The 208,319-nt window shown below is 60.9% G+C and carries 164 protein-coding genes and 4 pseudogenes (1 of these 168 only partly in view); 91 read left to right on the plus strand and 77 right to left on the minus strand.

Annotated elements, in window-relative coordinates:
• Positions 1 to 269, minus strand: partial view of an organic hydroperoxide resistance protein gene (locus tag P3T17_RS32265; protein ID WP_429411050.1) — the 5' portion only. Its footprint begins 148 nt before the window's first position; 269 of the gene's 417 nt are visible here — the first part of the coding sequence; its start codon is at positions 267 to 269; its stop codon lies off the left edge, out of view.
• 304 nt (positions 270 to 573) lie between these two features.
• On the opposite strand from P3T17_RS32265, the gene P3T17_RS32270 reads away from it, so the two are divergent.
• The 3 genes and pseudogenes from P3T17_RS32270 to P3T17_RS32280 form a co-directional block, all read left to right on the plus strand.
• Positions 574 to 1,620, plus strand: coding sequence for an alpha/beta fold hydrolase (locus P3T17_RS32270; RefSeq protein WP_074268554.1), 1,047 nt, complete (start codon positions 574 to 576; stop codon positions 1,618 to 1,620).
• Between the two features lie 43 nt (positions 1,621 to 1,663).
• On the plus strand, positions 1,664 to 2,128 hold the full coding sequence (locus tag P3T17_RS32275) for a RidA family protein (protein WP_074268553.1): 465 nt from the start codon (positions 1,664 to 1,666) through the stop codon (positions 2,126 to 2,128).
• 219 nt (positions 2,129 to 2,347) lie between these two features.
• Positions 2,348 to 3,244: pseudogene (locus P3T17_RS32280) on the plus strand (ATP-binding protein); the annotation flags it as partial.
• 27 nt (positions 3,245 to 3,271) lie between these two features.
• Here P3T17_RS32280 and P3T17_RS32285 read toward each other — a convergent pair.
• From P3T17_RS32285 to P3T17_RS32305, 5 genes are all read right to left on the minus strand, one after another.
• Positions 3,272 to 4,933 (minus strand): FAD-dependent oxidoreductase, encoded by a 1,662-nt coding sequence (locus tag P3T17_RS32285; RefSeq protein ID WP_429410813.1) that lies wholly within the window; start codon positions 4,931 to 4,933, stop codon positions 3,272 to 3,274.
• 255 nt (positions 4,934 to 5,188) lie between these two features.
• A complete protein-coding gene (locus tag P3T17_RS32290; RefSeq protein WP_429410815.1) occupies positions 5,189 to 5,653 on the minus strand; it encodes a hypothetical protein in 465 nt (154 codons plus the stop codon).
• Positions 5,654 to 5,844: 191 nt separating this feature from the next.
• Complete coding sequence (locus P3T17_RS32295; protein WP_302050878.1) at positions 5,845 to 5,976, minus strand: hypothetical protein; 132 nt, start codon at positions 5,974 to 5,976, stop codon at positions 5,845 to 5,847.
• A gap of 281 nt (positions 5,977 to 6,257) precedes the next feature.
• Positions 6,258 to 6,644, minus strand: a complete 387-nt coding sequence (locus P3T17_RS32300; protein ID WP_074268549.1) for a response regulator transcription factor — start codon at positions 6,642 to 6,644, stop codon at positions 6,258 to 6,260.
• Positions 6,645 to 6,849: 205 nt separating this feature from the next.
• Positions 6,850 to 7,503 carry a response regulator transcription factor gene (locus tag P3T17_RS32305; RefSeq protein WP_074268548.1) on the minus strand — a complete coding sequence of 218 codons (654 nt, stop codon included), beginning with the start codon at positions 7,501 to 7,503 and terminating at the stop codon, positions 6,850 to 6,852.
• A 577-nt stretch (positions 7,504 to 8,080) separates the two neighbouring features.
• Between P3T17_RS32305 and P3T17_RS32310 the strand changes: the two genes are divergently transcribed.
• The 3 genes from P3T17_RS32310 to P3T17_RS32320 all read left to right on the plus strand — a co-directional run bounded on the left by P3T17_RS32310 (position 8,081) and on the right by P3T17_RS32320 (position 15,041).
• Positions 8,081 to 13,285, plus strand: coding sequence for a trifunctional serine/threonine-protein kinase/ATP-binding protein/sensor histidine kinase (locus P3T17_RS32310; RefSeq protein ID WP_074268547.1), 5,205 nt, complete (start codon positions 8,081 to 8,083; stop codon positions 13,283 to 13,285).
• A gap of 402 nt (positions 13,286 to 13,687) precedes the next feature.
• The gene (locus P3T17_RS32315; RefSeq protein ID WP_074268546.1) at positions 13,688 to 14,362 is read left to right on the plus strand and encodes a response regulator transcription factor; all 675 of its coding nucleotides are present in this window, start codon (positions 13,688 to 13,690) and stop codon (positions 14,360 to 14,362) included.
• A gap of 307 nt (positions 14,363 to 14,669) precedes the next feature.
• Positions 14,670 to 15,041: a response regulator transcription factor gene (locus tag P3T17_RS32320; RefSeq protein ID WP_074268545.1), complete on the plus strand. Its 372-nt coding sequence runs from the start codon at positions 14,670 to 14,672 to the stop codon at positions 15,039 to 15,041.
• A gap of 19 nt (positions 15,042 to 15,060) precedes the next feature.
• Here the strand turns inward: P3T17_RS32320 and P3T17_RS32325 are convergent, their stop codons facing one another.
• Genes P3T17_RS32325 through P3T17_RS32340 form a run of 4 tightly spaced genes read right to left on the minus strand, consistent with a single transcriptional unit; the run spans position 15,061 to position 21,637 of the window.
• Entirely contained in the window at positions 15,061 to 16,542 is a 1,482-nt protein-coding gene (locus P3T17_RS32325) for an efflux transporter outer membrane subunit (RefSeq protein ID WP_429410820.1), read from the minus strand.
• Complete coding sequence (locus P3T17_RS32330; RefSeq protein WP_217272843.1) at positions 16,539 to 17,819, minus strand: efflux RND transporter periplasmic adaptor subunit; 1,281 nt, start codon at positions 17,817 to 17,819, stop codon at positions 16,539 to 16,541. Before P3T17_RS32330 ends, P3T17_RS32325 begins: the two co-directional genes overlap by 4 nt.
• Positions 17,816 to 20,977 (minus strand): efflux RND transporter permease subunit, encoded by a 3,162-nt coding sequence (locus P3T17_RS32335; protein WP_074268544.1) that lies wholly within the window; start codon positions 20,975 to 20,977, stop codon positions 17,816 to 17,818. Before P3T17_RS32335 ends, P3T17_RS32330 begins: the two co-directional genes overlap by 4 nt.
• A 60-nt stretch (positions 20,978 to 21,037) precedes the next feature.
• Positions 21,038 to 21,637 carry a winged helix-turn-helix domain-containing protein gene (locus P3T17_RS32340; RefSeq protein WP_429410823.1) on the minus strand — a complete coding sequence of 200 codons (600 nt, stop codon included), beginning with the start codon at positions 21,635 to 21,637 and terminating at the stop codon, positions 21,038 to 21,040.
• Between the two features lie 506 nt (positions 21,638 to 22,143).
• Between P3T17_RS32340 and P3T17_RS32345 the strand changes: the two genes are divergently transcribed.
• From P3T17_RS32345 to P3T17_RS32370, 6 genes and pseudogenes are all read left to right on the plus strand, one after another.
• The gene (locus P3T17_RS32345; RefSeq protein ID WP_074268541.1) at positions 22,144 to 23,073 is read left to right on the plus strand and encodes a LysR family transcriptional regulator; all 930 of its coding nucleotides are present in this window, start codon (positions 22,144 to 22,146) and stop codon (positions 23,071 to 23,073) included.
• A gap of 209 nt (positions 23,074 to 23,282) precedes the next feature.
• Positions 23,283 to 24,485, plus strand: a pseudogene (locus tag P3T17_RS32350) (thioredoxin family protein); the annotation flags it as partial.
• Positions 24,486 to 24,591: 106 nt separating this feature from the next.
• Positions 24,592 to 26,313 (plus strand): ubiquinone-dependent pyruvate dehydrogenase, encoded by a 1,722-nt coding sequence (poxB, locus tag P3T17_RS32355; protein ID WP_429410826.1) that lies wholly within the window; start codon positions 24,592 to 24,594, stop codon positions 26,311 to 26,313.
• Between the two features lie 90 nt (positions 26,314 to 26,403).
• Positions 26,404 to 27,840 carry a cytochrome ubiquinol oxidase subunit I gene (locus P3T17_RS32360; protein ID WP_074269465.1) on the plus strand — a complete coding sequence of 479 codons (1,437 nt, stop codon included), beginning with the start codon at positions 26,404 to 26,406 and terminating at the stop codon, positions 27,838 to 27,840.
• Positions 27,837 to 28,835, plus strand: coding sequence for a cytochrome d ubiquinol oxidase subunit II (gene cydB, locus P3T17_RS32365; RefSeq protein WP_429410828.1), 999 nt, complete (start codon positions 27,837 to 27,839; stop codon positions 28,833 to 28,835). The genes P3T17_RS32360 and cydB overlap by 4 nt, the downstream gene beginning before the upstream one ends.
• A gap of 10 nt (positions 28,836 to 28,845) precedes the next feature.
• Positions 28,846 to 28,986: a hypothetical protein gene (locus P3T17_RS32370; RefSeq protein WP_167379454.1), complete on the plus strand. Its 141-nt coding sequence runs from the start codon at positions 28,846 to 28,848 to the stop codon at positions 28,984 to 28,986.
• A gap of 30 nt (positions 28,987 to 29,016) precedes the next feature.
• Here P3T17_RS32370 and P3T17_RS32375 read toward each other — a convergent pair.
• From P3T17_RS32375 to P3T17_RS32385, 3 genes and pseudogenes are all read right to left on the minus strand, one after another.
• Positions 29,017 to 29,751: pseudogene (locus P3T17_RS32375) on the minus strand (cytochrome c biogenesis CcdA family protein); the annotation flags it as partial.
• 175 nt (positions 29,752 to 29,926) lie between these two features.
• A complete protein-coding gene (locus P3T17_RS32380; RefSeq protein WP_429410831.1) occupies positions 29,927 to 30,211 on the minus strand; it encodes a DUF4148 domain-containing protein in 285 nt (94 codons plus the stop codon).
• A gap of 271 nt (positions 30,212 to 30,482) precedes the next feature.
• Positions 30,483 to 31,883 carry an amidase family protein gene (locus P3T17_RS32385; protein WP_074268536.1) on the minus strand — a complete coding sequence of 467 codons (1,401 nt, stop codon included), beginning with the start codon at positions 31,881 to 31,883 and terminating at the stop codon, positions 30,483 to 30,485.
• A gap of 290 nt (positions 31,884 to 32,173) precedes the next feature.
• Between P3T17_RS32385 and P3T17_RS32390 the strand changes: the two genes are divergently transcribed.
• Together P3T17_RS32390 and P3T17_RS32395 are read left to right on the plus strand one after the other, a co-directional pair.
• Positions 32,174 to 33,286 carry an NAD(P)H-flavin reductase gene (locus tag P3T17_RS32390; RefSeq protein ID WP_074268535.1) on the plus strand — a complete coding sequence of 371 codons (1,113 nt, stop codon included), beginning with the start codon at positions 32,174 to 32,176 and terminating at the stop codon, positions 33,284 to 33,286.
• Positions 33,287 to 33,345: 59 nt separating this feature from the next.
• Complete coding sequence (locus P3T17_RS32395) at positions 33,346 to 34,041, plus strand: M24 family metallopeptidase (protein ID WP_074268534.1); 696 nt, start codon at positions 33,346 to 33,348, stop codon at positions 34,039 to 34,041.
• Positions 34,042 to 34,112: 71 nt separating this feature from the next.
• Here the strand turns inward: P3T17_RS32395 and P3T17_RS32400 are convergent, their stop codons facing one another.
• Positions 34,113 to 35,606 carry a PLP-dependent aminotransferase family protein gene (locus P3T17_RS32400; protein WP_074268533.1) on the minus strand — a complete coding sequence of 498 codons (1,494 nt, stop codon included), beginning with the start codon at positions 35,604 to 35,606 and terminating at the stop codon, positions 34,113 to 34,115.
• 87 nt (positions 35,607 to 35,693) lie between these two features.
• Here P3T17_RS32400 and P3T17_RS32405 point away from each other — a divergent pair, with 87 nt between their 5' ends.
• A complete protein-coding gene (locus tag P3T17_RS32405; RefSeq protein WP_429410834.1) occupies positions 35,694 to 37,166 on the plus strand; it encodes an APC family permease in 1,473 nt (490 codons plus the stop codon).
• Positions 37,167 to 37,169: 3 nt separating this feature from the next.
• Positions 37,170 to 37,871, plus strand: a complete 702-nt coding sequence (locus tag P3T17_RS32410; protein ID WP_074268532.1) for a glutamine amidotransferase — start codon at positions 37,170 to 37,172, stop codon at positions 37,869 to 37,871.
• Positions 37,872 to 37,984: 113 nt separating this feature from the next.
• On the opposite strand, the gene P3T17_RS32415 is transcribed toward P3T17_RS32410, so the two are convergent.
• Together P3T17_RS32415 and P3T17_RS32420 are read right to left on the minus strand one after the other, a co-directional pair.
• Entirely contained in the window at positions 37,985 to 38,368 is a 384-nt protein-coding gene (locus tag P3T17_RS32415; protein WP_074268531.1) for a BON domain-containing protein, read from the minus strand.
• Positions 38,369 to 38,695: 327 nt separating this feature from the next.
• Positions 38,696 to 39,385, minus strand: a complete 690-nt coding sequence (locus P3T17_RS32420; RefSeq protein ID WP_074268530.1) for a YoaK family protein — start codon at positions 39,383 to 39,385, stop codon at positions 38,696 to 38,698.
• Between the two features lie 413 nt (positions 39,386 to 39,798).
• On the opposite strand from P3T17_RS32420, the gene budA reads away from it, so the two are divergent.
• Positions 39,799 to 40,629 (plus strand): acetolactate decarboxylase, encoded by an 831-nt coding sequence (gene budA / locus P3T17_RS32425; RefSeq protein WP_074268529.1) that lies wholly within the window; start codon positions 39,799 to 39,801, stop codon positions 40,627 to 40,629.
• A gap of 10 nt (positions 40,630 to 40,639) precedes the next feature.
• A complete protein-coding gene (alsS, locus tag P3T17_RS32430) occupies positions 40,640 to 42,316 on the plus strand; it encodes an acetolactate synthase AlsS (protein ID WP_074268528.1) in 1,677 nt (558 codons plus the stop codon).
• 785 nt (positions 42,317 to 43,101) lie between these two features.
• Here alsS and P3T17_RS32435 read toward each other — a convergent pair.
• From P3T17_RS32435 to P3T17_RS32455, 5 genes are all read right to left on the minus strand, one after another.
• A complete protein-coding gene (locus P3T17_RS32435) occupies positions 43,102 to 43,443 on the minus strand; it encodes a hypothetical protein (RefSeq protein ID WP_074268527.1) in 342 nt (113 codons plus the stop codon).
• A 598-nt stretch (positions 43,444 to 44,041) separates the two neighbouring features.
• On the minus strand, positions 44,042 to 44,788 hold the full coding sequence (locus P3T17_RS32440) for a hypothetical protein (RefSeq protein ID WP_429410839.1): 747 nt from the start codon (positions 44,786 to 44,788) through the stop codon (positions 44,042 to 44,044).
• 475 nt (positions 44,789 to 45,263) lie between these two features.
• Entirely contained in the window at positions 45,264 to 46,136 is an 873-nt protein-coding gene (locus P3T17_RS32445; RefSeq protein WP_429410842.1) for a DMT family transporter, read from the minus strand.
• Positions 46,129 to 46,944 (minus strand): DUF2182 domain-containing protein, encoded by an 816-nt coding sequence (locus P3T17_RS32450; RefSeq protein ID WP_429410845.1) that lies wholly within the window; start codon positions 46,942 to 46,944, stop codon positions 46,129 to 46,131. The genes P3T17_RS32445 and P3T17_RS32450 overlap by 8 nt, the downstream gene beginning before the upstream one ends.
• Positions 46,941 to 47,543: a DUF1326 domain-containing protein gene (locus tag P3T17_RS32455; RefSeq protein ID WP_074268523.1), complete on the minus strand. Its 603-nt coding sequence runs from the start codon at positions 47,541 to 47,543 to the stop codon at positions 46,941 to 46,943. Before P3T17_RS32455 ends, P3T17_RS32450 begins: the two co-directional genes overlap by 4 nt.
• Positions 47,544 to 48,208: 665 nt before the next feature.
• On the opposite strand from P3T17_RS32455, the gene P3T17_RS32460 reads away from it, so the two are divergent.
• The 3 genes from P3T17_RS32460 (at position 48,209) to P3T17_RS32470 (ending at position 51,816) form a co-directional block, all read left to right on the plus strand.
• Entirely contained in the window at positions 48,209 to 49,387 is a 1,179-nt protein-coding gene (locus tag P3T17_RS32460) for an acyltransferase family protein (protein ID WP_429410848.1), read from the plus strand.
• 1,127 nt (positions 49,388 to 50,514) lie between these two features.
• On the plus strand, positions 50,515 to 50,859 hold the full coding sequence (locus tag P3T17_RS32465; RefSeq protein WP_429410850.1) for a hypothetical protein: 345 nt from the start codon (positions 50,515 to 50,517) through the stop codon (positions 50,857 to 50,859).
• A gap of 636 nt (positions 50,860 to 51,495) precedes the next feature.
• Positions 51,496 to 51,816: a hypothetical protein gene (locus P3T17_RS32470; RefSeq protein ID WP_429410852.1), complete on the plus strand. Its 321-nt coding sequence runs from the start codon at positions 51,496 to 51,498 to the stop codon at positions 51,814 to 51,816.
• A 253-nt stretch (positions 51,817 to 52,069) separates the two neighbouring features.
• Here P3T17_RS32470 and P3T17_RS32475 read toward each other — a convergent pair whose 3' ends face one another.
• Entirely contained in the window at positions 52,070 to 53,197 is a 1,128-nt protein-coding gene (locus P3T17_RS32475) for an aminotransferase class V-fold PLP-dependent enzyme (RefSeq protein ID WP_429410855.1), read from the minus strand.
• A gap of 895 nt (positions 53,198 to 54,092) precedes the next feature.
• Between P3T17_RS32475 and P3T17_RS32480 the strand changes: the two genes are divergently transcribed.
• The 5 genes from P3T17_RS32480 to P3T17_RS32500 all read left to right on the plus strand — a co-directional run bounded on the left by P3T17_RS32480 (position 54,093) and on the right by P3T17_RS32500 (position 61,079).
• Complete coding sequence (locus P3T17_RS32480) at positions 54,093 to 55,562, plus strand: tetratricopeptide repeat protein (protein ID WP_429410857.1); 1,470 nt, start codon at positions 54,093 to 54,095, stop codon at positions 55,560 to 55,562.
• Between the two features lie 371 nt (positions 55,563 to 55,933).
• On the plus strand, positions 55,934 to 56,143 hold the full coding sequence (locus P3T17_RS32485; RefSeq protein WP_429410859.1) for a hypothetical protein: 210 nt from the start codon (positions 55,934 to 55,936) through the stop codon (positions 56,141 to 56,143).
• 198 nt (positions 56,144 to 56,341) lie between these two features.
• Positions 56,342 to 56,839, plus strand: coding sequence for an NUDIX domain-containing protein (locus P3T17_RS32490; protein ID WP_429410862.1), 498 nt, complete (start codon positions 56,342 to 56,344; stop codon positions 56,837 to 56,839).
• 218 nt (positions 56,840 to 57,057) lie between these two features.
• The gene (locus tag P3T17_RS32495) at positions 57,058 to 58,809 is read left to right on the plus strand and encodes a VRR-NUC domain-containing protein (protein WP_429410864.1); all 1,752 of its coding nucleotides are present in this window, start codon (positions 57,058 to 57,060) and stop codon (positions 58,807 to 58,809) included.
• A complete protein-coding gene (locus P3T17_RS32500; RefSeq protein ID WP_429410866.1) occupies positions 58,806 to 61,079 on the plus strand; it encodes an ATP-dependent DNA helicase in 2,274 nt (757 codons plus the stop codon). Before P3T17_RS32495 ends, P3T17_RS32500 begins: the two co-directional genes overlap by 4 nt.
• 18 nt (positions 61,080 to 61,097) lie before the next feature.
• Here the strand turns inward: P3T17_RS32500 and P3T17_RS32505 are convergent, their stop codons facing one another.
• A complete protein-coding gene (locus P3T17_RS32505; protein WP_429410869.1) occupies positions 61,098 to 63,764 on the minus strand; it encodes a mechanosensitive ion channel domain-containing protein in 2,667 nt (888 codons plus the stop codon).
• A 253-nt stretch (positions 63,765 to 64,017) separates the two neighbouring features.
• Positions 64,018 to 65,739: an MFS transporter gene (locus tag P3T17_RS32510; RefSeq protein WP_429410871.1), complete on the minus strand. Its 1,722-nt coding sequence runs from the start codon at positions 65,737 to 65,739 to the stop codon at positions 64,018 to 64,020.
• A gap of 316 nt (positions 65,740 to 66,055) precedes the next feature.
• Here P3T17_RS32510 and P3T17_RS32515 point away from each other — a divergent pair, with 316 nt between their 5' ends.
• Positions 66,056 to 67,222 carry a DUF3734 domain-containing protein gene (locus P3T17_RS32515; protein ID WP_429410873.1) on the plus strand — a complete coding sequence of 389 codons (1,167 nt, stop codon included), beginning with the start codon at positions 66,056 to 66,058 and terminating at the stop codon, positions 67,220 to 67,222.
• Positions 67,223 to 67,262: 40 nt separating this feature from the next.
• Here P3T17_RS32515 and P3T17_RS32520 read toward each other — a convergent pair whose 3' ends face one another.
• Positions 67,263 to 68,708 carry a sigma-54-dependent transcriptional regulator gene (locus tag P3T17_RS32520; RefSeq protein ID WP_074268511.1) on the minus strand — a complete coding sequence of 482 codons (1,446 nt, stop codon included), beginning with the start codon at positions 68,706 to 68,708 and terminating at the stop codon, positions 67,263 to 67,265.
• A gap of 1,847 nt (positions 68,709 to 70,555) precedes the next feature.
• Here P3T17_RS32520 and P3T17_RS32525 point away from each other — a divergent pair.
• The 5 genes from P3T17_RS32525 to P3T17_RS32545 all read left to right on the plus strand — a co-directional run bounded on the left by P3T17_RS32525 (position 70,556) and on the right by P3T17_RS32545 (position 74,642).
• Complete coding sequence (locus tag P3T17_RS32525; RefSeq protein ID WP_429410875.1) at positions 70,556 to 70,861, plus strand: SAF domain-containing protein; 306 nt, start codon at positions 70,556 to 70,558, stop codon at positions 70,859 to 70,861.
• A 161-nt stretch (positions 70,862 to 71,022) separates the two neighbouring features.
• Entirely contained in the window at positions 71,023 to 71,751 is a 729-nt protein-coding gene (locus tag P3T17_RS32530; RefSeq protein ID WP_429410877.1) for an NAD-dependent epimerase/dehydratase family protein, read from the plus strand.
• Positions 71,748 to 72,203, plus strand: coding sequence for a GNAT family N-acetyltransferase (locus P3T17_RS32535; protein ID WP_429410879.1), 456 nt, complete (start codon positions 71,748 to 71,750; stop codon positions 72,201 to 72,203). The genes P3T17_RS32530 and P3T17_RS32535 overlap by 4 nt, the downstream gene beginning before the upstream one ends.
• Before the next feature lie 14 nt (positions 72,204 to 72,217).
• Positions 72,218 to 72,871: an FMN-dependent NADH-azoreductase gene (locus P3T17_RS32540; protein ID WP_429410881.1), complete on the plus strand. Its 654-nt coding sequence runs from the start codon at positions 72,218 to 72,220 to the stop codon at positions 72,869 to 72,871.
• 628 nt (positions 72,872 to 73,499) lie between these two features.
• Positions 73,500 to 74,642, plus strand: a complete 1,143-nt coding sequence (locus P3T17_RS32545; RefSeq protein ID WP_429410884.1) for a YncE family protein — start codon at positions 73,500 to 73,502, stop codon at positions 74,640 to 74,642.
• 75 nt (positions 74,643 to 74,717) lie between these two features.
• Here P3T17_RS32545 and P3T17_RS32550 read toward each other — a convergent pair whose 3' ends face one another.
• Together P3T17_RS32550 and P3T17_RS32555 are read right to left on the minus strand one after the other, a co-directional pair.
• Positions 74,718 to 76,565 (minus strand): ATP-binding cassette domain-containing protein, encoded by a 1,848-nt coding sequence (locus tag P3T17_RS32550; protein ID WP_429410886.1) that lies wholly within the window; start codon positions 76,563 to 76,565, stop codon positions 74,718 to 74,720.
• A 7-nt stretch (positions 76,566 to 76,572) separates the two neighbouring features.
• Positions 76,573 to 77,448, minus strand: a complete 876-nt coding sequence (locus P3T17_RS32555; RefSeq protein ID WP_074268504.1) for an extracellular solute-binding protein — start codon at positions 77,446 to 77,448, stop codon at positions 76,573 to 76,575.
• Positions 77,449 to 77,707: 259 nt separating this feature from the next.
• On the opposite strand from P3T17_RS32555, the gene P3T17_RS32560 reads away from it, so the two are divergent.
• The 3 genes from P3T17_RS32560 to P3T17_RS32570 all read left to right on the plus strand — a co-directional run bounded on the left by P3T17_RS32560 (position 77,708) and on the right by P3T17_RS32570 (position 79,392).
• Positions 77,708 to 78,202 (plus strand): molybdopterin-dependent oxidoreductase, encoded by a 495-nt coding sequence (locus P3T17_RS32560; protein WP_429410889.1) that lies wholly within the window; start codon positions 77,708 to 77,710, stop codon positions 78,200 to 78,202.
• A 14-nt stretch (positions 78,203 to 78,216) separates the two neighbouring features.
• Entirely contained in the window at positions 78,217 to 78,807 is a 591-nt protein-coding gene (locus tag P3T17_RS32565) for a nitrogen fixation protein NifQ (RefSeq protein ID WP_429410891.1), read from the plus strand.
• Between the two features lie 261 nt (positions 78,808 to 79,068).
• Positions 79,069 to 79,392, plus strand: coding sequence for a winged helix-turn-helix domain-containing protein (locus P3T17_RS32570; protein ID WP_074269460.1), 324 nt, complete (start codon positions 79,069 to 79,071; stop codon positions 79,390 to 79,392).
• A gap of 63 nt (positions 79,393 to 79,455) precedes the next feature.
• Here P3T17_RS32570 and P3T17_RS32575 read toward each other — a convergent pair whose 3' ends face one another.
• Together P3T17_RS32575 and P3T17_RS32580 are read right to left on the minus strand one after the other, a co-directional pair.
• Entirely contained in the window at positions 79,456 to 80,811 is a 1,356-nt protein-coding gene (locus P3T17_RS32575) for a DUF2325 domain-containing protein (RefSeq protein WP_429289033.1), read from the minus strand.
• 145 nt (positions 80,812 to 80,956) lie between these two features.
• On the minus strand, positions 80,957 to 81,550 hold the full coding sequence (locus P3T17_RS32580; RefSeq protein WP_429289032.1) for a hypothetical protein: 594 nt from the start codon (positions 81,548 to 81,550) through the stop codon (positions 80,957 to 80,959).
• A gap of 255 nt (positions 81,551 to 81,805) precedes the next feature.
• Between P3T17_RS32580 and P3T17_RS32585 the strand changes: the two genes are divergently transcribed.
• The 3 genes from P3T17_RS32585 to P3T17_RS32595 all read left to right on the plus strand — a co-directional run bounded on the left by P3T17_RS32585 (position 81,806) and on the right by P3T17_RS32595 (position 85,248).
• Positions 81,806 to 83,431, plus strand: coding sequence for an MFS transporter (locus P3T17_RS32585; RefSeq protein ID WP_429410894.1), 1,626 nt, complete (start codon positions 81,806 to 81,808; stop codon positions 83,429 to 83,431).
• A gap of 172 nt (positions 83,432 to 83,603) precedes the next feature.
• Complete coding sequence (locus tag P3T17_RS32590; protein ID WP_429410896.1) at positions 83,604 to 84,083, plus strand: nuclear transport factor 2 family protein; 480 nt, start codon at positions 83,604 to 83,606, stop codon at positions 84,081 to 84,083.
• Between the two features lie 175 nt (positions 84,084 to 84,258).
• On the plus strand, positions 84,259 to 85,248 hold the full coding sequence (locus tag P3T17_RS32595) for a 2OG-Fe(II) oxygenase (protein ID WP_429410898.1): 990 nt from the start codon (positions 84,259 to 84,261) through the stop codon (positions 85,246 to 85,248).
• A gap of 36 nt (positions 85,249 to 85,284) precedes the next feature.
• Here the strand turns inward: P3T17_RS32595 and leuA are convergent, their stop codons facing one another.
• The 3 genes from leuA to P3T17_RS32610 form a co-directional block, all read right to left on the minus strand.
• Positions 85,285 to 87,021, minus strand: a complete 1,737-nt coding sequence (gene leuA / locus P3T17_RS32600) for a 2-isopropylmalate synthase (protein WP_429410901.1) — start codon at positions 87,019 to 87,021, stop codon at positions 85,285 to 85,287.
• Positions 87,022 to 87,323: 302 nt separating this feature from the next.
• The gene (locus P3T17_RS32605) at positions 87,324 to 87,941 is read right to left on the minus strand and encodes a cation diffusion facilitator family transporter (protein ID WP_429410903.1); all 618 of its coding nucleotides are present in this window, start codon (positions 87,939 to 87,941) and stop codon (positions 87,324 to 87,326) included.
• A 186-nt stretch (positions 87,942 to 88,127) separates the two neighbouring features.
• Entirely contained in the window at positions 88,128 to 89,558 is a 1,431-nt protein-coding gene (locus P3T17_RS32610) for an MFS transporter (RefSeq protein WP_429410905.1), read from the minus strand.
• 204 nt (positions 89,559 to 89,762) lie between these two features.
• Between P3T17_RS32610 and ahpC the strand changes: the two genes are divergently transcribed.
• From ahpC to motB, 5 genes are all read left to right on the plus strand, one after another.
• On the plus strand, positions 89,763 to 90,326 hold the full coding sequence (gene ahpC / locus P3T17_RS32615) for an alkyl hydroperoxide reductase subunit C (protein ID WP_074268498.1): 564 nt from the start codon (positions 89,763 to 89,765) through the stop codon (positions 90,324 to 90,326).
• Positions 90,327 to 90,498: 172 nt separating this feature from the next.
• A complete protein-coding gene (gene ahpF, locus P3T17_RS32620) occupies positions 90,499 to 92,094 on the plus strand; it encodes an alkyl hydroperoxide reductase subunit F (RefSeq protein ID WP_429410907.1) in 1,596 nt (531 codons plus the stop codon).
• Between the two features lie 370 nt (positions 92,095 to 92,464).
• Positions 92,465 to 93,631 carry an alkane 1-monooxygenase gene (locus tag P3T17_RS32625; RefSeq protein ID WP_429410909.1) on the plus strand — a complete coding sequence of 389 codons (1,167 nt, stop codon included), beginning with the start codon at positions 92,465 to 92,467 and terminating at the stop codon, positions 93,629 to 93,631.
• Positions 93,632 to 94,030: 399 nt separating this feature from the next.
• On the plus strand, positions 94,031 to 94,900 hold the full coding sequence (gene motA / locus P3T17_RS32630; protein WP_074268495.1) for a flagellar motor stator protein MotA: 870 nt from the start codon (positions 94,031 to 94,033) through the stop codon (positions 94,898 to 94,900).
• A gap of 21 nt (positions 94,901 to 94,921) precedes the next feature.
• A complete protein-coding gene (motB, locus tag P3T17_RS32635; RefSeq protein ID WP_074268494.1) occupies positions 94,922 to 95,899 on the plus strand; it encodes a flagellar motor protein MotB in 978 nt (325 codons plus the stop codon).
• Positions 95,900 to 95,946: 47 nt separating this feature from the next.
• Here the strand turns inward: motB and P3T17_RS32640 are convergent, their stop codons facing one another.
• Positions 95,947 to 96,126, minus strand: a complete 180-nt coding sequence (locus P3T17_RS32640; protein ID WP_367946975.1) for a hypothetical protein — start codon at positions 96,124 to 96,126, stop codon at positions 95,947 to 95,949.
• A gap of 217 nt (positions 96,127 to 96,343) precedes the next feature.
• Positions 96,344 to 97,069, minus strand: coding sequence for a pirin family protein (locus P3T17_RS32645; RefSeq protein ID WP_429410911.1), 726 nt, complete (start codon positions 97,067 to 97,069; stop codon positions 96,344 to 96,346).
• 184 nt (positions 97,070 to 97,253) lie between these two features.
• Here P3T17_RS32645 and P3T17_RS32650 point away from each other — a divergent pair, with 184 nt between their 5' ends.
• A complete protein-coding gene (locus P3T17_RS32650; RefSeq protein ID WP_429289021.1) occupies positions 97,254 to 98,144 on the plus strand; it encodes a LysR family transcriptional regulator in 891 nt (296 codons plus the stop codon).
• 375 nt (positions 98,145 to 98,519) lie between these two features.
• Positions 98,520 to 99,323, plus strand: coding sequence for a MipA/OmpV family protein (locus P3T17_RS32655; protein WP_074269455.1), 804 nt, complete (start codon positions 98,520 to 98,522; stop codon positions 99,321 to 99,323).
• A 109-nt stretch (positions 99,324 to 99,432) separates the two neighbouring features.
• Here P3T17_RS32655 and P3T17_RS32660 read toward each other — a convergent pair whose 3' ends face one another.
• Entirely contained in the window at positions 99,433 to 99,915 is a 483-nt protein-coding gene (locus tag P3T17_RS32660) for a hypothetical protein (RefSeq protein ID WP_429410914.1), read from the minus strand.
• Between the two features lie 917 nt (positions 99,916 to 100,832).
• On the opposite strand from P3T17_RS32660, the gene P3T17_RS32665 reads away from it, so the two are divergent.
• Both P3T17_RS32665 and P3T17_RS32670 read left to right on the plus strand, forming a co-directional pair.
• Complete coding sequence (locus P3T17_RS32665) at positions 100,833 to 101,033, plus strand: CsbD family protein (protein WP_429410917.1); 201 nt, start codon at positions 100,833 to 100,835, stop codon at positions 101,031 to 101,033.
• A 490-nt stretch (positions 101,034 to 101,523) separates the two neighbouring features.
• Positions 101,524 to 101,793 (plus strand): hypothetical protein, encoded by a 270-nt coding sequence (locus P3T17_RS32670; protein ID WP_074268489.1) that lies wholly within the window; start codon positions 101,524 to 101,526, stop codon positions 101,791 to 101,793.
• 27 nt (positions 101,794 to 101,820) lie between these two features.
• Here the strand turns inward: P3T17_RS32670 and P3T17_RS32675 are convergent, their stop codons facing one another.
• Both P3T17_RS32675 and P3T17_RS32680 read right to left on the minus strand, forming a co-directional pair.
• On the minus strand, positions 101,821 to 102,021 hold the full coding sequence (locus P3T17_RS32675; RefSeq protein ID WP_429289019.1) for a hypothetical protein: 201 nt from the start codon (positions 102,019 to 102,021) through the stop codon (positions 101,821 to 101,823).
• Positions 102,022 to 102,047: 26 nt separating this feature from the next.
• A complete protein-coding gene (locus tag P3T17_RS32680; RefSeq protein WP_429410919.1) occupies positions 102,048 to 102,434 on the minus strand; it encodes a hypothetical protein in 387 nt (128 codons plus the stop codon).
• A 276-nt stretch (positions 102,435 to 102,710) separates the two neighbouring features.
• Between P3T17_RS32680 and katE the strand changes: the two genes are divergently transcribed.
• The 7 genes from katE (at position 102,711) to P3T17_RS32715 (ending at position 113,376) form a co-directional block, all read left to right on the plus strand.
• Positions 102,711 to 104,825 carry a catalase HPII gene (gene katE, locus P3T17_RS32685; protein WP_429410921.1) on the plus strand — a complete coding sequence of 705 codons (2,115 nt, stop codon included), beginning with the start codon at positions 102,711 to 102,713 and terminating at the stop codon, positions 104,823 to 104,825.
• A 379-nt stretch (positions 104,826 to 105,204) separates the two neighbouring features.
• On the plus strand, positions 105,205 to 108,789 hold the full coding sequence (locus tag P3T17_RS32690; RefSeq protein WP_429410923.1) for a response regulator: 3,585 nt from the start codon (positions 105,205 to 105,207) through the stop codon (positions 108,787 to 108,789).
• A gap of 17 nt (positions 108,790 to 108,806) precedes the next feature.
• Entirely contained in the window at positions 108,807 to 109,661 is an 855-nt protein-coding gene (locus P3T17_RS32695) for a CheR family methyltransferase (protein WP_074269450.1), read from the plus strand.
• Between the two features lie 48 nt (positions 109,662 to 109,709).
• Positions 109,710 to 110,342, plus strand: coding sequence for a chemotaxis protein CheB (locus tag P3T17_RS32700; RefSeq protein ID WP_429410925.1), 633 nt, complete (start codon positions 109,710 to 109,712; stop codon positions 110,340 to 110,342).
• A gap of 9 nt (positions 110,343 to 110,351) precedes the next feature.
• Positions 110,352 to 111,482, plus strand: coding sequence for a hybrid sensor histidine kinase/response regulator (locus P3T17_RS32705; protein WP_074268486.1), 1,131 nt, complete (start codon positions 110,352 to 110,354; stop codon positions 111,480 to 111,482).
• Between the two features lie 153 nt (positions 111,483 to 111,635).
• Positions 111,636 to 112,172: a carboxymuconolactone decarboxylase family protein gene (locus tag P3T17_RS32710; protein ID WP_429410927.1), complete on the plus strand. Its 537-nt coding sequence runs from the start codon at positions 111,636 to 111,638 to the stop codon at positions 112,170 to 112,172.
• 175 nt (positions 112,173 to 112,347) lie between these two features.
• Positions 112,348 to 113,376: a sulfonate ABC transporter substrate-binding protein gene (locus tag P3T17_RS32715; RefSeq protein WP_429410929.1), complete on the plus strand. Its 1,029-nt coding sequence runs from the start codon at positions 112,348 to 112,350 to the stop codon at positions 113,374 to 113,376.
• A 69-nt stretch (positions 113,377 to 113,445) separates the two neighbouring features.
• On the opposite strand, the gene P3T17_RS32720 is transcribed toward P3T17_RS32715, so the two are convergent.
• The 3 genes from P3T17_RS32720 to P3T17_RS32730 all read right to left on the minus strand — a co-directional run bounded on the left by P3T17_RS32720 (position 113,446) and on the right by P3T17_RS32730 (position 116,160).
• Positions 113,446 to 114,312, minus strand: coding sequence for a LytR/AlgR family response regulator transcription factor (locus P3T17_RS32720; RefSeq protein ID WP_429410931.1), 867 nt, complete (start codon positions 114,310 to 114,312; stop codon positions 113,446 to 113,448).
• Between the two features lie 41 nt (positions 114,313 to 114,353).
• The gene (locus P3T17_RS32725) at positions 114,354 to 115,454 is read right to left on the minus strand and encodes a sensor histidine kinase (protein ID WP_429410933.1); all 1,101 of its coding nucleotides are present in this window, start codon (positions 115,452 to 115,454) and stop codon (positions 114,354 to 114,356) included.
• Between the two features lie 148 nt (positions 115,455 to 115,602).
• A complete protein-coding gene (locus tag P3T17_RS32730; protein WP_429411052.1) occupies positions 115,603 to 116,160 on the minus strand; it encodes a DUF6622 family protein in 558 nt (185 codons plus the stop codon).
• Positions 116,161 to 116,423: 263 nt separating this feature from the next.
• Here P3T17_RS32730 and P3T17_RS32735 point away from each other — a divergent pair, with 263 nt between their 5' ends.
• Positions 116,424 to 116,870: a hypothetical protein gene (locus P3T17_RS32735; protein ID WP_074268482.1), complete on the plus strand. Its 447-nt coding sequence runs from the start codon at positions 116,424 to 116,426 to the stop codon at positions 116,868 to 116,870.
• A 37-nt stretch (positions 116,871 to 116,907) separates the two neighbouring features.
• Here the strand turns inward: P3T17_RS32735 and P3T17_RS32740 are convergent, their stop codons facing one another.
• The gene (locus tag P3T17_RS32740) at positions 116,908 to 118,206 is read right to left on the minus strand and encodes a tetratricopeptide repeat protein (protein WP_429410935.1); all 1,299 of its coding nucleotides are present in this window, start codon (positions 118,204 to 118,206) and stop codon (positions 116,908 to 116,910) included.
• 158 nt (positions 118,207 to 118,364) lie between these two features.
• Positions 118,365 to 119,282, minus strand: coding sequence for an NAD(P)-dependent oxidoreductase (locus tag P3T17_RS32745; protein WP_429410937.1), 918 nt, complete (start codon positions 119,280 to 119,282; stop codon positions 118,365 to 118,367).
• A 215-nt stretch (positions 119,283 to 119,497) separates the two neighbouring features.
• Here P3T17_RS32745 and P3T17_RS32750 point away from each other — a divergent pair, with 215 nt between their 5' ends.
• The 3 genes from P3T17_RS32750 to P3T17_RS32760 are packed head-to-tail and all read left to right on the plus strand — an operon-like array spanning position 119,498 to position 124,249.
• Positions 119,498 to 122,419 carry a molybdopterin-dependent oxidoreductase gene (locus P3T17_RS32750; RefSeq protein WP_429410939.1) on the plus strand — a complete coding sequence of 974 codons (2,922 nt, stop codon included), beginning with the start codon at positions 119,498 to 119,500 and terminating at the stop codon, positions 122,417 to 122,419.
• Between the two features lie 13 nt (positions 122,420 to 122,432).
• Complete coding sequence (locus P3T17_RS32755) at positions 122,433 to 123,293, plus strand: 4Fe-4S dicluster domain-containing protein (RefSeq protein WP_429410941.1); 861 nt, start codon at positions 122,433 to 122,435, stop codon at positions 123,291 to 123,293.
• Positions 123,290 to 124,249, plus strand: a complete 960-nt coding sequence (locus P3T17_RS32760) for a dimethyl sulfoxide reductase anchor subunit family protein (protein ID WP_429410943.1) — start codon at positions 123,290 to 123,292, stop codon at positions 124,247 to 124,249. The genes P3T17_RS32755 and P3T17_RS32760 overlap by 4 nt, the downstream gene beginning before the upstream one ends.
• Positions 124,250 to 124,341: 92 nt before the next feature.
• Here the strand turns inward: P3T17_RS32760 and P3T17_RS32765 are convergent, their stop codons facing one another.
• Positions 124,342 to 126,945 (minus strand): alpha/beta hydrolase family protein, encoded by a 2,604-nt coding sequence (locus tag P3T17_RS32765; RefSeq protein WP_429410945.1) that lies wholly within the window; start codon positions 126,943 to 126,945, stop codon positions 124,342 to 124,344.
• Between the two features lie 150 nt (positions 126,946 to 127,095).
• Here P3T17_RS32765 and P3T17_RS32770 point away from each other — a divergent pair, with 150 nt between their 5' ends.
• Complete coding sequence (locus P3T17_RS32770; protein WP_429410947.1) at positions 127,096 to 127,890, plus strand: hypothetical protein; 795 nt, start codon at positions 127,096 to 127,098, stop codon at positions 127,888 to 127,890.
• 10 nt (positions 127,891 to 127,900) lie between these two features.
• On the opposite strand, the gene P3T17_RS32775 is transcribed toward P3T17_RS32770, so the two are convergent.
• Both P3T17_RS32775 and P3T17_RS32780 read right to left on the minus strand, forming a co-directional pair.
• Entirely contained in the window at positions 127,901 to 128,161 is a 261-nt protein-coding gene (locus tag P3T17_RS32775) for a heme-binding protein (protein WP_429410949.1), read from the minus strand.
• Positions 128,162 to 128,247: 86 nt separating this feature from the next.
• On the minus strand, positions 128,248 to 128,784 hold the full coding sequence (locus P3T17_RS32780; protein WP_429289002.1) for a tautomerase family protein: 537 nt from the start codon (positions 128,782 to 128,784) through the stop codon (positions 128,248 to 128,250).
• A gap of 114 nt (positions 128,785 to 128,898) precedes the next feature.
• On the opposite strand from P3T17_RS32780, the gene P3T17_RS32785 reads away from it, so the two are divergent.
• On the plus strand, positions 128,899 to 129,483 hold the full coding sequence (locus P3T17_RS32785; protein ID WP_429410952.1) for a TetR/AcrR family transcriptional regulator: 585 nt from the start codon (positions 128,899 to 128,901) through the stop codon (positions 129,481 to 129,483).
• Here the strand turns inward: P3T17_RS32785 and P3T17_RS32790 are convergent.
• On the minus strand, positions 129,464 to 130,033 hold the full coding sequence (locus P3T17_RS32790; RefSeq protein ID WP_429410954.1) for a DUF4865 family protein: 570 nt from the start codon (positions 130,031 to 130,033) through the stop codon (positions 129,464 to 129,466). The two genes, P3T17_RS32785 and P3T17_RS32790, sit on opposite strands and share 20 nt — an antisense overlap.
• Positions 130,034 to 130,388: 355 nt before the next feature.
• On the opposite strand from P3T17_RS32790, the gene P3T17_RS32795 reads away from it, so the two are divergent.
• The 9 genes from P3T17_RS32795 (at position 130,389) to P3T17_RS32835 (ending at position 140,058) form a co-directional block, all read left to right on the plus strand.
• Positions 130,389 to 131,630, plus strand: a complete 1,242-nt coding sequence (locus P3T17_RS32795) for an ammonium transporter (protein WP_217272842.1) — start codon at positions 130,389 to 130,391, stop codon at positions 131,628 to 131,630.
• Between the two features lie 254 nt (positions 131,631 to 131,884).
• Positions 131,885 to 133,318, plus strand: a complete 1,434-nt coding sequence (locus P3T17_RS32800; protein ID WP_429410956.1) for an amidase — start codon at positions 131,885 to 131,887, stop codon at positions 133,316 to 133,318.
• Between the two features lie 89 nt (positions 133,319 to 133,407).
• Positions 133,408 to 134,166 (plus strand): DeoR/GlpR family DNA-binding transcription regulator, encoded by a 759-nt coding sequence (locus P3T17_RS32805; protein ID WP_429410958.1) that lies wholly within the window; start codon positions 133,408 to 133,410, stop codon positions 134,164 to 134,166.
• Positions 134,144 to 135,424, plus strand: a complete 1,281-nt coding sequence (locus P3T17_RS32810; RefSeq protein WP_429410960.1) for a Zn-dependent hydrolase — start codon at positions 134,144 to 134,146, stop codon at positions 135,422 to 135,424. Before P3T17_RS32805 ends, P3T17_RS32810 begins: the two co-directional genes overlap by 23 nt.
• A 9-nt stretch (positions 135,425 to 135,433) precedes the next feature.
• On the plus strand, positions 135,434 to 136,390 hold the full coding sequence (locus tag P3T17_RS32815; RefSeq protein WP_429410962.1) for a phosphotransferase: 957 nt from the start codon (positions 135,434 to 135,436) through the stop codon (positions 136,388 to 136,390).
• Positions 136,387 to 137,322 (plus strand): phosphotransferase, encoded by a 936-nt coding sequence (locus tag P3T17_RS32820; protein WP_429410964.1) that lies wholly within the window; start codon positions 136,387 to 136,389, stop codon positions 137,320 to 137,322. The genes P3T17_RS32815 and P3T17_RS32820 overlap by 4 nt, the downstream gene beginning before the upstream one ends.
• A 272-nt stretch (positions 137,323 to 137,594) precedes the next feature.
• A complete protein-coding gene (locus P3T17_RS32825; protein WP_074268464.1) occupies positions 137,595 to 137,855 on the plus strand; it encodes a hypothetical protein in 261 nt (86 codons plus the stop codon).
• Entirely contained in the window at positions 137,848 to 139,380 is a 1,533-nt protein-coding gene (locus tag P3T17_RS32830; RefSeq protein WP_429288994.1) for a sodium:solute symporter family protein, read from the plus strand. The genes P3T17_RS32825 and P3T17_RS32830 overlap by 8 nt, the downstream gene beginning before the upstream one ends.
• 24 nt (positions 139,381 to 139,404) lie before the next feature.
• Positions 139,405 to 140,058 carry an HAD family hydrolase gene (locus P3T17_RS32835; protein ID WP_429410966.1) on the plus strand — a complete coding sequence of 218 codons (654 nt, stop codon included), beginning with the start codon at positions 139,405 to 139,407 and terminating at the stop codon, positions 140,056 to 140,058.
• 53 nt (positions 140,059 to 140,111) lie between these two features.
• Here the strand turns inward: P3T17_RS32835 and P3T17_RS32840 are convergent, their stop codons facing one another.
• The gene (locus P3T17_RS32840; RefSeq protein WP_429410968.1) at positions 140,112 to 142,478 is read right to left on the minus strand and encodes a DNA polymerase II; all 2,367 of its coding nucleotides are present in this window, start codon (positions 142,476 to 142,478) and stop codon (positions 140,112 to 140,114) included.
• 467 nt (positions 142,479 to 142,945) lie between these two features.
• On the opposite strand from P3T17_RS32840, the gene P3T17_RS32845 reads away from it, so the two are divergent.
• Both P3T17_RS32845 and P3T17_RS32850 read left to right on the plus strand, forming a co-directional pair.
• Positions 142,946 to 143,224, plus strand: coding sequence for an HU family DNA-binding protein (locus P3T17_RS32845; RefSeq protein WP_074268460.1), 279 nt, complete (start codon positions 142,946 to 142,948; stop codon positions 143,222 to 143,224).
• 186 nt (positions 143,225 to 143,410) lie between these two features.
• A complete protein-coding gene (locus P3T17_RS32850) occupies positions 143,411 to 143,725 on the plus strand; it encodes an antibiotic biosynthesis monooxygenase family protein (protein WP_074269445.1) in 315 nt (104 codons plus the stop codon).
• Positions 143,726 to 143,762: 37 nt separating this feature from the next.
• Here the strand turns inward: P3T17_RS32850 and P3T17_RS32855 are convergent, their stop codons facing one another.
• From P3T17_RS32855 to P3T17_RS32890, 8 genes are all read right to left on the minus strand, one after another.
• A complete protein-coding gene (locus P3T17_RS32855) occupies positions 143,763 to 144,851 on the minus strand; it encodes a diguanylate cyclase domain-containing protein (RefSeq protein WP_429411054.1) in 1,089 nt (362 codons plus the stop codon).
• 87 nt (positions 144,852 to 144,938) lie between these two features.
• On the minus strand, positions 144,939 to 145,943 hold the full coding sequence (locus P3T17_RS32860) for a chemotaxis response regulator protein-glutamate methylesterase (protein ID WP_429410970.1): 1,005 nt from the start codon (positions 145,941 to 145,943) through the stop codon (positions 144,939 to 144,941).
• Complete coding sequence (locus P3T17_RS32865; RefSeq protein WP_429410972.1) at positions 145,940 to 148,396, minus strand: hybrid sensor histidine kinase/response regulator; 2,457 nt, start codon at positions 148,394 to 148,396, stop codon at positions 145,940 to 145,942. Before P3T17_RS32865 ends, P3T17_RS32860 begins: the two co-directional genes overlap by 4 nt.
• Positions 148,393 to 149,124, minus strand: coding sequence for a chemotaxis protein CheW (locus P3T17_RS32870; protein ID WP_429410974.1), 732 nt, complete (start codon positions 149,122 to 149,124; stop codon positions 148,393 to 148,395). The genes P3T17_RS32865 and P3T17_RS32870 overlap by 4 nt, the downstream gene beginning before the upstream one ends.
• Positions 149,105 to 150,583, minus strand: a complete 1,479-nt coding sequence (locus P3T17_RS32875) for a CheR family methyltransferase (protein ID WP_429410976.1) — start codon at positions 150,581 to 150,583, stop codon at positions 149,105 to 149,107. The genes P3T17_RS32870 and P3T17_RS32875 overlap by 20 nt, the downstream gene beginning before the upstream one ends.
• 50 nt (positions 150,584 to 150,633) lie before the next feature.
• Positions 150,634 to 151,146: a chemotaxis protein CheW gene (locus P3T17_RS32880; RefSeq protein WP_429410978.1), complete on the minus strand. Its 513-nt coding sequence runs from the start codon at positions 151,144 to 151,146 to the stop codon at positions 150,634 to 150,636.
• Positions 151,147 to 151,178: 32 nt separating this feature from the next.
• Entirely contained in the window at positions 151,179 to 152,855 is a 1,677-nt protein-coding gene (locus tag P3T17_RS32885; RefSeq protein ID WP_429410980.1) for a methyl-accepting chemotaxis protein, read from the minus strand.
• Positions 152,856 to 153,218: 363 nt separating this feature from the next.
• The gene (locus tag P3T17_RS32890) at positions 153,219 to 154,043 is read right to left on the minus strand and encodes a MetQ/NlpA family lipoprotein (RefSeq protein WP_074268453.1); all 825 of its coding nucleotides are present in this window, start codon (positions 154,041 to 154,043) and stop codon (positions 153,219 to 153,221) included.
• A gap of 300 nt (positions 154,044 to 154,343) precedes the next feature.
• Between P3T17_RS32890 and P3T17_RS32895 the strand changes: the two genes are divergently transcribed.
• The 4 genes from P3T17_RS32895 to P3T17_RS32910 all read left to right on the plus strand — a co-directional run bounded on the left by P3T17_RS32895 (position 154,344) and on the right by P3T17_RS32910 (position 159,417).
• Positions 154,344 to 155,300, plus strand: a complete 957-nt coding sequence (locus P3T17_RS32895) for a sulfonate ABC transporter substrate-binding protein (protein ID WP_429410982.1) — start codon at positions 154,344 to 154,346, stop codon at positions 155,298 to 155,300.
• A 222-nt stretch (positions 155,301 to 155,522) separates the two neighbouring features.
• Positions 155,523 to 156,776 carry an SfnB family sulfur acquisition oxidoreductase gene (locus tag P3T17_RS32900; RefSeq protein WP_429410984.1) on the plus strand — a complete coding sequence of 418 codons (1,254 nt, stop codon included), beginning with the start codon at positions 155,523 to 155,525 and terminating at the stop codon, positions 156,774 to 156,776.
• Between the two features lie 2 nt (positions 156,777 to 156,778).
• Complete coding sequence (locus tag P3T17_RS32905) at positions 156,779 to 158,047, plus strand: SfnB family sulfur acquisition oxidoreductase (protein ID WP_429410986.1); 1,269 nt, start codon at positions 156,779 to 156,781, stop codon at positions 158,045 to 158,047.
• Positions 158,047 to 159,417: an LLM class flavin-dependent oxidoreductase gene (locus P3T17_RS32910; RefSeq protein WP_429410988.1), complete on the plus strand. Its 1,371-nt coding sequence runs from the start codon at positions 158,047 to 158,049 to the stop codon at positions 159,415 to 159,417. The genes P3T17_RS32905 and P3T17_RS32910 overlap by 1 nt, the downstream gene beginning before the upstream one ends.
• A 104-nt stretch (positions 159,418 to 159,521) precedes the next feature.
• On the opposite strand, the gene P3T17_RS32915 is transcribed toward P3T17_RS32910, so the two are convergent.
• The gene (locus tag P3T17_RS32915) at positions 159,522 to 160,121 is read right to left on the minus strand and encodes a nitroreductase family protein (RefSeq protein WP_074268448.1); all 600 of its coding nucleotides are present in this window, start codon (positions 160,119 to 160,121) and stop codon (positions 159,522 to 159,524) included.
• Positions 160,122 to 160,379: 258 nt separating this feature from the next.
• On the opposite strand from P3T17_RS32915, the gene P3T17_RS32920 reads away from it, so the two are divergent.
• Entirely contained in the window at positions 160,380 to 161,885 is a 1,506-nt protein-coding gene (locus P3T17_RS32920; protein ID WP_429410990.1) for an MFS transporter, read from the plus strand.
• Between the two features lie 53 nt (positions 161,886 to 161,938).
• On the opposite strand, the gene P3T17_RS32925 is transcribed toward P3T17_RS32920, so the two are convergent.
• The 3 genes from P3T17_RS32925 to P3T17_RS32935 form a co-directional block, all read right to left on the minus strand.
• Entirely contained in the window at positions 161,939 to 163,141 is a 1,203-nt protein-coding gene (locus P3T17_RS32925; protein WP_074269443.1) for an EAL and HDOD domain-containing protein, read from the minus strand.
• 369 nt (positions 163,142 to 163,510) lie between these two features.
• A complete protein-coding gene (locus P3T17_RS32930) occupies positions 163,511 to 163,978 on the minus strand; it encodes a 1-aminocyclopropane-1-carboxylate deaminase (RefSeq protein ID WP_429410992.1) in 468 nt (155 codons plus the stop codon).
• A gap of 113 nt (positions 163,979 to 164,091) precedes the next feature.
• The gene (locus P3T17_RS32935; RefSeq protein WP_429288981.1) at positions 164,092 to 165,108 is read right to left on the minus strand and encodes a 1-aminocyclopropane-1-carboxylate deaminase; all 1,017 of its coding nucleotides are present in this window, start codon (positions 165,106 to 165,108) and stop codon (positions 164,092 to 164,094) included.
• Between the two features lie 159 nt (positions 165,109 to 165,267).
• Between P3T17_RS32935 and P3T17_RS32940 the strand changes: the two genes are divergently transcribed.
• The 3 genes from P3T17_RS32940 to P3T17_RS32950 all read left to right on the plus strand — a co-directional run bounded on the left by P3T17_RS32940 (position 165,268) and on the right by P3T17_RS32950 (position 168,326).
• Positions 165,268 to 165,777: an Lrp/AsnC family transcriptional regulator gene (locus P3T17_RS32940; RefSeq protein WP_429410994.1), complete on the plus strand. Its 510-nt coding sequence runs from the start codon at positions 165,268 to 165,270 to the stop codon at positions 165,775 to 165,777.
• Between the two features lie 72 nt (positions 165,778 to 165,849).
• Complete coding sequence (locus P3T17_RS32945) at positions 165,850 to 166,482, plus strand: NUDIX hydrolase (protein ID WP_429410995.1); 633 nt, start codon at positions 165,850 to 165,852, stop codon at positions 166,480 to 166,482.
• 149 nt (positions 166,483 to 166,631) lie between these two features.
• Positions 166,632 to 168,326: a carboxylesterase/lipase family protein gene (locus P3T17_RS32950; protein WP_429410996.1), complete on the plus strand. Its 1,695-nt coding sequence runs from the start codon at positions 166,632 to 166,634 to the stop codon at positions 168,324 to 168,326.
• Positions 168,327 to 168,432: 106 nt separating this feature from the next.
• Here P3T17_RS32950 and P3T17_RS32955 read toward each other — a convergent pair whose 3' ends face one another.
• Genes P3T17_RS32955 through P3T17_RS32965 form a run of 3 tightly spaced genes read right to left on the minus strand, consistent with a single transcriptional unit; the run spans position 168,433 to position 171,930 of the window.
• Positions 168,433 to 169,167: an MmgE/PrpD family protein gene (locus tag P3T17_RS32955; protein WP_429410997.1), complete on the minus strand. Its 735-nt coding sequence runs from the start codon at positions 169,165 to 169,167 to the stop codon at positions 168,433 to 168,435.
• A 4-nt stretch (positions 169,168 to 169,171) separates the two neighbouring features.
• On the minus strand, positions 169,172 to 170,515 hold the full coding sequence (locus P3T17_RS32960) for an MmgE/PrpD family protein (RefSeq protein WP_429410999.1): 1,344 nt from the start codon (positions 170,513 to 170,515) through the stop codon (positions 169,172 to 169,174).
• Positions 170,512 to 171,930, minus strand: coding sequence for an MFS transporter (locus tag P3T17_RS32965; protein WP_429411001.1), 1,419 nt, complete (start codon positions 171,928 to 171,930; stop codon positions 170,512 to 170,514). The genes P3T17_RS32960 and P3T17_RS32965 overlap by 4 nt, the downstream gene beginning before the upstream one ends.
• Positions 171,931 to 172,153: 223 nt before the next feature.
• On the opposite strand from P3T17_RS32965, the gene P3T17_RS32970 reads away from it, so the two are divergent.
• The 9 genes from P3T17_RS32970 to P3T17_RS33010 all read left to right on the plus strand — a co-directional run bounded on the left by P3T17_RS32970 (position 172,154) and on the right by P3T17_RS33010 (position 186,963).
• Positions 172,154 to 172,876, plus strand: coding sequence for a GntR family transcriptional regulator (locus tag P3T17_RS32970; RefSeq protein ID WP_429288974.1), 723 nt, complete (start codon positions 172,154 to 172,156; stop codon positions 172,874 to 172,876).
• A 584-nt stretch (positions 172,877 to 173,460) separates the two neighbouring features.
• Positions 173,461 to 174,471: an FHA domain-containing protein gene (locus P3T17_RS32975; RefSeq protein ID WP_429411003.1), complete on the plus strand. Its 1,011-nt coding sequence runs from the start codon at positions 173,461 to 173,463 to the stop codon at positions 174,469 to 174,471.
• A 7-nt stretch (positions 174,472 to 174,478) separates the two neighbouring features.
• The gene (locus P3T17_RS32980; protein ID WP_429411005.1) at positions 174,479 to 178,582 is read left to right on the plus strand and encodes a TOMM system kinase/cyclase fusion protein; all 4,104 of its coding nucleotides are present in this window, start codon (positions 174,479 to 174,481) and stop codon (positions 178,580 to 178,582) included.
• Positions 178,575 to 178,934, plus strand: a complete 360-nt coding sequence (locus P3T17_RS32985) for a BMA_0021/BMA_0022 family TOMM bacteriocin (protein WP_074268437.1) — start codon at positions 178,575 to 178,577, stop codon at positions 178,932 to 178,934. The genes P3T17_RS32980 and P3T17_RS32985 overlap by 8 nt, the downstream gene beginning before the upstream one ends.
• Before the next feature lie 17 nt (positions 178,935 to 178,951).
• Positions 178,952 to 179,305, plus strand: a complete 354-nt coding sequence (locus P3T17_RS32990; RefSeq protein WP_074268436.1) for a BMA_0021/BMA_0022 family TOMM bacteriocin — start codon at positions 178,952 to 178,954, stop codon at positions 179,303 to 179,305.
• 94 nt (positions 179,306 to 179,399) lie between these two features.
• Positions 179,400 to 181,640, plus strand: coding sequence for a TOMM precursor leader peptide-binding protein (locus P3T17_RS32995; protein ID WP_429411056.1), 2,241 nt, complete (start codon positions 179,400 to 179,402; stop codon positions 181,638 to 181,640).
• Positions 181,641 to 181,741: 101 nt separating this feature from the next.
• Complete coding sequence (locus P3T17_RS33000) at positions 181,742 to 183,004, plus strand: branched-chain amino acid ABC transporter substrate-binding protein (protein WP_429411008.1); 1,263 nt, start codon at positions 181,742 to 181,744, stop codon at positions 183,002 to 183,004.
• 81 nt (positions 183,005 to 183,085) lie between these two features.
• Positions 183,086 to 185,230, plus strand: a complete 2,145-nt coding sequence (locus P3T17_RS33005; protein ID WP_429411010.1) for a hydantoinase/oxoprolinase family protein — start codon at positions 183,086 to 183,088, stop codon at positions 185,228 to 185,230.
• A complete protein-coding gene (locus tag P3T17_RS33010; protein ID WP_429411012.1) occupies positions 185,230 to 186,963 on the plus strand; it encodes a hydantoinase B/oxoprolinase family protein in 1,734 nt (577 codons plus the stop codon). The genes P3T17_RS33005 and P3T17_RS33010 overlap by 1 nt, the downstream gene beginning before the upstream one ends.
• A 17-nt stretch (positions 186,964 to 186,980) precedes the next feature.
• Here P3T17_RS33010 and P3T17_RS33015 read toward each other — a convergent pair whose 3' ends face one another.
• From P3T17_RS33015 to P3T17_RS33065, 11 genes and pseudogenes are all read right to left on the minus strand, one after another.
• Positions 186,981 to 189,128 (minus strand): tetratricopeptide repeat protein, encoded by a 2,148-nt coding sequence (locus tag P3T17_RS33015; protein ID WP_429411014.1) that lies wholly within the window; start codon positions 189,126 to 189,128, stop codon positions 186,981 to 186,983.
• A gap of 170 nt (positions 189,129 to 189,298) precedes the next feature.
• A complete protein-coding gene (locus P3T17_RS33020; protein WP_429411016.1) occupies positions 189,299 to 189,940 on the minus strand; it encodes a GFA family protein in 642 nt (213 codons plus the stop codon).
• Positions 189,859 to 190,989, minus strand: a complete 1,131-nt coding sequence (locus tag P3T17_RS33025) for a WD40/YVTN/BNR-like repeat-containing protein (RefSeq protein WP_429411018.1) — start codon at positions 190,987 to 190,989, stop codon at positions 189,859 to 189,861. The genes P3T17_RS33020 and P3T17_RS33025 overlap by 82 nt, the downstream gene beginning before the upstream one ends.
• Positions 190,990 to 191,023: 34 nt before the next feature.
• The gene (locus P3T17_RS33030; RefSeq protein ID WP_429411020.1) at positions 191,024 to 191,293 is read right to left on the minus strand and encodes a MoaD/ThiS family protein; all 270 of its coding nucleotides are present in this window, start codon (positions 191,291 to 191,293) and stop codon (positions 191,024 to 191,026) included.
• A gap of 737 nt (positions 191,294 to 192,030) precedes the next feature.
• Entirely contained in the window at positions 192,031 to 193,080 is a 1,050-nt protein-coding gene (locus tag P3T17_RS33035; protein WP_429411022.1) for an ISNCY family transposase, read from the minus strand.
• A 729-nt stretch (positions 193,081 to 193,809) separates the two neighbouring features.
• Positions 193,810 to 194,265, minus strand: a complete 456-nt coding sequence (locus P3T17_RS33040; RefSeq protein WP_429411024.1) for an antitoxin Xre/MbcA/ParS toxin-binding domain-containing protein — start codon at positions 194,263 to 194,265, stop codon at positions 193,810 to 193,812.
• A 156-nt stretch (positions 194,266 to 194,421) separates the two neighbouring features.
• Entirely contained in the window at positions 194,422 to 194,982 is a 561-nt protein-coding gene (locus P3T17_RS33045; RefSeq protein ID WP_429411026.1) for an antitoxin Xre-like helix-turn-helix domain-containing protein, read from the minus strand.
• Positions 194,983 to 195,306: 324 nt separating this feature from the next.
• Positions 195,307 to 197,975, minus strand: a pseudogene (locus P3T17_RS33050) (TrlF family AAA-like ATPase).
• A 201-nt stretch (positions 197,976 to 198,176) separates the two neighbouring features.
• Positions 198,177 to 199,823 (minus strand): tetratricopeptide repeat protein, encoded by a 1,647-nt coding sequence (locus P3T17_RS33055; RefSeq protein ID WP_429411028.1) that lies wholly within the window; start codon positions 199,821 to 199,823, stop codon positions 198,177 to 198,179.
• Positions 199,824 to 199,825: 2 nt separating this feature from the next.
• Entirely contained in the window at positions 199,826 to 200,923 is a 1,098-nt protein-coding gene (locus P3T17_RS33060) for a protein kinase domain-containing protein (protein ID WP_429411030.1), read from the minus strand.
• A gap of 143 nt (positions 200,924 to 201,066) precedes the next feature.
• Entirely contained in the window at positions 201,067 to 202,092 is a 1,026-nt protein-coding gene (locus tag P3T17_RS33065) for a DNA-binding protein (protein ID WP_429411058.1), read from the minus strand.
• 144 nt (positions 202,093 to 202,236) lie between these two features.
• Here P3T17_RS33065 and P3T17_RS33070 point away from each other — a divergent pair, with 144 nt between their 5' ends.
• The gene (locus tag P3T17_RS33070) at positions 202,237 to 203,430 is read left to right on the plus strand and encodes a tyrosine-type recombinase/integrase (RefSeq protein WP_429411032.1); all 1,194 of its coding nucleotides are present in this window, start codon (positions 202,237 to 202,239) and stop codon (positions 203,428 to 203,430) included.
• Positions 203,431 to 203,665: 235 nt separating this feature from the next.
• Positions 203,666 to 204,439, plus strand: coding sequence for a hypothetical protein (locus P3T17_RS33075; protein ID WP_429411034.1), 774 nt, complete (start codon positions 203,666 to 203,668; stop codon positions 204,437 to 204,439).
• Here the strand turns inward: P3T17_RS33075 and P3T17_RS33080 are convergent.
• The 3 genes from P3T17_RS33080 to P3T17_RS33090 all read right to left on the minus strand — a co-directional run bounded on the left by P3T17_RS33080 (position 204,412) and on the right by P3T17_RS33090 (position 206,812).
• A complete protein-coding gene (locus P3T17_RS33080; RefSeq protein ID WP_429411036.1) occupies positions 204,412 to 205,044 on the minus strand; it encodes a hypothetical protein in 633 nt (210 codons plus the stop codon). The genes P3T17_RS33075 and P3T17_RS33080 overlap by 28 nt on opposite strands.
• A complete protein-coding gene (locus tag P3T17_RS33085; protein WP_429411038.1) occupies positions 205,041 to 205,763 on the minus strand; it encodes a hypothetical protein in 723 nt (240 codons plus the stop codon). Before P3T17_RS33085 ends, P3T17_RS33080 begins: the two co-directional genes overlap by 4 nt.
• A gap of 374 nt (positions 205,764 to 206,137) precedes the next feature.
• Positions 206,138 to 206,812 (minus strand): hypothetical protein, encoded by a 675-nt coding sequence (locus tag P3T17_RS33090; RefSeq protein ID WP_429411040.1) that lies wholly within the window; start codon positions 206,810 to 206,812, stop codon positions 206,138 to 206,140.
• 490 nt (positions 206,813 to 207,302) lie between these two features.
• Between P3T17_RS33090 and P3T17_RS33095 the strand changes: the two genes are divergently transcribed.
• The gene (locus tag P3T17_RS33095) at positions 207,303 to 207,524 is read left to right on the plus strand and encodes a hypothetical protein (protein ID WP_429411042.1); all 222 of its coding nucleotides are present in this window, start codon (positions 207,303 to 207,305) and stop codon (positions 207,522 to 207,524) included.
• Positions 207,525 to 208,136: 612 nt separating this feature from the next.
• Here P3T17_RS33095 and P3T17_RS33100 read toward each other — a convergent pair.
• A partial coding sequence (locus P3T17_RS33100; protein ID WP_429411044.1) for an electron transfer flavoprotein subunit alpha/FixB family protein occupies positions 208,137 to 208,319 on the minus strand: 183 nt, incomplete at its 5' end.

Genomic DNA, 208,319 nt, shown 5'->3' on the forward strand with positions numbered 1-208,319 from the left:
CCGTCCGTTGTGCCCAGATCTACTTCGGCGTCGACCGCAACGTCGGCAGGCAGCGCGAGTTTCATTTTCGCGGCCGCAAGTCCCATCGCACCGATAAAGCAGGCTGACCAGCCGGCGCCGAAGAGTTGCTCTGGATTGGTACCGCTGCGCGTACTTCCGGGCAACGAGAGCGCAATGTCGAGTCGGCCGTCGGAGCTGCGTGCTGCGCCATCTCGACCACCGGTCGTATGGGTTTTGCCTGTGTACAGGATTTTCTCGAGCTGGGTCATGATGGCTTCCATGTTGAAGACGCTGTGTCCTGCGACGCAGCTTGCTAACGAGAATATGCTGAGCATCGCATCAACTGCAACATATCTTCGCGTTGAGTCGGTATACAGGCGTATAAGAAATAATTGGCATTGCGAAATAGAATGCAGATTGAGGTAGTTTTTATACGCACGTATTAGGCGCTCACGCATAAGCAGTGGCCGCAGCACCGGTATGTATCATTTAAATTCCATCCTCCTGCACGTATTCTGATCTCGTCGCCAGCGCTTAGCTGTTGGCCATCAAACCTCTACAGGAGAGATATCAATGTCGGATCAGATCGACCCTAGCCGTCGCGGCTTTCTGGGCACCGCGGCGATGGCGCTGGCTGCCGCCCAGCTTGGCATGATGGGCTCTGCACATGCACAATCCGGTGCCAGCAAGCTCGCCAACCTGTCTGTTATAAAGCCGGGAACGAACACCTCGTTCTCCTCCTTGAAGCAGGTCAATGCTGGTGTGCTGAACGTCGGCTATGCCGAGGCCGGCCCTGCCGATGGACCGGTGGTGATACTTCTGCACGGCTGGCCGTACGATATCCACAGCTATGTCGACGTGGCCCCAATGCTCTCCTCGGCCGGTTATCGGGTCATCGTTCCGTATCTACGTGGCCATGGAACGACGCGGTTCCTGTCGGACGCGACGATGCGCAACGGACAGCAAGCGGCCGTTGCCGTCGACATCATCGCGATGATGGATGCGCTCAAGATCGATAAGGCGACCGTCGCAGGGTACGACTGGGGCGCGCGGACCGCCTGCATTCTGGCGGCGCTGTGGCCGGAGCGCTGCACAGGGCTGGTCTCTGTGAGTGGTTATCTGATCACCAATCTTGAAGTCACAGCGCAACCACTGCCGCCTAAGGCCGAGTATGCGTGGTGGTATCAGTACTACTTCGCTACTGAGCACGGGGAACTGGGCTACGCAAAATACAAGGACGACTTTGCCAAACTCATTTGGCAAATCGCTTCGCCGAAATGGGCTTTCGACGACGCCACGTTTGACCGCACCGCGAGCGCTTTCGACAACCCGGACTATGTCGCGATCGTGATTCACAACTACCGCTGGCGGCAGAGCCTCGCGCGGGGCGAGGCGAAGTACGACGATTTGGAAAAGAGGCTATTTGCCGGCCCTCTTATCAGCGTACCGACGATCACCATGGAAGGCGATGTCAACGGAGCGCCGCATCCCGATCCGGCATCGTATGCGAAGAAGTTCTCGGGGAAATACTCGCACCAGCTTGTCAAGGGTGCGGGCCACAATCTTCCCCAAGAGGCACCTCAGGCCTTTGCAGAAGCCGTTATTGAGGTGGCTGGCTAGTCCCGCCATTGATCCCAATCGTTTATATCCAGCGGAGCAACTTATGAGCCACCACGACGTCTACGCCAGGCTGAAAGAACTCAATATCGAATTGCCGGTCGCGGGTGCACCCGCCGCCGCGTATGTAATGAGTGCGCAAAGCGGCAATACGGTTTATCTGTCCGGTCATCTTGCCAGGAAGGACGGCAAGGTGTGGGCGGGAAAACTGGGGGAGGCGCTGACGACCGGAGAGGGGCAGCTCGCCGCGCGTGCCGCCGCCATCGATCTGTTCGCGACATTGCACGCCCACATTGGCGATCTTAATCGGGTAACCCGGATTGTGAAGGTGCTGAGCCTTGTCAATTCCACCAACGACTTCGTTGAGCAACATCTGGTAACGAACGGCGCATCGGAGCTGATCGCCGACGTATTCGGTAAGGCCGGCAAGCACGCGCGTTCGGCATTTGGCGTTGCGCAGATACCATTGGGCGCGTGTGTCGAGATCGAGATGGTGGTCGAGGTGAAGTGATATTTCCAGCCTCCTTTGAGTAGCGCGCAATGCCAGCCGGCTGTTCTGACGGCTGGCATTGTCGACATCGAGTGTGGGAAACTTCGGACCTGCGGTGATCGTGGAGGACCGCTTCGAATGAAGCACTACCGAATTTTGACGTTACCCCGCACGCTCTTCATGCGCCTGACCCTGGTGATGATCGCAGGTGTCATAGCGGCGCAAGGCCTGGCGCTCTGGCTGACGATCGACTTGCCCGCCCTGCACGAGAGTGCGCTGGTTGGCCGGCTGCCTCTTGTTCTGTTGGCGCAACTCACGCTTCTCGCCGGATGTTGCTGGATTGCGGTCCGGGTCGCGACGCGCCCTCTGAACGAGCTGGCGAACGCAGCGAACACCCTGGGCCCCGACCTTAGCTTGCAACGCCTTCCCGAAGATGGCCCGGTTGAAATAGCCGGAGCAGCGCGAGCCTTCAATGCCATGCAGGAGCGCATCGGCGCCTGCTTGAAAGAGCGGATACAGATTCTGGCTGCCATTTCTCACGACCTGCAAACGCCGATCACCCGCATGCGCATCCGTGCAGACATGATGGACAACACGTCCGAGCGGGAGAAAATGCAGGATGACCTCAAGCAAATGGAATCTTTGGTGCGGGAGGGGGTTGTTTATGCTCGTACGTTACACGGAACCGCGGAGACGGCGATGCGCATCGACCCCGACGCGTTTCTGGAAAGTCTTGTCGGCGAGTATATCGACGCAGGTGGAGCGGTACGGCTAGTGGGGAGGATCGGAACGCCGATTCTTGCGCGGCCGCATGCGTTGCGCCGGGTGCTCGCAAACCTGGTCGACAATGCAATCAAGTTTTCGGGCTCGGCTGAGGTTAGGGTAGATTCGATGACGGGACAGCAAGTTTCCATCACAGTGCTTGATCGAGGCCCGGGAATTCCCGCTCATCAACTGGACGCGGTGTTCCAGCCTTTCTATCGCGTCGAATCGTCGCGCAATCGGCAAACAGGAGGTACCGGGTTGGGGCTAGCTATTGCGAAGCAATTGGCGGAATCCATGAACGCAAGCCTGGTGCTGCGAAATCGTGACGGTGGAGGCATTGAAGCGCGTCTCGCGCTCAAAGGCGCTGTCTGACCGCAAAGAAGGTATTGCACGCGACGACTAATGTCCGACCTTTGAACACGCTCTGCGGATTGCCAGATATGAATGGATTTCCGCCACGACCGCTGCACCGTCACCCACAGCTGCCGCAACACGCTTGGCCGACGATGAACGCACGTCGCCAATAGCAAACACGCCCGGTACTCTCGTCTGCAGAGTCGAAGGGGGGCCGTCCGCATGCACGCTTGCGTCCATGCGGGTTTTCACAAAGCCCTTCTCGTCGACTTCGACGCGACACGTACTCAGCCAACCGGTGTTGGGATCTGCTCCGGCAAACAAGAACAGATGCCGCAATTCCAATGTTTTGCGGCCGCTGGCTGTCTGGCATACGATTCTCGCCAAACCGTCCTCATTGCCCTCAACGGAGGCGACGGTCGTCATCGTATGCACCTCGACGTTGGAAAGCGATGTGACGCGTTCGACAAGGTAGCTAGACATGCTTTTATGAAGGTCGTTGCCGCGAATCAGAACATGGACGCGGCTCGCATACGACGAGAGGAACACGATCGCTTGTCCGGCCGAATTTCCACCACCCACGAGCGCAACCTCGTCCCCCGCGCAAAGTTTGGCCTCGATCGACGAAGCCCAATAATAGACGCCGCAACCGTTGATCCGATCAAGCCCTGCTATGGCAGGACGACGATATGCAGCGCCTGTCGCAATCACAACGGTATGTGACGAGACGCGCTGACCGTCGGTCAGTTCGAGTTCAAATGGTGTACGTTTGCAATCCAGAGCCTGGATACTGACGGGTATCGCAATTTTGGCCCCAAACTTTACAGCCTGGACAAACGCGCGTGCGGCCAATTCATGGCCCGTAATGCCGGCGGGAAAACCAAGGTAATTCTCGATCCGCGCACTTACCCCGGCCTGACCTCCGGGGCCGTGCTCATCGAAAACAATCACCGAAAGCCCTTCGGACGCAGCATAGACGGCAGTGGCGAGTCCCGCTGGACCGGCCCCCACGACAGCGATATCGTAGGTATGGGCAGTGCTGAATTCGGGTACGAGGCCCAGTTTCGCCGCTAACTGGCGTTCGTTGGGGCTGCGCATCACGGTACCGTCTGAGAGGATAACGATGGGCAAATCTTCTTTCCGCGTATCGAGCGCCTCGAGGAAGGCGCGGGCGTTCGGGTCACTTACTGCATCTACGACGGAGTGGGGATGATTGATTCGCTGCAAGAGCCCCTGCAGTGCGACGAGCCTCAGATTTTGCGCGGGGACGATCAATACTGGACCACCGCCATTCTGAATCAGTCTGACACGGCGTAAGATGAACGACTGGATAATTTCCTCGCCTAGTTGGGCCTCCGCCACGAGCAACGCGCGGATGCCCTCGGGCGGAATTAAAAGCGCCTCGATGTCGGTCACCGCGTGGCCATCAGCTAAAGCAGGTGTGCCGGTCAATTGAACCGTTTCTCCCAGAAATTGTCCCTCGCTCACTTCTACCAGAAGCTGTGAGCGGCCCAGACCATCGCGCTTTGTGAGTCTGGCCGTGCCCTTGATCAGAACCCGCATTCCTGATCCGGATTGGCCAGCCCTGAACATCACGTCGCCTGCTTTCCAATACTCGGTCGTTCCGAAGCGGCGAATTTTGTCCAATTGCGCAGCGGTAAACCGTGGATACATCTGATGGCCTTCGGACTCTTGATCTTTCGACATCTAGATAACCTGATGACAAGTCGGAGAGAGCAAGCCAACCACTTTAAGGCAGAGATGGGCAAACCGATCCGCGCAAGATAAGCTGGCTTGTAATAGTGATTCGTAGGTTAAGGCGGCGCGCGCCTCGTCACAACCCCACAAGCGGCTGTTATCGTCACACTCGAGAATAACCAGGTTATATGTTCGTATGAGCGCCATTCGGGCGGAGCAGAAATCAATGCGGTGGTATGTGGCTTTTGCTACGGTGAAGCGGTCCTAGAGGGTAACGCGCCGAGCAGTTGGCCATACGATCAACAAGAATGCGGCAGCCTTTGCTGCGCACTCTACGGCAGAAAGACAGAATCCCACGACAAAGAACCGCTGCTCTGTCAGCAACCCAGAAGCGATAGAAAGTACGCTGACGCTGCAGCAAAAGGCAAAGATAGCTCTCGCCGCGCGACTGCCGTGCAAGGTCCAAATCGATAAGGCTATCCAGATCAGCTTTGCGGCAATGCACGCTGCGCTTTCGAGGCCCGTCTGGCTGCTCAGCAGTTCAACGGGCAATTCGCAGAGCGACCAGATCGCCGTGAGAAGCACGACCGATTGCGTCCATGTGCCCAACTCCGATGTGACCGCGAAAGCTGAATCGTGACCTTCGTAAATGCCGAGGCGAGGATTCCACGTAATGCGAGGAAAACGCTCCGAACGATGGTCAGTGATGCCAATGTCATCGCTGACCATCGCTGACCTCTCCGGCTCGCCCGATATAACGCTGTACGCGTCCGTTCCCTGAGGGGTCGATCTCGCAGCGCGGCCGGCGCGCGGTAACTGAAAGGGGTCACGCCAAAACATGGTGAACCTCGCCGATAAGATGCCGGGTGAGTCAACTTAGCGACACGCATCCCTGTTTCGGGGCGCGCGTCTCGCAGGCACTACTGCATGCAGATAGAACCGTAGTCCACGGTACGACGGATGATGTAGTGCCGGCGTAGTGGTTCGAGCCAAGGGTCCGTGCAGACAATCTCTAGGTAGCCGTTGGCCAGCAGTGTGATTGAAGTCGACATACGTTTCACCCTGAATCATTCGTTACTACGTTGCCCGGGTCTGTTTGAACACATCGCTAATCGGTCGTTTTGAGAGGTGTCTTATCAGACTATGTGCGTACGCTGTCATGTGGGTGCTGTGTCGTGTTCAGCATTTCGAGGGAACAACGGCTGCGTATCGCGTTGTATTGAAGGTACTTCCAAAGGCCGACATAAACAATGCTACGAGCGGATGCTGGAGCGCCATCTTGGTCTGAGCAATACATACCTTGGTGTGACCGGTCCCTATCGGCCAGGCGTGGCTAGCATGGCGCCGTGCCGGCAATCTCCGCAACGCGAGCCAAGAACCGGGCGTCGTCCAGCGGTTTCGTAAAAATTTCGATCGCACCGGCCATACTTGATCGCTCGCCCATGTTCGGGGTTGCATAGGCGGTAACAAAGATTGCCGGGACATCAGGTCTTCGCTCGACAAGCTTTTTGAGTAGCGCGAATCCGTCCATACCAGGCATCTGAACGTCGGCGATGACTAGACCGATGGCGTCCTCGTCGATCTTTGACAACAGGTCAGCACCGCAGGCATAAGTGCGTACAGTCCAGCCGCACGATCTCAGTAGACTGGCGGTCGCCAGCCGGACCGACTCATCGTCGTCGACCACAGCGATAACAGCGGGAAGCGAATGTGGTTTCATCGTGTAGGAAAGACCCACGCCGAAGAGGAATTTCGGCGACTACTTTGGCCCCGACCTAAACGTAGGTGCGCTTGGAGTCTGGAGCAATAATACGTTCGAGTTAGTTATGCAATGTGCGCTCGCGAGCGGGAGCTCGCTGAAAACTCGTTTTCGGTGCTCATGAGACGTACGGGAATCTTCTGCAGCGGTAGTCTTGAGAGACGTGTCATGGCGACTTCGGTGGACGGTGATTGCGCAGGACAACGCGTTGAAGTTTCCTGACCAGGTCGGGCACCGACCGTGCCTCCATCTTTCTCATGGCTTGGGAGCGGTGAATCTTGACTGTTTCTTCGCTCACCCCCATGCGGCCTGCGATCTGCTTGTTCATCAAACCTTCGGCAACAAAGACGACGACCTCTTTCTCGCGAGGCGTCAGCGCGTCATATTTGCCTTGAATGTCCGCAACCATTCGCTCCTGGATTCGCAATTCGTGATCCATTGTGAGCGCAGCCGACACGGTATCTAGCATGTCCTGATCGTGAAATGGCTTGGTTAGGAAGTCGAATGCACCGGCCTTCATCGCTTTAACCGACATAGGAATGTCGCCGTGGGCTGTCAGAAAAATGATCGGGAGACGAATGCCTTCGCGAAGCGCCTCCTGTTGCAGGGTCAAGCCATTGGCACCCCGTAGGCGGATGTCCAGGATCAGGCAACTCGGCACATCTGCCATCTCAATGTTCAGAAAGCCTTCGGGAGAGCCGAATGTAAATACCTGGACCCCCTCCGAGCGCAGCAGACTCGAGAGACCGCTACAGATCGAAGGATCGTCGTCGACAACATATACAACCGCCTCAGATAGCAATATTTTGTTTGTTTTCATGTTGACCTCAACGAGTATTGGAAGCCGTAAAGACGCCTGATTGCGCGCTTTCGTCGGGGATATCCCTGATGTTCTTACCCGCTGAATTCCTCGCTGTGAAGAGTATCCCCCGCCATCCTTTATCTCAACATCTAAGAGGGGTAGAGAGGTAGTTCGTCTGGGTAGGCAGCCTACCTGTTCGTATGGTGGCGCGAAGATGAGTTGCCGTAGGGCAACCCGGCGAGAGAGTGGGAGCGGGGAGCGCCTGCAAACGTTGCTTTGTAGGCAACCATCCGTGAACTTAGTTGCTCTTGCTCTGTCTGGCCTGCTCGGAGAACATAGCCGGGCACGCCAGTCGGTGAGCATCACCACAGGTAATCCCGGTTACCGCGCGAGACTCTCGTGAGGTATTCAAACGCGATTCTCTAGACCGCTCTGACCCGTGAGAGGTGACATCGACTTCGGTCGAGATTTCCCCGCTATCAGACACGATATGTGCGCGACCTTAGTTTGCGGCGCGAAGGAGTACTGCGGATTGCTGCCACGGTTATCGATTTAAAGGAGACCGGATGGTAAGACATCGTCGTCCCCAGTACGATTGGCCAACGACGTGGCTGGCCTGGATGTTCGCGACACGATCCATGACGTTGTTGGGGAGTACATGCTGAGTACGTATTCAGAAGAAATCACGAGCTTAGCAGAGGCAAAGCTCACGCTCCTGCGCGGCAGCTCAGTACGGCTTTATCGGGCGGAAAAGTCGGGGGTGTCGGTACTCGCCGCAGTGCCTGCTTCCAGAGAGACGAGCGGTGCGTTGACCCAATTGCGATACGAATACGACATCAGAGCCGAGTTAAAGCTTGGCTTCGCGCTGCGGCCGGTTCGGTTCATTACCCACGACGATAGTCCGGCGATGCTGTTGCAAGACCCGTGCGGCGAGATGTTAAGCAATCTCCTTGATGTGACAATGCCTGTCCACCAGGTTCTGAATCTGGCTGTCGGGATCTCACTCGCACTGGCTTCAGCACATGCCCGAAATCTGGTCCACGGCGGTTTGACGCCGGGCAGCATCATGATTCACCCTGGACGTCGCCGTGCTTGGCTGACGGGATTTCGCTCGCTCACCATCGATGCGCGCAACGTATCAGCAGTGGACGGTTCCGTGTCGCACCTCGAGCCTGATCTCTTGCATTACATAGCACCGGAGGCGACGGGCCGGGTCAATCGACCGGTCGACTGCCGCACCGATCTGTACTCGCTGGGCTGCATCCTTTATCTGCTGCTGACAGGACGGGTACCATTTCCGGGCCTGGCGCCCGCCGAAGAGATCCATGCGCATATCGCTCGATGGCCCCCAGAGCATGTGGAACCGTCTGGAGCCGTTGCGCAGAGACTGGTGGCGATACTCTTCCGGCTGATGGCCAAGGAGCCCGAAGAGCGGTATCAATTGGCCGCGGACGTGGTGGCCGACCTCCTCACATGCGATGCAAAAGGAGGAAGCAACGGGTCTTCGACAAGAATACTTCACGCGAAATCGTTGCTTGGAACATCCGATGTGCTGCTAGGTCGTGACGGCGAACTCGAATCGCTTCGTAAAGCGGTGCACGAAGCTTCGATTGGCGAGTCGGCCCGAATGATTCCGCTCGAGGGGCCGGCAGGTATTGGGAAGACGGCCCTGATTCAACATCTGCGCAAGCAACTGCGCGAAGTTCCGCACGAGTTTGCAATGGGCAAGTGCGAACAAGCCGAGGGCGCCACGCCCTACGCAAGTCTGACTCGTGCGCTTCGCTACTGGCAACGAGGAATTCTCGGTTGTCCACCGCATGAATTCAAACTGATCCAGACGCGGATCAAGGATGCGCTAGCAGACGATGCATCGATTATCTCCGCGGTGTTTCCATCGTTCACGCCGCTTCTTGGTGTGTTTGAGCATTGCCGCGCAGTCTCAATTCACGCGGAGAGGCCGCGTTTTCTCAAGGCTATGGTCAAGCTGTTCGGGGCGCTTGCGACCCGCGGGCGCCCCCTGATCATGGTTCTGGACGATCTGCAGTGGGTCGACGAGGGTACACTCGAAGTGCTTGCATACGCCATGCGGCATTCGTCAAACAGATGTGTTCTATTTCTTGGCGCGATACGGTCAGGTGAAATGCAATTGGGGAACGCATGGGGACTTGCGTTTCCGAATGACGACTGTCTGCGTCGACTCTCGCTGACCTCCCTGCCGCAGGACGATGTCAAAAGGCTGCTAAAAAGCCTGCTGGCTGGCGATATTGCCGGAATTGACGATCTCGCCGCTTCTGTGCACGCGCGAACGGGAGGAAATCCGCTGTTTGTCATACAGCTATTACGCTCTCTTATCGACGAGAACGTCGTTGACTACGATGACGCTGCACGTGAATGGCGTGCGAACCTGACTGAGGTAGCGGATAAGAGAAGTGCCTCAAGCGTGGTCAAACTCCTCGAGGGCAAGCTTCATTCGTTTATGCCCGATGCTATCGACGTCCTTAGGTGTCTGGCCGTGCTCGCTGGACCTGCGTCTGCAAAAGCGTTGGCTGACGCAATGCAATTGTCGGAAACCAATATAAGAATCCGTCTGTGCGACGCTATGGATTCGCAGTTCGTCTGGACAGAGGATGGGCGATTCACCTTTTCGCACGATCGGTTTCGGGAAGCGGTTCTCAACGGCATGACCTATCGGGAACGTCTCGAAGGACACCTGCGCGTTGGTAGAAACTTGTTGGAAAGCAGCGCAAACGATGAATTGTCAGTGGGCGCGTTCGCTATCGTTCAACAATTGAACATGGCGATGCCCGTTGTGGACGGTCCAGATGAGCGTCGACGGATTGCGCTGCTCAACCTTGAGGCCGCACGGCTGGCCAAAGAGGCCACTGCTTATGCCTCGGCGAGATCGTATCTTTCGTGTGCACGGATGTTTGCGCAGGACGCGGACCAGCGTGAAACCATAGGCGCATTGATTGAACTTCGCCTTGGCGAATGTGAATTCCTGACGATGGAGATGAGCCGTGCAGAGAATCGCCTGAGTCGGTTGCGTGTTGACCTGCTGAACCATAAGAACAAGGCGGAACTGGCACGTCTGCGCGTCGCCCTGCACGTAGCGCTCGACCAACCGAAACTCGCACTCCAGGTCGGACTGCGCTATCTCGCCGAGGAAACAGGCATCGTTCTACCGTTGTCTCCAACCGATGAGGAAGTCGACGCGGAATACCTGGAATTCAGAACACTTTATTCGGACCGAAGCATCAATGATCTGGTGGCGGCGCCACTGAATCAGGACGAGAACGTGAGGTACGCGATGGACGTACTCGCTGACCTCAAACCGGCGGCTCTGTTCACCGATCTGAATCTCAAGGATACGGTCGTCTTGCGAATGAGTTCACTTAGTCTGAAATTTGGTAATTGTGATGCATCCTGCTATGCCTATGTCTGCCTCAGTCTTGTCGTAGGCGCCAGGTATGGCGACTACCGCACTGCATCCCAATTTGGCGAGCTCGCTATGCGTTTGTCGCCCGAGAGGGGGCTGTCCCGTTTCCAGGGGCGTGTTCAGATGTGTTACGGAACACTGAACCTGCCATGGACCGGTCCAGCAACAGTTGCGCGACAGCACATCCGTGAGTCGATCCGACTCACGACGCAACAAGGCGACTTGACCTTCGCGATCTACTCGAGGCGACATCTGGCGACAAATCTGCTCTTCTGCGGAGCGCCACTTTCCGACGCACAGTCAACGGTAGAGGAGGGCCTCGTCCTCGCGCGGCAGGCAAACTTTGCGATCGTAATCGACGCGTTTGTCGCGCAGGCGTGGTTTATTAATGCCATGCGCGGTGCTCCTGTTGACTTGGGAATTTCCGAGGACTGCCCTGACTACGCGGCGCTCTTGGAAAATAGTCTTGGTGGAAAGTTCTATCGCGACATCGCAGCCTTCGCATTCTGGACCTATCAACTACAGGTTGCCTATAATTTCCGGGATTTTGAAACCGCACTTCGTGCTGAGGAAAACGCAAATCGAATTGCGTGGTCGTCCCGCTCGTTTCTTGAGATTGCGGAATTCAATTTCTACAGCGCGCTCCTCAGATTGGCGATGGCTCGCCATTCGACTGTGGAGGAAAAGGAGGTGCATCTCCGTATCGCGAATGACCGCTTGTCGATCGTCACGAAGTGGTCGAGCAACTGCCCCAGCAATTTTTTATCTCGAGAGAAGCTGATTCAAGGCGAACTTGCCTATGTGGAAAACCGGATTCTTGATGCGCAAAGTCTCTACGAGGCGGCCATTCAATTGTCTACCGAGTCGGACGCTTTGCATCTTCAGGGGCTGTCGTGCGAGCTTGCTGCGCACTTTTGCGCGGCCCAGCGTTGGCATACCGCCGAGCAAGGTTACATGAAGCGGGCCTGGAATGCCTACGCGTGTTGGGGGGCCGATTCGATGCTTCGACGCATCGAACAGAAGTTCGCGTACCTTAAGCCAACGGCCGAAACGGCGGTAACGCCTGAACATCTGGTGCGAGGGTACCAGTTCGACGCGCGCGCGATGCTTCGCGCAGCACAGGCGTTGTCGAGTGAGATTTCTCTGGCCAGGCTGATTCACGTACTTCTTGAGAACGTGCAGCAATACGCAGGAGCCGACCGGGCGGTGTTGTGCCTTCTCATGGATGGGATCCTGACCGTCGCGGCACAGGCAACGTATTCCAGGAGCACGGCCGACGTCAGAATGGAGAGAGGCGTGGCGTCGCCCGAGATCTTGCCCACGGCGATCGCCTACTTCACGCTCAGGACGCAAGAATCGCTCGTGCTTCGAGACGCGAGAGAGGACCCTCATTATGGGGTTGACGTCTACATCATAGAGCGTCAGCCACGCTCGATCCTTTGCGTGCCGCTCGTCAAGCAAGGCAAGCTACTGGGGCTGCTCTACATGGAGAACAGTCTGATCGCAGGCATCTTCACCGTGGACAATGTACAGATGCTGGAGGTGCTCGCTTCACAGGCAGCAATTTCATTGGAGAATGTGCGGCTCTATGAAGACCTCCAAACGGAAAACCTTATGCGGGCTGCGACAGAAAGCAATCTTCGCGAGACGCAGGAAAGACTCGACAAAGTCGCCAAATTGACGGCGATGGGCGAACTGGTCGCTTCAATCGTTCACGAGGTTAGCCAGCCATTGAGTGCTATCGGTACCTGCTCTAGAGCCGCGCTGCGATGGCTTAATCGAGAGACACCGGATATTGGAGAGGTGCGCGGCATGCTGGACCAGATATCGGCCGATAGTATGCGGGCAGCCAATATTGTGACAAGCCTGCGCGCCATGACCAAACGGACGGCACCTCGGCTCGACACACTCGACGTGAACGAGGCGATACGGGAGGTGCTCGGACTGGTCCGCGGACAGCTGCGCAACGGAGGCATAGTCGTTCGTGGGAATTTTGATTCTGGAAGCCTGAACGTGCGAGGGGACCGGATCCTGCTGCAACAGGTGCTCATGAATCTGGTCGTCAACGCTTGCGAGGCAATGAGCGATACAGGGCAAAGGGAAAAGGTCATTGAAATCAAAACCCGGATGGACGAAGAGAATACGCTGTGGGTTGCAGTGTCAGATACCGGTCACGGCATCGCGGCCGAGTCGGCGCCGGCGCTCTTCGACTCGTTCTTCACAACGAAAGACTCAGGGATGGGCATGGGCTTGTCCATTTGCAAATCTATTGTCGAGGCTCACGGCGGTAGCATTGAGGCAGTTTCTGATGTTCTAGGCGGTGCCTGCTTTCAATTCTCTGTTCCCCAGTCTGCGGGGAATTAGTGGCCGACGTCACCCCGAAAAGCGTTGCCTTGATTTCCGATCTGCCCTTCACTGACGCGCGCTATTGGTCAATCTTCGGAGAAATAGGGCACTGTAGATAGGCCAATGGACCGCTTTTTTGCGACCTATAATCCTCACATTGGTTTGCTTGAATGGTAGCTCTTCACTGAACGGTCGAGCAGACCAAACATCTCGATGTCGGTTACAAACATCAGACAATAAATTCCGGCGTCTGGACGCTAGACGGACCGGAATTTTCTGCTGAAATTCGTTTGCACTACCGAGCTTGGCAACGCCATAATTGCGGGTATCGACGCCGGTGACTAATGGCTCCACGCGTCAAGGGTCGCGATTGTGAGGCCGACGTTGTCGCACAGCATTAACTGATCAAAGGGGTACGAGATGATTTCGGGAGCGCTTTCGACGCCGCTTCAAGGCAGCAATGCGAACATGTCTCCGGTGGTTTACATTTTGGATGACGATGAGTCTATGCGGAACGCGCTCGGTGCGCTTTTACGCTCCGTCGATTTACGTGCAGAGACATTTGCGTCGCCGAAGGAATTTCTAGCCTTTCCAAAATATGCTGGCCCGAGCTGTCTGATTCTCGATGTCAGGCTCCGCGGCGAGAGTGGCCTCACATTTCATCAGGAAATCGCAAAGAGCGGCTTGCAAATTCCTGTGCTATTCATTACAGGACATGGCGATATCGAAATGTCTGTCAGGGCGATGAAAGCAGGTGCGCGCGATTTTTTCCCGAAGCCATTTCGCGATCAGGACATGTTGGACGCTGTCGCCGAAGCGTTGAAATATGATGTCGAACGCATCTCAGCAGAACAATCTCTTGCTGCTGTGCGCAGCGCGTATGAATCCCTGACGCCCCGTGAACGGGATGTACTAGGTTATGTGTTAGCTGGCCTGATGAACAAGCAAATCGCCTCGGAAATGGAATTAAGCGAGATAACAGTAAAAATTCATCGTGGACAAATGATGAAGAAAATGGAGTCGCGCTCAGTAGCCGAACTGGTTAGAAAAGCCGAAGCTATCCACATCGCGCCAAGCCATCCTAAAGCCCATTAAGGCTGTTACCTCGGCGTAGGGTTCCTACGTCGCTGCCTGCTGGGGTAGCAGCCAACCGCAATGCACGTTCGCTCCGGCGCACTTGCCTCCTTGCCGAATATACCGAAGTATGAGTGATGCAAACTATGGTTTGGTCGCGGCACCCACTCGTAGCATGGCGTGGTGGAATTCTTCGGGATATTGTTGGTTAAACATTGCGCGCTTCCAACCAGCTTTACGCGCACAGTAACAAGTACGGGGAGCCACCTTCTGTTTTTCATTCCGCCCTGTATTCGCACAACTTCACACGAAGAGCGAGGTCCGTGGCGTGCGTATCGCTCAGATTATTTCCATCGTGGACGACGATGAAGCCGTCTGCGTAGCAACCTCCGCCCTGGTGCGCTCGCTAGGTTGGCAAGCAAACATATTCCCGTCGGCGCAGGCCTTTTTGCAGTCTGGAAAAATTGTCGACACTGCGTGCCTTATCTCCGATGTGAGAATGCCAAACATGTCTGGCGTCGAGATGCACCAAGATTTGGTGCGACTCGGCCATACTATACCCACCATTTTTGTCACCGCCTTTCCGACTGAGACTCTTCGCGCCACAGTCATTAACAATGGCGCGTTAGCGCTTCTCGAGAAGCCGGTCGATGCGGCCGTCCTCGAACACTATCTTAGTGCGGCCCTTGGTAAGCCGTAGTGCTTGAGTCTTCGCAAAGCTAGTCGTCTTCGTGCAGGTGTAGCGGACTAAACGGTATGGTTTGATCTCCGCTGGGTAGATCCGAGGAAGTCCACCCACCGCCCAATGCGCCTACCAGTGCAACCGCCGTTTGCAAGCGCCGGGTTTCCACCTGGACTTCGGCTATCTGCGCGGTCAATGTGGCTATCTGCGCGACTGTCACGTTCAGGTAGTTGTCGAGGCCGCCTGTATAGAGGTTCAGTGCGATGTCTTGTACCTTCGCCGCGGCCTGTAATGCCTGCCTCTGTTGTTCGGCCTCAGTGCTTAGCTTGTCGGTCAGAACCAGTTGGTCTTCCACCTGCCGGAAAGCATCAAGTACAACCGAGCGGTAGTGATCCGCGGTCTGGACATATATCGATCTGCTTTGCTGCAATTCAGCTCTGCGCAGTCCGCCCTCAAAGATCGGTAGCATTGCGGACGCGCCGACTGCCCAGAGGCTGTTGGGTAGCGATGCCAGTGCAAAGCCGGTATCTTCAAAACCCGCCGAAGCGCTAAGACGAATGTTGGGATAGAACGCGGCGCGGGCCACGCCAATGGCGGCGTTGGCCGCTGCCATGGCACGCTCGGCCTGGGCTACATCGGGCCTCCGTTGAAGCAGGTCGGACGGTACCCCCACGGGTACCGTCGGGACCGCGGCCGACGCGTTCGTCAAAGCCGGCAGCGTGAAGGTCGACGGATTCACCCCCGCCAGCACAGCAACGGCATGCACCAGCACAGCGCGCTGCGCCTGGACGTCGGTGTCCGCAGCCTGAGCCGAAGCGAGCTGGTTCTGGGCACGTGCAACATCGAGGCCAGAAGAAATCTTGCCGGCGAGACGGAGCTGCACGATTCCCACTGCGTTCTGATAAAGCCGGATCGTTTGAACATAGACAGCGTGCTCGGTATCGAGACCGTGGATTGCCATGTAGTCATTTGCCAATTCCAGTTCGAGACTTAAGCGTGCGGATGCAACGTCTGCCGCCACGCCTTCTGCGTTCGCCTTCGCCTGTTTGACGCTGTTGTGGATCTGGTCCCAGAAGTCGGGTTCCCAGACTGCCGCCGCGCCATATCCATTCGAAGCCTGCTGCTCGGCGTTGCTACCGCTGTGGAACAACGCGTGAGCGGACTCCCTGTTACCAGACACGAAGGCTTGGGTAGTCAATTGTGGGAAGAGCCCCGAACGGGCTTCCGCTACAACATCGCGTGCCTGCGTATAAGATTGTTCGGCGGCCTGTAAATCAGGGTTCGACGCATCGAGCTGCGTCTCAAGCTGATCCAGTTGCGTGTCGCCGAACATCTGCCACCAGGGGCCGTGCGAGAGCTGATCCTGCGGGCTCGCAGTGACGAATGGACTCGTGCCCTGGTATCGTTCCGGTAGGAGTGTCTGCGGGGGTGTATAGACCGGCGCGAGATCGCAGCCGCCAAGCAGCGTTAGCGCTGCCCAGCAGGTGATCCGGAAAGAAGATCGAGCGCGCCCCATCATTGATCCCCGTTGTCGGTTGCGGCCTGAACCTTTGCGTGCTGCGTATCACTCATGGTGGCAGCGTCTGCCCCGGGGGGGCGGAACTTTGCATCAGGCGCAATGCCCGGCACACCAGCGGCGATGCGCACCTGTTCCCCTTCTAGCGTGCCAGCAGATGGATTGAGAATCAGCCGGTCTGAACGTTTCAGACCGCCTACGATCTCGACCGTCTGACCTAGATTGCGGCCAAGTTTGACACCTTGCAGATGTACTTTATTGCTGGCGTCGAGCAGTGCGACCTGCATCCCTTGCGCGCGAAACAGCAACGCCTGCTCGGGGACGATCAGCACACCATGATCGGATGGTGCGACGAAATGCACGTCTGCGTAGGTGCCCGGCCAAATCAGGTGATCTGGGTTAGGGATGAGCAATTCTGTCACCACAGTGCGCGTCTGCGGATTGAATGCGTTCGCTGTCGTGTCGAAAGATGCCTTGAACACCCGATCAGGATACTGCGGCAACGTAAGCGTGGCTGTGAGGCCGGGTTCGAGCATTCCGGAGTAATCCTGTGGCACGGAAACAAAGACTCGCATCTCGTGAATGTCCGCCACGCTGAACAATTCGTCATCCGAACCGCGTGCGCCGACGTCGCCACCGGCTCCGTTGACGTAGTTGCCCACGTCGGTATTCCGAGACGTGACTACACCGTCGAAAGGAGCAACGATCTTCTTGAAAGCCTCCAGTACCTTGAAGCGCGCGACCTTGTGCTCGGCTGCGTGGACTTGCGCCATCTGCACGGCAGCATCAGCGACCTTCACGTCTACTTCCTGTTGCGAAACCGCCTGGGTGCCGGCGAGCGAGCTCCAACGAGCCGCGGTGACCTTCGCGAGCTGGTAGTTCGTTTGCGCGACCTCGAGGTCTGCGAGGGCGCTTTCGTATTGCTCGTCCACAGCAGGTGCGTCGACGGTTGCAAGCAGTTCGCCGGCCTTCGCCGGAGCCCCGTAATCCTTGAACCACTTGGTCACATAGCCCGAGACTTGCGCATAGATCGGCGCATAAGACCACGCCTTGATCGTGCCAGGTAGCGTAATTGAGCGCGTTGCGGGCCCAGGCGCTGGTGAGATGATCTGTACTTGAGGGATCGATTCCTCAGAGGCGACATTCCGCAGGTCCGCCACATTGCTATAGCGTCGGGTGATGCCGAGGATGATGAATCCGGCTGCCAGCAGGGCAGCCAATGCTGCCAGCAGCCAGGCCGGCATACGGCGCGAGAGTGAAACTTCCTGATTCGCGTTCATGCGTGCGACTCCATGTTAGTGCTTCTGTCACGGTGCAAGAGTGCAAAAACACACGGCACAAACAGTAGCGTGGCGAAGGTCGCGCACAGCAGACCACCGATGACGGCGCGTCCTAGCGGTGCGTTCTGGGTATTGCTGAAGGACATTGGCAGCATGCCGATGATCATTGCGAGCGCGGTCATCAAAACCGGCCTGATCCGTGCAAATCCTGCCTCGATCGCCGCCTCTACAGCATTGCCGTGGGCGGCGAGACGCTCACGGGCGAACGAGACCACCAGAATCGAATTCGCAGTCGCAGTCCCCATGCACATGATGGCTCCGGTCAGCGCCGGCACGGATAGGGTGGTGTTGGTCAGAAAGAGACTCCAGACAATTCCGGCCAGCGCGGCGGGCAACGCGGTGATGATGATGAACGGGTCCAGCCATGACTGAAAGTTCACGACGATGACGAGATAGACGAGCAGGATCGACAGCGCCAGCCCGGCGAGCAATTGGGCATACGCGCTGCGCATGGTCTGGCCTTGACCGAGCAGGCGTACGCTGGCGCCGCGCGGGATTTCGTGCTTCATACCCGCGACGACGTGATCCACTGCATCCTGTACCGCACCGAGGTCGCGTTGCTGATTGCTGACGAAAATGTCGATCACCGGCAGGATGCTGTAGTGCGACGCAAGCAAGGGCGTACCGGTCTGGCTGATGCGGCTCAGTGCACCTAGAAGCTGCGGGCCATTACCACTTGTGCCATCGTTCGTCCCATCGATAGGAATGGTCTCGAGATCGTTAACCGAGCTCAACTCATCCTGTGGAGTTTGAAGGTTCACGAGGTGCGACACACCAGCTGAGGTATCGAGCCAGTAGGTCGGTGCGGTCTGGCCGCTACCGGACAGCGTAGCGAGCGCGTTGTTGGCAATGTCAGCCTCAGTCAGATTAATACCGGAAGCGAACGACCTCGACGCGGCGATCTTCAAGGTAGGCTGGTTGAGCGTTTGCTGGATATTGACGTCGGCGCTACCAGGAATGCGACGCAGATTTGCGGCCAAGGCTTGCGCATAGGCGAAATTGGCGTCTTGTGAGCTACCGGCTATCTGTACGTCAATTGGTGCTGGGAGTCCAAAGTTGAGAATCTTTGCCGTGATGTCGCCCGGCAGGAACGTGAAGGCCGTTCCTGGGAACAGTCTGGGAAGTTCGCGCCGCAGCTTGAAACGGTAGTCGTCGACGGGTGAGCGGTTGCTCTTCAGACTGATTGTGATATCGCAGTCTTGCGGGCCGATCGTGCCGGTCGAGTTATACGCCTCGTTAATGCCGCTTACGGGGAGGCCGCAATTGTCCAGAACGTTGGTGACCTCGCCAGGCAGGATTTTGCGGATCGATGCGTTGACGAGGACCGCAATCTCGGATGCGTCTTCAAGACGCGTACCGACCGGCGCCCTCATATGCATATCGATCTCTCCGGACTTGATACCCGGGAAGAAGTCACGTCCGAGAAAGCCAAGCAGGGCAAGTGACGCGAACGCTCCGATGGAGAATAGCGTCACAAAGCGCCGTCGCTGCATGACGACGCGCGTCAGCGTGCTGCGATACGCCACGCGAAACTGCGTGAAGCGATGCTCGAAACCGCGCTGAAAGCGCGTGAATATGCCCGAATGCTCCACCGGTCCCCGCTTGCGCTGCTCAACCTGGCCGCGTAACAGGTAGGCCGCCATGGTCGGCACCAATGTGCGCGAGAGAATGAATGACGCGATCATCGCGAAAATGATGGCTTCGGCGAGTGGCACGAACAAATAACCCGCGACGCCGCCGAGTTGGAATAGAGGCAGCCATACGATACAAATGCACAACGTGGCAACAAAAGTCGGAACAACGATCTGGTTCGCGGCGGTGATGATGCCCGGCTCAAGCTCAGCACCGGCTTCTAGGTGAGCGTCGATGTTTTCGATCATCACGGTTGCGTCGTCGACGAGAATGCCGACTGCAAGCGCAAGTCCACCAAGGGTCATGATATTGATAGTCTGTCCGCACCACGAGAGCGCCAGCACGGAGCAGAGGATGGCCAGCGGAATCGACGTAGCAACGATGAGGGTCGCACGCCAACTCCCGAGAAAAAGCAATACCGTGAGGCCGGTCAGGATGGCAGCGGTGATCATCTCCTGGACCACTTCTTTCACCGAGTCGCGCACGAAGCCAGATGCGTCGTTCAAAGTGGTGATCTGCACACCTGGTGGCAGGGTGCGGATGATGCCTGGCAGCACTTTCTTGATCCCGCTTACGACTTGCAGCGTCGAGGCATTGCCGCTCTTGAGGATCTGGATAAGCACCGCTTGCTTGCCTTTCACCAGAACCGCATTAGTCTGCGGTGGTGAGCCGCTGTGGACATAGGCCACATCGCGCAGATACACCGTCACGCCGTTGACGGTCTTGACCGGCAGGTTGTTGAATGTCGCCACTTCCACCGGACTGGCGTTCGTTTCGACCAGAAAATCCAGCGCACCAATTTTCTGGTCGCCGGCGGGAAGCACGACATTCTGTGACTTCAACGCATTGCCGACGTCTACGGCGGAAAGTCCGTGAGCCATCAGCTTGGTTTGGTCAAGATCGATTTCTACGTTGAGGGCCGCGCCACCGTATGGCGCAGGAATGGCGGCGCCTGGCACGGCAACCAGTTGCGGGCGGATCAGGTTCGACGCCAGGTCGTATACTTGGGCGGCGGTCAATCCTTGCGCTGACACTTGCAGATCGAGAACCGGAACGTCGGAAGCGCTATACGATAAGACTTGTGGTGGGGTAATGCCGTCAGGCAACTGCTTTAACACCGTTTGTGATATCGAAGTAATCTGCGCCTGTGCGGCGGCTATGTCGGTTCCGGGCTGGAAAAAAATCTTGACGATACCGCGCCCGTAGAGCGATTGACTTTCAATGTGTTCGATATTGTCGACCGTCGCAGTCAGGGCGCGTTCGTAGTAGTAGATAACGCGGCCCGACATGTCCTGTGGCGACAGGCCGTTGTAGGTCCACACCACGGCGACAACCGGAATCTTGATGTCGGGAAAAATGTCTGTTGGGGTCTTGCGTACGGCCGTTGCGCCGAACAACAGGATCAGGATGCCCATTACGACAAAAGTCAGTGGGCGGCGCAGTGCGATCAGGACAATGGCGTTCATGACTTTTGTAGGAGTTCTGCGAAACAGCGGAAAGGGACAAAGGCTGTGACTGCGTGGCGCTCACTTGAGCATGTAACCAGCACCTCGGAAAGTATGAATATGCGGCCCCGTATCCTGCGCGGCCAGCTTCCTTCTCAACTTTCCGACGTGGACGTCGATGCGGTTCGTGTGCGGATCGAAGTGGCAATTCCACACGTCTTCGAAAATCATCGTGCGCGTCACGATCTGATCGGCGCGGCGCATCAGACATTCGAGCACTTTCAACTCGGTGGGTCTCAGATCCAGGGTATGGCCGTTATGCGTTGCCTTCCTCTTTAAGAGGTCGAGTTCGAGCGCCCCAATGCGCAAGGCGGTTTCAATCGCAGCATCGGAGTGTTTAGTGCGCGGTACCTGATTGCCGAGATCATTTGATTCTCGAATGCGCTCTTCCACCATCGACATTACGTCTGCATCCAGCACAAGCGAATCAACGCCGGCGCTGCGAATGGCGGATAGCACTGCATGCCCGATAGCCGCAGCAGAAATCTGATCTAGCGCGATAAACGCCTGGAGGTTAGACATGCTATCAACCGGTGTTGAGGCGCGTGTGCTCCGCACTTCCGTATTGAGACCATGTTGATTTAGCAGAGCGTCATCATCGACGGAAGGTATCGTAAGCATGATTTATACGTCCAATGAGGGCAATTTCCTTACGCCGAGTAACGTGATGGCTGATGGAATGGATTGCGTTTTTACGGATGTGGCTAAAGGCAGCGTCGGCCATGCTTCAAGATAACTGCTCTGATTTCGTGAGGCCAGCATACAAACCGATGCCGGTGATTGCACGTGTATATCGGCGTTTCATACTCGGGTATGGCTTTGAAACCGATAAGTTATTTGTCAGGATTCAGGTCCAGGCCCAGCGGCAACAGCCACGCGAAATCGATCCAGCGTACTGCTTGGCTCGGACATACGTATGTATGAACTCCGCACGCGTGAGCAGGGGCGATCGCACCGATTCGTATGATTTTGTTTTTGTGTATCTGCACGTATCTTGATTTCATGTCAGCACGTCTTGTGCTGTTCCGAATGGCCGTGTGCAACCAATCGACTTGCTCGAATCCGGGTATTTCTTCACATCGCCTGACCGATGTTGCGTCGGTCGCACTTTATAGATGAGTCAGAGTATGAACAAGCTGGAAGCTATCCGTGTCTTCATGCGTGTTGCTGAACTCAGTAGCTTTTCTCTTGCTGGTAAGCAATTGAACAAGTCACCGGCCGCAATCACGCGCAACGTCGCGATGCTGGAGGCGCAACTCAATATGCGTCTGATGAACCGCTCGACGCGCAGTCTGTCACTTACCGAGGCGGGCAAGGTTTACCTCGATGGGTGCCGCGCCGTCACCCGGGCTCTCGATGAGGTCGAGTCGGGCCTGGTTCGTACCGCACACGACCACTGCGGTGTACTTCGTATTGCTTCGCCGGCAGTGTTTGCTACGACTGGTCTTGCGTCGTTGCTGGCGTCATATCGCACAATTGCCCCTCGAGTAGATTTCGAGGTAACGACGTCCGATGGGCCGATCGACGTGATCGAAGGGGGCTTCGACGTGTGCTTTTCCACAGACCGCTATCCAATCAGTTCTTCGCTCGTCTGCCGCCCGCTGATAACAATCAAGGAGATCCTAGTCGCTGCCCCGGCATATCTGGCGCGGCGGGGGGAGCCTACCAGTCCGTTCAGCCTTCAGCAGCATGATCTGCTAACGGAGCGCGACGGAGCCCGCTCGTGGGAGTTCGCTGACGGGACTGGAGTACAGAAAATCACGGTGAGCAGCATCCTCAGTGCTACCAGTAGTGCTGCGGTTCGTTCTGCGGCTTTGGCCAACATGGGTATCGCGTTGCTGCCCATTCCGCTTGTCGCAGATGACATCGCAAAGGCAAGGTTGGTGCCGCTACTCGATCGCTACCAGATAAACGGCGGTCCGCAACACATCGCGCTCGTCTACTACGAACGCAGATGTCTTACCGCGAAGGTGAGCAGCTTTATCGACTTCGTGCTCGACCGATTCAGCAAGCCGCCTATCCAGGAGTCGGCAGCCACTTTGCGTGTGGTGGCATAGCCCTCAGCGGCATGCACCGCATACAGCTCTCGCGTAGGCGAGGCGCCCTTTTTGATTTGTAACCCTCGGAAACGACGATGCTGCTCACTGTCATTGCCTACTTCGGTGGCGCGCTCGCTATTCTCAGCCTGTGCATCTTGCCGGTGCTGCCCTTCCTGTTTTCGCGAAACAGACAACGGTTCGCTGCAAGGATGTTGCCAATACTCATCGGAGCGGCGTCGACAGTCGCGATCGTAGCGACGCTGACAATCGTTGGTGGCCGCGAGCAGAGGCCCCCAGATCGCTTGTCCCCTGAAAAGGATTCGATTGGCCTAGCTCCCTCAATTGGGTCTGGTCGTCGGCTTGGCGGCGGGATAACCGAGCTGGCTCATTGGAACCTGTCGGGTGGAGTGATGAAGGTATCGGACCACAGTACGGGCGCATACAAAGCACTGTTGCCTGTGGAGGGAGCGTTGCCTCCGCTGGGCGGCTCCGTCCAGTGGTTGAATTCGCCGCCTCTGACGGATCAGAACCTGCGTGGCAAGGTGGTTGTGATCAACATATGGACGTACTCGTGCATCAACTGCCTGCGCTCGCTTCCGTATGTAAAAGCTTGGGCAGACAAATATAAAAGTCAGGGACTGGTGGTTATCGGGGTGCATGCGCCTGAGTTCGCGTTCGAGCGCAATATTGACAATGTCAAGAGGGCGACGCATGAACTTGGCGTCGATTACCCGGTGGCTATCGACAACAATTATGCGATCTGGCGTGGTCTCGACAACGAGTATTGGCCCGCACAGTATTTTATTGATGCTCGCGGACAGATTCGGCACCACAATTTTGGCGAAGGCAACTACGCCAAATCAGAGAAGGTGATTCAGATTCTGTTGGCGGAAGCGGGGAGTTCTGATGCGACGAAGAAAGTTTCAAGTGCCGCGAACGCTGTTACGCCGGGGATAGAACTGCCTGCGGACGTCGCTGACCTGCAGTCGCCTGAGACATACATCGGTTACGCACAGGCGGATAATTTTGCATCACCAGGCGGCGAGGCGCAGGACGAGATTCACACCTATGTTGCGCCCACCCAGCCCACTGTCAATGACTGGGGTCTTGCGGGCAAATGGGACGTTGAAAAGGACCGCGCAACGCTTGCCGCAGCGTCGGGAAGCATCGTCTACCGCTTTCATGCGCGGGATCTCCACCTGGTACTGGGTCCGGGCAAGGACGGCAAACCCGTCCGCTTTCGAGTCAGTATCGATGGCGGTGCACCCGGTGATGCACACGGCACCGACGTCGCCGATGACGGCAGCGGCACCGTAACGGAGCATCGGTTGTATCAACTGGTCCGACAGAAGCACGACGTTGGCGATCACACCTTTTCTATTCAGTTTCTCGACCCCGGCGTCGAAGCGTACGCCATCACATTTGGTTGAACACGAGAGCATCAACCCGCCATAAGAGGGCGGTTTTTGAGATCGAGAAAGCCGCTCCCCGAATTTGAAGCGGCTTGCGATTTTCCAATTTTTTCAGGAGTAAACCATGGGCAAACAGACTATCGCCGATTATCTGGCAAAAACCCTTGCCGCCGCTGGCGTAGAACGAATCTGGGGCGTAACAGGTGACAGTCTGAACGGACTCGCCTTTAGCCTTGAAGAGCTCGGTTCGATTCGCTGGATGCACACGCGTCACGAGGAAAGTGCCGCGTTTGCCGCGGGAGCAGACGCAGCATCGACCGGACGGCTAGCCGTCTGCGCGGGCAGCTGCGGTCCGGGCAATCTTCATTTGATCAACGGATTGTTCGACTGCCATCGCAATCATCAGCCCGTGCTTGCAATTGCCGCACACATTCCGTCGTCGGAAATCGGTTTAGGCTATTTTCAGGAGACGCATCCTCAGGAGTTGTTCCGGGAATGCAGCCATTTCGCCGAGCTCGTGACGAATCCGGAACAGTTCCCACGGGTGCTCGAACGGGCAATGCGCACGGCCATTGAGGAGCGCGGCGTCGCTGTCATCGTTTTGCCCGGAGACGTCGCACTGAAAGAGTGTCTGCACCCGGTCGGCCTGTGGAGCGAAATATCCCCAGCGGCGATTATTCCCGCGACTGCCGATATTGACCGTCTGGCGGATCTACTCAATTCATCGAAAGATGTCACGTTACTGTGCGGTAGTGGTACGGCGGGCGCGCATGACGAAGTGGTTGCGCTGGCGCAAGCGCTTAAGGCACCGGTGGTCCATGCCCTGCGCGGCAAGCAGTTCGTCGAATGGGACAATCCGTACGACGTCGGCATGACTGGCCTGATTGGCTTTAGCTCTGGATATCATGCGATGGAGTCGTGTGACACGCTAGTGATGCTGGGTACGGATTTCCCGTACCGCGCGTTCTATCCGGGCAACGCGAAGATCGTGCAGATCGACTGGAAGGGCTCGAAGCTCGGCCATCGGGCACCGCTTACGCTCGGGCTCGTGGGGACGGTCAAGGATACGATCAGAGCGGTCCTGCCGCTTTTACAGCACAAGGATGAGCGGCGCTTTCTGGACAATGCGATCGCGCACTACACCACGGCGAGAATGGATCTCGAGGACCTTGCGGTTGCGTCTGAACCTGATAGACCCATTCATCCGCAGTATCTGACACGGCTAATCGACGAAGCGGCCGCCGACGATGCGATCTTTACCGCGGATGTTGGAACGCCCACGCTCTGGGCGGCGCGGTACCTGAGCATGAATGGCAGGCGTCAGCTGCATGGTTCATTCAATCACGGGTCCATGGCGAACGCCATGCCACAAGCGCTTGGCGCGCAGGGAGCCAACCCGGGGCGGCAAGTTGTCTCTTTGTCCGGGGACGGCGGTCTGTCAATGCTGCTCGGGGATCTGTTGACGGCACGGCAACTCGATCTTCCTATCAAAGTCGTGGTGTTCAACAACAGTCTGCTGGGATTCGTTTCCATGGAGTTGAAGGCCGGCGGCTATCTCGACACCAACGTAGATCTGAGCAAGACGGATTTCGCCGCCATTGCGAAAGCGGCCGGGATTTTCAGCATTAGGGTCGAAGAGTCCGAAGACATTGCTGCAGCCTTGAAAGCCGCCTTCGAACACTCCGGCCCGGCGCTCGTCGACGTGGTGACTTCAAAACACGAACTCGCTATGCCGCCGAAGATCGAGTTCGAACAAGCAAAGGGTTTCAGCCTGTATATGTTGCGCGCCATCCTTAACGGACGAGGGGACGAAATCGTCGAGCTTGCGAGAACCAACCTTCGCTAAGGTGTATTGAGAGCGTGATGGGATGGCCTGCAGCGCAAGAAATCGCACCGCAGGCCACCAGAGTTGGCGAGCTTCACCAAGGGGACCGACATGAATCCGAACGCACTCGATCTTTCGCGAATACAGTTTGCTTTCACTATATCGTTCCACATAATTTTTCCGGCCTTGAGCATCGGCCTGGCGAGCTTTTTAGCCGTACTTGAAGCAGTGTGGCTGCGGACGGGTAAACGTCACTACAAAGAGCTCTGCGTTTACTGGTCTAAGATTTTCGCGATCGGATTCGGCATGGGCGTCGTGTCCGGTGTGGTGATGGCGTACGAGTTTGGAACGAACTGGTCGGGGTTCGCAAAGTTCGCGGGTCCCGTCACGGGCCCTCTTCTGACGTACGAAGTCATGACCGCATTTTTCCTTGAAGCGGGCTTTCTCGGAATCATGCTGTTTGGTTGGGAAAAAGTAGGGCCGCGTGCACATTTCGGCGCCACGCTGATGGTCGCGATCGGCACTTTAATCTCGACGTTCTGGATCCTTGCGTCAAATAGCTGGATGCAGACGCCCCAAGGTATCAAGATCGAGAACGGCCATGTCGTTCCGCTCGACTGGTTCAAGATTATCTTTAACCCTTCCTTTCCGTTCCGGCTTGCACACATGACTCTCGCAGCGTTCATTGTCGCGGCCCTCGTCGTTGCGGCTACAGGTGCGTGGCATTTACTGAAGGGCCGGAGGGATCCAGCGGTCAAGACGATGTTTTCGATGGCGCTCTGGCTATTGCTGGTCCTTACGCCGGTTCAGGCGATTGTTGGTGACCAGCACGGCCTGAATACGCGCAAATATCAGCCGGCCAAGATCGCAGCCATTGAGGGGCTTTGGGAAACCGAAAAAGGCGGAACCGCGCTGAACCTGATTGGCTTTCCCGACATGAACTCGGAGGTGACCCGTCACGCCGTGCAGGTTCCGCATCTAGGTAGCCTGATCCTGACGCATAGCTGGACCGGTGAAATTCGCGGTCTCAAGGAATTTCCCCCGGGAGACCGTCCTGACTCGTCGATCATCTTCTGGACCTTCCGCGTTATGGCAGGCCTTGGCATGTTGATGATTCTGATGGCGCTCATCGGGGTAATGCTGCGGCGACGGGGGCGAATTTTCGAAAGCAGGACGTATCAGCGCTTCGTTCTTTTTATGGGCCCCACGGGGTTTATCTCGCTACTGGCAGGATGGATCACCACTGAGGTGGGGCGACAGCCCTGGGTTGTCTATGGGGTGCTACGAACCGCGCAAGCGGTTTCGCCGGTCACGTCGCAGAGTGTTGGGATCTCTCTCATGGTTCTCGTCATTGCCTACTGTGTTGTGTTCGGAACCGGCATCTACTACGTCGTGCGTTTCCTGCGGGAAGGGCCGGTTGTGCCTGATGAAGTGGGAAAGCCTATTGGACGCCCGACCCTGGAGATAGGCCGCACTGGGCGCAGGCCGCTAGCCGTAGCTGAGCTGCGCAGTGCTGCTCAACATAGCCTCGAAAGGAGTGGGAAATGAACGTGACATTTGCGTGGGCTGCGATCATTGCGCTGGGTCTTTTCATGTACGTGATGCTCGATGGATTCGATCTGGGGGTGGGGCTGATTTTCCCGTTCTTTCCTGACGAGAGCGAGCGCGACCTGATGATGCATGCGATCGCACCCGTTTGGGACGGCAACGAGACCTGGCTGGTGCTGGGAGGCGCGGCGTTGTTTGCAGCTTTCCCGCTGGTGTATTCGGTCGCGCTGTCCGCGCTCTATCTCCCGATCATCACAATGCTGGTTTGCCTTATTTTTCGCGGCGTTTCCTTCGAACTCCGCGGCAAAGCGGATCGCACAAAGAACCTATGGAACGTTGCTTTTATTGGTGGCTCCGCAGGCGCATCGTTCTTTCAGGGAGTGATTCTCGGTGCTTATTTGAAAGGCATTCCGATTGCCAACAACGCTTTCGCCGGCGATGCGTTCTTCTGGCTTGAGCCTTTTAGTCTACTCTCGGGCTTGGGGCTGATGGCGACCTACGCCTTGTTGGGCGCATGCTGGCTCGTCATCAAGACCGAAGGTGAGTTGCAACGCCGGCTCCATCTTCTCATCACGCCGCTGACGGCTTTACTGCTGCTCTTCATGATCGCTGTGTCCGTATGGACGCCGCTCTCCGATCCACGGATTGCAGAACGCTGGTTTGAAGCGGGCATGCTGTCACGCCTTTTGCCAGTGCCGTTGCTTGTTGCGGTCGGTGCATGGTTTATGTTCTCGGCGGCCAGAAAGCGGCTGCACGTGATGCCGTTCATCCTGGCACTCGCGCTGGTACTACTGGGCTACATAGGCTTGCTCGTCAGCGTTTGGCCTTATGCGATTCCCTATTCGCTGACCCTCGTTGACGCAGCTGCGCCAAGGGCTAGCCAGACTTTCGCTCTCGCTGGCGCTCTCGTGGTTCTGCCGGTAATCCTCGTGTACACAACGGCAGGGTACTGGGTGTTCAGAGGGAAGTTGGTACCCGGCACCAAATATGACTAGGAGCGGTGCGATGCACACTGGAATCGCGCAGACGTGCGACATTAAAGTTCGACGCATGCTGTGGCTCGTGGGGCTGTGGAGTCTCGGAGTCAGTGGCGCGCTTTTGCTCGCGCTGCCGTTCGAGATCCTGATTCATCTGGCGATGCGCTAAGGGCTATCGTTTGACGAAACGCGGATCCAGCGGCGTCACGCCTGGTGACAACCGGTCGATCAGTTTCTGTTCGATTCCACTTGTAGAGACGGTCGACACTCGTGCGAGGATGCCGGTGTCGAGACCGAACGCGATCGCTGCCACGCCGCACAAGATCGCCGCGCCGATCCCACGGCGAATCCATTCTCCCGCGCCGAGCGAACGCTTCATTGCAGCAAACACGCGGCCACCGATCAGCAACGCCGCTCCAAGTGAGGTGGCCGCGCCGGCCGCATACGCGACGAGTAGAAGCGTCGTGCCGACACTGGCGCCGCGCAGCGCCGCACCTGTCAGTACCAGGCCGAGAATAGGCCCGGCACATGGGGCCCACAACAGACCCGTGGCGATACCCAACAGCAACGCCGACCCTACGCGAGCGCCTTGTCCGTCCCTTTGGGCGAAGTTCGACAGGCGATTGCCGGCGCTTACCAGAGGGCGCATCAGATGATCGGCGAAGCGAGGAAACAGCAGAATCAGTCCGAAGACGGCGAGCAGAGTCGTAGCGAGCCATCGCCCATACTCGTTGGCCTGAGTCACCCATCCGCCGCCGACGGCCGCAAGCGTTGCTACGAGGGCGAAAGTGAGCGCCATACCGGCAAGCAGCGGCAGACCACTGCGCACGAATGGTTGATCGGCGCGCGCAAAGACGAACGGTAGCACTGGCAGGATGCACGGACTGAGAATAGTCAGGGCGCCACCAAGGTAGGCGAGAACGATGAGGAGCATGGCTTTTCCAGGCATGGATGAGAAATGCGGTCCGCCCGTATGGCTGTCGAATCGTGTGCGTGACGAGGCGGACCAAGCCATTGTTCGGCGCGATTGCATCGTCGATGTCGTCATTCGAATCTTGGGGCGGCCATGTGAGTGCCGTTAGGCACGGCGGGGAATGGTCGTAGTCGTTTCAGTGACCAGGATCTGCATGGGCTCCCGATGCCGAGATGCTGCCGACAGCACCGCCAACGCTGTTGGTCTTGCCATTTTTTGCCGCCACACGCGTCTCGGCCGCCTGGATGTCGGCGGGATAATTCGGATCCACCCATTCGGCGGGGCGGTAACCAGCCTGTTCAAGCTGGATTAGCTCGACAAGGATCTGCGCGCGGGTCAAAGGCTCCTCTGCCTGTGCGAAGCAAGCGATCGGCGTGGCGATAGCGATAGCTAGAACGACGGCTTGAATGAGTAACTTCATGGCGACTACCTCCGGAGTTTGTCTTGGCTAACAGGGGCGTTGCCAGATGCGAGAGGCCCGGAAACGCAGTCCGACGGCGTTTGCAGAGTCGGCCTCCTTTCCATGCGTCCGGCGTAGATGCATTAAAGGCCGCCGAGTTATCTAGGTTGTGTCGGGAAGGCTGGTCAAGTGCATGCGTATGTGTCCCGTTCATCTATGGATACATTGCGATACGAATCTCGACCGAGGCGGCGGCCCGGCTCGGGACGGGCACGATGCCTTTTCAGCTTGCCTATACGACAGGATCGATTGGAGACGGCGGCGTGCCGCGAGCTTCGATCGCTTTGCCTGCAAGTAGACACAGATCTTCCCGATAGTGACCGGCGACGATCTGTACGCCTACAGGTACCGAACCAACGAGGCCTGTGGAGACAACGAGGCCCGGTAACCCCATAGCAGGCAGAGCTCTCATCGTTAGTTGCGCTTCCCACACGCGCTCGAAAGCTTCGTTGCCGCGCATGTCGAGGTTGTCTGGGAACGGCAGCTCCGCCGATACAGGCAGCAATAGCACTGGATATGTGGTCAGGAATTGACGCCATTGGCGTGTCAAGGTGGTGCGTCGTACCAGCTCACGACTTATCACATCGGCGGGCAGCGTTGCGACCTTGGCGCGCGAGGCTTCGACCACCGCATGCGCGCCGGGATCGCCGTCGCGCGCAACGGCGTCGACCAATCCTGCGAACCCGTCGCCAAGCCACAGCCGTTCCTGCACCTGAGCCGCCTCGCGGATTGACGGCGTATCCTCGATTTCTTCCACCGTCCAACCGGCGTCTGCAAGCCTGCGTCCTGCGTCCAGCAGTGCTGCTTCGACCTCCTTGCTAATCTGTAGTCCGCCTGGGCGAAGACAGATAGCTGCATGGCGCGGCATGGCAGTACCTGCGATGGGCACCGGCACCCACCAGGGATCGCGAAGATCGCGAGCCGACATCGCGAGGAGCCCAGCTTGAAGATCGTTGATCGTGCGGGCGATCGGGCCGGTCGCGGACATCAATTGGGCACCGATTGCGCGCTCCGGCGAGGATGCGTTGAAGGCCGGGACACGTCCGAACGTAGGGCGTATTCCGTGGATTCCGCAGGCATAGGCCGGATAGCGGATCGAGCCTCCGATGTCGGTGCCGAGTGCCAGATGACCAATGCCGGCGGCGACGGCGGCTGCCGCACCGCCCGAAGAGCCACCTGGCGTCAACGACGGATCGCGCGGATTGCGCGTGGCGCCGTGAACGAGATTGCTGGTAAACCAGCGCAAGGCGAAGGTCGGTGCATTGCTGCGGCCGAGCAGCACCGCCCCGGCTCGCTGGAGATTATCGACCGCTGGACTGTTGGCCTGCGCCACCAGATCCTCCTGTAGTCGTGTGCCGTTGGTCGTAGCGAACCCTGCCTGATCTGTGTTGATCTTCACAGTGACCGGAACACCAGCCAACGGACCAGGGTCCTCGCCGCGGGCCAATAATCTGTCGACCTGGTCGGCCTGTTCGCGCACCCAGTCGGGCCGGTGCGCGACGACCGCATTGATCTGCGGGTTGACCGCGTTAAGCCTTTGAAGTGCGGCCTCAGCTGCTTCCCTCGCAGAGACTTTGCGAGTGCGAATGAGATGAGCAAGTTCAGTTGCGGACAAACGCCATAGATCCGACACGATGCCTCCTGGAGAGGGTTAATTTTGGGGGGGCGCCCCTGCTTGACCTTGGGGCGTACAGTCTGTCTCAATGTATGCGGCAACTTATGAGCATTCCGTAGACCCTAATCTATCGTTGGTAATAGCGAAGCACCATCGTATCTAGGGATAACGGCTCTCTTACCATCGAGTGACTCGCTCATACAGATGGTTGGTTTCCGTGGACCAGTCTGTTTTGAAAAACTGGAGGTGCCGGTAGGTCCGTGCTTTATCTAGGCTAGCGTTATGGATTTACTCGTCATAGGCTGAATATGATTCGCACGGCTGTTACTGAAGACCTGCAATTGCGAGTTCCGCGCGCGCGTCGGCCTCATAACGCAGATGAGTTCGCGTTGATACAAGGCACAGTCGTGCAAATCGAACGTTGCGTACCCGGCGTCACGATACTCAGAATCCGCGTGGAAGAAGGGTGCACGTTTGCTTATACGTCTGGTCAGTATATTGAGGTGAAGGCCTCTGATGGGCGATACAGGTGTTTCTCACTGGCGACGTCGTGTCTCCATGAAGGATGCATCGAACTTCACGTCCGACGCGTTGTTGATGGCCTCTTCAGTGACCACACCTTGAGGCGGATCGAATGCGGTGACGTACTGTCCTGGAGAGGTCCATTCGGCGACTTCGGACTACACAGCGATACGGTTTCCAAATCTGCGCTCTTTCTTTGCACGGGTACGGGTTTCGCACCTGTGCGTGCGATCGTGGAGGAAGCGTTCTCCAAGGGATGGACGCGGCCCATGTCGCTTTACTGGGGAGGTCGGACAGAAGACGACCTGTATATGTGCGACCTGGTCCACTCGTGGACTCGCATCCACGATAACTTCCGGTTCATCCCCGTATTCTCGCGTGTTGGCGCCGATGCGGATACGCCGCGCGGCACTCGCGTTCATGAGGCCGTCCTCCACGACTTTGCCTCGCTCGCCGACGTCGACGTCTACGCGTGCGGCGCGCCTGCGATGGTTGCGACAGCGCATGAGGCCTTGAGCTCAAAACGTGGGCTACGTGCTGAGGCATTCTTCGCCGACCCGTTTGGGGCAACGGTCCCCGCTTGCGGCACGGCAAGCGACAACATGGATGTGGTTCAGATCAAGGTCAATGGCATTGTTTATGCTGTGCCTTTGAACGAGTCGCTGCTTGGCGCGTTGCGCCGTCTGGGTGTTGCGGTCCCCAGCGTATGCGGGGGCCGAGGGGCGTGCGGGACGTGCTTGGTCGAGATTGATGCGGCGTCGTGCGCGAGATTGCCGCCACCTGGCCGTGACGAGCGAGAATTGCTCGAGTGCCTACCCGAAGCGACGGGCCATTCGCGTCTTGCTTGCCAGATACGGGTCGATGCCTCAACGAGCGGTCTTGCCCTCTCTATTCCCTGAAGTCAGACGTTGTTCGGCTTCAACTTCAACCGCAAGACAAAAGTACGGAGCATTTCCTCATGAGTACACTCGCCCTGACCGATCTTGAGCGCGTCGGCACCGCATTTGCTGCGGATACCATGCTCTCGGTTCGTGACAAGACCCGCGCCGCTATCCACGCCATCGCCGCGCAATGCCGCCCTGGAATGGTCGAGGAGGATGCTGTCGAGATGGCGAAAGACGTTCTCAAGGCCGCCGGCATGCGACGTGGATGGCACGATGTGTACGTGCGCTTCGGCTCGAATACCACGAAGACCTTTGGGGCACCGTCCGATCCCGGTATTGTGCTTGGTGAGGAGGACATCTTTCTGATAGACATCGGTCCCGTTTGGGAAAAATGGGAAGGCGACGGCGGTGATACGTTTATCACGGGTGCGGATGCCGAAATGACTCGCTGTGCGCGTGACGCAAAAGCGCTTTTCCACGAAGTGCGCGCGAAATGGCGTGATGACAAGTTTACGGGTCAGACGCTCTACGAATTCGCCGAGCGCCGCGCGACCGAACTCGGGTGGAAACTAAATCTCGATTTATCTGGCCATCGTATCTCGGACTTTCCACATGCGGTGGTGTACGAGGGGCCCCTCGCCGAAGTGCCTTTTCATCCTGCGCCGCTGCTATGGGTTTTGGAGATTCATATCCGTCACCCGGAGAAAGCCTACGGAGCCTTTTTCGAGGATATGTTGCTTGGGGACGAGTTCTTTGAGTCGGAAAGCTGACGTTTCGCTGGTTGACGAAAGGCGTTGAATCACGTCCTACCTGCGCTGGGCAACCTACCAGCGCAGCCTCCCTATGCGTCCCCTAGGCCGAGGCGTTGCCAGCTCGACGCAAGCCTTGAGACCGCTTCCGTGAGTTCGCGTTCGTTCAGGCTTGCGAAGCCGAGTCTAAGACCCGAAGTCGGTTCGCCGGACATCGAATAGGTCGCCCCAGGCAGGATTTTCACGCCATGACGGGCGGCGCTTAAGACAAGCTCGCCAACGTCTACGTTCTCCGCGAATCGTACCCAGAAAGCAAGCCCTCCATCGGGCAGCTCGAAGTCGATGGCTGAGCCGAAGTGGCGCTTTAGCAGATCGGCGAACAACATTCGTCTGTCATCATAGATGCGCAGCACCTTACGCGCATGACGCCGGATCTCGCCAGCTTCCATCATTTCGGCCACCGCTAGCTCTGTTGCCGGATCGCCCTGTCGGTCAATTAGCAGAATCTCTTCCGCAACCCGGTCGACGAACCGTTTGGCGCCGACAATGTAACCGCTCCGCAAGCTTGGCGTAAGCAGTTTGGAGAGCGAGCCGATATACGCGACCTTGCCCCATTGATCGGCGCTAGCGAGCGGCAGCATCGGACGGTGCGAGAAATGAAAGTCGTGGTCATAGTCATCCTCGATTATTGCAAAGCCAAACTGGTCGGCGAGCGCGAGTAGCCGCAAGCGCCGTTCAGGCGGCAACAGGACCGTGGTCGGAAACTGATGGTGCGGCGTCAGGTAGACACACCGCACACGCTTGTTCCGGCAAAGCTTCTCAAGATCGTCAAGGCGCATACCCTTCTCGTCGACGCGTGCCGTCACTACCTCGACGCCGTTTGCGAGAAACGCTTCTCTTGCAGGGGGATAGCTCAGCGACTCCAGCACAGCTGTGTCGCCAGCCTGTGTGAGCACTCGCGCAGCGATGAAGATGGCCATCTGGCTCCCGCGGGTCAGGCAGATGGTGTCAGCGGTTGTGTTGAGACCGCGGTCCGCATTGAGCATCGCTGAGATCGACCGCCGCAGCGCCCGCGCGCCGCGGGGATCACCGTACCCTAGCAGGTTGTCGCGACTTAGCGAAAGCAGGCTGCGGCGATACGCACGTGCCATTTCATTGACAGGCACGAGGCGGGTGTCGGGCGCGCCATCGTCGAACATCAGTACTCCCGGCTCCGGCAGCAATATGTCGACACGGGTCTTTTGTCCGGGAAGGCGGAAATCGGGCTCCTGAGGCATCGGCGCCGTTTCAACAGGCCGAAAGGCGAAGGCCGCCGGCTGGGCAGTCGGCAGACGCGGCGACACGAACGTCCCCCGTGCGCGCTCCGGGGTCAGCCAACCTTGTGCGGTGAGCTCGTCATAGGCAAGGATCACCGTTTTGCGGTTGACACCTAATTGCTCGGCGAGGTCCCTCGTACCGGGCAACGCGCCTCCCGGCTGAAGCCTGCCGCGGCGAATTTCTTCGATGATGGCGAGGGCAATCTGCAGGTAAGGAGGCATCTTTTGGTCCTTGTCCACCTTGATGCCCATCTCCGACGGTCTCAGCATGCTGGTCCACCCTGCTTTAATTTTCTGGAGGATTCACCTGGTCCAAGGCGATCGTACCATCGGCTTACTGATTACGGAGCCCGAATCTTGTTCGCGGCAAACGAGTTCGTCGTCATCGACCTAAAGGTGCAATCCATGGAAACGAATCCCCTACGAGCGAATTGTTTGAGCTTTTCGGAGTTGCTGGGTCAAGCCGTTGCACTGATTTCCCCGACCATGACCGCCGCGCTGATCATTCCCGTGATGTTCTCCAATACGGGCAATATGAGTTGGTTGGCGTATGCGCTGGGTACCGTAATGCTGCTGTTCGTTGCCTTCAATCTCAACCAGTTTGCACGCCGCTCGGCAGGGGTCGGGTCGATGTATGCCTATACCTGCAGAGGACTTGGGCTCACCGCAGGTGGGGTCGCAGGTTGGTCGCTCGTTTGGGCCTATCTGGGAATCGCCATGGCGGGCATGACGGGGTTCGCCGTGTTCGCGGGCAAGCTGACCCAGATGGCGGGGCACAGCGTCTCTCCGCTGGTTTTCTTTGTCGTCTGCGCCGTCACTGCGTGGTATTGCGCGTGGAGAAACGTGCAGCTCTCTGCGGTACTGATGCTAATTCTTGAGGGCGCCTCGATGCTATTAATCCTGGGGCTTTGCTTCATCGTGCTTCAGTCGCGTCATTTCGCCATCGACACAAAACAACTTGGCCTGAGCGATACGCCGCTCTCAAGTATGGGGCTCGGCGTGGTGGTCGCGATTTTCAGCTTGGTTGGCTTCGAGTGTGCGACTGCGTTCGGTACGGAAGCGAAAGATCCGCTGAAGTCGATTCCACGTGCGGTGATCTGGAGCCTGATCGTGTCCGGCGTATTCTTCGTCTTCGTCACCTATGTGATGGTTGATGGCTTCACCGGCTACGCAATCACGCTCGATAAGATCGATGCGCCGCTGAACATTTTGGCCGAACTTGCGCACGTCAAGTTTCTGCAGGTGCCGCTATCGCTCGGTGCAATGTTCACGTTCTTTTCGCTGGCCCTTTCGTGCATCAATGCAGGGGCGCGGGTGATCTTTGCAATGGGACGGCATGGCCTTTTTCATGAGGCAACAGCAGACGCCCATTCGACGAACGAAACCCCGCACGTCGCGGTTTCGCTGATGGCGATCATCGCTTTTCTCGTTCCGGCGATACTTTTCGCGGCCCACAATGCCCCTCTCGATATATTCAACTGGGTCGGCACGTTGGCCGCGTTTGGCTTCCTCGTGCCGTACTTCTTGATCACGATCGCAGCACCCGTGTACCTCTCCCGGCTCGGACAACTGCGCCGGCGCGACGTTGGCTACTGTGTTGCGGCGCTGTTGCTACTCATGATCCCCGCCATCGGCAGCGTCTATCCGCTGCCGCCCGCGCCGGTTGTCTACTTCCCCTATATCTTTTTCGCTTACCTGGCAGCAGGCGCCGGGTGGATTGTTTCCCTCCATCGTCGAGAGCCGGCAGCGCGCACGCGCATCCGGGAGGAACTCGCGTCGACGCACGAGCAATATCAACTCGCAGCAACGCAAGCTGTCAACGAGGTTTAAGCAATGAAGCATGTCCTAGCCATTCGTCACGTGCCGTTCGAAGATCTGGGTGCCTTCGAACCGGCGTTCATTGAAGCAGGGTGTCGGATTGAGTACGTTGAGGCGCCTACGGGGAACCTGCGGGATCTCGATATCCGCGCACCCGACGTCGTGGTGATTCTCGGTGGACCGATCGGCGCGTACGAGGAAGGCAGATATCCGTTTCTGTGCCATGAACTGTCACTGATCGAACAACGACTGAACATGGAAATGCCGCTGTTGGGGATTTGCCTCGGGGCGCAACTGATCGCAAGAGCATGCGGTGCAAAGGTCTACCCGGGAGCAGTAAAGGAGATCGGTTGGGGGAGGGTGATGTTAACGGCCGCCGGGAAGGAGTCGGTGCTTGCACCTCTATCGGCGGATGTGCCGGTCCTGCATTGGCATGGCGATACGTTCGATTTGCCAGCGGACGCTGAGCGGCTGGCTTCCACCGAGCTTTACCCGAACCAGGCATTTTCGATCGGCACGCATGTGCTTGGTCTGCAATTTCACCTCGAAGCTTCGGCTGCCGCCATCGAGAGTTGGCTCGTCGGGCATGCGTTCGAATTGGCGCACGCGGGCGTGGATATAAGATCTTTGCGCGAGACCGCGCTGCCTCCATCGCCCTGCAGCGGCGAGGTGCTACGCGATTGGTTGGCCCGCGCCGAAGCGTTAGCTCGTCCTTAATGCCGTGAGTTGCACCCGCAGCCCAATGACCGAACCGTTCAGAGAGCCTCTCGCGGGGTATGGCGTCAAGTAGCGCGCCCGCCCGGCCGCCGCCGGTCGTGCTATCAGCTTGCTTAACCCCCTTGTTCCTGCAGAGTCAGTTTACTGGTCACCGAGGAGACACCTTGAACTTTGCCAACGGCAGCTGTAGCAATGTGATCCTGGTCCTCAGTCAGGATGAACCCCGATAGCGTCACCTGCCCTGTCTTGGCCTTCGCGAAGACGACGATGTCAGAGTCCTCGAGACCCTTGGTCTTGTAGAGGGTCTGCCTGATCCGCTTAGCGAAAGCCCGATTCGCCGCACGCTCGGCCTTTTTTGTCGACTGCCCTTGGTCGAGTGCGGCGGAATTGGCATTCGAGTCATTACTCATCGAGCTTACTGCCGGAGTTTGCGCATAAGCTGCCGTGCACAGCACGACGGCTGTTACGACGCCAATTGCTACATTTTTCGAGATCATATATTCACCTGTCATTGATGAGGTTAGCGAAATATTTTAAAAATACTGTGGATGAACGCGACGATAACGACGTGTAAATATTGTCGTATGGAAAATTTGAAGTTTGACCGATAGTAGTTCGGTCGCCCAGCCGTCAGGCGCCTACCTTCTCCAACTTTTCAGGCTTCAGAATAATTGGCTCGGACGCGGAGTGCTATAGAACTCATGGTTCTCAATTCAATCATCTCGGATGACGAACGCATACTTATGTATGCTCGTCCGGTGCCTTGCACTTCCCCCGAATTGCGGCTTCTCTTGCTCATGCGGCTATCCGGCGGCGGAGAAGACCTACAAGGGGAACTGCGCAGCGATATCGATCATCATCAGCATGCCTATCAGGCATACGGCCGGCAGGAGTGCGGCCGCGTTTCCCATCGTGTGTGTCGCAAAGGCGCCTACTACTGCGCCCAGGGCGAATCCAGTACAGATTGCCGCAAATGCGCGGGCTCGAGGCGAATTACCTACAGCGGGCGCAACACCGACGGACAGGGTGAATATTGAGTCGGCAAGTTGCCTCAGGTTGCCGGTCGCCGCGATCGACGTATACGTCCATCCTTCGATGTTCGCGAATGCAGACCATTGCAGCGCCGCGGCGAATGAAATAGACACAGTGCTCAGATAATCGTTTATGTCGGCCGGCAGCGCGGCGTTGCCAAGCAATACAAGTGCCTCGACTGCAAGACAGACGGTGGCGGATCGCAGTCCCAGACGTGGGCTGATCAGTTGAACTGCTCGGACGAAGAAGGTCCCAACAAAGAGGGCGATGATTGGCGGAATATGGCGAATCGCTAAAGACCACTGCGCGTTGACAATTGCCAGCGCCGCTAACAGAACGTTACCGCTCTGGGCGTTCGCAAACACCATTCCATGACCGACATATGTATAGGCGTCGAGGAACCCGCCTATCGCACTCAACAGTGCGCCTGCGGCAAGTGTGGATTCTGGCGCAGGCTGTGCGGTGACAGGTGCGTTGCTCATAAAGTTTCTGCGCAGGCGAATGGTGAACGGGGGAGGACATCGGTCCGGCTTCGCCGCGAGGCTCTATACCGGGCAACAGCGTGCTTACGAAGTTCTTCCCCAACTAAAGATACTGCGGATCCAGAGGGGTAGACAGCCTACTTGACGGTACCGCCGCTCGTACTTGAGTCGCCGCGCGACATACGCGCGTATATGCTGGTGAGCGATTCTTGCCAGGGCGCTGAGGCAACATGCGTTCGTATAGGTTCCGTCATACATCGGTTGCGTGTAGGCACCCGCAGAGACGATTTCCTCTGCGGGGCGGTCGGGAATATCTTGGTTTTATCGCATCGCCGCTTCACGGCGGCGCCTCATCCATCGATCGATGGTCCTGTCGTGCGCGGCGCCGCGCAGTCACTCTATGGATATGACACGTGCCTGAACTCAATCTGCTTATTCCCTCCGTCCTTGAGCGCGCGCTAAAAGTTGAAATGACGAGAACCGGGACCAGTGCGTCGTCCATCGTCGCGGCGGCGCTGGCGGAATACTTTCATACGCCTTTGCATACGCTCTTCCAGGTTTCAACCTCAGGTGCTCTGGTGGAAGGGGTGTACACCGGCGCAATCTCGTCGAAGGTAATCCTGAAGCACGGCGACTTCGGTCTGGGGACGTTCGAAAACCTTGACGGAGAGATGGTCGTGCTTGACGGCCTTATCTACCGGGCGCGTGGTGATGGGACGGTCTCGGAGGCGCCTGTGGATGCCTGCGCGCCGTTCGCGGTCGTCACGCGCTTTACACCCGACGTCGATGTTTCAATCGGGCCGGCAGACTCACTCGATGTCCTGATGCAACAGTGCGACGCGTACCGAAGATCGAACAACATCTTCTATGCGATACGACTCGACGGCGAATTCCACCATGCCCATATGCGCGCGGTGAGTCCCCCTCAGAGCGGTGCCCGGTTGATTGACGCAGCTAAAGCGCAGGCCGAGTTCGAACTGAGTGCGATTCGGGGTACGCTCGTGGGGCTATGGTCGCCGGGATTTTCCAGCGCGTTCAGTATCGCCGGATATCACTTTCACTTTCTATCCGAGGACCGCAAACATGGCGGTCATCTGCTGGCATGTTCGAGCGCCCCCTTGCGGCTTCGCATCGAAGCGCTGACGGATTTCCATCTCGCGTTGCCAGAAAACGAATCGTTCCTCAAGGCGGATCTGAGCAAGAACTCCGCCGGTGAACTCGCGTACGCCGAACAGGCCCATTAGGAGATAAACGATGTCTAGCAAAATTGACAACTCAGCCCGAACGGGAGCCGAACTTGTCGTCCGCACACTGGAAGATCAAGGTGTTGAATACGTATTTGGCATTCCAGGCGCAAAGATCGATGCCGTGTTTAACACCTTGGTCGATTCGAAGATACGGACAGTCGTGTGCCGGCACGAGCAGAATGCAGCCTTCATAGCGGGCGGGATCGGTCGCATGACGGGTAAAGCCGGCGTCTGCATCGCCACGTCGGGACCTGGCGTCTCGAATCTCGTCACAGGTCTTGCGACAGCAAACTCCGAAGGTGATCCGGTCGTCGCGCTAGGTGGCGCGGTTGCAACCGACGAAGCATTGAAGCATCTTCATCAGACTATGGACTCGGTATCGATCTGCAAGCCCGTCACCAAGTTCAGCGCGGCCGTCGGCGCTCCGCAAGCCGTTGCCGAAGTAGTCAGCAATGCGTTCCGTGCGGCGGAGTCAGGTCGTCCCGGTGCGGCGTTCGTCAGCCTGCCGCGAGACATCATGTCGGCGCCGGCCGAAGGCAAGCTGCTTGTCACCCCGGGGTTCTCAGGGCAGGGGCCTGCTGACGGTGCCGCCATAGCGGAAGCGGCGCGTCTGATCAACGCGGCGCAAACGCCTGTCGTGCTGCTTGGGTTGCTGGCGAGCAAACCTGCCAATGCAAGTGCTGTGCGCCAGTTGATCGCCGCGAACCACTTGCCCGTGGTGGGTACGTTCCAGTCGGCTGGTGCGATAGCGGCACATCTGTTGGCAGACTTCGGCGGGCGCGTCGGACAGCTTGCCAATCAGCCGGCCGACCGGCTGCTTGAGGCCGCCGATCTCGTGATTACGGTCGGCTACGACCCTGTGGAATATTGGCCCTCTCTCTGGAACAAAGAGTGCAACCGCAAGATCATTCACATCGACGTGCTTCCCGCAGATCTTGACTCGTACTATTGTCCGGCCGTGGAGTTGATTGGCGATATCGATCAGACTCTTTCGGCTCTGACGTTGGTGACCGAGCGTAAAGAGCAATCGCCGATTTCCTCGGCCATCCTCCGCGCGATCAGGGAAGAACGAGCTCATCTCAGCGACGAAGCTGCGCGGCTCGGGGGAGCTCCGGTCCATCCGCTGAGGATCGTGCATGAGCTACAGAAATTCCTCGATCCCGATGTAACGCTCTGTCTGGATATGGGATCGTTCCATCTATGGTTTGCCCGCTACCTTTACAGCTTCAGATCACGCCAGGTTTTGATTTCGAATGGTCAGCAGACGCTTGGTGTCGCGCTGCCCTGGGCAATTGCCGCGACTTTGGTGCGACCTACGGAGAAGGTCATCTCGATCTCCGGTGACGGCGGCTTCCTGTTTTCAAGCATGGAGCTCGAAACGGCGGTCCGGCTCAAGTCGAACCTCGTTCATATGGTCTTGATCGATGGTACGTACGACATGGTAGCGGTACAGGAGATCGCCAAATATGGCCGTCCATCGGGGATCGCGTTCGGACCGGTGGATCCGGTGAAGTATGCGGAGGCCTTCGGTGCGGTGGGTCTCATGATCCGGACGGCAGATGACATCGCTTCAGTCATGAAGACGGCACTCGACACGCCGGGTCCCGTTATTGTCGGCGTTCACGTGGACTACCGGGACAATCACAAGCTGTTCGAAATGGCTCACGACAGCGCGTTTCACTGACGCGGCTTGCGCACATCTGTTGACCAATAGCGAACGGTATGTGACGTAAATTGATCTTGATTGATTGGAACGACTCAGCGAGCATCAGCGCTCGAGGGCAGGAGTAGCCAGGTATCGAGGCGGGTCGGTGAGAGGCCGCCACCGGTAGTGCCGGGCAACGACCTGCCTCGTAAACAGAGCCGACAGCTTACCTATACCGACTTCACGATCGATATTGGAGTCGAACATGTCAATCAACGCTATCACTAACAACGCCGGCGTGAGTCTACGACAAGCACACGCGAAATCTGCACCTTGTAGCACATCCTCAATCAATGGTGTAGCCGATGCGGACAACTCCGCGTCGACCTCTACGATATGGCTTCTGGAGTTTGATTCGTCGACACAATTGACGCTAAGCTCCGACGCTCAGATTCTTGCTCAGCTCCAGGCGATTGGCTCGACTTGACAGGAGACTCCACGAAGAACCCGAAGTTTCCTCAACAGTCGAGGATATCTAAACAGCAAGCGGGGAGCGCCATCTCGCGATCATCTGCTCAAACTCTCGCGTCTCGATCCGTGCATGGATCGTGGAGCAAGCATTAGCAAGGTGTTTAATCGCGGGTGAGCACCTGCTTCCCGCGCAACGTTCACGTCTCTCAGGGGACGTCCTCGCACTCGGGAGCGGTGGCCGCGCCTGAAGGCAGTCATCCGATGGCTGGCACGTCAGACGACTGAGACGGGTCGACTTGAGCCGGCCGTTGGCCGACTCAGTGCGGCCACAAGCGGTCAATGGACACGACGGCCTAGCGCTGCGTGATGATGACGGGCTGTCCCTGCGAGGACGCCCACCCTCTAAGTGCCGCCTGCGGATCGTCATCGGTGCGATAGGCCTTCACGCGTGCGATTCGCCGAGCGTCGTTCGTCGACACGGACTCCGCAACCCACCAACTGTTATCGGGGCGGATAAAAGCCGTGAATTCCTTTCCGCCTGCCGTCACCAGCCAGTAACCGGTCATCGCATCGCGCGCGAGGCGGAGCGCCTCCGACACGGCATTCGCCGCCTCCGTCATGGCCACGAACGCCGTGCCGGGTATATCTTGGCGGGTCGTGCCGTTGACCGTGAGGGTGACCCGCAACTCGTCCAAATGTTCGATCCAGCCGATCCCGAGCCCATCAAGGCCCCGCTGTCCATGGGTTTCCAGTGCGCGTCGGCAAGGGCCGGCAGCAGCGCGTACAGTTCCACGGCCGAGACCATCTGTCCGTCGCGCAGGGTGTCCAGCGTCGCCGACGGACGATCGGGATCCGCAAGGCAGAGCACAAGCGAGGCAGGCGTACCCGGAATTGCCAGATAGAAAGAGTCCCCGTTGGGACTGGTCTGGACGGGGCCAAAAGCAGTAAGGGTCATGGTCTGGGGCAACTGGGGGTAGAGGTTTCATTATCTGCTACGCGAACGGCCGCTCTGCGCAAATCTGAAGGTCCCCTGTGGGTCGACTTATGCCTTTCACATATTCGCTGCAATCAGCGATTGATCGAGGTCTGCGTCGGACCGGGCTCGGCCAGGAGCAGACCATGCCAACGCACCGCCCAATGTCCGATTCGTGGAATGACGCGGCCCGCGAGAGGAATTGGAACACGCATCGATGAACGGAATCCGGAGAAATTGAGAGCATAAGGAAACACGATTTGCTCGGCCGTAGACTGCTTGTCTCACAGCATCCGCAATCTCCGGGGCAGCCGTCTGCATCAACGTTGAGTGGCGTCTAACGACTTGTCAAAGAGGCCGACTTGCGCCATCACACTCTCGTCGAGGCCGCTGATCGCGTGCGGAAGGTCGTTCAAGAGCGAAGCAAACGTGCCATAGCTATATGGATCCGAGAACTTCTGCCAATAGACTCGTTGCCGAAGGACAGATTCGTGCGTATCTCCCTTGAACATGACGATTTCGCCGACCACCATACGTGCATACGAATTTAACGGCCCCGGTGCGACGTACTGTGGCGAAACGCTAATGACAAGTACGGCATCGCTATCTCGATACGCGGGGCCACTTGCATGCAGCAGGTTATGGTCGTCCCGGGTAAATTTTGGCAATCCCGGCGCAGATGCGTCGACCTCGCTAACAACGTAACCATGGGTTCGCAGTGCTGCTTCAATGCCGTCAGTGAATTGGCGATTGAGTTTTGTGTCCCCAAGTTTTGCCGTCACCAGGTCGTCAAAGGTGGCTGGGGCTTTGCTGACGCTAGCGTTGGCGGCGCCCGTTACAGCGCCCGCAATTGCCGCGCCTAGTAAGCCGCCGCCAGGAACCAGAAGTGGCATTGATGCAGCCCCGCCAGCGTAGACCGCCTTCCCGGGATAAACGACCGTTACCGTATGAACGGTACTAAATTTCCCGGCATCTACTTCTGGGCTCGGACCTGCTGCGCAACCCGCCAAGGTCGCGGCTACGCCAAGGGCCGAGAGTTTCGACATGAAGCGCATAAGTTTCTCCATCGAAGATGAACGTTATTAACCGGTTATTCAGCCAGCTTGTGTCTTATCGGAGCGTTTGCGAAAAACTTGAGCGCGCACCTCATGCAAGAACTGGTCGCAATGCGATTCACTCATTTGAGGTCCTTGTGCGAAACCGCAGAGCGTTGCGAGGCAGCTAATAAACTGCCAGAGTCAACGACCTGCGGCGGGTCCGATCTCAAAGTCTGCTTGAGATCGGGTTCCGGTCGTTCATATTGGGCAATCGGACGTCCGAGAAGGGTCGCATGCCGTCGAGTAAGCTCAACGAAAGAACCGGGGAACCATTCGGTTTGCATGGGACAGTGACCGGCCAGGTAGGGACGTTCGAACGTTGGCTCCTCCCCTGTCAACGGACCTTCGTGCGCCGATCATGACTATCGCAGTCGAAATGGCGCGCCGTTTGTAGGCATGGTCGACCATGCCTGATCGGGAATACGGTTCGCCGGCACGATGGACGCTATGTGCGCGACTTGCTGGTCAGCACCATCGCGATACCACCAAGAATCGTTGCGGAAGCCGCAGCCAGGCGCGGCGTGATCGCTTCCGAAAGGAACGCCACTCCGCCAAATGCAGCGATCAGCGGCACCGACAACTGTACAGTGGCGGCTCGCATGGCGGTAAGCTTGCTCAGCGCCGCATACCAGATGACATACCCGATGCCGGACGTGAGCGCGCCGGAGGCAATCGCCAGGGCGATCCCGGCCCCGTTCGCGTAAACGCGGGCGTTGGCGATGAAAAGCACGCTCAGCAAGAGGGCAAGCGGAGCCGCCCGCGCGAAGTTTCCCGCCGTCGCTGCGAGCGGGTCAGCCACTCCGCGGCCACGCAACGAGTACACGCCCCATGCGACGCCCGCTATTGCCATCAACGCCGCGCCGACGAGCGGCGGCGCGGCGATCCCCGGCGACACCAGGTAGACAAGCCCTGCGACAGCCAGTGCGAGACCGAGCCATGCGACGGATCCGAACTTCTCGCCGGAGCGCAGACCCACGCTGAACATCGTCAATTGAACTGCCCCGAACAGGATCAATGCGCCCGTGCCTGCGGACAAGGTGAGATACGCGAAGGAGAAGAAGGCGACGTAAACAAACAGCATGGCAGCGGCGAGCCAGTCGGCATGGATGGGCGCGGGCCGTTCCGACCTGAACCGCACGATGACGGCGAGCACGATCGCTCCCGAAACCAACCTGATGCCGGCGAAGCTGACCGGATCGATTTCCCCGCGCTGCAGCGCGAGCCGGCACAGCAGCGAATTGGCCGCGAAGGCGAGCATCGCCACCGCAGTGAGCACGATCGTCTGCAAAATGAGCAGGCCACCGCGCGCGTCATGCATGGGTTACCACCAGAACGACTGCCCACGACAAAAGCGCCACGCCGAGGGGCGTGCTGAGACGCTTGCCCCAGCGAACGTTCTTTTCGATCGCCATCACGGCGGCAAGCAGGAGCATCCAGCCGAGGCTGCCGGTACCGAGCGCGAACATCAATAGCATCAACGCCCAGCAGCAACCGACGCAGAACAGGCCGTGCTGCGCGCCTAGCGCAAACGCGTTCCGGGCCTGCGCGTGCCCACGCCAGTGCTCGATGACGAAGCTCAAGGGCGTGCGGCATTTTTCAAGGCACCGGTACTTGAGCTTGCTGAACTGAAATGCGCCAGCCACCGCAATGACTGCGACGCCGATCAGCCAGCCGTGCCATGCCAGCGTGGGTACGCTGGCGAGCAGGGACAGCAATGCACTGTGAAGTGCATGCGCCAAAAGTCCGAAGGTTCCCCACACCGTCATGTAGCCCAGGCCGAGCAGCATAAGAAGGTACCAATGGTCAGGGCGACTCGCCGTCAACCGGTCGAAGGCATTGAACAACGGTAACGTGGTCGGCAGCATCATGGCCGCTGTCATAAGGATCCATGCGACTGCGTAGAGCACCACGGGCACGACCACGTAGCCCGCAGGAACAACACGGCACAGAAATGCCGCCGGTCCCGACGCTGTCCAGTCACCGTGCTCGAGATAGCGTCCGTATGGACTGCGCGCCCACGCCCATAACACTACCCACGCGAGCGCAATCAGCGCAACTAGGACCGGCATAAACACGTGAACATGGCGCGAGGCGTGGGCCGACGTTGGGCCGGCCATCGGGCTCATGCATCGAAGACAAACGTGCTCTGCAGGGCGTTGTGATTTTTGATGTCGAGGTCGATGCCGAGTGCGGGGTTCTTCGATCGATAGGTCGGGGCCTTGCCCACAAACACCGGAGCGCCGGGCACTGTCGAGAACACGGTGTCGGACAGCGTGGTCTGGCCCCCGGTCGCGCCGAGATAGGGTTCGAGTTCGGCGTAGTAGTTCGTGCCGATCTCGAGTTCGCCTTTGCCTGCAACCACGGTAAAGCGGATCGGCGCTCGCTCCACGGATACGACCTGGCCAATGAGCTTGGCGAGGTCGGCGACCGGTCCGCCGGCCTGACCGGTATAGACCTTCAGTAGTGCCTCTTCCTGCGCCTTTGAGGCTTGGTCGTCGACATAGATCGCGGCAGTCCAGTTGCCTTGCAGGATGTTGCCGGGCACATGGGCGACGGCCGCGATGGTATTGCCGGCCACATCGACGCCGTCGACCGTTCCCTTGTCTATACGCCACGCGACAATGGTGTCGCAGGTACCGTTGTCAGGGTCCTCGCCGATCCAACAGGGGCAAAGCACCTTGCAGTTGCAAACTTCGAGTAGACGACCTTCCAGGTGATAACTCATACGAACCTCCATTGAAGGCACGCGAACACCGACTTGTCGCCGCGGGGCGCGGCTGCAAGAACTCCTAATTTTCCCGCTGCGGGTTGCGACAAGTCAAGTTCGATGACGTCCAGCCCGTTCGATAACGGTCAGACCAGCGGTTGTGCGAGGTCATTGCGTCGTTCAACCCGGGTGACGAGAGGGCTCTTCGATGTCCGCTGGAATCCAACAAGCCGCCGTTGATCTGGGGGCAGGACCAAACGGCGGGAGTGGGTGGACTGAGCCGCTCGTCGTAGGGCTCAGTGCGGGCCACTTGCAGACACTCCCGCCCGCGCTGTTCGTGACGTGCGACCTCCCCTTAGCATACCGAAGCGGCGTCACAGGCCACAGAAACGCGGCGGCTCGTAGACGCCGTTAGGAGTCACGCGACGTCCGAGCGCGAGGCCCAAACCAATACCCACCCTAAATGGCTAACCTGGCGATTGATGTCCGACTTCAAGACGGTCGCCCGTTTCCGTCACGACAATGGCAGCGCGGTTAAAGGGCAAAACTAAGGCGCTCAAGTGTTCGCAAACCCACCGAGCCTCCCTGTCAAGTCTTCCTACAATCTAACGCGGCGAGCGACAGCTCGGTCGGAGGTCTGCAATGGGTGTTCGAGCCACGCACAGGGCGAAGCTGAGTACTGCATGGATTATGTAGTGATGTTGGGCACTGTCTCGCGATTTAACAGTGTATCGGCAAAGGGGCATATGGACATGCGAACCACGTCGGACAAGTACTCGACCTTGGACGGTCTACGAGGTGTGGCGGCGATGCTCGTCGTGATGTACCATTTTCCTGGCTTTTTTCGTCCGGTATATGTCGAAAACAGCTACCTGATGGTCGACCTGTTCTTCGTAATGAGCGGATTTGTTATTGCGAGTGCCTACGAAGAAAAGCTCTCGTGTGGCAACATCAGTCCGCTTCGGTTCATGAGACTCAGGCTTATCCGGTTATATCCTCTTTATGCGCTCGGAACACTACTCGGAACCGCGGGTCTGCTATGGCGGTTACCTCGTTCTGATTGGCACCTCGTGGCTTCAGCATTCCCTTTTGGCCTGCTGATGCTCCCATGTCCTCTCGTGATACGAATCTTCTATCCGCTCAGCTATGCCGAAAGGGTCCTGTACCCTTTGAATTATCCCTCGTGGTCACTGTTTTTTGAACTCCTGGCGAACGCTGGCTACGCAGTGTTTTTCAAGTATCTTTCCACCCGAGTGCTGCTTACGCTCGTCGCAGCGTCTGGTGTGATGCTGATCGCCAAGGGTATTCATGGCAAGCCTCTAAGCGCCGGATGGATTCTCGCCGGCAGCTACGTCGGATTGCTACGCATTGCATATTCTTTCTCGACAGGTATTCTCCTGTTCCGGTTTCGCGCCGCCCGACGAAAGACCAGCAACGTCCTTGCAATCGCACTAGTGGCGGCTTTCATATTGCTTTTCTGCCTGCCTATCCCCGACATTTTCCGCACGGTATTCATCTTTTCCATCGCGCTCTTCGTATCTCCGGTGTTGGTCTGGGTCGCCGCGGCCGTTGAACCGTCGCGCAAGGTTCGTAAGGTATTTTTATTTTTTGGAGCGGTTTCCTACGGCGTCTACGTGCTGCATGTGCCGGTTGGTGCCTTTTGCCAGCTTATGTTTGGCGACATCGAGCACCTCGGACCCCACGTTACACCCTGGGTCGGCGCAGGCTTGCTGCTGACGGTGGTTGCTCTTGCCAGCATTGCCGAGAAAATCTACGACATCCCCGTTCGCCGGCGCCTTCTCAAAGGGTGGATAGTGCGCAAAAATCTTCCCATGACGGTTGATGCGACACTCAACCAGTAAAAAAGCTTTTTAGAGGCCATCATATTTTCATTAATGGCCCAAACGGGCAGACGACCACCCAGAACACGAGTCGACCGTATGTGAGTCGGCTTCGGCCGACAATTGCCGATCAACTTGGCGGGGGCGCGTCCGTTACACCCCGAAAGCGGTCATTGCGGCGTCAGCAGTCCGAACGGCGACTGACGGTCGAGTGCTGCCGATCGTGACCGACGGCGATTCGGGCGGTCCATGCCGTTTGCATGAGACAGTAGCCGGCCACGAAGGGACATTCGACAACATGACTCCAATCGTTGACAATCTGATTCATTCTTTGGGACCTACTGTAGCACCGCATCAATGACAACAAGATTCGACATGGGGAAGTTGCGGCGCCTCACGCTATCTATCGCGGTCACTGGACTGCTTAGTGCTGTTATACCGGCTATGCTGCGGGCACCGCCGTCCAAGCTCTCGGAGATATGCCACGTAAATACATCTGGCGATCTTGCAATAGACAGAGTCGCTGTCGGGCGCATATCACACATTACAAACTCCTACTTCATCCAGGAAGCAGGAGACAACGCCACGCTCCTTTCGCGTTGCGCCAAGGGGGGCTGTGGTCCGCTTGACCCAAGGCTTTTTGAGGGGAGGGTCGGCTCTCCTGTACGTGCAGAATTCTGCGGCGGCCATCCCGCGCGAGTCACGATTTCGGGTGCCGACGTTTTTCAATTAACTCAACAGTATCTTGATACCCAAGCCGCTGCGGTTCGACAAGCTGGTAAGTGGATGGCCCGGTTCGGAATAGCCTGGTGCGGCTTCTGGTTGTTCGTGCAAACAATTGCAGAGATTCGATTCAGGCGACTAGATACATAGCGGCCAACGAGCCGCTCATCAGATCGTGCGCGTTTGGCTAAAGATGCGTCGTTCGAACGGCTGCTTTTAAGATCGTCGAATGTCCTTTCAGGATCAACTGAGCCTGTCACTGTTGTGCCCAGTTTGACTATGGGCCGCACGTCGACTTCCGCGTCCGGATCAATGACAATTGCCACGCTTGCGTCGGAGGCCACGCAGTTGCCTCTGAAGACAAGTATTTTGCACGCATGCCGCTCCCGCTAGTAGCGCGACGTAGGTAATCACGGAGGACATACTTGAACAAAGCTCTTATCTTCGCTGCGGTTTTGAACTTGTCAGGTGTTTCCATCGCGCATGCGCAAGGCACAACGACTTTCGTCGGACTGCGCGAGGCCTTTTGGAGAGACGTGGCTGACCCGAGTGGAGCGGTGGGTTTCAGTTACATGCCGCATTGTCGCCAGTTTGGGATGGGAATGATAGAGAACAGCCCGTCGCCGGGCTACCCGTATTTCGCGCTCAAAACGGATTCGACTCTAGCAACCGATCGCTGGCTCCGCGGGACGACCGCCCTGCACGTACAGCAAGCGGTCGAAGGTGCGGACCGGGTGACTTTTGCGAAGCCGCCGCTGCCGTGGTGCTAAGAACTTCAAACGCTGTGCGTGATGAGCGCCGCGCGAATGGCCGGTACGCGGTAGAACCAAAGGCCGCTCAGGTTTGGTTAACGGTATTGATTTTTCTGGTTCCATTTCGCCTCGCTTACCCGATGACATCGCCCTGACTTCAATCGACTACTTTGCGATTGCTTTTCGGCGGAGCCACTTCCCCGTTCAAACCACTCCCGCGAGTGGGAAGGTAACATTGAACTGCCGCTTCTGAGAAATCTGAAGGGCTCTTCCGGGGCGACTGCTGCCGATTGTCGGTTCGTTCCGCGCTCACCATACAAAGCGTTGTTTTTGCATTCATATGGGAGCCGCGCGATGTTGAGCCTTTTGATTTTCTGCTGTTAGACCGTAGCTTTCGCCGACAGTGGATACCCGTTACATCTCCATACATTTCTTGGTGCTGAAACAATTGCCATCGACGTTTCTCGCACTATTATTGTTGTGAAGATTGTGCGGACGCCAAGCCTGCCACCAGATGAATCCCGGCGAGCTCGGCAGATCCTGGCCAAAGTGTTCAGTTAGTTTCTCATTTATTAATAAGTTATCCTGCATAAGCTACGAAAAATCTAACCTCAACCCGTGTGTATAAGCTGCCATTCAGGACAGGAGCGATCGATGAAGGGCATTCCCATTATCCTGGCCATGCTTGCTGCGTCGACCATCGCTGGTTGCGAGTCATCGTGCAGTTCAAGCACCGCCGGGGCTGGCACGTCTGTCAGCAGTTCTTCTACGCCGGATCGCAGCGAAGCAACACTCGTTGGGACGCAGGGAAGGGCTCGCGTCGGCAATGACATCGTTGAACTGAAGAATGGCTCCGTTTTCGTCAATGGCGCATCGTATGGCAGCGTCACAGCGACGCAGAAAGTGCAGTACATCGTCACGGCCGAGAAGCGCATGCTGCTGGTAGACGGCGAGATTCGTGCGCCCGTCAGATAGTTTGGCGCAAACGGATGCACCGTTCACTGCGATCATGCCGACGATGGCGGTGGACTCGCCTTGGTGCCGGATAAGTCAAGGCACGCCGACGTGCGAATGACCCGAAAGCGATCCTTAGCCACTTGAGCAATGCCGATATTCGAATGATGGCAATGACCGAAGCGTGCGCATAAGCTATCCCGGCAAGTTCCGGAGCCCTACTGTCGCTTCGGTTGCGAGGGCGAGCCATGCGCACATGTACCGCAAAAGCGCTCTAAAGAATACTGTCCAACGCCTTGGCGAGCCTGGCGACTGCGCCTTCGACGTCATGCAGTTTGTCCAGGCCAAATAATCCGACGCGGAAGGTCTTGAAGTCTTCAGGCTCGTCGCATTGAAGGGGAACGCCGGGCGCGATCTGCAAGCCGGCGTCGGCGAATTTCTTGCCGGATCGTATGCCGTCATCGTCCGTGTAGCAGACTACGACGCCCGGAGACTGAAAACCTTCGGCCGCCACGCTTTTGAAACCTTTGCTACTCAAGAGTGAGCGAATGCGCTTGCCGAGTTCAAGCTGCTCCGCTCTTACTTTGTCGAAGCCATACGCCTCGGTTTCCTTCATGACGTCACGCAGCGTCGCGAGACCGTCCGTGGGCATCGTAGCGTGGTACGCGAACCCGCCGTTCTCGTAGGCTTCCATGATCTGCAGCCACTTGCGAAGATCGCACGCGAAACTGGTGCTGGTTGTTGCGTCGATTCTTTCGCGGGCGAGAGGACTGAGCATGACCAGTGCGCAGCAGGGTGACGCGCTCCATCCTTTTTGCGGTGCGCTGATCAGGACATCAACGCCACTGGCCTGCATGTCCACCCAGACCGTACCGGAGGCGATGCAATCCAGTACAAACATGCCGCCGACCGCATGAACAGCGTCGGACACGGCACGCAAATAGGCATCAGGCAACATCATCCCGGATGCAGTTTCGACATGCGGCGCAAAGACCAGATCCGGCTTGTTTTCCTTGATCGCAGCGACCACTTCTTCGATCGGAGCCGGTGCGTAGGCGGCCTGCCTTCCTTGTTCGACCGGACGCGCCTTCAACACCGTCGATTCAGATGGAATATCGCCCATGTCGAAAATCTGCGACCAGCGGAAACTGAACCAGCCATTGCGGATGACCAGACACTTCCTGTTCGTCGCGAACTGCCGGGCGACGGCCTCCATGCCAAAAGTCCCGCTGCCCGGGACGACAATAGCCGACTTCGCGTTGTAGACTTTTTTCAGGGCGCCGGAAATATCGCGTACGACTCCTTGAAAGAGCTGCGACATATGATTGATTGATCGGTCGGTGTAAACGACCGAATATTCGAGGAGTCCCTCGCGGTCGACATGGGGAAGTAATCCTGGCACGGTCGCCTCCGGTTATAGACGAATAAAAGAATCGAAAACAAATTCTAACGAAAGCCACCTGCAACGGCATCGGACGACAGCGCCCGTTATCCATCCGGCAAGTTTCGACATGGACCAGCCGTCGAGCCACACCAGTTGGCAATGCTGCGGTGGCAACAATCAGCACCATTGTGAACCTTCGCAGGAGCGTGGTCGAAAAATGAAACTCCCAACTGTCTTGTGGGAGTTTGCCATGAGGAGAGAACGCATCCCGTGATGCGTGGAACAACATCCTGCAAAGCCGTCACCCGATGACTGCAGCGCATGCGCGACCCACCCGATAATCGTCGAGTGGAGTTCGGCCGGAGCCGACGTTCGGGTACCACCGTCGGTCAGGCAGCTTCTGGTTGCTTTCCTGTGATTCGCTACTCAGCGACTGCGAACTGCCGTTCACACAGTAAGCAGATGCGTACTTGCGTGTCGGCTGCGCCTTCGGCGAGGAACTGCCTGAACTCCGGCTCTTCACGTCCGGCAATCGCAATGCAAGCAGCTATTACGCCCTGAAACACCTCGTCGGCGTACGCTGCGGCGGCCGGTCCGCGTGCTCGCCCATCAGCTTGTGCCCGACCAGCATCGCCTCTTCGGCGCGCGAAACTCCTTTTTCAGGTTGGCGTCCCGATGCAGCTTGTTATTGCTGTGCTAAATCGGAAATTTGATTAATTCGATCGACCGGTGTTTCGTTTTTAACATTGTGAATGTCTCGCGGCTTTAGTTCTTGTAGGAACTCTCGTCCTTTTTCTATTGCAGGACAACGAACGAGAAACGATCTCAATGAGCTCGGCTACTGTCGGCGGAAGAATGGCAAGCCGCGTTCGCCGACTGCTCCGGTAGCCCGTTCGAACTGAAAGGTGCCGCGATGAAACTTTCACAGATTTTCAAGCAAGGTGTCCGGTTCGTCGCCACAGCTGGCGGCGTGTTCGTGCGCGCCGTGCAGTCCGGTTTTCGCGGACTCGGCTACCTGCAAAAAGGGCTCGTTGCGATTGGAGTGATCGCCGCTGTAGGCATTGGGCTGGTCTATACGAGTTCAGGCTTGCGCTCGGTCACGATAATTGAGCCGATCGCAACGCCGAGCGATCTTGTCGCAAGCGGATTCACCGCGTCCACGAGTCAAAGCAGGTTCAGCGAAGACATGCTTTCGATGATCAATTCTGCGTCTTCAGTCATGCCTACCGAGATCCACGATACGCTCGAAGAAGAAGGAACAAAGGACCTGCATCTTGAGGTTCCGGGAACCGGAATGTCGGTCCAGGACGTGGTGACCGCGATCAAGGACATTACCCGGCGTGACGGTCATATCACCGCGGAAATCGTCTGGGACGGTGGGGCGCTGCGGCTCTTCGGACGCGTGGTTAGACCCGGAGGCGAAGCGTATCTGTTTGATGCTTACAGTCAGCGCGGCGACGTGGATGAAGTGATTTCTCGGGGAGCAAGGGCTGCGATGCAGATTTACAGCCCTTACATACTTGCATCGTCTGTCTTCGACCAGGCACAAAAAGAATGCGAGGAAGGGACGTCTTGCCAATACACCGATGCAGCAAATGAATTTGAAAAGGTTCTGAAAAATGGGTCGGCCAAGGATCAGGAGAAGCTCGCCATGTGGGCGAATCTTGGACTGTCCAAGATTGCGGAAAACAATCTCGATTACCTGACAGAGATCGAGCGCGCACGGCAGGCGATAAGGATTGATCGAAAGTTCTCGTGGGCTCGCTATAACTGGGGCATCGCACTGGAAAACATGGGTTGCGATAAGGAGGCACTCGAAAAATATCAACGGGTAGCAGTCGACCGCGACTTTTTCGCCGCCGGGCATAATGCGCTCGGACGCGAGTACCTTAAAATTGCGAGCCACGAATATATACCGACGGACTCATCGCTTCGACTGCACGCCCAGCCAGCCGAGTTAGCCCAACGCGAGTTCGAATCGGCCATTCGACACGATCCTCGCTACGCCGAGGCTTATGTCAATCTGGGCGAAGCGCTGGAGCTACAGGGAAAGCATACTGAGGCGCTGGACAAGCTGCGCGCGGCAATCGCGCTGGACGACGAATATACAAGCAAGGCGTACAAAGAGGTCGCGAAGATCGAGACCCGACTCAGAGAACCGGAAAGGGCTGCAACCGCACTGGAGGAGGCCATGATTAGCGAAAAGCGCCATCCGCAGTGCCGCGGCAATTCGGAATCGGCCGACGCCGACGCGTGGCGCAGTTGCCTCGCCGACCTGTCAAAGGATGAGCTGCCGAAATTTGGCCGGCACACGGTGAATTGGCCAACGGCGCATTTCGAAACCGCGGATTGCCGGAGGTACGCAATCGAAAACTGGCCTTGAGTCGGCGAACCACGTGGACGGTGATTGCCATGGTGCCCGGTTCCGGGGCGCTAGCGTGAGTGTGTCGAACGGGGAGCGCCTGACCGTCGCCCCATACTTCGAATGAGCGTTCATCCGCTGAACTGAAACTGTTGTCCGGGCCGTTCAGCTGGCTTTGACATAGAGTAGCCGCTCTCCTGGAGCAGTCGAAAAATCTGTCGCTTGAATGAATTGCCCGCCGGCCCCATTCTGCTCAGTGCCTTCGCAGCATCTTGGTGTGCAACATCACTCTCGACCGCCAAGCTGCGATTCTCCAAATCCCCTCCGCAATTCAAAGTAATATTGCCGCATCGAACCTCGACACCAAGAGCATAAACACCCGGAGGCCCCGCTTGAGTACAACCATCAAGGCATTTACGCTCGCCATCATCATCTTTCCGGTAATGTGTTCCGCTCAGACAAGCGGCTGCGATGCGAAACGCAACTCGGTGGAGCAAGAGGTTACGTACGCAAAGGCCGACGGCAAGAGTGCCAGGAAAATTGCCGAGCGGCAGCGCAAGGTCGATGAGGTGCATGCGGAACTCGAGAGATTGCAGACGTAAGCGGCGCAATAATCACCTTTGCCGTGACGGCTTCGGTGCAGCGCTTCGGGAAGCATGCTCCGCAGGTCCTAACCATTCGATACCCGCGCTAGCCGTACAGTTTTCTCACGCAGCGGCACACCAGACACCAAACGACCAACCCACGCGAACGCGACGAACCGGAAGATCCTCTGACCATGAAAGGAAAGGAGAGACCTCATGCAGAGCCATGAGCGAGCGCGTCTGGCCATGGTTGTCGACTCTGTCTGGCGCATGGCGCTTCGCCTCGGATTCCGGCTCGCTCGCGCCTGGTGGCACCTTCGACGGCCTCGCCACGAGGGCGCGCTAGTCGCAATCTATGTCGGGCAGGCGCTGTTGCTGGTGCACTCATCGTACCGCGACGAGTGGAATTTTCCCGGCGGTAGTCTCGAGCCTGGCGAGGCGCCCGAAGCAGCGGCGCACCGCGAAATGGAGGAGGAGCTGGGTCTCTCGCCGCACCCATTACGCCCCGCGGGCAGTGTGTACGGCATTTGGGACGGGAGAAGAGACCGGGTGCATTTCTTTGAACTGCACCTCGATCGCTTGCCCGAGCTGCGGCTTGATAATCGTGAGATTGTCGCCACGCATCTGGCATCACCTGAGGAGTTGCAGGGCATGGCGCTGACAGGGGCAGTCACCGCGTATCTCAGCAGTCGATCGCCGGTCGATAGCGCCTGAAGCGATATCAGGCCGCAGGTCGACTGCATGCGGTTGCCTCAGTTTCTTCCGGTGACAAAACCGTGTCGCCCGATTGTCTCGCGATTCGTTTATACGTTCATCCGCCGCGGAAGCCAGTCAGGAGGTGTGGGCCGTCAATCATCGAAACCGCGGCCACGCGCGGTTTGCTATCATATACTGTACAAACATACAGTCCATTGATCGTCCCGTGGTGACCGATGCTTCCTGACGCGCCCTCCGTCGCTACTATCGATGTTCCTTCCGCGGCTCTTGCCGGCCAGGCAGGGGAGAGCTCGCCGCCGCCCTGGGCGCTTTACTACCTGCTGAATTTCGAACGTGCGCTGGCATGGCTCGCCGAGCGCTACGCCGACGTGCTCGGCCCCGACGAGCGCAGCTTTCTCACGGAGTTCAGCCGCTTGCCACAGGCATCGCGGGCGCTGCTCGTGCGCATGCTGATGCGCAAAGGCACGCTTTTCAAAGCCAGCCGCCTGGTCTACGAGGAAATCGGCTGCCCACTGCTCGCAGCCACGCCATTGATTGCGCTTGGCTGGATCGACGCTACACCTCATCTAAGCCTCGACGAGCTATTCGCGCTGGCGACCCGCCCGGAACTGCAGCAGATTTTTACCGACGTCCCCGCACGCAAAGGGCTCCGCAAGTCAGATCTGCTCGACGCCTTGCGTGCGACCTGTCACGACGCCAAACCCTACGACGTCTGGAATCCGCAAACCTCCGACCGTGTGTTTCATGTCACCGTCGCGCCGCTGTGCGAACGTCTGAGGCTGATGTTCTTCGGCAATCTGCAGCAGGACTGGTCGGAGTTCGTGCTCGCGGATCTCGGCGTGTTCCAGTACGAGACAGTGGCGTTTTCTCCGTCGTCACGGGCGTTTCAACAGCGCGCGGATGTGGACGGCTATCTCGCCTTGCACGCCTGTCGCGAAGCGCTCGAGACGCTGAGCGCAGATGAGCCCGTTGACCCGCTGGTCGACGAAATCGCTGCTATCGAGATCGGCAACCCGTGGCTCGAAGCGCGTCGTGCCAAGCTGCTCTTTCGCGTCGGACAGCATTGCGAACGCCAGCAGCAGTGGGACGCGGCGCTGAGCGTCTATATACGCTGCACCTGGCCGGGGGCACGTCATCGGCGCATGCGGGTGCTCGAGCGCTGTGGCCGTTTCGAGGCGGCGTTCGCCTTGGCGCAGGAAGCGGCCGAAGGGCCGGAAAGCGAAGAGGAACGTCAGCGTCTCGCTCGCATGTTGCCGCGACTGCAACGTCGTCTGGGTCTACAGGCAGCGAGGGGCACGCAGGCTCGTCCCATCGAGCGCAGTACGCTGGTTTTGCCTCGGCCCGCTGCGCCTCTCGCGGTGGAATACGTCGCGCGCGATCATCTGGGTTGTCCGCACGCGCCGGTTCACTATGTCGAGAATGCGCTGATCAATTCGCTGTTCGGTTTGCTGTGCTGGGAACCTGTGTTCGCGGCGATCCCCGGTGCGTTTTTCCATCCTTTCCAGCGCGGCCCAGCTGATCTGCATGCGCCCGATTTCCATGCGCGCCGCGCCGCGCAGTTCGAAGTTTGCCTCGCGCAACTCGACAGTGGCGCGTATCGCGAGACGATACTGCGGCATCTCGAGAGCAAGGCAGGGTTACTGTCTCCGTTCGTGTTCTGGGGTGTTTTGACGCCTGAACTCGTCACCCAGGCACTCGATTGTCTGCCGGCCGCGCATCTGAAACTCTGGTTCGAACGGCTCCTGCGCGACATTCGCAGCAACCGTTCCGGCCTGCCGGATCTCGTGCGCTTCTGGCCTGCCGAGCGGCGCTATGAGCTGATCGAAGTGAAGGGGCCCGGCGATCGTCTGCAGGACAACCAGATCCGCTGGCTCGAATACTGTGCGCAGCACGGCATGCCCGTGCGTGTGCTCGACGTACGCTGGGCCGACGACGAACTTGCCATCGACGCCGGGGTGGACGCATGACCTACGTCGTGGCTGTGCGGGCGTTGTGCGAGTTCACGGCGAAACGCGGCGATCTCGATCTGCGTTTTACGCCCGCGCCCACGGCTGCGGAGGGCATCGCGGGACATGCCACCGTAGCGGGGCGGCGGGCTGACGACTACGAGGCGGAGATTACGCTGACCGGTGTACATCGCAGCCTCACCGTGCGCGGCCGGGCGGACGGGTATGACCCCGTGCTCAATCGGATCGAAGAGGTCAAGACCTATCGTGGCGACCTCGCGGCGATGCGGGACAATCACCGCGCATTGCATTGGGCTCAGGCACTGGTTTATGGCCATCTGCTGTGTCACTCGCGCGGGCTGACCGAGGTGCATGTGGCGCTGGTCTACTTCGACATTGCGAGCCAGAAGGAGACCGTGCTGTCCCAGTTGCACACGGCGGCCTCTCTGGAAGCATTTTTTGTCGAACAGTGCGAGCGGTTTATCGGCTGGGCCACTCGAGAGGAGGCGCACCGTAACGCACGCAATGCGGCATTAGGCACGTTGGCGTTTCCGCATGCTGAGTTTCGCAGCGGACAGCGCGAACTGGCGGTATCGGTTTACCGCGCTGCGCGCGACGGAAAGACTTTGATGGCGCAGGCGCCTACGGGCATCGGCAAGACGCTCGCGACCATTTTTCCGCTGCTCAAGGCTTGCGCGGCGGATCAGGTGGAACGGATCTTTTTTCTGACCGCCAAGACGCCGGGGCGAGCGCTTGCACTGGATGCCGTCGATGTGTTGCATGCCAGCGCAGAGGCCAATGGCAACGTGAACGCGTTGCCATTGCGCACACTCGAACTGGTGGCGCGCGACAAAGCCTGCGAGCATCCAGACAAGGCCTGCCATGGCGACTCCTGTCCGCTCGCGCGAGGTTTCTATGACCGCCTCGACGAGGCGCGCAGAACGGCACTTGCTCATCGCCGTCTCGACCGCGCGACTGTGCGTTCAGCGGCGCTCGCGCACGACGTCTGTCCGTACTATCTCGCGCAGGAACTGGTGCGCTGGAGCGACATCGTAGTAGGCGACTACAACTACTACTACGATAGCAGTGCGTTGCTCTACGCGCTAACCCAGTTGAACCAGTGGCGCATAGCGGTGCTGGTCGACGAAGCGCACAATCTGCTCGACCGGGCGCGCCGGATGTACACGGCGTCGCTCGAGCAAAGCGCATTCCGCGCTGCGCGCAAGAGCGCCCCCATCGCGTTGCGCAAGCCGCTCGAACGGCTCAATCGCGAGTGGAATGCGCTGAATCGCGCGCAGACCGAGGGCTACCAGGTGCATTCCGAAGTGCCGCCGCGCCTGTTGAGCGCCGCGCAAAATCTGATCGGTGCGGTGACCGAGCAAGTGGCGGAGGCGCCGTTGTCGATCGATGAAACGCAGCTGCGTTTTTATTTCGATGCAATGCATTTCGTGTCATTGGCTGAACAGTTCGGCGAGCATTCGGTGTTCGACACGACGTTCGTTTCTGGCGCTTCCGCTACGCGTGCCTCGACGCTGTGTGTGCGCAACGTGATCCCCGCGCCATTTCTCGTCCCGCGTTACGCGGCGGCGCGCACCACCGTGATGTTCTCGGGCACGCTGAGTCCGCATCATTTCTATCGGGACACGCTCGGCCTTCCGGAAGAAACCCGTTGGCTCGACGTCGAGGGGCCGTTTCGAGCGGAGCAACTGAAGGTGCATGTCGCGAGCCACGTATCGACACGCTGGCGCGATCGCGAACGCTCTCTCGCGCCGATCGTCGAGTTGATCGCGCAGCAATACGCGGTGCAGCCCGGCAACTACCTTGGCTTTCTAAGCAGCTTCGATTACCTGCAACGGGTCGTGGCGTTGATGCGCGAGCGCTATCCCGAGGTCCCGGTGTGGATGCAGGAGCAGGGCATGGACGAAGCCGCGCGTGAAGCCTTTCTCGCGCGCTTCCGGGCCATGGGTCAAGGCGTGGGTTTCGCGGTGTTGGGCGGCGCGTTCTCGGAGGGCGTCGACCTGGTGGGTGAGCAGCTTATCGGCGCGTTTGTCGCGACGCTCGGCCTGCCACAGATCAACGACGTCAACGAACAGATGCGCCGCACCATGGAGGCGAAGTTCGGCAACGGCTACGACTACATGTACCTGTATCCAGGGCTGCAGAAGGTAGTGCAGGCCGCCGGGCGGGTGATCCGCACCGAGCAGGACACCGGTGTCGTGCATCTGATCGATGACCGCTACCGGCGTCCCGAGGTGCGTCGCCTGCTGCCGCGCTGGTGGCAGGTGCCTTGAGGAGGCGCGGGCTCAGGTTCAGGAGCCCGAGCGCCTCGCCGGATCGGGCCGTGCTTCGCCTGCCGCTTGCGTTGATGCCTGTGCTGGTGGCTGCGTGGGTGTCTGCGCTGTGCCTTGCACCGGCGGTTGCGCTTCCGGCGCAGTCACCTCGGCCGAACCCCCTGTAGCCTCATCGGCCGCTTCAGGAGGCGTCGCTCGATCGCCCCGTACGAACACCGTGCGCTGCGGATTCGCAATCTGGATGCCGCGTTCCTGAAACAATTGGGCCACGCGCCGGTTGAATTCGCGCTGTACGCCCCAGCGCCCGCTATCGCGGCACTGGATCTGACCGGACATCGTTATCGCCGAGCCGTCGACGGAGTCGATCCCCCAGTATGCGAAGTCGGACAGGATGCCGTCCTTGAACTGCGGATCCTCGCGCAGAGACGCACCAATCTCCTTGAGCGTGGCGATCGCGAGGTCGACGTCCTGACCATAGATGATGCTGACCTTCACGGCAGCATTGCCGAGGCCGCGATTGGTATTGTTGACCGTCGACACCGAACTGAACGGCACCGTGTACAGCGAGCCGTCGCCGCCGCGCAGGCGCACCGTGCGGATCGACAGATATTCGACGGTGCCCGACACGCCAGCGAGCGTGACCCAGTCGCCGACCTGCATGGCGTTTTCCATCAGCAGGAAAATGCCCGTGATGAAGTCCTGCACCAGCTTTTGCGAACCGAAGCCGAGCGCCACGCCGAAGATGCTGGCGCCGGCCAGCAGCGGTCCGATATTCACGCCGAGTTCGCTGAGCCCGGTGAGGACCACGACGAGGGCAATCACGACGAACAGCAGGCTGCGCAGCATCGGCAGCAAGGTGCGCAGGCGGGCGGCGCGCACGAGGTCACCCGCAGTGGTCCACTGGTGCAGACGCCGTTCGACGGTGACGTTGGCCGCTTCCCACACGAACAGCGCAACGCCCGCGGCAATGGCAATCGTCACCAGCGCGGAAGCGAGCCGGTGGCCGATGGTGCCGCTCTCGAACAGCACTGCCACGTTGGCGCCCCACACCTGGAACAGCACCAGCACGGTGATCACGCCGACCACCGACGAGACGACGTGGCGCAGCAGCGGGTAATAGCGGTAGGCGTGTTGATGAACGAGAGAGTCGTTGGTCTGGCCGTTCTGCGAGTCGAACATCCGCGCGAGTGCGCCGAAGATCACGATAGACACGACCCGCGCGCCTACCAGCACCGCGATCGAAATGCCGCCCAGATGCACCAGCGTGTGATAGCCGTTGCGAACATCGAGCGCCCACACGAACCACAGCGCCATCACGACGAACACGCTGATCGTGGCCCACGAATCTGCCAGCGCGTTGCCGAATACCGCCAGCGACCGGCTGGCGGCACAGCGTACCCGGATGCGCGCGGCGACCGGCCGGCGGCATTGGAGGATCAGCAGCGAGATCATGACGTGGCCGATCAGCGCGACCACTTTCATCAGCGCGGTGTGTGCGTCGTCGTTCAGCCCAAGCGCCACTGCGGTCTCGGCGAGCGCCGAGCCCGCGCCGACCACGCTGACGATCATCACCACCCAGCGCTGCGTAAACGCTGCCCATCTGCTGCCCATCTGCAGGAGCCGCAGACGTGGCGCGTCGGGTTGCAGAAAGAAGCCGCTGACGATCACGATCACGCGGCTCAGCACATAGATATCGATGATCGAATCGAGGGCATGGTCTTGCGGCGTGCCGTCCTCGGAGAGGACTGACATCAGCAGGCTTGCTACGCCGATGAAGACGGCGAGCGGAATGCATCGAACCACCATGCGCAGCGCGGCGCGCGGCAGACGGCGCATCAGCGAGTAGTGGACCGCGGCGTGCCGCTGGCCAGATGTAGCGTTCGCGTCTGGCGTGGCCGGGGCGGGAGCGGGGGCAGGCGCGGAGGTAGGAGCGGAGGTAGGGGCAGCACCGGCAGCCGCCAGCTCGGCGTCGGACTCGGCAAGGGCATCGCCGTCGCTCGAGACGGTTTGCGCAGGTGGGGTTGCAGCAAGGGTTGCGTCGGCGGCCGGAGCAGTGCTGTCGGCATCTGCGACCACCTCCGGCGGTTCGTCGAGAAACATCTCGCGCGGGTCCATATTGCGGCGGTTCGCCAGCGCGGTGAGCGCCTTGCGCAGCAGGCGGCGCGTCAGCCATTCAAAGGCCAGCGCGGGGATCAGTGCGCCGAGCAGCGTGAGGACAATGGTGCCCAGTTCGCCGCGCTGCTGCGGGTCGTTCATCAACGCGATCCACCACACGCGCACGGACGTCACGTCGAGCAGGGCCGCCAGAGAGCGGCGCAGCGCACCCACCACCTGTACAGCGCCATGGGCGCCCTCGCGGGCCAATTGTGAGGCGAGACCGTTCGATTCGAACGCGGCGCGTACGGTGGCCGCCGCGCCGCTTGCCGCCGAGGCTGGAGCCGGCGCAGAGGCAGCCGCGGATGCCGAGGCCGGTGGTGCGCTAAGCGCGCCGGCTGCGGCGATTGCGTGCAGCGTGTCGACGATCTGGGCCCGCTGTTTGGGGTCGTTGAGGACCACCAGCGCCTGCCGGGCCTGAGCAGGCGTCAGCGTGACGGGTGGAGTGGCCGTGGAGGCCGGCGCTGGCGCGGCAGCGAAGGCGGGCGCGGCGAACAGGATCAACAACCAGACGATGAGTAGTTTGCGCATAGGGGATAAGCGGGACGGCCGCGATGATCGGCGCCGTCCGGGTACGGGCCAATTCGGCCGGATTGACTGAAATATAAAACGACAGCGGCTTGGCTACGCAAGTTCCGCACGATGGGGACCGATCGACGATAAACCGGCCTTGCGTCGAGCGCGTCGGTGAATCGTAAGCTAAGACTGTGCAACGATTATGCACGCCTGCGGCCGCGGGCGTGTGTCAGCCAGACGCTAGACGCCTGGCTGCTCGGCAGATACGTCATTTGCGGCGCTGCACGGTAGCGGCTGCGAGGGCCGCTGCGGCCAGCGCGCAAGCAGCCGAGGCCAGCGCGACTGCGCGCAGCGCTGCGCCGAGCGCGTCAGCTTGTGCGCGGGCAAGCGCGGGTGAATCTGGCGAAGCTGCAGACGCAGACGCAGACGCAGACGCAGACGCAGACGCAGACGCAGACGCGGACGCCGGTAACGGTTGCGCCGCCCTCGGTGCCGTGTCCTGCGCGCCGGAAGCGCTCGGCGCCGACGAGTCTGCTAAATCCGCACCCGGTTCCAGCAACTGCCCGGCGCGCTGCGCCTCCTGCGGCACATGCAACTGAATCAGCCGCGCAGCTAGCACCGTGTTATGCGACCACACAAACACAATTCCGAGCACGGCGATCGCCAGCAGACTCGCCACCCGGGCGACCGCGTTGTTGATGCCGGAGGCGACCCCGGTCCGCTCAGCCGATACCGCCGTCATGACCGTCGTCGTCAGCGGCGCAACGGTGATGGTCAAGCCTAGCCCGAGCACGATCATCGCAGGGAAGAAGCCGCTCCAATACTCGCCGCGCACCCACGGCAACGCCAGCATGGCGAAGCCGGCCGCAGCGACGCAGGGTCCCACTGTCAGCAGCGCTCGCGCGCCGTAACGGCGGGTCAGATCGCCGGTGAAGCGCGACAGCAGCCCGATCGTCACCGGCAACGGCAGCAACGCGCCGCCGGCTGCAGTGGCGCTGTATCCGTAAGCGCGAATCAGCGTGAACGGCAGGAAAAACAGCACGCCGCCCAGGCCGAAGTACAGCAGCAGCGTCACGAGGTTCGCACCGACGAAATCGCGCGAATGGAACACGTCGAGCGGCATCATGGGGTTGCGGCTCCTCGCCTCGATCATGACGAAGGCGATCAGCACCACCACGCCCGCGCCGATCAGGCCAAGCACCCGGCGATCCGCGAGCCCGCGCGTGGAGGCTATCGTCAGACCGTAGGTCAGCGCGGCGAGCCCCGCTGCAGCGGCCGCCGCACCGAGCCAGTCGAGCTGCTTCGGCGCGTCGGTCTTATGACTGTTGGGCACCGCCACGAGCGCGAGTGCCACTGTCGCGCAGGCAATCGGCAGATTCAGAAAGAAGATCGCCCGCCACGAAAACGCATCGACCAGCCAGCCGCCCGCCACCGGCCCCACCGCCGAGGTGATGGCACCCACCCCCGCCCAGGTGCCGATAGCCTTGCCGCGTTCGTCCACGTCGAAGACCGCGCCGATAATCGCCAGACTGCTGGGCACCAGCAGCGCTGCGCCGATGCCTTGCACCGCGCGTGCGGCGATCAATGTGGCCGCGTTCGGCGCGAATCCACAGCCGGCCGAGGCCAGCGTAAAAATGACGATACCGGTGATGAAGATGGTGCGCCGTCCGAGCTTGTCACCGAGCGAGCCGCCCACCAGCACGAGCGAACCGAGAAAAAGCAGATAGGCATTGACGACCCACTGGATGGCCGCCACGCTCGCTCCGAGTTCCGCCTGGATGGAGGGCAGGGCGACGTTGACCACCGAGCCGTCGATAAACGCCATGCTCGATCCGAGGATGGTGGCCGCCAGAGCGAGCCGCTTGTAGCGGCAAGGGCGCCCGGGCGCGGGCGGCTGCGCGCCGATGACGAGTTCGTCGCATGGGCTCGCCTGAGCGGCGACGGGGTGGGCGGTCCGCGCGGGTGTCCGGGAGAGCTGCGGACCGGTCAAGCGGACTCCTGAGAGAATGATCTGCTAGCAGCATAGCAATGCAACGCCGCGGACGCCAGGCGCCTTGCTCATGCAACTTCTGCAGCGCGATCGCCGGCTCGGGCAGGAGTATTCGTCAGTCTGATCCGGGCTGACTTCGTTTCATTGCTTGCTGACATGTACGCGTGCCATGATGGTCCTCAACCGGTGCGCGCGGTGTCTGTCTCGTACACCGTTCTACGCCGCCACCAGCAGTTGAAGGCTCGCGTCCTGCGAACCCGTTCGAATGTCCGACCGCCCCATGCGGGTCGCTACACTTCACAAACGGAGAAGCACCATGGCCAAGCAAGCACCGAGTCACGCTCCCGGAGACTCGCCGGAACCGTCGCACGGCGAGGATATCGCCGGCCAGATCGTCCTTGTGCTGCAAGGCGGTGGCGCGCTGGGCGCCTATCAGGCCGGTGTGTACGAAGCACTGCATGAAGCGCACGTCGAGCCCGGCTGGGTGATCGGCACTTCGATCGGCGCGATCAACGGCGCGATCATTGCAGGCAATCCGCGCGAGCAACGCATCGACCGGCTCAAGCAGTTCTGGGAGCAGGTGGCCTATCGCGGCAGCGCGACTTCCGGCTGGCTGCCCGTGTTTGACGAGTGGCTGCGCAACCTGTCGATCATGACGCGAGGTATTCCGGCGTTCTTCGCACCGAGTCCGGCCGCGATGTTCGGCATCCACCCCGCGGGCATCATGGAGCCGGCGGCAATCTATTCGACCGTGCCGTTGCGGGAGACGCTCCTCTCGCTGATCGATTTTTCCTACCTGAACAGCAAGGAAACGCGTCTGACGGTCGGCGCCGTAAGCGTCGGCAGCGGACGCATGCGATATTTCACGAATCGCGATGCGCCGCTCGATGTCGATCATGTGATGGCCTCCGCGGCGTTTCCGCCGGGTTTTCCGTCGGTGCGGCTGGAAGGGGAGAGCTGGTGGGATGGCGGCATCTACTCCAACACGCCGCTTGAGGCGGTGCTCGACGACCATCCGCGCAGCGACTCGGTGATTTTCGCCGTGCAGTTGTGGCCGGCACACGGCCGGGAGCCGAAGTCGGTCTGGCAGGCGATGAGCCGGCAACGCGATATCCAGTATTCCAGCCGGTCTGAAAGCCACCTCGAGCGGCAAAAGCAGATTCACCGGCTGCGGCACGTCATTCGTGAACTGGAGCAGTACATCCCCGCCGATCAGCGTGATACCCCGGAGGTCAGAGAACTGCTCGGCTGGGGCTGCGGGACCACCATGCAGGTGATCGAGCTCGACGCGCCGCGTCTCGCGGGCGACGATCTGCACAAGGACATCGATTTCTCAACGAGCGGCATCCAGCGACGCTGGGCCGCCGGCTATGAAAACACCGTCCGGATGCTGGAGAAGGCGCCATGGCGCGAAGCGCCTGACCCGATGGAAGGGATCGCTGTGTACCGCTCCGATCCCGAAGCCGGCCCGGACGCGCACTGAAATGCGCGCCGACTACAGCGCAGCGATTCACCCAGACGATTCAATGACTCGAAACCGTGAGCGAGCGCAGTAGGTCCCGCTCACTGTCTTCGTCGTCCTGCGCCGGGGATGCGTCCACGGAGCGCGCGGTGCCATCCTGATTGATGCGGTTGGCGTGCATCAGACGGTACAGCGTGGCGCGCGAGACGCCGAGATCCGCGGCCGCTTCGGTCAGCTTGTAGCCGTGGCGTTGCAGCGCCTGCACGATCGCATCCTTTTCCGCCTTGCTGCGAATCTCGGCGAGCGTCACAGCCGGCACGTTCGCCGTCTGCGGCAGGCCCAGGTCTGCCGCGGTAATGAAACGGCCCTCGCTCATCACGACCGCCCGGCGCACGCAATTGATCAGCTCGCGGACATTGCCGGGCCATCCATAGCGCGACATGGCCACTACCGCATCGCTCGAAAAACCGCGAATCTTGCGTGCGCCATCCTGCCGGTACATGCTGAGCGCGTAGTTGGCGAGCAGCTTGATGTCGTTGCCACGCTCGCGCAGCGGCGGTTCGATCAGCCGCAGTACACACAGGCGGTGATACAGGTCGGAACGGAAGCGGCCGTCTTCGACCGCCTTTTCCAGATCGACGTGGGTCGCCGAAATCACCCGCACGTCCACCTTGATTTCGTTGCTGCCGCCCAGGCGCTCGATGGTGCCTTCCTGCAGGAAGCGCAGCAGCACGGCCTGGCACTCGTGTGGCATGTCGCCGATCTCGTCGAGAAAGAGCGTGCCTTGATGCGCGCTTTCGATCCGGCCGATCTTGCGCTGCACCGCGCCGGTGAAGGCGCCGCGTTCATGGCCGAACAGTTCGGCCTGCAGAAGAGTAGGCGGAATAGCCGCGCAGTTGATCGCGACGAACGACTGGGCCGAGCGCGGCGAGCGTACGTGGATGGCGCGTGCCGTCAGTTCCTTGCCGGTGCCCGACTCGCCCGCGACAAACACCGGCGCATCGGTAACGGCGCATTTGTCGATGTGGCGGTAGAGCTGCTGCATGGCTTCGCACTGGCCGACCATTTCGTGACGGCCCAGCGAAGCCTCGGGCGTCACGCGCGCCTTGCGCAGGCTCGACAGTCCATGGGCGTGGCCCAACGCGAAAATGAGCCGTTCGTTCAGGCACGGAGTGGTGACAAAATCGAAACAATAATCGAGGATAAAACGGCTGACCGGTTCGTGGTCGGCTTGGCCCGGCGCGATCTGCGCGACCCAGTTGGTCTCCACCCGGCGCATGCATGCCTCGAGCGCCGACAAATATTGCGTCGAGCAATCTTCTGGCAGTTCGATCAGGCCGACCTTGATGTTGTCGCGCTCGATCACGCGCTCTGCAAGCGCGGTCGTCTTGGCGTGCACCACCTGCCAGCCGCAGGCGGCCAGAAACCTGGTGAGAATTTCGTCGGGTTTGCTGGAAACGCAGAGCACCGTACGGTCTGCGTCATGCGGCGTTTCAGTCTTGGTCATGTTAACCCCGGTTCGATGCGGCGCTCGCGGTTGCTGGGTCATGCAAGCATGCTTCAGGCCGGATCACCGGCCTGGACAGACCCGTCCCCACGGGACTCTGGATCGCGCGTTGCACTCCACGCGAGGCCGCCAACGAGGCTGGCCGTGCTGACTGGTTGTGGGCGCATCCAAAGGGACCGCGCCCACAAGCGTCCTGGCCGCTCATTGAGAAATCAATGGCGCGCCGATTATTTTGTTCATACGAACGTTTATTGTTCATTTCATTCCCCGGTGATTCGACTGTCGACGTGTTTTCGTCGGTCTCTCTGTATTGCGCTCTATGCGACGCATGGGCCAAAGATAGATCAAAACAATTGCACTTGCCATACGCGCAAATCTGGATACGGCAATTGGGCCGCACCCTTCGACGTGCCATTCGCAGCCCGCGCCGTGGTGTACCAGGCAACAGGGTCTGCAGATGTCGCGGAAGGCCAGTATAGGCGGCTAGTTGCGAGTTGTGTATCAATTCTGTCTCATTCCTGAGAAAGCCGGAAAGCCTATTCTTGAGAAATTGTTAATTCGTTATGCGGAATGTTTGACCGGACAAATACTTTTATGACCAATCACCTGTTCAATTCGATTGCCCGTCAAATCGCGCAAACCTTTGCGCGGTAGAAACTCCTCCGTACCGGTCTGTTTGCCTGGGCCAGTATTGCCGATTGGTTTAAACGGCGAAAAGGCGTGAACGCCTTGATAGAGGCCGTTCCCACGACTTCTTTCAGGCAGGTGGCGCTCGCGCGGGCGAGTCGTCCGAAATGGGTGGAGCTTTGGCGCTTCGCGTCACGCGAAGTGATCGGCCTGTCACGGACCATCCAACGGACAGTGCCTGGAACGCTCCATTCAGGCAAATTGGACCGTTCGGTTAACAGCTTACCCCGCCCGGCGACTGTCTCACAATTGAGACACTTTGGACTTCGTGCGGTACCGCACATAACGGCCGCCGATCGCGTTTTGTGAATCGCGTGTGACGATCCCAGTAAGCGCTGCATGGCCTGTACCAAGCGTTGCAGCGCAACCGCCGTGCGCGGCAGTCAGGGCTTACCGATGCGGCGACGCGCACTCCGCAAATTTTGCGTTGCTGGCGAGTCGCAGCACTGAAACAGTTTCGGCGCGGACCTCCTCATAGCGGCCATGCCAGTTGGATGCGCCGCCCGCCAGGCCAGTCGGCACAACGCTTTGCGAACCTCTGGCACGGTAGTCGCTATATGTCCTGCGCCGGACCGCAACGCAGCAGCAGGAAGATCAGGCGGCACGGTGCAGAACAGGTGGCGCGGGGAAGCACAGGCACGGCGCAGAGAGGACCGGCAGTGCGAGAAAAATAAAGCAGGGCGAAGCAGCAGGCAGCGTGAAGACGCACAGGGAAGACAACAAAAACAGGCGGTACGGCCGACCCCCGATCAACAGGGGGCGGCGCAGTAAAAGTAGCAGGACGCGATGGGGCCAACCAGAAAAAACAAGCCTTCATAGAAAGGCTTTATAAGCTGGGGTTTACTACGGGCGGATCAACAGCCTGATCGGCAGTCACCGGATGGGGGCGGGTGTTCCCCCGCCGGTGCAGACCGGTTGCATCGACGCTCCGCGGGGACGGCAATTGCCGGGCGGCAGATCGGATCAACACGATCGCTGTGGGGGAACGGAGCGTTTGATTGCGGTGCGATTCGACGCCGGCGTTGATACTTGCTCATCTTTCTTTTTTCAGCGGACATCGCAGTGTGATGACGGCGCGTCAGCCTGATTCCGCCTGGTGTTCCTGTTTGTTCGAGTGTGGCTAGCGCAATCCTGCCAGGCGGCAACATAAGGAGTGCGACATGAAAAATACAAAATGGATGGGGACATTGGCAATTGCCGCTGCCGGCGCGCTTTTTGGTGCGCTCTGTGTAGTGCGCGGGATGCCCTCGCAAGCCGCGCCAGCAGCAAAAATCGCCGTGGCCGCGGTAGATATCGACGTCGGGCAGCGTCTTGCGCCGCGTTATATCAAACTGGTCGATTCGCCCACGGGCAAGATCCCGGTCGGCTCGTTTAGCGACCCAAACAAACTCGATGGCCGTATCCTCGCCGAAAGCATGGAGCGGGGCGAACCGCTGATTGAACGGCGGCTTCAACCCGCCCGTTAACCTCTCCTTATTCCCGACCTTCTTCAATCGTCCATAGCGGATCCCACTGTGGCTTGCACATGATGTAAGAACTCTTATATCATGTTCGAACTCATACATCTTGTGGGTGGGCTGGCAGCTTGGCTGGTTCGCCGCATCGTTAATCCAGGGAGATTCCCGCTATGGCCGATTGTCTCTTTCTGGCCGGTGCGACCGGGGCGATCGGGCGCCGCGTCGCGCCGCTGTTCGTCGCCGCCGGCTGGCGCGTCGTGGGCACCACGCGCTCGTCGGACAAGGCGCCCATGCTGCGCGAGTTGGGGGTGGAACCGGTTGTTGTCGATGTGTTCGACGCGGCCGCGTTGCGCGCCGCGCTCGAGGCCGTCCGGCCCCAGGTCGTCATGCATCAGCTTACCGACCTCCCGCCCGGTCTCGACCCGGCCAGAATGGCCGAGGCGTCGCAGCGCAACGCCCGCATCCGCGATGAGGGCACACGCAACCTGGTCGCTGCAGCAGTCGCGGCGGACGTCCGGCGCATCGTCGCGCAGAGTATCGGCTTCGCCTATGCGGATGGCCCGTTGCCACACAGCGAGGACGATCCGCTGGACAGTGACTTCGACGGTCCACGCGGCGTCTCGCTGCGTGGCGTCGCCAGCCTCGAGCGGCAGGTGCTGCAGGCGCCGCTGGAAGCCGTCGTGCTGCGCTATGGCCGGCTTTACGGTCCTGGCACCGGATTCGATGCGGCGGCGGGCGCCGCTCCCATCCACGTCGACGCAGCGGCACGCGCCGCCGAGTTGGCCGTGTTGCGCGGGAAGACCGGCATCTACAACATTGCCGAAGACGACGGCACGCTCGCCTGCGACAAGGCGAAGCGCGAGCTGGGATGGAGCGCTGACTGGAGGGGCGGACAATGACAACGGGACCCGGGCAGCGTGACCCAAACCTGGAAATCCGCTACGTGGATGACCCGGAAGACGCGGCGGCATGCTACGCATTGATGCTTGAATTGCGGCCGCACCTCGCATCCTGCGAAGAATTCCTCGAGCGCTGGCGGCGTCAGGTGGCCGTCGGTTATCGTCTGCTTGCACTGTGGCAAGGCGCAAAGCCGGTGGCGTTGGCGGGTTTTCGGGTGCAGGACAATCTGGTCCACGGTCCGCATTTTTACGTGGACGATCTGGTGACGGAAGCAGCATCGCGCAGCGCGGGATACGGCGAGTTGCTGATGGATCGTCTGAAGGCCGAAGGCCGTGCACTGGGTTGCGCAAAGCTGGTACTGGATACGCCGCTCACCAATACACTCGGCCATCGTTTCTACTACCGTCAGGGGCTGCTCGCCACGGCGTTGCGCTTCAATACCGTGCTTTGAGGGGAACAGTATCAATGAGTGTTCTGTTGCACATCAGTGCGAGTCCGCGTGGACTTGCATCGCATAGCCGCAGAGTGGGGCGGCAGTTTATCGGGCATTTGCAAACCATGGATGGACCGCCGCTGCAGATCGTCGAGCGCGATCTGGCGGCGCAGCCGTTGCCATATCCGGATTGCTCGTTCGTCGATGCCATGCTGATTCCTGAAATGCAACGCACTGCTGAGCAAACGCAGGCGTTAGCACTTTCGGAGAAGCTGATTGCTGAGTTGGAATGTGCCGATGCGCTGCTCTTCGACACGCCCATGCATAACTTCACGGTGCCCGCTGCGCTCAAGGCGTGGATCGATCATGTGGTGCGGATCGGCCGGACCTTTCGCAGCACGCGCGAAGGGAAGGTGGGACTGCTACGCGATCGGCCCGTGTTTATCGTGATTGCTTGCGGTGGTCCTGTACCGGAACCGCCCACTGCAACCGGTCAGGTGGATTTCCTTACCCCTTATCTGCGCTACGTGCTGGCAACGATCGGACTACGAAACGTTTCGGTATTGCGTTTGACCGGCCTCTCGCGCGGTGAAACAGCACTCGCGCAGGCCGATGCGGACGCCGCCGGGTGGATTGAGGCGGCCACTGCCGACTGGAAGCGCACGACATGGAGTGCCGCGACATAAAGCGGAGCGATTCAACGCTGGCGTCGGGAAATATTACGCCACCCGCTACGCGATATCTGCAAATTCTGCCGCTTTATGTCGCCGATTTGAATTGCATGTGAATCTCGTGCGGCGAACGTGCGGGGCGCCCCGCTTAAACCCCCGGAAAATCGAACAAATACTATACACGGCCGGTCGCGCTCATTTAAAATCCGCTCATTAGTGAATATGAGCGGCACATAATGCTTATGCAATTCACATAAATTTAACGATTCATCGGGCGGTATGAAATCGTTATTTTTCTGCTTTAGATAAATCCGTGCTGGACAAGGGTGCGCATCGGCAGGATGCCTTCGCGCAGGGGCTGATTGGGCTGTGGGATGCAGGTATGGCAGCGCATGCGGGTGAATGCACCACTGGCGTATGAATCCGCCGGAGTTCGGCCGCCGCCTGCAGTGTTTGAGAAATCCCTGAAAGTCAGACCTGGCGGCAATATTTTTATGGGCATGTGCGCCCAGAGTGGGCTAATGCGTGGCCAATGCAGGTGTGAAGACAGCTTATGCAGGATTCGATTATTTGATCGGGTTTTAAACAAGGAGTAGCGATGAGTTGGTGTGATCGTTTTAATCATAATGAAGCCACGGAGCAATTGGCTCTGCCAGGCTTGCGTCAATTGGCTGCCGTGATGGCCGCGTGTTTCGTGCTGGCGGCTTGCAGCACCACCAACGATTCTGCCAGCGAGGCCGCTGCGAAGGCCGCAGCCGCGTCGGTCGGAGAACTGGCGAAGGGCACGGTGATTCCGGTCGGCAATGTGCCGGCGGGTCTCGACATCAGCGCCGACAGCAAATGGCTTTACGCAACCAGCAATGGCGACAACACGCTGGCGGTGGTCGATCTGGCTAACCGCAACGTGGCGAAGACCATCGACGGCCATGCGCCCGCCAAGACCTCGGACGATTGCCAGGATAACTTCTGCCGCGGCGTCGGCGCGGTTGGGGTTGCCGTGGACGCGAATGGCCGCCGTGCTTATGTGACCTCGTTGCGTCCCGATTCGCTGGTGTTCGTCGATCTGGAGAAAGGCCGCATCGTGCGCACGGTCCGCGCCCAGCGCTTTCCGCAGAATATCGTGCTCTCCGCGGATGGTCGCCGCGCGTATGTGTTCAATGTCGTCTCCAATACGGTTTCGGCGTTCGAGACCGCTAACGGCCGCCCGTTCGGCCGCTTCGATCTGAAGGGCGGCGACGCGCGTGACGAGCCGTTCGGTCGGCCGGTGGGTCTGGTGTTGTCCGCGGACGGCAAGCGCCTGTTCGCGACCGACGGCGTGGCGGGCACGGTCGAAGTATTCAGCACGGTGAACCGCAAGCTGATCGGCACCATCGATGCGTCCAGCCCGCTTGATCTGCAAATCGACCCGCACAGCGGCAATCTGCTGGTGCTGTCACGCGACGGCATTGTCGAATACGACGCGCAAACGCTGAAGCCGGCGAACACGCTGCATTTTTGCGGCACGCCGACGGCTTATCATTTCGCGCTGAGCCCGGACGGCAGCACGCTGGCAGTGTCGTTTCCGCAAGACGGCGCGGTGGCGACTATTGCGCGTGATAGCGGCAAGGTGAGCGGCGGCTACGCAACGGGCAACAATCCGGAAGCGTTGCGCTACACACCGGACGGCGCGACGCTGGCGGTCGTCTCGGACGGTGGTGTGGTGCTGTTCGACGCCTCGGATCGCAGTGGTGCGCGAGCGTATGTCGCTAAGCACGGCGAACTGTTCTGCCCGGCTGCGGCTGGCTAAGTCAGGTTAAGGCAGGTTAAGCCACGTTAAGGCAGGACACTGTCTCGCTAAGATTGCGGCGTGATCACCTGTTGATCACGTCGCAAACGAGTTCTCAGAAGATCGCCATACCGACACACCCGCCGCAGCAATCGCAAAGCGGTGCTGCGTACCCTGATGCAACCGCGTGTCTTCGCTAGCGATATTGAAATACGCCCCGCCAATCTCCACGCGGATATAGCGCTCGCCGCGGCGCAGTTCGATGGCGTCCACGTTGCCAATGTGAGGACCGTCGGGCGTCGCCACCAGCGCGTGCGACGACACGCGCCACATCACCCGCCGGCCCGCTTCGATCGAGCGCTCGTTCGTTTTTACCGCAAGGCCGTCGCCAATTTCGAGCACACCCGCTTCGCGCATGATCCCTTCGCCCACGTTGTGCAGACCGAGCAGTTCGGCCACGCGCATCGTCGCCGGCTGTTCATAGACCGCATCGAGTGCGCCCGCCTGTAGCACACGTCCCTGCTCGATCACGAGGACTTCGTCGGCAAGCAGCGCAGCCTCGTCGGGATCGTGTGTGACGATGACCGTCACCGCCGCAATCTCCCGCTGCAACGCACGCAGCGACTGTTGCAAACGCCGGCGGCGCGGCGTGTCGAGCGCGGCGAACGGCTCGTCGAACAGCAGCAACTGGCTGTGGCGCGTCAAGGCCCTTGCGAGTGCCACACGTTGACGCTGACCGAACGACAGTTGATGCGGCAGCCGCCCAACCAGCGCGGCAAGACCCAGATGCTCGAGCCAGTAGCGGGCGCTGGCGGCGTCGGCATCGACGGGAAAGGCCAGTTGTTGGGCCACCGTCATATGCGGGAACAGACCGTAGTCCTGCGGCATATAGCCAATCTGGCGCTGCTCTGGCGGCAACGCGTCCAGTTCCGCCGTGCCGAGGCGTACCGTGCCGCGCTCGTTACGCTCGAGTCCCGCTATCAATCGCAGCGCAAGAGACTTTCCGGAACCCGACGGGCCGATGACGGCAAGGCGCCGGGTGACCGGTGTCCATGCAATGTCGAGATCGAACGTGCCGAGATGGCGTTTCAGTTCGAAGGCAAGTTGAAGCGGAGCGGCTTCGGCAGCCGGCATTGAAGTCACGGGATGAAGGGCGGCTTCGTCGCCGCTTTCCGCTCGTGGATCGATGCCGTTTTGCCGCCTGCTGTACAGCGACAGCGCGGCGCATACAACCGCAATCGTCAAGGTGGGCAAGAGGAGCGGCATCATGGCCGGCAGCCCCTGGCCGCCGAATACCACATAGGTATAGACCGGCAACGAATAGGGGTGATACGCCACCATCACGGTGGCGCCGAATTCACCGAACGCCCGCAGCCACGACAGCGCAAGACCCGCGCGAATCGCCGGCCACGCCACCGGCAGCGTGACGCGGAAAAAGCGGCTGCCCGCGTGATGGCCGAGCGTCGCGGCGACGTCGTCGAAGACCGGATCGACGGCAGCAAACGCGGACTTGGCAGCGATGATCAGGAACGGCGCGGCGACGAAAGTCTCCGCGAGCACGATGCCGGTAAACGAATCGGTCAGGGCGCCGCCGGTCAGACTGCCGACCCAGCTATACGGTCCAAGCAGGAACAGCAGCAGCACGCCGCTCGTGAGCGGCGGCAGCGCGAGCGGCAATTGCACGATGAAGCCGAGGACCGCCACCTTGCGCGAGTTCGAGCGGGCGAGAAAGTAACCCAGCGGCACCCCGCCGATCAGGATCACGAGCGCGGCGACGCTGGCGCTCCCCGCGGAAATCGCCACCGCCGACCACGTGGCATGCCAGTCGACGCTGGCCCAGTCGGCTGCGCCGAGCTGGGGCACGCTGGCGACGAACGGTGCGCAAAGATAGACGGCCAGCAGCGCAGCCAGCCAGACAAGCGGCTTGGCCGCGACACGCTTCATCGCGACGTTATTGCGCCGCGTCGATCACGGCTTGCACCGACGGCGGGATAGCCTGGCCATTGCCGGTCACAGCGGGCTTGATCACATCGACGCCATGCTGCTTCAGCAACGCGCGGCCTTCGGCGCTCAGCAGGAAGTCGACAAAACGCACGGCGCCTGCGCTATTCGGCGCGTCGTTCAGGATGGTCAGCGTGTAGGCTGCTTTCGCCTTCAACTCGGGAGCCGGCTGGAACGCGGGAATCTTCAGATCCGACGTTTCGGTCGAGTAGAAGAAGCCGGCGTCGAGCTGGCCCGATTGCAGCCGGCCGACGAGCGTTTCCTCAGGCAATACCTGCTCGGGATTGTCCGGCGCACCGAGCGTCTTCTCGACGAGGTCCGGTTGATGGTACAGATCCGCGGCCTTGGTCATCATCTCGACCGTGAACGCGCCCTTCGGATCGAGCTTCGGATCGGTGCGGCCGATGCGGATACCCGGTTCCTGCAACACCTGGTCCCAGCGCTTCGTCTTGAAGTCGGCGGCGAACTTGCTCTTCGGGTTGTAGCCGATCATCAGCGGCGACTCGGCGAAATTGACGTACCAGCTCACGTGGTCGCCGTTATCGGCGCCCATCAGGCTCTGATTGACCTTGGGACTCGCGCTGATAAACACATCACCGCGGCGCAGCTTGCCCTTGATTTCGTTGGCGATCTTGTTCGAGCCCGCCGCGTAGCCGCGAAACTGCAGGCCGGTGGATTTCTCGAAGGCGGGGCCGACGCTGCGCTCCATCAGGTTGACCAGCGAACCTGCGTATAGCACGTTGACGGTGTTGTCCTGGGCGAAGCTGGGGGTGGCGGCCGCCAGGCCGGCGACTACCGTGAACGATGCAAGCAGCTTGCGAATCATGCCATTTCCCGTAGCGTTATGAAGATCGCTATATTACGACGCGACGGCGCGCCGTGGATTGAAACCCCCACTATCGGAGCATAGACCGCGCGATATATCCGGTATGCCGTGGGGCCAACTGCCGCGCTGGGCGGCCTGCGGCGTAATATATGCGAAAATATTGCGCTTCGGGTGTTTCAACCACTTGACGCGGTGTGCGGCGAATCGCTGCATCTTTGCCTGGCTGCGCGGCCCAATTCGTTGCGGAGGATCTGCAAGCATGGACTCGATGAATCTGACTGTAGAGCTTCCGGAACAGGCGCTTGCCAGCGTTTTCGCGCTGACCGGTCACGTGCTGCAGCCGTTGTCGTTGACGCTAGAGCAACTCAGAAGCTACGACAGCATGCTGGCCGCGCCTTTCGATCTACGCTGCTTTACGACCAACCGCTATATTCGCCGCGTTGGTCGCTATCGGGGTGTCAGTCTGACCGCGCTCATCAGGCAGGCCGGTCTGCGCAACGACTCGCCCGGCGATTTCAAGCGGATGGTGTTCGTCGCGGCGGCGCAGGACGGTTATGCCGTGACCTTCTCGTGGCATGAACTGTTCAACACGCCGGTGGGCGAGAGCGCGCTGATCGCGTATGAATGCGACGGCGAGCCGCTGAGTGCCGAAGACGGTGCGCCGATCCTGTTTTCCGGTGCCGACATCATGGCGGCGCCGCGGCACGTCAAGCGGCTCAAACGGATTGATGTGCAGTTGCTGCGTCCGTTGTAATGGTTTGGAAAGCTATGCGGACGCATCAATGGCTCGAGGCGGCGATCGACCCACGTTCTTTCGATGCCCGTCTGTTCGCCAAACTGATCGCTGCCCGCGAAGTGCGTGGGGAGTGGGCGCTGCTAGGCCTCTCTCCGGCACAGTGGAGCGGGCTCATTGGCCGTCACTTCCGGTTCACGCCGGTCGCGCCCGATCTGACCGGTTTAAGCCGGTTCTCCGGCGTTGACGCAGCGGCCGCTGTCGCGGCATTAGCAGTGGACACCCACGAGCATGTCGAATTTGCCACCGCAATGCGCGCATTGATGCTGCAGTACGCGAGCCCAGCCGTGCTGCCCGACGATGCCCAATGTCTCGCAACGATCATCGCGCACGCATGCTTGCGACCCGATCATCTGTGGCGTGACCTCGGACTGACTGGGCGCGACGAAGTCTCGGCGATGCTCGAGCGGTATTTCCCGTCGCTGGCCGCGCTCAATGTGGAGAATCTGCGCTGGAAAAAATTTCTGGCCCAGCAACTTGCCTTGTCGCTTGGACAGGAGCCCGGTCCTGCACCGGGTTGTCCCGGTTGCGAGGATTACCGGTTTTGCTTTCCTCGCGCGTCTTGAGGTCATCCCCTGGCTGGACAGATGCGGCTCTATCCCGATGCCGCTTCGCAATCGGCTTCGTGTATGCTTTCGCGCATGGCTGAATCTGCTAAAAATCCTTCTATGCCGGCGAAAACGACCGGTATAAAACCCGGCGCTAAAGCCGCCACAAGGGCGGGTAGCCGGGCCGGCACTCGCGTGGCCTCCAAGGCTGACTCCAAAGCCGGCGCCAAGGCCGGCACCCAGGTCCGCAACAAGGCACGGCCCGAGGTTCGCTTCCGGATGCGCATTCGCAAGGGCGAGACCGTCGCACTTGGACCGGGCAAAGTCGAACTGCTTGAAGCGGTGCGCGAACACGGCTCGATCTCGGCCGCGGCGCGCAGCCTCGATATGTCATACCGGCGCGCCTGGCTGCTGATCGACGAGCTGAACCGGTCGCTGAAGTCTCCCGCAACGGTTTCAGAGCAGGGCGGCCAAAGCGGCGGCGGTTGTGTCCTCACCGAGGTCGGCGAGAGCATCGTGCGCCTCTATCGCGATGTCGAAGCGCAAGCCGAACAGGCCTGCGCCACGCAGATCGGCGATCTGATCCGCTTGATGCGACTCTGAATTGCCGAAGTGGCGTGGAGTCTTCGTTGGGGCGCCAGCTAACACGCTTCGGCTAACCCCTCTTCAGCCATGCCGCAGGCAAAACGCCGAAGGCGGGCGTGAGTTCGGTGCCGCGCTTTGCAGGTCACCGCGGTCGGTATGCAGACGCGTAATCAGGTCGATAAAACTGGTAACGCTCGCCGTTCGCAGCGGGTGGTAGTCCACCTGATGACGCTCGCACACGCGCTTGAGCATGTTCATCGAATCGTGATCGATGCAATCCACCGGAAACACCACGAGGTCGGCACCCGGCAATGCCGCGGCGAGCAGACCCTTGCGATCTTCCACCCCACCGTCGTGCACGACGAGTTCGCCGCCCGCGGAGCTCACCAGCGCCTTGAGCGCCGTATTCGAGCCGGGCCGTCCGCCCACGTACACCACGCGTTTGCCATGTAGGCCGGCAAGTCCCGCGCGACGCGCGTCCGGTTCATCGAGCGCGTCGAGCGTGGCCCGCTCGAGCGCGTGACATTCCGACTGCACCGCCTTTAGCAACGCTAGCGCCTGATCGCGGCTCTCGCGTAGCGCCTCGGCCGTTCCTTGTTCCTGCAGCGCGCGCTGTTCCGCGGCTTCCCGGCGGCTGGTGTGCAGCGCGAGACGCTCGTTCGCTTCGGCAAGCTTCTCCTGCAGCGCTTTCACTTCTTCCGCGAGACTAGCGGTGTCGACGGGTAATTGGGGGCGTGCCTGCGCGCTTAGTTTGACAACCTGTTCGCTTAGCTGCGCGACGGTTGCGTCCCGCTGCGTGCTGATCTCGTGCAGGCGGTTCTGTTGCCGTTCCACCTTGTCGCGAAGCGCGGCGTTTTCCTCTTCGAGCGCCACCAGCCGGCGAATATCCGCACGATTGGCCGCGCCAACCAGATGCGACAACATGTGCAGTTCGCCGAAAGCCGCCTGGCGCACCGGCATCGTTGCGTACGGATGGGTCATCAGCGCCCAGTAGGCGGGCGGAATGTCGCCGTTCTTGAGCGACTCGTTCCAGAGCGCGAGCAATGCCTCTTCGTCGCGCGCCTGATCGAAGCGCCGGAGTGCGCCGGCATAGCGTTCGTCGAGCGCCTTGTGGAGCGCCTTGCTGCCTGCGCCGCCCGCAATCGCGAGTTCGACCGCAGCATGGTGAATCTCAAGGTCGCTCGCGTGCTGACGGTCGAGATCGGTGAACTTGGGTACCAGCTTGCGCAATTCGTGCGTCGTGAGGCAGGTGCCGATCACGGAGCAATGCAGATGCGGGTCCAGTTCGGTCAGCTTCGTGCGCCGCTTCGAGCTGGCGAGCTGCCCAGGTGATGGCGGCGCGCAGCAGGCGTCGGCCACGCGCAGGCGAGCGCCGGCGCCGTCGTCGGCACGGTTTGCGTCGGCGGTTCGGGCGAGGCGAAACGGGGGAGCTTGCATGATGACCTCGAATCCGGTTCCGGTGTCAGGGCTCGCCGGCGAAGTTCACCGGGTAATGTCGAGTCCGCCACCTTCAGTTTCTCTAGCGAAATATACCATCGAATATAACGGTGGGCGTTTGACGGGTCGGCTGCAGGGCACCCTATCAGCCTGCCGACGACACGACTAAAGACGCCCGGGCGTGCTGCTCCAGCACATGTTCGACGCACAGGCCGACGAAGGTCGCATCGAGGCGCTCGAGCGCAGCGGCGACTTTGCGCAGCGCGGCGTGGTCGTTGCTTTGGGCGTCGGAGAAAATCGCGTCGCGCAGTTGCTCAGCCGAACGGGCTTCCTCGATCGCGGCTCTGAGTTCTTCGAGGCGGCCAAAATTGCTCGTCTTGCCTTGCTCGCCGAGGATGGCGAGAAGCTGGCTAAACGAGTGTGAGCCCGAGTTGCCGGCCGCAGGAAAACTGTCCTGGCCGTCGGCGAACATCTGTACGAAGCGCAATACGCTGCCATAGAGACGCCTGAAGGCATCGACGACATCGCGGATCAACTCGGCGCGCCCGCGATCGGTGGCGGATTTCAACGCCGTGATCGTGGTTGAAAAGCTCTTCGCGGTCCGGCCGGGATGTTCCGGCGATTCGGACAGGGTGGATCGACTGCGCACCAATCTTGGCTCCAGGTTGCCGGTTACGGTTTGTGGTGCAGCGGGTTGGCGGGGGTGTTGAGTTTGGGAACCACAGAGCACGCGCGCCATTCGTTACCTACCGCTGTATTCCATAGGATATAACGAATGTCGCGACGATATCCAGTTCCTCGACCATCCGCGAGCAGCAAAGATGCCTCGCGACCTTGGCGATACAGTGGATGTGACGCAGACCGCGTTGTCGTCTGTATTATCGATTGAATTAATTATTCTGTCGGTCTGTGGCAATGACAGGAAATAGCAGCACGGCTAGGATGGGGTCCGTTTGGCGTTAGTCCAGCTATCGATTTACCTATCGACCCACCTATGCCTATGTCCCAGACTCGCGACGCGCTGCGTCCTCAAACAACCAATGAGCCGGTCTCGCCTGCGCCGGCGGGCATCCCCCGCAACGCAGGCTTTGTGCTTGCCACCACCTCCGCAATCTGCGCGCTGATCGTGCTCGATACCAATGTGGTCGCGGTCTCGTTACCGTCCATTGCCCGCTCGTTTCACGCAAGCTTTGCCGATGTGGAATGGGTCGTCAGCGCCTATATGGTCGCCTTCGCGGCGTGCCTGCTTCCGGCGGGCGGCCTGGCCGACCGGTTCGGCCGCAAACGCATGCTGCTGCTTGGGCTCGCCGTGTTCTTTCTGGCGTCGCTCGGCTGCGGCCTCGCGCCGTCGGCATTGCTGCTGAATATTGCCCGCGCCGTGAAGGGCGTGGGCGCGGCGATGCTGGTGACTGCGGCGCTCGCCGTGATCGCCAATACGTTTCATGAGGGTCCCGAGCGCGTGCGTGCCTGGGCGGTGTGGGGCACCTGCATGGGATTGGCGACGACCGTGGCGCCGCTGGTGGGCGGCGTCATTACGCAATGGCTCGGCTGGCGCTGGATCTTTCTGCTGAATCTGCCGGTCTGCACGGTGCTGATTGTGTGCGCGTGGCATGCGATCCAGGACTCGCGCAACCCCGAAGCCGGACCTATCGATGTAGCGGGCAGCCTGTTATTTGGCGTCGGACTGGCGGTGGCTATCTGGGCCCTGATCGCGGCACCGTCGGCGGGTTGGACGAGCGGCTCGACCGGCGTGAAACTATCGGCGGCGGCGCTGCTGTTTGTCGCCTTCGTTCAACTGCAGCGCGTGCGTCGTCATGCGATGGTGGACCTTGCGCTGTTCCGTCAGCCGCGCTTCGTGGCCGCGGTTCTCGCCATGTTTGGCTATGCGGCATGCGCGCAGGTCATGATGACCTTTCTGCCGCTTTATCTGCAGAACGCATTTGGGCTGCCGGCCATCGCGGCGGGCGTGGGCATGCTGCCGTTTGCGCTTGCCATGGTGGTGGGGCCGTATGTCGGCGCGGTGTTGTCCCGGCGTCTCTCGGCTATGGCGATGCTCAGCACGGGCTTGCTTTTGATCGGCGCGGGCAATCTTCTGACTGCTCTGGTTGCAGGCGAGGCGCGTTATGGCCTGGTGGCGATCGGCATGGTGGTGACGGGCCTCGGCGCGGGCGTTCTTAACGGCGACACGCAAAAGGCCATCATGGCGTGCGTTCCGCCGAACCGTACCGGCATGGCATCAGGTATCAGTACGACCACGCGCTTTACCGCTATCGTTACGTCGGTCGGCGTGCTCGGTGCAGTGCTGGCTGCGCGCACCCAGTCCGCGTTTTATGCGCGGCCTGAGTTGACTCCCGCGCTCCGAAACGCACTCGACGCGGGCTTTCTGTCGCGTGTATTGGCCGGTGATGCGGCTGGGGCGAGCGCACACCTGCCGCCGGCGATGAGCGCGCCGCTCGCGGCTGCTGCTCATGCCAGCTTTGCCAGCGGTTTTGCATCATCGCTCTATCTTGCTGCTGCGGTTGCGGCGGGGATCGCGCTGGCGGTGTACTTGCTGGCGGGTCGAGCAAGCCGCGCGGCGGCGGGGCGGGTTCGAGGCCATAACGTCCAGCCTGGCAGCTAGCCGCTCGTGTCACCCAGGGCAATGACCCAGGACCGGAGCCGGAGGCGGCGGCGGTTTGAATGGCACAATATGACACGAACGCAGCGGTTCGTTCGTCGTGACATTGAGACAGGCCGGCCATAAGGAGAAGGTCGATGGCACCATCCGCTTTGCTACGGGAACAATACCAACGATGAGTCATCCCAATACCAACAGCGAGTTGATCGGGCGCTTCTATGAAGCTTTCCAGAAGCAGGACGCCGAAGCGATGGGCGCATGCTACGCCGATGACGTGGTCTTCAGCGACCCCGTGTTCGGCGAGTTGCGCGGCGAGCAGGCGCGCGATATGTGGCGCATGCTGGTCGCGCAGGCCCAGGATTTTTCCCTGACGTTCGACGCCGTCACCGCGGACGAGCGTACCGGTCGTGCGCACTGGGTGGCGCGTTATCTTTTCAGTCAGACTGGCCGCAAGGTGGAGAACCGGATTCAGGCGCAATTCGTGTTTCGGGACGGGCGCATCGTCGAGCATCGCGACAGCTTCGACCTTTGGCGCTGGTCGCGGCAGGCATTGGGACTCAAGGGCTCCTTGCTCGGCTGGACGCCCTTCGTGCAAGGAGCAATACGGGCGCAGGCGAAGAAAGGCCTCGATGCTTATCGGAACAAGCGCGGCTGAGTCCGGGCACGACGTTGACCCTGATCCGAAAGGCCTGTCCACCTGGCCTACTTGCGTGAGATTGGCGGGTTGATGCAGTATCTCGTTGAGAGCGAGCGTTGCGTGTGAGCGGAAATTCGCCGCCCACCCGCGCGCCGAATAAACTCGAACAAACAATACCAAGGGACGAGTACTTATGCCTGTCGTGGATGCGGCCTGGGAAGATTGGCTGGCCACCAATGCGAAGCGTGGCTGTACCGTGGATTCCATGGTCGCAGCCATGATGGGGGCGGGTTTCGATCAGTTCTCCGCTAGCAGTGCGGTGCAGCGCGCGGTGAGCTCCGCAAATGTTGGCGGTGTGGTGGCCGCAACGGCCAATGCCGCGGGCGCCGTTGGCGTGGCAAGCGGATCGGACGCAGCAAACGGCCCGAGTGCCTTCGGCTCCGCTGATCAGGCAAGAACACCGGGCGGCATCGCGGCAACCGCAGGCACCGAGGCGAGCCTCGTCAAAGCGGTACAAGGCACGTACCAGTACGACGCATTACCCGTGGCAAGCGGCAATCTGATCCGCGCGTACGATCGCGATGTGAAGGTGGTGATGCGTTGCGAGCGGCCACAAGTGGTCGTCTTTGCCGACGTGCTTTCGCCTGAAGAGTGCACCGAGATGATGGAGCGTTCGCGGCATCGTCTCAAACGCTCGACCACGGTCAATCCGGACACCGGGCAAGAAGACGTGATCCGCAATCGCACCAGCGAGGGTATCTGGTTTCAACGCGGCGAGGACACGCTCATCGAGCGTCTCGACCAGCGGATTTCCAGCCTGATGAACTGGCCGGTGGAGAACGGCGAGGGACTGCAGATTCTGCATTACAACACCAGCGGCGAATACCGTCCGCATTTCGACTATTTTCCACCCGATCAACCGGGCAGCGCGGTGCATACCGCACGCGGCGGCCAGCGTGTGGCGACGCTGATCGTTTATCTCAACGACGTGCCGGATGGTGGCGAGACCATTTTCCCTGAGGCAGGTTTATCGGTTACCGGCAGGCAGGGTGGGGCGGTGTACTTCCGTTATCTGAACGGCTTGCGGCAACTCGATCCGCTGACCTTGCATGGCGGCGCGCCCGTGTTGGGCGGCGACAAATGGATCATGACGAAGTGGATGCGGGAGCGCGAGTACGTTTAGGGGACTCGCTTTCCCGCTTTCCCGTCCCCCGTTGCTTTACCCCGCCTGCAGAGCCTTGCTGCGCTCGTCGTCCGCCACTTCGCGCAGCACTGCATCGAAGAAATGCGCTTGCGCATCAGCATCCGAACGGGCATACGCACGATTGATGCCGCTGATTACGGCGCGGATCGAAGCGGTAATCAGATTCGCATCGATGCCCACGCCGAACGCGCTGCCCACTACCTGCGCACCGGCCATTTCGGCAATCGCGATTGCCTTCGCGTCCGCGCCCTGAGTAAGCGCACGTTCTTCGTAGTGCTGGATCCGCACAGGGGTGCGCAGCGCATGCATCAACGCGTCGAGCGGGCCGTTGCCTTCGCCTGCCAGCACGGTGCGCTTACCGGCTATCTCCACCGTCAGCTTGATGCGCTCGCGCCCGCCGTCTTCTGACAGCGCATGGCCGATGTAACGCAGCGGCGTCTCACCGCGCACGTATTCATCCTGGAACACTTCCCAGATCTGCTGTGCGGTGACTTCCTGACCGCTATCGTCGGTGAGTTGCTGGACGGCCGAGCTGAAGTCGACCTGCAGACGTCGCGGCAGCACAACGCCATGTGTCTGTTCGAGCAGATAAGCAATGCCGCCTTTACCGGACTGGCTGTTGACCCGGATGATCGAATCGTAAGTGCGGCCCAGATCGCGCGGGTCGATCGGCAGATAAGGCATTTCCCACAGCGCGTCATCCTTCTGCACGGCGAAGCCTTTCTTGATCGCATCCTGGTGCGATCCCGAGAAGGCGGTGAACACCAGATCGCCGACATACGGGTGACGCGGATGCACCGGCAATTGCGTGCATTCCTCGGCGGTGCGCGCGACTTCGTTGATGTGCGAGAAATCGAGTCCCGGGTCGACGCCCTGGGTGTAAAGATTGATCGCCAGCGTCACGAGGTCGACGTTGCCGGTGCGCTCACCATTACCGAAGAGACAACCTTCGACGCGGTCGGCACCGGCCATGACGGCCAGTTCAGCCGCGGCGACTGCGGTGCCGCGATCGTTGTGCGGGTGAACCGAAAGCAGCAGCGAGTCGCGCCGCGCCAGGTTGCGGTGCATCCACTCGATCTGGTCCGCGTAGAAATTCGGCGTGCCGACTTCCACCGTGGCCGGCAGGTTGACGATGGCTTTGCGCTCGGGCGTCGGCTGCCAGACATCGAACACGGCATCGCACACTTCCTTGGCGAAATCGAGTTCGGTGGCGGTGAAGGTTTCCGGGCTGTACTGCAGCGTGAAAGCCGTCTCCGGGGTGGCATCCACGAGACGCTTCATGGTGCGCGCCGCGTTCACGGCCAGTTGCTTGACACCGTTACGGTCGAGCCCGAACACGATCTTGCGGAATTCCGGCGCGGTGGCGTTATACAGATGCACGATCGCACGCGGCACGCCGCGCAGCGATTCGAAGGTGCGCTCGATCAGGTCGTCGCGCGCCTGGGTCAACACTTCGATCGTGACGTCATCCGGAATGTGGCCGCCCTCGATCAGTTCGCGTACGAAATTGAAGTCGGTTTCGGACGCCGACGGAAACGCCACTTCGATTTCCTTGAAGCCAATCTGCACCAGCGTCTTGAACATGCGCATCTTGCGTTGCGCGTTCATCGGCTCGAACAGTGCCTGATTGCCGTCGCGCAGGTCGGTGCTCATCCAGATCGGCGGGTGCGTGATGGTGCGCGACGGCCAGGTGCGATCCGGCAAGTTGACGGGGGTGAACGGGCGGTACTTGGTAGCAGGATTTTTCAGCATGATGGGCTCGTGGGTTCGAAAAACGGGAGACGCAAAGGAACGGGACGAAGCACGGCCGCCGGTTGGGCAACCGGGGCAAGGTCAGCAAAACTTGGGAATTAACTGCGCTTCAGATGCGTTAGATGCGGGAAGCGCGTAGCAGCAGACCTAGCCCGGTAGAGCGGGCTAGTAGTAGGAGGGATAGCAGGGTCTGTGCGGCGAACATGGGCGTAATAGGATCACAAACGGCAGGGCCAGTCAAGCGGCGTTTGCTTGTGTGCCTGCTTGCGAGGCATCGGCGCTTGCGTCAGTCTCTGTCGCTGTCATTGGCCGGCAGTGTTGCCGAGTGGCCGGGCGGCCAGGTCCTTCAGCGCCGACCAGCAGTTGTTGTAACCCATGCGCAGGATCATCAGGCCGATCACACCGGCCGCGACGTGATCGAGCATCGGCAGGCCGGCCATGCTGCCGAGAATGCCCATCACGGCAACCAGCGCCGAAACCGCGTCGAGTCTGGCGTGCCAGGCACTGGCAAGCAGAACGCCAGAATGTGTTCGTTGAGCCACCGACCGCATATAGCGGAACAGCGCTTCCTTGGCGAACATGACGAAGACCGCGACCACCAGCGCGCTCGCACGCACGCTGGTGCTAACAGTGAGAATCGTGGCGGGTCCGATGCTATGCCACAGCATCTCGCCGGCGGTGCCGATCAGCAGCACGCCGATGACTAGCGTCGCGAGCGATGCATGGAAGCCGCCGTCGCTGCTCGAAGCGCGTTGGCCGGAGGCCGCAGCCGCGCCGAGAAACAGCACGGCGATGACGACGCCGTCGGCGGCGAGATCGCTGAGCGTATGTATACCGTCAGCCACCAGGCCGTCGGAATGCGCGAACAGGCCAATGACAATCTGCATGGCCATCAGCACGGCATTCAACACCGCACTCATGTAAGCGGCCTTGAAGGAACTGCCGCGCGACTGTCGGGGACGCTCTGACGGCGATGTCATTGGGAGGACGGTTTCGAGTGATTTCGAGTAGTGCAAGCAAACTAACCGTCCAACGTTGCGGGGATGTGACAGGTGGGGCGCGGTGGCAGGCTTCTGCCTGGCTCACGTCCACGCTATTGATCGCGCTCAGGAAGCGTCCTGGCGCCGCGAGCCTCCGCCGACGCTCTGCCCCGCGTTGTGTTCCAGCTGCCAGTAACCCCACACCGACGCGAGCGTCACCAATCCGGCGCAGAGAAAGGCGATGCGGAAGTCATCGAGCGTAAAGACATGCCCTGAGGTCTCGCCGTTGAACACGGCGGCACCGCGCAACGCCACCGCGCCGAAGGCAATGCCCAGGCCGATGGTCATTTGCGCCGCCGCGCTCCACAGCGTGCTGGCCGCGCTCATCTGCGGCTGGGCGACGTCTGCGTAGGCGAGGGTGGCGAGCGTCGTGAACTGCATCGAGCGCGCCACGCCATATCCGAATATCACGATCAGCACCCAGGCGAGCGGCGCCTGTGGCGTCAGCAGGCCGCAGGCGATAATGAAGACGCCGGCTGCGGCGACGTCGACGATCGACACCATCCGGAAGCCATAGCGCTGCAGGATGCGCGTGGTCAACGCCTTCATACCCAGGTTGCCGAGCGCGCTCGCCAGCAGCAATAGCCCCGACTTGAACGCGGACAGACCGAAGCCGATCTGGAACAGCAGCGGCATCAGATACGGCACCGCGCCGATGCCGATACGTGTGAACGAACCGGTTATCACCGTCACCGAGAAAGTGGGAATTCTGAGCGTCGAGACGTCGATCAGCGGATGCGGATGGCGCTGTGCATGCCGGAATGCCACGAACCCGATCACCAGACCCGCTGCCACGAGGGCGCCCGCTACCCACGGATTTTCGCCGGGCTGGCTGGCGAGTTCGGCGCCGTACAGGATCGAAGTAAGGGTGGCGCCGCTCAGCAGCAGGCCGACGAGATCGAGCGGGCGGCGCTCGCTGCCTTTCAGGTTGGGCACCAGTGCGACCACTGCCGCCATCACCGCGATGCCGAACGGCACGTTCAGCAGAAAGATCCAGCGCCAGTTCGCGTAGGTCGTGATGAAGCCGCCGATCGGCGGCCCGACCACCGGTGCGACGATCGCCGGCCATGTAATGGTCGAGATGGCCTGCATCAGGCGGCTTTTCTCGGTGCTGCGCACCACGATCAGCCGGCCGACCGGCACCATCATCGCGCCACCCATCCCTTGCAACAGACGCGCGGCGGTGAATTCCGTCACGTTTTGCGACATCCCGCACAACACCGACGCGACCGTAAACACGCCGATCGCGCTAAAGAAGACCGTGCGCGAGCCGCACCGGTCGGCGACCCAGCCGCTTACCGGGATGAAAATCGCCAGCGCCAGCATGTAGGCCGTCATGCCGAGGCTGAGACTGTTCGGACCCACGCCGAATGAACGCGCCATCTGCGGCAGGGCGGTGGCGATCACCGTGGTGTCCAGATACTCCATGAAGAAGGTCGCCGCGACGATATAGGGCAACCAGCCGATGAAGCCGGGGCGTTTCTGGGTGTCGGTCATCGCGGTCCGTTTGCGAGGAAAAAGTAGAAAAGTAGAAGTATTGCCGAAGACGGCCAAAGCCGGCATCCGGGGCCGGGATTTCTCCTGGAAGGAGAGATAGTCAAATCCAATGATGACGATTTAAACAATCAACTTTTTCTATTAAGTGGATCCAGACATACTGTCATCACTTTCTCAACCACGTACCAAAAGAGGACGCATCAGATGCCGATCATCAACAGCCAGATCAAACCTTTCAAGGCAACCGCTTACCACAATGGCGACTTCCAGACCGTTACCGACGAAACCCTGAAGGGCAAGTGGTCGGTCGTCGTGTTCTACCCGGCTGACTTCACGTTTGTTTGCCCGACCGAACTGGGCGACCTGGCCGATCGTTATGCCGAATTCCAGAAGCTTGGCGTCGAGATCTACAGCGTGTCGACCGATACGCACTTCACCCACAAGGCATGGCACGACACGTCGGACACGATCCAGAAGATCAAGTATCCGATGATCGCCGATCCGACACTGGCCATCTCGCGCAACTTCGACGTGCTGATCGAAGAAGAAGGCCTGGCGTTGCGTGGCACCTTCGTGATCAACCCGGAAGGTGAGATCAAGCTGTGCGAAATCCACGACAACGGCATTGGCCGTGATGCCGGCGAGCTGCTGCGCAAGGTGCAGGCTGCGCAATACATCGCGGCGCATCCGGGTGAAGTGTGCCCCGCCAAGTGGACGCCGGGTGCTGAAACGCTGACCCCGTCGCTCGACCTGGTCGGCAAGATCTAAGCGCTCCCGCTTAGCTCGGCCTCATCGCAGTACACGCCACTCGCCGGCGTTTCTCCGTGCGGACCGTATCACGCAGCAATGCTGCTTCATGTGCATACGGTCCGCACGGCTCCTCGCCACGCAATGTGGGTGGCGCCCGGAGCCCAACCCTCGTCACGGAATTCGAATAGCCATGCTGGATGCCAATCTCAAGACTCAGTTGAAATCGTACCTGGAAAAGGTCAGCCGGCCGATCGAGATCGTGGCCTCGCTCGACGACAGCGCCAAATCGCAGGAACTGCTCGCACTGCTGAACGACATCGCGACGCTGTCGGCGCGCGTCAGCGTGATCGAGCGGCGCGGCGACGCGGAGCGCAAGCCTTCGTTCTCGATCGGCGAGCCGGGCAAGGACACGGGCATCCGTTTTGCCGGCATCCCGATGGGACATGAATTTACGTCGCTGGTGCTGGCGCTGCTGCAGGTGGGCGGCCACCCGGTCAAGCTCGACGACGCGGTGATCGAACAGATCCGCGAACTCGACGGCGACTATCAGTTTGAAACGTATTTTTCGCTGACCTGCCAGAACTGCCCGGAAGTCGTGCAGGCGCTGAACGTGATGGCGCTGATCAACCCGCGCATCCGCCACGTGGCGATTGACGGCGGGGTGTTCCCGAACGAAGTGGAAGCACGCCAGATCATGGCCGTGCCGACGATGTTCCTGAACGGCGAAGTGTTCGGCCAGGGCCGCAGCGGCGTAAAGGAAATTCTCGCCAAACTCGATACCGGCGCAGGTGCGCGTGCGGCCAAGGAACTGGCGAAGAAGCCGGTGTTCGATGTGCTGATCGTGGGTGGCGGCCCCGCGGGCGCTGCGGCGGCGATTTACTCGGCACGCAAGGGCATCAAGACGGGCGTGGTCGCGGAACGCTTCGGCGGCCAGGTGCTCGACACGCTCGCGATCGAAAATTTCGTCTCCGTTCAGGAGACCGAAGGACCGAAGTTTGCCACGGCGCTCGAACAGCACGTGAAGAGCTATGAAGTGGACATCATGGACGTGCAGCGTGCTGAAGCACTGGTTCCGGGCCGCATCAACGAGGTACGTCTGGCGAGCGGCGCGGTGCTGAAGGCGAAGACGATCGTGCTCGCCACCGGTGCGCGCTGGCGCGAAATCAACGTGCCGGGCGAGCGCGAATATCGCAATCATGGCGTGGCCTACTGCCCGCACTGCGATGGCCCGCTGTTCAAGGGCAAGCGCGTCGCAGTGATCGGTGGCGGCAACTCGGGCGTGGAAGCGGCAATCGATCTGGCCGGCCTCGTGCGCGAAGTCACGCTGATCGAATTCGGCGCGCAACTGCGGGCTGATGAAGTGCTGCAACGCAAGCTGCGCAGCCTCGCTAACGTGACGATCGTGACGCAGGCGCAGACCACCGAGATCACCGGCGACGGCAAGAAGGTCAACGGGCTCGTCTACAAGGATTTGCGCTCGGGTGAAACGAAGCAGGTCGAACTGGAAGGCGTGTTCGTGCAGATCGGTCTCGTGCCGAATACCGAATGGTTGAAGGGCACGGTCGAACTGTCGAAGCACGGCGAGATCGTCGTCGATGCGCGCGGCGCGACATCGGTGCCGGGCGTGTTCGCGGCCGGCGACGTGACGACGGTGCCGTTCAAGCAGATCGTCATCGCCGTGGGCGAGGGCGCGAAAGCATCGCTCTCCGCCTTCGATCACCTGATTCGCAATAGCGCGGATGACGAAGTGGAAGTCGAGGACGCTGCGGCGCTTGCGGAGGCCTAAGTTTTCTTCGTGAGCGACAGGCGGTCCTGATTGGACTGACGAAAGCCAGCTGCCAGTTGTTGCCTTGCAATGAAGCCCGCCTTTGTGCGGGCTTCATTGTTTTCGGTTCCCGCATCGAAGCCGGTGGCGCTTGAGCTCCTTCGGGGCATCTATACACCCGTTTCATTCACACGCTTGACGCAGGCCCTCACGGGCGCGGCCCGCGCTGCTTTGTTTGGAGCTCGCCGCCTGGATTCAATTCTTGGCGAAGTGGCTCGTCTCACCATATAAATCTGTGAATCGGAGCAGACCTTTCGCGGCAGCCAACCGTGCGCATTTCAACGCGTGCGAGTGGGCTTAAGGACGAAGGGCAACATAAAAGGAGACAGAGATGGCCTCTTCGCAAACGACGCCCGCGCGTTGGGTCGACGGCAAGCGCTACCTTTGGCTGCTCGGTGCACTGACCATCACGTTGCCGCTGCACGCGGCCACTCTTGCGCTGCTCACGGGCTGGCATATCTTCTGGTGGTTTGGTCCGATCTTTGTGTTCGGCATTATCCCGATGCTCGACTACGCGATCGGCGACGACCCCAGCAATCCGCCTGAGGAAGTGGTGCCCGTGCTCGAGCGCGAGCGCTATTACCGGCGCATCGTCTACCTCGCGACCTTCATCGAATACCTCTCGTTCTTCGGCGCGGTGTGGATCGTCGGAACCCATGTGCTCGCCTGGTACGACTACCTGGGGTTTGCGCTCTCGCTCGGTTCGGCGACCGGCGCATCGATCAATACTGCTCACGAACTCGGTCACAAGACCGACCACTTCGAGCGCTGGCTGGCGAAGGTCACGCTGGCGCCGGTCGCCTATGGACACTTCTTCGTCGAACACAACCGCGGCCATCACGTGCGGGTAGCGACGCCGCCCGATCCCGCCAGCGCACGCTATGGCGAGTCCTTTTGGGCGTTCCTGCCGCGCACGGTGTTCGGCAGCATCGCATCAGCGTGGCGGCTCGAAAAAGAGCGGCTCACGCGCAGCGGTCATTCGTCGTGGAGCTGGCGCAACGAGGTATTGCATGCATGGGCGATGACCGCAGTGCTATGGGGCGCGATGATTGTTCTATTCGGCAAGGTCGTGATTCCGTTCCTGCTGATCCAGGCGATATACGGCGCCTCGCTGCTCGAAGTGGTCAATTATCTCGAGCACTATGGATTAGGCCGCAAGCAGTTGCCGAACGGCAAATACGAACGCTGCCGCCCTGAGCATTCATGGAACAGCAATCGCGTCGTCACCAACCTGTTTCTTTACCAATTGCAACGCCATGCGGATCATCACGCCAATCCGACGCGCTCGTTTCAGGCACTGCGTCACTTCGAAGGCGCACCGCAATTACCTTCCGGTTACGCGACGATGATCATGGTGGCTTATGTGCCGCCGCTCTGGTTCCGCGTGATGAATCCGCGTGTGGTCGCGCATTATCGCGGCAATATGGAGCACTCCAATATCAAACCCGCAATACGCGAACGCGTGCTGGCAGAATTTTCCGGAGCGGTTACGAGTTGATGTTTGATTCGCCATTCGCGAACACCAAACGTTTGCGCCATAAAGGCCATATTTACCGATTTAAAAAAGAAACCAAAGCCGCACAAGGCCTGGACGCGATCGATAAATTTATCGCTTAAGAAATTCGCTGCGCTGCCGAAAACAGAGCTATTAACCGGGTGGAACATTTCTTCTGCGCGGAGAAATCCTGGGTTCAAGCAAACCGGAAATGCGCCGTTACATGCACTCGGCGCAGGTCAATCAGGCTTGCACCAATCAAGAACATAGAATCTCTCCGGAGAGGCGCAGCCACGCGCGCCTGCTCCGGTGCGGATTATCGAGAGGGGCACCGCTACGCTGAACGAACTGGTCCGGCGTGGAAGTGCAGCAGTTTAAATCCGCGTTTGAAACGGAGAGGCCATGTTTGTTGCGATTGGATGGGTATTGGTGTTGGGGTCGGTGATCGGTAGTTTTATCGGCGTAGGAGGACATCTTCCTGCCCTGGTTCAACCATTCGAACTCCTGTGTATTTTCGGTGCGGCGATAGGGGCGTTTGTCGTCAGCAATCCGGTCACGACGCTGAGAAAGACGCTCAAGAGTTTGCCTACCTGCTTCAAGGGCGGCGGTTATACGAAAGAGAAATATCTCGAACTGATCGCGCTGCTGTTTGAACTGCTCCAGAAGGCACGCAAGGAAGGCATGATGTCCCTCGAGGCGGATGTCGAGGCGCCCGAACAAAGTGCGCTGTTCCAGAAGTATTCGCATGTTCTGCAGGACCATCATCTGCTCGACTTTATCGTCGACTATCTGCGCATGATGTCGAGCGGCAACGTGAACGCGCTCGAAATGCAGGACCTGATGGACGAGGAACTGGAGACGCATCACGCGGAGGCCTCCGTCGCGGCCAATGCGATCCAGAAGATGGCCGATGGGCTGCCGGCGTTCGGGATTGTCGCCGCGGTGATGGGCGTGGTGCATACGATGGGCTCGGTGGGAGCCGCACCCGCGGTGCTTGGCGAGATGATCGCCGGTGCGCTGGTGGGCACTTTCCTTGGCATTCTGCTCGCGTACGGATTCATCGGGCCGCTCGCCGACCTGCTCAACGCGAAGGGTCGCGCCGCCGCCAAACCGTTTCAGTGCGTCAAGGCCGTGCTGCTCGCCTCGATGAGCGGCTACGCGCCGCCCGTTGCGGTGGAGTTCGGCCGCAAGGTGCTGTTTACCGCGGACCGGCCGAGCTTCAAGGAGCTCGAAGACGCGGTGCGCGCCACCAAAATGCCGAAGGCGGCCTGACCAGGATGAGGGAGACGAGTCATGGCTGAGAACCGGTCGGGCGGTAGCGCGGGGGAAGCGTCGGCGCCCATCGTGGTGCGGCGTCTGCGCAAGGGTGCGGCACACGAGGCCCATCATGGTGGTGCATGGAAGATCGCCTATGCCGACTTCGTGACGGCCATGATGGCGTTTTTTCTGCTGATGTGGCTGCTGGGCTCGACCTCGCAGTACGACAAAGAGGGCATCGAGGATTACTTCAACACGCCGCTTTCCACCTTGCTGGGCGGCAAGGAAGGCACCGGTGCGGCGCGGCCGAGCGTGGTGCAAGGCGGCGGACGCGACGCCTCGGACAGCCGGCCGGGCGTGGCGCACAAGAGTCAGGTCCAGCCCGCCCCGCCTACGGTCAGCCCGCCCGCCATGCAGATGGATGCGCAGCGGCTTGCGCAGCTCAAGGCGAAAATCGGTGCGTTGATCGAACAGACGCCATCGTTGCGCGCCTACAAGGAGCAGATTCGCCTGTCGATCACCGACGAAGGTTTGCGCATCGAGATCGTCGATTCGCTGAAGCGGCCGATGTTCGCCTCGGGTAGTTCGAAACTGGAGGATTACGCGCTGACGATCCTGCAGCAGATCGGCGCGTCGCTCAACGACGTGGACAATCGCGTGTCGATTGCCGGCCATACAGATGCCGTGCCTTACTCGGGCGGCACCGCCGGCTATTCGAACTGGGAGCTTTCCAGCGACCGCGCCAACGCCGCAAGGCGCGCGCTGGTGGCAGGGGGCTTGAGGGAGGACAAACTGTTGCAGGTGCGCGGACTGGCTGACGTGTTGCCGTTGGACAGAAACGTCGCCGACGAACCGACCAACCGCCGCATCAGCATTCTCGTGTTGAACAACGCTGCGGTGCAGGCGTTTTTCCGCGACGGTGGCCGCACCACGGTCGACGAAGCAGCGGCCGCGAGCGGGGTGTTGCCCGCAGCGCTGACAAAGGAACAAACCGGCAAGATCAGCGCGCCGTAATGCGTCTAAACCCCAGGGCGGCGATGCGAGATCGCCACCCTGGCTGTTTATGCTTCGTGTGCTGCCGAGGCTTCCTGCTGCTGCGCAAACTCATCCGCCTGAGCGGCGCAAACCGCCTCTGCGAAGCGCTGCAACGAAAGCAGCGATCCACTCACGCTGTGATAGGTTTCACGGCCAATCCGAGCATCGAGCAGAATCTGCAAACCCGCTGCTCTGGCAATTTTCATGATATCCACGGCCGATCCTTTATCAAGCGGCGTGCAGACTGCATCCCCGTATCGATCAACTCTTCCCGTCAGGCGGCGGCATATTGACACGATCAGGCCCACGTACTGGACGTAGCTTCATGGAAGCCACAGAGCCATCGTAGTTCAGTCAAATATGCCGCCATGACGGGAACAGCAGGTAATAACGGATGCAATTCGTGCGTTCGCCGCGCGGCGCTCAGGACCAGAGTTCCGACATCTCGATGTTACGCAGATCGAACACCAGTACTTCGGCGTCGTGACCCTGTGAGAACGTCAGAACCTGTTCATTGCGGACCCGTGCACCGTCGCCTTCACCGAGCGTCTGACCGTTCACGTCGACGCTGCCGCGCGCCACGTGGACATACGCATACCGGTCAGCCGCCAGTTCCAGCCGGGCGCTCTCGTCGCCGTCGAACAGTCCGGCATAAACGCGCGTGTCCTGCTGCACCACCAGCGACTCCTTCGCACCATCGGGCGAGATCACGAGGCGCAGCGCACCGCGCTTTTCCGCGTCGCCGAAACGGCTCTGCTGATAACGCGACGGCGTGCCCTTGAGCGCCGGTGCAATCCAGATCTGCAGGAAGTGCACAGAGTCGCTCCGCGAGTGGTTGTACTCGCTATGGGCGACGCCCGTGCCCGCGCTCATCAACTGGATGTCGCCGGGAACGATCACCGAGCCGGTGCCCATCGTGTCCTTATGTTCCAGCGCACCTTCCAGCACGTACGAGAAGATTTCCATGTCGCGGTGCGGATGCGTGCCGAAGCCTTTCGACGGCGCGACGCGGTCGTCGTTGATCACCAGCAGATCCGAAAAGCCGTTCTGCTTCGGGTCGTGATAGTTGGCAAAGGAAAACGTATGACGCGAACTAAGCCAGCCGTGCTCCGCGCGGCCGCGTTGATTGGCGTGTCTGATGTCGAGCATGTTCTTTCTCCTTGATGTGCGATCCGGAGAGGGTTGTCGTCCGTGATCCATTTAGAGCAGTTTACGTCAATCAATGTGCTTATAATCGTGACGTAATCAGAAACACTGTCTCTCCACGGTTGACAATGGGGCGGCAGGCGACACCACAGACGGGCGACCATGATCAACACCCAGGAGCGAGCCCATGCAACTCGATGACATGCGGATTTTCGTCGCCACGGTTGACGCGCACAACTTCACTACCGCAGCCAACCGGCTGTCGCTGTCGAAGCAGTTCGTCAGTCGCCGCGTCATGGCGCTCGAAGAGGCACTCGGCGTGCGGCTCCTGATCCGCAACACGCGCAAGCTTGCCGTCACCGAACTCGGCCAGGAGTTCTACGAGCGGGCCAAACGCATTCTCGGTGAGGTGCAAGAGGCCGAGCAGGCCATGTCGCTGCGGCGGGCGTCACCTCATGGGCTGCTGCGGGTGAGCGCGCCGATGTCGTTCGGCATGGTCCATCTGTCGCCGCTGGTGGCGATGTTCCTGAAGAAACATTCAGACGTGCGCTTCGACATGGAGTTGAGCGATCGCACCGTCGACGTGGTGGGCGAGGGGTTCGACATGGCAATCCGCATCGGCACGCTGGCCGATTCAACGCTGATCGCGCAAAAGCTCGCGGAAGTCCGGATGGTGGTCTGCTGCAGCCCGCAGTACCTGCGCCGGCGCGGTACGCCTGCCGCGCCGGCCGAGCTTGAGCGGCATGCCTGTCTTCTGTATGGACACGGCGGCCCAGCGAGCTGGGAGTTCGTGCTGGACGGCGCACACAAGGCCGTAGAGGTGCACGGACCGCTGCGTGCCAACAACGGCGAATTGATCCGCGATGCGGCGCTTGCGGGGCTCGGCATTGCGCGCCTGCCGGATTTCATCGTCTCCGCCGCGCTTAAGGCCGGTCAGCTCGTCCCCGTACTGGAACCGTTTCTGCCGCGTGCAACCGCGCTTTTTGCAGTCTATCCGCAGCATCGGCAAAGCTCGATTACGATCCAGTCATTCACCGCATTTCTGCGCGAGCAACTAGCGAAGACTTTGACTCACTGAGGGAGTGACGCAAATCGACGGGCCCGACCGCTCGACGTTTCGATCAGGCCCGGATATTGCACTCGTCGAGCCTTGCAGATATTGGCAGGATGGGGCCAGAAGTCGTCGCAGCCGGCAAGTTCGGCCAGCGGCGACATCGAATGCCGCCATCCGCCAACTCATATGTACCAGCCGCTGAAAGAATTACATGCCCAGGCATGGCTGCGTGGCAATCGATACAGCCCCGCGGGATCTGGAAAGCGGCCAGTCAATTCATTCGCGACCAGCGCGATCGGAGGATGGGTGTCGAACGGACATATAACGCGGGCGGCCCGGAGCCGTTCCAACAAAAAAGCGGCCGCAACGCCATGGCTGGTTGCTGCCACTGTCGCCGGCATGAGCGTGATCGCGACGCCAGCCAAAGCTCAAACGCCGGCACCTTTGCAGGAATGGCAATATTCGGCGGGGGTGCCGCTGGAAAAATTGATGGAACCGGAAATTCCCACGTGGCAAGCGGCGGTCGGTATCGCCGGCGCCTTCCAGCCGCGCTATGACGGCGCCGATCGATATCACTTCGAGGGCGGCCCGAGCATCGACATTCGCTATAGCGATCTGTATTTTGCTTCGACCGGCGAAGGCTTCGGCGCCAATGTGGCACAAGGCCAGAACTGGCGGATCAGCCTTGCGGTTGCCTATGACCTGGGACGGCGCGGTCAGGACGACGACGAGCATCTGCACGGCCTTGGCAACATCAACCCCGCCCCGGAACTGAAACTGGCCGGCGACTACGTCATATCGAAGAGTTTTCCAATGGTGCTGCGCGCCGATATCCGGCGCAGCTTCGGCGGTTCGAATGGCTGGATCGGCGACGTCGGCGCTTATATGCCGCTGCCTGGCAGTTCGAAGACGTTTTTCTGGTTTGCAGGGCCGAGTCTGACCTTCGCCGATTCCAAATACATGAACGCCTGGTTCGGCATCGACCAGCAGCAGGCCGCCGAATCCCAGTACTCGTACTATCACGCGAGTGCGGGTCTGAAGTCGGCGGGTTTCGGCGTCAGTGCGATCTGGTTCTTCCAGAAGCACTGGTTTGCGGCGTGCGACTTTGCGCTGGAGCAACTGGTCGGCAGCGCGGCGCATAGTCCTGTCACGCAGCGCTCGTCGAACGGGGTGCTGGATCTGTCGATCAATTACCAGTTCTGAGCGAGCTTGCTGCGCGCGCGGGCTCCGGCTTGAGCCCTCGCGCGGCCTGCAGTCGCTCGCGAACCGGTTGCTACAAAGCACCCGGCGCGACCCACCTCCGGCCGCGGTCCTAGCAGACGGTGGTCGGCGCTTCGGCGACTGCTTCTTTCCGGCCCGCTCTCATCAGACCTTCCACCATGCGGGCTTCGGCGCGTGCAATCGTTTCGAGCGAAGCGGCGGACAGTTGCGCATCGAGAATCGACAGCGCCGCGCACACGCGCAGATACTCGTCCTCGCCCAATGCCCAACAGCCTTGCTGATGCTCTGCGGCGTCGAGCTGCACCATCGCGCCGTGTGCGCTCTCAATGTACTCGAGACCTTGCGGCTCGAGTCCCAGACGGCAAAGCTCTTCGGACACCAGAAAATGCCGGCCGAGAGTCATAAACAGATCCCGTGAGCCGTGACCGCGTTTGAACGCATCGAGGGCGGTATAACACTGCAGGAGCATCGCCTGCGTGACCGGCTCGTGCGCGGCCCGGCTAAACGTGAGGGCGCGCAGCAGCGGCGACATGGCAGGCTGATTGCGTTTGCGGCTTTGCGATTTGTTCGGCATGACGGTTTTAACCTCGTTCTGTAACGCTCGGTTCGCCAGAGAAGCTTCTTGCAGACGGCGTACCGGCGGGACAATTCGCATCCTTGTAGGTGCGTCGTGTCAGCATCATCGCAAGCAACAATTAAGATAGCCTTAAATTTTGAGACGCTTGACCGGGGCAGTTGTGTCAAGGTGTGACGCGGCCGAGGCCGAAAAAAAAGCCCTGTCCCACGGGGGACAGGGCCGGACAGGATGGAAGAGTCGCACAGGCGCGTGGATGCTTGCCGACGTGGTTCCCATCAAAACAACGCTGTTGCACTTCAAACTGCTTGAGACGTGGTCCTTCGGTCCTTTACCTTCTTTTGCTGCAAACCCCTGTTGCTTTCATTGCATCTGATGCGAGAGCGCTTCGTCGATGCGCTACTGCGGTGCTGCTCTGCTACCGGTATTGCAACTGCGTGCTGCGGACTGCGACCGCGTTACTACGGACAACGTGATGCTGGAGCGTACTGCCTGATGCTGGAGCGTGCTACGACTACGTACTGCGTACAAGCAACTGCCGTTTCTACTGCAACCTGCCGGTCTACTCTACGAACTACTCTACGTGCTGCTCTACAGGTACGGTCAAAACAACGCGGGGGGAAGACCGCGTATGGGCTTAGTGATTCGTCGTGCCCATGGAAAACAGTGTAAAGGCGATGCAGTAAATGTGATCCGGCGAAACGAGGGGAATTGGCGGCGCATTTCATTGAATTGCGGGCAACCGGGGCGTCTGGTCGAGTCAAAAAGCCTGCAATTCCGGCGCGGCGGGGGAATCGCACCAGGGTTGAAGTGGAGCGCTACACGCCAGGAAGGCAAGCTGAAAATTCCCCGATAGCAGGAACACTGCTTGCGGCGTGATGAACGTCGCGACACAAGTCGCACTTTTGGAGGACGTCATGAACAAGGACCAGGTGAAGGGCGTTGCTGAAAAGGCCAAGGGCAAGGTCAACGAGGTGGCGGGGAAGGCCACTGGGAACGTCGGCCGCGAAATGAAGGGCGATGTCCAGCAGGGCATGGGTCAGGCCCGTAAGGACATGGGCGATGCGCGCGAAGAAGCCAAGGATGCGGCGAAGCACCCCGCAAAGCGCACCCACTGATCGCGGTGTAAGCCCCGTGCAGGGTTGAACGGGGCGTAACCGTATTTCACCGCTGAGGGCGGTCGCGTCTTGACGTGGCCGCCCTCTGTCGCTTGTATCAGTGTCCGATCAAACGTCTGTTCGACGCTATCGCAGCCCCGCATCGTCCGACAATTGATTCGGATACCGTACTAATAATGGCTCCCTTTAAAGTACCGCTGCGGTGCGCACCGAAGCAGTGCCGATTTGCTCGCTTTGGCACACAAGACGGGCGGCTCGCCACACAAGCATGCAGGCCAAAAAACTGACGTTTGGGCAAAAGACCGCCAGACGGTCAGTTGATCGAATCGGCACAAAACTTGCCTTATAACCCCCGACGGCTGACGCGCGCGTTGCCGTTGCGGGCCTGGTTAGGCCCGGACCAGCACCACGCGGAATTGAACCGCTAGGGGGAACCCAAAAAGCTATGCACACGATTTGAACAACAGGGATCCACAAACGGGAGGACGCCATGTTTGAGCCTGCGCCGATTACTGCCAGCAAGGTGGTGTCAGGAGAAACGGTTCGCGCCGAGTATCTTTGCGATACCGGGCGTCTGCGCATCATCGGCGAGCGCACTGTGCATGCCGAATGGTTTCCGCCGCATTCATGGTTTGCGATTGCGTCGATTTCCGGACATAGCCGGTGGGGCACGAGGCCTGATGAGGCAGACCTGTTGCTGCTGATCGACAACTTTATGGGGTACTCAGGGCGCGACAGTTTTGCGCTCATCCAACCCTAGGTTACACAGTCGCGGCCCTCGCGTTCGCTATCCGTGACTGTCGACCCACGCTCGAGCCCAGTCGAGTCCCGCGAGGCGTGCTTCTTCGTCCGTTTCGAAATTGCCCAGAATCCCTGATCCTTCGATCAGCTTTGTGCCGTGCGTGATCGTGCCGCTGGACGCGTACCCGCCGTCCTGGACGATGGCATGGCCCCAGATCGCATAGCCCTTGTAGGTTTCAGGTTCCATCTTTTGCCGCGCGTGGATAGCCAGCGTCATCGCACCACGGAAACAGCCATGCGACCGGTGCTCACCTGTAGCACGTTGCCTTCGGGTGTCAAGATGCGCGGAATGTCGATAAAGCGCGGACTGGTGGTCTTCTTTGCGGCGTCGATACCCACACGCCTTGTAGTCGAAGCCTTGGACAGTCGCTCCGCAATGCGGTGTGGCGCAGCAGCTTTGCCCATGCTCCGCGCCAGCAGCGCGGTTTTACCCGGCTTTACCCTGGATCTGGCCGCTGCCACCGGCGAAGCGATGCGCGCTTCCGGCGGATTCCAGACTTCCACATAATGCGCGCCTGCTGCGGCAGTTGATGGCGCAGCTGCCGCCACAGTTGTGGCGACTACAAGCAGCACAACTCCCGCGCTCAGAGATCGCAGCATGTCTTCTCCATCTATTTGCCGCACGTTGTGGCAGACCGGACGCTGCCCGATTATCAGACGCCGGCATCACGCGCTACCGATGCCGACGGCCCGGAAAGGTAAGAGAAGACACTGTACATTCATACAGTAATTTGTGCAATCGGGGTCGATCCAGGCGTTTCCCGAATCGACAAAAGCGCCGCTCCGCACGTGCCGTTGGGAACATCGCTTGCTGAACCGAAGGTCCGCGCCAAGCCGACGTTTCGCTCGGTCGCGCCGTACGCAAGGAGTTTCCCCATGGCAGGTAAATCGAACAACCGGCAGCCCGCCGGCCGCACGACCACGGGCTCCGATCCCAAGACACAGGATCTCGAACAGTTTCGCCTGCGCCCCGATGGCGAGGCGCTCAGAACCAATCAGGGCGTGAAGATCGCCGACAACCAGAACACCTTGCGCGCCGGTCCGCGCGGTCCGTCGCTGCTCGAAGATTTCATCATGCGTGAAAAGATCACGCACTTCGATCACGAGCGGATTCCCGAACGGATCGTGCATGCGCGCGGTTCGGCCGCGCACGGTGTGTTTCAGGTGTACGAGTCGATGAGCGAGTACACCAAGGCTGCGTTCCTGCAGGACCCATCGGTGCAGACGCCGGTATATGTGCGTTTTTCGACCGTGCAGGGACCGCGCGGCTCTGCCGATACCGTGCGTGACGTGCGCGGCTTCGCCGTCAAGTTCTACACACAGGAAGGCAATTACGACCTGGTGGGCAACAACATGCCGGTGTTCTTCATCCAGGACGCCATCAAGTTTCCGGACTTTGTCCACGCGGTCAAACCGGAAGCGCCAAACGAAATGCCGACCGGCGGATCGGCGCACGATACCTTCTGGGACTTCGTGTCGCTAGTGCCCGAGTCCGCCCACATGGTGTTGTGGACCATGTCGGACCGCGCGATTCCGCGCAGCCTGCGCACCATGGAAGGCTTCGGCATTCACACGTTCCGCTTCGTCAATGCGGCGGGTAAATCGCGCTTTATCAAGTTTCACTGGCGTCCGGTGCTCGGCTCGTACTCGCTGCTGTGGGACGAGGCGCAAAAACTCGCCGGCAAGGACCCTGATTTTCACCGGCGCGATCTGTGGGAAGCCATCGAACAAGGCAATTTCCCGGAGTTCGAACTCGGCGTGCAGATCGTCGAGGAGAAAGATGAAAACAGCTTCGGCTTCGATCTGCTCGATCCGACCAAGCTGATTCCCGAAGAGCGGGTGCCCGTGAAAATCATCGGCAAGATGACGCTGAACCGCAACCCCGACAACTTCTTCGCCGAGACTGAACAGGTGGCATTCCATCCGGGCCATGTCGTGCCGGGCATCGACTTCAGCAACGATCCGCTGCTGCAAGGGCGACTCTTTTCGTACACGGATACGCAGATCAGCCGACTGGGCGGACCGAATTTCCACGAGATTCCGATCAACCGTCCTGTATGCCCGTTCCAGAACAACCAGCGTGACGCGATGCACCGTCAGGCGATCAATGTCGGTCAGGCTTCGTACGAGCCGAACTCGCTGAACGGCGGCTGGCCGAAGGAAACCGATCCTGCCGCGGCGGACGGTGGCTTCGAAAGCTATCACGAGCGCATTGACGGCGCGAAGATTCGCGTGCGCAGCGAGTCGTTTGCCGATCACTTCTCGCAGGCCGCGCTGTTCTACCGCAGCATGTCGGAGGTCGAGAAAGAACACATTGCGGCCGCCTACCAGTTCGAACTCGGCAAGGTCACGAAGCCGGAGATTCGCGAGCGCGTGGTGAACCAGATCCTCGCCAACTTCGACGCGGACCTGGCAGCCAAGGTGGCGACTGGCCTGGGCCTGCCTGCGCCGAAAAAGGGCAAGGCGCCGGTTGCGTCGGAACCGGAGACCTCACCGGCATTGAGCCTGCTCAACCGTGTAAAACCGGGCATCAAGACGCGCAAGATTGCCTTGCTGGCAGCGCCGGGCTCGGACGTCGCGTCGCTGGGCAAACTCCAGCAGGCCCTGCGCGACGAAGGCGCCACGCCGCTATTGATAGCGCCGACTCTCGCCGCTATCGGTGACCTGCAACCCGATGCGACGATTGCCGGCATGCCGTCGATCATGTTCGACGCGATCGTCGTCGCAGGCGGCGAGGCGGGTGCGAAAGCGCTCGCGCAATCGGGCGACGCACGGCATTTCGTACTCGAAGCATTCAAGCATCTCAAGGCGATTGCGGCGCTGGGCGCGGGGCGTGACGTGTTGTCGGCGGCGCACTTGCCGGAGAATGCCGACGGCGTGGCGACCGGCGACGACAAACAGCTCGCGCAGGTGCTGAAGGCATTCGTTGCTGCGACAGAACAGCATCGGGTCTGGTCGCGCGCGGCGATGGCGGAGTCGGTGCCGGCCTGAGGCGGCGAGGCCAGCGCAAGCGGGAGCGGAGGCAGAGGCAGAGGCGCTAGCGCAAGCACCATCCTTGCCTCCGCTGATGGCAACAGCGAGCGACGCATGCCGTGGTTGGGCACGCTGCTTGCTGCTCACGCCTGTCCGACCGAACCGCCAACACGCGGCTTGCCGCGCACGGGCAGGCCGCATGGATCGAAACCGTACTGTCGCTGTATGATACGAGGCCGCCGCGCGGTGAGAAGGCAAACCGCGTGCGCTTCCCAAGGCCTTGCGTTGCGTCCGGCTACCGTTTTTGCAGCATGACAGCCGCAACGTATCTTGTGGTGGCGGTACATCAGTCGAAATTGCCGAGCCGAGCAAGCTGACCAGACGAAACATAGAAAAAATGCCCGCCTTCACTGCTGTCGATCAAGATCGATTTCGCCGCATCATCCGTCGTAACATCGCGCTGCCACTAGGCGTCGGTCTTCTGACCGCGGCGCTGTTCGTCGCGCTGATCGCATACCTCGTCAATACCATGAACTGGGCCGAACACTCGGAGCGGGTAATCGGCGACGCCAATGAGATGCTGCGTCTCGCGGTCGATCGCGAATCTGCGATGCGCGGCTTTCTGATTACCGGCGACGAGAACTTTCTCGCGCCGTACGAGGTGGGTCAGGCGCGCTTCCATACGGAGATCAAATCGTTGGAGGAAATGGTCTCCGACAATCCTCCGCAGGTCGATCGCCTCAAGCAGATCGAGGCCGTGCAGGCTCAATGGGATCGTTACGCGCAACAGGTGATCGATCTGCGGCGCAAGAACGTGAACTTCCAGCCGGAGCTTGTGAGCGGCCGAGGCAAGATGGAGTTCGACGAAACGCGCAACGAGTTCGCCGAATTTCTTAACGTCGAGCTGCGCTTGCGGCAGGAGCGCGCTGCAGCGGCGCGCAGTGTCACGACCACGCTGGTCACCGCCTTCCTGTTCTTCAGTCTGTTGGTCAGCGGCCTGCTGGCCTGGATGGGGCGGCGTGAATTGCTGGCTCTCTCCGCCACCTACGACGGCGTCCTCAAGGAGCAGGACCTGCAGACCGAGGTATTGCAGCAGCAGGTCTGGTTGCGCTCGGGTCAGCGGCTGCTGGCGGAGAAGGTGGTGGGGCAGGTCACGCCATCGCTCGTCGGCCGCGCGATGCTCGAGTTTCTCGGCCAGTATCTCGGGGCGGCGGTGGCTGCGCTCTATGTGCGCGAAAAGGATACCGGCGCGCTGCGCCGCGCCGCTTCTTATGGCTATACGCCCGAAAATGAACAAGCCACCCAGCATTTTCAAAGCGGCGAAAGCCTGATTGGCCAGGCTGCGCTCGAGCGCCGCACCATTTTTCTGCAGGACGTCCCTGACGATTATGTGAAGGTTGTCTCCGGCCTCGGCATGAGTCCGCCGAAAAACCTGATCGTGCTACCTATCGAGAACGACGGCGTCGTCAACGGCGTGGTCGAACTCGGTTTCGTCCGGGCGCTGGTCGAGCGCGATCACGAACTGCTGCAACTGATCGCGGGCGGCATGGGCGATTTTCTCGAGGCGGCGCTGTACCGCGAGCGTCTGCAGGACGTGCTGATCGAAACGCAGCAACTGAATGAAGAATTGCAGGTTCAGCAGGAAGAGCTGCGCGTCTCGAACGAAGGGCTCGAGGAGCGCGGCCGGGCGCTGGTGGAGTCGCAGGCGCGGCTCGAAAACCAGCAGGCCGAACTCGAGCAGACCAATGTGCAGCTCGAGGAATACGCGCAGCGGCTCGAGCGGCAAAAGGCCGATCTGATCCGCGCGCAAGACGAGCTCTCGGCCAACGCGGCACGCCTGGAACAGGCGAGCCGCTACAAGTCCGAGTTTCTCGCCAACATGTCGCACGAACTGCGCACGCCGCTGAACAGTTCGCTGATCCTTGCCAAGCTGCTGCAGCAGAACCGCACGGGCAATCTGACCGAAGAGCAGGTGCGCTATGCGGAGACCATTCATGCGTCCAATAGCGATCTGCTGGTGCTGATCAACGACATTCTCGATCTGTCGAAGGTGGAAGCCGGTCAGATCAGCATCGAACTCGAAACGGTTTCGCTCGACGCCACCCTGCAGGCGCTGCGCGAGACTTTCACGCCGATGGCTTCCGCCAAGCATCTGAAGCTCAGCTTCGAGCGCGCGCAAGACGTACCGGAGATGATCGTCACGGATAGCCAACGCGCGGTGCAGGTGTTGCGCAACCTTCTGTCGAATGCGGTGAAGTTCACCGAACGCGGCGAGGTCTCGCTTAGCGTGACGCTGGCCGAGAGCGGCATGCTGCGTTTCGATGTGCGCGATTCCGGAATCGGTATCGCCCCAGACAAGCTCGAACTGATTTTCGAAGCCTTCCAGCAGGCCGACGGTTCCACCAGCCGGCACTACGGCGGCAGCGGCCTCGGTCTGTCGATTTCACGCGAATTCTCGCGGCTGCTGGGCGGCCGCATTTCGGTGACGAGCGAACTGGGCAAGGGCAGTGTGTTTACGCTGTGGCTGCCGGTGGATGCCAGCGGCGCGGTGTCCGCCAATACCGACCAACAGCACGACGAGCCGTCGCGGCAAGTCGCCCCTACCGCGGTGCCAAAGACGGCTCACAGCTCGTCGTCCCCATCACCTGCTTCGCCCACCGCCGTTAGCGCCTCAAGCGCGAACGGCGCTATCGCCCCGAACACGCATCGACCCGCCGCGTTTGCCGAAGCCGGCGCGGCGCTGAATGGCGCCGAGGAAATCAGCCGCGCGCCGATCGACGACGACCGGCATCAGCGGGCGCGCGGCGGCCGGGTGATTCTCGCGATCGAGGACGATCCGACGTTCGCCGAGATTCTGCGCGATCTGACGCACGAGCTCGACTTCGACTTCGTGCACGCCACCGATGCCACCAGCGGCGTCGCCCTCGTGCGCGACATGCGGCCGGCTGCCGTGCTGCTCGACGTCGGCCTGCCGGACCGTTCGGGCCTGACGGTGCTTGAGTGGCTGAAGAACGACCCGCTCACGCGCCACATTCCGATCCACATTGTCTCGGCCACCGATCACGCAGACAAGGCGCTGCATCTGGGCGCGATCGGCTACACGCTGAAGCCGACTGCACGCTCGACCCTGGAAGCGGCGATCCGCCGCCTCGAGGCGCGTCTGCAGCAGCGCCTCAAACGCGTGCTGGTGATCGAAGACGACACACCCATGCGCGAAAGCATCCGCGCTTTGCTGCAAAGCGCCAATACGGAGATCGTGGCGGTGGCGACGCTTGCCGCCGCGTTCGACGAACTGGCGGCCGGCAGTTTCGACTGCGTGGTGACCGATCTCGCGCTCCCGGATGGCACCGGTTACGACCTGCTGGAACGGCTCGCGCTCGACACCGCCTATCTGGCGCTGCCGGTGATCGTCTACACCGGCCGGATGCTGTCGAGCGAGGATGAACACCGCCTGCGCCGTTATTCGAAGTCGATCATCATCAAGGGGGCGAAGTCGCCGGAGCGTCTGCTGGATGAAGTCACGCTGTTCCTGCATAGCGTGGAGTCGTCGCTCGCGCCGGAGCAGCAGCGCATGCTGCGCACCGTGCGGCAACGCGACAACGCGTTCGAAGGCCGCAGCATCCTGCTCGCCGAAGACGACGTACGCAATATCTTCGCGCTGTCGCACGTAATCGAACCGCTCGGCGCGCGGCTGCAGATTGCGCGCAACGGCCGTGAAGCGCTTGAATTGCTGGACCGGGAGGCGGAAGTCGATCTGGTACTGATGGACATCATGATGCCGGAGATGGACGGCCTGACCGCGATGGCGGAGATCCGCCGCAATCCGCGCTTCGCCCATCTGCCGATCATCGCGCTGACCGCCAAGGCGATGGCGAACGACCGGGTGCGCTGCCTGGAAGCGGGGGCGGACGACTACATCTCGAAGCCGATCGATGTCGACAAGCTGGTCGCGCTCTGCCGCGTCTGGCTGCGGCAACGCTAGTGGCAGAGAACCGTGCGATGAAAAGCAACCCGTCCGCGCCAGAGATCCGGCCGCCGCGCATCAGCGATTTCGATATCGAATTGCGGCTGCTGCTGGAGGCGATCTATCTGAAGTACCAGCATGACTTTCGCCATTACGCGATGTCGTCGCTGCGCCGCCGGCTGACCCAGGCGCTGGACGAGTTCGGTCTCACCACGCTCTCGCAGTTGCAGGACCGCATCATGCGCAACGGCGCCGAGTTCGCGCGCCTGTTCCAGTACCTGACGGTGCAGGTGAGCGACATGTTTCGCGATCCGGCCTATTTCATGGCGCTGCGCCAGCACGTAATGCCGGTCCTGCGGACCTATCCTTCCGTCAAGGTATGGGTGGCCGGCTGCAGCACCGGCGAGGAACTGTGGTCGCTGAAGATCCTGTTCGACGAAGAGGGATTGACCGAGCGCACGCTGTTCTACGCGACCGACATCAACCCCGACGCGCTGGCGCGCGCCGAATCGGGCATCTACGCGCTCGACCGGATCGCCGGCTTTACGCAGAACTACCTGGCCGCGGGCGGCAAGCATTCGCTGTCCGACTACTACCACGCGGCCTACGGCGGCGCGCGCTTTGCCGGCGCCCTGAAAGACCGGGTGGTGTTCGCCGATCACAGCCTGTCGACTGACGAAGTGTTCCTTGAGGCACATCTGGTATCGTGCCGCAACGTTATGATCTATTTTGACCGCGCGCTGCAGGACCGCGCGCTAGGATTGTTTCAGCGCGCCCTCGTGCGGCGCGGCTTCCTTGGTCTGGGTAGCAAGGAAAGCCTGCGTTTCTCGAGTCAGCACGAAGCGTTTGACGAGTTTTGTCAGCGTGAGCGTATCTACCAGAAGCGCTGACGCCGCCGCCATGCCAACATCGTTCAGCCGATCCTGATGCGACTGCCTATGCGCGCACAACCTCCTACCGCGAAACGCCAGGCCGCTTCGACGCCCGCGCGCGCGTTCGAGATGGTGGCGATCGGCGCCTCGGCGGGCGGCATCGACGTCCTGAACGGCCTGCTGGCCGCGCTGCCGGGCGACTTCTCCGCTGCCGTGATGGTGGTCGTCCATCTTCCCGCCGATCCGCTCAGTTACCTCGTGCAGACCTTCAGCCATCGCAGTACGCTGCCGGTGCTCGAACCCGACGCGGGTGAGCGTATTCTCGCGAGCCGCGTCTACGTGGCGCCGCCCGGCTATCACATGCTGGTTGAAGACGACCGCACGGTGGCGCTGTCCACGGAGGCGGCCGTGCGTTTTTCGCGGCCATCGATCGACGTGATGTTCGAATCGGCCGCCTGGGTGTATCGCGAGCGGCTGCTTGCGCTGCTGCTCTCAGGCGCCAACGAAGACGGCGTGCGCGGCCTCGCAACGGTGCGCGCGTTAGGCGGTGCCGCCTGGGTTCAGGCGCCTGATACGGCTTCATCACCGGAAATGCCGCGCGCCGCGATCGAGCGCGGCGTTGCAGACGAAATTTTGACTCCCTCTACAATGGCGCGTCGCCTTGCGCGGCTGCCCGCTTTTATTGAACGTGAATCCTGACCCGATGCCATGACGAATCCCACTGTCAACATTCTGATCGTCGACGACATCGCGCATAACATCATGGCGCTTCAGGCGTCGCTGACGCGGCCGGAGATCAACCTGCTGGTGGCCGATTCCGGCACGGCGGCACTGGACCTGCTGCTCAAACACGAAGTGGCGCTGGCCATTCTCGACGTCAACATGCCGGGCATGAACGGCTTCGAGCTGGCCGCGCTCATGCGCGGCAGCCCGCGTACCTCGCATGTGCCGATCATCTTTCTGACGGCAACCGCGCAGGACGCCTCGCGCACGTTTCGCGGCTACGAAGCCGGCGCCGTGGACTTTCTCTACAAGCCGTTCGACCCGCGCATCCTGCAATCGAAGGTGGATGTTTTCGTGCAGCTCGAACAGCAGAAGCGCCAGCTCGCCGCGCAACTGGTGACGACGCGTCAGATGCTCGAAGCCAACGAAATGCTGATGGCGGTGCTCGGCCACGATCTGCGCACGCCGCTCGGCGCGGTGCTGGCTTCGGCGGAGTATCTGATGCGCGTGGGGGGGAGCGAGCAGGTGACCACGACCGCCACGCGCATCAAGAGCAGTTCGCTGCGCATGGCGCGCATGGTGGATCAGCTGCTCAACCTGGCACGCCTGCAAGGCGGGCGGCTGCAACTGCAACCGCGTTCGACCGAGCTGGCGGCGCTGTGCAAATCGGTGATCGACGAATTCGCCACGCACAAGGGCGCCGACCGGATCTTTTTTCTGAGCGAGGGGAATTCGGCCGGCCGTTGGGATACCGATCTGATGTGGCAAGCCATCTCCAACCTGATCAACAACGCGCTGCATCACGGTGAGCCCGGCTGCAGCATTATCGTCAAGGTCGACGCCAGCAACGATGAGACGATTAAGCTGAGCGTCACGAACGGCGGCGTGATACCAGCGGACGTCGTGCCGCATCTGTTCAAGGCGTTCGGTTCGAGCGGCGTCGGCGGGCGGCCGCGCGAAGGCCTGGGCCTTGGCCTGCACATCGTGCGGGAGATCGTCCAGATGCACGGCGGCGAGGTCAGCATGCAGTCGGATGAGGCGCGCGGAACGGTGTTTTCCATCGAACTGCCGCGCACGACCACGCGTGGGCGGGGATCGTTGAGCGGGCATTATTAGACCCGGACGTCGGAGCAACTCTCTGATTCGATGAGACGTTTGAGCATAAAATTGCTCGATTGTGGCATTAATTAACTCGCTGAGACTGGCTACACTGACTTCCATGCCATACGACATGGCTAGCAGATAAACCCAGACCTCAAGGAGTCGATCATGTCCCGTCTTTCTACCATCAACCCTCAAGAAGCGACTGGCGCCACCGCTGAAGTGTTCGCGAAGATCAAGAAGGCCGCCGGCAAGGTGCCTAACGCTTACGCGACTATCGGCACGCACAGCGCCGCCGCGCTTGGCGCGATTCTCGGTGTGGAAGCCGTGCTGGCGAGCAGCAGCCTGGCGAAGTCCGATATCGAAGTGATCAAGCTCGCTGTCAGCGAAGTGGCCGGCTGTGATTACTGTCTCGCCGCTCACACGCTGATGGGCAAGTTCGCCGGCCTGTCGCAGGGCACCATGAAGCAGGTGCGTGCAGGCGCCGAAACCGGCGACGCGAAGCGCGATGCGCTGGTGCGCTTCGTACGGACGCTCGTAACTACGCACGGTACGGTTCCCGCAGATGAGCTCGATGCAGTGCGCGCGGCCGGCTACAGCGAACAGCAGGTGGTCGAAGTGATTCTCGCCATCACGTCCATCACCTTCACCAACCTCGTGAACCGGGTGAACGACACGACGCTGGATTTCCCGGCAGCGCCGTAAAGCAGGACGGCAGGCGGCATGTGCCGCCTGCCGCCTTTCCCACCCGCCATGCTTTGCATATGCGTAATGATTGGTTCGCTGCGCGGTGGCACGTCCTTATCCTAGGGAGCGCCGCGGCGATGGCGCCGCCGCATTTGCGGCCGGACGAGCCGCTACGAACCACCAGAGGACGCATATGGCTTCATCAGGACACTCTATCCGCAACCTGCAGCCGGTCGATTCGAGCCGCCGCTCGATTCTGAAAGCCGCCGCGGCGCTAGCAGCCGGGACGGGTGCCGTTCTTGCCGGTGGCGCAGGCGTGTTGCTGTCGAGTCAGGCCGCGCTGGCCGAGGGCAACTCGAAGACGCTGCGCATCGGCTTCCAGAAATACGGCAACTTCGTCGTCCTGAAGGCCCGTGGCACGCTCGAAAAGAAGCTCGCGCCGCAAGGCGTGAGCGTGCAATGGCTTGAATTTCCCGCCGGGCCTCAACTGCTCGAAGGATTGAATGCGGGCGCGGTGGACGTCGGCACGGTCGGCGAAACGCCGCCCATTTTTGCGCAGGCTGCAGGCGTGGACTTTGTCTATATCGCCAACGAACCGCCTGCGCCCAAAGGCGAAGCATTGGTAGTGCAACAGGATTCGCCGATCCGCACGGTGGCCGATCTGCGCGGCAAAAAGGTCGCGCTGAACCGCGGCTCGAATGTTCACTTTCTGCTGGTCAAGGCGCTGCAGCGCGCCGGTCTGGCGTACACCGACATCCAGCCGGTTTATCTGACGCCCGCCGACGCGCGTGCGGCATTTGTCCAGCGCAGCGTCGACGCGTGGGTGATCTGGGATCCGTATCTCGCGGCTATCGAACGTCAGGCAAACGCACGTGTCCTGACCAACGGAGACGGGATTGTGCGCAACACCCAGTATTACGTCGCCACCCGCAAGTTCGCCCAGGCGCAGCCCCAGGTATTGCATGCGCTGCTCGACGAACTCAATCAGGTCGACGAGTGGGGCCGCAATAACATCCCTGCCGTGGCGGCGCAGTTGTCGCCGCTGGTGGGTCTCGACGCGGCCACACTCGAAGTCGCGCTGGGACGCGCCGGTTACGGCGTGCAACCGATCACCGATGCGACGCTGGCGTATCAGCAGCAGATTGCCGATACGTTCACCGATCTCAAGCTGATTCCAAAGAAACTGACGGTCGCGGATGCGCGCTGGAATACGGTTGGGTGAGTGGCAGCGAGGCGACGGTGCCTCGCTGCAAACGAATATGAACGTCTGCGGCGAGCATCCGCCGCCGGGCTACATACCCTTGAACTGGTCGGCGTAGAGCCGGCTCACGCTTAGCTTTGCCGCATGGTCGCGCAGGCTGAGCGTGAGCTTGCCCGACTCGTCGCGCGAGGCGCTGGCAATCGCGTCGGCACGCACTACCGTGCCGCGATGGATCTGCCAGAATTGCTGCGAATCCAGTTGCTGCAGCAGTTCGCGCAGCGAGGTGCGAATCAGGTGCTCTCGCTCGGCCGTGATGACCCGGACGTATTTGTCCGCTGCCTCGAAGTACAGCACGTCGCCCACTGGGACCATCGTGATCGTGTTGCCGGCGCTTGCCTGGATCATGCGCAACGGTGCGCTAACCGTGGCTGCGGCTGCCAGACCGGTTGCAGCCGACGCGCCTGGCACCTCTTGCCCCGCGGCACCGAACAACGCACGCAACTGATCGATCATCGGCGCGAGCCCCGCTTGCGCGGCCTGCGGTTGCTCACGTGCCTGCAACGCTGCCTGCAGGCGCGCGCAGGTCTTCGCCAGCCGCTCGGTCTGCACCGGCTTCAGGACATAGTCGAGCGCCGCGCGTTCGAAGGCGCGCAGCGCATATTCATCGTACGCCGTGACGAACACCAGTAGCGGCAGTGGACGGCCCGTATCGGGCCAATCCTCGGCCAGTGCCTGCGCGGCATCCAGCCCGCTCATCCCCGGCATGCGGATATCGAGGAACAACAGGTCGGGCTGCAACGCGAGACCCTGCTGAAGCGCAGACGAACCGTCGCCGACACTCGCGACGATACGCAGTTCGGGCCACAAGCGGGCTAGCTCGGCTTGCAGGTTGGCGGCCAGCAAAGGTTCGTCTTCGGCGATCAGGGCGGTGGCGTTCATCATGGTTGAAGTGGACATGGATAGGTTGGCGCGCAGTCAGCTCAGGCCGTTCGCGCTGCTCAGGTGACCGGAATGCGCACGACAGCAAGCGCGCCGCCGAGGCCGTCATCGGGCGTGGTCAATTCAAGGGAGGCCGCGCTGCCGTACAGCGCGGCGAGCCTTTCGCGCACCTGTTGCATGCCGAAGCGGCTGCCATGCGCGGGCACCGCGCCGAGCCCCACGCCGGTATCGCGCACGCTCAGCAACAACTCCTGGCCGTCGCGCCGTGCCGCAACTTCGATCCGGCCGCCGGCCACGCTCGGCTCGAGCCCATGCTTGATCGCGTTTTCGACGAGCGGTTGCAGCAGCAGCGGCGGCACGGGCAGGCTGCTCAATTCGTCGGGCAGATCGAGCTTTCCGGTGAGACGCGGCCCCATGCGAACCTGCATCAGCTCGAGGTAATCGCCGATTCGCGCAAACTCGGCGGAGAGCGCGTGCGAATCCGAGCGCGAGGCATCGAGCGTGGCGCGCAGAAAACCGTTCAGGTGATCGAGCATGGCCTGCGCCCGTTGCGGGTCCTGGCCGATCAGCACGCGCAGGTTGGCCAGCGTATTGAACAGCATATGCGGTTCGAGTTGCGAGACCAGCAGTCTGAGCTGATTTTCGACGGCGGCGCGCCGCGCGGCTTCTGCTTGCGCTTCGGTGGCGGCAAGCCGGCCACGCGCATAGAAAAAGTAGGTACAACCGATCGCAAGCGCAAACGTCGGCAAAAGTGACGGCAGCAGCGACTGAAAATTGCGCAGGAAGCCAAGCGGCGCGTGATGCGTGCCGGTCAGCAGATCGCCGAGCGTGTGGCCGCCGAGATAGCCCACGACGGCGGACATTGCGATCCACGGCACCATCAGCCCCCACCCCGGCCAGGGGCGCTGGGCGGCGGCGCTCTCGGGCGACACCCCGGTCGGGCGCGCGGCGCCGCGACGCATGAAGCTGGCCGACAAACCATAGCGGCCCGCTTCAATCAACGCCTGAATGCATAGCGCGACGGTGAAGGTGTAGATCAGATCCGGGACAAACGCGCTGTCCGAAAACGGGCCGAACAGGAATGTGGCCGCCAGCGAGATGAGAAGGGTGATTCTCAGCTCACGCCAAAGCCATCCGAAAACGACACGATACGTAGGCATGCGGCGGTCCGGGTTCAGTTGCTCGCCGCGCGAGATGGCGAGCAGGTTGGAGGCCCGCGCGTTGGCGCGGTGCCACGAGCAGCGGATTGTAGCTGGTCCGTGGGTGCGCCAGATCGTCCGCGCGTCGACGATTGCGTGGGTGGATGCATCAATAAACCGTGTCGCGCGGCAACGCCTGGCGAACCGCGCGCCAGACCTCGAGCGCGCGGGCGAGGAAGACGCCGCTAAACGCGCCATACACGAGGCCCACGAAGCCGGCGACACCGGCGTCGGCGGCAAGGGCATGGTCGGTCGCGAGCGTGAAGCCAACCGAATACTTGAACAGGAACAGCCCCAGCAACAGTCCGAGCGGCAGCCAGCTGCCGGGCATCAGCACGCTGCGCTCCGGCTCCAGCCAGCGAATCCCGTTCCACACCCGCAAGCCCTGTGAAAGTGCCAGAGTGGCGGCGACGCCGGTGGCCCAGGCCAGCAGCGCCAGCGGCTGGCTGGAAAAAGCTGACGCAACACCATAGAGCGACAGCACCACCATCACCAGCGGCAAGGCGGTGGCGCTGCGCAGCGACCGGCGGCGCGGGACGGTCTGCTTGAAACCCATGACGATCAGGGCGGCAAGCACGCCCCAGACCCAGTGAGGCGTCTCTAGAACGATGGTAGTGAACATGGCGGCGGACTCCGTGTCTATATCGAGGGATTCGATGACACGGATGTTCGGTCAGGTGGCCGCCACGTTCGAGCGGTTTGCGACAAAATGGCCAACGACGGCGCGAAATGCTCCAGTTGCGGCGCGAGCGGCTGGGGGGGGTGAACCGGCCACGCGTACAAACGGGCAAGGACAGCGCGCCGTGATGCGTCGTTGAAAGCCTACGTAATCTGCATTGATGGGTGCCGTACAGAAGGAGCGGAGCAAAGGCCCTACGTTGGGAACTGGCTCCCCACGCCGCATACTGCCAGGATAGGGGTTGCATCACCATGAGAATGTGCTTTCCCAACGCGCTTGGGGTGCTGGCTGCGGCTGGCGCAGTACTCTATGCGATCCCCTCGGCCGCGCACGAGCTCGATGCGCAGCTGGACTGCAGCTCGAACGCGCACGCCTTCATTACTTCGCTGCAAAGCGACCAGTTCATCGAAGCGCAACCGATGCACGTGGAAGCCAACTCCGTCAACGCGTTCCGTCCGACTCGCGGCAGCCAGCTGACGGCGTTCGGTTTCCGTGTCTACGCGGTACTCGGCTACGATCAGAACGACGAGCTGTTTCACAAGGGCAGCGGCCAGGCGATGGCCGGCTCGCTGTATGGGGTGGTCGTCTTCGGGTCCAGCGAGTCTGTCAAAACCCACCTGCAGGATGCCGGCAGCGACGCGGTGGTGCATGAAGTCATGCCGCTGATCATGACAGCCGTGCTGTGCAAGACGAACTGAAAGGGTGGGCCGAAACGGGTTCCGTTCCCGGACGGCGTTAGCGGCCCGCGTCCGGTTTTGGCGCGTCGCACAGGATGTCGGCCAGCGCGTTGCGCACGTCGCCGATTACGCCTCGCCACCCCGCTTCGCCTTGACGGAACAGATACAGGTCCTTGGGATACCAAGGCGAGCGCATACCTGCCCGCTGCCAGCGCCAGTCGATGCCCCGGTGCGGCAGCATCACCCAGCACGCGACGCCGAGCGCGCCCGCCAGATGGGCGACGGCGGTATCGACGCAGATCACCAGATTGAGTTGTCCGATGATGGCGGCGGTATCGCCGAAATCGTGAATCTCGTCGCCGAGACACAGGGCCGGCTGTTGTGCCGCGCATTCCCGCGCCTCGGTCTCCGCGCCGCCCACCTGCAGGCTGACAAAGCGCACGCCGGGCACGGACCACAGCGGCTGTAACGCAGAGAAGTGAGGTACGGAGCGGTTCGCATCGTTCTCATGCTCGGGGTTGCCCTTCCACACGAGTCCGATGCGGACGCCGTCGTTCGGCAGACGCTGACGCCACGACTCGAGACGGTTGGCAAAGACGCCGACATACGGAATCCGGGCCGGGATCGACTCGAGCGTCGTGCCGAAGCGGCAGGGCAGGCTCAGCAGCGAATCCCAGTAGTCGTGCAGGTGCAGACCTTGCGGGTTGCAAATCAGCGCATCGATGCCCTGCACCGTGCGTAGCAGCGGCGCAAGCGCTGGCTTGCAGATCACCGAAAGCTTCGCCAGCCCGCGCGTCTTCAGCAGGCTTGCGTAGCGCACGAACTGGATGGTGTCCCCGTAGCCTTGCTCGGGCAACAGCAACAACGTCTTGCCTTGCAGGTCTTCGCCATGCCAGCGCGGAAACGGCAATTCGCCGTGCTCGTGGAAGACCTCTGAGCGTGCTTCGTAGTACGGCCAGCCTTCGGCATATCGGCCGGCGGCGAGCAGCAGAAGCGCATAGTTGTAGCGAGCTTCGGCGTAATCGGGCTGCAGTTCGAGCGCGCGGCGATGTTCGGCCTCGGCTTCGTCGTAGCGTTGCAGGGTTTCCAGCGTGTCGGCCAGATTCGAGCGGATCGGCGCGCTATCCGGCATCGCTTCGAGTGCGTGCCGGTAGTGATCCACTGCGTCAGTGAAACGTCCGGATGTGCGGAGGAGGTTCGCCAGGTTGTTGTGGGCGATACCGTTATGGCGGTCGGCTTCGAGCGCCTGGCGGTAGAGACGCTCGGCGCCTGCGAAGTCGCCTTGCTGCTGGGCGTCGAGCGCGGCCTCGACAAGCTGGTTGCCGACCTTGGGAACCTCTTGCGCAGGCTGGTTCATAAGCGAGGTGGGTTGCGCCCGATCCTGACGAGCATGGTCTCTCAGATGGCCCGCTCAATGTGTTGCGCAGCGCGCTGGCCACTTGCGCCAGCCGTTATGGTGGCGCAAGAGAAGCCCGTAATGCAACTGACGCGGCCGTCAAGCCGCATTACGCTATCTTAGTCAGCCCGCTTGAGTTGCCGCAGGCGCCAAATCAGACTCGAGGTATCGAAACGGTTGCCGCCGAGACCCTGCACGTCGCCGTAGAACTGGTCGACCAATGCCGTGACCGGCAACGCGGCGCCGTTGCGTTTCGCCTCATCGAGGCAGAAGCCGAGATCCTTGCGCATCCAGTCCACCGCAAAGCCGTAGTCGAACTTGCCTTCGATCATCGTCTTGCCGCGGTTGTCCATCTGCCAGCTTGCTGCCGCACCCTTGCCGATAACTTCCAGCACGAGCGGCATGTCGAGACCGGAGCACTCGCCGAAATTGATTGCCTCGGACAAACCTTGCACCAGGCCGGCAATGCAGATCTGATTGACCATTTTCGCCAGTTGACCTGCGCCGACGGGACCGATCAGCGTCACCGCTGCACCGTAATGCTTGAGCGTGACGGCAGCCGGCTCGAACGCGGCCTTCTCGCCACCGCACATGATGGTCAGCGTGCCTTTCTGGGCACCGGCCTGGCCGCCCGACACGGGCGCATCGATAAACTGCAGGCCCTGTTTCGTGGCGACGGCGGATAACTCCCGCGCCACATTCGCCGAAGCGGTCGTATGGTCGACGAAAGTCGTGCCGCGCTTCATGCCGGCAAACGCGCCATCATCGCCGAGCGTGACGCTGCGCAGGTCGTCGTCGTTGCCGACGCACGCCATCACCAGGTCGGCGCCGTCGGCGGCTTCGCGCGGCGTGCGGGCCGCGCGGCCGCCGTGTTCGGCGACCCATTGCTCTGCTTTGGCAAAGGTACGGTTATAGACCGTGACATCGAGTCCGGCTTTCGCCAGATGGCCGGCCATGGGATATCCCATGACGCCGAGGCCGAGAAATGCGACGCGACGCTTGGCGTCGCTGGAAGACGAGGCGGCGGAATCACTCACTGCGCGGCTCCTTCAAGTGGGGGCTGGGTTGGGGGTGGGTTGGGAAAGCCATTATCGCAGCGATGCCGGCGCGCTGCAGCGGCGTTCTCGCGGCCTGCGGGACGCTCGGAAACTATCGGAGCGCACGATACATTGGATATTAAATAGCGATTTTTCTTTTATATCCAACGGTCTTACGATGCACGGGTAGGCTGACGTAGTCCCCGGAGGGATCGATGGAACACCACGCACGCACGCAAAACGAAACACTCGAAGTCAAAACCACGACGTGCTACATGTGTGCTTGCCGTTGCGGCATCCGCGTGCATCTGCGCGACGGCGAAGTGCGCTATATCGACGGCAACCCTGAGCATCCGCTCAACCAGGGGGTGATCTGCGCGAAAGGTTCGTCGGGGATCATGAAGCAGTATTCCCCTGCGCGTCTGACCCAGCCGTTGATGCGCAAGGCGGGCGCCGAGCGCGGCAGCGCGCAGTTCGAGCCGGTCTCGTGGGAGGTGGCGTTCGCCGTGCTCGAAAAGCGCCTCGCCCATCTGCGTGCCACTGATCCGAAGAAGTTCGCGCTCTTTACCGGCCGCGACCAGATGCAGGCGCTTACGGGCCTGTTCGCCAGGCAGTTCGGCACGCCGAACTACGCGGCGCACGGCGGCTTCTGCTCGGCCAATATGGCGGCCGGGATGATCTACACGATCGGCGGCTCGTTCTGGGAGTTCGGCGGCCCGGACCTCGACAGCGCGAAGCTGTTTTTCATGATCGGCACGGCCGAGGATCACCACTCGAATCCACTGAAAATCGCGCTGTCGAAGTTCAAGCGTGCCGGTGGCCGCTTTATCGCCATCAATCCGATCCGTACCGGCTACGCGGCGATTGCCGATGAGTGGGTGCCGATCCGCCCCGGCACGGACGGCGCTCTGTTCATGGCGCTGATCCACGAACTGTTGGCCACGGATTCGTACGATCGCGAGTTCGTCACGCGTTATACCAACGCGGCCGAGCTGCTCGACATGAATGCCGACGGCGATGCGTTTGGTCTCTTTGTGCGCGATCCGAATCTGCCCGAGGCTAATCCGCTGTTCCCGCAAAATCATCTGTGGTGGGATCTGAAGACGCAACGCGCGGTGCAACATCACACGCCGGGTTCGGAGCCGGCCATTGACGGCAATTACACGCTCGAAGACGGCACGCCGGTTACGCCGTCGTTCGCCTTGCTGCGCGAGCGCGTGGCGGACAGCACGCCGGAGTGGGCTGCGGAGATCACCGGCATTCCCGCCGGCGTCATCCGCCGCCTTGCACGAGAAATGGCGCAGACCGCGCGCTATCACAAGATCACGTTGCCGATCCAGTGGACCGACGCCTGGGGCGAGACGCATGACACCATAACGGGCAATCCGATCGCCTTTCACGCAATGCGTGGTCTCGCGGCGCATTCAAACGGCTTTCAGTCGATCCGTGCGCTGGCGGTGCTGATGTCCCTGCTGGGGACGATCGACCGGCCCGGCGGTTTTCGTCACAAGTCGCCGTATCCGCGCGCGGTGCCGCCGTCCGCCAAGCCGCCCAACAGCCCGGACGCCGTACAGCCGAATACGCCGCTCGCCAATGGCCCGCTCGGCTGGCCGGCTGCGCCCGAGGATCTGTTCATCGATGAGGCCGGCGAACCCGTGCGCATCGACAAGGCGTTCTCATGGGAATACCCGCTCGCCGTGCACGGGCTGATGCATAGCGTGATCACCAACGCATGGCGCGGCGATCCTTACCCGATCGACACGCTGCTGATTTTCATGGCCAACATGGCGTGGAACTCGTCGATGAACACGGTCGAAGTCCGCAAGATGCTGGTCGACAAACGCGACGACGGCGAATACAAGATCCCGTTCCTGGTGGTGTGCGACGCGTTCCAGTCCGAGATGACCGCGTTCGCCGATCTGATCCTGCCCGACACGACCTATCTGGAGCGCCACGATGCGATGTCCATGCTCGACCGGCCGATCTCCGAGTTCGACGGTCCGGTCGATTCGGTGCGCGTGCCGGTGGTGCCGCCAACCGGTGAATGCAAGCCGTTCCAGGAAGTACTGATCGAGCTGGGGAGCCGTCTGAAGCTGCCCGCGTTCACGACGAAGGAGGGTACGCGCAAGTTCCGCGACTACCCGGACTTCGTCGTTAACTTCCAGACCTCGCCGGATTCGGGCGTGGGTTTTTTGATCGGCTGGCGCGGCAAGGACGGCGACAAGGCGCTGGTGGGCGAGCCGAATCCGAACCAGTGGGAACAGTACGCAAGTCACAACTGCGTGTATCACTACACGCTGCCCGAGACGCTGCAATACATGCGCGGCGTCAACGGACCGTATCTGAAGTGGTCGGTAGAGAAGGGCTTTCGCAAGTTCGACACGCCTATCCTCATTCAGTTGTACTCCGATGTGATGCAAAAATTCCGCCTCGCCGCGCAGGGCAAGAGAGCGGGACGTCAGCCGCCCGATCATCTGCGCGCGCGCGTCGAGCGTTACTTCGATCCGCTGCCGTTCTGGTACGAACCGCTCGAACTCGCCGCCACCGATCGTGCTCAGTTTCCGCTGGCTGCTGTCACCCAGCGTCCGATGGCCATGTATCACTCGTGGGATTCCCAGAACGCCTGGTTGCGGCAGATCCACGGCGAAAACTATCTGTTCATGAATCCGTTGATGGCGCGCGGCAACGGCATCGAAGACGGTGGCTGGATTTACGTGGAATCGCCATGGGGCAAGGTGCGTTGCATGGCGCGCTATAGCGAGGCAGTGGAGCCGGGTACGGTGTGGACCTGGAACGCTATCGGCAAGGCAGCGGGGGCGTGGAACCTTGGGCCCGATGCCAACGAATCGCAGCGCGGCTTCCTGCTCAACCACCTGATCACCGACGAATTGCCCGGCGCGACGTCAGGCGATGCCCGCATGTCGAACTCGGATCCGATCACGGGGCAGGCCGCCTGGTACGACGTGCGAGTGCGCGTGTATCCGGCCGAGGCCGATGCGGACCACACGTTGCCGCAATTCGCGCCGATGGAGAAGCTGCCCGGATCCACAGGCGTGTTGCATCGTCTGGTGCAAACGTACTTCGCCGGCCGCGGCGAGTTTGCTGCGCGTCTGCGCGGCGCCAGCAAGCAAAAGTGACGAGGAGCATCCAATGACCCAGATGGCGCTCGTAATCGATCTGAACGTCTGCGTGGGATGTCACGCGTGCGTGACGAGCTGCAAGGAATGGAACACCTCCGGCGAGGCCGGCAGTCTGGCGGACTTTCGCCCGTACGATGCCGATCCGTCCGGTACGTTCTTCAATCGCGTGCAGACCTATGAAGCCGGTGAATTTCCGCTCACCGATACGATCCATTTTCCGAAATCGTGTCTGCACTGCGAGGACCCGCCGTGCGTGCCCGTCTGTCCGACCGGCGCGAGCTATAAGCGCAAGGAAGACGGGCTCGTGCTGGTGGACTTCGACAAATGCATCGGCTGCAAATATTGCGCGTGGGCGTGTCCTTACGGCGCGCGCGAGCTCGATGAAGAGCGCAAGGAGATGACCAAGTGCACGTTGTGCGCGGATCGTATCCATAACGAGGCGCTGCCGGAGCGCGATCGGAAGCCGGCTTGTGTGCTGGCGTGTCCGACTTCGGCACGGCTGTTTGGCGATATTCACGATCCGGAGTCGGTCGTGTCGCAGGCGATTCGCGAGCGCGGCGGGTATCAGCTGATGCCGGAGTGGGAGACGAAGCCTGCGAACCATTATTTGCCGCGTCAGAAGACGACGGGGTGTGGGGGTGAGTCGTGTTCGTGCAAGTCAGGGGAGGTGGCGGAGGCTGCGATTGAGGATGCAGGGAGTGCGTCTGCTGCTCCTGCCGCACCTGCTGTTTCTTCCGCTGCGGCGCGCGCCAGCTCCGCTGAGGACGGCGCGCCTCTTCTCCAGGGACAACTCCACGCTGGACGCCGCGGCCCTGTCGCCGGCATGCTGGACCGCGTATTCAACATTCTGAGTCTTGGGAGAGGCGCATGAAGCCCGCATTTTCAGTGGTGTTTCTGACCACGCTGAGCGGCGCCGGACAAGGTCTGCTGATTGCGCTGTTCGGGGTAGAAGTGGCCGCGCGGCTTGGGATGATCGCAGCCGCTGATGCGCCGCCCCAGACGTTCTTCGTGCTCGGTGCAGCGCTGGTGGTCGTGCTTGGCGCCTTGGGATTGCTGGCTTCGTTCTTCCACCTCGGTCATCCGGAACGCGCATGGCGCGCTATTGCGATGTGGCGTACTTCATGGCTTTCGCGCGAGTGTCTGGCGCTGCCGGTGTTTCTCGCGTGCGCCTTTGCGTATGGTATTGCGCATTGGTTTGGCTCGCCGTGGTCGCTGGAATTCGGTGCACTCGGGGTGTTGTCCAGCGCCGTGCTGTTCGTGTGCACGTCGATGATTTACGCGTGCCTGCGTTTCCTTCAGGAATGGGCCACGCCACTGACGATGGTCAACTTCGTACTGCTTGGCTGCGCGTCGGGCTTTACATTCGCTACGGCCAGCGCTGCTTGGCTCGCGCCGTCACTGGTCGGTGGACTTGCGCTATGTGCGGCTGTGCTGACGCTAGCAGGCTGTGCGAGTCGCATCGCCGCACTGATGCGCAATGCGCGCTTGCGACCCAAATCAACGGTGCAAAGCGCGACCGGCATCAAGTCGCCGACACTCGTACAGAAGTCGCGCGGCTTCACGGCAGGTGCGTTTAATCTGCGCGAGTTCTTTCACGGGAAAACGCCGCAGACGTTGCAACGTATCAAATGGACCTTCCTGGTGGGGGCGTTTGCGGTGCCTGTGGTGCTAATCGCGGTTGGCGGCAGTGTGTCGTCGATCGCGGATTCGCTCTGGCTGCTGTGTGCCGCGTGCGTGGTGCAGTATGCGGGGCTAGTCGCAGAGCGCTGGTTCTTCTTCGCGGAAGCACGCCATCCGCAGAATCTTTATTATCGTCAGGCTTCCTGAATGTATCGGGAGGCGTTGGTTTCCAATAAACCCGCGTCGTCTTCCACCGTCTGCTTGCGATCTTGATCGCAGGCAGACGGCAAAAACCCACCTCACTCAGCGCGCGTTGCCCCCGCCTTCGCACCCGAAGCATCCGCTGCCGGAGCGGCAGACTGTGCTGCAGCCGCACGCGGCGGCGCATTCTTCACGTAGCGATCGAACCAGCGCTGCATCTCATACGCGAGCTGCTCGTTCGATTCCAGCGCCGTGTACCAGTGTGGCTCGTGCGGCAGCATCACGAGCCGCGTCGTGCCGCCGTTGCCGCGCAGCGCCTCATACAGCAGCGTCGCTTGCAACGGCGTCGTGCCCGGATTGGCATCGTCCTCGCCATGCACAATCAGGAGCGGCGTCTTCAGCTTGTCTGCGTAGAAGAACGGCGACACCTTCAGATAGACATCCTGCGCCTGCCATACCGAGCGTCGCTCGTTCTGGAAGCCGAACGGCGTCAACGTCTTGTTATACGAACCGCTCGTCGCCACGCCTGCGCGGAACAGATCGGAATGCGCGAGCAGATTGGCGGTCATCAGCGCACCGTGACTGTGGCCGGTGACGCCGATGCGGTCCGGATCGACTACACCCAGCCTTACCGCTTCATCGACGGCAGCCTTGGCGTCGGCGACGAGCTGCTCGTTGTAGGTGTCGTAGGCGCGCTTCGGGTCGCCGATGACGGGGAACGACACGTTGTCGATGATCGCGTAGCCCGCGAGCAGCATCAACCGGTAGTCCCTCAGCCGCGTGAAGGTCTGTTCGGAGCCGCTGACCTGGCCCGCCGTTGCCGCGTCGGCGTAGTCGAGCGGATAGGCGTACAGGATCGCCGGCACGCGAGTGCCCTCCTGATAGCCGGGCGGCGTGTACAGCGTGAACGACAGGTCGAGCCCGTCCGCACGCTTATATCTCACGAGACGCTTCTTGATCTGGCGCACGACCGGTGTCGGATCGGCGAGGTGCGTGAGCGCGGTCGAGCTCGATGCATAGCGCGCTTCGCCCTCCGGCGCATCGCCGACCTGGGCTCCGAGAGTACGGACAAACAGGTTCGGCGGATCGTTCGGCGTCTGATGCCACGTCAGGAACGACTGGGTACCGTCGCCGGTGAACGCGACGAACCGCTCGAGCGCTGCCTTGTCACTGCGGAACAGACGCTCGGTCTTGAGCGTCGTGAGATCGAGCCGGTCGAGGAATGGCCGGTTGCCGGCCGGCGACGCGCCGTCGCCGTCGAGGAAGATCGCGCCGTTCTCGACCCGGACCACCCGGAAGCCGTTCGGCAGTGGTTTGGTCACCGGCGTGCCGGGATCGGCGTATAGCTCGTCGCTCGACATGTCCCACAGCGGATGTTGCGTCACCTGCGGTGCGTCGACGTCGACCATGAAGGTCCGTTGCCAATGGCGGTTGTGGTCGTACTCGGAGAGCAGTTCGAGATCCGGCTGCGAGGTCCACGCAACGCCGGCATAGCGTTGATGCAGCCGCGTCACTTCACGCGGCGCCGCGTCGAACGGTGCCTTGAGCATCATCACCTTGTCGCGCTCCGGCACGTCGACGTTCCAGTCGCCACCGTCGAGCGCTTCGGCCCAGATCAGCGTGGCCGGTTCGGTCGGCCGCCACGAAAAACTGCGCGGCCCGAGCGGCACACCGGCAACTGGAACGCGGTCCGCCAGGGGGCGCGACGTGATCAGACGCGTCGCGATGTGCGCGCGATTCGAAATGTCCCATACCGTGTAATCGTGCGGAAAGCGTTCGGCGGTCGTCACGTACGAATAGGGCCGCTGGATCGTCGTCACCAGCAGATGACGTCCGTCCGGCGCGGGCGCGAGGCCGTCATACAGCGCGGGCGCGCCAAGCGGCGTGACCTTGCCCGTGCCGGCGTCGACGAGCGCAAGCTGCGAGCTTGCGTAGTAGTCGAACTGCGCTTCGTCGCTGGCGCTGTTCAGCGTGTCGCGTGCCTCGTAAGTGCTGCTTTGGCCGCGCCGGCCGTCGGATTCCTGGATGCTCGGGCTCTCCGCTGCTTCGGCGGCGGTGGGCGCCGGCCCGCTGTGCGCAGGCACCAGCTTCACAAGCAGGGTTGTCTGGTCAGGCATCCAGTTCAGTTCGTCGCCGAACATCGGGTTGAGCTGGACGCCGGGAATGCGGTGAACCGCGCCCGTGACACCGTCGCCGACCCACAGATCGACTGAATGCGCCGTCACGTTTTCGAACGCGAAGCGCTTGCCGTCGACGCTCCAGTGCGGACGGGTCGCGCAGACGCCTGCCGGCAACGCGACCGGTCGCGCGACGCTGTCCGCGAACTGAACCAGGTCGAAGTGCGTCGCGCACGCCGGAATGCCGTAGCCGCCCGGCGTGTCGTGCCGGCTGCGGTTCGCGGGTTCGACGCGCACGCCTGCGAGACGCAGGTACGGCGTCGCCACCCGCGCGATGGACGGATATTCCTGATAGGTAACCAGCAGCGCCCGGTCGGTACTCGGCGCCACGACTGGCATGGGCAGAGACGGCGCCAGCATCACGTCGAGGATCGCTTTGGAAGGCTGGCTGTAGCCGGAGACGGCGGGCTGTGCCGCGGCCGGTATCGTTGCTGCTGGGGTCTGCTGCGCGAATGCGCTTTGGGCATAAACCGACACGACCAGCGCGGCCGTGGCGAGACGGAAAATCACGGAAGGATAGGGCATCGTCTGCGTAACAGGTTTCGGGGGTGAAGTCGTTCGATGAAACGGGAACGCGCAGTATTGCATGCCCAGCGGCCGAGAATGTGGCCCGCGTGCGCGCGCCCTGGCGGAAGCGTTTGGTAAGATCCGGCTTTATACCCGTCCGATGCCGTCATGCTTGCACTCAAGCTCACGCTGGTCCCCGCTTTTCTGTTAATCGTCTCGATGTCGGGCAAGTGGTGGGGGCCATCCATCGCGGGTTGGCTGGCAGGACTGCCGGTCGTAGCGGGCCCGATCCTCTTTCTGCTGGTTCTTGCACACGGCCCGTTATTCGGCGCGCATGCGGCCACGCTCTCGCTGTCCGCCATCCTCGCTTCCGAAGCGTTCAATTTTGCCTATGCATGGACCTGCCGCTCGCGTGCCTGGCCGTGGGCGTTAGCGGCGGGGCTCCTCACCTGGCTGGCGGCGGCTTCTGCTCTCTCGTACTTGCCCGCCTCGCCAATGTGGGCGCTCGGCGTTGCGCTGGCGGCCACGCTGTTCGGACAGTCGTTTCTGCCGCGCAGTGTCGCCGTTGCAGCCGGCGCGCCGCTGACGCGCACCGATCTCATCAGTCGCATGCTGGCGGGGATGGCGCTCACGCTACTGGTGACGTCTGTGTCGGCGCGCGTCGGCCCCACATGGAGCGGCCTGCTCGCGGTGTTTCCATTGCTGGGGATCGTGCTGTCGGTATCGTCGCAGCGCGCTCATGGCGCGGATTTTGTCGTTTCGTTGCTGCGCGGGATGGTGTTGGGACGCTTCGCTTTCGCTGCGTTCTGCCTGTTCCTAGTGTGGATGCTGCCGCATCAGGCGCCGCTGCTTACGTTTGCTGAAGGGGCCTTGCTTGCGATGTGCGTGCAATGGGGCACCCGGCGTTTGACACGCGCAAGCCGGGTGCCCGCCAAGGCACCGGAAGCCATGGCGGCGGAGTAGGCAGGTACCGCTACTGCGATGCGCCCGACAGCGCGGTCTGTATTTGCGCAGTGCCCGCCGCGGCGCAACGTTCGTCGTCGGTGCTGAGCGGTGACCCGCTCACGCCGATTGCGCCGAGCACCTCGTTGCCGCTTTTGATCAACACACTCCCCGGGACGAACAGGAGCTCGGTCGATCCGGCGCCTACGTTGGCGTGGTGATGACGCCGCCTTGCGTCAACCTGCCGAAGGGCACCTCGGTCTGCGTCTGGTCGTTCATTCGAAAGTTGCATGATCTGTAATCCTAATTAGAGAACTGACAAGCACTTTGAATGGTGGGACCGGCCTATGTGGTAACGGACATTTGCGTTCCGGGCGATCAGGGCCGCTGAGCCTGCTCTGGATAGCCGTGTGCTTCGTGCATGCGTCTCTGCGCGGCCAGGAACGGCTCGAAGTATTCGGCGCGCTCCGGCGTCCCGCCCGCGACCTCGTTGATCTCTCGAATGCCGATCGTCTGCCCGCTCGCACCCCAGTTGCCGTCCGGCACTTCATGGATCAACACCCAGTCGCCGCCGCGCTGCGGAAACGTGCCGTCGACATCAAGAGTGCGGGCAACGATGGCGTTGATCTGTCCATGCAAGGCGGTTTTGTCCACCTGCCGGGCAGCGCCGAGCGGGTACACCACGTCGAAGAGAAAGCGGCCGCCTTTGGGCGGATCGAGATCGGGCTTGCCGCCGACGTACCACGAGGTCCGCGCGTCGACCTCGTCGAACAGCACATAGGCGACCGCACGGCCGGCGGGCGTATCTGCGCCGACTTCCGCCACGAGGATGGCGGCAGTGAGTTCCTCGGCAAGCTGGGCTTTCTGCGCAGTGGTGAACGCGCCGCGTTGGTGGGTGATGCGTAGCAAAGGCATATGAGTCTCCTCAGAGAACACGCCGGCGGTTGCCAGCGCTTCTCCAGTAAATTATATTGGGATCGTAATTTAATCAAGAATTATGTGACGATCGTCATGTAAAAGGAGAACTGGATGGCGCGCTATGCCCGAGGGCACAAGGAAGAAAGCCGTGCCCGGATCGTCGAGGCGGTTGGACGCGGGTTTCGCAAGCAAGGCTACGGTGGGGTCGGCGTGGACGGCCTGGCGCGCGAAGCGGGGGTAACCCACGGCGCGTTCTATGGCCATTTCCGCTCCAAGGCGGAAGCCTTCGGCGCGGCGGTGGCAGAGGGGTTGCGCGAACTGCGGCAGGCGGTGGAAGGCTTGCGCGCCGAGCACGGCAAGGGCTGGCTTCGAACGTTTGCTGCGTTTTACATGGGATACAAGCGGACTTGCGATCTGGGAGACGCCTGCACGCTGCCGAGCCTGTCCGTGGAAATCGAGCGGGCCGACCCAGCGTCGCGCGCTGCCTACGAAACCGAACTGCAAGGGGTGATGAAAGCGGTCGCCGCGGGTTTGCGGGAAGGCACGGATGCCGAGCGTGAGGCGCGTGCCTGGGTGCTACTGTCGCTGCTGGCCGGAGGCGTCACGCTGGCCCGTGCGGTGCCCACCGAGGCAACCAGCGAACAGATTGCCGCCGCGGTTCAGCAGGCGGTCGAAGTCATCGCGGGAGGCGGCTGATTCCCGGCTGGGCAAGGTGCAGCACATCGTAGACGTCGCCGCTGCGGGCCGCATCGGCCGGCGCCGACGAGACAGTGAAGCGGATCAGGCGCCAGGCATCCAGATAGAATGCCGACCACACTGCGACCGTATCGGGACGGGCCGCGATCTCCCGATTGAGTTCGATCTCCGCGGCGTGCAACGCCTTGCGATCCGTCGCTGCACTCACCGCACCTTCCTCGCGGTAGATCGATAGCGCCTGCTGCGCGCTGCCGCGCCGCGCGTCCAGCGGCAACCACGTCTCGATCTGCGGACGGCCGAACGCATCGATGACCGCCTGGAAACGCTCACCCATCAGAAAACGGACGGCCGCATCCGGGTCCGACCAAAGGTATACGGAGGCGTAGACGTTGCCCGTCGCGCCATTGCGGTTGCGTTCCTGCAGCGCGAACGCCTTGCAGATCAAGCCTTCTGTGTCGTCCCAAAGCGGGCCGCGCGTGGCCGCGCGCTCGCGGATGATCTGCGTGTCGTAGTCGGCGGGCAAGCGGTGTGAATACTGCATCGCGAACATGCTGCTCTCCCTAAAGTGATGGAACGGTGCCCAGTTTGCACCGGCATGGGCTTGCAGTGAAGACCGGCAGCGAGATAGCTGTCATGACGAAAGGAAATCACGCAGCTGTGTGTGTTTTCCGTTTGTGCGCCAGATTCGACACTGTGGTTTACCCCCCGTCCATCTTCACGCAGCCGCCTGCTGGCGTGCTCATATCGGCCCGCTGAATCCGGCAATAGCGCTCGCGCGTATTGCGCCGCCGCCGGCCGAGGACTATTTTTCGACAGCCGCTAAAACGCGAGATGAAAGGGCTGCGGCACGCGGCCGCCCAGGTTTGCCCGCTCATTTCGCACGACGACATTCAAGGAGACAAGCTGTGCTTCCCGCATCCCTGCCGATCAACGTCGGCAATACGGCCTTCATGCTGCTGTGCGCGAGCCTCGTCATGCTCATGACGCCTGGCCTCGCGTTCTTCTACGGCGGTCTGGTCGAACGCAAGAATGTGCTGTCGATCATGATGCAAAGTTTCATTTCGCTTGCATGGACGACCGTCCTCTGGTTCGCGTTCGGTTACTCGATGTGCTTCGGGCCGACGTGGCACGGCATCATCGGCGACCCGACTTATTATGCATTCCTGCATGGTGTGACGTTGCAGACGATGTACACGGGCAACGATGCGGGCATTCCGCTCGTCGTTCACATCGCGTATCAGATGATGTTCGCCATCATCACGCCGGCGCTGATCACCGGCGCCTTTACGAATCGCGTGACCTTCAAGGCGTATTTTCTGTTCCTCACGGGCTGGCTCGTGCTGGTGTACTTCCCGTTCGTGCACATGGTCTGGAGTCCGGAAGGACTGTTTGCGAAGTGGGGCGTGCTCGACTACGCCGGTGGGATCGTGGTGCACAACACGGCCGGGTTTGCCGCGCTAGCTTCGGTGCTGTACGTGGGACGCCGCCATGTGATGTCGCACAAGCCGCATAACGTGCCGCTGATCGCACTGGGCACGGGTCTGCTGTGGTTCGGCTGGTACGGCTTTAACGCCGGCTCCGAGTTGCGTGTCGATGCGATCACGGCTTCGTCCTTTCTGAACACCGATATTGCAGCATCGTTTGCGGCTGTCACGTGGCTGCTGATCGAATGGCTCAACGCGCGGCAACCCAAGTTTGTCGGCCTGTTGACCGGCTCAGTAGCGGGCCTCGCGACCATCACACCCGCAGCGGGCTATGTATCGCTGAGCACGGCCGCGGTGATCGGGATTGCGGCTGGTCTGATCTGCTATTACGCGGTTGCGCTCAAAAACCGCCTTGGTCTCGACGATGCGCTCGACGTATGGGGTGTGCACGGCGTGGGAGGGTTGATCGGCACGGTGCTGCTCGGCGTGTTTGCGTCGAAGGCGTGGAATCCCAATGGCGCGGATGGTCTGTTGCTCGGCGGCGGAGCGTTCTTCGTCAAGCAGTGCGTCGCGGTGATCGTCTCCGGCGTGTGGGCCTTTGTGTTCACGTGGGCGATGCTGTGGCTGATCGATCGCGTGACGGCGGTCAAGCTCGACGCGGCTGCGGAGCAACGCGGCCTCGACACCGCATTGCATGGCGAGGTGGCGTATCTGGATGCGTGAGCGGTACCGACTCGCCTGACTCCCTCAGGCTCGCAAGTTGCGCCGGTAGATCTGGCCTGATTGGGCCGCTACCGGCGCTTTTGTTTTTACTTCACCGCAACGCTTCGCGTAACGCTCACCGGCCATTTCACCCCTTCCAGCCATCCCCGCATAAAACAACATTTCCAACATTTCCAACATTTTTATCTTGACACCCGGTTTTTGATTTGTGGAAATGGCGCCATCGCTGCAACACTTGGCTGCCAGGGGTTTTAATGTCGGACGATACGGAAGTGACCGCCATGCCGTGCGTGGTTGACGCCGCCAGGCAGATCAGAGCAGGCGCCCTGACGCCGGTCGAGCTGCTGGAGGCAAGCCTCGCAGCCATTAAAACCCACAATTCCACATTGCACGCCTTTGGCGACGTCTACACCGAAGCAGCGCGCGACTACGCGGAAACGCTCACCGGGGAAGCCGCGGCCGGGCGGTTCCGCGGTCCGCTGCACGGCATTCCGTTCGGCATCAAGGATCTGTTTTCGACGCAGGGGCTGCGCACCACGCGCGGCTCGCTCACGGCGCTTGACCAGGTACCGCAACAGGATGCGCCGATCATCGCAAGACTCAAGGCGGCCGGCGCCATCATGGTCGGCAAGACCGCGACCACCGAGTTCGGCTGGACGGGCTCAAGCATTTCGCGCGTATTCGGCAATGGACGCAATCCATGGAATCCTGCGCTGACCAGCGGCGGTTCGAGTTCCGGCTCGGCGATCGCTGTCGCTGCCCGGATGGTTCCGGCAACGCTAGGCTCGGATGGCGGCGGTTCGGTGCGAATTCCAGGCTCCTTTTGCGGCGTGTTCGCGTTGAAGGGCACGCTCGGACGCATTCCCACCTGGCCGTGGTCGGCCACCGAAATGCTGAGCCACGCGGGTCCGATTACCCGCACGGTGCGCGACAGCGCGCTGTTATTCGACATCCTCTCTGGTCCGGACCCGCTCGATCATCAGGCATTGCCAGCGCCAGCCGAATCGTTCTACGCACGCTGCGACGAACCGCTGCGGCCGTTGCGGCTCGCCTGGTGTCCAACGCTATTCGGCACGCCCGTCGATACGCAGGTGGCAAAGGCGGTGGGCGATGCAGTGCGCCTGATCGCCGGGCAACTGCCCGTGACGGTGGAAGAGAAAGTGTTGCCCTGGCAAGACCCGCTGCCTGTCTTCGAAGCGCTGTGGGCAGGCGGACGCGGCATTGCCTATGGAAAATCGCTGGGACAGCAGATGGACCGGCTGGACCCGGGCTTTGCCGCACTCATCGAGCGTGCGAAAGACTTCAGTCTGGCGAGCTATCTCGCGGCGATGCAGCAACGTGCGGCATTCGCGAGTCAGGTCCACACGTTGTTCGAACAGTACGATCTGCTGATTACGCCGACGGTGCCGATTCTCCCGTTCGACGCCGACAGCACCGCACCGCCTCAATATCCCGCGGCGGATAGCAGCCCGGTTCCCTGGGCCCGTTGGACGCCGTTTACTTATCCATTCAACCTCTCGGGCAACCCCGCTGCTAACCTGCCATGTGGCTGGAGCAAGAGTGGGCTGCCGATTGGTTTGCAGGTTGTCGGGCCACGCTTCGCGGATGCGGACGTGTTGCAGTTCTGCGCCGCTTTCGAGGCGATCGCGCCATGGGACCAACGACTGCCCGCCATGCTCTCGGGCTGAAGCGTCGCGCACGCCGCACGAGGCGTCGCGACGTAGGCCTGGACTCAAACCCTTTTTCGGCACATCGGGTGCCACGGAAACTTTGCACTATGCTCAACCAGCCAAGGCTCGATGAAATCGTGCGGCTTCTCAGTCAGCAGCAGCGCGTTAAATCGATTGATCTGGCCACGTCCTTCGGAGTATCCGAGGAGACGATTCGCCGTGATTTCAAGTTTCTCGAAGGTCAGGGGAAACTGCGCCGCGTGCATGGCGGCGCCATTCTGCCGCGGCTCAATGAGGAACAGCCGCTGCAGGTACGCAATCGCATCAAGACGCAGGCCAAGGTCGCGCTCGCCGGTTGTGCCATGCAGATCGTCCAGGAGGGCATGGCCGTGTTTCTGGATACCGGCACGACCACGCTGGCGCTCGCGCAACGGTTGACGTCGTTTGCGAACCTGAAGGTGGTGACCAACTCACTCGATATCGCCCAGCTTCTGACGCACCAGAGCGACAACCAGGTGCTGGTGACGCCCGGCGATGTGCGCCGGAACGACAATGCTCTGATCGGTCCGCACACGCTTGAATTTGCCCGCCAGTTTCACTACGACATTGCATTCATGGGAATAGGCGGTATCGATCTTGAACTGGGTCTGATGGACTACGAAGAATCGGAGGCGCTGCTGCGCAGAGCGCTTGTGAAGCATTGCGTGCGCAGCGTGATTCTCGCGGACGACGGCAAGTTCGGCCACCGCACCTTCATCAATACTTTGCCCTTCAGCGCGATCAGCACACTCGTGACGAATCGCCCTTTATCCGACGAGTTCGCAACCCACATGGAGCACGACGATGTCGACGTTCTCCACCCCTGAGTTGCTGCTTCCGGACGAGGCGGATCTGGCCGGGTTCGCCGCCCTGTTCGAGGAAAGCTCGTTGATCGGCGCGACGGCCGGTGGCGGTCTGCATCGGCTTGCGGCATCGGAAGAGGACGGCCGCGTGCGCGACCTCTTCTGCAACTGGCTGAAGGAGCGCGGCTTCGACGTGCGGGTCGATGCGGTTGGCAATATCTTCGGACTATTGACCTTCGACGAACACGCGCCGTATGTGCTGTGCGGCTCGCATCTCGACAGTCAGCCCAGCGCGGGCCGCTTCGACGGCGTCTATGGCGTGCTGGCCGCAGCGGTGGCGATCGCGAGTCTCGCGCGGCAGATCCGCCAGCGCGGCGAACGGCCCGCCTGCAATTTATGCGTGGTCAACTGGACCAACGAGGAGGGCGCACGATTCCAGCCCAGTCTGACCGGCAGCAGCGTCTACACGGGGGCGATGACGCTTGGGCAGGCGCTCGCCTGCCGGGACGAACGAGACATTTCGTTGCAGGCGGCTCTCGAGAAGATCGGCTATTGCGGCGACTGGGTGCCTGACATCCGTGTCGCGGCGTATGTGGAAACGCACGTCGAACAGGGCTCGGGGCTCGAGAGCAGCAAGCTTGCGATCGGCGTGGTGCGCGAGACCTGGGCCGCGCTCAAATGGCGGGTGCGTTTCGACGGCGAACAGAACCATACGGGTCCGACTCCCATGGCGCAGCGGCGCGACGCGCTGCTGGCCGCGGCACACGCGGTCGTAGCGGTGCGCGCCGCAGCCGAACCGCATGGATTGGCCATGCACAGTTCAGTCGGACGGCTCGATGTGTATCCGAACTCGCCGAATGTCGTCGCGTCGCGGGCCACACTGCTGATCGAGTTTCGCTCGCAGTCGGTCGAACGCCTGCAGGAAACGGCGGAGCAGTTTCAGCTCACGCTCGAGCACATCGCGAAACTGACGGGTACTCGTGTCGATGTCGAGGAGAAACGGCTGCGCTCGCCACTGAAGCTCGACCGTGAATTATCGGACCTCGCTCACGATACCGCGGCCCAGTTGGACCTGCCCGTGGGCAACAGCGTGACGGTGGCGGGACACGACGCGATCAGCATGAGTCACGTCTATCCCACCTGCCTGATCTTTGTGCCGAGCAGCAACGGGGTATCGCACAACGAAGCTGAATTTACTGCCGAGCAGGATCTGCGAAACGGCTTGCGTGTGTTGACCGCGCTGCTGTATCGCATCTGCACCCAACCACCCGTCCGACGCTAAGGAACTGCTGTGGACACGCACACTGCCGAATCGCGGCGACTACTCGAGGCTCTGCACGCGGCTGGCTTCTCAGGCACGCTTACGCTTGAAGCGGGCACCGCTGCGATTGCTTCGCCCATGCGTCTGGCAACGGAGTGGGCGGGCTTTACTGTCAGCACCGGGGATCGGCGTTACTACGCGAAAGTGCTCTACGACGACATGAGTCCGCTGATCGACGTCACGCGCAGCGGGCGGGCCAGCGGCTGTGCGGCCGAAGCGGGCGCAGCGCCGGGTGTGCGGCTCGTCGACGCGCAGCGTGGCGTCCTATTGTTCGACGCGCTTCCTCGCCCCGGGTGGAAATGGGCACGCGTCGATGATCTGACCGCCCCGGATCGCCTGCAAGCGCTGTGGGCGCTCAAGCGCAAGGTCCATCGAGGACCCGTGCCTGATTTTCTACGCTCGCCGCGCGAGGACATTCAGCGGCTGCGGGCGTTGTGCGAGCGTGACGAGGTCTCGCTGCCTGCAGATGCCGCGTGGCTCGATGAGTGTGTCGATCTTGCCTGCGCGGCCTTGCAATCCGGCGAAACGCAACATGTGCCGATTCACGGCGATGGCATTGCCAGCAATGTCATGATCGGACCGCAGGGGCAACTGAGCCTGATCGACTTCGACCGCGGCGGGTGCTTCGACCCGTGGTACGACGTGGCGACGACGCTCAACGACCTGTTTCAGTTCGAAGATGAGTGGCGCGCGGGCATCGCGGCTTGGGCGGGCCGCTGCGAGGAGGCCGATTATGCGCGCTGCCGCCTGTACGCACTGGTCGACGACTGGCTCTGCACGCTATCGGCAAGCTGGTCTGGCGCCACCTCGGAGCGTCAGGTGGAGTTCACCAAGCTCGGACAATGGACACTGCTGCGTTGCCGGCAAAGCGTGCAGGACGCACGTTTCGAAGCCTGGCTGCGGCAACTTCATGGAGTCGCATCATGAAGCGGTTAGGACAGGCTACGACCGCCGGGGAACACCAGATCGAGGCGGCGCTCAAGGCTATTCCTGCCTGGCGCAGCCTGACGGTCGACTATGCGCCGGTGGGCGGCGGCATTTCTAATGCCAATTGGCGGGTCGAGGTGGAAGGGGCGTCGACGGCCTATTTCGTCAAGGTGCCGGGGCAGGGCACCGAGATGTTCGTCGATCGGCGCACCGCCCACGATGCCAGTCTCAAGGCCGCCAATACGGGTTACGGTGCGCCGGTGTTCGCCTTTCTGGAGGGACTGGGCGTTGAGGTATTCGAGTTCATGGAAGGATGGAAAGCCTCGTCGAACCGCGATTTTCTTGAGCATGACGTACGCCATAACGCGCTGCGTGCGCTCAAGGCGTTCAACGACCAGCCGCCATTGATTCAAACCAAGACAGTGTTCGACATGATCGATGAACACCAGCGGCAGGTTGCCGCCTTGAGCGCGCCCACGCCGCCCGACCATGTCTGGCTGTGCCGGCAGTTCGAGCGCGCACGCACGGCGCTGCAAAGCTCAGGAATCGATCTGAAGCCCTGCATGAACGACACGCTCGCCGGCAATTTCATGTTGAACGATCAGCGAGCGGTTCGGCTCGTCGACTTCGAGTATGCGTCGAACAACGATCCCCATTACGAGCTGGCGCTGTGGTTCGGCGAGATGTTTTTCACACCGGACATGGAGTTGGCCCTGATCGAGGAGTATTTCGGACGCGTGACGCCGCAGACTTTGGCGCGGATCGCGGTCAACAAGGCGTTAGCGGATCTCAAGTGGTCCACGTGGGCCATGGTCCAGCGCGCGGTGTCGCAAATCGACTTCGACTTCTACAAATATGGTGTCTGGAAACACATGCGGGCCCGCTCGATCATGCATGACTCCCGCTGGGAACTCTGGTTGCGACAGGCGTAACCAGCCAGAGCGACCCGTCCGCTCGCAACGCGCCGAAGAAAGCGCACCCGGATGAAGCCTGGAAATCGTTAGCACCTGCGAAGTTGCACCAGTTTTGGCAGTTCAGTTGTTCACTCAAGTCAGCCTGGATTTACGGATGCACCAATCTCATGAATTGTTAGGTATACGAATCACTAAGGCGGTGCGGGCGCACCAGTAAGGACCGCAACGCTCCGCCCTCCGTATGCCAGCAGTCACCTTGTCAATCTGTCACTTGTGCGGAGGTGGAATCGATGAAAGACGCTATCAAAGTAGACCCCCGGTCGACGCGAAGGATCGTGTTCGGCGCGTATTTCCTGCTCTTGCTGGCGATGGCGTTATTCCCGCCGTTCTACCTGAGCGTCAGCGGCAGCGCAGCGCTCGTCGCAGGGATTCCGTTGCCGATCTTTTACTGGGTGAGCAACGCTGTTCTCGCCGGACTGGGTGTGTGGGCGCTCTACATTGTTGAGAGCGTCAACGGTGAACTTCCCGAGGAGGGAAATCCAAATGGTTAAGTTTAGCGGCGGTAGTGATCTCTACATTACCTTCGGGATGATCGGGGTCTTTCTCGTCCTGATGATCGCAGTGCTTTATGCCACCAATCGCAAAAGCACCAGTTTCTCGGACTATGCGGTCGGCGGCCGGTCCTATGGCCCCTGGTTCATCGCGATGAGCTATACGAACTCGTGGTGGCCGGGTTCGACGTTTACCGCGTTCTTCGCGCTTTCAGTGGGTGGCGTGCTGGGTTTCTATGGCATGGTGTACGCCACCCTGGGCGTCACCGCGATGTACCTGATGGCCAATCGCGCCTGGACCTGGGGCAAGCGCTTTAATCTGACCACGCAGCCCGATCTGCTTGGGATGCGCTATAACAGCCCAGCAGTGAAGCGCATTGCTTCGCTGATCGGCATCATCTCGGTGTTCCCATGGGTCGTCATGGGCATCCAGGCGCTGGCAACGCTGTTCCAGTTCGCGAGTTTCGGACAGTGGACGGTGACGAGCTGCCTGATTGCCGGCGTGGTCATCGTTCTGATTCGCCAGTACTGGACTGTGAGCATGGGCATGCGCGGGCTCATCATGACCGACATGTTTCAGGGCATGATTGCCTATGTGCTGTGTGCGGCGCTCTGTCTGGTCCTGCTGTCCGGCGCGCAAACTTCGTACTCCCACCTGTCGCAGTTGCCGCCCAAAATGTTGATCATTCCAGGCGGCACGCACTCGACTTATGGGCCGTGGTACATGTTTAGCCTGATTTTCACGGGCGTGATCGGCTCGATGTGCTGGCCGATGAGTTTCCAGCGCATCTATACGGCAAGCGGTGTGCGCGCAGTCAAGAAGGGCACGTTGCTGACAATGCTGCTGGTGGGCGGGTTCTATTGCATCCTGATGCTCTTCGCGGCTGCCGCGAGCGGCGACCCCAAGGTGGCAGCGGATCCGCAGCACGGCTGGTTCCTGGCGCTCTTCGACGTGGGCGGTCCGTGGATGCTGGCGATTTCGATCGTGATCGTGCTGGCGGCGAGTATCGGCCACGTGGACGGCTGCGTACAGGTATGCGGCACCCAGTTCGCGAACGACCTGGCAACGTGGACGAGGCCACGCAGCGACCGTCAACTGACGGTGCTGGCAAAGGCGGGCATGATCGTGTTCATCGTCGCGGCGGCGGTGCTCGCCTATCTGACGTTCGACTACAGCCGCCTGCAACTGCTGGCGCAGATTTCCTATCAGGGCATCATTCAGCTCGCCGTACCATTGTTCTTCGGCATATTCTCCCGGCGCGGCAACAAGCAAGGGGCGATTGCCGGCATGCTGGTAGGCATCGCGATTGCAATCGTGCTGACCGCGATCTATCCGGACGATGTGCCCTGGCTCGGTTCGCTGACAAGCGGCATTGTCGGCCTGATCGCGAACTTCGCGGTTTTCGTCGGCTTTGCGCTGGCGCTGAAACCGTCTGCTGCCGAAGCGGCGCGAATCCAGGCGCTGTTCGACTCGGTGGAAACGGGCAAGGTCTCGATTCCTGCTGCGACATCCCTGACGACCTGAATCCATTCACTCAAAGGCAATTCGATGGCTTTGGCGATTTTCGATCTTGACGAGACGCTGATCAACGGTGACTGCGCGAGCCTGTGGAGCGAGCGGATGTGCTCGCTCGGCTGGGTGGACCGGGCTTCGTTCATGCGTGAAAACGATGCGCTGATGAGCGCCTATAGCGAGGGCAAACTGGCCATGGAGGATTACATGGCTTTTAGCCTCGCTCCGCTCAAAGGGCGTACGGTCAGCGCGGTGGCGTTGCTCGTCGAGGCATTCGTCGACGAGGTCATCGAGCCGCGCATTTATGGCGATGCGCGGCGTACCGTCGACGGGCACCGCATGCAGGGCGACAGGCTGCTGGTGATCTCCGCCTCCGGTGATCACCTTGTGCGCCCGATCGCGGCGCGGTTGGGGGTCGCCGAGGTGCTTGCGATCGAACTGGCGACGGACAACGGAACGTACACGGGCGGTACGCGCGGCACGCTGACCTATCGCGAGGGCAAGGTCATTCGACTTGACGAGTGGTTGAGCGCCAGCCGCGAAAACCTCGACGGTGCGAGTTTCTACTCCGACTCGCGCAACGACTTGCCGCTGCTGCAGAAGGTGACGAGGCCACACGCGGTGAATCCCGACGCCGCGTTGCGGACTTACGCAGGGCAAGCGGCGTGGCCGATTCTGGCGTGGCGGTGAGAGGTACGCCGTCGCGTCCCGATCAAACGCGGCGGGTTTCATCTGCACACCTGTTAAAACAACTCCTTCTGCCCTGTCATCAAGGTAGCAAAATCGTCGTTCATAAACGGCAGAATCGCGTCGGCTACCGGTTGTAGCTGGCGCGTCAGATAGTGGTCGTAGTCGATCGCCGAACGCTGGGTCTCCAGCGGTTCGGGACCCGCCACCGTCATCACATACGTGATCCAGCCGCCGTTCTGATACTGCAGCGGCCGTCCTTGCCGCTGGTTGAACTCGTCGGCCATCCGCGCAGCGCGTGCATGCGGCGGCACATTTCGTCGGTACTCCTCGAGATTGCGGCGCAGTCGCCGGCGATACACGAGCAACTCGTCGAACTCTCCGCTCACGGTGCGTTCGACGTAGTCACGCACAAAGTCCTGATACGGCTGCCGTTTGAAGATGCGCAGATAGAGCTGCCGCTGGAATTGCTGGGCGAGCGGAGTCCAGTCGGTGCGCACGGTCTCGAGTCCCCTGAAGACCATTTCCTCGCTGCCGTCCGGTTTGGCGACGAGTCCCGCATAGCGCTTTTTACTACCTTGTTCGGCGCCGCGGATGGTCGGCATCAGAAAGCGCTGGTAGTGCGTCTCGAACTGCAATTCAAGCGAGCTCTCAAGACCGAACGTCTGCTGCAGGTGCTCGCGCCAGAATTCGTTCACGTATTTGACGAGCGAGCGGCCGATTTGCGCCGCCTGTTCCTCGGAGCGTGCCCGCTTTAGCCACAGGAAGGTGGAATCGGTGTCGCCATAGATGACCTGGTAGCCTCTCGCTTCGATCAGCTCGCGAGTGCGATGCATGATCTCGTGGCCGCGCATCGTAATGGACGACACGAGCCGTGGATCGAAAAAGCGGCAGCCGCTCGATCCGAGCACGCCGGCAAACGCATTCATGATGATCTTTAGCGCCTGCGACAGCGGTTTGTTCTTTTGCCGTTTTGCGGCTTCGCGCCCTAGCGAGATCTGACTCACGATAGCGGGCAGACTGTGCTTGCTGCGTGAGAAACGCGCACCGCGAAAGCCTACGATGGACGCGCTTTCATCGGGGTTGTTCATTCCCTCTACGAGCCCCACGGGATCGATCAGAAACGTGCGGATGATCGAGGGATAGAGGCTTTTATAGTCGAGCACCAGCACGGAGTCGTAAAGACCGGGTTGCGAATCCATCACGAAGCCACCGGGGCTGGCTTCCTCGGTAATCTCGCCGAGGTTGGGCGCCACATAGCCCTGACGGTGCATCAGCGGCATATACAGGTGCGTGAAGGCGGCCACCGATCCGCCGCTGCGGTCCGCGGCCAGCCCGGTCACCGTGGCCCGTTCCAGCAGGAACGTCAGCAGCTCGGTTTTGGCGAAGATCCGCGTGACGAGTTCGCAGTCCTTCAGGTTGTAGCGTGCGAGCGCTGGCTTGTCTTCGGCGAAGCGGCGATCGATTTCCGCCATGCGTTGATACGGATTGTCGATAGCCTTGCCTTCGCCCAGCAGCTCCTGCGCCACATATTCGAGGCTGAAGCTTGGAAAGCTCCAGGTCGCGGAGCGCAATGCTTCGATGCCGTCGATGATCAAACGCCCGGCCGCCGCGGCAAAGAAATGGTTCTGTTTGCCGCCGTGTTCACGCCACTCCATCACGTCGCCACCACGCCCGAGGCGCAACGGTACGGCATAACGCTGCGAATGCTCCTGCAAGACCCGCAGATCGAACTGCACCAGATTCCAGCCGATGATCGCATCGGGATCGTGCCGTTCGGTCCATTCGTTGAGTTTCTCCAGCAAGCGCGCGCGGCTTTCGCAATACTCGAGATCGAAGTCGAGCCCGCTGGCATCGCCATTGGCTGGGCCCAGCATATACACCTGACGTTGCCCGCAGCCTTCCAGCGCAATGGAATACAACTCGCCGTGCGCGGTGGTTTCGATATCGAGCGAGACCAGCTTCAACGCCGGACGATAAGCGGTGTCCGGCTTCATCTCGCCGTTGAGCCAGCGGCCTTCGCCATCCGGCTCGCCGCCGAACCAGACTGGCGCCGTGATAAAGCGCTCCATCAGATAGCGTTCGTGCGGACGGATGTCCGCCTCGTAGACGTCGACGCCATACTCCTTCAACTGCTTTTCGAGCTTGAGCAACTGGCGATATTGACGGCAGTACAGCCCAAGAACCGGACGCTGATGAAAATCTTTCAGGGCTAGGGGGCGGAGTTCGAACTGGCGTTCGTTGCGCAATACCCGTTCGGCGAGCTCGCGCTGCTCGGCCGGAATGAACGCCACCGACGTCTGGGGCGGCAGGCGCAAGTGGTGCGGACCGCTCGCGGTCGCCAGCCAGAAGTCGACTTCTGTGCCAGCCGGCGTGTCGCGCCAATGTCGGGTCAGAAGGAAACCCTGCTGTTGTTGAACCACACTGCAACCTTTTATGAACCCGTTATAAAACTGTTTATTCGACTATTTTACTTGGCAATTTGACCGGGGCTGCGTCTTCGGGACGGTGCGAAACCTCGTCGGACGCCTCACGCCGGCTTGGCTGGCGGCCCGTTAGCGTAAGACGGGGTAAGGCTGTGCAGAGCGGAACTTCGGCGAAAACCCACTAAACAACGCCGAAAATCCACGTGTGACGCGCTTTCACGACGTGATGCAAGGTGGCCTGGCAGCCCACCCCGGCCGCCTCCAAGGCGTCCAGATGCCCCTAAACAGGGCTTCCAGAAGCTGGGAACTGAGCCGGCCGCCGGCCTGTCGTAACCTGCTGAAGGCGCGTGCGGCCGGGCAATCAAGGGTCCGGGGGTTTGCGCAGAAGCGCCTGGATGAGGTAGGGTGGCGGGTCTGGCGCTGTTTGAAGGCGCTGGTTCTATCAATACAGAAAGGGATGTTCAATGAACAAGCAGGAACTGATTGACGCAGTTGCGGCTGCGACGGGCGAAAGCAAAACGGCCACCGGCAAGTCGATCGACGCGATCATCGAAGCGGTGACGAGCGCAGTGTCCAAGGGCGAAACCGTTCAGCTGATCGGCTTCGGAGCCTTCTCGACCGGGTCGCGCGCAGCGCGCGTCGGCCGTAATCCGTCAACCGGCGCGGAAATCCAGATCGCCGCAGCCAAGACGGTCAAGTTCGTCGCCGGCAAGGCATTCAAGGACGCGGTTAACGCCTCCTGATCGCTCCGTCGATCCCGCGCAGCTAGCCACCCCCACAGGGGAGGCGCTGCGCGGCGCTTGCGGGCTCACGGCACGCTGGTCAGCTGGCGCGGCGAGCCCGTTTCTGGGTCCGCTTCTTACGGCTTGTGGTCCACGCATGCGTGCACAATGGGCTATGAAACCGCGTCCGATCCGAGGAAATCCATCATGTACATCGCGATGAACCGTTTCAAAGTCGCTCTCGGTTCAGAGAGCGCGTTCGAAACGCTTTGGACGAGCCGGGACACGCATCTGAAAGACGTGCCGGGCTTCATCGAGTTTCATCTGCTGCGAGGGCCGCGGAAAGAGGACCATGTGCTGTATTCCAGCCACACGGTCTGGGCCGATCATGCGGCATTCGAAGGCTGGACCAGTTCGGATGCATTCCGCGCGGCGCACCGCAACGCCGGAGGGGAAACCCGTTCGTTGTATCTCGGGCACCCCGAATTCGAAGGCTTCGAAGTCATCCAGACGGTGAAGTAACACGCCGAAGGTGGTGAGGCCGTTGCCCACCACCGTATCAATCCCCCGTCAGCACCACCAGATTCTTGCCGTCGCGTTTCGCCTTGTACAAGGCCAGATCCGCTGCCTCGATCAATGAAGTCATCGGCGACTCTGCGCTTGGAACAACCGATGCCCCGCCGATACTGATCGTCACATACTGCCCCGTCGACGAATTCGCGTGTGGCACCTGTAACGCCTCCACCTGGCTGCGAATCTTTTCCGCGAGGGTGCGGATGCCTCCAAGCGGTGTCCCCGGCAGCACCACCGCAAACTCTTCGCCGCCGAAGCGCGCGGCCAGGTCGCCAGGACGGCCAAGGCAGGCTTCCACAGTTGCGGCAATCTGCTTGAGCACTTCGTCGCCTGCCACGTGGCCATACGTGTCGTTGTAGAGCTTGAAGTTGTCGACGTCGATCATCAGGAACGACATTTCGCTCTGGTCACGTGCGCCGCGGCGCCATTCGGCGCTGAGATACTCGTCGAGGTAACGGCGGTTCGACAAGCCGGTCAGGCCGTCGGAATGCGTGAGCCGCCGCAACTCGAGATTGGCTTCGAGCAGTTGCTGCTGCGATTCGCGCAGCGCGCGATATGCCTCGTCGCGCTGCAGCAGATTGATATGCGAGCGCGAGTGATAACGGATGCGCGCGACCAGTTCGATCCGGTCCGGCAGCTTGACGAGATAGTCGTTCGCCCCTGCCGCGAAGGCTGCGCTTTTGATGACCGGCTCTTCCTTGGTCGACAGCACGATGATCGGCACATCACGGATAGCGGGCGTCGCGCGATAGGCTTTGACGAGCGTCAGGCCGTCGATGCCGGGCATCACGAGATCCTGCAGGATCACCGTCGGCCGCGTGTTGACGGCGGCCTTCATGGCCTCATCGGCGCGCGCGCAGTAATGGAAGTCGATACCGTCCTCACCCGCGAGCGCCTGGCGGATCGCCTCGGCGACGATCGCCTGATCGTCGACCAGCAGCACCATCACCGGCTGTTCCGCCGCAGGCGGTGTTTGCAGCGTCCTGCGTGCCGCTTCGAGCGTCGCATCGGCGCCGTCGGTCGCGGAGGCTGCTGCGGCTCGCTGGTCAGGCGAGCCAGACTGATTATTTGCCATGTTGATACCCGTGTTCGTACCCGTGTCGCAAGCTCGCGTCACGGGTGTGTTGCCATTCATGCCAATACGCTTCGTACATCCCGATCATCATTTAACGCTTGCCATCAGTTCTCCTGCAATGCTGCCTAGCGGCAAGATGCGCTTCGCCGCATCGAGCGCGGCCGCGGCCTTCGGCATGCCGTAGACCGCGCTGGTCGCTTCGTCCTGCGCGATCGTGAGGTAGCCCTTCGCGCGCATCGCCTTCAGGCCGATTGCGCCGTCGCGGCCCATGCCCGTCAGCAGCACGCCGATCGCGTTGCCATACCAGTGCTCGACCACGCTGTGAAAAAACACATCGACCGAAGGGCGATAGGGCGTGCTGGCCGGCTCACTGATGTAATCGAGCGAGCCGCTGCGTGCGATATGCAGGTGGTCGTTGGTCGCGGCCAGCAAGACCTCGCCGGGCCTGGGACGATCGCCGCTCACGGCTACACGCACCGGCAGTTCTGTCTGGCTGTCGAGCCATTGGGCCATGCCTTCGGCAAATGCCTTGTCGACGTGTTGCACGATCACAATGGAGCCGCCGAAATTGGCCGGCAGCTTGCCGAGTACCGCGGCGAGCGCGCCCGGGCCGCCGGCGGAAGCGCCAATCGCGATCAACGGGGCCGCGCCGCGCGAGGCAGCTGCGGCGGCCCGTGGCGTGGGCGTCACCACCGGCTTCTCGAGCAGGCGGCCAATCTGGTCGATCTTGGCGAGCAACGGCTGCGACGCATCGGCGAGGTGGTGGTCGGCGAGCGTCGGTGTGTCGACTGCATCGAGTGCGCCGGCACCCATCGCTTCGTAGACTCGCCATGCGTTCGCCCCAACGCTGCTCGTCACGACGAGGATCGGGCAGGGCGCCTGGGCCATGATGCGGCGGGTCGCCTCGACGCCGTCGAACTTCGGCATGATCAGGTCCATCAGGACCACATCGGGCGGCTGGGCGACGCAGAAGTCGACGGCCTGGGCGCCGTCGGTGGCGACCCAGAGCACGCGATGCTCCGGCCGCAACGCGATCGCGCGGCGCATGGCTTCGACCGCAAGCGGCAGGTCGTTGACGATGCCGATGTTCATGTGTGCGCTTCTCCGATCAGGTCGTGCACCGCGTCGAGCAATGCTTCATCGTGAAAGCTGCCCTTTGCCAGATAGTAGTCTGCGCCGGCATCGAGCCCCCGGCGGCGATCTTCGTCGCGATCCTTGTACGACACAATCATCACAGGCACCGTTTTTAGCAGCGTGTCGCGCTTGATCAGCGTGACGAGTTCGATGCCGTCCATGCGCGGCATGTCGATGTCGGTCACGACCAGATCGAAATGGGTGCTGCGCAGCGCGTTCCAGCCGTCCATGCCGTCCACTGCCACCGTCACCGTATACCCGCGCTTTTCCAGCAGTTTGCGCTCCAGTTCGCGCACTGTCAGCGAGTCTTCGACCACCAGCACATGTTTGCGGGTGCGTGCGGCGACGCCCTGGGCGCGCTGCACCTTGTCGAGCTGCCCGCCGCGCACGAGTTTGTCGACCGAGCGCAGCAGGTCGTCGACGTCGACGATCAGCACCGCTTCGCCGTTTTCCATCAGCGCACCGGCCGCGATGTCCTTGACCTTGCCGAGGCGGCTGTCGAGCGGCTGGACAACCAGCATGCGCTCGCCGAGGAAACGGTCCACCGCCACGCCATAGGTGCCCCGGTCGTCGCCGATCACCACCACCGGCACATTGGCGCGCACTTCGGCGGGGGCCTCGGTGTCAAGCAACTGGTGCGCGGTGACGAGCCCGACGGGCCGGCCGTCGAAGGCGAAATGCTGTTGTCCTTCGAGCATATTGATGTCGCCACGGGCCAGCTCCAGCGTACGGCGCACGTGTGCGAGCGGGAACGCATAGGCTTCGCCGCCGACCTCCGCGAGCAGGCTGCGGATCACCGAGAGCGTGAGCGGCAACTGCAGAACGAAGCGCGTGCCGTGGCCGGGTTCGGTCGCGATGCGCACCGTGCCACGCACGGCCTTGACCATTTCGTGCACGGCATCGAGACCGACGCCGCGTCCGGAAACATCGGTCACCTCGGTGCGCATCGAAAAACCCGGCAGCAGCAGGAAGTCGAGCAGCTCGTGATCCGACAGGCGTGCGGCCGTTTCCGGGTCGGCCAGTTGCCGCTTGACGACGGCCGCGCGCACCGCGTCGAGGTCGACACCCGCGCCGTCGTCGCTCACGCTGATGAGCAGCTTGCCCGCGCTATGGCGGGCTTCCAGGGTCAACGTCGCTTCAGCCGGCTTGCCCTCTGCGAGACGCTGTTCGGGCGTTTCGACACCGTGGTCGAGCGCGTTGCGCAGCAGATGGCCGAGCGGCGCGTCGAGCATGTCGAGGATGTCGCGATCGATCTGCGTCGATTCGCCCACGATCGAAAAACGTACCCGTTTGCCGAGCGAACGGGCGAGATCGCGCACGATGCGCGGATAGGCGTGGGTCGCATCGCCGAATGGTCGCATGCGGCATTGCAGCGCTTCGTCGTATAGCTGCTGCGCGAGGTGCGAGCTGCGGCGATCGAACCGGTCGAGTTCGTCGATGCGCGTCGCCAGCAGATGCTGCATCGTGCCGAGGGTTTGCCGCACGGCGTCGAGCGCTGCCAGCGCTTGCGGATCGAGACGTTCTGCTAACGATTCGAAACAGGTGTCGAGCGCGCGCGCTGCATCGCGGTGGGTGCGTTTGACGCGCAGCAGCGACTCCGCGAACGGCTTCAGCCAGCGCGATTCCACGAGGGATTCGCCGGACAGGCTCAGCAACCGGTCGAGATTATCGCTGCGCACCCGCAGCATGCGCTCGGGGTCGCGTGGGCCGTGGACGTTTAGCGGGGTGTCGCGTGGGACGTCGGGGCTGGACGGACGCAACGGTGCGGGCTCGGGTGTTGGTGCGATGGAGGGCTCTGCCGCAGGCGCTTCGGCGGCAAGATTTTGCACGGCCGGCGCTGCTTCGTCGGAAAGGCTGACTGGCAGTCTGGCAACCTCGACGCCGAGGATGGCGAGTGCAGCGCGCATCGTCGCGTCTTCGTCCGGCTCTTCGGGAGCGGCATAGGTGTCGCCCCACGGCGAGCCCGCCGCGATGTCTGCGTGCGTACGGTGCGCCTCGTTGGTTGCCGTAGCCTCAGTCGCACCGTACGCGGTGAGCCGGGCCACGAATGCGTCCACTTCCGCTCGCGTCAACGCAACTGCCGGATCGTCGTTGCCGGCGCGCAGCAGCAGGTCGGCTCCGCGGAGCAGCTCGTCGATATGCGCGCCCGACAAAACCAGCGTGCCGCGCTGCGCGGCCACGAAGCATTCCTCCATCACATGCGCAATATCCACCCCATCCTGCAGGCCGACGATGCGCGCCGCGCCCTTCAGCGAGTGCGCCGCGCGCATGCACGCCTCGAGTTGCGAGGCATCGTCCGGTGTGTGTTCGAGCGCAAGCAGGCCGCCGGACAGCACGCGCGTTTGCGTCTGCGCTTCTTCGCGGAACAGGTCGAGCAATGACCGGCGGCCCAGATCGTCGTCGTGACTCATCGCAGACTCCGGGCGAGCGACTCGAATACGCGGTCGGTGTCTAGCAGGCCGATCGTGCGTCCGTTCCAGGCGAGCACGCCACTCGAGTGCGAGGCGCTGGCATGAGCGAGCGTCGTCGGTACGGGCAGCAGCGAACTGGCCGCGAAGCGCACCACGCCCTCGACTTCATCCACCGGAAAAGCCACCGGTTCCCCGCGATGCGCGGCGACCAGCATGCGCGCATAACTGTTACGCGACGTGTATTTGCCGCTTGACGCGCGATCGAGATGCAGCAGTTCACCGAGCGAAGCGGCCACGGTCAGCGCGCCGCGAATATTGACGAGCCCGAGGACGACGCGATTGCGCCGATGCGGCAGGGAATGGATCGGGCGGATGTCGTCGACCTGGCGAAGCGCGGCCGTCGGTAGGCCGAGCCACTCGTCGGCAATGCGAAATACCAGCGCGGATTGCGTGGCCGCCACCGCGGCGCCCGTATCGGTCGATGCTTGCGACGTGCCGTCATGAGGCCGTGCGCGCGGTCCGGAAGTTGCCGTCGCAGGCGCCAGATCCGCTTCGTCGAGCGGCCGGTCGAGCAGCCGTGCCGCGGCCTGCTCGAACACCGGGCAGTTCAGACAGCGCGAATGCTCAGCCAGTTTCGGGCATGTGCCGTCGCCGCGCGTGCCGATACGATTCCAGCAATCGTCGATCAACGCGACCACGCCCGTGGTCTCAATGGCGCCGTGAGCCATGCTTGCCTCGCGGTAGATTCAAAGGGTCATCCGTTGCTTTCGTGGCGCTTGTCGCGGTGGTCATCGCGTGCGCTTTGGCCGCGGCGCGCTGGGCACGTCGCATCAGTTGCTGCGCGCCGGCGCTGTCTCCCGACATATCGAGCAGCGCGGCGAGGTGCGTGAGCGCTTCGTAGTGGGCGGGCTCGAGATAGAGCGTCTTACGGTAATAGTCGCTCGCGTCGGCGGTGCGCCCCCGTGCGTCGGCGATCAGGCCGAGAAGATAGAACGCCTCTGCGTCCGTACCGTGCACGTTGACGAAGGCCTGTGCTACTTGCTCCGCCTTGTCGAATTCACCGGCGTCGGCGAGGCGGCCTGCTTCGGCGAGCGACTCGTCCGGAACCGCGGAAGCGCCAGGTTTCGCATGTGCGCGGGCAGGTCCGTGTCCGTGCACATGTCGGGTTACGTTTGCCGGAGATTGGGTACTCACATTTACAAGCATCGCCGTGGTCGCTGTGCGCGGCGCCGGAACGGCCGGTTGCGGACGCGCCGCAAAGGAGGGCGCGGCAGCACCTTGTTTAGCTCCGAAAGCCCGCGGCGCAGCCTGAGGCGCCGCCGCTGCCATACCGGGTGAGGTGAACGCCGGCGCACGCGGTTCTTCGACCGGTGTGCGCTGAAACGCGAACGCCAGCGGAATGCGCGCCGAGCTCAGCGTATGACGCATCATCAAGCCGGTTTCCGCGGGTCCGACGAAGATCGTCCCTCCGTCGGCCAGTCGCGCGTCGAGCAGATGGATCGCGCGATCCTGCGCTTCGCGGTGAAAATAGATCAGCACGTTGCGACAGAAAATGAAATCGTAGCGCGTGCCGGTGTTGTGCGACGGATCGAACAGGTTCGCCTGGGTAAAACGCACCGCTTGCTGGATTCGTTCGTTCAGCACCCATCCCCCGTCAACCGGGCTGAAATGGCGGTCGCGAAACTCGAACTCGCCGCCGCGAAACGAATTGCGTCCATAGACAGCTTTTTGCGCGAGCGAAATGGCGCGCGCACTGATGTCGAACGCGTCGATGGTAAAACGCTCCGGGCCGATCCCGGCATCGAACAGAGCCATTGCCACCGAATACGGTTCTTCGCCGCTCGAGCAGGGCACGCTAAGCACGCGTGCCACACGGGCCGGATCGCGTGCCAGCTTTTCATTGACGAGCCGTGCCAGCGCGACAAACGCTTCCCGGTCGCGAAAGAACCAGGTCTCGGGGACCACCAGCGCTTCGATTAGCGCGAGGCGTTCTTCGGGCGAATCGTTTAGCAGTCGCCAATAACCGTCTACGGCGTCTTCGTTGACGCCGGTAACGGGGGCGGTGGACTGCGTGAGACGCACCCGGTCCTGTACCGCGCGCTCGAGGGCATTGATGCCGAGCGAGGACGCGTCGATCCCGGTCTCCTGGGAGAGCCAGGTTTCGAAGCAGGGGTCGTTGGAATTCATGGGGTGGTTCAGGTTATTGTGCGCATCATGCGGCTCGCTCGTCACGTAGGTCAGGATCCGGCGGCCGGTTGCACTGCTTCGGCTTGCGGAAACAGCAACGCCTTCACTTCGTCGGTAAGCATTTGCTGTACCTCGACCCATTGCACGAGACCCACGCCGTCGTTTGCGACCGGGCCGAGCCAGCGTGCATGCGGCGTGGCGATACCGCTTTCGGCAAACTGCTCGCGTGCGATGCGCCGCGTCTGCGTGGCGCGCTCGACGATCAGGCCAAGCAGATTCACCGGTTCGCCGCTGTCGTCACGCGCCGACGCTGCGACGCCATCCCCAGCGCTGTATTGAACCAGCACCAGCCGGGTAGAGCGCAGTTGCTGCGCGGGGCGGCCGAGTGCGAGTTGCGACACGTCGATTACCGGCACCGCTGCACCCTGCCGCTCGAACATGCCGGCTACCCACGCGGGGGCGCCAGGGATCGACTTGGTGGGCGCGAGCGCCAGCACTTCGACGATCCCAGCCGCATCGAGCGCGTAGCGGTCGCCGTCCAGATCGAACAGGAGGAAGAGCATCGCGAAGGCCTGTGATTAGCGGGTAGCCGGCGTCACGCGTCGATCTTGAAGCGCGACACGCCGGTGCGTAGCTGATTGGCGACCAGCGTCAGGTCGTCGATCGCCTGCGACGACTGGCGCAGCGATTCCGCCGTCTGCTGCGCCGCCTCGGAAAGTTGCGACAACGCCTGGTTGATCTGCTCGGCGCTGGTGGCCTGGGTCTGCATTCCCTCGTTGACCATCTGGAAGCGCGGCGCGAGCGTCTGCACCTCGTTGATGATCTGCGAGAGCTGGCCGCCCACCTGCTGCACGTCGCGCATGCCGCGGCGCACTTCCTCGGAGAACTTGTCCATGCCCATCACGCCGGCCGAAACGGCCGACTGGATTTCCTTGACCGTTTGTTCGATGTCGTAGGTCGCCACCGCGGTCTGGTCTGCGAGACGGCGGATTTCAGTCGCCACCACCGCGAACCCGCGGCCGTATTCACCGGCTTTTTCAGCTTCGATCGCTGCGTTCAGCGACAGCAGGTTGGTCTGGTCGGCCACCTTGGTGATGGTCGCGACCACCTGATTGATATTGACCGCTTTCTCATTGAGGATGGCCAGCTTGGCATTCACCGAACCGGCGGCTTCCATCACGCTGCGCATGGTGTCTTCCATGCGCGTGAGGCCGCTTTGGCTCGCACCTGCGAGCGTAGCCGACTGCTCGGCCACACCGGCCACTTCGTTCATCGTCCGCAACAGGTCGCGCGAGGTCGCGAAAATCTCGCGGGATGTGGCGCCGATCTCGGTGGTGGTCGCGGCCGTCTCGCTGGCAGTGGCCTGCTGTTCCTTCGACGTGGCGGCGATCTCCGTCACGGAAGTAGTGACCTGCAGCGACGACTTCTGTGCCTGCGAAACCAGACTCGTCAATTCCTCGGCCATGCGGTTGAAGCCGTTTTCCAGCGTGCCGAATTCATCGCTGCGGCGCAGGTTCAGCCGTTGCGCCAGATTGCCGGTGCGCATCACGTCGAGGACGTCCACCAGCCGGGCCATCGGCACCGTGACCGCCTTGAAGAGCCAGTAGCCGGTGACGAGCGCAACCAGCAATACCACGCCGAGGGCGGTGGCAAGCGTAACTTCGGTGCCGCTCACCGAGGTGCGGATCAACTGGGCAGAGTCATCGGCCTGGCCGTGGTTTTCCGCAACCAGCGTGTTCGCCGCGACGATCAGGTGGTCCCATACGGGTGTCATCTGGACGAATTGCGCCTGGGCCGCAGGTTTCGAGGTGCGAGCTGCACTCGCCGCCTGGTTGAAGAGCGCCAGATACTGATCATAGGCGGCCTTGAAGGTGTTGAAACGTTCGCGGTCGTCGTCGCGGAACACCGTGCTCTGGTACTCGGCGGAAACCTTGTCGAAGGCGCGCAGCGCGTCGGGCAGGCTATCGAGATCGCGCGTCATGCCTTGCGCGTCCGGATCGACGAAGATCGCGCGTTCCAGCGTCGCATAGCTCTGGTTGGCCGCCGCTCGCAGAGCGGTGGCGAGGTAGAGGCCGGGCACCGAGTCGCGGCGCAGGCTGACGGCCTCTTCGTCGATCGAACGCAACCGGGTGTATGAAATGACGGCCATCACCAGCATCAGCAGGAAAAGCAAGCCGAAGCAGAGCACGATGCGTGTGCCCAGGGTAAACCGGCCGCTGCTGAGCATGCCCGGCAGGTTCGTGTTGCTCGCACGTGGCGTGACAGTGGCCATTTTCGAAGTCTCTCTCTGACGATTGGTCCGTGGGCGCGAGCCCACACATGCATTTTTTGCCCGATTCGGCCCAGGATATGACGCTACACCCGCAGCCCGGAAGTCGAACGGGAGATTAGCGAGGGTAAATTGTGCCAGATTCGGCTATGGGGAGCCGCATTTTGCGGAGTTCAGGCCGGACGCCGGGCGGCGTCGTGCGGTTTGGTCAGATCGATGCCGCGCGCGATGGCGCGGTGATCGTGACATGAAGGAGGGGCAACAAACAGTCTCTACAGGTCTCTACAGCAGCAGAAGCGACGGAAAACGGCGGGGCCACACGGCCACGCTCAAACTCGCGCGTGACCGTGCGGTTGTAGGGTGTGCCTAGTGGCTTGCCTCATTCCATGCCGGCAGCGTCGCACCGTGGTAAACGCTGAGAATTTCAGCGGCCACGTTCGGCTGCTGATAACTCTGGACGAGCGCGTGGACCCACGGCGCGTTCGCGTCCTTCGCATTGACGGCGAGGAAGTTGCGATACGGATTGCCGGTCACCTGTTCCTGGGCGATCCGTTCCTGCGGAATCTTGATGCCCGCCTTGACGGCCCAGTCCGTGTTGATCACGGCGGCGTCGAGATCGCCGATGGCGCGCCCCACGATACCTGCATCGAGTTCCTTGATGTGGATGTGCTTCGGATTGTCCGCGATATCGCGGGCGGTCGGCAGCAGGCCGACATCGGCACGCAGGGTGATCAGATGCTGGGCCTGCAGCAACAGCAGCGAGCGTCCTTCGTTACTCGGATCGTTCGGCACGCCGATGGTCGCGCCATCCGGAAGATCGGCAACCGATTTGACCTTGCGCGAATACAGACCAATAGGCTGCACATAGGTGAAGCCCACCGGCACGATCTGATAGCCGCGCGCCTTGATCTGCGCGTCGAGATAAGGCTTGTGCTGGAACGAGTTGGCGTCGAGGTCGTGCTCCGAGAGCGCCTCATTGGGTTGCGTGTAATCGGAGAACGTCGTGACCTTGATCACCAGCCCCTGCCTGGCAGCGTTTGCGGCAACGACGCGCCACACGTCCTCGTCTTCGCCGGACATGATGCCCACGCGCAGCGTTTGCGGCGCTGCGAATGAAAGTTGCGAAGTGGCGACGCCCAGGCCGAACACGACAGTGGCCAGCGCGGTTTTAAGCAGGTTTCTTTTATTCATGAGACACGGTGGTGATGGAGTTGATGATGGCCGAATCCTATGCAAGAGGTCAGCTTGCTGGCAAATACTTTTCCGTTCGTTGCTAACTCCGCTGAGGCATATATAAAAAGCGTGAAGCGGCTCTATCCACGATTGGATATTTGCTTAACGCGAAAGATCGTTTCGGCGCATTGCCGTTGACGCGTAAGATTCCGTGCTCCATTGGAAACGGGGCGCTCCGTCCGGTGTACCCCAACACGCTACTCACGACGTTGGCTACAAGTGAAGCCGACGCGATCCGTCAATCATGGACGCACGACAGTGAACCATTCGACACTCCGGGGTCGCCGGACCTTCCTTGCTGCACTCGGCGCAACGCTTGCGGGCACGGCACTGCCTGCGTGGGCCACGTTCAAAGCCGATCAGTTCCGCATCGGCTACCAGAAGGCCGCGAGCACGCTGGTGCTGTTAAAAGCGCATGGCGCGCTTGAAAAGCGGCTGACGCCGCTCGGCATCAAGGTCACGTGGAATGAATTTACGGCCGGGCCGCAGTTGCTGGAGGGTCTGAATGTCGGGGCGATCGATTTCGGTTATGTCGGCGAGGCGCCGCCGGTCTTTGCGCAGGCTGCCGGCGCGGACTTCGTCTACACGGCGTACGAGGTCGCGACACCTCATGCTGAAGGCGTCGTCGTTGCGAAGAACTCTCCCATCAAGACCGTTGCCGATCTGAAGGGCAAGAAGGTGGCGTTCAACCGGGGTTCGGACGTTCACTGGTTTATCGTCGCGCTGCTGCGCAAGAACGGTCTCGACTTCGGCGACATCCAGCCGATCTATCTGGCGCCTGCCGACGCGCGCGCCGCTCTCGAGCAGGGCTCGGTCGACGCCTGGGCGGTCTGGGATCCGTTTCTCGCCGCTGCCGAAGCGCAGAGCAACGCACGCCTGCTTGCCGATGCGCAGGGCGTGGCGAGCCATCATCAGTTCTTTCTGAGCCAGCGTGAATTTGCGCAGAAGCGTCAGAACGTGATCGCGATCGTCATGGAAGAACTCGGCAAGGAAGGGCAGTGGGTGAGGCAGAACAGCGCTGCCGCGGCTGCCGAGCTTGCCCCCATTCAGGGCCTCGACGCGTCGATCATCCAGACTGGCCTGCAGCACTACGCACACGTCTACAAACCGGTCGATGCCGAAGTGCTCGCGGAACAGCAGCGCATCGCCGATACGTTCTATGAACTGAGGCTGATTCCCAAGAAGATTGTGACGAAGGACGCCACGCTTGCGTGAGCATGTCGGCGCGTGAGCCTCGGCCTGGCGTCGGGGCTCGCCTGGAAAATCGGAAATCGTCATAAGCAAGTTCCAATTCGATAGTAGGCGCGGCACGTCCCGGCTGGTCCAATAGACGATTCGACCTGTCCGCCACAAGCGTCACGCAGGCGGTGCGCTTCGCCGGACAAAGGCTTGGAGTGCAAAGGGCGGACGGGTATCAACCTGTCGGTACGAAACATCATGTCCACTCTCGAAGCTTCCTCTGCCGCGGCGCCGTTGCCGCGGCGTCCCGACCCGGCCCGCGTGCAGCGCATTGCCGGCGATGCAGGAGCACTCGCCGCCGCGCACGCGCTCGCAGCGCAGTTCGCCACAGGCGCTGCCGAGCGCGACCGCAAACGTCTGCTGCCATGGGCCGAACTCGATCTATGGTCGGAAAGCGGCCTCGGCGGCATCACCGTGCCGCGCGAATACGGCGGCGCTGACGTCTCGTACGCAACGCTCGCCGAAGTCTTTGTGATCCTGTGCGCGGCCGACCCGGCCCTGGGGCAGATTCCGCAAAATCATTTCGGTGTGCTCGGCGTGTTGCGCGAGATCGGCACACCGGATCAGAAGGCGCGCCTTTACGGCGAGGTCCTCGCGGGTCAGCGCCTGGGCAACGCCGGCCCTGAACGGCGCTCGGCTAGCGTTAAAACCATTCTGCAAGGTACGACGCGGCTTACCCGCACGCCCGGCGGCCTGCGCCTCGACGGCCAGCGCTTCTATTCGACGGGTGCGCTATTCGCGCACCGTGTTCCCGCGCGCGCAACGGACGATGATGGTCGCGCCGTGCAGGTCTGGGTACCGCGCGATGCGCCAGGTCTTACTGTCGTCGACGACTGGCGTTCGTTCGGTCAACGCACGACGGCAAGCGGCACGGTGACATTCGAGCAGGTACCGGTCGATCCACAGGACGTGTTGCCGATCTGGCAGCTTGCCAAACGTCCCGGCCTGTTCGGGCCGACGTCACAGCTGATTCAGGCAGCGATCGATCAGGGCATCGCACAGGCCGCAGTCGAAGATACGCTGAGCTTCGTGCGCGAACGCGCGCGTCCGTGGGTCGACTCCGGCCTCGAGCACGCAACCGACGACCCCTACATCATCGCGGATGTCGGCCGTCTGCAGATCGACCTGCACGCGGCCCATGAGGTACTGCAGGAGGCGGGGCGCACGCTCGATGCGATTGCCGCGGCTCATACGATCGATGCCGAAGCTAGCGCACGTGCATCGGTGGCAGTGGCCGAAGCCAAGATACTGACCACCCGCATTGCGCTCGAAGCGAGCGAGAAGCTGTTCGAACTGGCCGGTTCCGCTTCCACGCGTGCCGCGCACAACCTCGACCGCCATTGGCGCAACGCCCGCACGCATACGCTGCACGATCCAGTGCGCTGGAAGCTGCATCTGCTTGGCAACTATCACCTGAATCACGTGCTGCCTGCGCGTCATTCGTGGAACTGAACATGAGCATCGACCTTTCCGTAGACCTGCGCGACGGTGTTGCGCCAGACCCATTGCCTCGTGAGTTACATGCGCATGCGCCGGGCACACCTGATCTGATCGCTAGCGATGACGAGGCGCTAAAGGCCGCGCATCGCCTTGCGGCACAGTTCGCACCGGAGGCCGCGCTACGCGACCATGAGCGACGGCTGCCGTGGGCCGAGCTCGACGCCTTCGTCGCGAGCGGCCTGTGGGGCATCACGGTGCCGCGCGAATACGGCGGCGCTGGCGTGCGCAACGGTACGCTTGCCGAAGTCACGGCGATCATCGCCGCGGCGGATGGCTCGCTCGGCCAGATTCCGCAAAACCATTTCTACGCGCTGGAAGTGCTGCGCGTGGGCGGCAGTGTCGAGCAGCAGCGTTTTTTTTATGAGCGCGTGCTGGCCGGCGAGCGTTTCGGTAATGCGCTCGCCGAGATCGGCCATAAGGACTTCAAGCGACGCACCCGGCTGACGCGCGCAGCCGAAGGCTGGCACGTCGATGGCCGCAAGTTCTATTGCACCGGCGCCCTTTACGCACACTGGATCCCCACACTGGTCGTGGCAGACGACGAGGGCCGCGACGTCACCTACCTGGCGTTTGTGCCGCGCGACACGCCTGGCGTCACCGTGACCGACGACTGGGACGGTTTCGGTCAACGCGTCACCGGTAGCGGCTCGGTGCAGTTCGAACATGTGCGAGTCGAGCCCGAATGGGTCGTGCCGTTTCAGGTTTCGTTCGAACACGCTACGACGATCGGCCCCGTCGCTCAGATCATGCATGCCGCGATCGATCTGGGCCAGGCACGCGGCGCTTTCGAGGCTGCCTTGCAGTTCGTGCGCGAACGTTCGCGACCATGGATCGACGCGAAGGTCGAGCGCGCGGCCGACGATCCGCTGACCATCGCGCAGTTCGGCGATCTCGCGGCGCGTTTGCGTGCAGCCGAGGCGTTGCTGCGACGCGCGGGCCGTTTCGTCGACGCTGCCCAGGCCAAAGCGACGGATCGCTCGGTGGCTGACGCGTCGGTCGCGGTAGCGGAAGCGCGGGCGCTGACCACCACGGTGTCGCTCGACGCAGGCTCGCGCCTGTTCGAACTGGCCGGCACCGCTGCGACGCTCGATGGCCTGGGCCTCGACCGCTTCTGGCGCAATGCGCGCACTCATACGCTGCATGATCCGGTGCGCTGGAAGTATCATGCGGTGGGTAACTTCTATCTCAACGACAAGCTGCCGCCGCGGCACGGAGCCTTGTGATGGCGAAGAAACAGATTCTGCTCAACGCGTTCAACATGAACTGCGTCGGCCATATCAATCATGGTTTGTGGACGCATCCACGAGACCGTTCCACGGATTACCGGCTGCTGCCTTACTGGACCGATCTCGCTCGCACGCTAGAGCGCGGCCTGTTCGACGGCCTGTTTCTCGCCGACATCGTGGGCGTCTACGACGTCTATCAGCACAACGTGGATGTGACGTTGCGCGAGTCGATCCAGTTGCCGGTCAACGATCCCACGCTGCTGGTTTCGGCGATGGCCGCCGTGACCGAACACCTCGGCTTCGGCGTGACGGTCAATCTCACCTATGAGCAGCCGTATCTGCTCGCACGGCGCTTCTCGACGCTCGATCATCTGACGCAAGGCCGTATTGGCTGGAACATCGTGACCGGTTACCTCGACAGCGCAGCGCGTGCGATGGGCCTCACCGAACAACTGCCGCACGACGAACGTTACGAGCGCGCGGACGAGTACCTCGAGATTCTCTACAAGCTGTGGGAAGGCAGCTGGGAGCAAGGGGCCGTGTTGCGCGACAAGGCAGGCCGTGTCTATGCGGATCCGGCCAAGGTGCATCAGGTGAAGCACGCTGGGCGTTATTACAACGTCGAGGGTTATCACCTCGCCGAGCCGTCGCCGCAGCGCACGCCGGTGCTGTTCCAGGCGGGCAGCTCCGGGCGCGGCCAGCGCTTTGCGGCGCGGCACGCCGAGTGCGTGTTCATCTCGCCGCCAAACCGGACGGTGGGACGTGAGACGGTACGAACGTTGCGCGAGCAACTGGTTGAGGCCGGGCGGAAACCGGACGACGTCAAGGTATTCGTCGGCGCGGCGGTCGTGACGGGCGCCACCGAAAGCGAAGCGCGCGAAAAACACGCGGACTATCTACGGTATGCGAGCCGTGAAGCAGGCCTCGCGCATTTCGCAGCCAGCACGGGCATCGACTACGCGCAATACGATCTCGACGAGCCGGTGGATTATGCCCCGACCAACGCCATCGAATCGGCGACACGCACGGCCAAACAGCACGGCTGGACGCGCCGCAAACTGCTGGACATGTTCGAGATGGGCGGCCGCTATCCGGCCATCGTCGGCACCGCCTCGCAGGTTGCGGATGAATTGCAGGCGTGGGTTGAAGAGACTGGCGTGGACGGTTTCAATCTGAGCCGCACGATCGTGCCGGAGAGTTACGAGGACTTCATCGATCTGGTGGTGCCGGAACTGCAAAACCGCGGGCTGTACAAGACCTCGTATGAGGACGGTGCGCTACGGCACAAGCTGTTCGGTGAGGGCGACCAGTTGCCGGAGCGGCACGCAGCGGCGAGTTTCCGGCGCCGGGCAACCGAGGCCGTTTAATACCGTTGCCGTTTAAGCTACAGCGGCAGGAGGCAGGAGCCGGCACGGACCTTCCGCGCCGGCCTCATGGAAGAAGAACCGCTCCTTAGACTTTTCCAACAACCTCAGGGAACAAAACGTCCCTCGCCGGCGAATTCGGCCACAGGTTTACGCGGGCTCGGTACTTCGCGCGCCTGAAGCTGCTCCGGCAAAAGACTTTTATCGCCCAGCCGTCCTACTGCAACCGCGGCTTCAATCGAATATCCGTCCGGAACTGCCAGTCCCTGACGGATCTTGTCACGCTCGATACCCGCCATGCCGTGGGTATGCCACCCGGCAAGACTCGCCTGCAGCGCGAAATAGGCCCACGCCGAGCCTGTATCGAACGAGTGGGTGACGGCGGGTACTTCGGCGGTCGCGCCGGGCGGCGTGAAGTTATCCTTCGACAGAACGATCACGATGGCCGCCGCACGTTGGGCCCAGCTCCTGTTGAAGTCGTTCAGGTACTCGAGAAAGCGCGTCCAATGCTCGGTGCCACGCCGTGCATACGCAAATCGCCAAGGTTGCGAGTTATAGGAGGAGGGTGCCCAGCGCGCTGCTTCGAAGAAGGTCAGCAGGGTGGACTCGGGAATGGTTTCCTCCGTGAAGGCGCGAGGCGACCAGCGGTCGAGGAACTGAATGTCGATCGGATGTTCGGCCGAACGGGCCGCGTTCGATGTGCTCATGTCTTGATCCAGAAAGAAACAAGGGCTGGCCGGTGACCGCGCGCGCTGCTGCTGCGCGGACGATTCCAGCCAGAGCTGGGGGCTGCAAACTCCACGCCTTGAAGGCTCGACGAGGCGCATAGAGCATTTATACCCGATTCTGCGCGAGACGATGCAAACCAGAGTGGCGCAGATTTGCTTATGTAAATTCGTCGTTTTGCCGATGCAGGCCGCATGGCTACCATGGGGCGCTTAGCTACTCGTGCGAAATCCGATCTCATGTCCACCGTTGCCGTTCCTTCGACACCTGTCGACACCTCCGTGCAGGCGGGAAGCGTTTCCCGCACCGCCGTCATCCGTTCCGCGCAGGACGTCTCGCGCATCGTCAACGCGGGCGCCGCGAAAGGCAGCAACGCGCGCATCGTAATTGCGATCGCACTCGGCGGGGTCTTTCTGGATGCCTACGATCTGACCTCGCTCGCTTACGGCATCAAGGACATCGCGCGCCAGTTTTCACTTTCGCCGGTACAGGTAGGCTTCGTTTCATCGGCGATTACGTTTGGCGCGATTCTCGGCGCGCTGTTCGGCGGGTATCTGACCGACCGCATTGGACGTTACCGTGTCTTCATGGCCGACATGCTGTTCTTCGTGGTCGCGGCGATCGCCGCCGGTCTCGCGCCGAACGCGTGGGTGCTCGGCGGGGCGCGGTTTCTGATGGGCTTCGGTGTCGGCCTCGATCTGCCGGTGGCGATGGCGTTTCTCGCGGAGTTTTCGCGTGTGGCGGGCAAAGGCAACAAGGCCGCCAGCGTGGCCGCGTGGTGCCCTGCGTGGTATGCGGCCACCAGTACCTGCTATCTGCTGATTCTCGGCCTGTATGCGATTCTCCCCGAGCATCAGTTGGGCTGGCTGTGGCGCCTGACGCTCGCCTTCGGCGCAGTGCCCGCCATCGTCATCATTCTGGTGCGCAGCCGCTACATCAGCGAGTCGCCCGTCTGGGCGGCGAACCAGGGTGATCTCGAGGAGGCCGCGCGCATTCTCAAGCGCTCGTATGGCGTCGACGCCGTGGTCGAACGCAGCCAGGTGCCGGTCAAGGCGCCGCGCGCGGCGTCGTGGCGCAATTACGGTGTGCTGTTCAATTCGACCTACCGTAGCCGCACGATTCTCGCCGCGACGATCGGCGCCGCTTCTTCGTTCGGCTATAACGCGATCATCTTCGGCTTGCCGGTGATCATCGCCAGCTTCTTTCATCAAGGCCCGCTGACGACGATCGTCGCCGCGTTGACACTGAATCTGGCATTTGCATTTGTCGGCGGATTGATTGGGGTGCGTACCGCGCCGACCGTGGGTGCATGGAAGATGACGGTGCTAGGGCATTCGCTGCAGTTCGCGTCGTTGATCGGCCTTGCGCTGATCGGCAAGCCCAGCAGCGGTGCGCTCGTCGTGCTGGCGATCCTGTTGCTCGGCGGCTATCTGTTTGGGCAAGGCTTCGGCCCGGGTTCGCATTCGATGACGTATGCGTCGCTGAGCTATCCGACTTCGTTGCGCGGCATCGGGGTGGGCTTCAATCAGACGCTGGTGCGCTCCGCATCGACGATTTCGCTGTTTCTGTTCCCGGTTCTCGCTGCAGCGCTCGGCACGAAGGTGTTCTGGGTGATTGCAGTCGCGCCGCTGACTTCGTTGCTCGTGCTGCTGGCGATCCGCTGGGAGCCGTCGGGCTATGACGTCGATGCTGAGGATTACGTTGAGGCAGGGACAGTGGAGCGCGAGGCGGCCGTTGCGGCTTAACCAATGCCTCGACTTGAGAACCGGCCGGCGTATAGCACGCTGGCCGTGCGTCGTCACAGAGCAAGACTGGGTATCTTGCCGGCGAACTCTGCGCCAAGCGTGCGGCCTTGCCTGAAGGCCGCATCGAACTGTCCTTGCTCGAGATGCTCGGCAATCGTGAGCAGCGTGCCCAGCACGCCCGCATGCTCGACGATGGCTTCCTCGATGACGATGTCGATGGAGATATCGGTAAAAAACCGTTCTGGCGTGACCTCGCACGATATGTAGGCGAGCGAAAGAAGTCCGCAAAGCCAGGCGGCCTCATGGAAGTCGCCGTCTTCAGGAGTCAGTTCGCCTGCTGCGCGCTCCATGAAATTAGCCCGATGCTGTACAAGCTGGGCAAGCGGGCTATGGCCGAAGCGCAAGTCCGCCGGATTTCCGTACAGCAGCAGGCAGCACCACAACATCAGCTGCTTACTGCCGACAACGGCAACGGCCTGTCCGATGGACGTGATGGGAGCGTGGCTCCAGCGGCGTCTGGCCGCATTGTTGGCAAGGCGCAGCAACTGGATGACCAGAGCAGGGGCATGCTTGAGTGCGTCCTCGAGATGCGCGCCGTCCGCTTCTTCTCTCAGCAACTGCAGCACGCGGAATACGGCGGCGAATCTCGAGGGCGTTCTGCTGGCCGTCAACAGTTGCGGCCTGGCAAAGTAATAACCCTGAAACAGATCACAGCCGGCCTGCAAGGCCGCTGCGTGGTCGCTTCGCTCTTCGACCTTTTCGGCCAGCACCCGCTTTCCGGCGCGCTTGCATCGCTCGATGGCGTAGGCGGCTTCCTCCGGCGCGAGGTACGGCCACTCGAGCTTGACGATATCGACGTGCGGCAGGAATCGTTCGATGTCAGGCGTGAGCGAGCGGACATCGTCGAGTGCGATACGAAACCCGGCGAGGCGCAACTCGTCGCATCGCGCGGCCAGTTCGTCGGTCAGTCCCGTACCTTCAAGGATTTCGAGCACGAAGCGCGACGGCGGCAATACATCGACCGCGCCAAAAAACAGGAAGTCGCCGGTACAGTTCAGGAAACCGTCGTCATGGCCGAGTACATACTCGATACCCAACACGCCCAGCGTACGCTCGACCACGGCAGCGGTCGCCGAGTATCCGTCCTGAATCCGCGCGATATCGTCCCCCGCTTCCCGGAACAACAATTCCTGCGCGACGACAAGGCCCTGCCGGTCGAGGATCGGCTGACGCGCGACAACTACTTCAGCTTTCATTGGGCTACCTTGGTCATATTCTTCGCCGACTGGGAACGCCATTTGATGCTCCCGGTGTTCACGTGCTTGACCCTTTGGCCTGGATGTTGCGTTTTGGGTTTCCGCGTCTTTTCGCATTCGACAAAATGGACCCGCAGGCAGTCTTCCGCGAGGAGACCGCCTGTTCAGGCTATGGACAGGATGGACGAATGAACCCCGTTGTCATGCTGGCGACACACACCAACGCCGCATTTGACCCGCCAAATGCTACCGCTTTATGGCCGATGAATGCCAGCAATTCTCATATTAGTGCGCCACAAGTCTGATTTTCGTTGGCGGTTGTGAGGCACTTCTGAAAGTTTCCGGTAATTTTATTTATGCGGAACCCGATCAGTAGCTGTCTCCCCACTTCTCGGACAATGAAGCGCGTAGCGCATCTTCCACCGTGCCGATCATGGTGCCGAGCTGCAATTCGTGATTTGCGCTGGGGCGATAGTGGGCGAAGAAAACCCGTTGGCCAATGACGCCGCCGAGCCATTCCAGCGCGGCCATGTCCTGCGAGCACAGCAACAGCCTGCTGTCGCGTGGGAGAGGATCGAGGGCCCGTTCAATTCCGTTTGCGGATCCGGGTCTTTGCGGCTTGATCGCGCCATGCTCGCGTGACACGAGCCATTCGCCACGGGCGGCCGCAGGGTCGAGGAGGCGCAGTAAAGCCACTTGTGGCGAACTTTCCAGACGCGCGGCCAAGGCCTGTTCGAAGGTCTCGGCGACGGTGTTATCGGTGACGATGCAGACTTGCGTGAGCCGGGATGGTGCGCGGCGCCAGCGCGCAGCGCATGATTCACCACTGGATTGCATAACGGTCCCCGTTGAGGCATGTCACGACGAGAGCACGAGAATCTGCACAACCACAGCGGTCACCCAAACACGCTTGCCGTGCCGGGAGACCGCTCGTTACCGCGGCGCTGCCTTTAACCGTTGCGGAACAGGAAGCTATAACCGTTCAGCGCCGGCACACCGCCCAGGTGTGCGTAGAGCACCTTCGATCCAGCCGGGAATTCGCCCAGCCGAACCTTGTCGATCATGCCTTGCATCGATTTGCCTTCGTAGACCGGATCGGTCAACATGCCTTCGAGCCTGGCGCACAGGCGAATTGCCTCCATCGTCCCTTCGTTCGGCAGTCCGTATTCGGGGCCGCCGTAGCGTTCATCGAGAACGATATCCCGGGCGACGATGTCGCGGCCCAGTTCGACCTTCTCGGCAGTTTGCTTCGCAATCCGGAAGATCTGGTCGCGCGTTTGCGCGGGCTTGGCTGATGCATCGATGCCGATCACGCGATCGGCGCGGCCGTCGGCGGCAAAACCGACCACCATGCCCGCCTGCGTGCTGCCCGTCACCGAGCACACGACGATGTAGTCGAACTTGAAGCCCAGTTCGGCTTCCTGCTGCCGGACTTCTTCGGCAAAGCCCACGAATCCCAGACCGCCCAGCGGATGGTCCGAGCAGCCGGCCGGAATCGCGTAGGGCTTGCCGCCTGCCTCGCGCACGCTTTCCAGTGCGTCTTCCCAGCTCTTGCGAAAGCCGATATCGAAACCGTCGGCGACGAGACGCACGTCCGCGCCCATGATGCGCGACATCTGGATGTTGCCGACGCGGTCATACACCGCGTCCGAGTAGTTGACCCAGTTCTCCTGCACGAGCACGCATTTCAGGCCCAGATGGGCTGCGACCGCGGCGACCTGGCGAGTCTGATTGGACTGGATGCCACCGATCGAAACGAGCGTGTCGCAGCCTTGCGCCAGCGCTTCGGGAATCAGGTACTCGAGCTTGCGGGTCTTGTTGCCACCAAACGCCAGGCCGCTGTTGCAGTCTTCACGCTTCGCGTAAAGCTCGACTTTGCCGCCCAGGTGCTGGCTCAGACGCGGCAGTGCCTGGATCGGCGTAGGGCCGAAGGTGAGGGAATGGCGGGGGAATTTCTTCAGATTCATGCAAGTCTCCGGTGATAAAGAGGGGCGCGGCAGCCGATGCTGCAATGAGGTCTATAGTAGAAAAGTTCGCAAGAAACAGGGTTGCGAATAAATTGATGATTTGTGGGTTTAAATAGGTTGATGGTATTTTTGACCTACATTTACTTCTCGTGAACCGCCATGCCCGCAAGAAAATTTCGTGACCCTGCGTCGCCGGGCCGCCCGTCAAGCCCGGAGATCGATCGCGTCGACCGGGCCATCCTGCGTCAGTTGCAGCGCGACGCGTCGGTCTCGAACGTGGCGCTGGCGGCCAAAGTGAATCTGAGCGCGCCAGCTTGCCTGCGACGGGTCGAGCGGCTCAAGGAGATGGGGCTGATCCGCGGGGTGGTGGCATTGCTCGACGCGAAGGCGCTCGATGCCGGCATGCTCGTGATGATCGGCGTGGTGCTGGACCGCTCGACACCGGAGTCGTTTTCCGACTTCGAGAAAGCGGCGCAGAAAGTGTCGGGCTGTATGGAGTGCCACGTCGTGACCGGCGAATTCGATTACTTCATGCTGGTGCGCACGAAAGACAGCGACAGTTTCAACCGGCTGCATGCCGAGCAATTGCTCTATCTTCCGGGCGTGCGGCAGATCCGGTCGTTCGTTGTACTCAAGGAGATCCTTTCGACGACGAGCGTGCCTGTGTAACGCTGAGTGGTGGGAGTTTGAATTACAGTGAGGTTTTGCATTTCATCCATCGCGCAGATACGGAACGCTCTCATGAATGCACCTGTTGAATCCATGCAACGACGCTTGACCCAGGCTCGCCGCTTATTGGCAATCGCCCAGACGGGCCTGCATTACACGGATGGCGCCTTCGACAGGGAGCGTTATCAGGAATTGCTGGGCATTGCGCAGGCGCAGCTTGCAGAGGTGGCCGACATCAGCACGGAAGAGGTCGCGCAGCTTTTCAGCCGGGAAGAAGGCTATGCCAATCCGAAGCTCGACGTTCGCTGCGCGGTGTTCGACGACGCCGGTCGCGTGCTGCTGGTGCGTGAAGCTTCAGATGGCCTCTGGTCGCTGCCTGGCGGCTGGGCCGACATCGGCGCCTCGCCGGCCGAGAACGCCATGCGCGAAGTCTGGGAGGAGAGTGGCTATACGGTCACCATCGAGCGATTGCTGGCGGTGTGGGATATCTTGAAGCATAAGCATCCGCCATCTGTCTTTCACATCTGGAAGCTCGTGTTTCTCGGGAAGATCGTCTCTGCGGGTGACATCTCCGGAGTGGAAACCGATGCCGTCGAGTTCTTTCCGATCGACGCGCTGCCGCCGTTGTCGGAGGGACGCGTCTTGCCGGAACAGATCAGAAGACTCGCCGAGCTTCGGGCCAATGGCGGCATGGAGTTCGACTGAACTTGCAGGCTGGGCGTCTGGGTGTGGTGTATACACTTAATTGATATTTCCTGATAAGCGCCGCTAGAATCTGGTTCGAAACGGCTGATTTGTCGACACTGAGACAAATCGCCGCCTGAAAAGACCACAAACCAGGAGACAGCCGCGCGATGGAAACAGGCAGCCATGACCGCCGGGAACCGGCATCTGTCGACCCGGCCGAAGCGCCGGGCAGTCCCGATCGGCGCACTATCCTGAAGGGTCTCGCGCTGGCGGCGGGCGGCAGTGTCGCGCCTGCGCTGTTCATGTCCGCGGCGCGGGCAGCGACAGCCTCGGCGCCGGTTGTCGAAACGGCGGCGGGACGTCTGCGTGGCCTGCATGTCGATGGCGTCGACGTATTCAAACAGGTTCACTACGCAGCGAGCACTGGCGGCGCCAACCGGTTTTTGCCACCGCAGCCGCTGCAGCCGTGGAGCGGTGTGCGCGACGCGACCACATTCGGCCCATCCGCGCCGCAGCACGTGGACAAGCTCGATGCCCTCAGTGCGTGGTACGCAACGATCGAGCCGGTCAGCGAAGACTGCCTGCACCTGAACGTGTTTGCTCCGTCTGCCGGACGCGCGCAGGCCAAACGGCCGGTGATGGTCTGGCTGCACGGAGGCGGCTGGTGGGGTTGCGCCGGCACCGCACCGGGCTTCGACGGCACGCGTCTCGCGCAGCGCGGCGACGTGGTAGTCGTCACCGTCAATCATCGTCTGAACCTGTTCGGCTACCTCTATCTCGGCGATGCGGACGAGCGCTTTGCCGATGCAGGCAATGCCGGCATCCTAGATCTCGTTGCGGCATTGCGCTGGGTGCGCGAGAACATTGCTGCATTCGGCGGCGATCCTGACAACGTGACGATTTTCGGGCAGTCCGGCGGCGCGTCGAAGGTCGGGACATTGATGGATCTACCGGCCGCGCACGGGCTGTTCCACAAGGCGGTTATTGAAAGCTGCTCCGGCGGCTTGCACCTCGACACGCAGGAGGAGGCGGCGCGGCAGACGCAGGCACTGTGCGCGCATCTCGGTCTCGCGAGCCCCGATCCTGCCGCGTTGCAGGCGCTGCCGGTGGATACGCTGCTCGCCGCGATGCGCGCGGTTAGCGATCCGTTCCGGCCGGTGCTCGACACCCGCACCTTTACGCGCCATCCATTCGATCCCGATGCGCCGCCGCAGTCCGCGTCGGTGCCGCTGCTGATCGGCAACGCAGCGACTGAAATGACGTTGTATATGGCCGCCGATCCTCACAACTTCACCATCGACTGGCCGACTGTCGAGCGGCGGCTTGGACTGCTGCTGCGCATCGACGCTGCGGGCGTCACGCGCGTCATCGACGCGTATCGTGGCGCGAATGGATCCGCGTCAGCGACAGACGTGCTGGCAGCAGTCAGCACGGACTACGTGTTTCGCCGCAATACCACGCGAATCGCCGAGCTGCAGTCGGCGCAGGCGCCCGTCTTCGATTATGTGTTCGACTGGAAGACGCCGGTGATGGGCGGTGTGCTGCATTCGCCGCACACCATTGAGGTGCCGTTCGTGTTCGGCACGATCAAGGCCGCAAAGGGCCTCGTGGGTAACGGTCCTCAGCTGGAACGGCTGTCACACGACGTGATGGGTGCGTGGACCGCGTTTGCGCACACGGGCGATCCGAACACGCCTGCGTTGCCGAACTGGCCGAGGTACGATGCGACCGGCCGGGCGACGATGATGCTCGACCTGCAGAGCCACGTCGAACGTAATCCGGGCGGTACGGCGCGAAGCGCGTTGGACGGCTTGCCGCCCTACGAGTACAACATCGACCGCAATTGTGTCGTGCGTGGGTGAGGGCGGCGCTGCATGGGTGACACGATGAAAGATCGAGCTCGCCCGAGGAGCGCCCGGTCATGCCGGCCGCTCCTCAGGCTAAACAAGCAACACACTGCGTGATTGCTCAGGTTGCGCTGATCCAACGCGTGCCCAGCTCGTCGATGATTGCAGCTGCATCGAACCGGTAGGCCATCAGCGCCGCCAGTCCGCGTCGGCCGTCGATCGACGCCGGCGCGGAGGTAAAGCCGTGCTTCGCCAACAGAGCCGCCTCGATCGCATCGGCAGCGGCCTTGCCCGTTTCGAGCGCTTCCATGGCCCCGTTCGCATTGCGGGCTAGCCCGGCCGCCTGGGTTGCGGCAACGCCAAGCGCGTTGCGCGTGCAAACGGCATCGAGTGCCAGCAGACGGGTTATCGCGAGCGTGGCGCCAAGCACACCAATCGACGAAGCCACGTTCCAGCGTGCGCGATACGCGTCGTCATCGAGCGCGGTCAGCACGCGCTGCGCCGCTTCGATGCCAATGGCCGCAGCCGTGGCGAGCACATCGTCTGACGCGCCACCGCGTTCGCCGAACGCGAGCACTGCGGCCAGTACCGGCGTCGCGACACTCGGAGCCGAAACACGCGCGAGCGCCGCGCCATAGGCCCAGGCCCGCGTGCGTACGTCCTGAGGCGACGGTTGCGCGCCTTGTAGCGCGGCGATCTGCGCCTCGCTGGCGAGCGCGCCACGCGTGGCGGCGCGGGCTTGTTCGAGCGCGCGCTGTGCAGCGGCTAGCGCAGGCGCTGCCGCGTTCGTCAGTGGCGTCGTCGCGAAACCGACGAGTGCGTCGGAGACAGGGGAGTGTGTAGCGGTTTCATGCATGATTTCAATCCTTGTTCGGGACGCACAGCGCGAACAGCGCGTCGAGATTGGCAGCGGCCTCGAGATCCTGAACCGCGGCGGCGATGCGCCCGGTCACGCCAGCGCCCAGCACCGGCTCGATGAGCAGCCGCACCTTGTCCATCAGTTCGTCCTGCGTCAGCGGCCTCGCAAGACTGCCGCGCGCATGCTCGACGTGGTGAGCGGCCACACGGCCACCGCTCAGACGCGCTTCGATAAACACCTCGTCGCGATTGACCTTCGTATCCGGCACGAGCCTGGTTTTCGCGCGCAAGGCGACCACATCGGGCTGCACGACGCGCGCATCCTCATACTGTGCGAGACCGACACGCCGGTCGCACAGTGCCGCGGCCACGCCGTGAATCGCGCTAAAGCGTGCCTGCAGGCCATCCTTCGGCTGCGGATTGCCCATCAGTTCCGGTACCAGCGGATGGCAGCGCACCTCGATCGTCTCGATTGCGGTGGCGTCTTCGATCTGCTTGCTGAGTTCGAGCCCCGCGTCGATCGCCGGATGCGCCACGATTCCGCACGGATACGGTTTGTAGGTGTTGAACAGCAGCTCCCAGCGCTCGCCCAGCTGGCCGTTCATCTGCTCGAAGTCGACGCGTGTCGACATCGAGTGCGAGTAACCGCCTTCCGCTTCGAACACGTCGTCGGCAGCCTGCTGGCCATAGAGCGCGAGCCGCGCCGCCGCGATCCCGTTCGCTGCCGCCTTGCCCGGGTGATACGGTTTGGTCATCGTGCCGAACGCTTCGCGTTGGCCGACGAACATCGACGCGGCAATCGACACGGCGCGCGCCAGTGCGTCCGCGTCGAGCCCAAGCAGCAGCCCGGCCGTCAAGGCGCAGCCGATCACACCGCAGGTACCGGTGATATGCCAGCCGCGATCATAGTGCTCCGGCGAGATCGATACGCCGACGCGCAACTGCGCCTCGCAGCCGAGTGCGAACGCGGTGAGGGCCTGTGCACCGCTCGGGCGCGTCGACGGCGCCAGCGCGGTCAGCACCGCAAGCACTGAAGCGGCCGGGTGAATCACGGTCGCGAGGTGCGTATCGTCGAAGTCGTCGAGGTGGCCCGCAAAACCCGTTGCCAGCGCACTGAAGTGGAGGTCGACGCGCTCGGTGCGGCCCGGCACCGGCGCTTCGGGCGCGGCGCCGAGTTCCTGCGCGGCCGCGAGAATCGCTTCGACGCCGGGATGCATCGACGCACCGATCGATGTGCCGATCACGTTGACAAGAGAGCGCTTCGCTTCCTCCGCAACCGCGGGCGGCAGGGGTCGCTGCGCAAGCGCGTGCAGGCCGTGCGCAAAGGCGGCGGCAATATGCTTCATTGGGACAACTCCTCAAGACGAATGCCGTTGGTACGCGGCCCGAAGGCCCCGACCATAACGACGATGACAAACATGGCCGAAGAAATCAATGCGAATACGGCCGGCACGCCGAAGTGCTTCAGCAGTGCGGCTACCCAGAAGCCGACGAAGATCGAACTGAAGCGGCTCCAGCTGAACACGAAACCGACGGCGCGGGCACGTATACGTGTGGGATAAAGCTCTGCCTGATAGGTGTGGAAAATACCGATCAGCCAGTTGTTCGCGATCGTGACGGCGCTGCCGCACACGAGGATCAGCGCGGGCTCGCGCACGAACCCGAACAGCACGCCGAAGACGGCCACCACCAGCGCGCAGCCGACCAGTTGCCACTTGCGCTGGAAGCGCTCCGCGCACGCAATTGCGCCGAGGGCGCCGAGCGGCGTCGCGCATGCGATGACCATCGTGTACAGCAGCGAATGCGTGAGCGTGATGCCCTTCGAATACAGCAGGACCGGCACCCACGAGCCGAAGCCGTAGACGCCGAAGGTCTGGCAGAAATTGAAAACCGACAGCATCACTGTGCGCGAGAGGTACGGGCGCTTCCACATTTCGCCGAACGACCCGCGGCCTTCCTGCTGCGCTTCCGGATCCGCCGCGTGCAATGCGGGTGCCGGCAGCGGCCGGCGCGTCTGGGCAACCACGTTGCGCTCCATCTCCGTGACGATCGCGTCCGCCTCGGCGGTGCGTCCCTTGCTCTCCAGCCAGCGCGGCGACTCCGGCAGCCCGCGCCGCACGAACCAGATCAGCACGCCACCCGCGGAGCCGACGATCATCACCCAGCGCCAGCCATCGAGGCCCAACACGTGATGCGGCACCAGCAGCCACGACAGCACGGCGACCGTCGGCACGGACGTCAGGATTATGAGGATGCTGAACGCCATGTACTTGCCGCGGGTTCGATACGGCGTCAGCTCCGAGATATAAGTGTCGACAGTAATCAGTTGCACGCCAATTCCTACTCCGGCCCAGAAGCGCCAGAAATCCATCGCGAGCGGATCGTTCTGGAACGCCGCCACGAGGGTCGCGATCGAGTACGCGAACATCGCAAACGTGAACACCGAGCGGCGCCCAAAGCGGTCGCTGAAACCGCCGAGCGCGACCGTGCCGATGAACATCCCGCCGAAGAACGAGCCGAGAAAACTCGCGAAGCCGTTCACGTCGAAGAGGCTCTCGGTGGTCGCCCGATACATGCCGCTATGGATGAGGCCCAACGCCAGATAAGCGGCCATAAACAATTCGTAAAACTCGAACCAGCCTCCCATCGCGATACGTGCGACGAGGCCGAGGAAATATCGCGTGGGCGGCAAGCGGTCCAGCCGCGCCGATACGCCAGCTTGCGTGTGCACGGGGTCTGCGACCCCTTTCTCCATATACATCACGTCTCCTTCGTCTCTGAACTTGGCCGGCTTAGTGTCGACACTTTGCTCAGTGTATTCGTTCTTGTTTGTTGAAATCAACAATTTTATGATCTAGTGTCGACACTTTGATGGAGTCCACTTGGATGTTTCCGGGCCCGCCAGGGGTGCCTGCTAAAATGCGCGACCGGATCGGAGCAGTCACGCTGCCTCGCTCCCAGCCAACGACAGCAACGGAATGGCAATGGACGAGTTTCTCGACAAGAACGTAGAAGAACCGAACGATACGAACGACAGCTCGCCGGTTGCCGGCATCGTGGACTGGGTGGCGCGCGGCATCATCGAAGGGCGGCTGCAGCCCGGCGACGACCTGAACTCGGTCGACCTCGCGAAGCGTTTCAAGGTGAGCCGCACGCCCGTGCGCGAGGCGCTGTTCGTGCTGAGCCGCGAAGGCCTCGTCGACTGGTCGCCGCGGCGCCGGCCGCGGGTGTCGGCGGTCAGCCTGAAGGACGTGCGCGAGCTGTATCAGTTGCGTGCCGTGCTGTATGCGCAGGTGTCGTTCGCGATCGTCGAACATGCGAGCGACGCGGATATCGAGGCGCTGTGGGCCGCGCATCGACGCCTCGCCGACGCAGCGGCGCGGCATGACGTGGATGGCTATTTCTGGGGCAATGTGGCGTTTCGCGATGAGGAACTGCGGGTGTGCGGCAACGCGATCTTCAAGGAAGTCCTGGATTCGCTGCGCATGCGCACCAACCGGCTGCGGCATCTGAGTACCTCGCTGCCGGGCCGGCTGCAACGCTCCTGTGAGGATCACCAGCGACTTTGCGAGGCCTATGCGGAGCGCGACGGCACGCTTGCCGCGGCGTTGAACCGGTCTATCGTGCTGGGTGCGTTGCGTGCGATCGAAGCCGCATGGCAGGACGGCGCTTCGCCGGCTCGTGACGATAACGACAGCGCGTCGTGACGTTAGTCAGCGGATTAATGATTGGGGCGAGGAAAGAGGAGGGGCTCGCAACGAGGGAACGGCGATGACTGCTCGGCCAGCCGGAAGGATTCGTCGCGCCTTCCCTGCCGCTTGCCGTCGCTGCGAGTGCTCGAAGGATGCGGTGTCTGGCTCGCCTCATCAATTACAGGTGATAACAGGCACCTCCGCCTGGCCTCACTCTTCTCTTTAATTTTCCTTTCAATTCGTGTGTTTCTAACGGCCTCGCATACGCTCGATACATTGAAAGCCTATTGGTTGTTTTTCGTGCAGTCGATTTTCGATTGCTTGCGTGACGCATCAAACTCGGGCAACATCGCTTCCGGGATTGCGAAGCGGCAGAGGCTTGGCTGGAGCCTTTGCCGGACGAGCGACACAAAAAGTCTCTAGAATGACAAACTCGCGATTTTCACCAGAAAATTACGGGGAAACGCGGCCGTAAGATTAAGTTGTCTACGGCACCACGCATTATTAAAATGCATTTCCAGTCATTGTTAAGGGCAAGTGATCAATCGCCGGTTTGATCACTGCTTCGCGCAATCAGGCGAAAACCACGGTTCGATGTGATGGCGACGCTAAAGAACAACGTGTCCGGGGAATCATGTCTGTTGAAGGTTAATCACGTGTTCGGCCGAGATGCCGAGCGTTGCGACACCGTCATTCAAGACGCCTACGTTTCCCGCGTGCATGCGATGGTCCACTTCAACGGCGGGCAATGGAACCTGCTTGATCAAAGCAGCAACGGCACGTTGCTGTCGGGTACATTGCTGCGCCATGGCGAGCATGCGCCTCTGCGCGAAGGCGATCTGATTCGCTTCGGTAAAGCGGTTGACGGCACCTGGGAGGTCGCGGATCTCGCGGACCCAGTCGATACGCTGTGGCCCGTTCGTCCGCCCGCTCGTCCCATTCTGCTCGAATTCGCCCAGGTGCTGCCAGGCGACAGCACGCCCGCCATCAGTGTGATGCGCTCCACGACCGGCGAATGGCTGTGCGACGACGCTGGCTCGCTGCGTGTGCTTCATCACGGCGACATCATTACGGCGGGCAAGCTGAGCTGGCGCCTGGAAATGGCACGCAATGACCAGACGCTCACGCTGGCCGCGCCGCCCGCGCTCGCGGCACCGCCGGCACGGATCGAATTTGCGGTCAGCCTGAACGAGGAACACGTGCGCGCTGTATTGCACACACGCGGCGGCGCGGTCGACCTCGGCGAGCGCGCCCATCATTACTGTCTCACGACCCTCGCACGGATCCGTTTTGCCGACGCGCAGGCGGGCTACGACAGTGGCTCGCAAGGCTGGGTTGAAATGCCCGAACTGTCGCGCATGCTTGGACTCGACGTAGCCCACGTCAACGTGCAGATCCATCGTGCCCGTGCCCAGTTTGCGGCACTTCCGGGTGAGGGGAAGGTCGAGCTCATCGAGCGCCGCCGCGGTAGTGTGCGTTTTGGCAACATCGCATTCCGGGTCATGCGAGGAGAGCAGCCGGAATGTCTGTGGGTGCCGGGCGATCCCGTCAATGGCGACGCCACGCGCACCATGACTGCGGACCTGACGCGGCACGCCCTGTCGAACTGATTGCGCAATGCCCTCCACATCTGTGACGTCATCTACCGATTCGCGCGCGCCCGCTGAGGCTGCGCATTCACCTCAGACATCATCTGCACCGGCGGTCGAACTGCATGGCGCGCATAGCTACCGGCTCGGCGCGCGGCTTGGCGAAGGCGGTAGCGGCGCAGTCTATCGGGCAACCCGGGTCGATACCGGGCAAACGGTTGCGATCAAGCTGATGCACGAAGACGTTGCGCGCACGGCGATGCAACGCGAACGTTCACGCGCCCGCTTCGGGCAGGAAACGCGGCTGTGCGAGACGCTTGAACATCCGCACGTGGTGGCATTGCTCGACAAGGGCGAGACACCTGACGGCCAGTTGTTCGCCGTGTTCGAATTCGTGCCGGGCAAAACGCTGCGCGAGATGATCGAGGATGAAGGCGCGCTTTCTGCGGTCACGACAGGACTCCTGATGACGCAGGTGCTCGAAGGCCTGGCGGCCGCCCACAAGCAGGGTATCGTGCATCGCGACCTGAAGCCGCAAAACGTCATGGTGACGGCGACCGGTGACGTACTGCATGCGAAGATCCTCGACTTCGGCATCGGCGCGCTCATTTCCGACGCTACGTTGCCGGATGCGTATACGCTGACGCAGGCGACCGAGGTCCTCGGTTCGCCGCAGTATTGCGCGCCCGAGCAACTGCGCAAGGAAGCGCCGACACTCAAGACCGATCTGTACGCGTGGGGCCTCGTCGTCATCGAATGTTTGACGGGGCAGCCTGTCATGCAGGGCGCGAGCATTGCCGAGATCCTCTACCAGCAACTCAGTCCCGTCGATGTAGCGTTGCCGCCGGCGATTGCCTCGCACCCGCTCGGCACGGTATTGCGGCTGGCGTTGAACAAGAATCCGCAGTTGCGTGCCGGCTCCGCGGATGAGCTCGCGGAACAGTTCCGCGCACTGCATTTCCAGGCGCTCGTCGGCGAATTCAATTACCCGCGCGGATCACGCAAGTCCCGAACTGCCGAGGCGAAAGTTGCCACCCTTTCGACGAAGGCGCCGGATGGCGCAAGCGCATCCCGGCAGGTGACGGCGCTGTGCTGCAGTGTGGGCATCGTTGAAGACAGCACGCCGCTGACGGCCGATCCCGCTTCGCTGGAAGCGCTTGAGGCGAACCAGCAACAATGGCTGACGCGCTGTACGGACATCGCAGTCGGGTACGGCGGCGAAGCATGCGGCAAGCTCGGCGATACGTTGCTGTTTTACTTCGGCGCTCAGGTCGGGATCGATCGGCCGGCACGGCGCGCCGCGCGTGCTGCGCTCGAAATGGCGCGGCAGTCGGGCCGCGCGAACCTCGACGACACGCAAACGCCGAACGGCTGGCGCGTGGAGATAGCGGCGGCGTTGCATGTCGGCCCTATTGCCATCCGTGTGCCACTCATGGGCGAGGGCGCTACGGCGGCTACAGCTGCGAAGCTGCTGCGGCTTGCCACGCCGGGCCAGATTCTGCTTAGCGAAGAAGCACGCGAGTCGCTCGACCGGTATGCCGACTACGCGCCCACCGGTTTGCATTTTGCGCGTGCGGGCCATCCGTCGCGCAACGTCTATGCGTTGCTTGGCGAACGTCACGAGCATGCGCCGTTCGATTCGCTCGACCGCAACGCGGCGACGCCGCTGATTGGCCGCGAGCGCGAGCGCGAAGCGTTGCTGCAAGCCTGGCGCGGCGTGGTAGCCTCCGCTGCATCCGAGGCACAAGCCGGCGAGGGCGCACCGCGTCTTGCGAGACTGGTCGTTGGTGATCCGGGCATCGGCAAATCGCGACTCGTCTATGAGCTGTGCGAAACGGTACGCAACTCAGGCGAGACGGTTGCCTACGGCGCATGCCTGCCGGAGCGCATGAATCACGCACTGTTTCCGATCCTGCGCTTCGTGGCGGCGCATTGGCAGCTCGATCTCGAAGGCGACCCGGCTAGCGCGCTCGCCGTACTCGACCGCCTGATCGCCCCGCTTGCCTGCGATCACGCCGCAGCGCGCGCCACGCTCTCTGCGTGGCTTGGGATTGCAGCGGGGCCAGCCAACCTGCGCTGGTCGACTGCGAGGCAGCAGCAAGCGCTTTTCGATGTCCTGCGCCAACTGATCGCTTCGTCAGGACAGGGCGGACCCGTGCTGTTCGTCATCGAAGACGTGCAGTGGCTCGATCGCATGAGCTTCGACTTCCTTGAGTCACTGCGTCTCTCGCCGGTATGCCGCTCGGTTCTCGTCGTGATGACGTCGCGTCCCGAAGTGCTCGACCGGTGGCGTACCAGCACCGAGCGTCTGATGCTGCGACGCCTGTCGCGCAACGACACACGTGAGTTGATCGCGACGCTGCTGGGTAAGGCCGATTTCGATGCTGCCACGCTCGACTCGATCACGCAGCGCACGGCCGGCATTCCGCTGTTCGTCGAGGAAATTGCGCGCGAATTCGTGATCAGCGGCGCGATGCCGGATACTGGCGTGGCGCAGGCCGATATCGGTGCACCGGATCATCAGCCGTTGCCGGCCAGTTTGCGCGACATGCTCGAGCTCGCATTCGATCGTATCGACGGCGCGCGCGACACCGCGCAACTGGCGGCCACGATCGGCCTCGAAGTCGATGCGCAATTGCTCGCCGACGTTTCGCCGCACGCGGCCGACGTCCTCAACGACGACCTGAAACGCCTGCTCGAGGCGCGCATCATCTATGCGCAGCACCGGCTCGGCGGCATCTCGTATGCGTTCCGGCATGCGCTGATTCGCGATGCAGCCTACGAATCGATGCCGGCCGCGCTGCGGCGCGACAATCATGCTCGCGTGGCACGGGCGCTTGGCAAGCGGCCAGAACGCGGCAATGGCATGCAGGACGTCAACATTGCGCAGCATTTCGTGCATGCACGGGCCTTCGAAGAAGCCGTGCCGCACGGCATTCGCGCCGCACAGCGTGCGCTCGAACGCGCCTTGCACGACGATGCGATCCGGTATGCACAAACGGTGCGCGAATGGCTGACCCAATGCGATTACGCCGGGCGTGCACACGACGCGGCACGTGCCGATCTCTCGCTCGTGCACGCGATGATGGCACGCTTTGGCTGGGCCGATCCGCAAGTGAAGGGACATACCGAGCGTCTGCTGGACGAGGTCGGCGGCCTCGAGGATCCACAGCTTGCCGCGAGTGCATTGTGGACGCTTGCGACTTACTACCATGTTGCCAGCGACCGCGCGGCCGTGCAGCGCATCGCCGCGCAGCTGATCGAACTGTCCGTGAGCGAAAACGATCCGTCGATCCGTGTGGCCGCCGATGCGATGCACGGCATGAGTCTATGGATCGATGGTCACTATGCCGAGGCGCGCTCGGCGTTCGATGCGGCACTGTCGGGCCACATCGTGGCTCGCGACGCAGGACACCGGCGCCTGTTCGGTCTCGATACGCGGGCATGGACAATGGCTTCGCTGGCGAGCCTCATGTGGCACATGGACGAGGGTCCGGATGCAGCGCTGGAGATGGGGCGCACCGCCGTGCATTCCGCGACCTGTGTGGACCATCTGCCGACGATCGGCGTCACGCTGATGTATTGCGCGCGGATGCAGCAATGCAGCGGCGATCGCGAAGGCGCGCGTGACACGTCGGCGCTCATCCTGAGCCTGTCGCGCACTTACGGACTGAACGCGGTCGAGCGCTATGCCGCCGCCATCCACGCGTGGTCCGAAGGGGACCGCGACGCCGTTGCGGGGCACATCGAGGCATTGCGCCGCTCGGGATGCCTGCTCGGCCTGACCTACTACGCCTCATTGATCCCGGAGATGGATGCGGCCCGCGGCGACTGGCAATCGGCGCTGCGTGAAATCGATGCATGCCTCGCACTGTGCGAAACGATGAACGAACGCTACTACGAGGCCGAACTGCTGCTTAAGAAGGCGACTTATCTGTTCAACGCGGGCTCGCGTGAACCGGGTGAGGCCGCGGGAGAAACGTGTCGCCAGGCGCTTGCTATCGCACGTAAGGCCGGCATGACGCGCACCGCTGCGAGAGCGCAAGACATGCTGGAGCGCCTGCAGTCAAAAACGTTCCCAGAACAGTTACCGATCAGGCCACACCCACCCATGGAGAGCGTCAGTGAGTAACCTCGAAAGCAGTTTTCCAACCTACCAGCAGTTTCTCGAATATCGCGCTGTCATCGTTCAGGCGATTGCCGTCGCATGGCACGACGACGCCTTTCGGGTCAAGCTGGTAGACGACCCGCAAAAGGCACTGGCCGACCGCTTTGGCTACCGCTATCCGTTCAGCCTCGCGCTGAAGGCGCAGCTCGACACCTCGGAGTGGACACCGGCGACCAACGGCGGCTGGACCACGCTCGAGAACAATGTGCTGGAACTCGTGCTGCCGCCCGCGCCGGCCGACCCGGAGCAACACGCCATCGCGCTTGCCGCTTATAACGCAAAACATATCAGCGTCATTGAAGACGCTAAACAATAAACCGGGGAAGACCGATCATGGGAATGAATAACGCGGTTCCTACTCAGGAATCGATGCTGGAGTTCCAGGACGTGTATCTGCGCGCAATCGCACTTTCATGGAAGGACGCAGCTTTTAAAGACGCTTTGTTAAAGAATCCTAACGATGCGCTGGCTCGTTACTTCGACTATCTGTGCCCGTGGATCATCAACCTGAAGATCAGCGAAGCCCCAGCCGGTTCGGGATGGGACGCGGCGAAGCAGAGCTGGTCTTTGCCAGCTAACGCGATGACGTTTGGTGTGCCGGTGCGTCCGAAGCTGTCGGACGAGGAATCGATTGCGCTGGCAGCCTACAACGATGCAGGGCCGTGCTACCTCTTCACTTGTTGCTGAGATTGGACTGACGTGCTGCGTGCGAATGCGGCGCGTCGATATTCCACCGCATGCCGGCGGTGATATACCTGCCGCCCTCGTTCGCCCTGTGTCCATGCTCGATGACTTTTCCCGCGCGCTGCGCTTCAAGGCGCATTTGTCGGTACTCGACGCGGGGCCCGATACGCTTTTCATCGTTGACGAGACCCGGCGCTCGGTTCTGCGTGGTGCGGTCTATGTGAGCATTGCCGCGTGTTTGCGCGAGAGCATGACGATTGCTCAAACGATAGCGACACTCTCGGCGCGTTTCTCCGACTGGCAAGTTCTGGCGGCACTCGATCATCTTGAGCGCCAGGCCTATCTCCGAAGCGATGCGCCTGACGAACTCGATGCCGCACGAGGTTTCTTCGAACGCACGGGGCTTAACGGCGACCGCGCTTGCGAGCAACTCGCGCAACTGCGCGTCGCGGTCGAAGCATTTGGTGTCGACCCGGCACCTCAGGAGCGGGCCCTCGCGGCGTGCGGTATCGACGTGGACCGCGAGGCACCTTTCGTGATCGCGCTCGTCGATTCATATGCGCGGCGCGAACTCGCCGAGGTAACCGAACGCGTGTTGGCACGAGGCGGCTCGGTGCTCGTCGCGATGCCCTACGGCATACAACCGCTCATCGGGCCGCTGCTGGGCCCCGCAGACAATGCGCCGAACGCGCCTTGCATTGCATGCCTGCGTTATTGGACCTCGCTTAACCAGCCGGTGCAGACCTTACTCGCGCGTCATCACGGCGATGTGGCGTTGAGTCTCGCGCCGGCGCATACGCTTGCCAGCGTCGCCGCGGTGAGCGCTTTCGCTGCAGCGCTGATCCAACAGATCGCGGTGAGCGAAGCGCGGCGCGAGCACGCTCGCCGGCATATTCTTTCGTATCGCATCGACACGTCGGCCACGGCGTCACATCGTGTGGTGCGGCGCCCGCAGTGTCCTCATTGCGGCAATCCTCACTGGATGCAGGAACAGGCCACACGCGCGCCGATCCTCAAGGGGGGAGACGTGCTCGCCTCACGCGAGGGCGGTTTTAGAAGCATCGAACCGCAGGGCGTCCTCAAGCGCTACGCCCATCTCGTCTCGCCGGTCAGCGGTGCGATTGCCTACCTGCATCCGATGCCGGGCCGGCATGCGGGCCTTCGCCATGTCTATGTGGCTGGCTATCTGGTTTGTCCACCCGGCATTCCGCGCACGAACCGCTTCGACCGCGTCTGTTCCGGCAAAGGCCGCACCGACGAGCACGCCAGGGTCAGCGCGCTTTGCGAAGCCATAGAGCGCTTTAGCGGCGTGTATCAAGGCGATGAAATGACGGTGCGGGCCAGCATGCTGGAATTGCAACGCGGCGACGCTCACGGTGGGAGCGCTCCGGTTGCTGTCAACGAACTTCAGCAATTCAGCGAAAGCCAGTTCGCGCGCCGCGATGCCATCAATGCCCTGACCGAAGATGTGCGCAAGCAGGTGCCGCGGCGCTTTTCCGGCGACGACGTCGTCGACTGGACGCCCGCATGGTCATTGAACACGGGAATGCGCCATTGGGTGCCGCTCTCGTACTGTTTCGCCGACACGCCGGACTCGGCCGAAGGTCTGACGTTCTGCGTCCATAATCCGAACGGTAGCGCGGCGGGCTCGTGCCTTGAGGAAGCCATCTTGCAGGGCTTGCTTGAACTGGTCGAGCGCGATGCGACGGCAATCTGGTGGTACAACCAGGTGCAACGGCCCGCTGTGGATATCGCGAACTTTCGTGATCCTTATTTCGATGCGCTCTTGCGCGAGTATGAGTCGATAGGCTGGCGTCTGTGGGCGCTCGACATCACTCACGATCTGGGCATCCCCGTTATCGTCGCGTTGGCCGAAAACCCCGCGACGGGACGCTTTTCGATCGGCTTCGGCTGCCATCTCGACAGTCGTATCGCTTTGCAGAGGGCGCTGACCGAGGTCAATCAGCTGCTCGACGTGACAGCTGATGCACCGCCTCCATGGGACGCGGCAAAACTGTCCTCGAAGCAGTTTCTGTATCCCGCCACTGACCAGACATCCGTCGATGCAACCGTGCACGCGTCAATCGACGCGCGTGAACTGAGGGATGCCATCGAGCAGTGCGTGAGCAGGCTCTATGCGGCAGGCATGGAGGTGCTCGTCGCGGACAAGACCCGGCCCGATCTTGGACTGCCCGTGGTCCAGGTCATCGTGCCGGGCTTGTGCCACTTCTGGCCGCGTTTTGGCGCCGTGCGGCTTTATTCGGTACCGGTTAAGCTAGGCTGGCTCAGTCGCGCCCATAGCGAAGAGGAGTTGAATCAGGCGTTGCTGTTTCTTTGAGCCGGATTCGATCAAGGCGCGCGCATCGCTCCGCCAGTTCGTCATAAATAGGCACTACCTGATATTTTTCGACGTTTTTGTTGTGCAAGAATTTTCTCGTATTGAACCCGCTTCATAACGGAGAAAACATGCGACTGTCACTGTATCCGGGATTGCTAACACGCTGTCTAGATGGCTTGTTCACCGCTATCGAAGCAGGTGCGGTGTGCGCGCAGTGCACGTTTGGCCGCCTCGGCGTGGTACCGGTCGCAGTAACCCTCGCGGCAGGAATCTTCAGTGGTGCCGCCCATGCCCAGGCAACGACAGTCGAGATCGGTTTTGCCGCGCCCCTTTCCGGCAACTCCGCCAATTTCGGCAAAGACATGCAGATGGGTGTTCAGTTGGCCCTTGACGAAGTCAATGCCGGGCAAGTCGTCATCGCTGGAAAGCCGGTGAAATTCGAACTCCAGGTGCAGGACGACCAGTCGGATCCGCGAATTGCGGTGCAGGCGGCGCAACACCTGGCGGATGAAAAAGTGGCCGCAGTCATCGGACACTTCAATTCCGGCAACACGCTTGCCGCTATCCCCGTCTACAAGCGCGCGGGCATCCCCCTGATCGTTCCGTGCTCCTCGAATCCGACCATTACCCATCAGGGCTTCGATTTGCTTTACCGGCCATACGGTACCGATTTCACGGTCGCGGAGAGCGCAGCCCATTACGCCGTGGAAACCTTGAAGGCCAAACGGATTGCTGTCGTCGATGATCGCACCACCTTTGGCCAGGGCATCGCAGACGAATTCGAAAAGGGTGTGCGGGCTGCTGGCGGCACCATAGTGACACACGAGTACACGACGGATACCGCAGTCGACTTCCGGGCCATTCTGACTTCAATCAAAAGCGATCGCGCAGATCTTGTCTTCTTTGGAGGTCTAAGCAATCAGGGCTCGTTGTTCGTCAAGCAGGCCCGCCAGCTCGCATTCGACGGACAACTGATGGCAGGTCCCACCTTTGCCAATCAACACTTCCTGCAACTGACGGGAGACGCGGCCCAAGGAATGATCGGGATTGAACAAGGCGCGCCATTGGCCCAGCTCGATAGTGGCCGCGCTTTCCTGAAGAAGTTTCACGACAAGTACGGAACGGACCCGATCGGCTTCGCAGGCTATGCGTATAACGCAACGCTGGTCGTCGTCAACGGAATGAAACAGGCGAATTCGATCGACCCGGCAGTGTTTGGGCCCGCGATCAGCAAACTTTCTTTCGATGGCATCCTGGGACCGATTTCGTTCGACAAGAATGGCGACCTCAACGATGCGAAAGTCACCCTCTACAAAGCAGGCACGAATTCATGGGGCGCCGTAGCTACGGTTAGCGCCAAATAACACACCCGACCCGACGATATGACAACCCCCGGGAAAGATCAGATGTCTTCTCGAAGCGCAGTGACTGCGAATGGAGGATCCGTGACGATACGCGCCGGTGTGGACATCGGCGGCACTTTCACCGATGTCGCGCTTGAGTGCGGCACAATGCTGTATTCGGCCAAGGTTTTGACCGATTACGCTCAGCCCGAACGGGCGATTGTCGAAGCCATGCGGCGCGCTACGGCGCAGGCCGGTATCGCCATGAGCCAGGTTCAGGCGATTGTCCACGGCACGACACTCGCCACCAACGCGTTGATCGAGCGGCGGGGGGCGTACACGGCATTCATCACTAGCGACGGTTTCCGCGACGTGATCGAGATGCGGACCGAAAGCCGCTTCGACCAGTACGATCTCGGCATTACGCTGCCCAAACCCCTGGTGCCGCGTCAGGATCGACTCACGCTGCGTGGACGTATGAGTGCTAGCGGAGCAGAGCTTGTGCCGCTCGATGAGAAACAACTGGACGGAATCATCGGGCACATTCGCCACGCGGGCTATGAGAGCGTGGCAGTAGGACTGATGCATAGCTACATCAATCCGGCCCACGAACGGCGAGTTCGCGAGCGCCTGATAGAGGCCATGCCGTCGCTTGCGGTATCGCTTTCGTGCGAGGTGTCACCGCAAATCCGCGAGTACGAGCGCTTCAACACGGTCTGTGCGAACGCGTTTGTGCTGCCCCTGATGTCATCCTATCTGAACCGGCTGGCTGGGTCACTGCGTGAGGCCGGGGTCGACTGCCCCATCTACATGATTCACTCCGGCGGCGGACTCATGTCGCTGCGGAGCGCTGCCGCGTTGCCGGTGCGACTGCTGGAATCAGGGCCGGCGGGCGGAGCGATCTATGCAAGCCACGTCGCTGCCCGCTTTGGCCTGGGTCGAGTGCTGTCGTTCGATATGGGCGGTACGACCGCGAAGATCTGTCTCATCGAGCAGCAACGTCCAAAGACAGCTCGCACCTTCGAAGTGGCACGGACGTATCGTTTCAAGAAAGGCAGCGGAATGCCTATTTCAATCCCCGTCATCGAAATGGTTGAGATCGGGGCTGGGGGCGGTTCAATCGCTCATGTGGATGAGTTACGCCAGGTGCGTGTCGGTCCGGAAAGTGCCGGGTCAGAGCCAGGGCCCGCCTGTTACGGCCGCGGAGGCGAGCGGCCGACTGTGACCGACGCGGATCTTCTGCTAGGCAAGCTCGATCCAGCACGTTTCGCTGGCGGCAGCATGCAACTGTTTGCCGATGCGGCGCGAGTTGCTGTCGACGACCATATCGTAAGGATGTCACACCATTTAGCGGCAGACACCGATGGTGAGGAGGCAAGCAGCCATACTCCGGAAAACCGCATCGTAGATGCAGCATTCGCTGTTGCCGAAGTGGTTGACGAAAATATGGCTAATGCGGCCCGCGTCCATGCAGTCGAAAACGGCTGCGAACTCGATACCTATACGATGATCGCTTATGGCGGTGCCGCTCCTTTGCATGCCGGCCGCATCTGCGAAAAGCTCGGAATCCGGCAGTTTCTCGTGCCACCGGGTGCGGGCGTCGGATCGGCGATCGGATTTCTGCGCGCTCCTTTCGGCTACGAATCGCTGCGCAGCAATGTCATGCGACTCGACAGATTCGACGCGGATGCGGTTAATGCACTGATCGAGGACATGGCGGCAGAAGTCACTGCGTTCGTACGCGAGACGGGCTACGAGGGCCCTGCACATCGAACACTGCGAGCTTACATGCGTTACGCAGGGCAGGGATGGGAGATTCCTGTCGATGTGTCTGTGGAACGCTTCGTTGGTGAGGACGTTCCGGCGCTGCACGAGTCCTTCGAGAAGGCCTACCTGACCTTGTTCGGTCACACGGTTGCAGGACTGGATGCGGAGGTCGTCAGTTGGGCACTGCAACTGCGTACGGATGTCGCGGAACCGGAGCGCATGAGTATCGCCAAGGGTAACCCGTCGGGCCTCTCGCGTGAGAGTCAACCTGTTGAACGGCGCCTGGTATTCGATGCGCAAAGCGGTCGATTTCATGACTGTGCGATCTACGATCGAGAAGGTTTGCAGGTCGGAGAGCGCCTTGCGGGTCCCGCGATCATCGCCGAGCGGGAAACCTCGACGCTGGTGCCGCCGCGCTTCAGCGTTATCCTGCAGCACGACGGTTGCCTGCTGGTTGACCGAAACGAAGGAGTGGCGTGATGGATCATCACGAGACAGAGCAGACTGTGGCAACCACACCGCAGGAATCCGCCCCGGACTTCAAGGTCCGCGAGCAGATCATGTGGAATCGCCTTATTTCGGTGGTCGAAGAACAGGCGGTGACGCTGATCCGTACAGCGTTCTGTACGAGTGTGCGGGAAGCAGGTGATCTTTCCGCCGGCGTTTTTGACGGGCAGGGGAGGATGATCGCGCAGGCGGTGACGGGAACGCCCGGACACGTGAATTCAATGGCTGAGGCGGTTGGCCATTTCATTGAGCGCTTTGGTCCGGAGCAGCTCTTTCCTGGCGACGTTCTCGTGACAAACGATCCGTGGTTGGGTACGGGACATCTGCACGACATCACGGCAGTTACACCTGTGTTTCGCGAGAGTGCACAACCGCACGACGCGGGAGTGGCGCCTCGGTTGATCGGTTTTTTCGCTTCCACGGCACACGTTGTCGATATCGGGGGACGTGGCTTCGGCCCGGATGCAAGAGAGGTGTACGAAGAGGGGATCTGTTTGCCGCCGATGAAGCTGTATCGGCGCGGAGAACTGAACGAGGATCTCATTGCAATCCTGCGCAGCAACGTGCGCGAGCAGGACCAGGTCATTGGGGACTTCCATTCCCTTGCTGTCTGTAACGACACCGGTCGCCGACGCCTCATGCAGATGATGGACGAGTTCGGTCTCGACACGTTGGAGAACCTGGCGTCATTCATTTTCGAGCACAGCGAGCGTGCGACACGCGAGAAGATCGCAGCGTTGCCGAGAGGCGAACACAGCTACCGGATGACCGTCGACGGGTACGATCACGAGATCGACCTTGCCGTAAAGGTTCATGCGCAGGGCGATACGATGTATGCCGATTTCAGCGGTACGTCCGGCCCAAGTGCATACGGCATCAACGTGCCGCTGACGTATACGAAGGCTTACGCCTGCTATGCGTTGAAGTGCGCGATTGCGCCAACCATTCCGAACAACTGGGCTTCGCTGCGGCCTTTCGTCGTGACCGCGCCAGATGGCTGCATTCTCAACGCACCGCGCCCGTGCGCGGTAGCAGTACGCCATGTTCTCGGCCATTTGCTTCCGGACGTGGTGCTGGGCGCGCTGCAACCCCTTTGTGCGGATATTGTGCCTGCCGAGGGTGCGAGCGCGCTCTGGAACCTGCAGATGGCGTTCGAAGGCACGCGTGAAGATACGCTTGCGAACCGTCATCAGATGCTGACATTTAACAGCGGCGGCACCGGCGCGCGGCCTCATAGCGACGGACTCAGTGCAACCGCGTTTCCGAGCGGCGTTCAGACGATGTCCGTCGAGGTCACCGAAAGCGTGGGGCCAGTCGTCATCTGGCGCAAGGAATTGCGACCCGATTCTGGAGGCGCGGGCAAATGGCGCGGGGGGCTCGGGCAATGCATCGAGATCAGCGCCCAGGACGGCTATCGTTTCAGCCTTAATGCCATGTTCGACCGCGTCCTGAATCCGGCGAGGGGGCGCGAAGGGGGAGGGGACGGCGCAGCGGGCATTGTTGCGCTGGACGACGGGACATATTTGCGCTCCAAGGGCAACCAGGCTATTCCGCCTGAGCGGCGTCTGGTGCTTTCGCTGCCTGGTGGCGGTGGATATGGTTCTGCCGAGCAGCGTAATGTGGCTCAGGTCAGGGCGGATGTTGCTGCGGGGTATCTGAGTGAGGATTTGGCCAAGGTTCAGTATCCGGGGGCTTTTGATGAGTGATGCCAATGAACTGTGCCTTAGGCAGTCATGTCACTTAGCGCTGCGCACACGCGCTTGATAACATCCGGCCAGTCTCCGATCGTGCGTTGACGGAACAGACGAACCGATGGGTACCACGGACTGTCATCACGCTCAAGTTGCCATCGCCAGTCGCAATTGACCGGCAATAGCAGCCACGTCGGCTTGCCCATGGCCGCGGCGAGATGAGCCGTCGCCGTGTCGACGCTGATTACGAGGTCGAGGTTCGCGATGATGGCCGCAAGGTCGGAGAAGTCGTTGATCTCGTCACCGAGGTATTGAAATGATGGCGTGCTCGCGAGGTACGCTGCGTCGTGCGCGTGCAGACCCTTTTGAATGACGAATACGTCTGCCTTGGCGAGAAGTGGGGTGAAGCACGCGAGAGATGCGGAACGGTTGCGGTCGTTACCATGCTCCGGATTCCCCGACACCGCGATGCCGACACACGTGGTATGGGCTCGGGCAGGTTGTAGTCGACGGTGCCACGTCTCAGTGGCTTGCGGATCTGCGCGGAGGTATCCGGAGACGTAGGGGATCGACGAGGACTCTATCTTCAATGCGTCAGGAAGGCTAAGCAAGGCGATAGCAAAGTCGCAGGCGGGAGGCGTCTCACCTCTGGCAATGACCTGAATGTTGCGAAAATTTTCAGTGACTAACGCCTTTAGCGGGGGTTGAACCTCAAGCACGATGTCAACGCCGCGCGCTCTCAGTGCAGATGCGTAGCGGCAAAACTGGATGGTGTCCCCGAAGCCTTCGTCGGCCCAGATCAGCAGGCGCTTGGCCGTGATGTTTTCTAAGCCTGACCATACTGGAACGTCGGCATGTCGGCGTACGTTGGGTCGGGCACAGCGCCAGCGCGATTCGAATCCTGCCCATCCCTTCAGGTATTCGCCTCTTTGCAGATGCAGCAGACTTGCGTTGAAACTTGCCTCGGCGTGGTCGGGATCGATTGATAGCGCGTGCTCGTAGCTTGACATTGCTGCTTCGGGTTTTCCCAGTGCCTGCAAGGCCATGCCCCGGATATTCAGGGCTTCGACCTGAGCAGGGTAGAGGGAAAGGGCGTGGTTCGCGGCGGTCAGCGCTTCGTCATACCGCTGCTGATGGAGCAGTACAAAGGCTCGATCGGTCAACACCTCGCTATTCCTCGGTGCAATCCGCACGGCGCTTTCGAGCACTTCCAGCGCCTCCGAATAGCGCTTCAGGGAGCTCAGGGAACGGGCTTGTCCGAGACGCGCCTCGACGTTCTCTGGTTCATCCGATAACGCTTGCTGGAAACTGCTCAGTGCGTCGGTGAAGCGCTGAAGTTGCAGCAGGGCGGAGCCGCGACCGCAGTATCCCTGTGCGGTCATATTTTGTTGGTCCAACGCAGCGTCAAAATCTTGCAGCGCGCCGTGCGCGTCGCCGAGGTATGCGCGTAAGATGCCGCGGTTTTGAAGAGCGAAGTGCAGATCGGGCTGGATCGCGAGGGCCTGGTTAAAACTTGCGATGGCTTCCTCGCGACGGCCGAGCGTCACAAGGGCGTTGCCGCGGTTGTTCCATGCTTCTGCCAGGTCGGGCTTGATTCGCAACGCCGCGTCGAAGCTGCGTAAGGCGTCCTCGACGTCACCGCGCTCCAGGTGCAGGACACCCGTTTGATGCAGGGCGAAGGTGTGATCCGGTTGAAGTGCAATGACGCGTTCAAAGCTCGCTATTGCTTCGTTGCGTCTTGCCGGATCATTCCGGGCAAGTCGGGTTAGAACGTTGCCCAGGCCCAGCCACGCACCGACGTTGCCAGGGTCGATCGTTGTGGCTCGTTCAAAGCTTGCACGTGCCTCTTCGTTTTGATCAAGCGATTGCAAGGCGAGCCCGAGATTGACATGGGCTGCGGCGTTTTCCGCGTAGACATCTAGTGCTTGTCGGATCAGGTCTACGGCGAGATCAGGTCTCTGGGACTGGTATGCGGTGACGCCGAGCAAATGAAGTGCGTCGGGGTGCTGGGGTTGTGTGCGCAGCACAGCTTCGTATAAGGCTTGGGCTGCGGTGAGGTTGTTTCGCCGATGGGCCTGGACGGCGTCTGCGAGTAATTGGGCAGTTGTTGGCTCGTCGGCCTCGAGTTTTGGGGCGACCGGGGCTGGACGTTTGTCGTTGGTGGGGTTTTCGGGGCACATTGCACAATTCTACGAGTCTGGAAACACCTTTGCGATAGTATCTTCGTGGAGCGTCAATTCACGGCAGCCCGGTGGTGGGACCGGGCGTTTCTAATGAGCCAGAACGGACACTTCATTTGCTCCCAACAGTCCGTCGTGAACGGGGTTGCCAGGAGGACCGCTGCCGCTGGCTAATACATGTGCTCGATGCCCGGGGGCATTTCGACCCAGGAGTGCATGCGTTCTTCGTACACGGAGAAATTCGGGGCCGGAAATGTCGGATCTGCGAATGCCCCGACGGCGATGATGATGCTGTCTTCACGTTCGTCATTGATGTAGTACACCGGGGAACCGCATGTGGGGCAGAAATGGAACGTGCTCTTGCTTCCGCCGTCACCAACCCGAACGAATGTGTTTGATGTACCGGCAATGGTCACCGACCCCGCGGGGAATCGTGCCTGTGCCGCGAACACGCTACCGGATCTGCGTTGGCAATCCAGGCAGTGGCAAACGGAAACGCCAACCGGCGCAGCCGATGTCGTGGCTGTGAGTCGGCCACAAGCGCAGCTGGCGATTCGATTCGTTTCGATCATTCTATTTGCGCTCCTAAACTTGGCGTTATATACGTCTAGTGTCAATGCTTCCGAACCCCTTGATGGCTGGAAGTATTGGTCCATCGCGCCGATGCACGTATTCAGGCTATGTCCGGCGCATGTAGGCGTTTCACGTCTCACCCACCCGCTTCGTGCTCTCATCCAAACCGAACACAATATACCGGCGGCAAATGCGCTGAAATCAAATGCCAGCTTTCGCCGCCATCGTCGGATGTCCATAGCGCGCCAGTGGTCGACCCCATCGCGAGGCGCGTGCCGGATTCGTCTACAGCGAGCCCGTGCCGATACACAAGGTCATACGCCGGTGCAGGCGGTAACCCTTTCGAGAAGCGCTCGAAAGTGCGGCCTCCATCGCGTGTGCGCGTGACGACGAACTGGCCGTCTACCGGGATCCGGTACTGGTCTTTGACGGCGGGCACGAACCACGCAGTGTCCGGCTCGCTCGGGTGCACGGCAACCGCGAAGCCGAAACTCGATGGCTGTGCTTCGATTCGCTGCCAGTGGGCAGCGCCGTCGGTCGAGCGGAAGATCGCGCAGTGATGCTGTGTCCACAGCACATCGGGGTTTGCCGTGCATTGCACGACGTGGTGCGGGTCTTGCACGTTGGCATCGCCACGCCGCTCTGGGGGCATATAGTCGGCCTCCATGCCCTCGGCACTCAGGCGCCAGGTCGCACCACCATCAGCCGTTTGCCAGACACCGCCGCACGACACGCCGATCGTCACGTGCCGGCTGTCGCGCGGATCGACCATCACGGAATGGATGCCCGGCGCGTCGTAGCCGCCTCCGAGCCATTCGCGGCGCTCCGGGCGATCCCACAGTGCACGGTTGAGTACCCATGTGTCGCCACCATCCTCAGAACGAAAAAGCCCACCGGGAATTGTGCCGGCCCACAAGACGCCCAGCTCATCCGGGCCGCCGGTTTCGAGCGACCAAATTTGCTGAAGCGTCCAGGGCGGCGGGCTGGGCGCGGCCGCGCTCGCATTGTCCGCGCCGTCACTGGTATGCGTCTCGTCCGCTGGCTGCGGCGGGTAAATGGGGACCGCGCACTCTTCCCAATCGGCCATGCCTGCGCGCCGGCGATGCAGTTTCACGCCGAAGTGGCCAAGATTGAGCGCGGCATACAGCGATCCGTCGCGCGGATCAGGTAGCACCATGCTCACCGGCTCGCCGGCGAAATACGGGTCTCCGAGGGTCCAGCCGCCCCCAGCGTCGGCTTGCAGAACGAATAATCCCTTGCGGGTTGCAACAAGCAATCGATCGCTCATGTCGAGTGTCCCCTGGAGTACGAGTGGAACCTTCTTATCCGCCCGAAAGCGCTTGTATGACGTAAACCCGGCTTTCCTCGCCGATCGCATCGGACAGACGTTGTCGGTCGCGCACCGGGCGGCCATCGACAAACACAGAGAGATGCCTTCGCAGCGAGCCCTGATCGTCAACGATGTAGCCGCGCAGTCGAGGTTGCGCGGCGAAGACGGCCTCGAGTGCCTCGCCGAGCGTGTGCGCGTCGATCTCACGCTCGGGCGTTGCGATGTGCCGTTGAATCGAAGCAGCGAAGAAGATGCGCGCCATGGCGGGGTAGCCGAGCGGGAACGGCCTTGTTCGTCGATTCTGAAGTTTAAGCGATCCGCCTTGTGCTTCGGGGAATCGCCATACACCAGACGAGAGGCTGTGCTTCCTCCCACGCGTTCGTGACAAAAGTTGTAGGCGAGCACGTCTGCCGATATCGAGGCCGACTCCCGACGCCAGGCGCGGCGCAAGGTGGCGACGTCGCAAACCCAAGGGTGGCAAGTCCGATGTTGCCCGCGAAGCAAACGAGGCCGGGCGACGGGAAAAGCGGGCGGGGAATGGGAACTCGGCGTCCCATCGTTTGCGTTAAAGCGGAATTGATCATCCTGGAACGGCGCCTGGCCGTCCGATGAAAGGAGCGGCCAAGCGCGAATCAGGGCACTCCTGCAATGCAGGGGAGTGCCATTGAAAGTGGTTGACAACTACAGCTAGGTGCGATTTTTCCTGCGATGCCGTTCCTGTGGGCACACAGAGTCAGTGCTATCGCACAGTCAGAACCGGCAACCAGCATGAACCGAAAAAATGCTCAGCTACGACATTTGAACTTTGCCCAGATACGACATTACAACTTTGCTCTTACAGACAATGTCGAGGCCAGATCGAGATGTCGCAGCGCTGGCCAAATAGAGATGTCGTACCTGAGACTGGGTTTGCCGTTGGGTTTGCCTCTGTCCTTGACGGTTTGACGCTCACGCAGCGTTGAAGGACCGCGCCAGAACGGGCAGGGCGCATCAGTCCATTCAGTGAGACCTGGCCGACCCCGGTCTGCGTCTGACAGCGGCCATGACCGGTTTGACTGGCGGTGCAACCATCGCCGTGAGCGCGGCATTCACATCCTCACGCGTGAACTCGCGCTGCTTCTTCGTGCCGGGTACGCATTGCTTCGCACGCACCGCAACACCGTGGTTGGTCCTCGAAGGCGAACCCGACGCGCGCCGGTCGTCACGCTGCGCCTGCAGCGCCTGCGCCACCTGCAGCGCGTGTCCGAGCCGCTTGTGCTCGATCACCTCACCGTGACCGATCACGGCGAGCCGGTCATAGGGGATGCAGGGAAGGGCAGCGCCATCCGCCCTGAGCTCGTACATCGCGCGCCCGAAGTGCGTCACGCCCTTGCCAGCGCGCTCTGCCTGCCGGTTGCAATGGAATGTGCTGGCCCTGTCGCTGTAGAACGCCACCGGCTTGCCGTAGCGCTCCAGATACCCGCGCGTCGCCTCGAAGTAGCTGAAGGTCGACTCGGTGGCCGTGAAGTGCAGCACCATCAGCCGGCTGGTGGCGTCGTCCACATACACCAGCAGCGTGCACGCCGGCGCCCGGTCCTCGAACCACCGGTGATCGCTGCCGTCGATCTGCGCCAGCTCGCCCAGACACGCGCGGCGCGCCCGCGGCTGGTAGATCTTCGGCGGGCGCTGCCGGCGTGGAACCCACAGCCTGGCATCGGTCATCAGGTGGCGAATGGTTTCCTTTGACAGCGTGATCCCGTGGCACTCGTGCAGCTTCTCGCAGGCCAGCGTTGGGCCAAAGTCCGCGTAGCGCTCCCGGATGATCGTCAGGGCCCGCACCGCCAGTCCTTCGTCCAGTTTCCGGTTGCCTGGCCGGTCGCGTCGACCCGAGCATAATCCGGCGGCGCCCGATGCCCGATAACGGCTTACCAGCCGCTCGACCTGACGCACGCTCAGCCCAAGCCGTTCCGCCGCGCGCCCGGGCTTCAGTCCCATCTCAACAATCGCCTGCGCCACCTTCAACCGGTCGAGTTCGCGCATGTTCAATGTCACCAGTTCGATTTGACGCATGCTGGGCTCCCGCCGTCCGACCGGAAGCATCCAGCATGGCACCTGCCGCAAAACACGACATCTGTATCTTGCTGAAACACGACATTCTCATATTGCTGCTACATACAAAAGTTCGATAATTTATATTATGTAAAATTAAATTTACCCAATATAGCCTCTGCGCACTCAGCTTCTTCGATGCCATGGACCCGCTCGCGCCCATACGGCAGTGCTCGGACGTAAAACTATGCTGTAAGGGGAAGCAATCGTTCGCACAAAAGTGAAAGCCGGCTGATATCGACACTTGCGTATGCCATTGCGTCAAATTCGGTCTTTCTTCGTGTTGCATTCCTTTTGCGCACGCATTTATTTCCGACCGGCGCCGACAGGTTTGGACGGACTGGTGAACGAAATTTTTCATGGCGAACTCGTCGACCACGACGCGGCGACTGGTCGGCGAGGAATGGTGACCGAGAGTGCCGATCCTGCTGTTTTGATCGCAGGCGGCGCGGCGATCGGTCGATCGATGGAGCGTTTTTTACCCGGGCGCTCAGCCGCTCGATGGCACGCATGTACCAGAGCGCGCTCGGAACGGGTCGTGAGACCGAGTCACTCGACATGTCGGCGGCGTGAGGCTTCCCTCGCCTCTTTCCATCTCGCATGAGACGGTTGAGCTTCTGTTCGAGAATTGGTGATCGCGTCAAATGACGTACGCCCAACATCGAAGCGATTGCGGCGGCCGAGTAATGATCAGGCGAAGTAACCTTCGTCGATCTGTGCGATCGACTCTTCGACTAGCCGGGCGCCGTGTTCCGAACCGAGGAATTCAAGCGCTGATCTCCCGCCGAAGCGCCGTTGAGCGCGTCGCAACCATCGGATCGCCTTTTCACGATTGCCAAAACACGTGGTCGTCAGCGCGAGAATCTTCGCAAGACGGATAGCCTTGTCCGACTCATCGATTGAAAGCCGTTCGTGACGCTGACGCCTGCGCGTTAGCATCCGCCCATGAATAATGAACGATAGCTCGCGCGCCTCCAGGCCAAAATTCGACAGTCGGTCGATCACGCAAGTCGGGACGCGTTCGCGCGCAAGTTTGGCAAGGTCCGAGTCCGAGTGAATCTGTTCATCGAGCAATTTTCCCAGAAGCTCAAACTCGGCTTCGCGAGGCTTGAAATTGCCGCTCGGTTTGAAGGATACGGTGGGCATGTCTGCTCGGTGGTGGCGATTCGTGCATTACTGAATTTACTATAGGCGCTTTCAGGACCATGTCGACGCCGCGACCGTAGATAATGGCTACCGCGCCGACAAGCTTTGATGCTCGAATCGCCTATTTCGCCTGGAAGAAATCAAGGCCCGGCGCGATCAAGCGTAGCTTCCGCTTTGCATCATCGCCAACGTCCACGACACAAGTCCCCGACCTTCGGCCGTATCCATGTATTCCGCCGGATGGTGTCCGCCTAAGGCAGGCACAGGCGTGTCGAGCCAGCCTGCGATCCACTGTGCGGCATCAAAGTCCGTCGGATCGCCGGACTCCTCGACCATGGCGAGGACCTGCCCGATCAGTCTAGCCATGCCAACGACGCGCTCCCCCTGGTCAGCCGACAACTTCTCGCCGAGCTTGGCTTTACGGTCGATTGTGGCTGCCGACAACCCCAGCGCCCGCCCCAAATCCTCTTTGCTGCGGCCCATCGACTTGGCAAGGACGATGAACACCTTTGGGCTTACGCCCGCCTTAATGAGCTTGATGCGTGCAGCCGGTTCTGTGCGATAGATCCCGAGGATCATTTCGTGGAAGTGATCGGTCTTGATGGCGCCCCCATAAAATTTCTCGAGCGAGTGCGACTTCGTACGAGTGGCAGACATCGCTTCTGCGGGCTTGGCAATATGCTTGCGCGACGCCTTGCCTTCCAAGGTCAATTGCACGGAAACCTCCATATCGAGGTTTAGTTTAGACCAACGGGGACGCCGCCTATAAAATGCAGAACCTACAGATCGGCGGTTCTCGAAGGTTCGGACTTTTCTGTCCGCTAGCTGCCCGAAGCACGGCCTCACCGAGCGATGAAACTGGATGGCACCAACTTGACGGCGATCACTGCAAGAACGCCGAGAAGGTCGGCCTTCCTTCCGCAAAGCTCTGGTGGTAACTTTGCTTATGTAAAATTTAGGATATCAAAATAATTTATGAAATTAGAACTGGATGATAGACAGCTGCAAAAAGGGTAGTTTTAGCGCCAGGGCGAGTACTGGCTAGTAGGCGAGCCCGTATTTCAGTTCACGCTGGCGGAACGCAGTCTCCCCTCCTTCAAGTATCACGCAGATCTTGTCGCGCATATGGGGTTCTTCGATCGCTCCAGTCTCATAGCGTAGAACCTCCCCTTCGTTGTGAGCGATGACAATCTGCTCCGCATCGGCGTTGACGACTAGGTTTGCGTTATGCGTGGCGATAATCACCTGGCGGTATTTCTTTATTTTACGGAAGATCGGGATCAGATCATTCACGATAAACTCATTGTCAAGGTCATCTTCCGGTTGGTCAAATATAAATGGGCTTCCAAATGGATCCGTGGCCAGCTTCATGCACAAAAAGAAAGTTCCGCGCTGCCCGACGGATAGCGTCTTTGGCGTTTTTCCACGGTAGGTTAGCCCCGCGCGAACGGACAGATATTTTCGTTGATACGACGGCTTGAACAGATAGTCCATGAAGTTCAACGCATCGCTGGCGGATACGTACTCGGTGTCCCTGACAAGACGGTCTATGGATATTTTCGAGTCGTCGTCCGCAAGTACAACGGCAACTCCTGAGATGAGCGCTTTGAAAGTATCCAAAGAGTCGACCGATAACTTCGCGATCATTTTGTCACGTTTCGAGACGCCCGCCGCAGCCCGGAATTTGCGCATGTTCAGATACGGCTCCATGCCTGAGTAGAAAGCCTCTACGTCGAAGTGAATCGCACCCTTGATATCGACGCCCTCAAGCAACTCATTTACGAGTTGCACCTGCTCCACCTTCCATCCTTTCTGTCCCTCTTTCAGAAGCTGGAAAGCAGAGTCGATATTGGTCGCGTCGATCGCAACGTCCTGAAAGTGCACTTCCATCAAGTTCTCACGAAGTTTGTTCAGCGACTCGGCACGTGCTTTTTTTTCCTTGTAACGTTCGATCCGGTCATTCGCACGGGCCACCTCCCGCTGGTAGCCCTCCACCTTGTCGAGTAGCCCCTTCGGATCCTGCTCGATTCCCTGCTCGCGCAACTTATCGAGGAGTTCTGCAGACGCCACATCCAGTTTTTCTGTGTAGACGTTAATGGCGACAACGAATTGCTCTAGGGCGTCGACCTGCGGCGTGATGTCAATCGCCGGGATCCGTTTTTCGCGAGGTTCCAGTTGGACATTTAATGTGGCTATCTCGTCGGAAAGTTCACCAACAGCGGTCGCTAACCTATTGCGAAAAGCAGTGAGCCGATTTTTCAATAGTTGGGCTTCGCCTGCCACCTTTCGGTTGCCGTTATATTCGGTGACAAGAAGCTTGTTCTTTTCATTAGTCAGCGTGTTCACCCGCTCTTCATTGAGACGTTTGACTTGGTCGTTGTATCGCGGTGTATTTATCTTGTTGCCCTCCTCGTCTTCCTCTTGGAACCAGGCGAACATCTCTTCCTTCTCGCGTAAAAGGGCCGAGACCTCTTCTTCGACGTCCACTATCGGATCGTTACGCGCGATCGGCAGAAGTGACTTGATCTCCTGACTCAGTCTGTTCGGATCAAGGGCAATCGTTTGCAACTCTTTCTGGCGGACATGAAGATAATCGGGACCGACCGGGCCCTCACGAGTGATCCCTATGCACCCGCCATCATTCTGCTTCGTGAAATCTAGCGTGAATACCGGTGGCTGGTATTCCAACGAAGCGGTTGCTCGGAAACGTTCAGGCTGCAACAACCCAAGCACGGAGTCTAAAAGCACGCTTTTTCCCGCGCCTCGACCGCCTATGATGGCAACAAGGTCTCGGTTGATCCCAATGGAGGAGCTGTGGAACTCAAGCGGCTGGCCTGCTAGCAATGGCCCTTCGATATGCAGGCCGCTGAAGAACGGCTTCGGATACAGATGCTCCGGGTTATCCACATCGAGACTGATCCGCTCAGTCGGTTCGTAAACGAGTTGCCGCAGTCCGCCGAAAGTGGCCTTCGCCTTGATCCAACTATGGTTGGTGCCGATCTCGGCTATCCGATGGGCGTCACTTCCCTGCAGGACGGGCTTTGCGACCGCGCCAGCATATCGGTGGACATTGGCGAAGAAGGCGCGCTCGCTGGTGCCACCGAACATCATGGCGCAACCTTTGTCCAGTTCGGTTGCAATCTTTTCGCCACGGCCTTCGCCGCGTTGAGGCCGGAACGACCCGTATCCAACCGGGCAGCCGACTAGTACATATTGGTCCCGTTTGAACTGCGCCTGTAGCCAATCCCGCAGATCCCGGTATTCAACCGTTATATTGGCTATCGTCAGTCCCGCGGCGGAAATATCCCGTGGTGTGCAATACACCGGCCGCTCGCCATCAGGGTCCTGCGTGTTGATCAACTTGAGTCGGGATACCCGCTGATTGATTTCCGCCGTCCCCAGCGTGGGGTCAAAGAGGACATGCGCGTTGATCGCTTCTCCATCCTTGTTCGGCTGCGTTAGCCGGAACTCCAGATTGCCGATTACGGCTACATGTGCCCCCGCGTCCTTGATCGCTTTCTCGCTACGCTCTAGCTCTTCTTCAGAAAAAAGAAGTAATTTGTTATTCCGATAACCACAAGCCCGCTTGCAGCCACTGCGCGTGCGAAATTGGGCCAATCTCCGTTATATTCGTTAGCAAGGTGCGTGTCAGGTGAGTGAACGTGCAAGTCCCATTTCCCCCAAGTGGATCCTCGGTCGGTCATAGCCATTTCGCCCTCTCTTTCTCTCGATTCTTTTCGTATCCAAAGACATTCGCGTTCCAACGGGTTGGGACGGTGGATCGCGACTGCATCTTTCTCATTTTCCTAGCGTTTAGTATCAGAACAGCTGCCTTAGTAAGTACCCGTTTTCATCCCGCAAGATGCTTAGCGACAAATTCTATCCAACCACTCATTCGGACACCCGTTTTCTCAGCGCGGTTTGTAGCCTTTCGGCAAAATGATCGTGGCCTTTCCAGATTGGATTTTGAACTGCGGTTGTCGATGGCCTGAAGGCTCTTCACCGATCCGTGGCAAGCTGAATGACGGCGAAAGAATCTCTTTTCTTCGGTCGGGATATCGCGCAAGCAGCTCGAGCTTGCTTAGATAAAACTTCAATCCCGGACTTTTGACTCGATTTAACGCATTGCGGACGTCATCTAGTACCACCGGAAAGTCAACGCTTCCGCTAAGAAATGCTTCTCTCGCATGGAAGATTTTTGTGGTCGCTTCCTGAATCGAATCATTGGCGGCAGCTGCTAGGGTTGCCGCCGTCCGGTAAGCAACTGCACCCGCCTCAAGCCGACCAACGCGATAGTTAGCGAGTCCGATGTTCGCGTATGCATGTGCCGAGAAGTGTTTATCTCTTGCAAGATGAAGCAGCCTCTTATAAATTGGCGCCACGCGGTCGTCGTCCAAACCTTCTCCCGGAATGTCTCCCGGGCTAAGCAATGCGGACAGCTCGGCAAACATCAGGTTCAACTGTAGCGTGCGGTCATCAGGATTCGCTCTCAGGCCACGTTTAGCCGCCTCTTGAACAACAAGCGTGTGATCTAGTAGAGATCCTACATATGACAACATCGTTGCCGGCCGCGTCGAATATGGCTCTTCTTTCCACCAGGCACGCGCATATGCCATCGCATCGGCCATGTCTCCACGATAGTAGGCGCTCCAGAAGCGTGCTTCAAATGCCCGCCTACCTTCAGCAATCGTTTCGTCATCGGTTAGAGTAGTACGCAACGTTCGTTCAGCCCACTTAACTTGCGCGAGAGCATTATCGGACGGAGCGATCAGTGCGGCCCGGAAATTTCGTTTGGCTTTCTTGCTGTTCCCACCAGCCAACTCGAGTGTACCGACAGCACATGCCAACTCGGACAGGTGTTGCGGTGGAAGATTTCCTTTTAGCAGAGATCCGGCATTGCTCCAGTAACGTGGGGCTCGCTCCGCCGTCTGTGCAAGAGCGATCTCGGCCGAGAGCAGCCACGGATCCTGCTTCGCATCCGGATGACCAGCGATGAGTGCGTGCGCCTCGTCCTTTCTTCCTGCATGCACCATGAAACGGGCTGCCATCCTGTGGACCCATCTATCGCCCGAAGAACAAGCCACCGCAATCATTATCGCTTTCTCTGCCGCGTCAAGCTTTCCGATTGCACAGTACTCGCGGGCGATGTCGACCTGCAGAACTGGATTGCGAGGTTCAAGGCGCAGCTGCCGTCGCAGTTCTGATATGGCGGTCGATGCCATCTCGGAGGACTCAGGCTTTCCTTGCAACACGGTTCGAGCAACTCGCAGTAGCGACAATGGAGCAATGTCAGTGCGGGCGTCGATATATCTAGCAGCACTTCGAGCGGCCTCAATGTTCTCGGACAATACCGCACTGTTTAGTACATCGGCGGCCGTCCCGATTGACGGTTGCAAATCGAAATCTGCAATCCGCGTTGCCAGGTCCGTCACGTTAGGTTCGATGCGACGCAACCGGCGCAATTTTAGAGGTTGCACTTCGCTGCTCTGCGCCGCGTAACGCGAGTTCTTCCACAGCGGTAGAACACGCCGTTCGGATTTCTCAGTAAAGCTACCCATGACTAATGCCTTACTCGTAGAGCTGCTCGTTTTGCTAAGCGGTCAAAATGCGAAACGAATCGATCCATTCCAATGGGACTCTTCGTCTGTGCTCTTGCATCAGGCGCTCCACGCGAACGATAATCAGGATGACACATCTGCCTGAGCAGACTAACAAGATCAGTTCGAGCCCATTCCGGAAACTGCGGTCCGATCTCATCGAGCACCTGTGTAAATGCGGCAACAATATGCGGCAGCACTTCGTGGTACCGCCCGCGCCAAACTTCCGGGCGAAGCTGCTCAGGAATCCGTTGATCCAACAGGGCATTGACAGACATCCCGGTGAACAGGAAACACATAAGCGAACCCAGGTGATACAGATCAGATGCCTCGCGCCGGTCCACCCAACTGCTCGGCGTTTCACCGTAACGCAGTTCGGGTGGCGCGTAGCGTTTATCGCCTGGAATGTGCAGGTTGTCGTGCGGCGCGACATGCCCATCGCGCGACGCCCGCCCCAAATCAGCGATTTTTGCACCTTCTTTGGAGAACACAAGTACGTTCGCGGGTTTAAGATCCTGATGTGCAATACGATGCGTGTGCAGTTGTAGCAGTCCAGTGGCAACTTCGTGCAAGTGTCTGAACCGCCACGAATCCTCTACGTCGTTGGTCTTGCCAACAAATTTGCGGATATCGCCTTCGGCAAGCTCAAACAGCAGATACGGTACAGGGAAAGGCGACGCCGCCACGGTTCCGGCGAGTGGAGATGCAAAGCCAGTTTCGATCGCGCGAACGATACGATCTAACTTGCTCGCCGAACAAAACTTCAGCAATGCATCTTCCGCATTGAATGCGCTGGTCAGTTGCTGCAACGCGAGCATCATTTTCGACGGGTCGTTACCTGCCCCGTTCATTTGCATTACGGCGCCAATATCGAACGCTTTTAGAAACGCCCTATCGCTACCTTTTTCTGCGAGGTAGCCGACACTGAAAAATCCTGGAGTGTGGCGGTCATCGTCATTCGTGAGTTGCTTTGTCAACTTCCAACCATTCTGCAGCGTCACCCCTGTCAGCATGCGCGCCGGCTGAATGGCGGCGGCCGGTGGCTGAAGTTCATTCCCCATTGTGCGTTTTCTCTCTATGTGGTTATTCTTACTCGCACCCAAAAACCGGATTGACGAGGCCCTCAAACATTACCTTATTTTGCCCACTATGTTGCGCAAAATGGGCCACGGCTCGAAGGCCGTGTGGGAGGATGGGCGCAAGATCAGCGCGCCACTCGCTTCCTCATCGAAACTTTGGGCGCTGCGCGAGCAGTGCTACGGATCTCGCCAGACGATCTCGGGCGCTTCTGTGTCGACGTCTGATTCAGCTTTGCGGTCGCCAACTGCAGTCTCAATCTGTCGAGTTCGTTGGCATGGGCGGCATTCGAGCTACGAAGCGCTTCCAGATTCCCCTGCACGACGCCGGCATGATGACGCACGTCCCCAAGCTGGATCTGCAGCGCCTGGATTTCCTCCCGATGCCGAGTGTCGCCCTGTTCCGCCTTGCTCGTGGCTGCGTCCAGTTCCTTCTGAAGGCGTGCGCTGGCAGTCCGCTCACGCTCGATCTCGAGCAGCGCACGTTTCTCGGCCGCCCGCAATCGCTCTTCGGCCAGGCCGGCGCTGTCCCGAAGCTTTTCTAGCTCGCCCGAAAAATCCGCCCTCGCCTGCGCCAGTGCCTGGTCGCGCGCACCGATCTCATGCTGCTGTCGTGCAATTTCCGCCTCGAGCGCCTGGCGCGTCGCGACGCCCGCGGCCTGCGCCTGTTCCAGTTCCTGGATACGCACCTGCGCGGCGAGCAGAGCCGCGGTGCGCTGCTCGAGTGCGGTTTCGGTCCGGGCCAGATTGGCCTGCAGTGAATTGACTGCGTCTTGCGCGGCCGCCCTTTCCGCCTCGACCTCAACCCGCAGCGCCTCCAGTGCCGCCTGCGCCGATGCGGTCGAGCGCGTCCACAGCGTCGCGACCAGTTCGCCGGCGACGGCCTGCAGGTCCACTGGCAGGTCCGGGTGTTCGATCCGCACCCGGCTCTTTTCGCGCAGTTCGGCCCAGAACTCACTGAGCACCTGAGTGGGCGTGCTCATGCTGCCGCGCCTGACCAGCTGGTAGAGCCGGTTCGCGGTCGGCGTCATGCCGAAGCGGAAGAACAGCAGCGCGCAGACCTCGCGATACAGCTCGCGGGTCTTCGGAAACGCCACCTTCAGCCGCTCGATCTCGGCGGCGAGGCGCGCTTCGTCAGGAAGAACGTCGGACATGGGAGCGGTTTTGGTAAAATTCCGTAAATAATATAACGTAAACCGCTCAATATCCAATCATAGTCGGCCAATATTTTGACATTATGGCTATAATGTTGAAAATACCTTGTCGATCGTCGCCTCCCGTTAAGTCTCACCTTTCCGATGCCCGAATCCGCTGTCCTCACCCTAGCCATCGTGCCCGCGCCGCTTGACACGCTGATCATCCCTGCCGCACTCGACGGGCGCGACGGCACGAACCGGACCACTGGCCGCCAGGCGCAGATTGCGGCAACGAACGACCTCGAAGCGCTCCGCGCGTGGCTCGCGCGCTTCGCCGACACGAAAACCACGTTCGAGAACTATCGCAAGGAAGCCGAACGGTTGCTGCTCTGGTCGATCGTCCAGTTGGGCAAACCGCTCTCCTCGCTCACCCACGAGGACCTGTTGGCCTACCAGCACTTCCTCGCCGATCCACACCCGCCAGCCATCTGGGTCGCCGGGGGCGGCCGGAAACATCCGCGCAGCGACGCCCGGTGGCGCCCGTTCTACGGGCCGCTCTCCCCCGCCAGCCAGCGTCAGGCGATGGTGATCCTGAACGTGATGTTCGCGTGGCTGGTTCAGGCCGGCTACGTTGCCGGCAATCCGCTTTCACTGTCACGCCAGCGGGCCCGCAAGACCCCACCGCGGATTACCCGCTATCTCGATCCGGGGCTGTGGCAGGAGGTCAAGGTTTACATTGAATCGATGCCGCGCGAAACGACGCGCGAACGCTTTCATTACTGCCGTGTGCGATGGCTCTTTACGCTGCTCTATCTGGGGGGATTGCGCATCACCGAGGTCAGCGACAACACAATGGGCCGGTTTTTCAGCAGGCGTGACGCAGCCGGGTGCGACCGATGGTGGCTTGAGGTGGCCGGAAAGGGCGACCGCGAGCGTCTGGTGCCAGCCACCGCGGAGATGATGACGGAACTCACGCGTTACCGTCTCGCGCATGAGCTATCTGCCCTCCCTCTGTCTGGCGAAGCTACGCCCCTCGTTCTGGCAGTAGGCGAGGCGCGTAAGCCCCTGACTCGCGCCGCACTTCACAAGATCGTCAAGGATGTCTTCGCGGGCGCAGCGAGCGGTCTACGTGCATGTAGCGGTTCCAGTGAGGGACGTGCCCTCCGCCTTGAACAGGCGTCAGCTCACTGGCTTCGACACAGCGCGGGTTCCCATATGGCCGATCAGCAGGTGGATCTCCGGCTGGTGCGCGACAATCTGGGCCACGCCTCCCTCACAACGACAAGTCAGTACCTCCATGTCGACGATGATCGGCGCCACCGAGAAACAGAGGAGAAACATCAAATTAAATGGTGAATGAGTGAACCCGCAACGGACATCCGATCTACATCTTTAGACGCTGGTGCATCACAAATTCGCTCCGCCGTTGCACGACAGGCGCGATACGACTGCCTCTTGACGACCCACAACGGAAGTTGCCTCGTGCGTCGCGACTAGCGGAAATGCGGGCAAGAGCGGACATTGCTGAAGCTGCGTTGCATCCAAGTTAGGGCGTCGAGGATACATTGGCCAAATTGCATAGGAGACCAGGATGGGGAAGCTTCAACTCGAGCACCTTGAAATCTCTCACCATGTTTGGAATGCCGAGCCGGAAGAGACACGCTACGCTGTGCTCCTCCTCGGACATATCTTCAACGAAGTGATGACCCTACAGAAGTTGGCGATAGTCTCTATTCCGCATCCGAGCGATCCCGAAACACCGGAAAAAATAGGCCGAGTCTCGCGAGCGCTGTTCCTGAGCCGTATGCTTAGCGGCAAGGTTCATGAGGCGAAAGAGCGAATCAATAAGCCAGAAATAAACACCTTCCTGCGCGAACGATGCTATCCCCACATGCCGGACGGTAAAGGTGAGAGGCTAAAGCGCACGTTCAACAAGATGATAGGCGATTGCAAATGGCTGGCGGCAGCGCGAAATGAGCATGCTATGCATTATCCAAGTCTCATCGATTTGCGACCAGCAATGGAGCAAATGAAGGCATCAAGCACCAGTTACGTTTTCTACAGGAATCGCGTGGCAGGGAACTACCTTTATCAGACATCCGCCGAAGTCGCTATCCATGCCTATCACATGGAGTCTGAGGACGAGTGGGCTGAAGCGGTACGAAAGATGACGGACACAGTCAACGCGCTTTCGGCTGCTCTGGTTGAATTCATCGTTGAGAATCTAAACGCCTATCTTGGAAACTTGTATCGTATGCACAAAGACACGCAAGCGAAGATAGAAGAAGCCGCGCCATTTGACGTTCCACCGATCCGCGGATTCGATCTGCCGTACTTCTACACCACAGACGACCCGTCCACTTGATCATCCGGAGCATCCGCAGGTGGAACCGTGGCCTTGACTACGACAGAAAACGCCGTGATTTCACCCCAGTCTGGAAATTGATCTCCCTGCTGCATCCACACGTGGCGTGCAGCATTGTGCATATCAAGCAGGAACCGATGGTATCGTTTGAAGAAGTCCGAAAGACTTAACGTATAGCGTTGATGCTTGGCGTGACCGTTCGATGTATTACGAGCGATGCGAAACGCCTTCGCGAACTCAATCAGCACCGGAAGAGGTTTGAACGGGCGCGCGTTAAACGCTCGTTGATTGTAAGCCTGTCGCCTGACTCGTATCGCACGGTCTGCATGCGAAGCGATCAGCCGGTCGGCCTCATCACCCTTTGGTTGGAACGAAGTGCTTTGCAATTCTCGTTGCGCGCACGCCATGTTGAATTCGTACAGGTGGTGAATGAACCGGGCATAGGCGTTATAGATCGCATAAGATAGCCGTCGATCCTCTCCCGCTGTCATCATCGCCTCCCGCAAGCGTGCGAACTCATGAAGAGCATCGTCGCACCAGAGATATTCGTGGCTGATAGTCGCGCATAAAGCGCGATCAGTTTCATCGTCTAATCTGGCGGTCATACGCCGACATCCTCCGGACGGAACGGACCTTTGTAGCTTGGATGCCCATGCGTACATTCGCCACGCGCCCCTTCCCAAAAGTATTTTGCATATGTGCCGTACACGCCCACCGTATCGGCGGTATCAAGGGCTGTTGCCTTAATTACATGTAACAGGCATTCAACGATGGAGCGCGTATCACTGTAGAACTGTTCGATTTCGTCCAGCGTGGCGTCTCGTTGCGGCTTGACTGGAAGCGTTTGCCGGTGAGCTAGCGTGGTATTGCGCAGTGTCAATAGATGCTTCATGACATGTGCCGAGTCGCCACACTTCTGATACTTGTCGAAGAGTTGACCAACTCTGTCGATCTTCTCTCGATAGTTACCCTCCAGATGTTCGACAAGGAACCGTTGGAAGCCTCCCTGCGTTGCCTCCGCTCTCATTTGAATCAGCGCTGCGACGAACTCGGGATCGCGTAGGCATCGGAAAATCCGTTTCAAACTGACGGCCTTTTCTTCATCATCCCAGATACGCATGAGCGCCATCAGCATCTCACGGCGCAATGCCCACTGAATGACTTTGAAGGTTCCCGTAGCGTATGACGTGCCCATGCGCTCATGCAGCGCCTCATCATAGGCTGTTGGGCGCCACGTCTCGTGCGCCGCGATGGCGGTTTGCATTTCTTCTGAGGCGAAATCAACTTGCGCGGCAATCTCTTCGATGCTTTTCGCGTAGTTCATGTACTCAGCCGGTCGTTGAACTGACGCCATGATATGTCACGCAAAGCGACCTAACCATGATGCCCCTGTTATTGACAGAGACTCGGGACTTATAGGCTGTTATGGTATCGCTTTGCCCGGGAGGCACGATAATCAATTGTCGGATACCGACGGATTCTGCGAGATGCGGCTAACACGAACCGGGGGGACAGGTACGTCGATCTGGTAGCGGTGGCGCAGAAAAAGACAAATGGTTAGCAAGCGCCAGCCTGCTAACCATTACCCATGCCGGTCGGAGCGATAGGATTCGAGCCTACGATGGATGGGTGGTTAGCCGCTCATTAGCAGTCGTTCGACGACAGTGCGTGAGAGACCGTTCATGGCCGGACTCCGTCTCACGCGCGTCCCGAATGTCTTCCCATGACTTCCCGGCCCGCGACAATCAAAGGAACAGAGAGGTCCGCGTTGTCTACGACGACGGTCGCCAGACTTTCGGGCCGGCACTCATTCAGATAAAGCTTCTGTCCGTCGACATATCGACGGTTCGACTCGGCCGCGGGATCGGGCGATCCCCAACCGGGGCCTCGACTCGCACCTCGTGGAACGGAGACAGAAAACGGGACGGTAAGGAACAGTGAAAAATCCCAGACCGCTCGCAATTCTGGTCGGTGCAGGAACATCCCATCGAAAATCAGGATGCTATTAGGCAGCGCGAGTTCCTCGGCAGCAAACACAACCTTTTCCGCACCTACATCGAACGCGGCGCGTTGAAATATGCCAGATCCGCCAGATCCGAGCGGCGCCAACGATTTTTTGTATAGTTCAGGGTAGTTGTAGGTGTCGTGGTAGTAGCCCTCAGGAGAACTTCTTCCGCGCCGGTAGCGGAGCTCGCGAGGATTATGGAAATGGTCAGCCGAAGCACGGATAACCGGTCGTCCGCGTGATTGCACAAGAGTAGCAAGCTCATCTGCAAAGAAAGTCTTGCCGGCACCATCTACTCCGTCAATCGCAACTCGAAGCGTTGCAACGCTCCGAATTGTTGCAACGATGTCGGCAAGACTCTCAAGCAAGGCGATACGCGTATTAGCTTTGAATATCGAGCGTGGAAGATTCAGGTCCAGTCAGTGTCATATCACGTCCACAACGGCCGATCATTCGTGGAGTGCCGGCGATCTCGACTTACGTCTCGAACGTCTGAAAGTGGGCCGAAGCTCGTCCGATGCAATTGGCATACGTCGCCTGAAACTTACGGGCCGGTGATCGACAGTACGCGAGAGCGATCGGTGGCTTGTGGCCGACCTGCAGCCTGACGGCGATGGGCCACAAGCTACCCGCGACAGCCACCCGTACTCCAGGATCGACTACCCGGAACTCGCGCTAAAGGACGCAGCCAACAGAATCGCCGATTGTGTCGAGGCTTACAGGTTCGCACGAAGCATCGATTCCCAATTTTTCCCCGAGCCGCGGCGTCGCCAATGGGCATATTTCCGTTAGGCAATCCTGGCTCATAATGAAGATTCAATACAAACCGGTGTTACTCATGCGGACGGAGATTGGTCTATGGACAATTCGCAGGCAAAATCGGCCGCCGAGCGTTATGAGGCATGCAGGATCATTGATGAAGGATGTTCTCGTGCTATGGCCACGTGCGTCGACATGATCGACGCAGTTTCTGCCATCGGCGTAAGAAACGAGCTGCACGCTGTTCGCGATGCGTTGCAGCGGCTCCACGCTGCCGCTGCAGCCGCCCACGACGACGCGGCCAGGACCAAAATGAATTGATCGGCTACGGCGTCTTGTCGGCCGGTCTGCCACCGCGGAGGACCAACTGCGCGAGTCGACCGTCCCGCCGCCGGACTTTTGAATGACCGTTAGCCGAAAGTCTTCGGTCATTCGATTGCTCTAGCCGGATGTCCCTTGATGGCCGGCTGCTGTCTCATGCGTCCGAGCATATACGGCGCATACTTCGCGATGCTACGACCGACAGCACGCGACCCGCAACGGTCTTCCATCAATTCGGATCCGCCGGCTGCTTGAACTTGCTGAGCGGACGCTCGTCGCTGGGCAATAGGCGTCAAGCACGGTATTGGATCAAGCAAGGCGTGAGCGTCGCGTTGGCCGCCGAGATAATTCTTGCGAGGCTTTCCTCGCTATCCGAATAGCATTGTCGAAGCTGTTGTCCGTGGCAACGTGTCGGTTATCGACGCTCACCAGCCAATTGTCACCGCTGCAACACCAGCGAATTCGCCTCTCTTCAAGGAGCAGAGCGAACCATCGCCAAATGGAAGCATCTTCGGCGTTAGCGACCACGGCCGCCACCGCCCTAATGTGCCTCATATCGTTTAGATTGCTCACCTGTCACCTCGTCGGACCTTGATCATCCTCGCAGCACAATCAAGACAGCATGGCCTCGAACTCCGGCACGACCGTGAACAGATCGCCCACCAGACCGTAGTCGGCGACGCTGAAAATCGGCGCTTCCGGGTCCTTGTTGATCGCCACGATGACCTTCGAGTCCTTCATGCCGGCCAGATGCTGGATCGCACCCGAGATGCCCACCGCGACGTACAGTTGCGG

The sequence above is a fragment of the Paraburkholderia sp. GAS82 genome, from assembly GCF_050436285.1.
Lineage (GTDB): Bacteria > Pseudomonadota > Gammaproteobacteria > Burkholderiales > Burkholderiaceae > Paraburkholderia > Paraburkholderia phenazinium_B.

What these genes read in the sequence shown, in the direction of transcription:
- P3T17_RS32805 (WP_429410958.1), top strand. Translation starts at nt 133,408, where the DNA reads ATGCTCAACCAGCCAAGGCTCGATGAAATCGTGCGGCTTCTCAGTCAG.
- P3T17_RS32565 (WP_429410891.1), top strand. Translation starts at nt 78,217, where the DNA reads ATGCGGACGCATCAATGGCTCGAGGCGGCGATCGACCCACGTTCTTTC.
- ahpC (WP_074268498.1), top strand. Translation starts at nt 89,763, where the DNA reads ATGCCGATCATCAACAGCCAGATCAAACCTTTCAAGGCAACCGCTTAC.
- P3T17_RS32415 (WP_074268531.1), bottom strand. Translation starts at nt 38,368, where the DNA reads ATGATCTCGAAAAATGTAGCAATTGGCGTCGTAACAGCCGTCGTGCTG.
- P3T17_RS32710 (WP_429410927.1), top strand. Translation starts at nt 111,636, where the DNA reads ATGTCCCGTCTTTCTACCATCAACCCTCAAGAAGCGACTGGCGCCACC.
- P3T17_RS32395 (WP_074268534.1), top strand. Translation starts at nt 33,346, where the DNA reads ATGAGTACACTCGCCCTGACCGATCTTGAGCGCGTCGGCACCGCATTT.
- P3T17_RS32540 (WP_429410881.1), top strand. Translation starts at nt 72,218, where the DNA reads ATGAGTGTTCTGTTGCACATCAGTGCGAGTCCGCGTGGACTTGCATCG.
- P3T17_RS32690 (WP_429410923.1), top strand. Translation starts at nt 105,205, where the DNA reads ATGCCCGCCTTCACTGCTGTCGATCAAGATCGATTTCGCCGCATCATC.
- P3T17_RS32900 (WP_429410984.1), top strand. Translation starts at nt 155,523, where the DNA reads ATGTCCACTCTCGAAGCTTCCTCTGCCGCGGCGCCGTTGCCGCGGCGT.
- P3T17_RS32825 (WP_074268464.1), top strand. Translation starts at nt 137,595, where the DNA reads ATGAAAGACGCTATCAAAGTAGACCCCCGGTCGACGCGAAGGATCGTG.
- P3T17_RS32980 (WP_429411005.1), top strand. Translation starts at nt 174,479, where the DNA reads ATGCCCTCCACATCTGTGACGTCATCTACCGATTCGCGCGCGCCCGCT.
- P3T17_RS32890 (WP_074268453.1), bottom strand. Translation starts at nt 154,043, where the DNA reads ATGAATAAAAGAAACCTGCTTAAAACCGCGCTGGCCACTGTCGTGTTC.
- P3T17_RS33080 (WP_429411036.1), bottom strand. Translation starts at nt 205,044, where the DNA reads ATGACCGCCAGATTAGACGATGAAACTGATCGCGCTTTATGCGCGACT.
- P3T17_RS32940 (WP_429410994.1), top strand. Translation starts at nt 165,268, where the DNA reads ATGCCCGCAAGAAAATTTCGTGACCCTGCGTCGCCGGGCCGCCCGTCA.
- P3T17_RS33060 (WP_429411030.1), bottom strand. Translation starts at nt 200,923, where the DNA reads ATGGGGAATGAACTTCAGCCACCGGCCGCCGCCATTCAGCCGGCGCGC.
- P3T17_RS33085 (WP_429411038.1), bottom strand. Translation starts at nt 205,763, where the DNA reads ATGAACTACGCGAAAAGCATCGAAGAGATTGCCGCGCAAGTTGATTTC.
- P3T17_RS32990 (WP_074268436.1), top strand. Translation starts at nt 178,952, where the DNA reads ATGGGAATGAATAACGCGGTTCCTACTCAGGAATCGATGCTGGAGTTC.
- P3T17_RS32340 (WP_429410823.1), bottom strand. Translation starts at nt 21,637, where the DNA reads ATGCTTACGATACCTTCCGTCGATGATGACGCTCTGCTAAATCAACAT.
- P3T17_RS32505 (WP_429410869.1), bottom strand. Translation starts at nt 63,764, where the DNA reads ATGCGCAAACTACTCATCGTCTGGTTGTTGATCCTGTTCGCCGCGCCC.
- P3T17_RS33040 (WP_429411024.1), bottom strand. Translation starts at nt 194,265, where the DNA reads ATGCCCACCGTATCCTTCAAACCGAGCGGCAATTTCAAGCCTCGCGAA.
- katE (WP_429410921.1), top strand. Translation starts at nt 102,711, where the DNA reads ATGGCAGGTAAATCGAACAACCGGCAGCCCGCCGGCCGCACGACCACG.
- P3T17_RS32670 (WP_074268489.1), top strand. Translation starts at nt 101,524, where the DNA reads ATGTTTGAGCCTGCGCCGATTACTGCCAGCAAGGTGGTGTCAGGAGAA.
- P3T17_RS32645 (WP_429410911.1), bottom strand. Translation starts at nt 97,069, where the DNA reads ATGCTCGACATCAGACACGCCAATCAACGCGGCCGCGCGGAGCACGGC.
- P3T17_RS32715 (WP_429410929.1), top strand. Translation starts at nt 112,348, where the DNA reads ATGGCTTCATCAGGACACTCTATCCGCAACCTGCAGCCGGTCGATTCG.
- P3T17_RS32885 (WP_429410980.1), bottom strand. Translation starts at nt 152,855, where the DNA reads ATGGCCACTGTCACGCCACGTGCGAGCAACACGAACCTGCCGGGCATG.
- P3T17_RS32330 (WP_217272843.1), bottom strand. Translation starts at nt 17,819, where the DNA reads ATGAACGCGAATCAGGAAGTTTCACTCTCGCGCCGTATGCCGGCCTGG.
- P3T17_RS32770 (WP_429410947.1), top strand. Translation starts at nt 127,096, where the DNA reads ATGCTTGCACTCAAGCTCACGCTGGTCCCCGCTTTTCTGTTAATCGTC.
- P3T17_RS32830 (WP_429288994.1), top strand. Translation starts at nt 137,848, where the DNA reads ATGGTTAAGTTTAGCGGCGGTAGTGATCTCTACATTACCTTCGGGATG.
- P3T17_RS32595 (WP_429410898.1), top strand. Translation starts at nt 84,259, where the DNA reads ATGCCTGTCGTGGATGCGGCCTGGGAAGATTGGCTGGCCACCAATGCG.
- P3T17_RS33075 (WP_429411034.1), top strand. Translation starts at nt 203,666, where the DNA reads ATGGGGAAGCTTCAACTCGAGCACCTTGAAATCTCTCACCATGTTTGG.
- P3T17_RS32975 (WP_429411003.1), top strand. Translation starts at nt 173,461, where the DNA reads ATGGCGACGCTAAAGAACAACGTGTCCGGGGAATCATGTCTGTTGAAG.
- P3T17_RS32950 (WP_429410996.1), top strand. Translation starts at nt 166,632, where the DNA reads ATGGAAACAGGCAGCCATGACCGCCGGGAACCGGCATCTGTCGACCCG.
- P3T17_RS32845 (WP_074268460.1), top strand. Translation starts at nt 142,946, where the DNA reads ATGAACAAGCAGGAACTGATTGACGCAGTTGCGGCTGCGACGGGCGAA.
- P3T17_RS32450 (WP_429410845.1), bottom strand. Translation starts at nt 46,944, where the DNA reads ATGAGCCCGATGGCCGGCCCAACGTCGGCCCACGCCTCGCGCCATGTT.
- P3T17_RS32965 (WP_429411001.1), bottom strand. Translation starts at nt 171,930, where the DNA reads ATGTATATGGAGAAAGGGGTCGCAGACCCCGTGCACACGCAAGCTGGC.
- P3T17_RS32860 (WP_429410970.1), bottom strand. Translation starts at nt 145,943, where the DNA reads ATGAACATCGGCATCGTCAACGACCTGCCGCTTGCGGTCGAAGCCATG.
- P3T17_RS32580 (WP_429289032.1), bottom strand. Translation starts at nt 81,550, where the DNA reads ATGGCGCGCGTGCTCTGTGGTTCCCAAACTCAACACCCCCGCCAACCC.
- P3T17_RS33025 (WP_429411018.1), bottom strand. Translation starts at nt 190,989, where the DNA reads ATGAGCGATCGATTGCTTGTTGCAACCCGCAAGGGATTATTCGTTCTG.
- P3T17_RS32400 (WP_074268533.1), bottom strand. Translation starts at nt 35,606, where the DNA reads ATGCTGAGACCGTCGGAGATGGGCATCAAGGTGGACAAGGACCAAAAG.
- P3T17_RS32640 (WP_367946975.1), bottom strand. Translation starts at nt 96,126, where the DNA reads ATGAAAATTGCCAGAGCAGCGGGTTTGCAGATTCTGCTCGATGCTCGG.
- P3T17_RS32765 (WP_429410945.1), bottom strand. Translation starts at nt 126,945, where the DNA reads ATGCCCTATCCTTCCGTGATTTTCCGTCTCGCCACGGCCGCGCTGGTC.
- P3T17_RS32970 (WP_429288974.1), top strand. Translation starts at nt 172,154, where the DNA reads ATGGACGAGTTTCTCGACAAGAACGTAGAAGAACCGAACGATACGAAC.
- P3T17_RS32905 (WP_429410986.1), top strand. Translation starts at nt 156,779, where the DNA reads ATGAGCATCGACCTTTCCGTAGACCTGCGCGACGGTGTTGCGCCAGAC.
- P3T17_RS33035 (WP_429411022.1), bottom strand. Translation starts at nt 193,080, where the DNA reads ATGCGTCAAATCGAACTGGTGACATTGAACATGCGCGAACTCGACCGG.
- P3T17_RS33010 (WP_429411012.1), top strand. Translation starts at nt 185,230, where the DNA reads ATGGATCATCACGAGACAGAGCAGACTGTGGCAACCACACCGCAGGAA.
- P3T17_RS32525 (WP_429410875.1), top strand. Translation starts at nt 70,556, where the DNA reads ATGAAAAATACAAAATGGATGGGGACATTGGCAATTGCCGCTGCCGGC.
- leuA (WP_429410901.1), bottom strand. Translation starts at nt 87,021, where the DNA reads ATGCTGAAAAATCCTGCTACCAAGTACCGCCCGTTCACCCCCGTCAAC.
- P3T17_RS32665 (WP_429410917.1), top strand. Translation starts at nt 100,833, where the DNA reads ATGAACAAGGACCAGGTGAAGGGCGTTGCTGAAAAGGCCAAGGGCAAG.
- P3T17_RS32735 (WP_074268482.1), top strand. Translation starts at nt 116,424, where the DNA reads ATGAGAATGTGCTTTCCCAACGCGCTTGGGGTGCTGGCTGCGGCTGGC.
- P3T17_RS32300 (WP_074268549.1), bottom strand. Translation starts at nt 6,644, where the DNA reads ATGAAACCACATTCGCTTCCCGCTGTTATCGCTGTGGTCGACGACGAT.
- P3T17_RS32810 (WP_429410960.1), top strand. Translation starts at nt 134,144, where the DNA reads ATGTCGACGTTCTCCACCCCTGAGTTGCTGCTTCCGGACGAGGCGGAT.
- ahpF (WP_429410907.1), top strand. Translation starts at nt 90,499, where the DNA reads ATGCTGGATGCCAATCTCAAGACTCAGTTGAAATCGTACCTGGAAAAG.
- P3T17_RS33030 (WP_429411020.1), bottom strand. Translation starts at nt 191,293, where the DNA reads ATGGCGCGCATCTTCTTCGCTGCTTCGATTCAACGGCACATCGCAACG.
- P3T17_RS32800 (WP_429410956.1), top strand. Translation starts at nt 131,885, where the DNA reads ATGTCGGACGATACGGAAGTGACCGCCATGCCGTGCGTGGTTGACGCC.
- P3T17_RS32820 (WP_429410964.1), top strand. Translation starts at nt 136,387, where the DNA reads ATGAAGCGGTTAGGACAGGCTACGACCGCCGGGGAACACCAGATCGAG.
- P3T17_RS32930 (WP_429410992.1), bottom strand. Translation starts at nt 163,978, where the DNA reads ATGCAATCCAGTGGTGAATCATGCGCTGCGCGCTGGCGCCGCGCACCA.
- P3T17_RS32740 (WP_429410935.1), bottom strand. Translation starts at nt 118,206, where the DNA reads ATGAACCAGCCTGCGCAAGAGGTTCCCAAGGTCGGCAACCAGCTTGTC.
- P3T17_RS32285 (WP_429410813.1), bottom strand. Translation starts at nt 4,933, where the DNA reads ATGTCGAAAGATCAAGAGTCCGAAGGCCATCAGATGTATCCACGGTTT.
- P3T17_RS33095 (WP_429411042.1), top strand. Translation starts at nt 207,303, where the DNA reads ATGGACAATTCGCAGGCAAAATCGGCCGCCGAGCGTTATGAGGCATGC.
- P3T17_RS32935 (WP_429288981.1), bottom strand. Translation starts at nt 165,108, where the DNA reads ATGAATCTGAAGAAATTCCCCCGCCATTCCCTCACCTTCGGCCCTACG.
- P3T17_RS32785 (WP_429410952.1), top strand. Translation starts at nt 128,899, where the DNA reads ATGGCGCGCTATGCCCGAGGGCACAAGGAAGAAAGCCGTGCCCGGATC.
- P3T17_RS32920 (WP_429410990.1), top strand. Translation starts at nt 160,380, where the DNA reads ATGTCCACCGTTGCCGTTCCTTCGACACCTGTCGACACCTCCGTGCAG.
- P3T17_RS32390 (WP_074268535.1), top strand. Translation starts at nt 32,174, where the DNA reads ATGATTCGCACGGCTGTTACTGAAGACCTGCAATTGCGAGTTCCGCGC.
- P3T17_RS33055 (WP_429411028.1), bottom strand. Translation starts at nt 199,823, where the DNA reads ATGGGTAGCTTTACTGAGAAATCCGAACGGCGTGTTCTACCGCTGTGG.
- P3T17_RS32555 (WP_074268504.1), bottom strand. Translation starts at nt 77,448, where the DNA reads ATGATTCGCAAGCTGCTTGCATCGTTCACGGTAGTCGCCGGCCTGGCG.
- P3T17_RS32585 (WP_429410894.1), top strand. Translation starts at nt 81,806, where the DNA reads ATGCCTATGTCCCAGACTCGCGACGCGCTGCGTCCTCAAACAACCAAT.
- P3T17_RS32675 (WP_429289019.1), bottom strand. Translation starts at nt 102,021, where the DNA reads ATGGAACCTGAAACCTACAAGGGCTATGCGATCTGGGGCCATGCCATC.
- motA (WP_074268495.1), top strand. Translation starts at nt 94,031, where the DNA reads ATGTTTGTTGCGATTGGATGGGTATTGGTGTTGGGGTCGGTGATCGGT.
- P3T17_RS32295 (WP_302050878.1), bottom strand. Translation starts at nt 5,976, where the DNA reads ATGTCGACTTCAATCACACTGCTGGCCAACGGCTACCTAGAGATTGTC.
- P3T17_RS32910 (WP_429410988.1), top strand. Translation starts at nt 158,047, where the DNA reads ATGGCGAAGAAACAGATTCTGCTCAACGCGTTCAACATGAACTGCGTC.
- P3T17_RS32775 (WP_429410949.1), bottom strand. Translation starts at nt 128,161, where the DNA reads ATGCAACTTTCGAATGAACGACCAGACGCAGACCGAGGTGCCCTTCGG.
- P3T17_RS32535 (WP_429410879.1), top strand. Translation starts at nt 71,748, where the DNA reads ATGACAACGGGACCCGGGCAGCGTGACCCAAACCTGGAAATCCGCTAC.
- cydB (WP_429410828.1), top strand. Translation starts at nt 27,837, where the DNA reads ATGAACGTGACATTTGCGTGGGCTGCGATCATTGCGCTGGGTCTTTTC.
- P3T17_RS32410 (WP_074268532.1), top strand. Translation starts at nt 37,170, where the DNA reads ATGAAGCATGTCCTAGCCATTCGTCACGTGCCGTTCGAAGATCTGGGT.
- P3T17_RS32945 (WP_429410995.1), top strand. Translation starts at nt 165,850, where the DNA reads ATGAATGCACCTGTTGAATCCATGCAACGACGCTTGACCCAGGCTCGC.
- P3T17_RS32370 (WP_167379454.1), top strand. Translation starts at nt 28,846, where the DNA reads ATGCACACTGGAATCGCGCAGACGTGCGACATTAAAGTTCGACGCATG.
- P3T17_RS32440 (WP_429410839.1), bottom strand. Translation starts at nt 44,788, where the DNA reads ATGGAGAAACTTATGCGCTTCATGTCGAAACTCTCGGCCCTTGGCGTA.
- motB (WP_074268494.1), top strand. Translation starts at nt 94,922, where the DNA reads ATGGCTGAGAACCGGTCGGGCGGTAGCGCGGGGGAAGCGTCGGCGCCC.
- P3T17_RS32720 (WP_429410931.1), bottom strand. Translation starts at nt 114,312, where the DNA reads ATGTCCACTTCAACCATGATGAACGCCACCGCCCTGATCGCCGAAGAC.
- P3T17_RS32925 (WP_074269443.1), bottom strand. Translation starts at nt 163,141, where the DNA reads ATGAAAGCTGAAGTAGTTGTCGCGCGTCAGCCGATCCTCGACCGGCAG.
- P3T17_RS32420 (WP_074268530.1), bottom strand. Translation starts at nt 39,385, where the DNA reads ATGAGCAACGCACCTGTCACCGCACAGCCTGCGCCAGAATCCACACTT.
- P3T17_RS32870 (WP_429410974.1), bottom strand. Translation starts at nt 149,124, where the DNA reads ATGGCTCACGGCGCCATTGAGACCACGGGCGTGGTCGCGTTGATCGAC.
- P3T17_RS32755 (WP_429410941.1), top strand. Translation starts at nt 122,433, where the DNA reads ATGACCCAGATGGCGCTCGTAATCGATCTGAACGTCTGCGTGGGATGT.
- P3T17_RS32915 (WP_074268448.1), bottom strand. Translation starts at nt 160,121, where the DNA reads ATGAGCACATCGAACGCGGCCCGTTCGGCCGAACATCCGATCGACATT.
- P3T17_RS32625 (WP_429410909.1), top strand. Translation starts at nt 92,465, where the DNA reads ATGGCCTCTTCGCAAACGACGCCCGCGCGTTGGGTCGACGGCAAGCGC.
- P3T17_RS32575 (WP_429289033.1), bottom strand. Translation starts at nt 80,811, where the DNA reads ATGCAAGCTCCCCCGTTTCGCCTCGCCCGAACCGCCGACGCAAACCGT.
- P3T17_RS32680 (WP_429410919.1), bottom strand. Translation starts at nt 102,434, where the DNA reads ATGCTGCGATCTCTGAGCGCGGGAGTTGTGCTGCTTGTAGTCGCCACA.
- P3T17_RS32530 (WP_429410877.1), top strand. Translation starts at nt 71,023, where the DNA reads ATGGCCGATTGTCTCTTTCTGGCCGGTGCGACCGGGGCGATCGGGCGC.
- P3T17_RS32605 (WP_429410903.1), bottom strand. Translation starts at nt 87,941, where the DNA reads ATGAGTGCGGTGTTGAATGCCGTGCTGATGGCCATGCAGATTGTCATT.
- P3T17_RS32460 (WP_429410848.1), top strand. Translation starts at nt 48,209, where the DNA reads ATGGATTATGTAGTGATGTTGGGCACTGTCTCGCGATTTAACAGTGTA.
- P3T17_RS32495 (WP_429410864.1), top strand. Translation starts at nt 57,058, where the DNA reads ATGCTTCCTGACGCGCCCTCCGTCGCTACTATCGATGTTCCTTCCGCG.
- P3T17_RS32470 (WP_429410852.1), top strand. Translation starts at nt 51,496, where the DNA reads ATGAAGGGCATTCCCATTATCCTGGCCATGCTTGCTGCGTCGACCATC.
- P3T17_RS32560 (WP_429410889.1), top strand. Translation starts at nt 77,708, where the DNA reads ATGGACTCGATGAATCTGACTGTAGAGCTTCCGGAACAGGCGCTTGCC.
- P3T17_RS32500 (WP_429410866.1), top strand. Translation starts at nt 58,806, where the DNA reads ATGACCTACGTCGTGGCTGTGCGGGCGTTGTGCGAGTTCACGGCGAAA.
- P3T17_RS32315 (WP_074268546.1), top strand. Translation starts at nt 13,688, where the DNA reads ATGATTTCGGGAGCGCTTTCGACGCCGCTTCAAGGCAGCAATGCGAAC.
- P3T17_RS32275 (WP_074268553.1), top strand. Translation starts at nt 1,664, where the DNA reads ATGAGCCACCACGACGTCTACGCCAGGCTGAAAGAACTCAATATCGAA.
- P3T17_RS32995 (WP_429411056.1), top strand. Translation starts at nt 179,400, where the DNA reads ATGCTCGATGACTTTTCCCGCGCGCTGCGCTTCAAGGCGCATTTGTCG.
- P3T17_RS32790 (WP_429410954.1), bottom strand. Translation starts at nt 130,033, where the DNA reads ATGTTCGCGATGCAGTATTCACACCGCTTGCCCGCCGACTACGACACG.
- P3T17_RS33015 (WP_429411014.1), bottom strand. Translation starts at nt 189,128, where the DNA reads ATGTGCCCCGAAAACCCCACCAACGACAAACGTCCAGCCCCGGTCGCC.
- P3T17_RS32660 (WP_429410914.1), bottom strand. Translation starts at nt 99,915, where the DNA reads ATGCCGAACAAATCGCAAAGCCGCAAACGCAATCAGCCTGCCATGTCG.
- P3T17_RS32610 (WP_429410905.1), bottom strand. Translation starts at nt 89,558, where the DNA reads ATGACCGACACCCAGAAACGCCCCGGCTTCATCGGCTGGTTGCCCTAT.
- P3T17_RS32650 (WP_429289021.1), top strand. Translation starts at nt 97,254, where the DNA reads ATGCAACTCGATGACATGCGGATTTTCGTCGCCACGGTTGACGCGCAC.
- P3T17_RS32325 (WP_429410820.1), bottom strand. Translation starts at nt 16,542, where the DNA reads ATGATGGGGCGCGCTCGATCTTCTTTCCGGATCACCTGCTGGGCAGCG.
- P3T17_RS32855 (WP_429411054.1), bottom strand. Translation starts at nt 144,851, where the DNA reads ATGGCAAATAATCAGTCTGGCTCGCCTGACCAGCGAGCCGCAGCAGCC.
- P3T17_RS32955 (WP_429410997.1), bottom strand. Translation starts at nt 169,167, where the DNA reads ATGCATGAAACCGCTACACACTCCCCTGTCTCCGACGCACTCGTCGGT.
- P3T17_RS32345 (WP_074268541.1), top strand. Translation starts at nt 22,144, where the DNA reads ATGAACAAGCTGGAAGCTATCCGTGTCTTCATGCGTGTTGCTGAACTC.
- P3T17_RS32750 (WP_429410939.1), top strand. Translation starts at nt 119,498, where the DNA reads ATGGAACACCACGCACGCACGCAAAACGAAACACTCGAAGTCAAAACC.
- P3T17_RS32655 (WP_074269455.1), top strand. Translation starts at nt 98,520, where the DNA reads ATGAGCGTGATCGCGACGCCAGCCAAAGCTCAAACGCCGGCACCTTTG.
- P3T17_RS32570 (WP_074269460.1), top strand. Translation starts at nt 79,069, where the DNA reads ATGCGCATTCGCAAGGGCGAGACCGTCGCACTTGGACCGGGCAAAGTC.
- P3T17_RS32270 (WP_074268554.1), top strand. Translation starts at nt 574, where the DNA reads ATGTCGGATCAGATCGACCCTAGCCGTCGCGGCTTTCTGGGCACCGCG.
- P3T17_RS32445 (WP_429410842.1), bottom strand. Translation starts at nt 46,136, where the DNA reads ATGCATGACGCGCGCGGTGGCCTGCTCATTTTGCAGACGATCGTGCTC.
- P3T17_RS32725 (WP_429410933.1), bottom strand. Translation starts at nt 115,454, where the DNA reads ATGCCTACGTATCGTGTCGTTTTCGGATGGCTTTGGCGTGAGCTGAGA.
- P3T17_RS32590 (WP_429410896.1), top strand. Translation starts at nt 83,604, where the DNA reads ATGAGTCATCCCAATACCAACAGCGAGTTGATCGGGCGCTTCTATGAA.
- P3T17_RS32875 (WP_429410976.1), bottom strand. Translation starts at nt 150,583, where the DNA reads ATGAATTCCAACGACCCCTGCTTCGAAACCTGGCTCTCCCAGGAGACC.
- P3T17_RS32360 (WP_074269465.1), top strand. Translation starts at nt 26,404, where the DNA reads ATGAATCCGAACGCACTCGATCTTTCGCGAATACAGTTTGCTTTCACT.
- P3T17_RS32850 (WP_074269445.1), top strand. Translation starts at nt 143,411, where the DNA reads ATGTACATCGCGATGAACCGTTTCAAAGTCGCTCTCGGTTCAGAGAGC.
- P3T17_RS32490 (WP_429410862.1), top strand. Translation starts at nt 56,342, where the DNA reads ATGCAGAGCCATGAGCGAGCGCGTCTGGCCATGGTTGTCGACTCTGTC.
- P3T17_RS32520 (WP_074268511.1), bottom strand. Translation starts at nt 68,708, where the DNA reads ATGACCAAGACTGAAACGCCGCATGACGCAGACCGTACGGTGCTCTGC.
- P3T17_RS32700 (WP_429410925.1), top strand. Translation starts at nt 109,710, where the DNA reads ATGCGCGCACAACCTCCTACCGCGAAACGCCAGGCCGCTTCGACGCCC.
- P3T17_RS33065 (WP_429411058.1), bottom strand. Translation starts at nt 202,092, where the DNA reads ATGTCCGACGTTCTTCCTGACGAAGCGCGCCTCGCCGCCGAGATCGAG.
- P3T17_RS32960 (WP_429410999.1), bottom strand. Translation starts at nt 170,515, where the DNA reads ATGAAGCATATTGCCGCCGCCTTTGCGCACGGCCTGCACGCGCTTGCG.
- P3T17_RS32705 (WP_074268486.1), top strand. Translation starts at nt 110,352, where the DNA reads ATGACGAATCCCACTGTCAACATTCTGATCGTCGACGACATCGCGCAT.
- P3T17_RS32880 (WP_429410978.1), bottom strand. Translation starts at nt 151,146, where the DNA reads ATGCTCTTCCTCCTGTTCGATCTGGACGGCGACCGCTACGCGCTCGAT.
- P3T17_RS32695 (WP_074269450.1), top strand. Translation starts at nt 108,807, where the DNA reads ATGAAAAGCAACCCGTCCGCGCCAGAGATCCGGCCGCCGCGCATCAGC.
- P3T17_RS32780 (WP_429289002.1), bottom strand. Translation starts at nt 128,784, where the DNA reads ATGCCTTTGCTACGCATCACCCACCAACGCGGCGCGTTCACCACTGCG.
- alsS (WP_074268528.1), top strand. Translation starts at nt 40,640, where the DNA reads ATGTCTAGCAAAATTGACAACTCAGCCCGAACGGGAGCCGAACTTGTC.
- P3T17_RS32380 (WP_429410831.1), bottom strand. Translation starts at nt 30,211, where the DNA reads ATGAAGTTACTCATTCAAGCCGTCGTTCTAGCTATCGCTATCGCCACG.
- P3T17_RS32865 (WP_429410972.1), bottom strand. Translation starts at nt 148,396, where the DNA reads ATGAGTCACGACGACGATCTGGGCCGCCGGTCATTGCTCGACCTGTTC.
- P3T17_RS32305 (WP_074268548.1), bottom strand. Translation starts at nt 7,503, where the DNA reads ATGAAAACAAACAAAATATTGCTATCTGAGGCGGTTGTATATGTTGTC.
- P3T17_RS33020 (WP_429411016.1), bottom strand. Translation starts at nt 189,940, where the DNA reads ATGGACATCCGACGATGGCGGCGAAAGCTGGCATTTGATTTCAGCGCA.
- P3T17_RS32455 (WP_074268523.1), bottom strand. Translation starts at nt 47,543, where the DNA reads ATGAGTTATCACCTGGAAGGTCGTCTACTCGAAGTTTGCAACTGCAAG.
- P3T17_RS32550 (WP_429410886.1), bottom strand. Translation starts at nt 76,565, where the DNA reads ATGAAGCGTGTCGCGGCCAAGCCGCTTGTCTGGCTGGCTGCGCTGCTG.
- P3T17_RS32835 (WP_429410966.1), top strand. Translation starts at nt 139,405, where the DNA reads ATGGCTTTGGCGATTTTCGATCTTGACGAGACGCTGATCAACGGTGAC.
- P3T17_RS32335 (WP_074268544.1), bottom strand. Translation starts at nt 20,977, where the DNA reads ATGAACGCCATTGTCCTGATCGCACTGCGCCGCCCACTGACTTTTGTC.
- P3T17_RS32515 (WP_429410873.1), top strand. Translation starts at nt 66,056, where the DNA reads ATGGCCAAGCAAGCACCGAGTCACGCTCCCGGAGACTCGCCGGAACCG.
- P3T17_RS32480 (WP_429410857.1), top strand. Translation starts at nt 54,093, where the DNA reads ATGAAACTTTCACAGATTTTCAAGCAAGGTGTCCGGTTCGTCGCCACA.
- P3T17_RS32290 (WP_429410815.1), bottom strand. Translation starts at nt 5,653, where the DNA reads ATGGTCAGCGATGACATTGGCATCACTGACCATCGTTCGGAGCGTTTT.
- P3T17_RS33070 (WP_429411032.1), top strand. Translation starts at nt 202,237, where the DNA reads ATGCCCGAATCCGCTGTCCTCACCCTAGCCATCGTGCCCGCGCCGCTT.
- poxB (WP_429410826.1), top strand. Translation starts at nt 24,592, where the DNA reads ATGGGCAAACAGACTATCGCCGATTATCTGGCAAAAACCCTTGCCGCC.
- P3T17_RS32760 (WP_429410943.1), top strand. Translation starts at nt 123,290, where the DNA reads ATGAAGCCCGCATTTTCAGTGGTGTTTCTGACCACGCTGAGCGGCGCC.